Source organism: Aquisalinus luteolus (assembly GCF_009712425.2).
GTDB lineage: Bacteria > Pseudomonadota > Alphaproteobacteria > Caulobacterales > Parvularculaceae > Aquisalinus > Aquisalinus luteolus.
This window is the reverse complement of the sequence record NZ_VCJR02000001.1, coordinates 1,320,582-1,545,178: the sequence shown is the minus strand read 5'-3', so window position 1 is coordinate 1,545,178 and position 224,597 is coordinate 1,320,582. Positions and strand designations below refer to the sequence as shown.

Sequence of the window (224,597 nt, the reverse complement as noted above, 5' to 3'; positions counted from 1 at the left end):
TGCCGAGCTGACGCCGGACCGCGAGGAATTCTTCATCACCTTCCAGGTTGATGAAGGCCCCAAATACGAGTTTGGCAATATCGATGTCCAGACGACCCTGGAAAGGGTCAATGAAGACCTGCTGCGCCGTACGGTGCCGATCCGCAGCGGGACGACCTTCAACAGCGAGCTGATCGAAAGCGCGACAGAGGCGATAACCTACTCAACGGGTATCTCCGGCTATGCCTTCGTCGATGTGAACCCGCAGCTGACCCGCAATACCGAAGCGCGCACGGTCGATGTTACCTTCCGTGTGAACGAAGGCCCGCGCGTCTATATCGAACGGATCAATATCGGCGGTAACACCAACACGCTCGATCGCGTCATCCGCCGTGAAATGAGCCTGATCGAAGGCGACGCTTTCAACAAGATCCTTGTCGAGCGGTCCGAGCGTCGTGTTCAGGGGCTCGGTTACTTCTCCGATGTCGAGATTTCCGAATCCCCGGGCTCCGCACCGGACCGGACCATTCTGGACCTGAAGGTCACCGAACAGTCGACCGGTTCGTTCTCCGTCGGTGCCGGTGTGTCGTCCACGGACAATTTCATCGCCAACATGTCGATCGAGCAACGTAACCTGCTTGGCCGCGGCCAGCTGCTGCAGCTCGACCTGCGGGCCAGCTCGCGGACGCGTTCCGCCCAGCTGAGCTTCAGGGAGCCATATTTCCTCGACCGTAACCTGGCTGCCGGTTTCGATGTCTACAACACGCGGCTTGATTACGAAGAAGCCGGCTTCGTGCAGGACAGTCTCGGCGGCGGCCTCAATGTCGGCTTCCCGGTCTCTGAATCGGCCCGCCTGAACCTGAACTACCTTCTGCGTCGCGACAGCGTCCTGATCGAATCCAACTTCACCGGCTTTGTCGAGGACGAGGACGATGCTTCTACGCTCGTATTGCCGGGCGCGGATTTCACCACGAGCCCGTCCCAGGGCGGTTTTGCGGTGTCGGGTGAATTCTGTGACTTCATCGCCAACCAGCTGCAACCGACCTGTGAATCCCGCGGGGACTTCCTGACATCGGCGCTGGGCTATTCGCTGAACTTCAACCGTCTGGACAATCCGTATCGTCCGACGAATGGCTGGCGGGCAAGCCTGTCGCAGACATTCGCCGGTGTCGGTGGCGACGTTCAGTACCTGAAGACGCAGTTTGCATCGGCTCACTACAAGTCGCTGCCGTTTGACTTCGTCGGCTCGCTGAAGCTGAATGTCGGCTATGTCGATGGCTGGGGTGGTGACAAGATCCGCCTGACGGACCGTTTCTATCGCGGCGGCTCGACCTTCCGGGGCTTCGAGATCGCCGGTATCGGTCCACGTCAAGTGCGTCCGCAGGGCCAGCGCGATCGCGCCATCGGTGCCAAGGCCTTCGTCGTCGGTACGGCTGAAATGCTGCTGCCGCTGCCATTCCCGGAGGAATACGGCATCCGGGCGTCGCTCTTTACCGATGTCGGTACTGCCGGTATCGTAGATGAGGATGACAAGCGCCTGAACGACGACATCGCCAATTATGTCGATTACAATGGCGATGGCATCTTTGATGAACCGATCCAGGACGATCTGTCTCTGCGTGCTTCGGCTGGTATCTCTATCGACTGGAACTCGCCGTTCGGCCCGGTTCGTATCGATATCGCTGAGGCTATCCTTCGCGAGGACTATGACGAGACGGAATCCTTCCGCTTCAGTGCCGGTGGACAGTTCTAGGCTGTGATGGCATGAATTTCTGATCCGGGGGGCAAAGTGACCAGTACTCAAACAACAGGCAAGACCATGTTTATGAAATCGAAATCGTTTATCGCCCTTGCTGCGGCAGGCATTCTCGCCGCTTCGGTTGGCGTCAGCCAGATCATGCCCTCCGCCGAGGCACAGTCTTCTGCCAACGCCCCGGTTATCCTGATCGTGGACCAGGCGCGCCTTATCGGCCTGTCCAAGGCCGGCGAGTCCATAGCCAACCAGATGGAAACGCTGCAGAACTCTGCGAACAGCGAACTCGAGACGACTGTGAACGAGCTGGTCTCTTCCGCCGAGGAGCTTCAGGGCAAGCAGGACACCATGACTGAGGAGGCCTTTACCGAGGAAGCCCGCAAGCTTGCGGTGCGTCGTCAGAACATTCCAGTCCTGCGGGAAGTAAAGGTTCGCGAACTGAATCTCGCCGAGCAGAAGGCTATTTCCCAGATCAATGAAGCAGCTGGCCCGATCCTAGAAGCGATCGTAAACGAGCGTGGCGCGACGCTTCTTCTGGAACGTAGCGATGTGCTCTACGCGGCCAAATCGACTGACATTACGGATGAAGCGCTGAAACGCCTCGACGCCAAGCTGACGACGGTCAAGGTCGAGAAAGTTGACCTGCAGGAAGCTGCCCGCCAGGCGCAGGCCGCCCAGCAGGCTCAACAGCAATAATTAGCCTGCAAATTCTGAATACCGGCGTTTGTATCTGACGCCAGGAACCCGAAAAGCCTGCCTTTTGGCAGGCTTTTTCTTTATGGTCACCCCAGGCTGTCACGGTTGACACGAACCGCGCAGGCGTTCATCAAAATTCCTGCAACAACGGATATTCCATGCCAGATTCACGCTTCTTCACCACTGCCGATCCTGTTGATCTCGCCCAGGCGGCGGCGATGTGCGAAGGCGTTGTGGTTGATGACAGCCTGACGGATGCGAAAATAAGCCATGTGTGCGGTACCGAAAGCGCGGATCGCGCGGGCGCGGCCATGTTCGTGCGCGATGCAAAGTTGCTTTCAGGCGTCGCCGATAATCCGCCGGCAGCGTGTCTGATTCCGGAGCGTCTTCTGGACGCTGCGCGCGAGGCTGGGCTGCATGAAAAGACAGGGTTGATCGCCTGCGCCAATGTGCGTGCATCCTTTGCCGTTCTGGCCGGCAGCATGCATACGTCGATAACCGAAACGACTGTCCTGCCGACGGGTACTGGAGATGCCAGGATTGGCACTGGCTGTAATATTCATCCTTCCGCCATTATTGGTGATGGCGCTGAGATCGGCGATGACTGTACGATCGGGCCGAATGCGGTAATCGGGCAGGGCGTCGTTCTGGGCAAGGGCTGCTGGGTTGGTGCGCATGTCTCGATCAGTCATTCGTTGATCGGCGAGCGTTGCCGTATCCTTGCCGGCGCCCGTATCGGGGAGCTTGGCTTTGGTTTCGTCGTCCATGAGGGGCGGCAGTTACGCGTGCCGCAGCTTGGCCGGGTCATCCTGGGAGACGAGGTCGAGATCGGGGCGAATACAACGGTCGATCGCGGCGCGTTGGCCGATACCATGATCGGCGACTTCACCAAGATCGATAACCTTTCGCAGATCGCCCATAATGTTGTCATCGGTAAGAACTGCGCGCTTGCCGGCATGTGCGGCATTTCGGGTAGCTGTACCATTGGCGACGGGGCCATGCTGGGCGGGCAGGTCGTGTTGAGCGATCACGTCAATATCGGCGCCGGTGCCATGATTTATGCCCGGTCTGCGCTGATGCGCGATGTGCCGCCAGGAGAGTCCTGGGCCGGGATGCCCGCAAAACCGGCGCGGCAGTATTTCAAGGAAATCGCGACTCTGGCGAAACTGGCTAAGCCGAGCCCCAAAAAAGCGGGCTCCGACAAGAATGGTGAAGAGTAGGAACAACATGTCGGATACGGACACACAAGAATATCTGGAACCGCTTCAGATCGCCGAGATCATGAAGATCCTGCCGCATCGCTATCCGATGCTGATGGTCGATCGGATCATCAACATCACAAAGGATAATGGCGGCACCGGCATCAAGAATGTCACCATCAACGAGCCGTTTTTCGAAGGGCATTTTCCTGCCAAGCCAGTGATGCCCGGTGTGCTGATTATCGAGGCAATGGCCCAGACGGCGGCGGCCTATACCGCACATGTCGAGAACCTCGATACTAGCGAGCGCATCGTTTTGTTCATGGGCGTCGACAAGGCGAAATTCCGCCGTCCGGTCGTGCCCGGCGACCAGCTGCATATCCATGTGCGTGTCGCCCAGAAGCGCCCGCCGGTCTGGAAATTCGAAAGCAAGGTCGAAGTCGATGGCAAGGTTGTGTGCGAAGCAAGCTTTGCTGCCATGCTGACGGCGCCCGTATAACGTCTACTGACAATTGCCGGTGCCGACCGGTTGTTCCCGAAAGTGATACCCATGGCCAGCATTCATCAGACTGCCCTTGTCGATCCGGCAGCAAGCATTGCGGATGATGTCGAAATCGGACCGTTCTGTCAGGTCGGCCCCGATGTTGTCCTGGACAAGGGCGTCAAGCTGCTCGGCAATGTCGTGCTGACCGGGCATACCCATCTGGGGGAGAACACAGTCGTTCACGCCTTTGCCGTGCTGGGTGGACCGCCGCAGCATCTTGGCTACAAGGGTGAGGACACAAAGCTGATCATCGGCAAGAACAACACCATTCGCGAACATGTCACGATGAACCCTGGCACCGTATCAGGGCGCGGGCAGACGGTGATCGGTGATAATTGCCTGTTCATGGCAGCGACTCATGTCGCCCATGACTGCATCGTCGGCAACAATGTCATCATGGCGAACAATGCGACGCTGGGCGGGCATGTCATCGTCAGCGATTTCGTGTTCATGGGCGGACTTTCCGCCGTCCACCAGTATTGCCGGGTCGGGATCTATTCCTTTGTCGGTGCCGCCGCGCTGGTGACCATGGATGTCATTCCGTACGGCTCGGTCATCGGCAACCATGCGCGCCTTGAAGGGCTGAATATCGTCGGCATGAAGCGGCGCGGCACGTCCCGCCAGGTCATCCACGATATCCGCGCGGCATATCGCCTGCTGTTTGCCAGAGAAGGCACGTTGCAGGAGCGCATTGAGGATGTGACGTCCATGTTCTCGCACTCGAAGGAAGTCATGACGATCATCGAGTTCATGAAAGCGGATTCCTCGCGCGCGCTTTGCACGCCAAGAGGATAAGGCGATGAAGCGCTGGACGAAACTCGGCATCATCGCAGGCGGCGGCAATCTGCCGATCAGGCTGGCGCGATCATGCGACACGACGAACAGCCCGTATTACGTCATCCGGCTGAAAGGCTATACCGACGAGGCGCTGAATGCCTATGACGGCGAGGTCGTTTATATCGCTGAATTTGGCAAGCTCGTCCGGGTGCTGAAGGAACAGGGCTGCGATGCCGTCGTCATGGCGGGCATTGTTTCCCGGCCGAATTTTGCGCAACTGAAGCCCGACTGGCGGGCGGCGGCATTGCTGCCCAAGGTCATCGCTGCCGCCCGGCGCGGTGACGGGGCGCTGCTCAACACGCTGGTCGAACTGTTCGAGGCTGAAGGATTTCTGGTTGTCGGCGCAGAGGAGGTGGCGGACAATCTGTTCGCTCCTGCAGGCGCAATCGGTCAACTTGCGCCGTCCGACCGCGACCTCGCGGACCTGGCCAAGGCGGCTGAGGTCGTCAAGGCGCTGGGCAGTTTCGATGTCGGGCAGGCGGCTGTGGTGCGCAATGGCCATGTACTGGCGATCGAGGCGGCAGAGGGAACCGATGCCATGCTCAAGCGCTGCGCATCCCTGCCGGAGGATATGCGCGGCTATGAGCCTGATGAGGAAATCGGTCGCCGTGGCGTGCTGCTGAAACGCCCCAAACCCGGCCAGGAATTACGCGTAGACCTGCCGACCATCGGCATCGAGACGGTGCGCAATGCCGCCGCTGCAGGACTTGCCGGGATCGCCATTGAGGCAGAGGCAGGACTGATTATCGACCGCGAAGATGTCGCCGCGGCCGCCGATGAAAGCGGCCTGTTCGTCTACGGATTTACCGGCGAAGACCTGCAACCGCGATGAGGGCCGGATGAGCACATCCGACAGACCGCTGACGATCATGCTCGCCGCCGTAGAGCCATCCGGTGATGGTCTAGGGGCGGCACTTTATACTGAGCTGAAACAGCGAGCCCCTGAAGGGACGCGCTTCTTCGGCTGTGGTGGCGAGCAAATGGCCAAGGCCGGTTTCGAGACCGCGTTTTCCATCGATGCCTTTTCTGTCGTCGGCTTTACCGATGTGATCGGAGCGATTCCCGAAGGCATGAAGCGGGCGAAAGAACTGGCGGAACTGGCTGCAAGAGAGAAAGCCGATATCGCCATCTTCATCGATGGATGGACCTTCAGTCGCATCGGCGCCAAGCGGATGAAGAAATATTCGCCGGATACTCAGGTCGTGAAATATGCCGCGCCGCAGGTCTGGGCATCGCGCCCGCAGCGGGTCGATTTCGTGAAAGAGTATTTTGATGCGGTACTGACACTTCTGCCATTCGAGCCGGCCTATTTCGAGCGCGAGGGCGTGGCGGCAGAATTCGTCGGTAATCCGAATTTCGAACGCGCCGCCCGCCAGGAAGCTGACCCGCAGGGTTGGCGGGAGGCCAATGGATTGGTGGATGACCAGATCCTGCTTGTGCTGCCCGGCAGCCGCCGCGGCGAAGTCTCCCGTCTCGCCGACCCCTTCAGCGACGCAATCCGCCTGTTACATGCGCAGATGCCGGACCTGAAATTCGTGATGACGCCATCAGCAGCAGTGGAGCCGATGACGCGAGAGCTGTTCGCGCCGCTCGATGATCTAATTCTATATGCGTCACCCGAGGATAGATTCAGCGTCTTTCGAGCGGCCGATGCGGCGATGGCAGCGTCCGGCACCGTCTCGACGGAACTTGCCATCGCCCGTACGCCGATGGTCGTCGCTTATCGCGTCGACGAGCTGACCTATTACTGGGCCCAGCGCGTCATGACGGCGGATTTCGTCTCTATCCTGAATATCGCAGCCCAGCGTGAGATTATCCCCGAACTGCTGCAGAAAGACTGCACAGGGGCGATGCTGGCAGAGGAAGTGACCCGGATACTGAACCATGAAGAAAGCCGCCAACTGCAGCTGACGGCTTTCGATGATTTCCTGCCGAAACTGGGTCTCGGCGATGAGCCTGCGGCGGCGCGGGCTGCTGAGGCAGTCCTGCGCTTGGCAGCCAGCAAACCCTAGCGCTTGTCGCGGGCAACGAAGCTGCGCTTGGCCGCGCCGGTATAGATCTGGCGCGGACGGCCGATGCGCTGGTTTGGATCTTCCAGCATTTCCTGCCACTGCGCGATCCAGCCGACAGTACGGGCGACGGCGAAAAGTACGGTGAACATGGAGGTCGGGAAGCCCATCGCCTTCAGCGTGATGCCGGAATAGAAGTCGATATTCGGATAGAGCTTCTTCTCGATGAAGTACTCGTCCTCGAGGGCGATCTTCTCCAGTTCCATTGCAACTTCAAGCAGCGGGTCATCCTTGATGTCGAGGGCGTCAAGAACCTCGTGGCAGGCCTTCTGCATGACCTGGGCGCGCGGGTCGTAGTTCTTGTAGACGCGGTGACCAAAGCCCATCAGGCGGAACGGATCGGACTTGTCTTTCGCCTTCGCTATATACTCCGGGATACGGTCCTTGGTGCCGATCTCCTGCAGCATTTTCAGGGCTGCCTCGTTGGCGCCGCCATGGGCCGGGCCCCACAGGCAGGCAATGCCGGCAGCGATACAGGCAAACGGATTCGCGCCGGAGGAACCGGCAAGGCGAACTGTCGAGGTCGAGGCGTTCTGCTCGTGGTCCATATGAAGGATGAAGATCTTGTCCAGCGCCTTGGCAAGGGTCTTGTTGACCTCGTAGTCCTCAGCCGGAACGGAGAAGCACATGCGCAGGAAGTTCTCGGTATAGCTCAGCTCGTTGCGCGGCGAGACGAAAGGCTGGCCGACGCAGTATTTGTGGGCCATGGCGGCAATCGTCGGCATCTTCGCGATCATGCGGTGCGAGGCGATCTTGCGCTGCTCCGGGTCATGAATGTCAGTGGAGTCGTGATAGAAAGCCGACAGGGCACCGACGACGCCACACATGATCGCCATCGGATGGGCATCGCGGCGAAAGCCATCATAGAACTGCTTGAAGTGCTCATGCACCATGGTGTGATAGGTGATGTCGTCCTTGAAACCGGCATACTGGTCTTCATCGGGCAATTCGCCGGATAGCAGCAGGTAGGCGACCTCGATGAAATCGGAATTCTCTGCCAGCTCGTCGATCGGATAGCCGCGATAGAGAAGCGTGCCTTCGTCGCCATCGATAAAGGTGATGTGGGACTCGCAGCTCGCCGTGGAGGTGAAGCCCGGGTCGAGCGTGAACATGCCGCTCTCTTTGTAGAACTTGCTGATGTCGACGACATCCGGGCCGTGGGTGCCGCTGTAGACAGGTAGTGTCAATTCCTTGTCATCAATCTTGAAAATAACGTCGCCATTGGGCTTCATATTGCTATCCATGGTCTACTCCGTTGTGCGATGCAAAATTCCGGGAATGTTGGCCGGATAATAGGGCCTGTTACAAATATATCCAGCCCGGTGATGAGATTTGCCGCAGTTGTCTGAGATGTCGCTCTAAGTCTCGATCTGGTCCCTGATCCGGGCGAGCGATTCTTCCTTTCCGAGGGCGTAGAGCACCTGCCCCAGAGACGGTGAAGGATGCCCGGCAGTCAGGGCCGCGCGAAGAGGCGGGCCGACCTGACCGAAGCCGACGCCTTTCTCCTCTGCATAGTCCTTCAGGGACTGTTCAAGAGCTTCCTCTTGCCAGTCACTGATGGCGACAAGACGCTCCGCAATTTCCTGAAGAGTATCAGAAACACCCTCTTTTTTCAGGGGCTTGGCTGCTTTCCCTGACACGTCCAGCGGTCGCTCGATCGTCACGAATTGCGCAACTTCGGCAATGTCGGCGAAGGTCTGCATCCGCTCCTTCAGGAAGGGGGCGGCGCGCTCGAGGCGCTGTTTGAGGGTATCCGTTACCGCAACGCCGGCGAGGAAGGGCTGTGCCGCAGCGATCATCGCTGCATCATCCATCTGGTGCAGGTAATGCGCGTTGACATAGTTCAGCTTGTCGATGTCGAGTCGGGACGGCGCCTTGTTGATGCCGGTGACATCGAACCATTCCTTTGCCTTGTCGACCGGGATAATCTCGTCATCGCCATGGGACCAGCCGAGGCGCAGCAGGTAGTTGGACAGGCCGGCAGCCGTGTAGCCGAGATCGCGATAGGCCTCGACGCCAAGCGCACCATGGCGCTTGGACAGCTTGGCCCCGTCCTGGCCATGGATCAGCGGCACATGGGCAAAGGCCGGAATGTCCCAGTCCAGCGCCTGATAGAGCTGCTGCTGGCGGCCGGCATTGACGAGGTGGTCGTCGCCGCGGATCACATGGGTGATGTCCATGTCATGGTCGTCGACGACAACGGCGAGCATATAGGTCGGAGTGCCGTCTGAGCGCAGGAGGACCATATCGTCCAGCGCCTCCGCCGGAAAGCGGACATCGCCCTGAATCAGGTCCTCTACCAGTGTTTCGCCGGTGCGCGGGGCCTTCAGGCGGATCGAAGAGGGGCCATCGGGGAAGCCGCCGGTCGCGTCACGCCATGGGCTCTCGAAGCGCTTGCCGGCTGCCTTGGCTTCTTCGCGGGCGGCATTGAGCTCGTCCCCGGCAAGCCAGCAGCGATAGGCGCGGCCCTGTTCCAGCAGCTGGCTGGCGACCTCGGCATGGCGCGGGGCGCGCTCGAACTGGGAAATCGGCTCGCCATCCCAGTCGAGGCCGAGCCATGACAGGCCGTCCAGAATGGCCGCGACAGCACCTTCATTGTGACGGCTGCGGTCGGTATCCTCGATGCGCAGCAGGAACTTGCCGTTGCCGTCGGCGATCTTGCCCCGGGCATAAAGCCAGTTGAAAAGGGCTGTCCTGGCGCCGCCGATATGCAAATATCCGGTCGGTGATGGCGCAAAGCGGGTGATGATCTGTCGGCTCATCGGTCTGGTACCTGTCCTTCCTGGAGCGATTGCGGGCGGGCGTTGCGTGGTTTGTGGGGGCATTAACACCCTGAGGGGGCAAGAGCTACGGCGTTCATTCAGGAAACTCAAGCCGCCAGCCGGAAAAGAGGCAGGCAGGCAGATTGGCAGGCCTTCGGGCAGGCGGTGCTGTCGCGTGCTTCCACCATGGTGCGGGCGGAGCGGGCAAACCGGTTCCTGTGGCTGCCGGTGTTTCTGGCCGTCGGGATCGGGCTCTATTTTGGCTTGCCGTCTGAGCCGCCGTTCTGGACGGTGATGGCAGGGGCGGGGTGCCTGTCTGGTCTGGGCGTGGTGTCAGGGTACATGCCAAGCCTGCCACTTCAGGCAAGACCCTTACTGGGTGTCGCCATGGCCATTGCCGCCGGCTTCGTGCTGGCGATGGTCCGTACCCACATTGTAGCTGCGCCTGTACTGACGGCGGATACCGGTTTTGTCGAAGTAGAAGGGCTGCTGCTGGAGGTCGAGGAGGGGCCGGCTGGGCGGCGGATGGTGATCGTGCCGTCGCGGCTGGGCGACATGGATGAAGAGAAGATACCTGCGAAGATACGGCTCAATTGGCGCGGTGACGGGTTCGATGCGGCGCCGGGCGATGTCATCTCGCTGAGGGGCAATCTGTCACCGCCGCCTGCGCCTGTCGCGCCGGGAGCCTATGACTTTGCCCGGCAGCTCTATTTCGAGCGGATCGGGGCTGTTGGCTTTGCCGTGTCGGCACCGCGCGTTCTTGAGAAGGGCGAGCGCACCATGGCCCATCGGATCGAGGCGTTGAGGTTAGCGCTGGGGCGGCGGGTGACTGATGCGATCGGGCCGGACCGCCCGGCTGTCGCTGCCGTGTGCGTGGCGCTCATCACCGGCAAGCGCGATGCGGTGCCGCCTGAAACCGAGGCGGCGCTGCGCGATGCCGGGCTGGCGCATCTGCTGGCCATATCCGGCCTGCATATGGGGCTTGCCGCCGGGCTGTTGTTTTTCGTCATTCGCTTCCTCCTGGTGCAGAGCGAATATCTGGCGCTGCATTATCCGGTGAAGAAATGGGCGGCTGCAGCGGCGCTGCTGGGGGCGACGGCTTACCTGACGATCTCCGGCGCGGCATGGTCGACGCAGCGGGCCTATATCATGGCCGGGATTTTCTTCATCGCGATCCTGATGGATCGGCGGGCGCTGTCGCTGCGCAATGTCGCGATTGCCGCGACGCTGATACTGGTGATAAGGCCCGAAGCGCTGTTCCAGGCGGGTTTCCAGATGTCTTTTGCGGCGGTGACCGTGCTGATCGCTGCCTATGAATGGTGGCAGAAACGAGAACTGGACAAGCCCTTTGATCCGCTGGCGGAGAACAAGCTGGGCGGGCCTGTCGGCAGCGTGTGGCGGTATACGGCGGGGCTGGCAATGACCAGTATCCTTGCCGGCTGGGCGACGGGGCCGTTCGCCATGTTCCACTTCAACCGCATTGCGGCCTATGGCCTTGCCGGGAACTTGCTGGCGATGCCGATCATGGGCTTCGTCATCATGCCCGCGGCGATCATGGGGCTGGTGCTGATGCCAGTCGGGCTCGACGGGTTCGCGTGGCAGGTGATGGCGTTCGGTGTCGGCCTTGTCATAGATATCGCGACCATGGTCTCCGGCTGGCCGGGGGCGCTGGTGCATGTGGCGCAGATGAGCTCGACGGGGTTCCTGACGATTCTCGCGGGTGGGCTGGTGCTGTGCCTGATGAAGACCGCGCTGCGCTATGGCGGTTTCGTGCTGGTGCTGGCCGGATTCATGCTCGGCGGGCATAACCCGCAGCCGCATCTGGTGGTCGCGCCGGAGGCGGCGAATATCGCCTTCAGGATGGGCGAGGAGATCGTGCTGCTCAACCGCAACCGCGAACGCTTCGCCGCCGGTGTCTGGCTGACCAAGGCCGGGCAGAGCGATTACCTGCGGGATGCGATGACGGTGCCGGAACTGGCCCGGGAGGGGGAGAGCGCTGCCTGCGACGAGACCGGCTGTGTACTGAGCATCGAAGGTCAGCGCATCGCCATATCCGACACCCCGCTGAGCCTTGCCGAGGATTGCGCCATGGCTCGGCTGGTGATCGCGCGGTATCCGGTGGCGCCGGAGCGGGCTGACAGATGCGGTGCGCAACTGATCGAGACGGATCAGCTGGCTCGGGACGGCACGCTGGCCATTACCATCGAGCGCGATGGCGCTATCTCGGTACGCACCAACCGCGCGGCGCGGGGTAGCAGGCCGTGGACGGCTGGCGGCGTCGGCTGAGCAGTACGGTCCTTAGTATTGCCGCAGCAGGCCGACGAGCTTGCCCTGAACCTTGACCCGGTTCGGGCCGAAAATGCGGGTCTCGTAGAGCGGATTGGCCGCTTCCAGCGCGATGGACGCACCTTTCTTGCGCAGGCGCTTCAGGGTCGCTTCCTCGTCATCGACAAGGGCGACGACGATATCGCCGGACATGGCATCATCCGCCCGCTGAATGAGAACGATGTCGCCATCATGGATGCCGGCGTCGATCATGGAATCGCCCTGGACCTCGAGGGCGAAATGTTCGCCCGAGCGCAGCATGGAGCGAGGGACGGTGAACCTGTCCTGCTCTTCCTGGATGGCGGTGATCGGCGTGCCGGCGGCGATGCGGCCGAGGACTGAGATCTCTTCCACCGCGTCGTTGGCAGCGGGGGCGACGGTCGAGACATTGCCCGGCCTGGCGGTTTTCGCCTTCATCTGGCCGGCTGAGCCCTCAATCACCTCCGGCGAGAAGCCGCGGGCGCGGATATCGTGCTGGCTGACATCATCAGGCAGGCGCAGGATTTCCAGCGCCCGGGCGCGATGCGGCAGTCGGCGGATGAAGCCGCGCTCCTCCAGCGCAGTGATCAGCCGGTGAATGCCCGACTTGGATTTCAGGTCCAGCGCCTCTTTCATCTCGTCGAAGGAGGGGGAGACCCCGGTCTCGCGGATGCGCTGGTTGATGAAAACGAGCAGTTCGCGCTGCTTGGCGGTCAACATGGGCTTTTCCCTTTCCGTGCCGGGCCGTGAAAGAGGCGCCGACTCACCGGTAGAACAAATCATATACGTTCTACTGATGTTCCAAACACCCGTCAATGGGGAAAACGGAAAAGAGTCAAGCGAATCAATTGTGTTTACCATTCGGGGGTGTTTCACCGGATCAGGATTAGTCAAGGAGCGTAGCCCGCTTCGCGGCGCGCCTTTGGCGCGTCCTTGACAAATCCTGACCGGTAAAACGATTGGCAGCCAAGCCTGTAAGGCGGAATCCGCCTTACAGGCTTCGGCGAGACTAAACTGCACTGATATCGCCGCCAGCTGTGAAGCTGCGAGCATATAAAGAATGAGGAAGGCCCGTGACGGACATTCTTCTGAAGCGTTGAGCGCGATAGCGACAAGCGTTGAAGCGCATATCGCCCGCCACGGCGGCATTCTGGTGCGCGGCCCTGAGGGAGCTCTCGCGTTCACTCGCCTGAGTGAAATGCCGATCCCTGTCACGAACGCCGACGTGCGCCCGCTCCTCCCTCTCTTGTGGAGAGGCGACAGGGATGCCTGCTGGATGATGCCGCCCGCAGGTAAGGGCAGCGCCATCCCTTGCCCCGGTCCTCACCGGGGCTGGGAATTGTTATAAAGGGTGGTGGATGAGCGGGGATAAGTATTGAGTTAGCTGATGCCCTCAAACTTGAGCCCGAAATCGCTTTCAGGGTCTCTGAGTGTTCTGACATACTCCACATCAGATCCAACAGTTTTGCGTAAGAGTTGCTTATGGCGTGAGGGTGTTCGTAAGCCGAATGTAACTTGTTTGAGGAATGACGGTTCGAGCTCGATGAACCCCGCATCGCTCATCAAAATCCTGTACTCCTGTTCATAATCCCATTTTTTGGATTTGTAGCTCAAAAGTTTTACGCTAGCATTTAGTATGACGTCATCCATAGGTTCATTTAAATCACCGTTAATAAGCCATTCATAATAGCCATTGTCACCATAATTGATGCTAGTACTTCCGACAAAATAGAAATCTTTACTTTTCGTGGGGCTGTACTTCTGAGAAATGTAATCAGTAGGTATGTCATACATTAAGCAAACACCCTTATGTGCGTCGGCATAATGAGACCATAAAAGAGGCTCTTCCATCGTGCATGAAAAGCAACATACCCCAGGTTCTTTTTCCATGGGATTGTGGTTTTTAAAGACGCTTTTTATTTTATTGAAATATTCCGTCCTCTGTGTGTCACCTTTTTTTATTGCACGATCGAGAGAATGGAAGGGGTTAATCTGACAATCGAAAGGGTCATTCAAGTTTTCGGGTTTTCCTGCGAATAAAGCGCTAAAACTTAACTCCTGCCACAAATATTCATTAACCGACCGGAATCGAAACAATCTAATGAAATCATCTTTATCAGTCATATCTTCTTATTGAGCTCACTTCCCCAACAACGCCTTCGTCGCTTGTGTCACATCCTCCTGACGCATCAGGCTTTCGCCGACCAGGAAGCAGCGGATGTCTGATTTTGCGAGGCGTTGCAGGTCGGCGTTTTCGGTGATGCCGCTTTCGCCGATGAGGATCTTGCCTTCGGGCACCATTTTCGCCAGCCGTTCGGACACGGACAATGACGTCTCGAAGGTCTTCAGGTTTCGGTTGTTGATGCCAATGAGGGGCGAGGCGAGGTCGAGGGCGCGTTCGGTCTCTTCCTCGTCATGGACCTCGATGAGCACATCCATGTTCAGCGTGTGGGCGGCGTGTTCCAGCTCTGCGGCCTGCGTATCGGAAAGACAGGCCATGATCAGCAGGATGCAGTCGGCGCCCCAGCTGCGCGCCTCTGCCACCTGATAGGTGTCGATCATGAAATCCTTGCGCAGGGCTGGCAGCGATGTCGCGGCGCGGGCGGCGCGGAGGTAATCCGGTGCGCCCTGAAAGCTCGGCCCGTCGGTGAGGACGGAGAGGCAGGTGGCGCCGCCGGCCTCGTAGGCCTTGGCGAGGGCGGGCGGGTCGAAATCGGCACGGATCAGGCCTTTCGAGGGGCTTGCCTTCTTCACCTCCGCGATCAGGCCGTAGCCCGACTGCGCGGCGCGGGAGAGCGCCGGGGCGAAGGGGCGGATCTCCGGCGCGGCTGCGGCCTCTTCCTCGATCTGCGCACGGGGTTTCAGCGCCCTGGCGGCGGCGACCTCGTCGCGCTTGTAGTCGATGATGCGGTCGAGAATTGTTGTCATGAATTGGTCCGTTGCACGAGGGCGGTCAGCTTTTCAAGGGCCTTGCCGTCGTCGATCGCCTTTGCCGCATGCTTGACGCCATCGGAGAGCATCACCGCCTTGCCGGCGACGACGAGGCCGGCGGCGGCGTTCATCAAGACGATGTCGCGATAGGCGCCGTGCTCGCCTTCCAAGAGGCGGCGCAGGGCGGCGGCGTTCTCTTCCGGTGTGCCGCCGACAAGGGCGGCGGGGTCGGTGGTCTCGAGGCCGGCTTCCTCGGGCGTGACCTCGAAGGAAGAGATCGAGCCGTCGCGGCCGAGCGCGGTGACATTGCTGGGGCCGGTGGTGGTCAGTTCGTCGAGCCCGTCGGAGCCATGGACGACCCAGGCGGATGTCGCGCCGAGGGATTTCAGCACCTTCGCCATCGGCTCGGTCAGCGCCTTGTCATAGACGCCGAGCAGCTGGAATTCGGCGCCTGCCGGGTTGGTCAGGGGCCCGAGCATGTTGAACAGCGTGCGCATTCCCATCTCGCCGCGCACGGGGGCGACATGGCGCACGGCGGGGTGATGGCGCTGGGCGAACAGGAAGGTGACGCCGATATCGCTCAGGGCCGATTTGACCACATCCATGTCGGCCATGATGTTGACGCCGAGGGCGGTGAGCACGTCAGACGAGCCGGACGCGGAGGAGACGGCCTTATTGCCATGCTTGGCGACCGGCACGCCGCAGGCGGCAAGCACGAAGGCGACGGCGGTCGAGATATTCCAGGTGTTGGAGCCATCGCCGCCGGTGCCGCAGGTGTCGATCGCGCCCGCCGGCCCCTCGAACCGGTCGGCCTTTTCGCGCATGGCGGTTGCGGCGGCGGCGATCTCTTCCGGCGTTTCGCCGCGCACTTTCAGGGCGGTGAGAAAGGTCGCGATCTGCACCGGGCTGGCCTCGCCCGATAGCATGATGCCCATGGCCGTGCCGACCTCGTCAGCGCTCAGCATATGGCCGTCAGCGGCCTTTTTCAGGATCGGGGCGAAGGCGGGAGAGGTCATGTGACGGCTTTCTCGGGAGGCTGGCTCAGGCGGCCTGTTTCTGGCCGGTCAGGGCGAGGAAGTTGCGGAACAGGGCAAGGCCGTGCTCCGACGCGATGCTTTCCGGGTGAAACTGGACGCCATAGACCGGCTTGTTCCGGACACGGACGGCCATGATCTCGCCATCGTCATCGGCGCTGGCCAGCACCTCCAGCGTGTCGGGCACGGTGTCGGGCCTGATGACCAGCGAGTGATAGCGCGTTGCGGTGAAGGGCGAGGGGATGCCGTCGAACAGCGGGTCGGCAGTGTGACTGATGGTCGAGGTCTTGCCATGCATCATGCGGCCCGCGCGGGAGATGGTCGCGCCGAAGGCCTGGCCGATGGATTGGTGGCCGAGGCAGACGCCCATGAGAGGAATGTTTTTTTCCGCAGCTGCAGTGACGGTCTCCACGCAGATGCCGGCCTCCGACGGGCTGCACGGGCCGGGGGACAGGATGATGACTTCGGGGTTCATGGCCAGCGCCTCGGCGGTCGACAGCGCATCATTGCGGCGCACGACGATTTCCCGCTCCAGCCCGCCGACGAGGTGGACGAGGTTGTAGGTAAAACTGTCGTAATTATCGATGAGCAGAATCATGGAAGTCTCCAGCCTCGCCACTTTACCTATGGCGCGACGCGATGCAACACAAGTCCATGATTTTACTGAGGGTCTGCCAAGGAGCGCCCAGGGAACAGGCCGCCGAACCGGTATGAAATTCTTCCCCGAAAAACAGACCGTGTCGCGGCGTATTATCCGCAGCGTGCAGATGGCGGTGCTGCTGGCGCTGGGCGTGCTGGTCGGCGGCACGATCGCCTATGGCATCGGCAGCGGCGTGGCGGTCGATTCGCGGGAAATGGCTGTCGTCGAAACGGGCGAGGCGGAGTCGGCGCCGGTCTTGCCTGCTGCGACGCGCGCGGCGTTTTTCGACACGGGCAGCGAGAAGCTGCTGGCGACGCGGCGTGAGGTGCCTGCTGCGACGGCAGGCACTGGCGACAGGCCGAAGATCGTCATCATCATCGACGATATCGGCATGAACCGGCGGGCTTTCGACAAGCTGGTGCTGCTGCCGGAGGCGATGACCTTCTCCATCCTGCCTTACGCGAGCGACGCCCAGCTCTATGCCGATCTTGCGCGGCGGACCGGCCATGACGTGATGCTGCACCTGCCGATGGCGCCCGCCGGGGCGGATGGGGTGTCGAGCGCCGGGCCGGACACGCTGCGCCTTGCCGACTCACCGGCGGAACTGCGCCGCAAGCTGGCGCTGAATTTGGGCAAGTTTTCCGGCTATAGCGGCATAAATAATCATATGGGCTCGGGGCTGACGGCCGATCCGTTTCGCATGGAAATCGTCCTTGAGCGGATCGAGCGGGACGGCGTCTATTTCATCGACAGCGTGACCTCCGGCGCGACAGCGGTCGAGGCGGCGGCGGGCCAGACCGGTACCGCCTATATCCATCGTGACGTGTTCCTCGATTCCGACTATGAGGAAGTGACGGAGGAGACGGTCGCCGCGCAGCTGCGCCTGCTGGAAAGCGTCGCCCGCAGCAAGGGGTACGCCATCGGCATCGGGCATCCGTATAACTCGACCGTGGCGGCATTGCAGGACTGGTCGGCGACGGCTGGGGCGCGCGGCTTTGAGGTTATTACCGCGAGTGCGCTGGTGGAGTGGCTTGAGACGCCTGTTGAGGAAGAGGTGGAAGAGCCTAAAGCGATGGCGCGGCTGCGGTAGGTTTCACTGACCTTTGGGGGCGCAGGCCTCTTTCGCCGCCTGGATAAGGGCACCGGCCTTGTTACGGCATTCATTGATTTCCATCTCCGGCACGGAGTCAGCGACGATCCCGGCACCGGCCTGGACGTACATTTTCCCGTCCTTGATCACGGCGGTTCTGAGCGCGATGCAGGTGTCGACATTGCCGTTGGCGGAGAAGTAGCCGATGCAGCCCGCGTATGGCCCGCGCGAGACTTTTTCGAGCTCGGTGATGATCTCCATCGCGCGGATCTTCGGTGCGCCGGAAACGGTACCGGCGGGAAAGCCCGCCATCAGCGCATCGACCGCATCATAGTCCGGCGAGAGCTGACCGGTGACGTTGGAGACGATGTGCATGACGTGGGAATAGCGCTCGACGGTGAACTGGTCCGTAACCTGAACACTGCCGATCTTCGCGGCGCGGCCGACATCGTTGCGACCAAGGTCGAGCAGCATCAGGTGCTCGGCGCACTCCTTGGGGTCGGCGAGAAGTTCGGCCTCGAGCGCGCGGTCCTCGTCCGGTGTCGCGCCACGTGGTCTCGTGCCCGCGATGGGGCGGATCGTCACCTCGTTATCGCGTACGCGCACGAGAATTTCCGGGCTTGAGCCGACCAGCGTGCATTCGTCGAAATCGAGGAAGAACAGGAAGGGCGACGGGTTCAGGCGGCGCAGGGTGCGGTATAGCTCGAAGGGCGGCGCGGTGAAGTCGGCGGCATAACGCTGGGACAGGACGACCTGGAAGATATCGCCGGCATTGATGTATTCCTTCGCGATGTCGACCATCTGCGTATAGCGCTCGTCACTCGTGTTGGAGACGAAGTCCGGCGCGGGGTAGCCATCCGTGTGATGACTTTCCGCCGGGACGGAGCGGCGCAGGTCTTCGATGATATCGGCGAGGCGTTCCGACGCGCGGGCATAGGCGGCGCGGGCATCGGTGCCCGATTGCGGGCGCACCGGCGTGATAAAGGTGATTTCCTGCTTCACATTGTCGAAGACGGCGAGAATGGTCGGGCGGATGAAGATCGCATCGGGCAGGCCGATGCCGTTGTCCTCCGGCTGCGGCAGGCGCTCTATCTGGCGGATCGTGTCATAGCCGAAAAAACCAAACACGCCTGCAAACATCGGCGGCAGCTTCGCCGCCATGTTTTCCGGCAGGTCGATATGGGAGGCGTCGAGCAGGGCGCGCAGGCTGTCGAGCACCGGACCTTTCGCGGGTTTAAACGCGGACGGGTCGGATGCAGCCTTTTCGTTGACTTCTACGTCATCACCCTTGGCGCGCCAGATCAGGTCCGGCTTCAGGCCGATGATCGAATAGCGACCGAGCTGGTCGCCGCCCTCGACGGATTCCAGCAGGAAGGCATTCTTCCGCCCGCCGACGAGTTTGAGATATGCAGAGACTGGCGTGTCGAGATCGCTGACAGCTTTCCGGCACAAGACCTGCGCCTCACCGTCACGGTAAGCCTGCTCGAAGGCGCTGAACTCGGGCGTGACGGCGTACACTGTCTATTCCGTGCCGAAGCTGAACAGGCGGTCCATCTCCGCCGGGTTCTGGCTGACGGTCAGCTCGTTCTGCAGTTCGGCAAGATAGGCCTGTTGCAGCTCCACGGCGATCTGCTGGCCGGTCGCCTCCTTGTAGAGCTCGATCAGCTGTTCCTGCTGCGGCATGGCCGGGAAGGTCGCGTCGCGCACGATGCCGGCATAGGCGGTGACCTCGTCATCGGCCCAGGCGCTGACGAGATTGCCGAGATCGGCCTCGAACAGCGTAGTGACGAAAGGCCGTGGCAGGTTCTGCGGATTGACCTGGGAGGAGACGCGCGTGTCGATCACCGAAGCGCCGACTTCCTGCGCAGCATCGGTCAGGCTTGCACCGCCGGAGACGGCATTGCGAAGGTTGGCCAGTTTTTTCTCGGTCTGGATGCGACGACGCTCGGTCATGTAGGCAGAGCGCACGGCGGCCTGAACTTCTTCGAAGGGCTGCAGCTGCGGGGCGCGGACCTGATCGACGGCGACAGTGAAATAGCCGGTGTCGTCAGACAGATCGATGACCTGGCTCTCATCGCCTTCCTGCAGCAGGAAAGCCTCGTTGAGGATTTCGACCGGCAGGTCTTCCAGCGTCGCATTGTCCGGTGTGAACAGGTTCCGGTCGACCGGGCCGTAGGTGACGAGCTCGACATTCGGCAGGTCGGCGACGGCTTCCTGCAGGGTCGCGCCCTGGTCGCGGGCGAGCTCGATCGTCTCTACCGCATCGAACAGGCGGCGGGAGGTTTCATTCTCCGTCAGTTCGGCTTCAAGGGCGTCACGCTCTTCCTCGAAAACGGCTTCCTGACCCGGCGTGATCTCCATCACTTCGGCGACGGTATAGCCGAGCAGGCCATCGATGGGGCCGATCGGCTCGCCGAGGTCGGTCTCGGAGAAGATGGCGCGCGCCAGTGTCGGGTCGCTGAGATCGTCTTCGCTTACGCCTTCATAGGTGACGCGTTCCAGCGGGAAGCCCTGTTCCTCGGCCAGTTGCTCGAACGGCGTGCCTCCGGCCAGGCGGGAGAAGGCTGCGTTGGCTTCTTCTTGCGTCTGATAGGTCAGTTGGCGGATGGTGCGGGTCTCGGGTGTCGACAGCAAGGCCTTGCGGGACTCGAACAGCTGGCGCAATTCGTCGTCGGAGCGTTCGAGACCCTGGGCGAAATCAGCATTGCGCAGGATGACGGCGCTGAAAGTGCGATATTCCGGGGCCATGTAATCGTCGGAATTGGCTTCGTAAAAGCCGCGCAGCTCTTCTTCGGTCGGGGCAGTAATGGCATCCGCCGGGGTCGTCAGCGACACGAAGCTGACCTGACGTGTTTCGCCCTGGCGCTTCAGTTGCAGGTCTAGCCACGGGGTCGGCGCGGGTGTCGTCACGCCGATGGAGCCGAGCAGGTGGTCACGCAGGATTTCGAACGCGATCTCCTCACGGAACTGGTCGAGGGTGATCCGGTTGTTCTGCAGGATGGCAATCAGCACTTCCTGGTCGAACTCGCCCGAATTGGGGTTCTCGAAGGCAGGCTCGGCACGCAGGTAATCGCCGACCATTTCGTTGGTGGCGGTCATGTTCAGGCGCTGTGCCTCCTGCTGGATCACAGAGCGGGCGGTGAGGGTCTGGATCGTCGCGTCGAGCAGGCCAGCCGAAACGGCTTCGTCATTGGTCAGGCTCTCGCCGGTCTGGCGGCGGTAATAATCGACCTGCCGGGTAAACTCGTCACGAACATCGGTCGCTTCGAACTTGTCGTCGCCAACGGTCAGGGCTGCGCGCTTGGTAAAATTGCTCAGGCTCGGCACGCCAACAAAAGCGAACGCCAAAATTGCAAGCACAAGAATAAAGAGACCGGCGAACCCGGTGGCCGCATTTCTGATCGTCGAAAGCATGAACTCCGCTCCTGCACATTCCTTGACTGTAAGTGTGGCTTGCAGCGATAAGCCATCGCGCCCGATATTGGCAAGTGTTATGGGCTTTCAACGGCGTTTATTCACCGTGATCAGTGATAACGCCCGATCATGACAAGACAAAACCGGACGAGGAACCCGCATGGAAGACATTCGCAAGCTGATCGTCGGCAACTGGAAGATGCATGGCCTGAAATCTGCCCTTGATGAAGTCGACAGGCTGGCGGAGCTGTGCAGCAGGGGTGAGCCGAAAGCGGATATCCTGATCTGCCCACCGGCGACGCTGCTGTCCGAGATGGCCAAGCCGTGCGCCGATGCCGGTTTTCTGGTCGGTGGGCAGACCTGCCATCACAAGCTGAAAGGCGCCTATACTGGCGAGATCAGCGCAGAGATGCTGAAGGATGCCGGTGCGACCCATGTGATTCTCGGCCATTCGGAGCGCCGTCTCTATAATGGCGAGACCAATGAGCAGGTGAAGGCCAAGGCCGAGGCCGCCATCGAGGTCGGGCTCATCCCGATCATCTGCATCGGCGAGACGCGCATGGAGCGCGATTCAGGCCAGGCCGTGGCGGTCGTCTCGCAATTCCTTGCCGGGTCGATCCCCGACGAGATCGAGGATTTCGTCGTTTCCTATGAACCGCTCTGGGCGATCGGGACCGGTCTGGTGCCGAGCCCTGGAGAGATTGCCGAAATCCATATGGCGATACGCCAGCGTGTCGGGGGAGATATCCCGATCCTGTATGGCGGGTCGGTGAAGCCGGATAATGCCGAACGGCTGCTGTCCATCGCCAATGTCAACGGCGCACTGGTCGGCGGGGCCAGCCTGAAGGCTGACGACTTCTACGGTATCATCAAGGCGGCCTGAGGCCAGTGTTCAGGGAGTCGCCTTATGCTGTTGATCCTGCTTGTCATTCTGGTTGTCATCGCGTTAGTGCATGCGCGTATTTACGTGCGTGAAGCCGAGCAGGGCGTGCCACCGGCAGGCGAGTTTCGTATCATTGACGGGATCAAGCTGCATTACCTCGATGCCGGGCCTAGAGACAGTCTCCAGGCGCCGGTCGTGCTGATCCACGGCGTCAGCTCCAACATGCTCGACATGAAGCTGGCGCTGGGGGACCGGCTGGCTGAAAGGCGCCGGGTTATCATGCTCGACCGCCCGGGCTTCGGCTATTCCGAGCGGCCGCCGGGCGAGGTCGATATGGGCCGACAGGCTAAAATCATCGAGACGCTTATGGCGGAGCTGGGCGTCGAGAAGCCTGTCATTATCGCCCACAGCTATGGCGGTGCCCTTGCGCTGCGCCATACGCTGGATTTTCCCGGCAGGGCGCAGGCGCTGATCCTGCTGGCGCCGGTCAGCCATCGCTGGCCCGGCGGTGTCGACTGGCACAATCACGCGGCGACGACGCCGGGTATCGGCCCCTTATTCAGCTATACCGTGCCAGCGCTTTATGGCCGCTTGGCTGGGAAGAAAGCCGTAAAACAGGCGTTCTGGCCGCAGGCGCAGCCCGCCGGATATTACGAGAAGGCCGGGATGGCGCTGATCTTCCGCCCGACGGCGTTTCGCTCGACCGGTGAGGACCTGGTCGGTCTTTATGACGAGATCACCAATATGGAGCCGCATTACGGATCGATCCGCCAGCCGGTGCACATGCTGGCGGGGACCCACGACACAACCGTGCTGTCGACGATTCATTGTTTTGGGCTGAAGGCAAAAGTCGCCGATACCAGCCTGCAATTTTTCGACAATGTCGGCCACACGATCCATCACGCCTGCGGCGATGAGGTTGATAAGCTTCTCTCTAGCCTTGACGCGAATGTTGACGTACAGGGCTGACGGGGCTATCGCGCTCTTTTGCTGCAGGTTTTGACCTTGGCACGGCCAGTGCCATTGTTTATATGCAGCGTTCACAGCGTTATTGAGTGCCCGCCAGAGCGGGCGTTGCGAGAAAAGTTACCCGCATGGAAACGATCATCCTCATCATCTATTGCTTCATCGTGATTGCGCTTGTCGGCGTCGTGCTGATGCAGCGCTCCGAAGGCGGCGCGCTCGGCATGGGCGGCGGTGGCGGCGGTGTCATGTCCGGCCGCGGCGCGGCCAGCGCCCTGACGCGCACGACCAGCCTGCTTGCAGCGGCTTATATGGGCATCTGCCTGTTTCTTGCGGTGATCGCCAAGGAAGAGAACCCGAACCAGGACTTCAACGAGATCCTCGGCAATGATCCGGCCGCGCCAAGCCGTCAGCTGACCCCGGGCGAGGTAACCGGCGATGACCTGCTGGATGGCTTCGGCACGACCGATGAGCCGGCGGAGGAGCCAGTCACCGATGAGCCACTGCTGGAAGAGATTGCTCCGGTAGAGACTGCCCCGGCGACGGAAGAGAGCTCCGGCGACCCGGCTGCTGACTCTGCCGACGAAGAAACACCCGAACAGCCATAATTTTCATCCGGCATTCTACCGGACAACAATGCCGCGCCGCCCACAAACGGCGCGGCAAAGTTTTTTGTCCACAGGTGAGAATGCCCCTTTGACCTGTGCGTAAACAGTCGTAAGAGGGACTTCCATGACGCGGTATATTTTCATTACGGGCGGCGTGGTTTCCTCCCTCGGTAAAGGTGTTGCGGCAGCGGCTCTCGGCGCGCTGTTGCAGGCACGTGGTTACAAGGTGCGGTTGAGGAAACTCGACCCCTATCTCAATGTCGATCCGGGCACGATGAGCCCGTATCAGCATGGCGAGGTATTCGTCACTGACGATGGTGCGGAGACCGACCTAGACCTCGGTCACTATGAGCGCTTCACCGGCGTGTCGGCGTCGAAGAACGACAATGTCACCACCGGCCAGATCTATTCGAGCATTCTGGAGAAAGAGCGCCGCGGCGATTATCTGGGCGCGACGGTGCAGGTCATTCCGCACGTCACTGACGCGATCAAGGAATTCGTGCTGTCGGACCATGGCGGCGCTGATTTCGTGCTGTGCGAGATTGGCGGCACGGTCGGCGATATCGAAGGCTTGCCATTCTTCGAGGCGATCCGTCAGCTGGGGAACGAATTGCCGCGCGGGCAGGCGGTGTTCATCCACCTGACGCTGATGCCATTCATCCCGTCGGCCGGCGAAATGAAGACCAAGCCGACCCAGCACTCGGTCAAGGAACTGCGCTCGATCGGTATCCAGCCGGATATCCTGCTTATCCGGGCCGACCGCGACATCCCCGAAAGCGAGAAGCGCAAGGTCGCGTTGTTCTGTAACGTGCGTCAGAGCGCGGTCGTGCAGGCAATGGACTGCCGCACGATCTATGAGGTGCCGCTCGCCTATCACGGCGAAGGGTTCGATACCGAAGTGCTGCATGCTTTCGGTATCACCGATGCACCGGAGCCAAAGCTCGACAAATGGCGCGAGATCGTGCGCCGCACGACCTCCCCAGAGGGTGGTGAGGTCAATATCGCCATCGTCGGCAAATACACCGTGCTGAAGGATGCGTACAAGTCGCTGATCGAGGCGCTGGCCCATGGCGGCATCGCCAATAATGTCCGTGTCGGGATCGAATGGGTCGATAGCGCCGTCTTCGAGAAGGAAGAAGAGGCGCTGTCGCGGCTAGAGAATGTCCATGGCATCCTGGTGCCTGGCGGCTTCGGCGAGCGCGGCTCGCGCGGCAAGATCATGGCGGCGCAATTCGCGCGGGAGCGCAATGTGCCGTATTTCGGCATCTGCTTCGGCATGCAGATGGCGGTGCTGGAAGCGGCCCGCAACCTGCTCGGTATAGCCGGGGCATCATCGTCCGAGTTCGAGGGGCAGGGCCCGTCAATCGTCGGGCTGATGACCGAATGGCAAAAGGATGGGCTTAAGCAGGAACGCGACGCGAATTCTGATCTTGGCGGCACGATGCGCCTCGGCGCCTATGAGGCGCATCTGAAAGAGGGCAGCAAGGTGCGGGAGATCTATGGATCGGAAACGGTCCAGGAACGCCACCGCCACCGCTATGAGGTCGATATCAAGATCGCCGATGCGCTTGCCGAGCATGGTATCGTCTTTTCCGGTACGTCGGCCGATGGCCGCTTGCCGGAAATCATGGAGAACACCAACCATCCGTGGTTCATCGGCGTGCAGTATCATCCCGAGCTGAAGTCGCGGCCTTTCGATCCGCACCCGCTGTTCGCGTCCTTTATCGAGGCGGCGCTGATTCGCTCGCGGTTGGTCTAGGTCATGGAAAAGCCCGCCGGAGAGCAGAAGATCAAGGCTCATCGGTTAGGCGATAATTACGCGCACCTGTGTGATGATGGATCGGTCATGCCGATCGCTGTCGGGCCGGAATTCTGGCAATCGCAGATCGGATCATTGCCGCCGGGCAGGCTGATCAGCATGTTTCACAGCGCTGAGGACTGGACAGTATGGGAGATGCATCCGCACGGAGATGAATGGATCCTGCAGCTGTCCGGGTCGATGACCCTGATCCTCGACATGCCGGACGGGGAGACAAGCGTGACGCTGGCGCAGGGCGAGTTTGCCGTCGTGCCGAAGGGTATCTGGCACACAGCCGATGTCATCGAGCCGGGCGAGGCGTTATTCGTGACGGCTGGCGAAGGGACGAGCCATCGTCCCCGCTGATTCTCACACGCTGTTGCGGCCCGATACGATCAAAATTCGAGGCCTAGCGATGCCAGCCACTGTCTCCAGAAGTCATCCTGATTTTCTACAGTATCTATTTCTGAAGATGGCGCGGCATCGAAAATGCGGACGAGCTTAGATTTGTCTGCCTTTTTTCCCAATTCGAGTTGGTAAGCAGAAAGGCCAAGTCCCATGTCGCGGGCCATGCCTGTCGGATAGACGTTTTTTCTTGCCCCCTGACACAAGAACTTAATGCCCAAGGGAGCCGTGTCTATTCGTATCGACTGAAATGCAGCAAAATAATCTCCGGCTACAGCGAAATATTCGTCTTGGTCAGAGGGGCGAAAAATGAGTTTCACTTTTAATATAGACTGCTCGAGTGACAGGCTGGTGTCGAGCCTTTGCCCGTCGATTTCGTACTGACAATGTACACTATCGTGAGGCTTGAAGTTGTCTCCCATGAGGTCAACTTACATCCATTGCCTCAACAAAAAAACCCATGATGTTCAGCCTAGACGCTGTTGCGGCCGGCGGCACCAGGGGAGACCGTCGGCATGCCGAGGTCGAGCTGGTCGATGGCATAGCGGCGGAACGGAGCCTTCTGTTCATCCGTGAGGAGATCGTAGGACGTGCCGGTCTGGGCGTCAGGGCCCTTGCGAGCCTGCCATTCGCGGCGGCGTTCGGCGCGATAGGCATCACGATCTTCGCCAGCGGCTTCGCGATACTGGTCGGCACGGGCCGAGAAGATGCGTTCGCGCTGGGCTTCCGACAGGTCATTCTGGAAGAAGTCGGCGGCCAGCAGGTCAACCATCGAACGCTGTGAGGCATCAAGTGACGGCCACATCTGTTCGACCTTGCCGACAGGCAGGGCGACAGACTGAGCCACTGATTGCGATTCCTGGGCATTGACCGAGCCCGAGAAGGAAAAGACGCTGACGAAACCGATTACAAGTCCAAGAAACAAAGGACGACGCAATATCATTACTACACAACTCCTGATACTGCCCCCACACTATCAGGCAGGAATTGAAACCCGTTGAACCGAAAACCTGCAATTTGAGCGGATCGCGTTAACCATGGCGGGCGCTGCAAGTAATAAATTCAGCGCCCCAAATGCGGGCTTGCATTGTGGGGCGGGGTGCGGTAATCACGCGCGCTCAGATCCATTCGCGCCACGGCGCCGAGACAATTTTGAAGAGAAACTCATGGCAGTACCCAAGAGCAAGATTACCCGGTCGCGCCGCGGCATGCGCCGTTCGCACGACAAGCTGGCAGCACCGTCTTTTATCGAAGACAAGAAAAGCGGGAACCTGCGCCGTAACCACCATATCGACCTGAAGTCCGGCACTTATAACGGCCGTCAGGTCCTCGAGCCGACTGACGAATAGGCTTAAGGGACGCAGATGCGTCCGGCCATTCCGGCTTTGCAATTTCAGCCCGGTCACCATGGTGGCCGGGCTGATTGCATGTGTGCCCTTTTTTCGCCTTTTTAGCGTCTATCCTTATGTTAACGAAAAAGGGAATTAACCCTTTCGGCCTTCGCAAGGTTAATATGGGAAGACGCCGACGAAAAAATTTACAGGCAGGCAGGTATGGAATTTTCTCAATCACGTTTTTTAACGCCGCTCAGGATCGCCATTGGCGGCGTCATCGCGCTTGTCGGCCTTTCGGCGTGCGAAACATCCAGCCTGTATGAAAATCGCTATGCCCGCTATTACGACGCCTGCGACCAGCGCGCGGGGATCTGCTATGCAAATTGCAGCGACTTCCCTGAGGGTACGTCAAAGACCGAATGCCAGAACGCGTGTACCGCACAGGTAGACCAGTGTTTTGGCGACATCTCTGCCCGCATCCAGTCGGACAATGACCAGCGCTATGCCTACAGCCCGATGCCGTATTACGGAGCTTATGGTTATTACCGCCCGGGCTATGGCTATTATTATGGACCGTATGATGCGCCTTATGGTTATTACAGCCAGCGCCGCAGGACCTATCCGTATTTCTACAGTTACAGCGACTATGGCTATTACGACCGTGGTCGCTATGACGATTATTATCGCCGCCGCGACTATGACCGCCGTAGGGGGGACGGCAGGGGTGATGGCCGTGACCGTGGCGGAAATGACCAGCCGAACTATGATGATCGCAATGACAGCGGTGACCGCTTCTATAATGGCAAGGTCGTGAAGCCCGGCGTTGCCGCCCGTCAGTCTGATATCGATACCCGCCAGCGCTCCGAGCCGACGCAGCGCAGCCGTAGCCTGGATGCGCCGACGGCACCGGAGACCCGCAAGAGTTCGCCTCCGCCGCAAAAAGTGACCAAACCCGGCCTGAGGAAAAAGAGCGACGACTAGGCCTGACACTCATCAATGACAAAAGACGCCGCCCGTGTAACCGGGCGGCGTTATTTTTGTGCGGGGTGGTTGCGTATTTTTACCACCCGCGCCAAGAACATGCCTGACGTTGAACCCTTTGCGAGATCATCATCAGGAGAGACTTCCATGACCGCTATCATTGACATTATTGGCCGGGAAATTCTGGACAGCCGTGGCAACCCCACCGTCGAGGTCGATGTGGTGCTGGAAGACGGCTCCATGGGCCGTGCCGCCGTGCCGTCCGGCGCGTCCACCGGCGCCCACGAAGCCCACGAACTGCGCGATGGCGACAAGGGCCGCTATATGGGCAAGGGCGTGACGAAAGCTGTCGCCGCGATCAATGGCGAGATCATGGAGGCGCTAGTCGGCGCCGATGCGACGGACCAGGTCCTGATCGACGAGGCGCTGATCGAGCTCGACGGGACCGAGAACAAATCGCGCCTCGGTGCCAACGCGATCCTCGGCGTTTCGCTCGCCGTCGCCAAGGCCGGTGCCGAAGCGACGAACCAGCCGCTCTACCGCTATGTCGGCGGCACCGCGGCCCGCGTCCTGCCGGCGCCGATGATGAACATCATCAATGGCGGCGAGCACGCCGACAACCCGATCGACATCCAGGAATTCATGATCATGCCGCTTGGCGTCGAGACTTTCTCCGATGCGCTGCGCGCGGGCGCTGAAATCTTCCATACGCTGAAGAAAGAGCTGTCTGCCGCCGGTCACGGCACGAATGTTGGCGACGAGGGCGGTTTCGCCCCGAACCTGTCGTCCACCAATGAGGCGCTCGATTTCATCATGAAGTCGATCGACAAGGCCGGCTACAAGGCTGGCGAGGAGATCTATATCGCCCTCGATGCCGCCTCTACCGAATTCTATGTCGACGGCAAATACGAGATGAAGGGCGAGGGCAAGTCGCTGTCCTCGCAGGAAATGGCGCAATACCTCGCCGACCTCGTCGGCCAGTACCCGATCGTCTCCATTGAGGACGGCATGGCCGAGGACGACTGGGATGGCTGGAAAGCGTTGACGGACCTGATCGGCGACAAGTGCCAGCTGGTGGGTGACGATCTGTTCGTGACCAACACCAAACGCCTGGCGACAGGCATCGAGAAGGGCTCTGCCAACTCGATCCTGATCAAGGTCAACCAGATCGGTACACTGACGGAAACGCTGAGCGCCGTGAACATGGCCCACCGTGCCGGCTTTACCTCAGTCATGTCGCACCGTTCCGGCGAGACGGAAGACAACACGATTGCCGACCTCGCCGTTGCGACCAATTGCGGGCAGATCAAGACCGGCTCGCTGTCGCGCTCCGACCGGCTGGCGAAATACAATCAACTGCTGCGCATCGAGGAAGAGCTGGGTCCCGTGGCCATTTATAATGGCCGCGCGGTCCTGAAGAAGTAATGCAGGCCGAATTACCGGCGGGGCTGACGCTCCGCCGGGCCACCAATGCCGACAGCGACAGCGTCAAGGCGCTCGTATGGCAGGTGTTGCGCGAATATGGCATGGAGCTGGACCCGGCCCATGCCGACCGCGGTCTCGATCATATCGATACCTCCTTCGAGGGTGGTGGTCTTTGGCTGGTGCTCGATGGGGACGCGCTGGTCGGCACGGTCGGACTGGTCGCCGTCTCGGATAAAATCTGTGAACTGACGAAAATGTTCCTGGCTCCCGCTGCGCGTGGCAAGGGTCTGGGCCGGGCCTTGCTATTTGCCGTGTTGCAGGAGGCGAGGACGCGCGGCTATCGGTTGATGGAGCTGGAGACCGATACCAGCCTCAAGGAAGCGGTGCAGCTCTACCGCCGCCATGGCTTCGTGCAGATTGAGCATCCGAACACCGTCCAGCGGTGCAATATGGTGATGCACTTAACGCTTCAGTAACCGTGTTTGCGGCATTGATGGAGAGTCAGAATTCAGGCTTCTCGGGGTGCCATGTTCAGTTTCCGCCGCTTCTTTTTCGATGCTTTCCTGCCCGCATTCTGTGTGATCGGCATCGCCTATAACTTCCTGATCGCCCTGAACGGCGAGGAGGGCGTGCGGGCGCACAAGCTGGTGCGCGACGACCTGAGCGAAAAGCAGCAGGAATTGCGCGAGCTGGAAGAGCATCGCGAATGGCTGGCGCGCAAAGCGGACATGCTGTCGGTGAAGACACTCGACGATGACATGCTCGATGAAAGCGCCCGCCGGGTCCTGGGCTATGCCGCCGACGGCGAATATGTGATGCCGGCGGCTGAATTCGACCAGCTGATCAAGCGTTTGGAACAGCAAACCCGCTGATCTCGTTGGCATTTTCCCGTCGACGGTGCGAGTCGAAAAGTCTCCTGAAAATAGCGATTACGCCTTTCGCTCCGGGGCGAAGATGCGCTATATCCCCTCTCAAGTAGAACAACCGACCAAAAGGTGACCCGTTTATGGCCCAGGCTGACGCCAGCTCCCCGAAGAGCAACTACAACGCCACCAAGGACGAACTCCTTAAATATTACAAGGACATGCTGCTGATCCGCCGCTTCGAGGAGAAGGCCGGCCAGCTGTATGGCATGGGGCACATTGGCGGTTTCTGCCACCTCTATATCGGCCAGGAAGCCGTTGTCGTTGGCATGGAAGCGCTGAAGAAAGAGGGCGACCAGGTCATCACCGGTTATCGCGACCACGGCCACATGCTGGCCTGCGGCATGGACCCGAAAGGCGTGATGGCGGAGCTGACCGGTCGCGAAGGCGGCTATTCCAAGGGCAAGGGCGGCTCCATGCATATGTTTTCCACAGAGAAGAAGTTCTATGGCGGCCATGGCATCGTCGGTGCGCAAATCCCGCTCGGCACGGGTCTCGCCTTCGCCAACCGCTACAATGGCAATGACAGCGTGTCTCTGACCTATTTCGGGGACGGCGCGGCCAACCAGGGCCAGGTCTTCGAGGCGATGAACATGGCGCAGCTGTGGAAGCTGCCGGTGATCTTCATCATCGAGAACAACCAGTATGCCATGGGTACGTCGATCAAGCGCTCCCACGCCGAGACGCATCTGTATCGCCGCGGCGCATCCTTCGGCATTCCGGGCACGGAAGTCGATGGCATGGACGTGCTCGCCGTGCGCGAGGCGGGCCGCGAGGCCATGGAGCATGCGCGCACCGGCAAGGGACCTTATGTGCTGGAGATGAAGACCTATCGCTATCGCGGGCATTCCATGTCCGACCCGGCGAAATACCGCACACGGGACGAGGTCGACGATATCCGCACCAATTCCGACCCGATCAAGAAGTGCGAGAATTACATCCTCAGCGGCAAGCATGCTTCGGAAGATGACCTGAAAGAGATCGACAAGGAGATCAAGCAGGTCGTGAAAGAGGCAGCGGATTTCTCTCTGGAGAGCCCGGAGCCCGATCCCAAGGAACTCTTCACCGATATTCTGGCCTGATCCGAATTCTCAATTTCTCTAAGCCGCTCTGCCATCCAGCGAGCGGCTTTTTGATTCAAAGGCTTGTGGCTGTGATTTGGCAGACAATCAGAAGTTTATTTTAAAATGATTTAAGGTGCGGCGAACCCTTGCCCGGCAATGGTGTTAGCGTCGCAATCAGGCATTTTGGGGACTCCCGTTTGCCACAAAAGGGCATGTATGAAGGAAGTATCCGAAGATCAGATGAGCGCGGTCATACTGCGTGGCATCGCGAATGTCAGCGGTGACATGATCGCTGCAATCGATTCGGACTTTCACTTTACGTTTTTTAACGACTCATATCGTCAGGAATATCAGCAGCTCTGGTCGCTTGAAATCCAGATCGGTACGAGCCTGCTCGACGGCATGTCGGGCTGGCCGGAAGAGCGTGACAAGGCACGCGCGGTCTGGCAGCGGGCCCTGAATGGCGAAGCCTATACCATCACTATGGAATTCGGGCCGTCTCCGGCCGAGATGCGCTATTATGCCTTGCGGTTTGCCCCCATCAGGGATGGCGAGACCATTGTTGGCGCGGCGCATATCATCAGCGATGTGACCGCCCAGGTAAGGGCGGAGAATCATCGGGAGCTTCTGATCAGGGAGCTGAACCACCGGGTAAAGAACACGCTCGCCATGGTGCATGGCAATGGCACGCCAGACATTCACTGGCAAGGAACATCGCGCCGAGCGTGAACGGTTCGAGGCGCGGCTGAGCAATCTCGCTTCGGCCCACGACATGCTATCGAACACGCACTGGGAATATACGGACATCGAACAGGTCATAAGCGCGACGATGGCCGGTGCAGGTATATCCTCTGATCGGGTGACGGCTCAGGGGGATAAGGGGGTCATCCTCGGGCCCGAGCAGGCCGTTTCCATGTCGATGGCACTGCACGAGTTGGCCACGAATGCGATGAAGTTCGGGGCGTTGTCCAATGATGTAGGAACGATATCCATCGTCTGGGCGCTGAAAGATGAGGGGAAAGCATTCGAACTTCAGTGGCAGGAGCAAGGGGGACCACCGATCAGCGAGCCTGACTATCAGGGTTTCGGGATGACCATGGTCCGCAAGGCGCTTGCCAATGAATTGCAGGGGGATGTCGTCGTGACATTTTCGCCCGCTGGCCTCGGTTGCGTGGTCACGGCCCCCCTCATCAGCGAAACTGACAGCTGATGCGCCATCTGGAAGGCAAGAAGATCCTGTTGGTGGAGGATGAGTATCTCATCGCCATGATGGCAGAGGACATGCTGCGAACCCTCGGCGCCGAGGTGATTGGTCCCGAAGCGACTGTCGACGCAGCACTGAAACTCCTTGAGGATGCCGAGATCGATTGCGCCGTGCTCGATGTGAACCTGAAGCACGGAACAAGCGATGCCGTGGCAGACAGACTGCGCGAGGACGCAATCCCTTACATATTCGCCACCGGACATGGCCATCGCGACATTGACGCGATTATCCTTTCAAAGCCATACACGGAAGCCAATCTCGGGCGCACGATCACGGAAGCACTTTCGAGATCGCGACTGAAGTGACTGTCCTTCCTTGTTGACGCAGGTCCCGCCGCTCCCGAAACTCCCGCACCAAAAGGGAGTCACCCTTGAAAGGGAGAATGGGATGAGCGAACGCAACGATAGCTACAAGGAAAATCTGATGTCCGGGAAGGTGTGCTTCATGTCCGGGGCGACCAGCGGCATCAACCGGCAGATCGCCGTGCGATTCGCGATGGAGGGGGCGAAGGTTTTCGTCATATCCCGCTCGCAGGACAAGGTCGATGATACCGTTGCCGAGTTGCATGGCCTGGGGGCCGAGGCTGCCGGCGCCGCTGTCGATGTGCGCAACTGGGATGCGGTCGAGGCCGCGGTGAAAACCTGCGTCGGGACCTTCGGCGAGATCGACATGGTGCTGGCCGGGCAGGCGGGGAATTTCCCGGCGGGCGCTGCGCAGATGTCGGCCAATGCCTTCAAGTCCGTGGTCGATATCGACCTGCTCGGCTCGTTCAACATCTTCCGGGCAACGGTGCATCACGTGAAAAAGCCGGGCGCCAGCCTGATCGCGATCACTGCTCCTCAGGCTACCCATCCCTGGCTCTACCAGTCCCATGTCTGCGCGGCGAAGGCGGGCGTGAACATGCTGGTCAAATGTCTCGCCATGGAATGGGGCGCGAGCGGGATACGCGTCAACGCGATCTCACCCGGGCCTATTGCCGACACCGAAGGCATGCGCCGTCTGGCTGGCACGCCGGAAGCGGCGGAGAAATACAAGTCGGCGCTGGCGCTGAAGGATTTCGGCTCGAAGGATAACATCGCCGATGCAGCGCTGTGGCTGTGTTCATCGGCGGCGTCCTATGTGACTGGCACGATCCTCGAGGTCGAAGGCGGCACGTCGCTCGGCGATGCCTCCGGCTCTATGAAGCTGTAATGGTTGGAAGAAAAGCAGTTCTCGTCACCGGCGCAGGCACCGGGATCGGCAAGGCCATCGCCCTGCATCTTGCTGCGCAGGGATTCACCGTCTTTGCCGCCGGGCGCACGCTGTCGACCTTAGGGGCGCTGGCGCAGGAAGGCGGCGAGCGGATCATTTCGGTAACCATGGATGTGACCGACGAAGCTTCGGTAGCCAAAGGGATGGAGACCATCGCCAGTCATCTTGACGGCGCCAGCCTGTTTGCCGTGGTCAACAATGCCGGTATCTCGGTGACCGGGCCGATTGAGCGCGTGCCGGATGCCGACTGGCGGGCCCAGTTCGAGACCAATGTCTTTGGGGTGATGAATGTCACCCGCGCCGTGCTGCCGCAGATGCGGGCGACGGGCGAGGGGCGAATCGTCAACATCTCTTCGGTCACCGGTCGGCTCGCGCCGCCTTTCATGGGCGTCTACGCTGCGTCCAAACACGCCGTCGAGGGGCTGAGCGATGCGCTGCGCCGGGAGGTGAAACAGTTCGGCATCAAGGTCAGCGTGATAAGGCCAGGTTTCGTCAATACCGGGTTCGGTGATCAGGAGCAGGCGGGGCTGGAGCCTTACATGAAGGAGGGTGAGCCCTATCGGGACTCGCTCGAAAAATTTGCCAAGTGGCACCATGACAAGGGCCACAAGGCAGCGCCGCCGCCCCATTGTGTGGCGGTCGAGGTCGAGCGGGCGCTGACAGATGCCAGCCCCCGGACCCGTTATACCGCCCCGAAGAAGAACCTGTGGCTGATCTTCGCGCGCAATTTTCTCCCGGCGCCACTCGTCGATGCCGTCACTGCACGCACGACGGGAATTTCGTAGGTTTTTCAGCTTTTTATGGGGCTTTTCCTGCCGCTGTGGCACAATCGATGCAGGGATGGGCACTGCAGGGGTAGTGGTGAATAACTCGGGAGAAGTCCGATGAAGAAAGTCTATATCGCTCTGGTCGTGTTTGTGGGCGCGTCCATGTACATGCTTGGCCAGGCGCAGGTTAGCGCCGGCATCCTCGCCGGCCAGCAAGTGACGCCGAGCGTGACCTATGAATTCATAGAGTGTGAGCGGCCGCAAATAGCCAATCCGCCTATCTATGATCGCGATAGCTATCTGAAGGCGATCGACGATTACAATGCGCTTGTTGCGCAGGTGAACACGTATCAGACCTGTATCCGCCGCGAGGCAGAGTCCGACATTCGTATCCAGACTGAGGTTATTCGTTCAGCCTACGAAAATGAGTCCGAGCTGATCCGTCTCAATCTTGCCGAGATGCGCAGCAGCCTGAACGGCTGGGCTGACGGGGAATAACGGGAAAAAACGCGCAATAACAGGGGCCTAGCCCTTCGCAGTGCAGCATAAGTTTTGACCTATATTCGGTGTTTCGGCGTTCTGTTCCGCTTGCACAAATTCACCAAACTGGTATCAGGGCTTCCATCCAACGGAAGCCCTTTTCGTTACCGGTGAAAACGCCATTCGCAGCGCGATAGAACAGAAAGAGCCGATATGCCCACACCGCTTCTGATGCCCGCCCTTTCCCCAACCATGGAAGAGGGCACCCTCGCCAAATGGCTGGTCAAGGAAGGAGACACGGTCTCCTCAGGCGACATCGTCGCCGAGATCGAAACCGACAAGGCGACAATGGAAGTCGAAGCGGTTGATGAAGGCAAGATTGGCAAGATCCTGGTCCAGGAAGGCACCGAGAACGTCAAGGTGAACCAGCCGATTGCGGTGATCCTGGAAGATGGCGAAAGCGCCGACGATATCGACATGGACGCGCTCGGCGGCGGAGAAGCCCCTGCCAAGCAAGAAGCCGAAAGCCAGTCCGATGATAGCGATGAAGACGAGGGCGAAGACGACAACGGCTCTGCTGAAACAGGCGATCTGCCGACCCGTCCGGACTTTACCGCCAGCGCAGATATCGAAATCCCTGAAGGGACCAAGATGATCGAGACCGTCGTGCGCGATGCGCTGCGCGACGCCATGGCCGAGGAGATGCGCCGCGACGAGGCGGTCTTCGTCATGGGCGAGGAGGTCGCCGAATATCAGGGTGCCTACAAGGTTACCCGCGAATTGCTGCAGGAATTCGGCGACCGCCGAGTGGTCGACACCCCCATCACCGAATACGGCTTTGCCGGTCTCGGTGTCGGTGCCGCCTTCGCCGGCCTGAAGCCGATTGTCGAGTTCATGACCTGGAACTTCGCCATGCAGGCGATCGACCACATCATCAACTCCGCCGCCAAGACCCGTTACATGTCCGGTGGCCAGATGGGCTGCCCGATCGTTTTCCGCGGGCCGAACGCCGCTGCCGCGCGCGTTGCTGCCCAGCACTCTCAGGATTATTCGCCGTGGTATGCAAGCGTGCCCGGCCTGATCGTCATCGCGCCGTATTCGGCTGCCGATGCCAAGGGCCTGCTGAAAGCGGCAATCCGCGACCCGAACCCGGTCGTATTCCTCGAGCACGAGCTGCTTTACGGCGACAAGGGCGAAGTGCCGGACATGGAAGATTTCGTCCTGCCGATCGGCAAGGCGAAGATAGTGCGCGAAGGCACGGATGTCACCATTTCCTCCCATTCGCGCGGCGTGATGTTTGCGCTCGCTGCTGCCGACATGCTGGCCGAAGAGGGCATCTCGGCCGAGGTCATCGACCTGCGCACCCTGCGCCCGCTCGACCACCATACGGTCGTCCAGTCGGTCAAGAAGACCAACCGCCTCGTCACCGTCGAGGAGGCATGGGCGCCCATGGGCGTCGGGGCAGAGGTTGCCTGGCGCGTTGTGCAGGAAGCCTTTGACTATCTCGATGCGCCGCCCGCCCGCGTGACCCAGGAAGATGCGCCGTTGCCATATGCGGCCAACCTGGAAGCGCTGAGCCTGCCGAACGCCGACAAGGTCGTCGCCGCCGTCAAGAAAGTAATGTATCTGGATAAGTAGGAATATCAGTTCTTTAGACGATTTTCCTCAACACAATAAACGGAGCACAAATCAATGCCGGTTCCTATTCTCATGCCCGCTTTGTCGCCCACGATGGAAGAGGGCACGCTCGCCAAATGGCTGGTCAAGGAAGGGGACACGGTCTCCTCCGGTGACGTGATCGCCGAGATCGAGACCGACAAGGCGACGATGGAAGTCGAGGCCGTCGACGAGGGCACGATCGGCAAGATCCTGATCGAAGAAGGCTCCGAAGGCGTGAAGGTCAACGAGACCATCGCCGTATTGCTGGAAGAAGGCGAAAGCGCCGACGACATCGACGAAGCGTCGATGAAGGGCGGCGCGGCCTCCGGTGGCGGGGACAAAGCCGAGAAGAAAGAAGAAGAACCCAAGGAAGAGCCGAAGAAGGAAGAGGCCGCTGCGGCGACGCCGTCCACGGCTCCTGCTACCCCGTCGAAAGACGCGCCGAAACATAATGGCCGCGTTCATGCCTCGCCGCTGGCAAAGCGCATGGCCAAGAATGAAGGCATTGAGCTGACCGCGCTGAAAGGCTCCGGCCCGCATGGCCGGATCGTCAAGCGCGACATCGAAAAAGCGATGAAGGATGGCACCGGCAAGGCTGGCGCCGCTGCACCCGCCGCCGCTGGCAAGGCTTACCAGCCGCCCGCAGCTGGTATCGACGAGCGCCTCTATCCGGCGGACAGCTATGAGGCGATCAAGAATGACGGCATGCGCAAGACCATCGCCAAGCGCCTGTCGCAGAGCTTCAACGGCGAGGTCCCGCACTTCCCGCTGAATATCGACATCGATCTCGACACGCTGCTGGAAGCGCGCGAGCGCATCAACGCCATGTCGCCGCCCAAGGGCGAGGAAGGCTTCTACAAGGTCTCCGTCAACGACTTCGTCATCAAGGCCTCCGCCATGGCGTTGAAGAAAGTGCCGGCGGCGAACGCGACCTATACCGATGACGCGATCCTGCGCCACAAGCATGCGGATGTCGGCGTCGCCGTCGCCATTGATGGCGGCCTGATCACGCCGATCATCTGGAAGGCCGAGACGAAAGGCCTGTTGCAGATTTCTGCAGAGGTTCGCGACCTTGCAGGCCGTGCCCGCCAGAAGAAGCTGAAGCCTGAGGAATATATGGGCGGCACGTTTGCTGTCTCCAACCTCGGCATGTTCGGCATCAAGTCGTTCTCGTCCATCGTATCCCAGCCCCATGGCGCGATCATGTCGGTCGGTGCGGCGGAGGAGCGGGCGGTCGTGCGCAATGGCCAGATCGTCATCGCCAACCAGATGACCGTAACGCTGACCTGCGACCACCGCGTGGTCGATGGCGCTGTCGGGGCGGAATATCTGTCGGTCTTCAAGAAGATGATCGAAGAGCCGACTTCCATGCTTCTGTAGGGAAGCGATCCCTCCCGGACCCGTGCGACTCCAGCGCGGGCGAACCTGAACAGCTAGAGCCGGACAAAGGTGAAGAATTATGGCCGATAAATCATTCGATCTCGTCGTCATCGGGTCAGGGCCGGGTGGCTATGTCGCTGCGATCCGCGCCGCCCAGCTGGGCATGAAGGTCGCGATCATCGAGCGCGACAAGCTCGGCGGCGTTTGCCTGAACTGGGGCTGTATCCCGACCAAGGCGCTGCTGAGGACGTCCGAGGTCTATACCAACATGAAGCATGCCGAGGAATTCGGCCTGAAGGCCGAAAAGATCTCCTTCGACATCGAGGCCATCGTCAAGCGCTCGCGCGGCGTTGCCGGCCGGATGGAAAAGGGCATCGGCTTCCTGATGAAAAAGAACAAGATCGAGACGATCATGGGCACGGCCAGGCTGACAGGCAAAAAGGGCGAGACCCCGACCATCGTCGTGAAGTCCGACAAGGGCGAGGAGAAAGTCACCGCCAAGCATGTCATCATCGCGACCGGTGCCCGCGCCCGCACGATCCCGGCGGCAGGGCTGGAGCCGGATGGCAAGTTCATCTGGACGGCGCGTGAGGCGATGGTGCCCGACATGATGCCGAAATCCATGCTGGTCATCGGCTCCGGTGCCATCGGCATCGAGTTCGCGTCTTTCTACAACGCCATGGGCGCCGATGTGACCGTAGTCGAGATGATCGACCGCATCCTGCCGGCGGAAGACAAGGAGATCTCCGATTTCGCGCACAAGTCCTTCAAGAAGCAGGGGATGAACATCATCACCTCCGCCTCGGTCGAGAAGCTCGACAAGGGCAAGGACAAGGTGAAAGCGACGATCAAGGGCAAGGACGGCAAGACACAGGAGATCGAGGTCGAGCGCGTCGTCCTCGCCATCGGCATCACCGGCAACACCGAAAATCTGGGCCTTGAGGATATCGGCGTGAAGGTCGATCGCGGTCATATCGTCGTCAATGAGTGGCTGGAGACCGGCGTTAAGGGCGTCTATGCCATTGGCGATGTCGTCGGCGCGCCGTGGCTGGCGCACAAGGCGTCCCATGAAGGCGTCATCTGCGTGGAGAAGATCGCCGGCAAGAATGACGTGCATCCCCTTGATGTGGATATGATTCCGGGCTGCACTTACTGCCAGCCGCAGATAGCTTCCGTCGGCCTGACAGAGGCGCAAGCCAAGGACAAGGGCTACAAGGTCAAGGTTGGCCGTTTCCCGTTTCAGGGCAATGGCAAGGCTGTTGCCTTGGGCGAGCCGGAAGGCCTCGTGAAGACCGTATTTGACGAGAAGACCGGCGAACTGCTGGGCGCACACATGGTCGGTGCCGAAGTGACCGAGCTGATCCAGGGCTTTGGCATCGCCAAGACGCTGGAGGCAACGGAAGAGGACCTGTTCCACACCATCTTCCCGCACCCGACACTGTCTGAGATGATGCATGAGAGTGCGCTCGACGCTTATGGCAAGGTGATCCACACCTGATACGGCATCAGGCAGTCTTTCTCGCAATAAGGATAGTTGCCCCGCCGCAATCGTCCCGGTCGCGGTCTATCGAGACGATGTCCATGCCGTTTTCAGCCAGTAAGCGCCTGTAGTCTGCCTCTGGCAGGCTGGCGTGATAGACCGGCTGACCTTCTATGGTGCCGGACGCTTCGCCTTCCTCATCCGGGCCTATGGTCATCATTAGCGCGCCGCCGGCGGCTACATGGTCTGCCAGCACCGGCAGGCAGTGGCGCTGCTCATCCGGGGTGAGGTGAAAGACGCTGTGCCACGCGATGACGGCGTCGAATGTGCGCTCCAGTGACAAATCGCGCATGTCGGCGTGGATCCAGTCAGCGTCCGGAAAGCGCGCCGCCGCGATATCCAGCATCGGCTGGGCGTAATCCGCGCCGGTGACGGCATATCCCTTGCCGATGAGGTATTCCGCGATGGGTTCTCCGCTGCCGCAGCCAATGTCGAGAATACTGCCTCTATCGCGAATCAGCGCGCAGAGCCGGTCGAGCCATGGCTTTTCGAACAGGCTCTTGCTGCGCGAAGTGTCGAACCCCGCCGCATGGCGCTCATAAACCGCGCGGGTCTGGTCATGCCGGTCTTTGGCCATTTTCTCTCGCGATCCATAACTGCAGCCATGCGTGGACAGGGACGGCATAGCTGCCTATCTATTCGGGTAACAGCATCATTTCATCTGGAGGAAAAATATGGCTGATTTCAACGGTACCTGGAACGTCATCATCAATACGCCGATGGGCAAGCAGGAAGGCACGCTCGTTCTCAACCAAGACGGCAGCGAGCTGACCGGCACCATGTCTGCCCAGGGCGACACGGCCCAGGTCAAGAATGGCAAGGTCGATGGCGACACGGCAAAGTGGGATGTCGACGTCTCCAAGCCGATGCCGCTGACCCTGAGCTTCACCGGCTCCAAGGCTGGTGACAACCTGAACGGCAAGGTCGCCCTCGGCGCGTTCGGCAGTGCCGATTTCGAAGGTACGCCAGCGTAAGATTGTTCGCATTTCGCGGATTTGAGAGGGCCGGTCGCCATGCCGGCCCTTTTTCATTGGTTGGACTGGTCAGAGCACGTGAAGGTGTGACGCGATATTCGGTCTCGGGGGGCTGTTAAAACCCTGCAAGCATTGCTAAATCCCGTCCATGGTTACATTGATCGACACGACGGCGCCCGGCAGTCCTGAAAAGCCGAAGCTGCGCCATCCGGAAAAGCAAAAGAACCCTGACGCACCCGTGCTGCGCAAGCCGGACTGGATCCGGGTGAAGGCGCCTGTCTCCCACGGCTTCAAGGAGACGCGCGAGATCGTCCGCTCCAAGGGGCTGGTCACCGTCTGCGAAGAGGCGGCCTGCCCGAATATCGGCGAGTGCTGGGAGAAGAAGCACGCGACCATGATGATCATGGGCGATACCTGCACCCGTGCCTGCGCCTTCTGCAACATCCGAACCGGTATGCCGGCGGCCCTCGACGAGAAGGAGCCGGAGAATGTCGCGCTCGCCGTCGAGGAGATGGGCCTGAACCACGTCGTCATCACTTCAGTCGACCGCGATGACCTCGCCGATGGCGGGGCGGAGCATTTCGAGAAGGTGATCAAGGCGATCCGTGCGCGGGCGCCGGGCACAACGATCGAGATCCTGACGCCTGACTTCCTGCGCAAGCCGGGCGCGGCAGAGCGCGTGATCGATGCGCAGCCGGACGTTTTCAACCACAACCTCGAAACCGTGCCGCGGCTTTACCGGACCGTCCGTCCGGGCTCGCGCTATTTCCATTCGCTGCGCCTGCTGGAAAAGGTCAAGGAACGGGACCCGCAGCAATTCACCAAATCAGGCATCATGGTCGGCCTCGGCGAGAGCCGGGACGAAGTGATGCAGGTGATGGACGATATGCGCTCCGCCGGGATCGACTTCATCACCATCGGCCAGTACCTGCAGCCGACGCGCAAGCACGCCGCTGTCGACCGGTTCGTGACGCCGGAGGAATTCAAGTCCTATGAGAGCATCGCGCGCGCCAAGGGTTTTCTGATGGTCTCGGCGACGCCGCTGACACGCTCGTCCTATCACGCCGATGCAGACTTTGCGAAGCTACGCGCGGCGCGTCAGGCAAAGCAATAGAGACGCCGCCATGCCGAGCCATCACGACAGACGCAAGGTTCCCTATAGCGCCGACCAGATGTTCGACCTGGTCGCAAATGTGGAGGAGTATCCGGAATTCATCCCGTGGTGTGAAGGCATAAGGATGCGCAGCGATGATGCCGAGAACGGGCAAGGCGAGTTGATCGCCGATATGATCGTCCGTTACAAGATCTTTCGTGAACGGTTCCGGTCAAAGGTCACCCTCGACCGCGAAAACCATTGCATCACGGTCGATTATATCGAAGGCCCGTTCAGGAAACTGGTGAATATCTGGCATTTCGAGCCGCAGGAGAATGGTGGCTGCATCGTCGATTTCAAGATCGAGTTCGAGTTCAAGAACATCCTGCTTCAGACGGCGGCGATGCAGGTCTTCGACAAGGCGTTCAAATACATGTCCGACGCCTTTATCGGCCGGGCGGCTGAGCTATACCCGGCCCAGGGCCAGCAGCAGAAGGCCTAGAGCTGTCTCCACCGTCCGCTCCCGGACGAACTGGCGCGAGCCCTTCGGGAATACCCTCTTTTCGACAGTCACCCCGTCCGGTGCCGCGACACCGAACCAGACGAGGCCGACTGGCTTGTCCGGCGAGCCGCCGCCGGGGCCGGCAATACCTGTAACAGCGACGGAGAGTTGGGCGCGGCCCGTGAAGGCGGTGAGGGCGCCTGCCGCCATTTCCCGCGCGGTCTGCCCGCTGACGGCACCATGGGCGGTGAGCGTAGCGGGCGAGACACCGAGCAACATCTGTTTGGCTTCATTCGAGTACGTCACTAGCCCACCTTCAACTACAGACGAGGACCCGGCGATCTCCGTCAGGCATCCGGCGATGAGGCCGCCTGTGCAGGATTCTGCCGTGACGAGATGAACTCCTTTGGCGCTGGCCGTTGCGATGACTTTTTGAGCAAGCCTCATGGCTTTCGCGGTTGCCATCAGAGGGTCTCCGGCAGGCGGACCGTTGCCGTCGCCATGGCGGCAAGGCCTTCCTCGCGACCGGTGAAGCCCAGTTTTTCCGTGGTCGTCGCTTTTACGGAAATTCTGTCGGGTGCGACGTTCATGATCTCTGCTAGGGCGTTGCGCATGGCGTTGCGATGAGGTCCGATCTTCGGGTTCTCGCAAATCAGGGTGATGTCGCAATGGGTGATCGTACCGCCACGGGCGATGACTTCGCTGACGGCTTTTTTCAGGAACACTTCCGAGGCAGCGCCTTTCCATTGTGGGTCGGAGGGCGGGAAGTGATCGCCGATATCGCCGAGGCCGATGGCGCCGAACAGCGCATCGGTCAGAGCATGCATGCCGGCATCGGCATCGGAATGGCCCTTCAGCTTTGCCGTATGCGGAATTTTCACGCCGCAGAGGATGACATGGTCGCCTGGCTCGAAGGCATGAACGTCATAGCCATGGCCGGTGCGGAATTCGTAAGTGGTTTCCATCAGCAGTCTCTCCACGATGGCGAAATCCTCCGGCCTCGTGATCTTCATGTTGCGCACGGTGCCGGGGACGAGCCTGACCTCGATCCCGGCGAGTTCTGCGAGGGCGGCATCGTCGGTGACTTCGGTATTCGCGAATTGCTTGTGCGCGGCCAGCAGACGATCAAAGGCGAAGGCCTGCGGTGTCTGCGCGGCCCACAGGCCAGTGCGGTCGACGGTTTTTGTGATTTGGTCGGCTTCGTCGCCAGCCTTCAGTGTGTCATTGACGGGCAGGGCGGCGAGGGCACCGTCTTGTGTTTCCAGCGCCGCCGTCAGCCGGTCGAGGGTATCGTCGTCGAGACCCGGGCGGGCAGCGTCGTGGACCAAGACGTGGGTAAAGCCCTGTCCGGCGAGAGCCTTGAGCCCATTATGGACGGAGGCCTGCCGCGTCGCGCCGCCGGTGCATGGCGGGAGCAGTTTCTTGTTTTTCAGGTCGCTGACAGCCGTCCTGTATAAAGCCTCGGCACCATCGGCGATGACGCAAAGGACCGCATCGATATCGCTCCGCGCCAGGAATCGCTCGACCGACCAGGCGAGCACCGGGCGACCGGCGATCGACTGGTATTGCTTCGGCGTTGGTGAGCCGGCGCGAATGCCCTTGCCTGCAGCGACTATGATGGCGGCTGTTTTCATGGGCCTTCTCTAGCCCGCTTCGAAGGCAAAATCATCCTTGCGATTTGTCCCTCGCACGATAAAAACGGCCAATGATTTCAATCGGTCCTGTCACCACGCGGAACAATGTCTTCCTCGCGCCCATGTCCGGCGTCTCCGACCTGCCATTCCGGCAGGCGGCGTGGGAATGCGGGGCGGGGCTCGTCGTGTCCGAAATGGTGGCGAGCGAAGAGCTTGTGCGGGCGCGGCCGGACGTGGTGCTACGCACAGCGGGCGACAAGGCTATTTCCCCAAGCGTGATCCAGCTGGCGGGCCGCGAGGCGCAGTGGATGGCCGAGGGCGCACGCATCGCCGAGGGGCTCGGTGCCGATATCATCGACATAAACATGGGCTGCCCGGCGCGGCAGGTGACCGGGGCGTTGTCAGGCTCTGCCCTGATGCGCAATGCCGACCATGCGCTAGAGCTGATCGAGGCGACGGTAAAGGCCGTTTCCGTGCCGGTGATCCTGAAAATGCGGCTTGGCTGGGACCATGACAGCCTGAATGCGCCGGAGATTGCCGCGCGGGCAGAGGCGGCAGGCATCAAGCTGATCACCGTCCATGGCCGCACGCGCTGCCAGTTCTACAAGGGCGATGCCGACTGGGGTGCGGTCCGCGCCACGGTCGAGGCGGTCAGCCTGCCGGTGATCGTCAATGGCGATATTCGCACGCTCTCAGATGCCCATGCCGCACTGAAAGCCTCCGGCGCCGATGGCGTCATGATCGGCAGAGCCGCCGAGGGCCAACCCTGGCTGCCGGGCATGATCGCCGATGCTTTGGCTGGCGGGCAGGGCCAAGCACCTTCGCTGAAGCGTCAGGCGGAAATCGCCCTGAGTCACTATCGGGCAACCGTGGCCCTTTACACTGAGGGGCATGGCGGCGGTAAGGAACTCGGCCAGCGCCTCGGCGTACGCATGGCACGCAAGCATGTCGCAGCGTATGTCGACAAGCTTGATCGACCGCTGGAGCCGAGCCAGCGCCGCCAGCTGCGTGCCAGCCTGTGCAGTTCTCATGATCCTGACGAAGTCGCGGAGCGGCTCGAACAGCTCTTCGTGGATGACATTTCCCGCCTGGGCCCCCTTGCGGCCTGATCCGAACTGCGGTTTTTTGGTCACATTGTTGTTGATTTTTTACAACATTAAGCGCAGCATCCATTAGTTACTTTGTCACGTTCTTTGCTTTCATCCCGGCAGGAAGAAAGAGTTTTCAGCCGATGGCCGACAGGCGCAATTTTCTACAGGAACTACGGACTGACCTGCGCCGGATGACGCAGATATTCCCGACGAACTGGGTAACTGTCAGCCTGATCGGCGCGGCCCTCGTCATCTTCCTGATCACCATGATTTCTTTCACCACCCTGATCGAAGGGCTGCCGACCATGCTGGCGGTGATGTTCGCTGCCTGCGTCGTGCTGGTCGGGCTGCTCTCGCTGCGCGTGTTCGGCAGGCTTTATGGTGTCTGGCGCGACCGCCGCACGGCAAAAGCTGGTTCACGGCTGCACCTGCGCCTTGTGGCGCTGCTGTCCACCGTCGCGATCCTGCCGACGATCATCGCCTTCATGTTCTCGGCTTTCATCCTGTCGACTGTGTCCGATGAATTCTTCGTGGACCGGATCGATTATGCCGCGGATACGGCGCGGGGCGTTGCGAACAGCTATTTCGGCTCCGTCGCCGACAAGATGGGCAATGAGATGGCCCGGGTTGCCGTCGACCTGACCATTCTCGAGCAGAGCGGGCGCGGGATCGAGGTCAACCCGATCGGGTTCCGGCAATATCTTTATGGCCAGGCAATCCTGCGCGACTGGGCAGCGATCTATCTGGTCGACGGCAACAAGCAGATCATCGCCAGGGTCGAGACTGTGCCGGGGGTCGATTACCGGCTGCCGAATGCACAGACCTTCCAGCAGGTCGATGTCGCCAACGACATTTCCGGCCGGTTCAACTTCGTGCCCCAGAACCCGGACAGGCTGGACCTGTACCGCGGTACGCTGAAGATCCGTGCCTATGATGGCGGCTATCTCATCGCGTATCTGGGTGAGAGCCCGATCATGACCAATGAGCTGTTGAAGGTACGCGAGTTCCGCGACAGCACGGCATCTTTCAAGTCGCGCCTCAGCGATCTGCGCGAGATGTTCGGCATCGGCTATGCACTGCTGGCACTTATTATCCTGCTTGGTGCGGTCTGGAGCGGGATGATGGCGGCGACGGCGATCGTCTCGCCGATCGGGCGGCTTGGTACTGCGGCGGAGAAAATCTCGCAAGGCGATCTCGGCCAGCAGGTCGATATCCGCAAGAGTGACGGTGAACTGGGCGAATTCGCAGCAACATTCAACCGGATGTCGCTGCAATTGCAGACCCAGCGCGACGACCTGATCGAAGCGAACCGCCAGTCCGATGACCGACGTCAGTTTACAGAGGCGGTCCTGTCCGGCGTTTCGGCAGGGGTGATCGGCGTCTCGGCCGAAGGCAGGCTGACGATTGCAAACCGCACGGCAACCGAATTGCTCCAGGTCAGCTCCGGCAAGATCAGGGGCATGCAGCTGCAGGATGTCTCACCGGAACTGGCAGAACTGTTCACGGAGGCGGAAGCCGGCGGCGAGGAGCTGAGCAGGCAGGTCGAGATCGCGCGTGGTGCACAGACACGCATCCTGAACGTCCGCATCGGGAACACATCCTCCGGCGAGACACTGACCTACGTCATCACCTTCGATGACATTACCGAGCTGATCTCTGCCCAGCGCAATGCGGCCTGGGGCGATGTCGCACGCCGGATCGCCCACGAGATCAAGAATCCGCTGACGCCGATCCAGCTGTCGGCCGAACGACTGCGCCGGAAATATCGGGACGAGATTACATCAAGCCCCGAGATCTTCGAGCGCTGCACGGAAACTATTATCCGCCATGTCGGCGATATCGGCCGCATGGTGAACGAGTTCTCATCCTTTGCCCGGATGCCGGAGCCGGTAATGGCGAAGGAGAACATCAAGGAAATCGTGCGCAATGCGGTCTTCCCGTTCCAGGTTGCCCATGGCGATGTCGATTTCGAGACGAAGTTTCCCAACGGCGAGGTCACGGCCTATTGCGACGGTCGGCTGCTGGTTCAGGCGTGTACGAACCTTGTCAAAAATGCCGTCGAAGCAATCGAAGAGCGTCAGCAGAAGGGTGTCGACCCGTCCCATGGTCACATCCGGATTACGGTCGAGCACGATGCCAGAACAGTGACGATCAACGTCATCGACAACGGCGTCGGCCTGCCGCAACAGGTCAGCCACCGCCTGACGGAACCTTACATGACGACACGCAAGAAAGGCACAGGCCTTGGCCTTGCCATCGTGCGCAAAGTGATCGAGGAACATGGCGGTACGCTGACCTTCGAGAATGATACGAGCCTCGGCGAAACCGGCGCCCGTATGACAATGACGCTGCCGCGAGAAATATCCGGTAGTGAGAGTGATGATGAAGACGGCCGGGATGTGGGTAGTGACCCGGAAGATACTGAACAGGTTCAGGAGCAGGTGTAATGGCGATTGACGTATTGGTGGTCGATGACGAGCAGGATATCCGCGAGCTTATTTCGGGGATTCTCGAGGATGAAGGATATTCGCCACGCACGGCGGGTGACAGCGACTCAGTCTTCCGTGCCCTGACCAACCGTGTTCCGGCGCTGGTCATTCTCGATATCTGGCTGCAGGGGTCAAAGCTTGACGGGCTGGAAATTCTCGAGGAATTGAAGAAACTGCATCCCAGCCTGCCGATCCTGATAATTTCCGGTCATGGCAATGTCGAGACGGCGGTCGCGGCGATCAAGCGCGGGGCCTATGACTTTATCGAGAAGCCGTTCAATTCCGACAAGTTGCTGCTGACAGTTCAGCGTGCGCTGGAAACGGCACGCCTGCGCCGTGAGAACACGCATCTTCGCAGCCGCACGAGCGAGCTGGGTCTCGTCGGCAAGTCGACCCTGATGACGCAGTTGCGGTCACTGATCGAACGGATCGCCGATTCCCGCTCACGCGTTCTCATTTCAGGCCCTGACGGGTCGGGCAAGGAGATCATTGCCCGGACAATCCATGCACAGTCCAATCGGGCGGACATGCCCTTTGTGGTGGCGAGTGCCGCTTCCATCTCACCGGACAAGATGGAAGAGGAGCTGTTCGGCATCGAAGGCAACGATGGTAAACCGGCCAAGGTCGGCCTGATGGAAGAGGCTCATGGCGGCACTTTGCTGTTCGATGAAATCGGCGACATGCCGCTGGAGACGCAGGGCAAGGTTTTGCGCGTGCTGGTCGATCAGCGGTTCACGCGTGTCGGCGGACATTCGCCAGTCGAGGTCGATGTGCGGATCGTCACGACAACGGCGAAGGACCTGCTTGCGGAGGCAGAGAACAACAAGTTCCGCTCTGACCTTTATCATCGGCTTAATGTGGTCTCGATCACCGCGCCATCGCTGGCTGCACGGCGCGAGGATATTCAGCAGCTTGCGGAATATTTCATCAATGCGATCTCGCGTCAGGGTGGTATCCAGAAGCGGACACTGTCACAGGAAGCGCTCGCCGCGCTGCAGGCGTATCACTGGCCGGGTAATGTGCGCCAGCTTCGCAATGTGATCGAACAGACGCTGATCCTTATGGGCCGAGGAGGGGAGGCGGAAATCACCGTCGACAAGCTGCCGATAGACATCGTCAATTCGGGGCCCAGCCTGCCGACGAGCGACAATCTGCAGCAGATCATCGCCCTGCCACTGCGTGAAGCCCGGGAGAAATTCGAGCGCGAATACCTGCTTGCCCAGATAAACAGGTTCGGCGGCAATATCTCCCGCACGGCGAGTTTCATCTGCATGGAGCGCTCTGCCCTTCACAGGAAGCTGAAGGCGCTGGGGATCACCCCACATGTTCGCCCGGACACGCCTGCGCAATAAGTAACGCCGAAGCCACGAGAACACTTTACAGGAACAGGACTGATTTATGAGAGTCATCGTTTGCGGGGCAGGCCGGGTCGGCTACGGGATCGCGACACGACTGGCGCGGGAAAAGTTCAACGTCACGATCATCGATCAGGACAAGGAGCTTGTTCGCGGCGTTACCGAGCGTCTCGACGTGCGTGGTGTCGTCGGCAACGGGTCTTATCCTGATACGCTGGTCGAGGCTGGTGCCAAGGAAGCGGACATGCTGATCGCCGTGACCTATTCCGATGAAGTCAACATTGTTGCCTGCCAGATCGCGCATACGCTGTTCGATGTGCCGACGAAGATCGCGCGGATCAGGTCGCAGAGCTATCTCGATCCGAAATATGCCGACATGTTCTCGCGCACGAATATCCCGATCGACGTCATCATCTCGCCGGAGGAAGAAGTCGCCGAGGCCGTGCTACAGCGGCTTTCGACACCGGGCGCGTTCGAGATCAAGCCTTTCGCCGATGGGCGTATCTGGGCTCTGGGCGTACGACTGTCGCCGGAATGCCCGATCCTGAATACGCCGTTGCGTCAGGTTGCCGAACTGTTTCCCGATCTCAGGATCACCATTGTCGGCGTGAAGCGGAAGAAGAAGATATTCAGGCCGCATGCGGACGATCAATTACAGGAAGGCGACGATATTTACTTCGTTGCCGACCGGACGAAGGTCGACCGGGCCTTGCAGATCCTCGGCCAGAGCGCGGCACAGGCGCGTCGCGTGATCATCATCGGTGGCGGCAATATCGGCTATCACGTTGCCCGGTCGCTGGAGAAGCTGGGTTCGATGAAGATCCGCCTGATCGAGAGCGATGCCGAGCGCGCCGCCGTGGTTGCGGAGAAACTTGAACGCACCGTCGTGCTCAACGGCAATGGGCTGGATGCCGAGATTCTGAGGGAAGCCGGGGCCGAGGACGCAGAGACTGTCGTATCGCTGACCAACTCCGACCAGGTCAATGTGCTCAGTGCACTTGTTGCCAAGCGGGAAGGGACCCGCCGCGCCATGGTGCTGATCAATGAGCCGGATTACGGCCCGCTCGCCCAGTCTGTCGGTGTCGATCGTTATATCGATCCGCGGGCGACAACCGTTTCGACAATCCTGCAGCATGTCAGGCGTGGGCGGATCAAGGGCGTCTTCTCGCTGCTCGATGGCCAGGCCGAACTGATCGATGCCATCGCGCTGGAAACATCGAGCCTCGTCGGCGAACCCTTGCGCACCGTGGCACTGCCATCCGGTGTCGTCATCGGCGCGATCATGCGCGATGACGAGGTCATCCTGCCCAACGCGGAAACCATCATCAATGCCGGCGACCGCGTCGTGCTTCTCGCCCTGCGCGATCACGTCAAGGACGTCGAACAGATGTTCCGCGTCAGCTTGGAATATTTCTAGGACATGAATGCGCTCGCCCTCCTGTGGTGGATCGGGGCCGCCATAGCAGTCCTGGCCGGAGCGATGGTCATCCCGGCGATCAGCTGTATCGCCAGCGGTGATTATGAGGGGCTGTCCGTCTTTGCCCTGTCCCTGATTACCTGCGGCACGATTGGCGGCGGGTTCATGCTGATCAGCCGTAACCGGGTGGAGACCAGCCATTCCAAGGCCGGCATTCGCGAGATCACCCTGTTTCTCCTGGTCTGGTGGGGAGTGATCCCCGTTCTCGGGGGGCTGCCTTTCCTGCTGTCCGGCTTTTCACTGGGCGATGCGTGGTTTGAGTCCGTCTCTGCCGTGACGACTACGGGCGCGTGGCTGTCGCAGGAGGCGGCGCGGGCAGACTATGCCCAGATGCTGTGGCGGGCACAGCTGCAATGGCTCGGCGGGCTGGTGTCGATTTCCTCGGCAGCCGCGGTATTCATCCGACCGCAATTTATCGGGATCGATGTCGTCAACACGCCGTTTGCCCGCGGCGAGCAGGAAAGCTTCCTGCGCGCCTTCCGCAAGGCGGTCTCTGTCTTCCTGCCGATCTACTCGCTGATCGCCCTCGTCATCTTCATCCTGTTCGTCGTCACCGGCGCACCGCCAAGCTCCGCCGTGATCATGGCGCTGTCCTTCACCGCGTCAGGCGGGTTCGTGCCTGACGCCGAGGGGTTTGCGAGTTATGGCGCGTTCGTGCCGGTTGCCGGTCTGGTCGCGATGATCCTCGGGGGCATCAGTTTTGTGTCCGTGGCGAGGCTGTTGGCGCCTTATGACACTTCTCTGAGATTCCGGGATGACCGGGAGACGCCTGTGTTCCTGACCCTGGTCGTCGCGATTACACTTATCTTCGCGCTCTCTGTGGGAACGGGCATCGCCGGGATCACAGATCAGCTTCTCAACGCCGCGTCCCTGTTGTCGACCAACGGCATCCTGACCGGGGAGCAACCTGCGCTGACGCCTGTGTTGGTGACGGCGATTATCGGCGGGGCGTCAATCTCGGCCGCAGGCGGGATAAAACTGGTGCGCTGGCTCGTCACCTTCGAGCGGGCCGGGGAAGAAATCTGGAAGCTGATTCATCCGAGCGGTGTTCTGGGCAAGGCGAGGGCAGTGAACGAACTGGGCGTCTGGGTACACTTTGTCGCCTTCACCATCATTCTCAGTGTGTTGGTTCTGGTCATCACCATTTACGGCACACCTCTGGAACTGAGCGTGACGACCGCCGTTTCCGTGATCAGCAATGCAGGGCCGATGATCGCGGCCGCGCCGGGGGGGATCACCGATTATAATACGTTCGACCCACTGTTGCGGGTACTGCTTGCATTAGGCATGATTGTCGGCAGGATCGAGATGGTCGTCGCCCTTTCCATTCTCAACCGCGCTTTCTGGCGTGGATGATATTTTCACCGATGGGGCGCAAAACCACTTGAAAGCTAAACCGGTCTGGGGGAGACTGTTTGTGTGCAGTGCAAAAATGCTGGTCCGACACGCGACAGAGACTAATAAAAATGAGCGATAAAAAACAAAACCTTCAGGATGTATTCCTAAACCAGCTTCGCAAGACAAAGACGCCGGTTACCATCTTTCTGGTCAACGGGGTCAAGCTGCAGGGCATTGTCACCTGGTTTGACAATTTCTGCGTTCTGCTGAAAAGAGACGGTCATGCGCAGCTTGTTTACAAGCACGCCATTTCCACAATCATGCCGTCTGCCCCCGTGAAGATGTTCGAGGACGACGAGCTCGAGACTGAGTAGACACCCCGTCACTTGACCAGAACCAGTGCCATCGTCATCCATCCGGTCCTGCAAGAGACCGATTATAGCCTGCGTGAACCCGAAGAGTTGCTGCAGGAAGCGGTAGGTCTTGCCGCAGCCATCGATCTCGATGTCGTCCATCAGGAAAAGGTCGTCATCAACCGGCCCAAGCCCGCGACCCTGTTCGGGCAGGGCAAGGTCGACGAGGTGACCGCCATGCGCGAGCGCCATGACCCCAAGCCTGAGCTGATCATCATCGATGCCGACCTCACGCCGGTGCAGCACCGCAACCTTGAAAAAGCCTGGGATGCGAAGGTGCTGGATCGCACCGCACTGATCCTGGAGATCTTCGGCGAGCGGGCGCAAACCAAGGAAGGCCGGCTGCAGGTCGACCTCGCGCATCTGACCTATCAGCGCTCGCGCCTCGTGCGCTCATGGACCCACCTTGAGCGCCAGCGAGGCGGGGCAGGCTTCCTCGGCGGGCCGGGCGAGCGGCAGATCGAGAGCGACCGCCGCCAGCTCGCCGACAAGATCGACAAGCTGAAAGAACGGATCGAGGAAGTGCGACGCACACGCACGCTGCAACGGGCCCGGCGCAAGCGGGCACCGCATCCGGTCGTCGCGCTGGTCGGCTATACCAACGCCGGCAAGTCGACTCTGTTCAACCGGCTGACCGACGCCCATGTCATGGCCAAGGATCTCTTGTTCGCGACCCTCGACCCGACCATGCGGGCGGTCGACCTGCCGGGCGCGACACGGGTCATTTTCTCCGACACGGTCGGGTTCATCTCCAACCTGCCGACCCAGCTTGTCGCGGCCTTCCGGGCGACTCTTGAGGAAGTACTTGAAGCGGATGTGATCCTGCATGTGCGCGATGCGCATCATAAGGAAACAGAAGCCCAGCGTGCCGATGTCCTTTCAGTACTGCGGGAACTCGGCATCGAGGGCGACAACAGCGAGCGGCTGGTGATTGAGGTCTGGAACAAGATCGACCTGATGACCAGGGAAGAGATGGACGAGACGCTGGAGCTGAGCGCGGTGAAATCGGCCAAGGGAGAAGGTACGCTCGCCAATCCGTTCATCGTGCCGGCCTCGGCGCTGACCGGGCTTGGCATGAACGCGCTCTATGCCGAGATCGACCGGGTGCTGACCCTCGACCATCACATTTATCACGCCGTGCTGGAGCCATCTGACGGGGCGGCGATCGCCTGGCTCCATGCCCATGGTGAGGTGATGGAGCAGGGTGAGTCCGGCGGGAAGACGCTGGTTGCGACCAAGCTGTCGGAGAAAGCTGCCGGACAGTTCATGAAGCAGTTTGACTCACAATTGTTTGCCGAGGGCCGGGCCAGTTCGCGCATGCCACCGGCTGCCGGTGGCGGATACGAGCCCTGATATGCCCGCGCAGCTCAAGAGCTTCATCATTGAGGGCGCATGGATCGACAGCCTCGATGCTTTCTACGAAGAGATTGAGAAAAAGCTGATCAACGGTCGCAAATGGGGCAGAAACCTTGATGCTCTGAATGATATCCTGCGAGGTGGTTTCGGTACACCTGATGAAGGCTTTCGTCTGATCTGGCGCGATCATGAGGAGTCTCGCAAAGCAATGGGCGAGACCGACTTCAATACGCTTATCGAGATTTTCCGCACCCACGGCCCCGATGGCGAAGAGCGAGAAGACAATATCCACCTGATACTGGAGTGATCAGTCTTTCTTGGCGCTCTGCCAATAGGTCTCCAGTTCATCCAGAGAATGCTCTTCAAAGCCCCGGCTTGAGGCTTCGACGCTGTCTTCCACACTGGCGAAGCGCTGGGTGAACTTGGTATTCGCTCGGCGCAGAGCCTTTTCAGGATCGACTTCAAGATGTCGAGACAAGTTAGCCAGAGTGAACAAAATATCGCCAAACTCATCCTCGATCGCTTCAGCGTCTTTTTCCGCCCGCGCGTGGGTCAGCTCGCCTATCTCCTCAGTTAGTTTGTTGAGAACCTGCTCTGCTTCCGGCCAATCGAAGCCGACACGAGCGGCGCGCTTTTGCAGTTTCACGGCCCGGGCAAGGGCTGGCAGGCCGACCGGCACGTCATCCAGGATGCGGGTCTTGTCCTGACCCTTCTCGGCACGCTCTGCCGCCTTGATATCTTCCCAAGCTTTCAACACGCCGTCGGCATCTCGCCCCTCGGCAAGGTCGCTGCCTTCCTGGTCGAAGACGTGGGGGTGCCGACGCACCATCTTGTCGCAAATCGACTGGATCACGTCACCGAAAGTGAACTTGCCGTCCTCAGCCGCCATCTGGCTGTGGAAGACAACCTGCAACAGCAAATCGCCCAACTCGTCCTGCAGGTCGCCGAGATCATCGCGCTCGATGGCGTCGACGACTTCATAGGCTTCCTCGATCGTGTATTTGGCGATGGAGCGGTAATCCTGCTCCAGATCCCACGGGCAGCCACCGTCCGGGTCGCGCAGGTCGCGCATAATCTGCAGCAAGGCGGTAATATCGTGCCGATCTTTGGGGGGCTGAAAGCTCATGGACGTCTCGAAGGTGGCTTTAGGAGTGACTGTACAGGCTGCATCAGCCACCCTTATGCCCGAGACTCGGAGTTCATGGCTAGATCAGGTGCGTGTCTGGCCGGTGCCGCGAACGACATATTTGAACGTCGTCAGCTGCTCGACGCCGACAGGACCACGAGCGTGGATACGGCCAGTCGCGATTCCGATCTCGGCACCCATGCCGAACTCGCCGCCATCGGCGAACTGGGTCGAGGCATTATGCATGACGATGGCACTGTCGACGCCATGGATGAAGCGGTCGGCGGTTGCCTGATCCTCGGTGATGATGCTTTCAGTATGACCTGAAGAATGGGCCGCTATGTGCTTGATGGCGCCCTCGACACCATCGACCACGCCAACCGTGATGACAGGCGCGAGATATTCGGTGACCCAGTCCTCGGTCTCGGCCGGGGTGACCCGGTCATCAAGGGAGCGGGAGGCGTCATCACCGCGCAGGGCGCAGCCAGCTTCTGTCAGGGCCGTAGTCAGTTCAGGCACTGCCTTGTCGGCGATGGCCTTGTCGACCAGCAGTTTTTCAGCGGCACCGCAAATGCCGGTGCGGCGCATCTTGGCGTTAACGATAATCTTGGCGGCCTTTTCAAGGTCGGCGTTCTCGTCGACATAGACATGAACGAGGCCGTCAAGGTGGCCGATGACCGGGATACGGGCTTCATCCTGAACCCGGGCGACGAGAGACTTGCCGCCACGCGGGATAATGACGTCGAGATTGCCGTCGAGACCTGACAACATGGCGCCAACGGCAGCGCGATCGGTCGTGTTGACATAATTGACGGCGGCTGCGGGCAGGCCGGCTTCTTCGAGGCCATCGGCAAGACAGCCATGGAGGGCGACAGAGGAGTTGATGCTCTCAGAGCCACCGCGCAGGATAACAGCATTACCCGATTTCAGGCACAGGGCACCGGCATCGACGGTGACATTCGGGCGGCTTTCATAGACGACGCCAATGACACCAAGGGGTGTGCGAACGCGCTCGATCTTCAGGCCGTTGGGACGATCCCATCCCGCGATGACATCGCCGACTGGGTCTTTCAGGTCTGCGATTTGCTGAAGGCTGTCGCGGATGCCGGCGAGACGCTCAGGCGTCAGCTCAAGGCGGTCGAGCATGGCACCGGTCAGGCCTTTGTCCTTTGCTGCAGCCATATCCTTGGCATTAGCTTCGAGAATGGCGTCTTCGCGCTCACCAATCAGGCGTGCGGCGGCCAGAATCGCCTTATTCTTGCTTTCTGTAGACGATTGAGAGAGCACACCGAACGCCTTGCGGGCCTCGGCACCCATTTCGTGCATCATCTGATCAACATTGTCTAACTCAGGCTTCTGTAACATCTTTTTCCTCTTTATTAGTCATCAAACACGAGGTCCTGGTAGTGGACCACGGCCGCGCGACCCTTGTAGCCGACGCGTTCTGCGATATCTGCGGTCTTGGCCCCGGCCAGCAGCTGGATTTCCGACGCGCTGTAGCCGGTGAGGCCCTTGGCGATTTCTTCGCCCTTCAGATTGGCGACGCTGACTGCATCGCCTTTCTCGAATTGCCCGTCGACCCGACTGATGCCGGCGGCAAGCAAATTGGCACCACCACGAATGGCTTTTTCGGCGCCTTCATCAACGTAGATAGTGCCCTTGGACTGAAAATGCGAACCGATCCAGATCCGGCGGGCCGATTCATCTGTTTCCTCGGCCTGGAATAGCGTCGCCTGGCCACCGCCGAGAAGACGGGTTATCGGGCCGATGTCTTCCCTGGTTCGGCCCTTGGCGATGATGGTCGACACGCCAGCCTGCATAGCGATTTCGGCAGCGAGGATCTTGGTACGCATGCCGCCTGTGCCGGCGCCCTTGCGGGCCGTGCCGCCGGCCATGGCACGGATATCTTCGCTGATCTCGGTCACGACCGGGATGAATTCGGCATCAGGCTCCATGCGCGGATCGGCTGTATAAAGCCCGTCAATGTCCGACAGCAGGATAAGGGCGTCTGAATCCGACATCTGCGAGACATAGGCGGCGAGGCGGTCATTGTCTCCATAGCGCCCCTCACGCGTGGTCACGGAATCGTTTTCATTCACGACAGGTACGCTGCCAAGTTCAAGTAGCGTATCAAGAGTATCGCGGGCGTTGAGATAGCTGACCCGGTCATCTGTGACGTCCAGCGTCAGCAGCACCTGCGAAATCACCGTCTGATAGCCCGCGAAGGCATTCTCGTAGGCATTGATGATATGCACTTGGCCGGCAGCGGCGGCGGCGTGCTTTTCGTATTTGTTCATCACCGCGCCAATGCCGAGACGACGGCGACCGAGCGCCACGGCACCGGAGGACACGATGATCACTTCCTTGCCGGACTTGCGCAATGACGCGATATCCTTGACCAGATTGTATAGCCATCCAGCGTGAAGATTGCCGTTTTCATCAATCAACAGGGCGGAACCCACTTTGATGACTATCCTCTTGGCATTCTTGATCGTTTCAGCAGCTTGGTTGCTCATAATCCTCTCTGATTCACTCGATGTATCATTTTACCCTTGTGTCGGCCCGCCAATACAGCTAGTTTCTGCTAAATCCACAAGGAATTTTGACCGTAATGCATTACCGCAGCCCTTATCAGAGACGTAAAGCGAAAGCTATCGCGATTGCCCGCAATGCTGAAGTGCAGGTGCGTTTTCTGGGCGTGGTCGTGGCCGGTCTTTCGGGCATGGGCCTCGTGCTCCTTCTTAGGGGATGGGCGATGTAGACGATCCGCTAGAGGATGTCGACACCGCCCCGTTTCAGCCGAAACGGGGTTTTTTTTAACGCAAACGACAAGCAAAGCGACATTGAGCTGACAAATGGAACAGGTTCGAATTTTTGATACGACATTGAGGGACGGCGAACAGGCACCGGGGTTCTCCATGGACCTAGATCAAAAGGTGCGCATGGCAAAGGCGCTGCTCGAACTCAAGGTCGATGTCATAGAGGCCGGGTTCCCCGTGGCGTCGCCGGGCGATTTCGCGGCGGTGAAGGCCATCGCCACCGAGGCGTCGGACATGCACGACACGTTCATCTGCGGTCTCGCCCGGGCAAACGAGAAGGACATCCAGGCAGTTGCCGATTCCATCGCACCGGCTGCGAAGAAACGCATCCACACCTTCATCGCGACCAGCCCGATCCATCGCGAGCACAAGCTGCGTATGAGCAAGGAACAAGTGCTGGAAAAGACAATCGCTTCGGTACGTCAGGCGAAGGATCTGGCAGACGAGGTCGAGTTTTCTGCCGAAGACGCCATTCGGACCGAGCGGGATTACCTCGTTCAGGTATTCGGTGCTGCGATCGAGGCAGGCGCAACCACAATCAACGTGCCTGACACGGTCGGTTATACCACGCCGCAGGAGATCGAGGACCTGTTCCGCTATCTCATCGCCAATACGCCGGGCGCGGAAAAGGCCGTCTTCTCGGCCCATTGCCATGACGATCTGGGCATGGCTGTCGCCAATTCGCTGGCCGCCGTGCGCGGCGGGGCGCGGCAGGTGGAATGTGCCCTGAACGGCATTGGTGAACGGGCAGGCAATTGCGCGCTGGAGGAGGTGGTGATGGCGATCAACACCCGCGCCGACTTCTTCGAGCTGTCGACTCAGATCGACACGACGAAGCTCTATAACGCCAGTCGTCTGCTGGCCCGGCTGACCGGCCAGGACGTGCCGCGCAACAAGGCGATCGTCGGCGACAACGCCTTCGCCCATGAAAGCGGCATCCATCAGGACGGTATGCTGAAGAACCTGCAGACATACGAAATCATGCGGCCCTCCGATGTCGGGGCGCCGACATCGCTGCTGGTCTTGGGCAAACATTCCGGTCGTAACGCGCTTGCCGACCGGGCGCGGGAGCTGGGCCACAATCTGTCCGGCGAGCGACTGAACGAGGTTTTCGAGGCCTTCAAGCAGCTGGCGGATTCCAAGAAGAACGTTACCAATGACGACCTGAAGTCGCTGATCTTGGGCCAGTCGCTGAATGCCAGCGGCCCGTGGCGGGTCGCCGGGCTGAAAACCGGGGCCGAACGTGACGGACATGCGACGGCCCATGTGACCCTGACCCACCAGAACGGTACGGTTCATACCCATGAGGCACGGGGCAACGGCCCGCTCGACGCGGCATTCTCCTCGATCAAGGAGATCGTCGGGCTCGACGTGCATCTGGAGGATTTCTCGGTGAAGTCTATCGGTACCGGCATCGATGCGCAGGGCTGGGCCGATGTTCACTTGCTCGACAACTCGTCGGAAAACGAGATGGTCGTCGGCGGCGAGGAGAGCGTCGACCGGCGCCCGCGCATCCATGGCTCGGGCGTCCATACCGATATCGTGTTTGCCAGTGTCATCGCCTATCTTGACGCGATGAACAGGATTGTGCGTAACCGTGCGCAGCAATCCTGATGATAGTAGCGAAAAGCTTTGAAAGGCACTGACCCATGGCAATCCAGGAAGTCGACAAGATCTGGCACAATGGCAAACTCGTTCCGTGGAAGGAAGCGACGACCCATGTGATGACCCACGCGCTGCTCTATGGCACCTGCGCGTTCGAAGGCATCCGCGCCTACAAGACCGACCACAAGGGCACCTGTATCTTCCGCAACAAGGCCCATATCGACCGGCTGTTCTATTCGGCGAAGGTCTATTACATCGATATCCCCTTCACACAGCAGGAGATCCTCGACGCCGCAGCCGAGACGGTGCGGGTGAACGGGCTTGAGTCCGCCTATATTCGCATCAACGCCAATCTCGGTTATGGCGAGGTCGGGCCGTATTCGCTCGACTGCCCGACGGATGTGTCGATCGTATGCTTCCCCTGGGGGCGGTATCTGGGCGATGAAGCCATGGCAAAAGGCATCAAGGTCGGTGTCTCGTCCTGGCGGCGGTCGGCCCCGGGCACGATCCCGGCGGGCGTTAAGGCGGCAGGCAATTACCTGTCCTCGCGGCTCATCACCATCGAGGCCAAGAAGCGCGGCTATACCGAAGGTATCGGCCTTGCCCATGACGGCACCGTTTCGGAAGGCGCCGGCGAGAACCTGTTCGTCGTAAAGGGCGGGCGGATCATCACGCCGCCTTTCGCAGCTTCTATCCTCGGCGGCATCACCCGCGACAGTGCGATCACGCTGGCCCGCAAGCTCGGCTATGAAGTCGTAGAGCAGAATATCCCGCGCGAGATGCTGTATGCGGCTGACGAGATTTTCCTTACCGGCACGGCTGCGGAAGTGACCAAGGTCGCTTCGGTCGACGATCACCAGGTCGGTGACGGCAACTATCCGATCTCGGACAAGATTCAGAAAACCTTCTTCGGTCTCTTCACCGGAGAAACCGAAGACGAATGGGGCTGGCTGGAGCCCATCGAAAAATAGCATCTAAAGAGGCGAATAATGACAAGACAGATCGTGCGGATGGCCGGCGACGGCATCGGCCCTGAAATCATGACAGCGGCGGGCAGGGTGCTCGACGCGGCAGCGGAAAAATTCAGGCTCGATCTGACTTATCAGGACTGCCTTTTCGGCGGCGTGGCGGTCGATGAAACCGGCACGCCGTTCCCGGCGGAAACCGAGGCTGCCTGCAAGGCGGCTGATGCGGTCCTGCTGGGCGCCGTCGGCGGGCCGCAATATGATGGCCTGCCGCCTGAGCAGCGCCCTGAAAAGGGCCTGCTCGCCATGCGCAAGTCGCTGGGCGTCTATGCCAATATCCGTCCTGTACGGAACATTCCTGCTCTGGCCGGGCGCACGGCCTTTCGTGACGGGCATCTCGATGGCGTCGATATCGTCGTCATGCGCGAGCTGACCGGCGGGATCTATTTCGGTGCGAAGGATCGCGGAGATGACTGGGCGAGCGACGAGTGCCGATATACGGTGCCGGAGATCGAGCGTATCGTGCGCCGGGCAGGGGACATGGCCCGCCAGCGCAAGGGCCGCGTGACCTCCGTCGACAAGTCCAACGTGCTGATGACCTCCAAGCTGTGGCGCGAGGTGACGGCCCGCGTGATGGCGGAGGAATACGCTGACGTGAAGCTCGACCACATGCTGGTCGATGCGATGGCGATGAAGCTGATTTCCTCGCCTGCTGACTTCGACGTCATCGTCACCGAGAACATGTTCGGCGATATCCTGACTGACGAAGCCTCGATGCTAGCCGGCTCCATCGGCGTCTTGCCGTCTGCCTCCATGGGCGATGACGGGCCGGGCGTGTTCGAGCCGATCCATGGTTCTGCACCGGATATTGCAGGCGAGGGCAAGGCCAACCCCATTGGCATGATCGCGTCCGTCGCGATGATGCTCGAAACAGGCTTGGGCGAGGCTGAGGCCGCTGCAGCGATCAATGCCGCCATAGATGGCGCAATCGATGCGGGGGATGTGACCGGCGATCTTGGCGGGACGTTGTCTACGGACGAAGCTGCTGACGCGATTGCACGGAGGGTGTGATGGCTGGCAAGACCTTGTACGACAAGATTTACGACGCACACATCGTTGCTGACCGTGGCGGTGCCGATGCGCTTCTCTATATCGACCGGCAGCTGGTGCATGAAGTGACGAGCCCGCAGGCCTTCGAGGGTCTGCGCCTCGCCGGGCGTCGAATGCGCCGCACCGATGCGACGCTGGCCATGCTCGACCACAACGTGCCTACGACACCGCGCACCGAGCCGATCACCGACCCGATGTCGAAACAGCAGGTCGAGGCGCTGATGGCAAACGCGGAGGAATTCGGCGTCCAGCTCTATGATATGCTGGATGTGCGCCAGGGCATCGTCCATGTCGTCGGGCCGGAGCAGGGCTTTACCCAGCCGGGCCTGACCATGGTGTGTGGCGACAGTCATACCTCCACTCATGGCGCGTTCGGGACGCTGGCCTTCGGCATCGGCACGTCGGAAGTCGAGCATGTGATGGCGACGCAGACGCTGGTCGTCAAACGCGCGAAGAACATGCGCGTGACCGTGGAAGGTGAACTGCCGCCGGGCATCACGGCAAAGGACATGGCGCTGGCGATCATCGGCCGGGTCGGCACGGCGGGCGGCACGGGCTGCGTCATCGAATATGCCGGCGAAGCCGTCCGTTCCCTGAGCATGGAAGGGCGCATGACGCTGTGCAACATGGCGATCGAGTCCGGTGCCCGTGCCGGCCTGGTCGCGCCGGACGAGACGACTTTCGAGTATATCAAGGGTCGTCCGTTTGCGCCGAAGGGTGGGCAATGGGATGTTGCCGTCGATCACTGGAAAACACTTTACACGGATGAGGATGCCGAGTTCGATATCGACATCACGCTGCAGGCTGCCGAGATCGAGCCGCAGGTGACCTGGGGGACGAGCCCGGAAGATGTGCTGCCGATCAGCGCTGTCGTGCCGGACCCTGCCACTATCTCTGACAAGGCGAAGCAGGCTGCGGCAGAAAAGTCGTTAGACTATATGGGGCTGAGGCCGGGTATGAAGATTGCCGATGTCAGTGTCGATCATGTCTTTATCGGTTCATGTACCAATGCACGGATCGAGGATCTGCGCGCCGCTGCCGATGTGCTGCGCGGGCGGACGATTGCGCCCAATATCAAGCTGGCGATGGTGGTGCCGGGATCCGGCCTAGTACGCGATCAGGCTGAGGCTGAGGGGCTCGATGAAATCTTCATCAATGCCGGCTTCGAATGGCGCGAACCGGGCTGCTCCATGTGTCTCGGCATGAACCCGGACAAGGTACCGGCGCAGGGGCGCTGTGCCTCGACGTCCAACCGCAATTTCGTCGGCCGGCAGGGGCCGGGTGCCCGCACCCATCTCGTCTCGCCCGCCATGGCGGCAGCCGCGGCGATTGCCGGGCGCTTTACCGATGTACGCGAATTGATGGCGAAGGAGCCTGCCTGATGGAACCGTTCACGACACTGACGGCTGTCGCAACGCCGTTCTACCGCTCCAATGTCGATACGGATGTGATCATCCCGGCGGAGCATCTGAAAACGATCTCCCGCACCGGCCTCGGCAGATATTGCTTCAAGACCGTGCGCTATGACGAGAACGGGAACCTGCGCAATTCATCGCCCTTCGACAGGCCGCCCTATGACAAGGGGAAGGTCCTGATTGCTGGCCCGAATTTCGGCTGCGGGTCTTCACGCGAGCATGCCGTCTGGGCGCTGATGGATCTCGGTTATCGCTGCGTCATCGCGCCAAGTTTTGCCGATATCTTTTTCGGCAATGCGATCAAGAACGGGTTGTTGCTGATCACAATGCCGGAAAAGGAGATTCAGGAGCTGCTGAAGAAGGCGACGGGCCGGGAGTTCACGGTCGACCTCGAGGCGCAGACGGTGAAAGCACCTGACGGCAAGGTGACGGAGTTCGAGATCGATGCATTCCGCAAGGAGCGCCTGCTCGGTGGGCTCGACGAGATCGGTCTGACGCTGCAGGACGAAAAGGCGATCACGGTTTTCGAGGAGCGGGACAAGATGGCCCGCCCCTGGCTTTACGCCTGAGCCTGATTACTCCGCAGACGCTGCTTCAGCCCGCTGGTTAAGGCCGAGGGCAAAATCGATGACGTGGAAGATGTAGTTCTGTTCCACCGTGCCATCGAACAGATATGCCTGCGGCCCGCCGGCGAAGATCGTCACATCCTGGCCGCCATGGGTTTCCGAATAGCCCGGCACCAGCGCCTGCTGCTGGTAGTCCAGGCCTTGCGCTTCTTCGTCGGAGACTTCCGGGCGTTCGAAATGCTCGTCCTCGTCATGGCCGATGAGCACCGCGCCGGGACCGTTGGCATAGCCAAGCGTTGTGTAAGGTTTGCCGTCGCCAGCCGGGTAGGGCTCTGTTGAGGGGGAACCGTCATCTTCTGTCGAGACGACGACACCGAGCATCGGATTGCCGCGTTTCGGATATCCCGCGAAGGTCATGGTGTGCCCATGGTCGGCGGTGACGATGACCAGTGTGTCTTCAAGGTCGACCATGGCGAGCGCCGTGGCGACAGCGTCATCGAAGGCGACGGTATCGCTCAGGGCGCGGGACGCATTCCCGCCATGATGGGCATGGTCAACGCGGCCACCCTCGACCATCAGGAAGAAGCCATCTTCGTCAGCAGACAGAAGATGAATGGCTGTGGCCGTCATGTCTGAGAGCGAGGGTTCGTCGTTCACGCTGCGGTCGGCGTCATATTGCATGTGAGACGGCTCGAACAGGCCGAGGACCTTGCCTGAAGCGCTTGCGAGGCCTGCCTTGTTCCACACGAACGTACCACCTTGCGCTTCCCATTCAGCCGTCAGGTCGCGGCCATCGGTGCGGCGGCCGGTGCGGTTTTCATATTCGGGGTCGGCCATCTCCTTTGGCATGAAATTGCCGCGTCCGCCACCGAGCGCGACATCGATACCATCGCCATAGGGGAAAGAGATGAGCTGGCTGGCGATGTCGGTGCAGCCTTCCGCACCTTCCGGCAGGTCGGCATCGCTTTCCCAGTCGCGGTCGGCGGAATGGGAATAGACTGTTGCAGGCGTTGCATGGGTGAGGCGGGCGGTCGAGACAACGCCGACGGCCATGCCAGCCTGCTTTGCGAGTTCTCCGGCAGTCATCACCGGGTTGTCCAGCGCACCCTGGCAATCGCCAACCATGGCCTCGTCACTGACGGAAATCATGCCAGCCTTGGTCTTCACGCCTGTCAGCATGGCAGAGGCGGTCCCGGCACTGTCGGCAACCTGCTGGTTGGTATTGTAGGTCTTGGAGAGCGCCAGATGCGGCAAGGTTTCGAAGGCGAGGACGTTCTCCTCGCCGGACATGCCCTTCTGCTGGCCGTCGAAGATGCGCGCTGCAGTCACCGTCGTCGGGTCCATGCCATCGGCGATGAACAGGATAACGTTCTTTGCCGGGCGGTCGATCGGACGTTTCGCCAAGTTGGCTTTCAGCGTTTCCTGTGCGCCTTCATACCACTCATTGCCTGCGACGCGGGCCGGAATGGCTGGCGGCGTTTTCAGAGTGGCTGACACCTCCGGCGCGGATGTATCCGTTGTGGTGGATGGCATCTGGGCGCACCCGGCGATGAGGGCTGTCAGGCAAACGGTGGTGATCAAGCGCATGGTTAAGTCTCCTTTGGATGCCTGATATCCATGTTTTGTGACATTTCGTCAAAGGGGCGACTTGCGCAGGCGCCGAAACAGGCAACAATGCTCCTATAACAGAGCCGGGAGGGACGGCCATGAGATATTTTGTCATCACTGCGCTTGTCGCGTCGCTGGCCGCGTGCGGTGCGCCGCAAGGCGAGGAAGAGAAAAGCGTCACGCCTGACGTGGTTGAAGAATCCGTCGAGGTTTCGCAGTGGCTATATGGTGGCGGAAACGCTCACCAGAAATATGCACCATTCGAGGAGATCAACCGCGAGACGGTCGGTCTGCTGCAGGTCGCCTGGACCTATGATACCGGCGAGGACGGGCAGGCGGGCACGATGCATTCGACGCCGCTGGCCGCTGGCGACATGCTCTATGTCGCCGGGCCGGAAGGCGGCATTCATGCGCTCAATCCGGTCACGGGTGAACCGCGCTGGGTCTTCAACTTTCCGTATCCTGAGGAGACTAATACCTGGTTCAAGGGTGCGCCGCGCGGGCTGATGTACTGGAGCGATGGCGGCGAGGCCCGGGTGTTCGGCATTGCCGGACGCTATGTTTTTTCCGTCGACGCGAAAACCGGCGAGCTGGATGACGCGTTCGGGCAGGGCGGCGCGATCAATCTCGCCGAGGGGCTGGGCCGCGACCCGGCCATGGTGGATGCGGAGCTAGGAACGCCCGGCGTTATACATGCCGACACCATGGTGTTGGGCACGCGCATGGGTGAGCAGCTGCCGACGGCACCGGGGCATATCCGCGCTTATGATGTGCGCACCGGCGAAATGAAATGGATATTCCATACGATCCCGCAGCCCGGCGAATATGGCCATGAGACGTGGCCGGAGGATGCGTGGCTCTATGCCGGCGGTGTGAACAATTGGTCCGGCATGGCGCTGGATGAGGCGCGGGGCATCGTCTATCTCGGGACCGGATCTGCGGCGTCCGACTTTTATGGTGCCGACCGTCATGGCGACAATCTCTTCGCCAATTCGATCCTCGCGCTGGATGTCGAGACCGGCAAGCGCGTCTGGCATCGGCAGCTTGTAAAGCATGATCTGTGGGATCGGGACATTCCGGCACCCCCGACGCTTGCCACACTGACGATTGATGGTCAAAGCGTCGATGCGCTGATCCAGATTACCAAGACAGGCCATATCTGGGTACTGGACCGGGAGACGGGTGAGGCGCTGTTTCCGCTGGAAGAGGTCGAGGTGCCGCCATCGAGCCTGCCAGGGGAACAGGTGGTCAGTCCACAGATTGTGCCTATGCTGCCCGAGCCCTTCGTGCGGCAGGACTTCGTCGTGACGGACCGGACGCCGGAAGCGCGGGCAGCTGTCGAGGATCAGATAGCCGCGTTCGATCAGCATCATCCATTCCGTCCGCCAAGCCTTGCCGGGCAGGCGATCTTTCCGGGCATGGATGGTGGCGGAGAATGGGGCGGCGGCGCGTTCGATCCGGAAACGGGCTATTTTTTCGTCAACGCCAATGAAGTGCCGTGGATCCTGAAGATGAAGGAAAATCCGGACCGGGCCGAGCTTGGTCGTGCGTCTGACTTGTACGGAGCGATGTGCGCGACATGCCATGGCGTGGACAAGGCCGGTACAGGCGAGTTTCCGTCGCTGGAAGGGCTGGAGGCGCGCTATGCGCTGGCAGATGTCGAGGAGATCATCTCCAGCGGCTATGGCCGCATGCCGGGCTTTGCCGCGGCGCTGGAGCCCGAGGCGATATCGGCGCTGGCGGCGCATTTGCTTACCGGCGAGAATGCTGCGATCGACAGCGACATGGTCCGTGACCAGCCATTCGATACGCGCTTTGTCATCGACGGGTACAACAAGCTGCTCGACCCTGATGGTTATCCGGCGAACGCGCCGCCATGGGGCACACTGACGGCCATAGACCTGTCGAGTGGCGAGCATGTCTGGCGGCGGCCGCTGGGCCAGTATCCCGAGCTTGTTGCTGACGGCATGGCCGACACAGGCAGCGAGAATTACGGCGGGCCGGTTGTGACGGCCGGCGGGATCGTGTTCATCGGTGCGACGGTGAAGGATCGGACGTTCAGGGCGTTCGACAAGGCGACCGGAGAACTGCTTTGGTCGCACGAACTGCCGCAAAGCGGTGTCGGCACGCCGGCGGTTTATGAAGCCGATGGCCGCCAGTTCGTGGTCACGCCAGCTGGCGGTGCACGCCGTGGCGAGCGTGGGTCCAGCTATGTGGCCTTTTCCTTGCCAGAGAGCGAGGAAGAGGCGGCGCCGTAGAGGTATGTGGCGCCAATAGTGAGCCTGGATTTCTGGACATCATTTTCGCGCACAATTTATATTGTCGCAAATTATGGATATGGGTTCTGGCAAGTGTGGGGTGGCGCTGCAGGGCTCTGTATCCCTTATTGTGTCAGCACCATGCCGTCATGGGCTGGCCTGACGTTCTCCGGCAGTTCATCGCACAGCGTTGCGTAATCCATGTCGAGATGCATGTTCGTTAGAACGCCGCGCTGTGCATCGACACGCGTCAGCCATTTCAGAGTCTGTTCCAGATGCGAATGGCTCGGATGCGGCTTTCTCTGCAGCGCATCGACGATCCACAGGCTGACGCCATCCAGCAGCTTGAATGTCTCATCCGGCAGCGCATTCGTGTCGCTGGAATATGCGATGCCGCGACCGTTAAGATTTGACGGGTCGAAATCGTCTTCGCCGAACAGGAAGCCCAGCGAGTCGATCCGGCCGTGATGCTGTAGAAACGGTACGACGCTGATAACTCCCGATGGCCCGTTAATGATTTGGGCCTTGCCGCATTTCGGCATGTCGATCAGTTCCAGGATTGGCGGATAGCCACTGCCAGGTTTCTGTTCGAAGCAATAGCGGAAGCGATTGACGATTTCCGGCGACAGCGACTGGTCGATATAAGTTGGCACGCGCGCGCGCATCGACAGCGCCATGGCCCGCAGATCATCGATGCCGTGGCTCTGGTCAGCATGATCGTGAGTGAAGAACACGGCGTCGATACGCGCTGCCTCGGCCATTAAAAATTGTCGGGCCAGATCCGGCGAAGTATCGACCAGCACGGTCGTTAACGTTTCAGGCTCCGACCAGCCGGTTTCGGGATGCTCTTTCTGGACTAGCAGCGAACAGCGCATGCGGCGATTTCTGGGCTCTGACGGGTCCAGATCACCCCACTGCCCCTTGCCGCCCGGCCCACCTGGTCGCGGAATGCCGCCGGACGAGCCGCAGCCGAGGATGATCGCACGCAGGGTCAAGCCCCCTGCTCCATTTGGGCCTTTGAGAAGAGCCGGAAGAAATTCTCCGTCGTCACCCTGGCAAGTTCATCCGTATCGACACCTTTTATCTCGGCCAGTTTCTCGGCAACATGCGGCACGAAGGATGGTTCATTGCGCTGGCCGCGATGCGGTACAGGCGAGAGATAAGGACAGTCGGTCTCAATCAGTAGACGGTCCAATGGCACCATCTCGGCGATGGCGCGGACGTCGTCAGCTTTCTTGAACGTGATGATGCCGGAAAAAGAAACATAGCCGCCAAGGGACAGCGCTTTTTCGGCCAGCTCCGGACCACTGGTGTAGCAGTGCATAAGCGGGATAAACGGCTTGGCCGCGTGTTCGCCGCTGATGATATCGCCGGTCACGTCATCGGCGTTCCGCGTATGGATGATCAGCGGCAGGCCCGTTTCCTGCGCGGCGTGGACATGAGCACGGAAGACAGGCTCCTGTGCTTCGCGATCGGAATATTCGTAATAGAAATCCATGCCGCATTCGCCGATGCCGACGGCGCGCGAATGTTGCGCTAGCTCGATCAGCCTTTCGGCCGTCAGGTCGGCATAGTCTTTTGCGTGATGCGGGTGGACGCCGACGGAATGCCATATATTGGCATGGGCTTCGGAAATTGCGGTGATGGCAGGCAATGAATGGAGACGGTCCGAGATCGTCAGCATGTGGCTGACTCGTGCCTCTGCTGCACGGGCCAGAACGTCTGCGAGATCGTCCTCGTATTTCTCGCCATGAAGGTTGACGTGGCTATCGACGAACATGTCTCAGGCCCCTTTCAGCTGTTTTTTCATGATCGCGCCCATGCCCAGAACGATCTGGGTACGGTTGGTGTTCAAAGCTTCTGCGCGAGCGATGAGATTGGAGATTTCTTCCCATGCCTCGGCAATCTTGCCCGGCGAGCGGCCCTGAAACGCAGAAAGCTGTTGCGGCAGTGGTTCACCCGTGGCGAGCGCTGTGGCAGCGGTCGATAGCTGGCGCAACAGGATCGCCTTGAAACTGTCCCACATCGGCTCTGCCGATTTCAGCGCCATGCGATCGGCCAGCGCGGCGAGGCCGCGACCGTCCAGCGAGCCCTTTATGAAACTTACGGCGGCGGCGAGGGCATCTGCCCCCTCACCTGCGGCAAGCTGCAAGGCAAAGCCCGGACGCCCGGCAGCGGCTTGTGCCAATGCGAGCGCCTTGTCGCCTGAAGCAGCGCCTTCCGTCTCGAGAAACGCGGCAACTTCCGCACCCTCCAATGGCTTCAAGGTCAGTACACGGCAACGAGAGCGAATGGTTGGCAGGAGACGGCCCGGTGCACTAGTGAGGAGAATAACCAGCGCATTGGCTGGCGGTTCCTCAAGCACTTTCAGCAGCGCGTTGGCAGCGTTCCGGTTGAGGTCGTCAGCGCTGTCGACGATGGCGACGCGATAGCCGCTGCCGGAGGTGCGCCCCATGAAGGCAATCATCTGGCGGATCGTGTCGACAGTGATCTCGCCAACCAACCTGTCTTTCTTTTCATCCCATTGCCGCTCTGCGATGAACAGGTCCGGATGAGCTTTCTGCGCCACCAGATGGGCCGACTTGCTGTCGGATGTTGCCAGGCCGTCCGTTCCGGTCAGGCTTTGCCGGTCAAGAAAGGCACGGGCTAGCCTGTAAGCGAGCGTCGCCTTGCCGACGTTTTGCGGCCCGGCCAGCATCCAGCCATTGGACAGTGCGCCCTCATCCAGCAACTGGCGCAGGCGCGTTTCGGCTGCCATGTGACCGGCGAGATTCAGCCGCTGTTCCGGTGATGGATATGGATGTTCTTCTGTTTCGGCCATTTGATTTGCCATGACGATGATCTAACCGGGAATGCCGCGTGATTGCAAAACCTTGTGCAGCGTGGAGGTGACATCGTCGATGGGCTGCGCCGCATCGATCAGCACGCAGCGGTCGGGCTCTGCCGTGGCTATATCCCTGAATACCGTTCGCACGGCTTCATGATAGTTGAGGCCCTTGCGCTCGAAGCGGTCCTCGCCGCCATGAGCATTTCGTTTGCCGGCACGCTCAAGACCGATGGCCGGATCAAGATCGAAGATGAAGGTGATATCGGGCACCGTCTCACCAACGACACTGCGCTCGATCGCCAGAATATCATCCATGGCAAGCTTGCCACCGCCACCCTGATAGGCGCGGGTCGAATCCATGAAGCGGTCACACAGGACGGTCTTGCCCCCTGCCAGTGCCGGGCGGATCAGACGTTCCAGATGGTCAGCGCGGGCGGCATTCATGATCAGGCATTCTGAGACCGGTGACCAGGATGCAGTGTCGCCGGAGACCAGCAGGTCGCGCAAGGTTTCGGCATTGTCAGTACCCCCCGGCTCACGGGTGACGACCACCTCATGACCAGCCTCTTCCAGCCATTCCTTCAGGCGAATGATCTGGGTGCTCTTGCCCGACCCTTCAGGGCCATCGAAGGTGATGAAGAGCCCTGCCATCAGGATGGCTCGTCTTCCCGGGCGCTGGGCGGAGTGAATAGCGCCTTGAGGCCGATGCCCATCTTTCCGGCTATGCCGATGCCATCAACACGCTCCGCCGTATAGAGAGGATATTCCCTTGGCGTCTCGCCGGGAATTTCCAGGCGCAAAAGACCGACCTGTGTTTCCGCACGAACCGGTGCCTTGATGGGCCCTTCATAGAGCAGCGTTGCCTTGGCCCCGCGCAGGATGCGGTTATGGCGAGTAAACACGACATTGTTCTTGATCTTGAGCGGAACGGTTTCCTGCTTGCCGAGGAAAATCTCCGCCTCGCCGACGACATCGCCGCTGGTAAAATATCGCCTCGTGGTAAACTCGGAAAAAGCGAGGCCCATGACACGGCGGCTTTCCCGGGCGCGATCGCTTTCGCTTTGCAGGCCATGCAGCACAATGACCCGGCGCACACCGTCTCTGATGGCGGAACCGGCGACACCATAGCCGGATTCATCCGTATGCCCCGTCTTCAGCCCATCGGCGCCGGAAAAGGCACCGACGAGCGGGTTGCGGTTCTTTTGTGTGATGTCGGACCAGGTAAATTCCGGCATGTCAAAGATCGTATCATAGTATTCCGGATAATCCCGGATGATCTTGGTCGAGAGCTTAGCCAGGTCGCCCATGCTCATGAGCTGGTTGGGGTCAGGCAAGCCGGACGGATTGGCGAAGGTCGACTGGGTCAGCCCCCATTCCTGTGCTTTCCGGTTCATGATATCGGCGAAGGCTTCGACGCTGCCAAGCTCGCTTTCGCGCGTAATATTGCCCATGCGTGGCGAAGAGATATTCTCTGCAACAACGACGCAGGCATCATTGCCGGACAGCACGATGATACCCTTCAACAGGTCGATGACAGGAATGGTCGTATCGACAAGGACGAACATCTTCGAGCCGCCAGTCTGCCAGGCCTTGCGGCTGACATAAAAGGGCGTGTCCGGAGAAAGTTCGCCCTTCTGCAGCATGTCCATAAGGATTGCTGCGGTCATGAGTTTGCTCATGGAGGCAGGCGGCACCGGTACTTGCGCGTTCTTCTCGAACAGCACCGTGCCTGTTTCATAATCGAGGATGATCGCCTGCTCGGCAGAGGTAGTGAAATATTGCTCCTGCTGCTGGGCGGCTGCGCCGCCTGCAATCGTCAGGGATGCAATGATGCCAAGCAGCGCCGCTCTTGCAAACGCAACCATAGTCCGTCCGGATTTCGCTTAAATGTTGTCTGTCGACAAAACTATAGGGTGCTTGTCAGGGCGCCACAATACGCGCATCGCCAAAACCGCTGTGCCTTGCGACTTTCAGGGCGGTTTCCGCATCCGACTGGGTCAGATATGGCCCGAGACGCACCAGCGTAAGCGGGGTTCCGCTGGAAGTGACAATCTCCTCACGATGGACCGGGATGGTCTTGCCGAATTTTGAAGCAGCCTGTTCGGCATTGTGGCGGGAGGAAAACGCACCGATCTGGACGACCCAGATGTCGCTGGCAGGGTCACCCCCGACCACGTCCAGAACCTCGTTGAAGTCAGGCAGGCTGATGGGCTCTTCTTCGAAAAAGTCATCGGAACCTGTCACGATCTCTTCCCTCACCTGCCGTTCGGTTGCGCGTACGGAGACCCGAACGGCTTCCAGGGCGTCGCTGTCGAGCTGCTCGGCAGTACTGATCGCTTCGGTCGCCTTGATCTCCGGCCCTGAAGAAATGCGGGTATGGACTGTATCCATGTCGTTCGAAGCAACCCGAATGGCTTCCTTCGGCATCGCATAGGTGCCATCGGCGTAGGATTCCGGCTGGCCCAGCGCCGTGACGGCCTGATCGAGCCTGGCCGGGCCGATATATTTCACGCGGACTTCGGCAAGCCCGTCATCCTTGAACCCGAGGGCGATAGCGGCCTCGCGAGACATGTCGATGACGCGGCCGTGGGCGAAGGGGCCGCGGTCGTTCAGGCGGACATTGACCGTGCGGCCGTTCTTCATGTTGGTGACCTGCACGATCGACGGCAGCGGCAGGGTCGGATGCGCGGCGGTAAGGCGGTTCATGTCGAAGATCTCGCCATTGGCGGTCTTGCGGCCATGGAATTTCGGTCCGTACCATGAGGCAATACCGGTGCGATCATAGGCGGCGTCTTCTGCAGGATAATACCAGATGCCAGCTACCTTGTAGGGATTGCCGATCTTGTAGTGCGGGTTGGCTTCGGCAGTCGGCGGCACAACGATGCTGCCCGGCCTGTCCTTCTTGTCGCTGGCGCAGCCGGCAATCGCCGCGAAAGCCACCGCAACAAACAGGATTTTCAGAATTCGTGACACCGAAACGGTATTCGCGCGCATGACAAACACCCCTGTAACCTCTCTATTGTCTGATCAACGGCACCATCGGGCAAGGGCGTTACGGAAGTATTAACCATGCCGGTTGCGATGAGCGATAAAGCAGTTGAACAGCCCGCGCAGCCGGTGCTAGACAAGCCGGACTTTCGGGGGCTCGCATGTTGCGACGCCCCTGCCCCGGATGGGTGGCTGAGTGGTCGAAAGCGGCGGTCTTGAAAACCGTTGAGCGTTCACGCGTTCCGTGGGTTCGAATCCCACCCCATCCGCCATTTCCTTTGACATGTTGACAATGCATTGCTGTCGGGTACCAACGAAAGACGGAGGTCGCGCCCATGCATCTGACACATATGATTATCGACGATTTTCTGCCCGACCCGCATGGATTGCGAAAGCAGGCCCTGTCGATGCAGTTCCCGGCGCGACCGGAGGGCGCTTATTATCCTGGCAAGAATGCCGGTGCGCGGTTGCCGTTGCAGGGGATCGAGCGCCTGATCAGCGACATCACACATGAACCGCTGGCACCGGCACAGCATTATTCCCATGCCGTGCCACGCATCGCGCTCGCCGGTGATGACGGCAAGGTCAGTGTTCACGCCGATTTCTGTCACTGGTCGATGATCATCTACCTGACCCTCGATGAGCATTGTCAGGATGGCACCCATTTCTTCCGTCACCGGACAACCGGCTGGGAACGCGCACCCGTTTTCCCAGGCGAGGCGGAGCGCGCCGGGTTTGCCTCTCCTGACGAAGCCATGAAATCAGTCCTGGCGGACTCCGGCGACCGTGACCGCTGGGAAGAGATCATGATGATGCCGATGAAGTTCAACCGGGCCGTCCTGTTCCGCGGATACATGTGGCACGATGCGGGCAAGTCTTTCGGCACGACGCCGGAAAATGGCCGGCTGATCGTGCCCTTGTTTTTTGAAAACACGCAAACGGGCTGAACTTACCCCACGAGACCGAATTTCCGGCAACGAAAAAGCCTCCCGGATTTCAGGAGGCTTTCTAAATGAAATTCATTCCGGATCAGAAGTCGTATGACTGGTTCAGTCGCTGCATGAACAGTGGCGTCGATGACGGTGTCATCGATATGCGCCAGCTGTTGTTCCGGCCCGTATTTGCAGTGAATGATTCCAGATTGATGGAATATCCGTCGATCTCTATCCGGGCGCGGAGGTCGGCCGAATTGCCAGCGCCGGGCACGCTGGTCATGATGGTCATCCTGTCATTGTTTGAAGATGTACGGATGATCGCGCCGGAATTGCGGAACACGTTATAGGTCTGACCGGTGTCATCATTGCGCAGCTTGCCGCGCATCGTGCCCCGGCGGATCATCGTATCGGGATTCTCTTTCAGACCATTGGGCAACATGATTTCGATGGTCAGGTTGAAACGGACTTCCTCATTGGACTGGAATGCAACGGCGCGGGGGCGAGCCGCAGCTGCGGTGTTCGAGCCCGACGTATAGACAGCTTCCTGGAACAGGCTGTCTCTCATTGCCGATCCTTCCAGATCCCCGACATAGCCGGCAAATCGGGCCTGGGCACCAGCGGATGCTTCCGTCTCTTCGATGATTGTCGGCATGTCCGGCGCTTCGAGCGGTGTGCCGAGATCGGACGGGGCGATTGTCATGACGGCAGCCAAGACACCGAAGCCCTGGGCGAAAGCACCCTGCAATGTGACGGGCTGGAAGTAGTACACGGCCCCTGCCCCAATCGCCATCAGGATAAGGATGACGATATAGAGCGGCAGGGCACCAATACCGATCATCTCGGAAACATAGGAAAACCAGCGGCTGATGGTGAACAGCGCAGAAGCATCGTCACTCTGCTGCATGTCGGCCATGATCGCGAAGACGATGCCGAGGGCACCTGCGAGACCAAATCCGACCAGATCCGCGAAATTGTAGTCACCGGGCAGCTTGCTGACGCCCTTGCGTTCGCCGTAACTCATGATTCACTCCCAAGGGTACCCCTGTACCATCTGGATAAACTAACATGAGAAATGAGATTTAGTAAACGGCGCGGAAAGTGCGCCATTGCTGAATCGGCCACTGGCTTCATTCAGAAGCCCAGGGCCGCGATCCGCCGAAATCAATGTCGAACAAATGCTCCAGGCTTGTGCGCGGCAGGCCGGATTTCACATAATCATAGGGCGTGATGTTCAGCGCCTTGATCAGGATACGCCGGATCACGCGGCCCTCACCTTCCGGGATGACGTCGATATCCAGCACATTGATACAGGCAAGGTCCTGTTCGAAATGGGCAATCCCGGCAAGGCCTGCACCGCTGGCGTAGCCCAGCAGCAGCCTGTTGACCCCTTCATGGGCGACCAGAAGCGCTGTCTTCCAGTCCTGTTCCAGCACGAGACTTTCGAACCCGGCCACGATGCGCTCATAGGCATCTGCAAAGCGCTCACCGCCGGGAAGAAATTCGGCTTCCGGCTCTGTCGCTTCGTCGAAGGAAAATGCCAGCCTTGCGGCCAGCTCTTCCCGGCTGTCGGTGCGATAGACGCCGCCACGAAGCTCCTTGAAGCCTGTCGCTTCTACCGGTTGGATGCCGGCGCGATACTCGTTCGCCGCGACCACGAGCTCGCTGGTTTGCCGTGTCCGCGGCAGGCCGGAATGGAAAATGTGATCGAATTTCACGCCATGTAGCGCTTCACCGGCGGCCTCCGCCTGGGCGCGTCCTTCATCGGTCAGCTGAACAGTGGCAAAATCGGTCAGGCCGGGCTGGAAGTAATCCACATGGCCATGGCGCATCAGATAGAGACGGCGTCTTCCGGTCGATAGGGTCATGGCGCTTCCATGCCCTGCCCGGCGTGTTTGCACAATACCCGATCTGGGCGTTTATACACCGTAGATTCAGGGCAACGGTGAGGCGATTTTTCTTCAATCGAACGGCAAAACCGCGCCGAAGGCACTGAAATTGCTCTGGCGAATATGGCCTGTTACCGTATGATGGATGTTGTTTGGGGCAGGGTTAACGGGCACTTTGGGCGAGTAGATGTTTAAGCAGCCAATCAGCTTGTCGATGATTTTGGGCGTAGTGGGCCTTTTATACGCCTGCACCTTCTGGCTCATGGTCACGATCAACGCGGATCATGCAGAGGACCGCTTCACGACACTGGTCGACAGCGGTGCAGGCGGCCGTGCTATCGGCCATGGCGAACAGGTCATCGCAATTCGGGCCAACGAAGGCGTGGATGCCGAAGACCTGGTCGAGATCAAGCTGACACTGGCGGCGCTTCAGGCTGACGAAGGTAATTACGCAAGGTCGATTCGGCTCTATCGGGATGTGCTCGCCTCCCGCAAGGCAGCGTCCATGCCCGTTACCGAGCGGGCCATAATCAGGGACGAGGTTGCGCGCCTGAGCCTTGCCGATGGGCAACCGCAGGATGCCGCCGTCATCTACAGTGCCTTTCTGGAAGCTGCCGGGGACGAGGCCGCGCGGCAGGTCCCGGCAGAGCCGGACTCGCTGGAGGCATTCTATGCCGGCAAGGTCCGCGCTGCGATGCCGATTTTTGCCGAGGCCCTGCCGCCTATCCATGACGACGAAGTGCTGACCGGCGATGACGAGATGCGTCTCGCTGCCGCTGCGGCAATGACCGATCTGGGTGGCTATTACGCCATGCAGGATAATGGCGATTATGCCGCCGCAGGGCTCTTGTCCGCTGCGTATCAGACCCGGCTGAAACTGTTGGGCGCCGCCAGCCAGGACACGCTGCAGACTGCCCTTCTCCTCGGCCCTGTCTATCAGAAGATCGGTCGCTACAAGGATACCGAAACGCTCTATCTGACTGCCTTTCATGCGCAGGAACAGGCGCGTGGCTCAAACAGTCCGGAGCTGACGCTGTATATCCGCCTGCTCGCCGACGTTTACAAAAGCCAGAACCGCCTGACTGAAGCTGAAGCGCTGAATACTCACATCCGGCGGCTGTTCTCCGATGCCTTTGGCGCACGCCGTTATCTGTCGAACCAGATCCGCGACCGGCGCATGGACATCAATCGCCCCGTCTCGCTCAATTTCCCGCTGACGGAGGATTACAAGCCATCCGATCTCGTACAGGCCGCCGATTTCTCCGTCCCCTTGAGCAAGTCACCGGGCCTTGAGGAAATGTCGATCAGGCTGGCGGAACTGGTCGCGGATGACGCGACAACCGCGATGCCGTCGCAGTTGAACACCCTGTTTGCCCATTGCGCCATCGAGGGTGAGCGGCTGACGCTGCGGTCCGGCTACCGCTCCTACCAGACGCAGGTCTATCTCTATGACCGCAACACCAATGGAACGGTGACCAACCCCGGTACATCGGAGCACCAGTTGGGCCTTGCCGCCGATATCGACGTCAATGGACGCCTGATGCGCTCGACCGACCGAGCCTATCAGTGCTTTGAGGAAAACGCGTGGCGGTTCGGGTTCATCCTCTCCTATCCGCCGGGTAATGACTATCTGCCCGGGCCGGATACTTATGAGCCGTGGCACTGGCGCTATGTCGGCCAGCAGACCGCCCTGCTCTATCGCGAGGCCGGGCCGATCAACAAGCCGCAGGAATTCCTCGCTGCACTGCCCTGCTATGAAGAACGGGCGATGGCCGGTATCTGGTCTATCGCGTCGGAGGAAGATGTCTGCCTGGCGCAAATGGCGGGGCCTCCCGGTGGTGCCACAGGTTCCAGCAGAAGCCAAAAAGCCCCGTAACCTCAAATGGTTAACGAATTACTGCTTGCCGCGACCGCTCTCATGCGGCATGATTCGCCTGTGGGATTGGCCGGTATCGGTCGCAAGTGGTTAAGCGGGAAATCATGGCTCAGTCGGATGCTGCGCAGGACTATCAGGCACACATATTGTACGCGCCCATCGCGCTGTATGATGGCTGTCCGTTCGAGGATGGCCCTGTCGAGGACCGCGGCATCGATGCCCTTCTGAACAGCCGTACCTATCTCGTCCATCAGGAAGGCGACGAGCCACAAGGCGCCGGGATGATCGATGTCATCGTCGCCGATTGCCGGGCCCTGCAGCCGGACATGGGCGCGGTGTCCGCCCGCTTTACTGCCCTCCGCCGGGCGCACCCGGAAAGCATCTTCATGATCCTGATCGAGCCGGAACTGGCCTGGGATATCCGCCTGTGGCTGAAGCGCTATGGCACGCTGTGCCCGCTGGGCGAACGTGCCGATCTCGTGATCTCGCGGCTTGACCGCCTGCTGGAGAACCTCGCCCTTGCCGATGAATGCGGCGAGCGGCTGAAGACCCTGTCGGCGCTGAACCGCACCGCTGTCAGCGGCAGCATTCTCAACACATCGTCAAAGCCGATGCGCGTGCTGGTCTCCGGTGCGCCATCGCCGGTGACTTTACGGGCGATGAAGTCCCTCTCCTCTGGCGACTACCGTGTGACGGCCGCGATGAGTGTGCCGCAGACCATGCGCTATCTGGAGGTCCAGAGCTTCGATTGCCTCGTCATCCTGCCGGGGGATCGCACGGCGACCTATACAGGGCTCGTGAAGATGCTGCGCCGGAACGACCGGTCGCGCTCCCTGCCGATCCTGGTGATCCCGGAGCGGGCCGATGCCTCGACAGCCGGCTGCCGGTTCATGGCGCAGGGCGCCGATACTGTCCTGTCAGCCATCGATACGGAGAAGGCACTGACAACGGAGGTCACCGCCTTTGCCCGCCGCAACCGGCTGACCGCCAGCATGAAGCAGTTCCTGCGCAAGGCGGCCTCGACCGATGGCAAGGGCCTGAACCTGGTCTGCGACCTGCCCTTCTTCGAGAACCATCTCGACCGCCAGTGCCATCGTGCGACGGAGACCGGCAAACCGCTCTGCGTCTCCGCGTTCAAGCTGAAATATTCTTCGGGCCGTATCCTGAGTTCCAAGGGGTTCCGCCAGGCGCTGAAATATGTCCAGATGATGATGCGCGACACCGACCTGATCACGGCGGTGCGTAATGACGTTTTCCTGATTTCCCAACCGGGCCTCGGCACTGTGGACGCCACGCGCCGCCAGCAGAACATCGCTGCCGTGCTGCAGGAGATCATCCTGGAAGATGCCCCGGGCGCTGCTGGCGACACGCTGGTGCTGGAAGCGAGTACCGTCCAGTACCGCCCGGCGGAGATGGCCGATGGCATCATTGCCCGCGCCTTCCAGACGCTGAATATCGTTCCGCCACGGCATACACCGCCACCGCAGGTCGAAAAACCGCGCCTGAAGATTGTCAGGTAAATCTCTGCCTTATCAGGGATTTTCAACGATATCTATCAACAGGCCGAGGACGCGTTTGCACCCCTTAAGGCGTGCTTTCTCGTCTGGCCATTCCTGCTTGAAGACAAGTTTCTGATCCGGACGCAGCTTCACGTCATAGGGCGATGAGGCGATGAACTCGACCAGCCCTGGCAGGTTCGGGAAGTTGTCGCGGAAGGTGACGACGGCGCCCTTCGGCCCGGCATCGATCTTGGCGACACAGGCCCGGCGGCACAGCGCCTTGATAGCGACGATATCCAAGAGGTGCTCGACCTCGCGCGGCAGCGAGCCAAAACGGTCGATCAGTTCAGCGCCGAAGGCCTCGATCTGGTCGGGCTCTGCGATATCCGAGAGGCGGCGATAGAGCGACATGCGTACGTCGAGATCCTTGACGTAATGGTCAGGGATCAGCACTGCTGTGCCGATATTGATCTGGGGTGACCACGTCTCCTCGGCTTCGCTGCCGCCCTCTTTCAGGCTGGCGACCGCCTCCTCCAGCATGTGCTGGTAGAGCTCGACACCGACTTCCTTGACATTGCCGGACTGCTCCTCCCCGAGCAAATTGCCCGCGCCGCGAATGTCGAGGTCGTGGCTCGCCAGCGTGAAGCCTGCGCCCAGCGTGTCGAGGGATTGCAGCACTTTCAGGCGACGCTCCGCCCCCGCGGTCATCTTCTTGCGTGGGCTGGTCGTCAGGTATGCATAGGCGCGCGCCTTCGATCGGCCGACCCGGCCCCTGATCTGATAGAGCTGAGCGAGGCCGAACATGTCCGCTCGCCAGACGATCAGGGTGTTTGCCGTCGGCACGTCGATGCCGGACTCGATGATGGTGGTCGCGACCAGTACGTCGAACTTGCCCTCATAGAAGGCATTCATGATGTCTTCCAGTTCGCCCGCAGCCATCTGGCCATGGGCGACCTTGAACTTCACCTCCGGCACCTGCTCGGTCAGGAACTCGGCGATGGTCGAGAGATCCGAGACGCGCGGCGCGACGAAGAAGCTCTGGCCGCCGCGATAATGCTCGCGCAGTAGCGTCTCGCGAGCGACAACCCCATCGAATGGCCCGATGGAGGTGCGGATGGCCAGACGGTCGACCGGCGGCGTCGCGATCAGCGACAGGTCGCGAATGCCCGACATGGACAGCTGCAGCGTGCGCGGGATCGGCGTTGCCGTCAGCGTCAGCACATGGGTGTCGGCACGGTATTCCTTCAGCCGTTCCTTGTGCTTGACCCCGAAATGCTGTTCCTCATCGACGATCATCAGGGCGAGGTCGCGGAACTTGATCGTCTTTGCCAGCAGCGCATGGGTGCCGATGACGATGTCGACCGTGCCGTCGGTGAGCCCTGCCCGTGTGGCGCTAGCCTCCTTGGCGGAGACCATGCGCGAGAGCTGGCGGACATTGACCGGGAAGCCTGCGAAGCGTTCGGCGAAATTGCGATAATGCTGGCGCACGAGCAGAGTGGTCGGCGCGACGATCGCGACCTGGCGCCCGGCCATGGCCGCGATGAAGGCAGCACGCAACGCGACCTCCGTCTTGCCGAAGCCGACATCACCGCAGATGAGCCGGTCCATTGGCGTGCCCGCTTCCATGTCCTCAAGTACATCTGAAATCGCCTGCAACTGGTCGTCAGTCTCGACATAAGGGAAGCGCGCGCAGAACTCGTCATAAGTGCCTTGTTGCGGCTGCAGTACTTCGGCCTTCTTCATCTTGCGCTGGGCGGCGATCTTGATCAGCTCCGCCGCCATCATGCGGATGCGCTCTTTCATCCGCGCCTTGCGGCTCTGCCAGCTCGCCCCGCCGAGACGGTCAAGCTGCCCGTTCGGGTCGTCCGACCCGAAGCGCGAGAGCAGCTCGATATTCTCCACCGGCAGGAACAGCTTGTCGCCGCCGGCATAGACGAGATGCAGGCAGTCATGAGGTGCGCCGGAAACGTCCAGCGTCTTCAGCCCCTCATAACGGGCAACACCGTGATCGACATGGACGACGAGATCGCCCGGGGACAGGGTCGACGCCTCGGTCAGAAAATTGTCGGCGCGTTTCTTCTTGCCCCGGCGCACGAGGCGGTCACCGAGGATGTCCTGCTCTGCGATGATCGCCATCCCGGGCAGCTCGAAGCCATGTTCGACCGGCAGGGTGACGACGCCTACGACGTCCTTGCCACTGTCGGCGGCATCGGCCCAGCGCTCGAACCGACGCAGGCCGGACAGGCCGTGATCCTTCATCACCGTCAGCATGCGCTCGGCGGAGCCATCGCTCCACCCGGCGATCAGCACACGCTTGCCGGCTTTCTGTAGCGCCTTGATATGATCGCCCACTGTGTTGAAGACGTTGATGTTTCCGGCGCTACGTTCAGCCGCGAAGGTGCGGCCCTGCCGGGCGCCGAAGTCGAAAGCGCGAGTGTTGTCCGCTGGCGCGAAGGGCGAGAGAGGGCGAAACGGCAGCTGTTCCAGCGTCTGTTTCAGGTCGTCCGCCGACAGATAGAGGTCGCCATAGGGCACGGGGTAATAGGCGGGCGTCGCGAACTCTCCTTTGCCTGCCGCGCTCGTGTCTTCCTTGCGCGCCTTGTAGTAGTCGCAGATCTGCTCGTGGCGTTCGCCCGCCGCATCGAAGCCGAGATGGTCGAGGAAGACGAGGCCCTCGCCGATGAAGTCAAACAGGGTCGAGGTCTCGTCATAGAACAGTGGCAGCCAGTGCTCCATGCCCGCATGCTTGCGCCCGGCGGAGATCGCCTCGTAGAGCGGGTTATTTGTCGCCGCGCCGAACATGGTGCGGAAGCTGCGCCGGAAATGGGTGATTGTGTCCTCGGTCAGCAGGACTTCGGAGGCAGCGGTGAGGTTCATCTCCAGCCGCTGGGCCGTGGTGCGCTGGTTCTCCGCATCGAAAGCACGGATCGATTCCAGCGTGTCGCCGAAGAAGTCTAGCCGCAGTGGCTCCTCCGCCCCCGGCGGGTAGATATCGATCAGCCCGCCGCGCACGGCGAACTCACCGGCCTCACGCACGGTCGAGGAGCGCGAATAGCCATTGGCGAGCAGGAAGGCTGTCAGCTTGTCGATGTCGACAGTGGAGCCGGGCTTCGCCGAGAAGCTGGCGCTCTCGATCAGGCTGCGCGGCGGGGTGCGCAACAGCGCGGCGTTGACCGAGGTGACGATGACCAGCGGCGTCTTGCCGTCGTGATGGGTCAGCGCTGACAGCACCGCCATGCGCTGCGCCGTGATGTCAGCCGATGGCGAGACGCGGTCATAGGGCAGGCAGTCCCAGGCCGGGAAGATCATCACCGGCACGTCGCTGGCGAAATAGGCGATGGCCGCAGCGGTCGCTGCCGCCCTGCCCGCATCCCGCGCGATATGGGTCACGATGCCGCCGCGGGTCTGCGCCGCGTGGGCAATCGCCAGCGCGTCGGCCCCTTCCGGCGCGCCATGCACGGTCATCATCGCGTCGTCGCGCCACGCCTTGTCGGCGGAAATCTCTTTCGTAAGGGACTGCAGGGCCATACTCGCTCACGGCAAAAAACGCGGCCGCCCGGATTGGCGCCGCGTGTTGAAATGTGACGTAGCGTTGACTGCCGGTCAGGGCAAGGGCGCTGGCTGTGCCTGCGGCAAGAGGAGGCGCTGCAGATGAGCAATGACCTCGTCTTTCTTTTCCAGCGTGACGGAGCCTTCCTCGTCGATCAGATCCTTGGTCAGCACGGCGTGGGGGAAGTTATTGCCGTTGGGATTCTTGTGCTCGTCATCGAGTTCGATGCGGATCAGGCGGTCCTTGCCGACCAGTTCTTCCAGTGCATCGAACCGCGCCTTGCGGCAGACCGGATCACCCTTGAAGCGCAGCGCCATGACGGGGACGTCCGTCCTGTCTTGCAGGGCCTGCTTTTCTTCCTTGCTCAGATGCAGGGCTGCATGGGCGCGCTTGGACAGGCCCAGTGGCAGGGAGGGTTCGGAGGCGACGGGCGCGATGACACCCTTCTCCAGTACCAGCGACAGGGCGAAATTGCCGGTCATGCACAGGCCGATGGCGCCGATGCCCGGACCGCCGCACTCCTCATGCATCTGCGCCGCCAATGCTCTGAGCCAGACAGTGATGGGACTTGAGGCGTTTTTCGCGAAGAGGTGGATTTCACGGGAGATGCAGGCCCTCAGGCCATTGCCCGTCAGCGAGGTTCGCACCGGCGTTTCGAGGTCGTCGGCATAAAGGTCCGGCGCAAAGACGGTGAAGCCCGCATCCCTGATCCATTCCGCCAGCCGCCAGAATTCAGGGACCATGCCGGGGAGTTCGTGCATCAGGAGGACGCCCGGCCCCTCGCCTGCCTTGTAGACAGGATGAGAAATATCTGAGTTCTCAAACAGGAACTTGTCCGTAAACGGTTGATATTGCTCGTCGACGCTCTGCGTGTCTTCAGATTGGGCCTGCGTGCTCTGGCTCATCATGCTGCTGCCTGCCGCAAGCCCAGAGGCTATGGCCTGTCGGCGGGTGACATTCGGTGTCTTGTCACCCGAATGCGTCATCAGCTCTGGCTTTCTTCGGCGATGCTTTCAGCCACCGGGAAGGCCTGAAGCATGGTCATGACCTCGCCTTCGTAATTGGCGGGCACCGGCACGCGGCCGATGATCCAGGCGTAGAGGTCCTGGTCCGGGACATCCAGCAGGCCTTCGAACTCCCTCACCTGCCCATCGGTCATGGTGGCGAGGTTCTGTTTGGCGAAGCGGCCGATGACGATGTCGGCTTCCTTGAAGCCGCGATGCATGGCGCGATAGAGGAGCTGCTTTCGATGCGGGTCTGTCAGTGGTGTCTCGGTCATGACGCCTATGTAGGCCGATCTGTGGAAAAGGTCATCACCGCAATGTACTTGGCGAGCGGCGCAAATTATCGCTATTTGTTCTCATGCGTCCGGAGAGCCTCAATCCCCTGTTTGCCGATGTAACGAGCCTTGCCGGTGTCGGGCCGAAGGTCGCGGCGCTGATCGGCAAGGTGGCGGGGCCGCGTGTGATCGACGTGATGCTGACCCTGCCGTCCGGCGTCATCGACCGCTCCTATCGCCCGCAGATCATGACCGCTGACGAAGGCCGGCTGGTGACGCTGACGGTGAGCGTCGAGAAGCATACCCCTCCACCAAAGGGCCGCCAGCGCCTGCCCTACAAGGTGCTGTGCTCCGACGAGACTGGCTATGTGACGCTCGTCTTCTTCCATGCCCGTCCGGATTACCTGATGCGGGTGCTGCCTGAGGGCGAAAGGCGTATCGTCTCCGGCCGGGTCGAGCGCTATGGCGCCGCGCTGCAGATGACCCATCCGGATTATATCGTCGATCCGGGAAAGGCCGACGAGATGCCGCTGATCGAGCCGGTCTATCCGCTGACCGAAGGGCTTGCCGCTAAGACCATGCGCAAGGCGGCACAGGAAGCTGCGAGCCGGGCGCCAGCCCTGCCCGACTGGATGCGCGGCGACATCATGATTACCGAGAAATGGCCGGGCTGGCAGGAGGCAATCCAGGCCGCCCATGCGCCGGAAAGCGATCTCGACCTCAATCCGCAATCGATCACCCGCCAGCGGCTCGCTTATGACGAATTGCTGGCGAATCAGCTCGCCCTCGCCCTGATCCGACGGCAGCGCCGCAAGACAGCGGGCAAGTCTCGCGAGGGCGACGGACACCTGCGCAACGAGGTCGCCAAAGCGCTGCCCTTCCGCCTGACCGGCGACCAGACCCGGGCGCTCGACGATATCCTCTCGGACATGGGCGCATCGCACCGCATGGTGCGGCTACTGCAAGGCGATGTCGGCTCTGGCAAAACGGTGGTCGCTTTGATGGCGATACTGGCGGCGATAGAGAGCGGCTCGCAGGCGGTGATGATGGCGCCGACGGAGATCCTGGCGCGGCAGCATTTCGCCTCGATCGAGCCATTGCTGAAGGACACCAACATCACGGTCGAGATGTTCACGGGCCGTGACAAGGGACAGCAGCGGGCGGCAAAATTGTCAGGACTGGCAAAGGGTTATATCAATATCCTCATTGGCACCCACGCCGTTTTTTCCGATGATGTCGTCTATGATGATCTGGGTCTCGTTATCATCGACGAACAGCATCGCTTCGGCGTGCACCAGCGGGTCGCGCTGCAGGACAAGGGGCGACGGGCCGATGTGCTGGTGATGACGGCAACGCCGATCCCGCGCACACTGGCCCTGACGACCTATGGCGACATGGAGGTCAGCCAGATCAAGGAAAAGCCGCCGGGCCGAAAGCCCGTCGACACCCGTGCCGTGCCGCTCGACAAGGTCGACCAGGTGATCGGTGCTGTTTCCCGGGCGGTGGAGAAAGGCGAACAGGTCTATTGGGTGTGCCCGCTGGTCGAGACCTCCGACATAATCGACCTGACCTCGGTCGAGGCGCGCTATGGCGAGTTGCTGCAGCATCTCGGTGATCGGGTCGGCCTTGTACACGGCAAAATGAAATCAGAAGAAAAAGATGCGGTGGTCGAGGCTTTCTACAACGGCACGATACGTGTCCTTGTCGCAACGACTGTGATCGAGGTCGGGGTGAATGCGCCGGCGGCCACGATCATGGTGATCGAACATGCAGAACGCTTCGGCCTTGCCCAGTTGCACCAACTCCGCGGCCGGGTCGGGCGTGGCGACAAGGCATCAACCTGCCTCCTCCTCTACAAGGCCGGCGAAGGCGGTCAGCTGGGTGAAACGGCAAAGGCGCGGCTGAATATATTGCGGGAAACCGAAGACGGATTCCTGATTGCCGAGGAAGATTTGCGCCTGCGCGGTGCAGGTGATGCGCTTGGGTCGGCGCAATCCGGATTCCCTGTTTTTCGGCTGGCTGATGTCGGCACCCATGCGCGGCTCTTGGACATGGCGCGGGACGATGCGAGCCTGGTCGTCGAGGAAGACCCCGACCTGAAGACGCCCCGTGGCGAGGCATTGCGCCACCTGCTTTATCTGTTCAGCCGCGATGACGCGGTAAAGTTGTTGAGGTCGGGATAAATGCCATAAATTGCCATCCATGGTTGACGAAGGGTAAATTTCGGCTCATCCTTCTACCTATAGTGGAGATGTGAGGGGCTTACACCATGCACGATATCAAAATCGATGACCTGCCGGTTCTGGAATTCGACGCTACCATGCCGGATACTGAATGGGGCCAGACTGTAACGGCATCCGTGACAGTCATCGTTGCCGGGCTGATTGCTATCTTCAGCTAAAATACCAGCCCGCATTTCCCACACAGTCAGAAAGATCGTACCGATGCCTGACAGGTATGCGGATCAGCATTTGTGCGCCCTGAAGCTTTCCGAACGGCGGGCTTTGGTAGCGGACAGTGTCGAAAAGACCGAAAATTTCTATCGAAATCATCCAACTTTCACGGACCTGGCCAAGGCCCTCGCGACGCTCAAGACGCCGCAGGAAATTCTTGGTGCGGTCGGTGAGTATATTACGGTCGACAGCCTGAAACCGCTGATCCGTCATGAGCTGCGCTCCTATCAGGCTGTGCCCTGGTACAACTCACCGGCACTGGCGCTGGACCACGGCGCAATTACCGGCTGGACGCTATTCAGCCATGCCAAGGTGCTTGTGACGCTGATCGTTATTGATGCCGTGGCTTTCAATGAGGCCATGGCTGCGAGCGGGATGCCTCCGACTATCCGCTTCGCCGCTGGCTATACCAGCCTCTCGATGTTGTCTGGCAAGGCACTTCATCTGGATGGCTACTCGGCCGCGGTGATCACAGACAAAACACCGGTCCATGCCGGACTGAAATGCAGCCCGGAGGGCGATAAGAGACTGACCCCGGGCGAGACACTTACATGCCGGGGCGGCAGCGAAGCGCTTGTCTATCGCCATGCCGAGAGCAGTGCGGTTCTCCTCCAGTCCTATTGCCGCAAGAAGACCGGCAGCGTGATGGCCGACTATGACAGCCGCACGCTGTCACTGAAGAAGATCGTTGCCGCCGACCAGCGCATAAACCGGCTTCAGGTGGTCAGCTCTCTTGCAAGGCTGTTCGCACACCCGGAGGCTGCAATAGCCCTGAAGGCCCTGACCGACCATCCCGAACACTATGTTCGCTGGCAGGCTGCGAGAGAGCTGACCGCCCTGTCTCCCGTGGAGGCCCTGCCCATCCTGACAAGCATGGCGGCAAGAGATCGCAATCCCGGGGTCAGGAATAATGCTGCCCGGACAATCGGCTACCTGTCCGAGAGGGGCATCCGTGCCGCTTGATCTACCTGCTGAAAGTCAGGAAATCATGAGTATCGAGGACCTCGCCGAATGGATGCGGGAGGAGCGGATCGACACAACCAGAATTGATTCCTTTGCGCAGGCAGCGACACCCCTTTACTGCCTCGCCAACAACCGTCGCTTCCTGGCCGACCTAGCCATCGAAGAATTGAAACAGGCCTATAGCGATACCGAAGCGGTTTATGCCTATACCGCCCAAGTGATGATACTGTACCGCACAACGGGATGGCAGGATAATTTTTTCATCCGGGCCAATATCTGGCCTGCCCTTACCGATCCGATCGTCAAGGCAACCGGCACAGGGCCATTCTTCTATCACCGTCCCCATGACCACAATTTCAATTTCCTGACCGTTGGCTATGAAGGCCCGGGCTATAGCAGCAACTATTACGAATATGATGCAGACAAGGTCGATGGATATCCCGGTGAGCACGTTCCGGGCCTGATATATTGCGGAACGACAAGCCTCAACCGGGGGCGCGTCATGCTCTATCGCGCAGGCGTCGATGTACATGACCAGCTGCCGCCGGACAGCTTGTCGATCAGCCTGAACATCGTGGAGAACACAGCCCGGACACGCATAACGGACCAGTATGCGTTTGATCTGGAAAAGGCCGTCATCACCCAGATCATCAATATCGCGCCGTCACCTGCGCTGTTCTCGGCAGCTCTCCTGCTCGACAGGGAAAATACGGAAGGCATTGTTCAGGACATCGCGGAAAACGCGGCCAGCGGCTATACGAGGTTCAACGCGATCAAGGCGCTCGCCAGCACAGCAAATGAATGTGGTGAGTACCGGGAAACCCTCAGTCGTGGCCTTGATGACAGGCACCGCATGGTGCGCGAATGGACGGCCCTGCACCTGGCGAGACTGGGCGCGGGATGAGACCCTATTCTTTTTCTTCTTTCCTGTTCTTTCGGCCAATATTGAAAGGCAGGCCACGCTTTGACTTTTCGCTCTCGCCGGAAGCCTTTGCCGCTGCCTCCTCCAGCTGTTCGATATAATCGTCAGGATCATAAGCCGGCGTGACGAGACCAGCCGAGAAGATCAGCTTGGCGCCATCTTCGACCGTCATGTCCAGAATGCGCAGGTCAGCTTGCGGTACGAATAGCAGGAAGCCGGATGTCGGGTTCGGTGTCGTCGGGATGAAGACGCTGACGAGATCTTCGCTGGCGTCACGCAGCTTGTAGGAGACCTCGCCCTTCGTCTTGGTAACGACAAATGCCAGGGCCCAAAGGCCGGGGCGCGGATATTCCAGAAGGGCGACTTCCTTGAAAGAGCGCTCCGACTGCTGCAGCGCCATCTCGAAGACGTTCTTGAAGAAGCCGTAGAGGTTGCGCACGCCCGGAATGGAATCGACGAGGCGCTCGCCGAAACTGATCAGCGATCGACCGATGAAGTTCTTGGCAAGTGCGCCCAGCAGGATGAGCGCAATCATTGCCATGATCAGGCCGAAGCCCGGCAGATATTCCAGGAACTGGGTCGGGGTGAACTGGCTCGGCAGGAACCCGCGGACGGTTTCATCGAGACTAGCAACCGGCCCGGTGATGAACAGCCAGATGAGCCAGAAGGTGATGCCGATCGGCGCACCTACAACGATCCCGGTCAGAAAGTTGTTGCGCATACGCGCAAAGAAGCCGGGCTTTTGCGCCTTCAGCAGGATCGAACTGTCATCTTTCTTCTTCGTCTCGGGCAATGGAAAAATCCCCTCAGATTGCCTTTGTGGCCTGCCCCGTCAGGTGGCCGCCTGAATTCGGTCACATACTATCGTTCCTATATAATGATTTTCTTGCCGTATCTGAGCCTTTTTGCGGCAGCCGGAGTAAATTCCTGTAATGTATAAAGAATTTTCCCATCTTTCCGGCGTTGTATTGTTGGGCATGAAGGAGACCTGTATCCTCGAGGTCTGCCAATGAGGTTTGCATGACGTTTCGCTGGATTGTCAGTTCGGTCTGCCTGGCCTTCGCCGTTGTCGTCGGCCTGGCGGCCTTTGCGTTGCAGGAAAATCTTGTCCTGTTCTTCCTGAACCCGAAAACACCCTACGAGACCTATGCGCCGCCGCCTGCGCCGGATTATGCCCTGGCTGACAACTGGGCAATGCTGCCTGATAATTCAGAGCGTGAAGGTGCTGAACAGGCGGCTGTCTTTTACATTCACAGCACGACATATGCGAGCCGGGAAGAATGGAACGCACCGGTTGATGATCCAGATGCTGGTGAGCTGACCCTCAAGACCGCGCTGCCCAATGAGGCTGGCCCATTTGCAGGGCTGGGCGATATTTACGCTCCCTATTACCGGCAGGCGACGCTCTATGCTTTCTTCACTTTCAAGCATCAGGGACGAGCGTCCCGCAAGCTCGCCTATGAAGACGTTGCGCGCGCCTTCGAGAACTTCCTGACACGTGTGGAGCCAGAGCGCCCTGTCTTCATCGTCGGCTATGGTCAGGGCGGGCTGCATGCCCAGCGCCTGTTGATGGATTATTTCCAGGATGACGAGGCCCTGCGCCGACGGCTCGCCGCTGCCTATCTGATCGATCAGGCAACACCGCTCGACCTCTTCAACTATGCCCTTGCCAATACGTCCGCCTGCGAAGGGTCTGAAGACGTGCGCTGCGTGATCTCATGGACAGCCTATTCGACACGGCTGGAAAAGGAGATGTGGCGCACCCGCAATCGCGAGCTTGGCTGGGACAGTAATGGCGACCTGCAGGCACCGGAAGACCGCGAGTTGCTGTGTACCAATCCGCTCAGCTGGCGGCCCGGCGATGGCGAGGTCAGCCGGGATCGGCATCTGGGTGCAGCATCGGCGACAGGCATGCCCTTCGGCGAACAGCCGGTGCTGGTCGAGAAAGCCGTGTCGGCAACCTGCAGGGACGGGATCGTTGTCGTGCCGATGCCATCGACCGGCTGGCTGAAACATCCGCGCTGGTTCGGGCGCCAATGGGCCCCGCTGAACTTCAACCTGTTCTACGAAGACATACGCCAGAACGCGACTGCGCGGCTTGCGGCGTTGCAGGCGATCCGGGCCGAAGAAGCGACCATGGCCCCGCCGATGATGGCCCCGGTCGATCTTGAGGTGTCGCCGATCAACAAGGTGCCCGACGTCGAATAACGATCCTGTGTGGTCACACTGGCCTCGTCGTTTACGCGGTCTATTTCTCCGGTCTGAGCTGAAAAAATCGCCGGGGATCAATGTCTTCCACTACTCCAGTCCTGTTCTGGTTCCGTCAGGACCTTCGCCTTGATGATAATCCTGCCCTGCGCGCGGCGATCGAGACCGGCCAGCCGGTCGTAACCGTCTTCGTTCTCGATGACGAAACGCCGGGTGACATGGCCTATGGCGGCGCATCACACTGGTGGCTGCATCGATCGCTGGATAGTCTTGGCAACCAGATCAAGGAGGCCGGGTCGAAACTGATCCTGCGCCGGGGCGACGCGAATGATGTCATTCCGAAACTGATCGATGATGTAGGCGCGAACCACGTCTTCTGGAATCGCCGCTATGCCAAGTGGCAGGTCGAGGCGGACAAGGCGCTGAAACAGTCGCTTGAAGATGACGATATCAAAGTGACGAGCTGTAATGGCCGCTTGCTCTACGAGCCATGGGACATCAAGACGAAATCAGGTGGACCTTATCGTGTTTTTACACCGTTCTGGAAAGCGCTGAAGGCCGAAGGCAAGGTGCGCGACACGGTGACCGGTATTCGCAAGATGGACGGTCCTTCGAGCTATCCCAAATCCGACAAACTGTCAGACTGGGGCCTGTTACCGACAAAGCCGAACTGGGCCAAAAGCTTCGAGGAAGTCTGGGAACCCGGCGAAAAAGGCGCGATGAACGCCCTGCGAGATTTCCTGGATGGCCCTGCCGACAGCTACAAGGATGACCGCAACCGGCCCGACAGGGACGGCACCAGTCGTCTCTCCCCTCATCTCCATTTTGGCGAGATAAGCCCGGTGCAGATATGGCATATCGTGCGCGACAAGATGAGCGCCGGCGACGTGCCTGATTCACAGGGCGATGTTTTCCTGTCCGAGGTCGCGTGGCGGGAATTCTCCTACTCGCTGATCTACCACAATCCCGACATGCACAAGAAAGAGCTGATGGAGAAGTTTCGCGACTTCCCGTGGAAGCAGAGCAAGAAGAAGCTGGAAGCCTGGCAGAAGGGCCAGACAGGCTATCCCATTGTCGATGCAGGTATGCGCCAACTGTGGCGCGAAGGCTGGATGCATAACCGCGTGCGCATGATCGTCGGCTCCTTCCTCGTCAAGCACCTGCTGCTCGACTGGCGCGAGGGCATGATGTGGTTCTGGGATACGCTGGTCGATGCCGACGAGGCAAATAACACGGCTTCGTGGCAATGGATCGCCGGCTGCGGTGCCGACGCCGCCCCCTATTTTAGAATCTTCAATCCGATGACCCAAGGCGAGAAGTTTGATCCCGATGGCGATTACGTCCGTAAATATGTCGAGGAGCTGAAAGATATGCCGGCCAAGCACATTCACACGCCGTGGGAAGCGCCCAAAGACGTCCTGAAAAAGGCTGGTGTCGAACTGGGCAAAACCTATCCGGAGCCGATCGTGGAACACAAGCAGGCGCGGCAGGATGCCCTCGATGCTTATCAAAGTATAAAATAGGCCCTAGAGTACACGCAAAAAGAGAGAAAGACAGGAAGCCATGACATTCGAGACCGCTGCATCGGCCATTGACCGGGCCCCGGATGCCAACGACAACGCGATGATCATCACGCCGGAAACGCGCGACGTGGCATTGCGCGGGACGCCGGTGTTTTTTCGCCTTATGGCCAATGTCTTCGACCGTCTGAGCTATGGCAGCATTGTATGCCACCTGCCCGATGGCCGCGTGGTGAAATTCGATTCCGGCAACCATTCCGAAGAGACGGCGACCTTCCTGATTCGCAATTATGCGGTCGCTCGGCGTTCCCTTTTGGGCGGCGCTATCGGTTTCTATGAAAGCTACGAGGCCGACCAGTGGGACTCCCCTGACCTCGCCCAGACGCTTTATGTCATGGCACAGAATGTAGACGGCATGCAGAAAGAGCTGGCGGCAAACCCTGTGGTGAGGACCGTCAATAATGTTCTTCATGCGGTCAACAAGAACACGAAAGAAGGCTCCAAACGCAACATCATGGCCCATTACGATTTGGGCAATGCGTTCTACGAGAAATGGCTCGACCCGAGCATGACTTATTCGTCGGCATTGTATTCGCAGCCGGACCAGCCGCTGGATCAGGCGCAGACGGAGAAATATGCCGCCCTCGCCCGCAAGATCGATCTGAAGACGAACGAGACGGTGCTGGAAATCGGGTCTGGCTGGGGTGGCTTTGCCGAGTTCGCTGCTCGCGAAGTCGGCGCGCGCGTGACCGGTGTGACCATCTCGCCTGAGCAGTATAATTACGCCTGTGAACGCATGCAGCGCGAAGGTCTGAACGACAAGGTCGAAATCCGCCTGCAGGACTATCGTGACGTGAAAGGCTCTTTCGACAAGATCGCCTCCATCGAGATGTTCGAGGCTGTTGGCAAGGAGTACTGGCCGACCTATTTCGGCAAGGTTCGCGAAAACCTGAAACACGGTGGGCTTGCCGGACTACAGGTTATCACTATTGCAGATCATCTGTACCCGTATTATGAAAAGGCCGCGGACTTCATACAGCGATACGTCTTTCCCGGCGGCATGCTGCCAAGCCCACAGATCATGGCCGAGCAGAGCCGCAAGGCCGGGCTGTCGCTGGTAGATACCCATTCCTTCGGTCAGGATTATGCCCAGACCCTGAAGACATGGCATGAAAGCTTCCTGCATGCCTGGGACGATATTCAGGCTATCGGCTTCGACGACCGTTTCAAGAAGCTATGGCGCTACTACCTCGCCTATTGCGAAGCCGGGTTCCGGGCCGGGACGACTGATGTGAGCCATTATACCCTCGCTCGCGCCTGATCATAGCGTGTCGAGGAATTTCTTCGCTGAGTCACGGATCGCCTTCATCTCATCCTTGTCCTTGCGGTCGAGGTTCTTGAAGACGAGGCCCATCCGTCCGTTATTGCGCAGCTTCTTCTCGTTGCGGTCGAGAAAATCCCAGTACAGATAGCTGAACGGACAGGCATCATCGCCGGTCTTCTTCGAGACCGAGTATCTGCAAGACTTGCAGTAGTTCGACATGCGATTGATGTATGCGCCGGATGAGGCATAGGGCTTGGACCCCATCATGCCGCCATCGGCGAAGATCGCCATGCCATGGGTATTGGGCAGCTGCACCCATTCATAGGCATCGGCATAGACGATGAGGTACCACTCATTGATCTCCTTCGGCTTGATGCCTGCGAGGAGGGCAAAATTGCCGGTGACCATCAGCCGCTGGATATGGTGCGCGTATGCATGATCATGGGTGTTGCGCACAACTTCCGATATGCAGTGCATATCCGTCTCGCCGGTCCAGTAGAAATCAGGCAGCTTGCGCCGGGCATTCAGATAGTTCGTCTGCGCATAATCCGGCATTTTCAGCCAGTAGAGGCCCCGCACATATTCCCGCCAACCGATGATCTGGCGGATGAAACCTTCAACGGCATTCAGCGGCGCATGGCCTTCCTTGTAGGCCTCTTCCGCGGCCTCGCATATTTCCATCGGCAGCAGGAGGCCGGCGTTGAGATAGGCTGAAACGAGCGAATGGTTGAGGTAATCCTCCCCCGTCGCCATCGCATCCTGATAGGCGCCAAAATCTGGCAGGCAGGTTTCGATAAAGCTGTCGAGCTGGCGCAATGCCTGATCGCGTGTCACACCATACTGGAAATCTTCAAGCGAGCCGAAATGATCGCTGAAACGGTCTTCGACAAGCTTCAGCACTTCCTTCGTTACACCGTCGTGCCGGACCGACTTGCGGTCGGGAGCCTTATAGCCCTTAGGCAAGCTCTTGCGATTCTCGCTGTCGAAATTCCACTCCCCGCCTTCAGGGTCGTCGCCATTCATGAGCAGGCCAGTCTTGCGGCGCATCTCGCGATAAAAGAATTCCATGCGCAGGCTCTTGCGGTCCTCTGCCCAGTCACGGAATTCCTTCAGTGTCGAAACGAAACGGTCATCCTCACGGATGTCGACAGGCAGGCCCAGCTTTTCTTCCCAGTGCTTGATATCCGACGCCAGCCGCCACTCGCCGCATTCGGTCGTCACGATCCCGTCGGCATCGAAATCCTCCAGCGCGCGCTTGACCTCGCCGAACAGAGAGCCGGTATTGTCCTCATCGTCCAGTTTGACGTAGCAGACATTGTAACCGTCATCTTCCAGCTGGGCCGCGAAGTGACGCATGGCAGAGAACAGGAAGGCGATCTTCTGCTTGTGATGGCGCACATAGGTCGCTTCGTCCCAGACCTCCGCCATCAGGATCAGGTCGCCCTCTACCACGTCAGACAGGCTGGAAATCTTCGTATTCAACTGATCACCGAGGATCAGGCGCAGTTTAGCCATCGGGTTAGCCCTCCTGCGCATCAACATAGAATTCCTCGATAATCCGGCGAGCATGTTTGCTTGAAGCGACGGGTGACGAGGTCTACTTTCATCGGACAGGAGTAAGACAGATGACAATTCTAGACTCGGTGCTCGGCGCCATCGGCAATACGCCGCTCATCAAGCTGAAACGCGCTTCCGAAGAGACCGGCTGCACTATCCTTGGCAAGGCAGAGTTCCTCAATCCTGGCCAGTCTGTGAAAGACCGCGCGGCGCTCGGCATCATTCGTGACGCAGAGGCGAAGGGCGTGCTCAAACCAGGCGGCATGATTGTGGAAGGCACAGCCGGCAATACCGGGATCGGGCTGTGCATGGTCGGCGCGGCACTTGGCTACAAGGTCCGCATCGTCATGCCGCGCACCCAGAGCGAGGAGAAAAAACAGGCCGTGCGCCTGCTCGGCGGGGAGCTGATCGAAGTCGATGCCGTGCCTTACGCCGACCAGAACAATTACGTCCATTACTCCCGCAGGCTGGCCGAAGAGGCTGCCAAGACCCATCCGCAGGGGGCAATCTGGGCAAACCAGTTCGATAATATCGCCAATCGTGAGATTCACCGGAAAACCACAGGCGAGGAAATCTGGACACAGACGGATGGCAAGGTCGATGGTTTTACCTGCGCGGTCGGCTCCGGCGGCACGCTTGGCGGTGTCAGCCAGGCACTGAAAGCGCACAACAAGGATGTAAAGATTGCGCTGACCGACCCGTTCGGCGCGAAACTCTATAGCTGGGTCAAGACCGGCGAGCTGGAAAGCGAGGGCGGCTCGATCACCGAGGGCATCGGCCAGGGTCGTGTCACCGCCAATCTGGAAGATGTGGAAATCGACGAGGCCTATCGCGCCAGTGACGAGGAAGCGTTGCAGATTCTTTATCGCCTGATCGAGGAAGAAGGCATGTGCCTTGGCGGCTCGGCCGGGATCAATATTGCCGGCGCGGTGAAACAGGCAAAGGATATGGGCCCGGGGCATACGATCGTCACGGTGCTGTGCGACTATGGCAACCGCTACCAATCCACGCTATACAATCCGGACTATCTGAAGTCGAAAGGCCTGCCGACGCCGCCTTGGACGAGATAAGGTGACGCGCCGGGGAAACGCATAAAGTGGACGCACTCAATACCAATAGTGAAACGCTCAGTGTCCAGATCACCTATCTGCGGCAACAGCAGCGCCCAGCCCGGCAGGCGCCGCCACGCCCGCTGGGGATTACGGCGCTGATGCGGGCTGAAGAGCCGCCGGTCCATTTCTATCGTTACCTGTTCAACCGCGTTGGTGAGCCGCATAAATGGGTAAGCCGGCGCTACATGTCAGACACCCGCCTCGCTGCCATCGTTAGCGATCCGGACGTCTATATCTATGTACCCTACTACAAGGGCGTGCCATGCGGGTTCGGCGAGATCGATGCTCGCCCGTCTGAACATCCGAAAGGCGATGTTGAAATCAAGTTTCTCGGCCTGATGCCGGAGGTACACCGCCTCGGCATCGGCCGGTGGTTCTTTCATAATATTGTCGATCTTGCCTGGTCGTTGAACCCGCGCGAGGTGCTGATCGAGACGTGTACGGCAGACCATCCCGCCGCCCTGCCCCTGTACCAGAAATTCGGTTTCACGCCGTATAGTACAGGGCGTGGCGTGATCGAGTGGCGTGGCTGATGGCAGACGGCAAGAAGAAGGATGAAGCGACGCGGCTTGTATCCAGTGGCAGGCCAAAAGAGCGCCCGTCCCATCCGGTGACACATCCGCCAGAGCGTGCCTCGACTATCCTGTTTCCGACCTATGAGGACTTCACCGCGACCGAGCGGGAATTCTTCTATGGTCGTTTCGGCACCCGCACCCACAGGGCGTTCGAAGCCTCGATCGGCGAGCTGGAAGCCGCCGAACATGTCTATCTAGCGCCGTCCGGCCTCGCGGCGGTGACGCTCTCCCTTCTCGCCTTCGCTCAACCCGGCAGCCATATCCTCGTCACCGACAGCGCCTATGACCCTGTCCGCGGTTATTGCGACCGGTTCCTGAAGCGCATGCAGGTCGAGACGGAATATTATGATCCGCATATCGGCAGCGATATTGCCGGGCTGATCCGTGAGAACACGGCGGCGATCCTTGCCGAAAGCCCTGGCTCGCTGACATTTGAAATTCAGGACATTCCCGCACTCGGCTCTGCCGCAAAGCAGGCAGGCGTGCCCCTACTCGTCGACAATACCTGGTCCGCCGGCGTCTATTTCAAGCCGCTCGATCATGGTGCAACGGTCAGCATTCAGGCAGCAACGAAATATATCGGCGGGCATTCGGATTGCCTGCTCGGTACTATTGCCATGAATGATCCGTCGGCGGAGCGTAAGGTTGCCAATTGCCTGCGCCAGATCGGATCGAACGTATCCGCTGATGATGTCTGGCTTGCCCATCGGGGACTGAGAACACTGGCCGCACGCCTGCCCGTGCATCAGTCAAATGGCATCGCCCTTGCCCGCTGGCTGGAAGCGCGCGACGATGTTGTCTGCGTCCTGCATCCGGCGCTGGAGAGCCATCCGGATCATGAGCTGTGGAAGCGCGATTTCACCGGTGCCACCGGTCTTTTCGGGTTCGAGCTGCCGCCTTGTTCGGACAAACAACTCACCGCCTTCTGCAATGCCCTGGAGCATTTCGGCATGGGCTATAGCTGGGGCGGTTTCGAGAGCCTGTGCATCCCCGTGCCGGTTCACAAATACCGCACGGTCTCGCCCCGGCCAGAGCCCGGCCCCGAAAGAGGACCGCTGATGCGTATTCACGCTGGCCTTGAATCCGCCGATGACCTTATAATGGATCTGGAACAGGCATTTGCAGCTTTTGACGCTGCAGGAAAACAAGGATGATCTTCATGCGGTACATGTTGGTATTGATAATTGCCGGTCTTGCCATGTCATCCTGCACGACGCCGGTGCCTGAAAAGGCGACCGAGAAGACCTATCCCTATCTGCTCGTTGTCACGGTGCCCAGCGGCGCCACGCTGACCTTTACCGGTGGCGATACGTGCGAGACACCCTGCCCGGTCAATGTCACGTTCCAGATGAAGATGACCATCGCCAAGGCCGGCTATAAGCCCATCACCTATACGCTGTATGGGAACAATCCGGGCGAGCTGCTGGTCGAGCTGGAACTGGTCGCACCGACCACCAGTGTCGAGGAAGGCGCCCTGCCTGATCTCTAGAATTTCTATAAGGTCACGATGTTGTTTTCGAACAGCAATAGATAAAACACGCCGCCCCAGAACAGCAGTTCGAGAAGTTGTGCCAGCAGGTAGGATTTGCTGTCAAACACGATCCTTGCCTGAGGGTCCAGATCAGACTGCCGCCCCGCCGTGTAAAACAGCTTGTCGCGATAATGTCTCGCCCTCGATACATAGGCATAGGTGGGCTGCTGGAACGTCCTGACTATCAGGACCAACGGACCGAGGGCCAGCAGGAATACTGTCTGGAACAAGATGTCCGGTATGCTGCGCAAGTTGGCATCCACAGCGCTCTGATGATCCCGGCTCGCGGCCAGAACCCGTCGGTCGGCGTGTAGTTGGTATTTCAGGAACAGGGCACCGAACGCGATCCAGATCATCAAGACCATGGCAGCGATACCGCTCGTGCTGCTTGTGAGGCTGTGGCTTTCGATCAGCCCGGCGACGTCTCGGATGAACGGCCAGTCGCGAAGCTCAAGCGGCAGCCATAGCTGGGCCAGCAAAAGGGCGAGCACCGGCAAGGCCAGGCCAAGAACGGCTGTCAGCAAATTGGCAAGCGAAAGCAAAAACACAGTGGCGATGCGAAACAGTAGCATCGAGACAATTCCTCATAACTGACAGGCAAGGCGCCCAAGCCCATTCCTGCCTCCCCAGCCATACAAAACCACAGAAAATGCCGCAATGCACCATCTGGCGCGATTTTATTTCATGAGCAAAATAAGGTTTCGCATCGATATTTTTCTTCGCACACCTGTCTTCACTGACGTGTTGTTTTGCTTGAAATTCGAGAACAATCCCTATAGGCAGTGGTCGCTCCGGTGACAGTGTTTCTTTATGCTTCATCGGTGCAGCTAACATATTGATTTCGTTGAGACGGGGCGTAGCGCAGCCTGGTAGCGCATCTGTTTTGGGAACAGAGGGTCGCAAGTTCGAATCTTGCCGCCCCGACCATCGAAGCCAATATGGCAGGATACTGCAATCAAGAGGGTTTTATGTTCGCGCGCATCTATCAACCGGCAAAGACCGCCATGCAGTCCGGCAAGGGCAAGACCAGAAGCTGGGTCCTGGAGTTCGAACAAAGCGCCGCGCGCCGTGTCGATCCCCTGATGGGCTGGATCTCGTCCGATGACATGAAATCCAATCAGGTCCGCCTTAAATTCGACAGCAAGGAAGCCGCTGTCGCCTATGCGACAGAGCATGGCATCCCTCACAAGGTTTCAGAGCCCCATGGCGGCAAGCCTGTCATCAAGGCCTATTCCGACAATTTCAGCGCCCGTCGCCGCAAGCCCTGGACACATTGATCCGGGCTTATCCATCGTTCGCGCTGGTCAAGCATGACCGGTTTGCGCCATAACCATTTTCAACGGCCCCGTAGCTCAGCTGGATAGAGCGCCTGACTTCTAATCAGATGGTCGCACGTTCGAATCGTGCCGGGGTCGCCATTTCTTTAATGATTTCAATTCCTTACGGATCGCAATTATTGTTGCGGTTTCTGTTTCTATCTATATCCGCACTATATCCGTACTTTGTGCAAACCCTCTCGTTGCGCCATTGTTGAATTTGAGGCTTCATGAGTTCGGAACTGTGAAAAAAATGGAGAAAATCAGCCATGACAAAAAGCGACCTGGATGGCGCAACATTAGTCTACTCACCCCCTCGTGCTGGACTGCCTTATCTGGTTGTTACTTTTGAAGGACGCTTTGGCACGCAAGTCACGCAATGCAAAACTCAGAAAGAGGCTGAGGAAACCGCTGCGCAGACCATCGAATCTCACAGGCTTCTACGAGAGAGATTGGGATAAAACCAACCCCACCCCCACCGGGCAAGCCACACGGTTCGCACCCTCGCGTTCTCGCTGTGGCGTCTAAACGGGTTCCGAGGAATGCCGCTGCAAAGGCGACCGGAGCTACGGGCTTATCATGGTAGGCAGCAACCCTGCCCGGCTTTTTAGGGCTATCTCTCGCCAGATCCAGTTGGCGAGGTTCCAAGAGGTGCGAAATTGAGGGGTTGGATATAGGAATCGCCATCGGGGATCGGTGACTCACCTTCCCGCCGCCGGATATCGTTCGGCGAGAACACCCCGATTTCGCGCGCCAATCGGTAGGCATTGAACCGGGCCTGCAGGTCGCCTCGCAACAGCCCATCCAGGTCATGGGCAAGGAACAGCCCTTCCCGCCGGTCGGTATCGCTCATCAGATCGCGCATCAAGGCTGCCTCGACTCTCGAGGCGAGCGGGCCTATGCACCTTGCTACCAGTTGCCGCGATTCCTCAACCGCCGTGCCATAGGTGACGGCATTTGAGACACCGGCAACGGCGGGCGGAACCGCGAAAATCCTGCAAACATCTTCATGAGATAGCTGGCGGGATTGCAGCAATTGGGCATCCGCCGGGGAAAACGACCATGGCTCGAGTTTCATGCCTTCCTCGAGTACAAGCATGCGCCCGGCGCGAAGCGTGCCGCCGGCCTGGGCTTGAAGGGAATCGCTCACATTCACTCGTGCTTTGTCGGATAGCTTGCCCGGATGAGAGGCAACCGCCGATGGCTTCAATGAATTGACCATCAGGGATTGGCTCATTTGCACTTGCGCCATGGCAAGGGCGAGTGAGCCGCGCGCCACATAGAGCGGCGAGCGCCCCAGCTTGCCATCATTCGACGCAGCGCGAACATGCAGCACCTCGCCGCTTCCCTCGAGAAGCACGGCAACCCGCCGGGGTGACTCAGAGAACTTGTAGCGCAGTCGCCCGCTTTGCAGTTCCTCGATCGCAACATTGCCTGGCGGCGATGGCCAGACCGCCGCAACATCGCCGTTGCGCTCTCGGTCGATGCGCGCAAAGCCATTCCCGGCAAGATCGAGCGAGCGAACCAGCATTTCGCGGCCTTCAAAGGCGGTCTGGCGTGGGTTCATTTCCTCATTAAGCAGGATCGTCAACGGATGATCCTCGATACGTTCGCGCCCGCCATCCGGCAATCGCCGATAGACGTGCAGCGGCACGCTTGCGGTCAGTTCAGCCCGCAAGGCAACACAGAATGTGGCAACGCTCAAATTGCTTAGAACGGCATCGGCTCCGACATGCGGCAATGCGGCGGGCCGATCCCAAGAGAACAGGCGGGCATCCAGGTCATAGGCCCCAAGCGACCGTGCCTCGCTATCGGCGGGATCGAACAAGTCGGCAATTCGGCGCAGCAAGCCCATTCCATTCTCCTACATGAATTCAACGCGCAGGCGCGTAAACAGCGCAGCCTGGGAGTGATCGGCTTTTGATCGTGCGGATACGGACGTTCCGGCATAGGCGGGCCATGAAACCACTGCCGAAATCTCGCGCAGATCAACCTCGACCAGTTCGCGCACCTTGCCCTGCCAGCGCTCGCCGCCCGGCGGGATCAAGAAGCCGAAAGACGCGCCGCCAAGATCGCCACGATCAGCGAGCGCAAGCACGTCCCGCGCAACCGCCGTATCCGGTAACGTGATTTCGAAGGCAAGGCCCCTTTCATCCTCTCTCAATCTCAGAGAGCCGGTTTTAGTACGTCCGAGAAGCCGACCCGGATCATGGTCGACAAGGCCAAGAATATCGCGCCCGGATGAAAGGCTTTTCGCAAAAGCGCCCCGGCGCACGATTTCCCGCACATTGCCGATCATCGCCTCTTGATCGAACACGCTGGCATAGCCGACAAGCCGTCTGCTTGTGCCCACACCCGCCAAGCGGCATTCGCTCGCGATTCGGTGTTCCAGATTGGTTTCCATACGATGTTTCTCCAGGTCGTGCCGACCGGGGTGAAAGCGCTGAAACGCCCCGGTCGGCACTGCTATCCGGTTCGCCGAAAGGAAACGAACCGGCTATCGGGATCAGGCGGCGGGAACGTCCGTTGCACCTGCGAAGCTTTCGACATGGCGCAACACCACATCCGCCGTCATCAGGCCGCGCACCTGGATATTGCCTTTTGCGAACGGTGTCGCCGCATAGGGGTTTGCGAGGATATCAATGCCGGTCCATGCGCCGACAATGAGGCTCGACCAATCGCCGAAAATTACACTGCCGGTCGGTGGCGAGCCGACCAATGGCAGGCCCGTCGAAGACATTGCCTGATAGCCCGCTAGTTCGGTCGGGCTATCCATGATGAACCCTGCCCCTGCATCGCCGGAAACTTTCGTCGTGCCTCGCAGCGTGGCAACTGCCGTGGGGTTCACCGCCCATCCAAGGCGGCCCATTGCAGCATTTGCAACTTCGACCGATTTCACGAGATTAAGCACCTCTTGCCAGCTCGGGGTCGCGAGCGTGCCCGGCGTAATCTGGTCAAGCACGCCGGAAGGCTCGTTTGCGCCGCCGCCGACTAAGGCCGCACCGTCAAGAGCAACCGCGAGGGCATTGGAGAAATCGCGCCGGGCAAGGTCTTCGACGTCCGGGGAACTTTGCAGCACGAAATTGCGGGAGAACTCGGTCAGGCAGCCTACCGTTTTAGGGGTGAGCTGGCGTTTATTCACGTCGATATCCGCCGGGGTAAGTGCCGCATCATCGGCAATCCAGCTACCGGATTGTCCGGTATCGATTGCCGGGATGCTCACCGGCCCGCCTTCCAGGCCGTTGAGAACGGTCGCGCCAAGGCCGGTTGTGATCATATTCGAGCGCAGGGCATCAATCAGCATGTCCGGGCGGCCCTGCTCAAAGATCGATCCCGATCCGCCCCCGGCGGCAGTCGTAACGCGCGTTTCGAACCCTCGCCGATTGCGAACCTGCAGCACTTGCGTTGGGACAAGAATGCCATTCGGCTTGCGCCCCGACCGGCGAGCCAACTCGGCAGAAACCTCGCGTTCGCGCCCGAAATCCCCGTCCAGGCCAGCCGAACAGGCGATGGCTCGCAACAGGCTTACTTGCGAAGCCTCGCGCTCAAATTCCCCGCCGCCGTTTTCCAGCGGTTCGGCTTGGGCCTGGCGGTCGAATTCGTCAAGCATGGCCTGATTGCGGATACGAACGTCGAGCGCCTCGCATTCGGTGCGGATTTCATCCAGCCGCGTTTGTTCATTGCCTTCCGGCGCACGTCCCGCCTTCTCGGCAGTATCGATGAGTCCGCGTGCCTCGCGTGTCAGGGCATCGCGCTTTTTTAATAGATCACTGAGTTTCATTGTCTTTCCTTCCAAGGGAGCGCGCGCCATCTCGGCGGGCTGGTTAATGTGGGCGGGTCCATCTGGGGGATCGGGCCATCTCTCGACGCTCGTTAGCGCGCCGCCCTGTTCGCGCAATCAGTGTACGGTCGGTCTTTCCCTCCCGTTGAATTCCGCAAAAACCTCTCTCATTTCAATCATGCATTTCGCGAATTTATCGCACCATCGCTCTGTGGCAGATGCAGGTTGCGGCCATGCCTGCGCCTCGCTGGCCAGACACTCGACACGAAAGCACCATGCCTGGGCGAGTTGAAATGCACCTTTCATCCGCGCGGACCGGTCGACAAACTGCTTGTCAGGCAAGGTGGCAGCGATTTCCTCGAGCGCATGGACTGCCCTGTCATGCGCCTCTTGGTAGCGGCCAAGATAGGGCTCAGGCAGGTTTTCGTAGTTGCTGAAATCGACCCCGCTCATATCGCCATCCCAAAAAAAAGTTTTCGGAATTTCGCGCGCACTTCCGCTGTGTGGGGCGCCGGTTTGTAAAATGGCCCACTGGAGTTTTTGACCCCGCCCCCGGTTGCAGGCCGATAGGTGGGGTCGCCACCAAGACCGGTGCTTGCTCGAGCGGCGGTCGGGCGGCGACCCGGCCCGCAACACCTTGGGCGGCGGCAGGCAACAGATTCGATATGATGAATATGCTCGAGCATGATGCAGTGAGCATGGCAGGACAGTCATCGAGTACAAAAAGGATAATTGGTTTGCGAAAAAAGCGAGGTATTTGTCCTTTGTGTGTAGAACTTAGGGCAGTTAGGGCAAGTACAGGGCAGGTTTTAGGGCAGGTTTGAATTGCATTAAGACTTTGATATGAATGGGTTTTGTTCAATCTAGGGCAGTTAGGGCAGGTTTTTATGACTAACAACCTCGCGCGAGGGACGGTTTTTTCTTATTCCAAAAGATAGCGCCAATGCCTCGCAAGCTCGCATGGCTCGCAAAAGCGCCATAAAACATTGTAATTGCATGACATTTTAGTTGCGAGGATGATGCGAGGATGCTCGCCACCCTCGCAACTGGAAAGCCTATATCGGCTTGCTCTGCCGTTGATAGTTCAGGCGAAGGCCTTTGAAGCCTCTTTCACCGTTTGACTTGAATGGCTCAAAACCAGCCGCCTCGAGGCGTTCATATAGCTGGCGTGCGCTACCTTCGCGCTCGCCATTTGCGGTTGCCCATTTACGCCAATCCGACCATAGCGCAGCCCTCGAAACGCGAACATTCGGCTCGCGGGCGCACCTGTCGGAGATCCAAGACATAACCGGTGAACTGCGCTCGAGATAATCCGTACTCGCTCTTTTAACAGCATCAGGGGGTTGCAACCCTCCGGCCTGCCAGGCACGGCACCCTTCTATGATCCAATCCAATATCGCTGGAGCCTCTGCCATGAGCTTGCTCTCAAACTGGCGGTCGCGGGAAGCGTTTGGAATGGTCGCATTAAAGGGGATCAAATGCATACGTCGCCTGATAGCTTGGTTTATCGTCCCCAGCTCCGGCCTATGGTTTCCGCTGAATATCAGTTTGCACTGGGGATAAAAATCAAAGGGATCACATCGCATGAAACGGGCTGAAAGGCGGTCCCCGCCGGTGATTTGCTGCAATCGACCGGTATCCCATTGAGAGCCTTCCCGAATCTCCGATGCCATGACTAGCCGCGCGCCTTGAAGGCGGGCTAGATCGGTCGGGTGGCGCTCCCCATGGCCAGCCATGAAGATTTCCGCAGGGGTCGCAATCGCATAATCATGAAGAATTCTCGCCAATGTATTGATGAAGGTTGACTTGCCATTGGCTCCAGAGCCGTAGATGAAAAACAGGGCATGCTCTTCAGTCGATCCGGTCAAGACATATCCAGCAACCCGCTGAAGATATGCGACGAGTTCGGCATCCCCGCCGCTCCACTCATCTAATGCTCGCCGCCAAAGCGGGCAATCGGTTTTGCCCCGCGCGGGGCCGTGTGAAGTGATCCTTGTCTGATGCTGATCCTGAGTATGGCAGGCCATCTCACCATTGCGCAGGTTTATGATCCCGCCTGGCGTGTTCAAAACCCATGGATTCGCATCTAGCTGACCCGGTAGCATCGCAACGCGCCTATCAGCCCGAGCGATCCGTTCAACCGCCACTCGTGTTGCCGCGCTCGTGATCTTGGTCATGATGCGGCGTTCGCCGGTAAAAAAATCGATGGCGATTTCGTTAAGCAGGTCACCGAACAACGCCTTGATCCGCAGAGAGCGATCACGCTCCCAAACTTGGCCGGTCCATATCAGCCAACTGTTCCATTCGTTGATGAATAAGAGATCGGGATGCCTGCTGATGAACTCGTTGGCAAGCCAAGGTTCGGAATCTTTAGGCAAGTGAAGAATGTCGGGATCACAACCTCGGTCGCGCGCGATTTGCCTATAATCATGCAACTGATCCGATGTGAAGCCTTCAGCGCAACCCGGCCTGATTCCCGCTTTCCGCAAAACCTGGGAAGCTCGAATAAGTGACGCACGGTTTTGCACCTGATAGTCGGAGTACTCGCGCCCATTGGCTGGCATTACCCCCGCCATGCGCAGGGCTTTCTCGACCTTCGCACCCTCGCGTTTGAACCTGTCAATCATCACGCGCGCACCGCCCGCATGGCATGCCACATGTAGGCAAGCCTATTGTCTGCGGGCCTTCCGGCGACCTGGGTAAGTTTCGTGGGATTCGATCCAGGACCGCACACTCGCGATTCTGAATACCAGCTGTCCACCTATGCGGGTGTGCGGAATACCGCCAGCCTTTCGCATCCAACGACCTATTGTGCGTTCGGTAACGCCAAGCTCGGCAGCGAGTTGCCGCTTTGTGAGGTAGTCTGACAACAGGGACGATTCGGTGTTCATGTCGGTACTCCACAGAGAAATTTCTTGACATGATAGGAAGATGTATGACCGTCACCCGGCCTGCAAAAGGATATTTTGGGCTTGGTTGAGGCCTGCTAAATTACCTTAGAATTTAGCTACTTCTTTCTGGTATTCGCTGTTTTCACAGCCCATGAATTCGCACTTGCTTCAATACCGAGTGCGCAGAACACCTCACCAAGAAAGTCTCTATAAGGACCGTTTGTGTATTCTCTCTTTTTTGGGTCAGGATCGGCATGCCATGTTGGGGCTTTTGCTTTTTCCCCCGTCAATTCCTCGAAAAGCAGTCTCACCGCCTCGGCCACAAGCCGTTCGCGAGGCTTGTAACCTTCAGCCGTAGGCGGGGGGATTGCTCCCATTTCAAGTCGGTCCCGAACCTCTTGTGCAAGTCGCAACGTGTCCCGAAGATGTTGGATATGTGGCCACTGCTCGCTGGCGAGTAACGAAAATCGCCCCGCATCTCCCAATTCATTTTGCAAAATCACCCGCAATTCTTCATTGAGCGCATTGCAGAGTTTTTCGGCCTGTTTGTGGGGCGCTTTTATGCTCTTCCTAAAACCTGGACTAATCTCTTTAATGATCCGGCCTTGGCAATCGATGGTTATCAGTGCTTCAGCCGCTTCCGCCATGTCAGAGGCGGTCATGGTGCCTGATGAACCGGCAAATCTCTTGAATATCTTGATGAGATTTTCGCGAACTTCCTTGCTCATTCCCGCCCCTTCCCGAACGGTACGACCTCAGCCGATTGTTCGCCAGACGGCATGATGGACGCGGCGGCTCTTTCGGTTGCGGCGCGAAGCGGATCATCGAATAGGTGCGCGTATCGGTGCGTAGTGCCCGGTTGGGTGTGACCCAAAAGCGCGCCGATCACGGTAAGGGGCTGGCCAGCACTTGCCAGCACGCTCGCATAGGTGTGTCGCAGATCATGAACGCGGGCTGATGGGGTAACGAAAAGCTTTTCCCGCCCCTTGTCATCTATGACCGTTTCGACGTTTACAATATCTGCGGCCACACAGAGTTCGTGCCATGTTTTCTTGATGTCTTGCCGGTGCCCGCCACTGCGACTTGGGAACACATATTCGGAAACGGTTCTGCCCGATTTGCGGGCTGCCTTCTCGGCCTCGCTGCGGATATCGGAGAGCAATTGCAGGGCCGGTGCAGGTAGCGGAACGCGATGTTCCGTTTTCTGTTTCGTGGTTGCGCCCGGCTTGATCCAATAGCCGGTCCCGAAATCAAAATCGGTCCATTTGGCGGCCAGAACCTCCCCGCGTCGTGCGCCAGTCAGCATCAGGAGACGAATGATATTTGCCCCCTGTTTATCCTTGGCCCCGGCCAATGCCGAAATCAGGGCTTTCTGTTCCTTTGGAGATAGATAGCGCCGCCGCTTGGTTTCCTGATTCCGTTCGACGCCCTTTGCAGGATTATCGGTTCGCCATCCCCAACGGATCGCGAGATTGAACAGGCGGCTAACGAGTGCAATGACACGGTTCGCCTGATAAGGGGCCGGTCTTGGTTTTTTGCGGCCGCCCCTGCTTTGCCTTGGCAGGCCGCGATGGGTGATATCGCGATGCAGGGCATCGATATCGGAGAATGTAACATCCACGACTTTCCGCTTGCCCAAGGCGGGCCGAACAAATCGCTCGAGTTGCAGGGAATAGTTTTTTGCGGTGCTTGGCCGTTGTTTCGGCAGGTATTCCTTTTCGAACCGCTCGATAAGTTCGGAAACAGTCGGTTGCTGCTGTTCTGCCCGCCGCTGGCCGACCGGGTCCATCCCGTCCTTGATCTTGCCCTTTAGTGATTCGGCTTCATCCCTCGCCTCGCCTGCTGACCATTCAGGCCAACGCCCGATGGTCGCGCGGCGCTCACGGCCCGTCTTGGTTCGGTAGTTGAGAATGAAGGAACGCACACCTGTGGCAGTCACACGGCAACCGAACCCGATCAGCTTTTGATCATAGAAAATCCGGCTGCCGGTTTCGGGTGCTGGCAACTTTCCAACCACAGCATTGGTAAGATTTACCCCCTGGCTTGACCTGGCACCCATACTCGTATCCGCACTATGTCCGCATCGCAGACGGTTTCCTATGTCAAGCAAATGACATGCCGTGACCTGCAATGTCAATCAAATAACATAGAGAATACAATGGGATATATCCACAATCCGGATGTTTGTCTGTTAGTTCAAGAGGTTGCAAAAGGGCCGACTTTTGGGACTTCTAATCAGATGGTCGCACGTTCGAATCGTGCCGGGGTCGCCATTTCCTTCATCCTTTACGCTCTGTCACGATGGTGAACGAGTTTGGTCGCATTCAGGCCTGTGCGTCAGCATTCTTTCAATGAAGTACCGGCATAGTCAGCTGTTCGGGCTAAGCAAATCAGAGTAACCAGCTATCCATGTGGCGAGTGATCCTTCTTGCAATGTTGTGCATGCTGATGGCGGTGTCAGGCAAGGCGTTGGCACAACATGTCGATTTCCCTGAAAACGCGGAGCCGCGCGCCAATGGTGTTGGCTGGAAATGTTCGCAAGGCTATCGCCGCGAAGGCAATGAGTGCGAAAAGATCGCCGTACCTGTCAACGCCTCCCTGTCGATAGATGGCCGCGGATGGCGCTGTGAGCGTGGTTATCAGCGCGATGGCGATGAATGCAGTGAGATTAAAGTCCCCGCAAATGCCGATCTTCGCCTGCAGGGCAGCAACTGGTATTGCCTGAAAGGCTTCGAGCGCGATGAAGACGTCTGCGCACAGGTTGTTGTCCCTGCAAATGCAGAGCTGACCTGGGGTGGCTCCGACTGGCGATGTCTCAAGGGTTATAACCGAATTGGCGAAGAATGCCGCCCCTCAGGCATCGTCGTCGCTGCAACCGGCGGAAAGCAGTGCCCGCGCGGGCTGCGGCCAGAACAAGGACGCTGCCGCAGTTTCACGATACCCGTAAATGCAACGTATACAGAAAAGGGTGATGACTGGACCTGCATGGCAGGTTTCGCGCAACAGGATGGAGCCTGCACGCGTCTTTCAAGGGCGGAGCGCCTTGGGCAGGACCAGAACAAGGAACATTCCGCCACGATCGATGCCATGGATATAACCCTGCCCTCAGGAGGGATCATCACCATCGGCGATATTCGCCAGGGCTGTAATATCGTTGCCGGAACCGGCACTTATGACAGGTTCGATTGCGAGGATGAAAACCTCACCCTGATAGAGACCGGATGTTATGTTCGGAACGATGCCGGTAGCAAGACACCAATAGAATGCCCGTCCTATCGGCTGCGCTCATTTGTCGATAGCTGTATTGTCAGCACGATCGGTAGCAGGACGCGGCAGATAGAATGTCCCAGCCCCGCCTATCTCGCCAGGCTCGAAGAATAGAAACTAGTTGCCGGTATCCAGCATGACTTCAGCCGCCAAGAGACCCTTTGGCCCCTTGCCATAAGAAACAAGCACGCGCTGACCTGGCTGCAACTCTGACAGGTTGGAGCGACGCAGTGTTTCCATGTGGACGAAGATATCCTCCGTACCCGGTCCTTGTGTCAGGAAGCCATAGCCCTTGGCCCGGTTGAACCACTTCACTTCCGCAGACTTGAGCTGGCCGGCTGGCTCCACTGGCATGGCATGATCGTCGGCGGACATGACAGGCGCGGCCGTGCTCTCGTCTATCTTGAGTACGCGGAGAGCCTGGAGGCCCTTTGGCCGCCTCACCGCTTCGCAGATGACTGTCGAGCCTTCAGGGGCGGCACTGCGCCCGGTCTGCTTCAGGCAGGATGAATGGAGCAGGATGTCACCATCGGACTGATCCGACATGATAAAGCCGTAGCCCTTCACCGTATCGAACCATTTTACGATACCCGTGATTTCGAAGGACTGCTCGTCAGCGTCTGCGTCCGTCTCCTCGGCTCCCAGATTCTGATTCATCATGTTCTCTCGTCTCTCGTTCCCTGATGCAAAGCATAGTCGCATTCGTAAAGCATGTCATCTTCATGACAATGCTTTTTAGCCGATAAAGCAGGAAAATGCGGAGAGTTCTAGCTGAAGTTGCGGTATTCGCGGATACTTATGGAAGTATATGTTATACCGTCACTTGATTACTGACATCATTCAGAAACTTCTCGACCAGAGAAATGAAGACTTCAAAGTCGGAAGTAACATTACCCAGTGATACGCCACCTGAGGAATTCCGGTCCATCTGGATAACGACATCACCATCGCGATCTATGAAGGCGCGACCGAATTTCACGCTGTAATTGTAGTTATTGAGGAATTCCTCGCTGACATTGTCAGACCCGTTTTGCAGATATGTCAGGTAGGATACGTCCCCGTCAGCCCCGTTAATGGCGATCAGCACGGTCATGCCCTGATAATTCACGGCCAGCATCGAATCGCTGATCGAATGCACAGGATAGCCCTGTGCCTCGAGAACGTCGCTGATCTCGGATGGCGTGATCGCGTGAGCAAAAGATGCTGTGAAGAACATTCCGATGGAAAGCGCGATAGCAGCCAGTTTTTTCATGAGATCCTCTCCACTTTGACGCAAACGCCTGTCAGTGCCCTCGACAGATAAAGCGCGTTAACCAAAACCTTATCAAACTGTAAGGAGTACGCAAGCCCGGATAAGGCTTCAGGTCAGTCAAAATGAAGGATGAATGGCAGTCCCTAGGGGAATCGAACCCCTCTTTCTAGGTTGAAAACCTAGCGTCCTAACCGATAGACGAAGGGACCGCACTATCAGCGCCTCGCGGCGAGAGCGTGTGTATATGAAAGCACGCACAAAATCGCAAGACCTGATTTGCGTTCAAACGCACTTTTTTCGAGAAAATATCACCCTTCAGACAGGGCAATGTCCTCGATATGAATCTGGGCAGCATCGCCGCCACGCCAGGTATCCTCGCGGATTTTCCCGGCAATACCGAGCTGACGGTTTCCGGCATTCAGCAACAGGTCTCCAAGGGGTTCATCGACACAGCGGAAGGCAATCGCACGGGCCGTCCGGCCCATGGAATCAGCCAGCGTGCAGGCGATGTGTTTGCCGCCCTTGATGTCGGCATATTGCACCCTCACCCGCTCGAAAACGAACCGTGGCTCCGGATTTCCGGTGCCGAACGGTCCGGCTGCGGCGATGGAATCTGCAAAGGCCTTGCGCACGATGGCGAGGCTGGCAATCGAATCGATTTTCAGGGAGGCGCGGGCGCGCGATTCGGCAATATCCTCTCCCAGACGATCCTTCAGGAAGGCGGTGAAGGCTTCGAGTTTGCTTTTCTCGATGGTCAGGCCCGCCGCCATCGCGTGTCCGCCGCCGCCCATCAGCAGCCCTTCACGGTAGGCTGCGGCGATGGCGCCGCCAAGGTCTACACCGGGCAGTGACCGACCGGAGCCCTTGCCGATATCGCCATCAAAACCGATGGTGATTGCCGGGCAGTCATAGCGCTCCCTCAGGCGGCCAGCCACGATACCAATGACGCCGGGGTGCCAGCCATCGCCTGCTGTTACCACAAGGTCCGGCTTGTCATTCAGGCGCTGTATCTCGACCTGGTTGATCGCCTCTTCAAGCACCCCGCCTTCGATGTCCTGACGGACCGCGTTCAGCCCATGAAGTTTCTCCGCCAAATGTACTGTTTTTGCTGGATCATTCAGCGTCATCATCGACAATGCCTCACGGGCATGACCTATGCGGCCGGCGGCATTGATGCGCGGCCCGAGAACAAACCCAAGGTGATAGGCGCTCGCCGCACCACTGGCCCCGGCAGCGCTCGCCAGATGAAACAGCCCCGGATAGGCGGAGGGCGCCATCGTCCCCTCACCGAACGAGCCCATGACCTTCAGCCCCTGCGCAACCAGCACTCGCGTCAGGCCGGTCAGCGGCATCACATCACACATCAGGCCGAGCGAGACGAGATCGAGCCATTGCAACAGCTTCGGCTCAGCCTTCTCAGCAAAATACCCGTCCTGCCGCAGTGCGCGGTTCAGGGCGACGAGCAGCATGAAGACGACGCCTGCGGCGGAGAGATTGCCGAGACCCGAGACATCATCTGGCCTGTTCGGATTGACCGTCGCGACTGCCGGCGGCGCTGGCAGGGTCATCTGGTGGTGGTCGGTGACGACGATATCGAGGCCATCCAGCTGCGCCTGCTCGATTATATCGTGAGCCATGGCCCCGCAATCTACGGTGATGCACAGGCTGGCGCCCTTTTCCTGCAAACCGGCGAAAGCCTCTGCGCTCGGGCCATACCCCTCCGTCAGACGATCGGGGATATGGACAAAATGGTCGATTCCCAAGGCTGTGAAATATCGCACCAGCAGGGCCGCAGACGTCGTTCCATCGACATCATAGTCACCGAATATGCCGATAGTCTCGCCATCCTTGATGGCGGTGACGATGCGAGCAACGGCCTTGTCCATGTCTGCCATGCAGGACGGGTCGGGCATGCAGTCGCGCAAGGACGGGTTCAGGAACGCTGACGCCTCCTCCGGCACGATGCCGCGCGCGGACAATGTTTCTGCCAGTGTCCTTTCGATGCCGAGCTGCTGGACCATGGTCAGCACATCGCGCTCGACGATTTCACGCAGCACCCAGCGTTTCCCGCAGACCGAGCGGTCGACGAGAGCCGATGGTGATGGTGGGATTGGTGCCGTCAGGCTCATGAGACAATCCTGACGGTGATTCGGGCCGCCGTCACCGGCTGGTTTTGAACATCGATCGTCGGATCACCGATCCGGACGCTGAGAAGTCGCATCGATATAGCGCACGGTGCCGGTCTTGGAGCGCATGACTAGGGTCGAGGTATGAACCCGCTTGCCCTCCCAGCGCACGCCTTTCAGCATCGAGCCGTCGGTGACGCCGGTCGCCGCAAACATGACATCACCGGACGCAAGGTCCATCAGATCGTATTTGCGGTCGAGATCAGTGATTCCTGCCCGCTCGGCCCTGGCGCGTTCATCATCGTTGCGGAACAGAAGACGACCCTGCATCTGCCCGCCGACACATCTGAGCGCTGCGGCAGCCAGGACGCCCTCTGGCGCACCACCGGAGCCGACATATAGATCGATGCCGGTACGCGGCTCAGTCGTGTGGAAGATACCGGCGACGTCACCGTCGGAGATGAGGAAGACGCGGGCGTTCATCTTGCGGGCGGCCTCGATGATGTGATCGTGGCGCGGCCTGTCGAGCACGCACAGGGTGATTTCGGACGGATCGACACCCTTGGCCTTGGCAAGCGCGGCGATATTGTCCTCGGTTGGTGCATCGAGATCGATAGTCCCTTTCGGATAGCCTGGGCCGCAGGCGATCTTCTGCATATAGACGTCCGGCGAGTGCAGCAGAGTGCCGCCCTGCGCCATGGCGACGACCGCGAGGGAGTTGGCCATCGCCTTGGCAGTCAGGGTCGTGCCTTCCAGCGGATCGAGGGCGATATCGACCTTCGGGCCGCCGCGACCGACCTTCTCGCCGATATAGAGCATCGGTGCTTCATCGCGTTCACCCTCGCCGATGACAACGGTGCCATCGATGGAAAGCTGGTTGAGGGCGTTACGCAGTGCTGTGACAGCGGCCTGGTCGGCCCCCTCCTTGTCGCCGCGTCCGATCATCGTGGAGGCTGCAATTGCGGCAGCTTCCGTACAACGGCCAAGTTCGATCGTCAGGATACGATCAAGATATCCTGCTTCGTCCGCCATGAGCTCTCTCCGTCATTCTATTGAAAATCTTCAATACGAATAACGGATGGCACTCCGGATACAAATGATTTTTCGCTGATTTCGCGCGCGACACTGTACATTTTAGCAGCTGAGGTCGCATGCGTCGTCAGGACAAGCGTAGCACTATCGGCAGGCTGGTGCTTCTTCAATGCCGCTTCGACGGAAGGCTGCAACAGGCTGTCGATGGAGATATCGTTCTTCGCCAGCGTGTCCGTAATTGCCGCAATGGCACCGGGTACGTCTTTCAATGTAATACGCAGGTAGAACCGGCCCGTCTGGCGTTCCGGGTCGATAACCTTCAGATCACGCAACCGGCCTGCCGGTGCATTGAAAACAGGCCCGCCGCCACCACGGGCTATGGTAACGATATCAGCGGCAACAGCGGAGGCTGTCGGACCGGCACCGGCACCCGGCCCGGAAATCTGTATACGGCCTATCGGGTCGCCCTCAAAGACGAGGACATTGTCCGGTCCGGCAGCGCGTGCAATTGGGTCTTCCTCATCAACCAATGCCGGGTGAACGCTGAGTTCCAGCCCGCTTTCCGCGCGCGTCGCAATGCCGAGCAGCCTGATGCGATAGTTGAGCTGCTTTGCCGCGGCGATGTCTTCCGCCGTTATCTTCTGAATGCCGGAGATGGAGATCGTCTTGAAGTCGACCGCGGCATCGAAGCCGATGATGGCCAAGATGCACAGCTTGTGGGCCGCATCGAAGCCGCCGACATCGAAGGTCGGATCTGCCTCTGCATAGCCGAGCCGCTGGGCTTCCTGTAGCGCCGCCTCATAGGTCGCGCCTGTCTCTGCCATCTGCGTCAGCATGTAATTGCAGGTGCCGTTCAGGATGCCGACGATGCGGTTGATCGAGCTCGCCGCCGCGCCGCCCCGCAGGGAATGGATCGCCGGGATGCCTGCTGCCACGGCGGCCTCATAGAAAAGGGAGACACCCTTCTGTTCGGCGAGACGAGCCAGATGCAGGCCGTGCTCGGCGATCAGCGCCTTGTTGGCAGTGATGACATGCTTGCCAGCGGAGATTGCCGCTTCGACCGCCGCGCGGGCCGTCCCATCGGCCCCGCCAACGAGTTCGATGAAGATATCGATGTCCGAGCGCGCAAGCTCGACCGGGTCATCATACCATTCGATGCCATCAAGCGTCACGCCTCGGTCGCGATGGCGGTTGCGGGCGCTGATGCCGGCAATTTCCACCTCAATGCCGGCGCGGTCAAAACGCTCGCTTTTGTGCATGAGAATGGACAGCAACCCGCCGCCAACAACACCGAGGCCAGCAACGCCAACGCGCAACTTTGTCATCGAAAATACCTTCCTTTTAGACATTCCTGTTAAATGGAAGGCCTTATCAGGCGGCGGAGCGTCTGGCTAGAAGCTGTTTGATATTTCTTGCCGCCTGCCGGATGCGCTGTTCGTTCTCTACGAGACCGATGCGCACGAAGCCCTCACCCGCTTCACCGAAGCCGACGCCCGGAGCGACGGCGACGTCGGCCTCTTCCATCAGCATCTTGGAGAAGGCGAGCGAGCCCATATGGGCATATTTCTCCGGCACGGGTGCCCAAGCGAACATGGATGCCGGCGGCACAGGAATGTCCCAGCCTGCATTGGCGAAGCTCTTGACCAGCGTATCACGGCGGCCCTTGTAGATCGCGCGGATATCATCGACGCAGTCCTGCGGCCCGTCGAGCGCGGCAGCGGCTGCGACCTGGATAGGCGTATAGGCACCATAATCGAGATAGGATTTGACCCGGGCGAGCGCCTTGATCATCCGCTCGTTACCAACGGCCATGCCCACGCGCCAGCCAGCCATGGAATAGGTCTTCGACAGCGAGTTGACCTCGACGGCAATGTCGAGGGCACCCGGCACTTCCAGCAGCGACACCGCCGGCTCATCGAAATAGATTTCCGAATAGGCGAGGTCGGACAGGATCAGCGTGTCATGCTTGCGGGCAAGCGCGACAGCGTCCTTGTAGAAATCAAGACCGACCATCTGTGCCGTCGGGTTCGACGGATAGTTGATGACGACTGCCTTCGGCTTTGGCAGGACATTTTCCAAAGCATGGGCGACGCCCGACAGATAGGTTTCCGGGTCCGGCGCGTTGATCGCCTGGATCAGGCCGCCGGCGATGATGAAACCATAGGCATGGATCGGATAGGCCGGGTTCGGCGCGAGGATGACATCGCCCGGTCCGGTGATCGCCTGGGCGAGGTTGGCAAAGCCTTCCTTGGAGCCCAGCGTAGCGACGACCTGCGTATCGGGGTTCAGCTTCACCCGGAAGCGGCGCTCATAATAGCGGGAAATCGACTTGCGCAGGCCGTTGATGCCCTTGGACGCCGAATAGCGGTTCGTCTTCGGCTTGCGCACGGTTTCGATCAGCTTGTCGGTAATGTGCTGTGGCGTCGGCATATCAGGGTTGCCCATGCCGAAATCGATAACGTCGCGCCCCTGCCCGCGCAATTGGGCCTTCAGCTTGTTGACCTCCTCGAAAACATACGGAGGCAAGCGCTGGATACGATAAAAATCTTCTGTCATGTGAATCACGTCTTGTGAAAAAAAATGTCTGTTCAAGGCGACAGTCTAGCGGTCGCTCTTTGGTGGCTTGCCGCCCAGCTTGGGCAGTGGCTGGCTGGTCTGCCTCTTCGCCGCTGCCTGGTCGGCCTGCTTTGCGGCCTCCAGCCGCGCGATGGCCACCTCGATGGGTAACTCCACCTTTTTGCCTTTAACCGTGATCACGACGGTTTGCTGGCGCTCCGCCTTGGCACGGGCAATATCCTGCTCCACCTGGGTGGAGAGCATGTCATGCTGTGCCATCAGGGATGCGTATTGTGCCTCGACGACCTCTGGCGTGTCCTTCTCCGGACGGGTATTCGGTTGTTGCGAGAGAACGGGGAAACGCAGATCCTGGCGCTGTTCGACCTCGGCAAACGCCTGATTTTCGCTCTGATATGCGCCGTCCCTTTCGCCAAGTGCCGGTATGCTGCTACAACCACTAGCGAGAAGAGCAAGGGCGGCTACATAAAGGCTGGATCTGGCAAGCATATGATCGAGAATCCGTCTTATCTAATGTTTCCTGCTTACACCAAGACATAGACAAAAATAAGTTCTCATGACCGACAGAATGAAAAAAAACACCGGCAAAGAGACCGAAACGGCCAAAAAACCGGTTAAAAAGAAGAAATCGTCTTCAGGTGAGGCAGGGAAATCCTCCGAAGAACCTGCGAAAGCCACATCGGGGCGCAAGAAGGCAGGCTCCGGCAAGGCGAAAACGACTCACAAACCAGCCCATGACACACCAAGGCAGGCAGATGAGGCCAAGCCTGCAGCTGAACAAGTCGCCAAGGCAGCCTCGTCAGGCCAGTCGAAAGACAAGCTGTTCAGCGATTACGAGACGATGGCGAGCTATGTCACCGAGCTGCAGGAAAAGGGTCAGGGCATCCTGTCCGGCATGGTTGAGCAGCGCGCCTCGAAAGGCCGCAAGCGCGTTCAGGCACCCAACGATCCGCTGAACATGCAGGACACGATGGCGGATGTGTTCACCAATGTGTTTTCTGACCCATACAATGTCATGCGCATGCAGTTCGGCATGTGGGAGGACACAGCTCGCCTCGCCGAATCCATGGCCAAGAAGGCAACCGGCAAGGATGTCGATCCGATCGTCGAGCCCCATGCCGGCGACCGGCGCTTTTCACACCCGGCCTGGTCCGAAAACCAGACGCTTGATTACCTGAAGCAGTCTTACCTGATCCAGTGCAAATGGGCGCGCGAACTGGTCAACAAGGCTGAGGGTGTCGACGAGCATACGCGGCGAAAGGCGAGCTTCTATATGGAGCAGTTCCTTGCCGCGATGGCGCCGACCAATTTCGCCACGACCAATCCGGAAGTGATCGAGGAAGCGATGAAGACGCGCGGCGAGAATTTCCTGCGCGGCTTCCGCAACTTCATCGACGACATGGAGCGCGGCCATGGCGAATTGATGATGAAGCAGGCCGACATGGACTATTTCAAGGTCGGCGAGAACCTGGCGACGACACCGGGCAAGGTCGTCTATCAAAACGACCTGATGCAGCTCATCCAGTATTCGCCGACGACGGATGAAGTCGCGACACGGCCGATGCTGATCATCCCGCCCTGGATCAACAAGTTCTATATTCTCGACCTGCAGCCCGACACGTCGTTGATCCGCTGGCTGGTCGACCAGGGCCGAACCGTATTCGTCATCTCATGGGTCAATCCGGGGACGGACCTCGCGCACAAGAGCTTCTCCGACTACATGCATGAAGGCATCTTCGGCGCGCTGGAAGCGGTTGAGAAAGCCACTGGTGAAAAACAGGTGGATACCATCGGCTATTGCATCGGCGGCACCCTGCTCGGCTGCACCCTCGCCTATATGGCGGCCAAGAAAGACGACCGCATCCAGTCTGCCACCTTCTTCACCGCACAGATGGATTTCCGGGAAGCTGGCGAACTCTTGCTGTTCATCGACGAACAGCAGATAGCCAACCTTGAAAAGCAGATCGATGCAGCGGGGGGTGTCATGGAAGCCTCCGCCATGAGCAAGACCTTCAACATGCTGCGGCCCGTGGACCTGATATGGTCCGTGTACATTGATAATTACCTCAAGGGAAAAGAGCCGAAGCAATTCGACCTGCTCTACTGGAATTCCGATTCGACCGGCATGTCGAAAGAGGTTTATCTTTTCTACCTGCGCGAATTCTACCAGAATAACCGCCTGTCAGAAGGCGAATTGGTGCTCGACAATGTCCGCCTCGATCTCGGCAAGGTGAAGATTCCGATCTTCATGCAGGCCGGCGAGAAAGACCATATCGCGCCGCCTCGCTCCATCTACCGGTCGGCGCGGCTTTACGGCGGGCCGACGCAGTTCATGCTGGCAGGCTCCGGCCATATTGCCGGGGTCGTCAACCACCCGGACCGGCGCAAGTACCACTACTCGACCAATACGGACCTGCCGGAGACGATGGAAGACTGGGTCGAAGGTGCGACCCGGCACGATTATTCCTGGTGGCCCTACTGGATGGAATGGCTGAACGAAGTCAGCCCCGGCACCGTCCCTGCCCGCACCCCAGGCGATGGCAAGCTGAAGGTGATCGAGGATGCGCCCGGCTCTTATGTAAAAGTGACAGCCGTCTGAACCTGTTTTCCACATTCCCAATTGGTTAATGAATTGTTAACGATCTCGAATCGTCGCTTACTGATCATGGTCTTGATCTTCTTTTTCAGGAGGGTGCCATGTCAGGAAACAAGTCTGCCACGAGAGAGATTTACGAAAAACTCGCCGCTTCGCCGCAGCGACGCCGTACCATCGCCGAGAACATTTTCCGACAGCTGCGCAACGCAGGCAGCGCGTCCTCTTCCGGCTTTTCTGCCGACGGCGCGACCCGATACACAACCATGATCCGCACAAGGACGGCCGAGTAACGCTTCCGTTGCCTGCCTACCCCAGAAACCCATCAGGCAACGAACAAAAGCCCCGCTGACGAGCGGGGCTTTCTTTGTAGATGCAGACGTTGAGATCGGGGCAATAAAAAACCCCGCTCGAAGGCGGGGTTTTCCATAAGGCGTAAAGCTCTAGCGCTTGGAGAACTGGAAGGAACGACGGGCTTTCGCCTTGCCGTATTTCTTCCGCTCGACGGCGCGGGAGTCGCGGGTCAGGAACCCGCCTTTTTTCAGGACGCTGCGCAGGCCCGGCTCGTAATAGGTGAGCGCGCGGGAGATGCCATGACGCACGGCACCGGCCTGACCGGACGGGCCAGAGCCCTTGACGGTGCAGTAGATGTCAAACTGGTCATTGCGCTCAGCGGCAACCAGCGGCTGCTTGATGATCATCTGCAGGACCGGACGACCGAAATATTCGGTGTGGTCCTTGTGGTTGACGATGATCTTGCCATTGCCCGGCTTGATCCAGACGCGGGCAACAGCCGTCTTACGCTTGCCTGTGGCATAGGCGCGGCCATGCTCGTCGATCTTCGGCTCGGCAACGGTTTCTTCTTCCGGAGCGCCAGTCATGCCAGCGGCAGCGGCGACGTCTTTCAGGTCTTCAAGAGTGTTCGTTTCGCTCATCGTGATATTCCTTTAGCCGCGCAGCGTGTTCTTTTCGTTCATGGATGCAATATCCAGCGCTTGAGGCTGCTGGGCTTCATGCGGATGGTTCGGGCCGGCATAGACCTTCAGGTTGCCAAGCTGCTGGCGGGCCAGCGGGCTTTCTTTCGGCAACATGCGCTCAACGGCCTTCTTGATGACACGCTCGGGGAAGCGACCGTCGAGGATCTTGTCCGCGGTGCGTTCCTTGATGCCGCCGGGATAGCCGGTGTGCCAGAAATATTTCTTGTCGGTGCGTTTCTTGCCGGTGAAGACCACTTTATCGGCGTTGACGATGATGACATAGTCACCGCAATCGACGTTCGGCGTGTAGATCGGCAGGTGCTTGCCACGCAGGCGCATCGCCACCAGGGAAGCGAGACGGCCGACGACGAGACCCTCGGCGTCGATCACGACCCATTTCTTTTCTACTTCCGCCATTTTGGCGTTATAGGTTTTCATGATGTGTATCCTGTTTGAAGTTTGGAGAAGCGGCTTTTATAGATATGGCCGTTCAAGTCAATGTCTTTGTGAAAAAAGCAGGAAAAACAACCCTCTTTATGTGCGGTAAATAGATACCACATAAATTTCCCATCAGAATCAGGACCTTGTTTCATGGTAATTTCGTCCAGCCGCTCTCTTTTTGGCACTGCTGCCCTCCTCACCTTGCTCGCTGCCTGTTCCCAGCAGCAGGATGGCGGAGATGAATATAGTGAAGACATCGCAGTAGAGAGCCGCGAGGAGCCGGTAGCAGAAGAGCAGGCACCTGAGGAGATGTCTGTTCCGGAAGAGACAGAAAGCTCCGGTGAAACAACCGAGACTGCTGAGCCAGTACGAACCGACATCCCGGTGACGGCAGAGCTTGGCAGTTTTGGCAGCGAGGTGCACGGCCTGGCGCTATGGGCCCATCCGAAGGTCGCCTATCAGGGCGCCGTGCTGGCGGCCAATGGCGAGGCCGGGCTGATCGCGATCGATTTCGAAAAAGGCAGCCCGGACAGCATCGCGGGAACGTTTGTCGGCGGTCTCGCCGTCACCTATCCAGACTGGTCGCGCGGCAATGAATCGCTCATCGCAGCCTATGACTCAGCCAGCGGATTTCGCTTTTTCGATATCGATGAGGAGGCCCTGACATTTTCCGAATGGACAGTGACCGGAGCAGACGAATTACCGGGCGAACCAGTGCAGATCTGTATCGCTTCCCGCGCTGATGCCGCCATTGTAAATATTGCGGTCATAAGTCAGGAAAACACCGTAAGTCATGCTTCCATAAACCAGAATCCCGATGGAAGCCTCACCGTTTCCGCCCCTGTCAGGGTTAACGTGCCACAGCCGATCGCCTGTGCCGGCGATGACAGCCATGGAATCATCGTCTTCGCGACCGGAAGGGGCACGCTTGTCGCGGTCGGGACCGGTGACGAAACGAACAGCGGATCAGAGCCGACTGACAAGCCATTCGTGGACAGGATCGCCACCTTGCCGACCTCTGACGTTAACGGCATCGCGACAAGTTTACAGACCGGCCAGGGCCAGATCCTGGTCTCCTACCAGAACGAGGACGCGCGGTTTTATGGCTATGATATCGAAACCGGCGAGGAACTGGGCTATTTCACCGTCTCGCCACTGAGCGGCATCGATGGCGTTTCCGGCCTCAGCCTGTTTGCAGCCGATGGCGGGAATTTCGGCGGTATTTATCGCAAGGGCGTTCTGGCAACGATCGGCAGCGATGAGGCACGCACGCTGAAGCTCGCGCCCCTTTCGACCGCCCTGCGCAACTGGACGATTTTCGAGGCCGATGTCCTGAACCGCCGTGACATCACACAGCCGCCGGAACAGGTGGATGACACCGGACTGAATTTCTCTGTCCCCGATTTCGAGGACCTTTAGCTGGCAGCTGACTTCGCGAGCGGCGCTTTCAGGTGATAGGCGTTGTAAAGAACCGCTGCGATCAGCGCGAGCGCGCCGAGTTGGTGCAGCAAGGCGAGAGACACAGGCACCGCAGCCATGATGGTCCATATGCCGAGCAGCATCTGGAAAAAGACACCCATGACGATCAGCCCCGCCCGTTTCCTGAACGCCTTGCCGGCCTTCGCCATATAAAGCCACAACGCGATTGCTGCAGCGAAGACCAGATAGGCACCGATGCGGTGATTGAACTGGACCGCTGCCATGGTCTCGAAAAGGTCATGGAAACCGGGATTGGCGGAGAAATATCCGCTTGGAAAGAACTCGCCATTCATCAGCGGCCACGAAGTATAAGCCTTGCCCGCCCTTAGCCCCGCGACGAGCGCGCCGAGGAATATCTGCACAGCCATCAGGCCGCCGAACAGGACCGTTGCCAGCCAGAATTTCTGCCGGTCGCCGAATACCTCACCGGCGCGGCTCTGCATACTGAGATTGAAGGCGAGCCAGAGGAAATAGCCGAAAATACAAAAGGCCAGCCCCAGATGCGCCGCAAGGCGGTATTGGCTGACATCGACCCGGTCGACGAGACCAGAAGAAACCATGTACCAGCCGAGAGCGCCCTGCAGGCCAATGAGTACAATGCCGGTGCCCGTCTTCACCTTCAGCGCTGTGGTCCTCATCGCGCCGGAGAACACGAAGAACAGCCAGGGGACGAGATAGGCCATACCGATGAATCGGCCGAGATTGCGGTGTCCCCATTCCCACCAGTAGATCGTCTTGAACTCGTCCAGGCTCATGCCCTTGTTGACGCGATGATATTCGGGGATCTGGCGGTACTTCTCGAACTCCTCCATCCAGCCCTGCTCACCGACCGGGGGGAACGCACCCATGATCACGTCCCATTCGGTGATCGACAGGCCTGAATCCGTCAGCCGCGTCGCACCACCGACGGTGACGATGGCGGCGACGAGCCCGCAGATGACAAAGAGCCAGAGCGCCATATGGCGGGCGGCACGCTTATCGCGCGCACCATATAGGTGCTGGACATGGGTAGCCGTTTTGCGAGCTTCTGCGTCGTTCTTCAAAGACGTTTCTGGCTCTGGAGAACCTGCGGCTTCTGTGACTGGTGACTTGTTCATGCCATCGCCATATAGAGAGCGTTCGAACCGGGCAAGTGCCATAGCGCCGCGCCCCACGGCACAAGAGACAGATGAGAATGAACCCGCGTACCAAGAAGCTGATCGGCCTGATCCTGTTCCTGCCAGCGCTGCTGATCTATGCCGGTATCGTCGTGACCATCGCCGACTACATCCCCAATCACTGGGCGGTTTATCTCGTCTATTACATCATCATGGGCACGATCTGGGCGTTTCCGCTGAAGCCGGTCATGGCCTGGATGAACCGGCCCGTTGATGCCGAGGACGACTGAAAACAGCCCTCCCAAAAACCTGCCTGAACGCACTGATGAGTTGTTGCGCGCCATGGACGACCGACATATAGTCCGCCCCTCGCCGGGATGACCCGCCGGTGAATGTCGGAGCGTAGCGCAGTCTGGTAGCGCACTACACTGGGGGTGTAGGGGTCGTCGGTTCAAATCCGGCCGCTCCGACCATTTAACTTTACCGCACAGTGTGATTGTAGTTGGCTGGCGCCCATGAGAGGTTTCGCAATATTGCTGGAATTGCTTTTGGCGACATTCCTGCTGCTGATCGCAGGACTGCAACTTTTCAATCCGCAAATTCGCATTTTTGGAAGCATCCTGCTCCTGGTCGGCGGCTGGTTTGCAGTTCATGGATGCTTGATCTGGGTCAAGCCAGTGATGTTGCGAAATGTCTTCTTTGCACTGCTTTCAGTCGCTGTCCCGCTTATCCTGATGCTTTGGCATTTTTTCCCGACCTGGGAAAACGAACTAGTCGTGTCATCAGGTGATGGAGAGGTATATCGGACAACGGCCCAGCCAGGGCTCATCATGTTGATGGAAGTTATCATCGTGGATGGCACGCTGTTGGTGGTCGTAATTCTCAACCTTATAGCCATATGGGAAAGCTACAGGGAGGACAGGAAGGTCTCGGCCTGAACGAGCCTAGCTAGCTCTCGTCGAGCGCGACGATCGTATCGATCGCCAACGTCGCTTCGTCGAGATTGTCCTGTACGGCTTCGAGCCGTTTGAGCAGATCGCGCAGCGTTTCCTTTGAAATGATGACGTGATCTTCCTCTCGGATCGCTGGAATGGCGGGCGCGGGCGCTTCTTCCTGCACTTCATCGTCATCGGAATCGGCCGGGGCCGGTTTCATCTCGATCTCTTCGCCGGCAAAAGCGCGCCGGCCGATTTCGGCAACGAATTGGGCGCCATTGTCCTTGAAGATCTTCTGCACGCCCTTGGTCGTGTACTGTTCCTTGTACAGAAGGGTCTTTACGCCGTTCAGCAGTTCCAGGTCATAGCTGCGGTAATAGCGCCTGCCCCCTGCCCGGCGCATCGGCCGGATTGTGCCAAACACATCTTCCCAATGGCGCAAAACGTGCTGGGGCAGGTCGAGCTGCTCCGCCGCTTCGCTGATGGTCCTGAATGCGTCCGGTGCCTTCGCCATAATAAAGCGGCCTAATCCGCCGCCTTGCCGCTGTTGGCGCGCATGGAGTCGTTGATCTGGTCCTTGAGGACATGGGACGGTCGAAATGTCAGCACCCGTCGCGGTTTGATGGGTACTTCCTCACCCGTCTTGGGGTTACGCCCGATACGCTGGTTCTTTTCGCGCACAGAGAATGTGCCAAACGAAGACAACTTCACCGTCTCGCCTGTTTCCAGCTTACCAGCCATGGTTTCGAGGATCGTTTCCACCAGTTCAGCGGACTCGTTACGGGAAAGACCGACATTCCGATATACGGCTTCGGTAAGGTCGGCCCGCGTGAGTGTTTTGCCTGACATGCTCATTCCTCAGTCGGTGAGACTCTGGATTAAACAACCTAAAGCATCGGCGGTCAACCAAGGAAACCGCATAAGTCCTTGAAAAAAAGGGAATTTAGCCGGGCAGAAAAGAGCCTAATAGCGCAGCAGTGCAGCGCCCCATGTCAGGCCGCCGCCCATGCCTTCCAGCATGATCAGGTCGCCCCTCTTGAACTTGCCGTCTTTCACCGCTTCGTTGAAGGCAAGAGGAATGGACGCGGCAGAGGTGTTGCCATGCATGGCGATGGTGGAGATCACTTGGTCGTCCCGGAGGTCGAGTTTCTTGGCAACGCCATTGATGATGCGCTGGTTGGCCTGATGTGGTACGAACCAGTCGACCGTGGTCGGGTCTATCCCGGCGACGGCAGCTGCCCCCTCCATCGCCTCGGATATCTTGTTGACGGCTTCCTTGAAAACCTTGTTGCCCTGCATGCGCAGATGGCCGATCGTGCCTGTGGCCGAAACGCCGCCGTCCACATAAAGAAGGTCAGTCATGCGACCGTCGCAGCGCAGATAGCTGGACAGGATGCCCCGCCCGCCTGCTTCTTCCTCATCGACAGCAGTAACGACAAAAGCCCCGGCACCATCGCCGAAAAGCACGCAAGTGCCCCGGTCTTCCCAGTCAAGGATGCGCGAGAAAGTCTCCGCGCCGATGACGAGGGCTCGTTTATGCTGGCCACTTACGAGGAATTTCTCGGCGATCGACAGGGCATAAACGAAACCGGTGCAGACGGCCTGGATATCGAAGGCTGCGCCATTGGTTATGCCGAGCTTGGCCTGCGTTATTGCGGCTGTTGCAGGGAAGGTCAGGTCGGGTGTTGCAGTGGCCACGACGACGAGGTCGATATCGTCCGGGCCGACACCGGCATGCTCCATGGCGCGGCGTCCGGCCTCGGTGGCAAGGTCTGACGTTTTCTGACCTTCGGCAGCGACATGGCGCTGACGGATGCCGGTGCGCTCGGTGATCCACTCATCACTGGTATCGACCCGCTTGGCCAGTTCGTCATTCGTCACGACACGCTCTGGCAGATACCCGCCGACACCTTCGACCACAGCCTTCAAACTCATCAAACTACTGCCTCTCGCGGTTCGCCGCTGTCGTCGGTCTCGCTGGCTGGCGGCAGTTTCTCTGCCCGCGCGGAAACCTTGGCGATCGTGGACTTGATTTCATCCTGGAAGGGCTGGCGTACCAGACTGTCCGCAACTTTCAAGGCCGAAGCGACGCCATCGGCATCGGCCCCGCCATGGCTCTTGATAACGAGGCCGTTAAGGCCGAGCAGCGGCGCACCGTTGACGTTGGACGGGTTGGCTTTAGCCCGCATTTTAGACAGGCCGCCATACATCAGCAGCGCCCCGACCTTCGAGATCAGATTCGATGTAACGGCCTCTCGCACCCAGCCGGCAATCATCCGGGCGGTACCTTCGGCGGCCTTCAGGGCGATGTTTCCGGTGAACCCGTCAGTCACGACCACATCGACCGTACCCTTGGCAATATCGTCACCTTCCACAAAGCCGGCGAATTCCATTTCCGGGTCGGCGTCGCGCAGGGTCAGGGCGGCGCTACGGATCAATTCGTGGCCTTTGAGCTCCTCGGCACCAACATTGAGCAGGCCAACGACCGGCTTTTCCTTGCCCGTCATGGCCCGGTAATAGGCCTCGCCCATGATCGCGAACTGCACCAGCTGCTCGGCGGTCGCTTCGACATTGGCGCCGACGTCGAGCACCACGGTCTTGCCATCTTTCATGGTCGGCCAGAGCGCGGTGATCGCCGGACGATCGACCCCTTCGATCATGCGCAGCTGCATGACCGACATCGCCATGAGCGCACCGGTATTGCCGCAGGAAACTACGCCAGCCGTCTGGCCTTCCTTGACCGTCTTGATCGCGTTCCACATCGATGTATGACGCCCGCGGCGCACAGCCTGGCTCGGCTTGTCTTCCATTGTGATGACACCTTCGGCATGAATGATCTCATACCGGCCATGCGGAAAAACGATCTTCTCCTCGGCAATGATGCGACGCAATTCGGGCTCGTTACCGACGAGAACGAGTTTCGACTTCAGTCCCTCGTTCAGCGCTTTTGCGCAGCCGTTCAGCATGGCTGAGAGGCCGCCATCTCCCCCCATCACGTCTACGGCGATCGACAGATCTGTGGTCATACTGTTCCCAACGTTTCAGTAGCGGGTGTCTGCAAAATACAGAGTCTTTCCCGTCGCGCAATGGACAGGGAGAAGCGTCTTATCCCCGTTTGACCGGAATTGCTAATCCTGCTTGAGCGATTTCAGCGCTGCAAAAGGCGATAATGATGGCTGTTCGGCTTCGTCTTTCACCGGCTCCGCCCCCTCTTTGCGCGGAAATGGCTCCATGGCGAGGGAAACCTGCTGGATGGCCTGTTCAGCGAGATCGATGGTGTCGCCGATGATCGGCTCCGGTGCCTCGATGTCGATTTCGACCTCGCCGGACAGGTCGGGCAGTTCATCGACCTGCTCCAGTTCGAAGGAGAAGTCGTCGTCGATGCTTTCATCCATCGGCTCGAGGCTACTGACACAGGTGCGCACCAGCTCTGCCGTGACATGCCCCTCGACAAGAATAACGGGGCCGCTGCGACTTATCTCGAAGGATGCCTCGATCGATCTGACCGCTTCAGCCTCCAGCCGCCTGGCGACCTTCTCGAGAGCATTTGCCGGGAAGGTAACCTTGTAGGACTTCGGCCGGGAGGAAATGTCTTCGATCCGGACCGGCTTCTCATAGCCATTATCGGGCTTTTCGCTCTCGATGTGGTCGGTCATCAGGCTGCTCCTCCTGTCATGTCCGGCTCGGGAAAGCTGACAAAGCCCAGCATCAGCCGGTCGATCTTCTGGTTGCCGAGATCCCTGGCGGCTTGCCTGACATAGCCAGCAAGCGGCTGTGCGACCTTGCCGGCCTCATCTTCCTCACCCGGCAGGCCGAGAATGTTGCGGCTGAGGGCATCGGCCAGCGCGCCTTCCTCGTCATCATTCAGAGCCCGGTCATAGGCGTTGATGCGGCCATAGAAGTCTTCCGCCAGCTTGCGAACGCGCTTGCCCACGATCAGGTCGCCAACACCCATTTCGCGCAGGGAATCGTCCATATTCTTGAACATGACATCGAACAGCGCCTGCGAAAACGCCGACGTGCGCCCCTCCTCCGGTTTCAACCGCCGCATGACGAGAAACATGTGCAGGCATATCATGTCGAACCTGCCATCGACCGTATCCGGTACCCCCGCCTCGTAAAAAGCCGGTTTTCGGGCCTGGACGATGATGTCTCGATAGAGCTCGCGCGCCCTGTCTCTGGTTTTGTCTCTATTGAAAATTCGGGAAAGCATGAGGCTCCTGCGGGTTACCCTGCGTGTTATATTGAATCTTTGTCATATGCCAAAGGCCGCCCGGGCTTGGCAAACACTTCGCTATCAAGGTAAAGAGATAGGCAATTATCTGCGTTAAGGAACAGGTCTTGTCTATGTTACGTGCCATCACGCTTGTCGCTGTCATCATCGCGCTCAGCGCCTGTGTCTCCACGCGGGCCCGCCACGGTTATATCATCGAGCGGGGCGAAACAGAGCTCACCGCGGAACAGGGCCTCGATTCGCGCGAGAGTGTTCTTGCCCGCTATGGTGAACCGACGCTGCGCCCGGCGCTGAATGACAACACCTGGTACTATGTGACCATGACCACCAATGCGCGCGCCTTTTTCCGCACGCAGACAACCAACCGTCAGGTCGTAGCCTTCAATTTCGATAATGAAGGCAGCGTGACGGCGGTCGACACCTATGCGCTCGATGACGGCATGAACCTCAATCTGGTCGACCGCGAGACACCAACCCGGGGCAAGGAACTGACCTTCATCGAACAACTTGTCGGCTCTGTCGGCCAGTTGCCGCCGACCGAAGGCCCGCAGGTTCCCGGGCAGGATCAACGCTGATCGAATTCAATCTTCGACAAAATGGTCATGACCCCGCTTCGGCGGGGTTATTTCCTTTCCGTTGCAAAGGACGCTGACACCTTCGCCTTCCCTGCACTGACCAATGACGGCGAACGGCACGCCCTTCTCTTCAGCCAGCGACTTCAGCGCCGGGATGCGCTCGGGCGATGCCGTGAACAGGATCTGATAATCGTCACCGAATGAGGCGAGTGTCGCGAGCGCCGACCCCTTGTCCGGCTGCGTTGAAAGCCAGGTTTGTGCCATCGGTGATAGCGGCACCTTATCAAGATCGATATACAAAGAGAGAGAGGATGCAGACGCGATATGTCCTGCATCAGCGATCAGTCCGTCAGAAATATCGAGTGCAGCAGAAGCATGCGAGGCAACCATTGGCGCAAATTCCGGGCGCAAAACCGGCACACGATAACATTGAATCAGCAATTCATCTGCATCCGGAGCAACCGAAAGCTGGCCCTGCGCAACTGCGAGGCCAAGTCCGGCGTCACCTATTGTGCCGGTTACAGCCAACAGATCACCCGGTTGCGCACCAGTGCGCAGAACCGGCTCCTGCCCCTGCTCCATCTTGCCGAACAGCGTGATAGAAATGACCAAAGGGCCATCACCGGCATGCCGGGTCGTGTCACCGCCGAGAAGACCGACTCCGAACGCCTGCTGATCCTGAGCAAGACCGTCGGCAAACTGCTGCAGCCAGTCAGCGTCACAGGATCGCGGCAGGGCCAGCCCGAGAAGGTAGCCCGCAGGCCTCGCCCCCTTGCAGATGATGTCGGAGATATTGGTGCGCAGCGCCTTGCGCGCGATCATGTCAGGCGGATCGTCTGGCAGGAAATGCGTGCCGGCAATCAGAAGGTCCTTGGTGACGATGTCATACCGAGACAACAGGGCCACATCATCGGAGAGTTGCAGGCCATCCTGCCCGGAGAGCGGGCGGAATATCTGTTCGATGATATCGAATTCACCCAATTGCCGGTTCGTCGCCACGAAGGGCCAGCCTTTCCTCAGCGAGTTGGCTGATTGGTATTGGTTTTAAAACTCGTCCGGACGTACTTCGTGGCCGGCCTTGTCCAGCACGGCGTTGATGAAGGACGCCTCGTCGCTGCCCTCGTCGAAGAACGCATTGGCAAGATCGACGCTCTGGTCAATCACAACGCGAGCCGGCACATCGGACCGACGGATCAGTTCGTAGACGGCGCATCTCAGGATGGCCCGTGCCGTCGCATCGAGACGCTTCAGCGTCCAGCCTTTCGACAGGTGCTTGTTGATGAACGGATCAACCTTGCCCTGCAGCTCCAGAACACCGCGCACGAGGTCCTCGAAATAGTCAGGGTCGGCATCGCGGATCGCTTCGCCATCGAGTTCACCGCCAAGGCGATAGTTCTGGAATTCGCGGATCACGCCGTTCACGCCAATGCCCGAATGCTCCATCTGATAGAGCGCCTGCACGGCACCGAGGCGCGCGAGCGAACGCCCGTCCATCGGGTCCAGCTTTTTGATCGCAGTTTTATCCATGGCATCAGCCATCATTCTTAACTGTCCTTGCTCACATCGGCAGCCATGCGACCGAGGAATTTTTCGAAATCCTCGACCCGGCCGAAATTGTTGTAGACGGAGGCATAGCGAACGAACGCCACGTCATCCAGTTCCTGCAGCCCCTGCATAACGAGGCCGCCCAGTTCGCGCGACTCAATTTCGCTGTCGCCGCGTGATTCAAGTCGCCGGACGATGCCGGACACCATCTGATCGAGCTGTTCAGGGTCGATATTTCGCTTGCGCGTGGCGATATTAATGGACCGCATTAGCTTTTCGCGGTCGAACGGTACTTTCTTGCCGGAGTTCTTGAGGATCGTTAGTTCGCGCAGCTGTACCCGCTCAAAGGTGGTGAAGCGACCGCCACAACTGCCGCACTGGCGGCGGCGGCGGATCGCGGCGGAATCCTCCGTCGGCCGCGAATCCTTCACCTGGGTATCTTCATTGCCGCAGAACGGACAGCGCATTTATTCTTATCCTGTTTCCGGCGCCGTTCGCTGGCCCCTTGATCAGGCGGCTCAGCTATAGATCGGGAAACGCGCCGTAAGCGCCTTTACCTTGGCCAGCACCGCCTTTTCGACTTCGCCGTTATTCTCGCCGTTCTCGGCCAGTCCGTCCAGCACCTCTGCAATCAGGCGGCCGACTTCCTGGAACTCGGCAACACCGAAGCCCCGTGTCGTGCCCGCAGGCGAGCCGATGCGGATACCGGAGGTGATTGCCGGTTTTTCCGGATCAAAGGGCACACCGTTCTTGTTGCAGGTGATTCCTGCCCGCTCGAGGCTTTCCTCGGCCATGTTGCCTTTGACACCTTTCGGTCGCAGATCGATCAGCGCCAGATGGGTGTCGGTGCCGCCGGAAACGACGGCATAACCGGCATCGACCAATACTTCGGCCATGGCTTTTGCGTTTTCGATGACCTGTTTAGCATAAGTCTTGAATTCCGGCTTCAGTGCCTCGCCAAAGGCAGCGGCCTTGCCGGCGATGACATGCATCAGTGGACCACCCTGTATGCCCGGGAACATAGCCGAGCGGAATTTCTTCGCCAGCGTCGGATCATTGGTCAGGATCATGCCGCCGCGTGGACCGCGCAGTGTCTTGTGGGTCGTCGTCGTCGCGACATGGGCATACTCAAGCGGGTTGGGGTAATGACCACCGGCGACGAGGCCAGCGAAGTGGGCCATGTCCACCATAAGATAGGCGTCGACCATGTCTGCGATCGCACGGAAGCGCTTGAAGTCGATGATGCGTGAATAGGCAGAGCCGCCTGCAATGATGACCTTCGGCTTGTGTTCTTTGGCAAGCGCCTCCAGCCCATCGTAATCGATGCGCTGATCTTCCTCATTGACGGTATAGTGCACGGCATTGAACCACTTGCCCGACTGGTTGACCTTGCTGCCATGGGTCAGGTGACCACCGGCAGCGAGATCCATGCCGAGAAAAGTATCGCCGGGCTGCATGAGCGACATGAAGACGGCCTGGTTTGCCTGGCTGCCGGAGTGCGGCTGAACAACAGCCTCTTCACAATTGAAAAGCTTGCAGGCGCGCTCGATAGCAATCTTTTCGACCTCATCGACGGACTCGCAACCACCGTAATAGCGCTTGCCAGGATAGCCCTCGGCATACTTGTTCGTGAGGACGGAACCCTGCGCTTCCAGTACGGCGCGGGAGACGATGTTCTCGGAGGCGATCAGTTCGATCTGCTCCTGTTGGCGGTGCAGCTCATCTTGCATGAAGCCGAACAACTGAGGATCGCTGTCCTGCAAGGATGCAGAAAAAAATCCGTCCTGTTTTACCTGATGGGATGGTGTCGCGCTCATTCTGGCCTCCATGCTGTCATTTACGCACGCATATACAGACCTGAGCGGCTGAGGACAATCCGATTCGGGGCGTCAGCTTAAGTTGTAACTGTAAGGACAGAATGGGAGCGATTGTAATAATTACAGTAAATGACGCTCCAATATTTTAATCTTACATAGATGCAACTATTTGTACGTTGTAAGCATTTCGCAACCTGTCTAGTAGATAAAACCCTGCTGACTCGAACAATTCACTTGATCCTCCATTTCAAGATCAATCGACGGGCCAATAGACATTCTCACCAGAAAGGAAGCTGATTATGGCTGACGATAAAAATCAAATCGATCCGGATGATATTCTTCATTTAACAACCGATATTGTTGCCGCGTATGTCAGTAACAATAAAGCAAGCGCCGACGAGATTCCGCAGCTGCTGGAAAAAACCTTTTCGACACTCAGCGGCCTGCGCGCCGGTGGCGACAGCGAAGTGACAAACAAGGAACCGGCTGTTCCGGTTGCCAAGTCGATCACGCCGGATTTCATCATTTGTCTCGAAGATGGCAAGAAGCTGAAAATGCTGAAGCGCTATCTGCGCACGCAATACGACCTGACGCCGGAAGAGTATCGCCGCAAATGGAACCTGCCAGCGGACTATCCGATGGTCGCTCCGAACTATGCCAAGAAACGCTCGGCCTTCGCCAAGAAGATCGGTCTCGGCAAGGCAGCAGGCACCAAGGCTGCCACTGCTACCAAGAAGACGACCCGCAAACGGGCAACGAAGAAAAAAGCCTGATCAGGATTGTTGTCCGACAAAAAACCCCGGCCTGGCGCCGGGGTTTTCTTTTTCATCTATCAGGAAATTCAGGCAGCAGCGCGCTTCAGCTGCAGGTCTGTCCACACGACATCCAGCGCTTCGACAAGTTGTTCGATATGAGCATCGGTATGCAATGGCGTCGGCGTGAAGCGCAGGCGCTCCGTACCGCGCGGAACCGTCGGATAATTGATCGGCTGGACGTAGATCGAGTGATCCTTCAACAGCCTGTCCGAAACAGCCTTGCAGGCAACAGGATCGCCAACGAAGACCGGCACGATGTGACTGACGGACGGCATGACGGGGAACCCCGCCTCTGACAGTACAGACTTCATGCGCGCGGCGCGCTCCTGATGGCGTGCTCGCAGATCCTCGCCTTTTTTCAGCGTGCGAACACTTTCCAGGGCGCCAGCAACCAGGACCGGCGACAGAGCCGTCGTGAAGATGAAGCTCGACGCATAGGAACGCACGGCGTCTATCAGCGCAGATGAACCGGCAATATAGCCACCCATGACGCCAAATGCCTTGCCAAGGGTGCCTTCGATGACATCGACGCGGTGCTCGACACCGTCGCGCTGGGCAACGCCGCCGCCCTTTTTGCCATACAGGCCGACGCCGTGGACTTCGTCGAGATAGGTGAAGGCGTTATATTTCTCGGCCAGGTCGCAGATCTTGCCGATCGGCGCGATGTCGCCATCCATCGAGTAGACAGATTCAAAGGCGATAACCTTCGGCTTGTCCGCCGGCAGGTCCTTCAGCAGCGATTCCAGATGCGCAAGGTCGTTATGACGCCAGATCAGTTTCGGTCCCTTGCCGCCTCGGATGCCGTGGATCATGGAGGCATGGTTCAGTTCATCGGACAGCGTGATGCAGTCCGGCAGCAGCTTGCCGAGCGTGGACAGCGTTGCCTCGTTCCCGACATAACCGGAGGTGAAAAGCAGCGCCGCTTCCTTGTTGTGGAGATCAGCCAGCTCTTTTTCGAGGCGGACATGATAATGGGTGGTGCCGGCGATATTGCGCGTGCCGCCTGCCCCGACACCGACTTGGTCGATGGCTGTTTTCATCGCTTCGGCGACATCCGGATGCTGGCCCATGCCGAGATAGTCGTTGGAACACCAGACGGTCACTTCCTTCGGGTCTGCCTTGCCATCATGATAACGCGCTTGCGGAAAGCGGCCAGCAATCCGTTCCAGATCGGCGAACACACGATAACGCCCTTCCGATTTCACGGCTGAGACGGCTGTCTGGAAGGCTTTTTCGTAATCAAGCATGATGGGCGCGATACTCTGATTGTCTATTTCAGTCTATATGCGAAAAAAAAGCCGCCCCTGCAATGCGACAGGACGGCTTATTGCGTGATTACACTATGATTTTGAATGCAAATTATAATCGGAAGCGGATCTGATCGCCCCAGAAGCGTTCCAGTCTCTCCAGTGTTATACTGGCTGAAGCCATCATGTCTGCGTGGACATCGCCAACCTGCTCGACAGAACCGAGCTGACGCTCGAACATGTCGACCAGCATATCGCGGATATCGCAGCCCTTGTCGGTCAGGGAAACGCGCACGGACCGGCGGTCGGTTTTGCTGCGCTCGTGGCTGATGTAGCCAGCGTCGACCAGCTTTTTCAGATTGTAGGATACGTTGGAGCCAAGATAGTGCCCACGGGTGCGAAGCTCGCCAGCCGTCAGTTCGGCATCGCCGATATTGTACAGCAGCAGTGCCTGCACAGCGTTCACGTCGGTCTGGCCGACACGCTCAAGCTCGCTCTTGATTACATCCAGAAGCTGGCGGTGCAGCCGCTCTATCAGCTGCAGCAGCTTTTGATACGCCGCTTCAAGGTCAGTATTTTCACGGCCTGACAGTGTTTCTTTCGTCTGCAGCCCGGATGAAAAGCCCGCTACCATAGTAATCCCCTTAGGTGTTTTTCTACGCAACAGTTGAAAGAGGTATCAGGGAAAATCTAAGGGGTGGTTAAGCCAACCTGCATTTTTTTACATTTAGTGGCCTGAAATCATTTACGGATTGGCTGCAAGTGTGCTGTGGAAAGCGACATGAGCAAACTGACATTCACGTCCCGCCAATACCCGGCGACACGCCTGCGCCGTCCGCGCGCACAAGCCTGGTCTCGTAACCTCGTACGCGAAACGCGCCTGACGCCGGATGACCTGATCTGGGCCATGGTGCTGAAGGATGGCAAGGGCGTGCGTGAGCCTGTGGATCACATGAACGGCGTCTTCAGGCTGTCTCCTGATGAAGCTGTGAAAGCTGCGAAGGAAGCACGCGCGCTGGGCATAAATGCGCTCGCCCTCTTCCCGTATACCGATCTCGCCCAGCGTTCATCGGACGGTGCAGAAGCGGTAAACGGCGACAATTTGATGTGCAGGACGGCCAAGATGATCAAGGACGCCGTGCCCGATATCGGGCTGATCTGCGATGTCGCTCTAGACCCCTATACCGACCACGGACATGACGGGCTGATGAAGGATGGCATCATCCTCAATGATGAAACCGTCGATGTGCTTTGCAGGCAGGCCGTTGTCCAGGCCGACGCCGGCTTCGACATCATTGCCCCGTCGGACATGATGGACGGCCGTATCGGCAGGATTCGGGCTGCACTGGACAACGCGGGATACGAAGACCGCCAGATCATGTCCTATGCCGTCAAATACGCCTCCTGCTTCTACGGGCCCTATCGCGGTGCGATAGGATCGGGCGATCTGCTGAAAGGCGACAAGAAAACCTATCAGATGGACCCCGCCAATTCTAATGAGGGACTGCATGAGGTGGCGCTGGATCTTTCAGAGGGAGCAGACAGCGTCATGGTTAAGCCCGGCATGCCCTATCTGGACATGATTACGCGGGTCAAACAAACCTTTGGCGTGCCGACATACGCATTCCAGGTGTCGGGTGAATACGCCATGATTTCGATGGCTGGAGATGTCGGTGCCATTAACCGTGATCGGGCAATTCTGGAATCGCTGATGTGTTTCCGGCGCGCGGGCGCTGACGGCATTATCAGTTATTTCGCAAAAGAAGCAGCAGAATTAATGCTTTAAGAGGGTTTCTTGTTAAGTCTTGAAACCAGACTTGAGGTATCCCATCGCCGGCCACCGCTTTCCTGAACCTCTGCATAGAACTGGTCGACCAAGGCCGTTACGGGCAGGCTGGCACCATGGCGTCCGGCCTCGTCGAGGGCAATACGAAGGTCCTTGCGCATCCAGTCGACTGCGAAGCCAAAATCGAACTCGCCCCTGTTCATGGTCGCCCAGCGGTTCTCCATTTGCCAGCTCTGTGCGGCGCCGCCGGAGACTGCTTCCCGCACCCTGTCCATGTCGATCCCGGCCCGTGAGCCAAAGTGGACAGCTTCGGACAGTCCCTGCAGCAGTCCCGCAATACAGATCTGGTTTACCGCCTTGCAAAGCTGCCCATGGCCGACAGGACCGATATGCACGATACGTTTGGCATAATTATCCATGACAGGCGACACCGTGGTGAGGTCTGCATTCGACCCACCGCACATGATCGACAGGGCGCCTTTTTCCGCCCCGGCCTGGCCGCCTGAGACGGGTGCATCGACAAAACCGACACCACGCTCCGCCGCCCTGCCTGCTATTTCCTCGGCACAGGCCGCTGACGTGGTCGTGTGATCGACATAAACCGACCCCTCACCCATTCCAGCAAGGGCTGCCGTCGCAACATCTATGCTGTCACCATCATTTCCGACGCAGGCAAAGACTATCGCAGCCCCCTTGCTGGCGGCCGCAGGATCGTTCTCCATGGCGCCGCCATGCTCCTCGACCCACTTCCTGGCTTTTCCGGCGGTCCGGTTGTAAACGGTCACCTCATGGCCAGCCTTCAGCAGGTGGCCTGCCATCGGATAGCCCATGACACCAAGGCCCAGAAAAGCGACTTTCATGGAAGGATCTCCCTGTTTTCGCGTGCTCAGATAATCTCGGGACCGGTCAGGTAACTGCGGGCGACATACATCAGCGGCTTGCCTGTCCGATAGTCGCAATCGACGATACGCCCAACCAGAATGACGTGATCCCCGGCATCGTGACGGGCCTCGACCTTGCAGTCGATGGCGGCAAGGCGGTTCCTGAGCACAGGCGCGCCTGTTGCCATCGTGTCCGTTTCCCCTTCAAGAAAGTCATGATTGCCCGGCGTGGCAAACCGCGTCGAGATATCGGCCTGATCCTCGCGAAGGATCGACACCGCATAGCTGTCAGCGCCGACGAAAGCGTCGAAAACACCTGAATGCCGGTCAATGCACCACAGCACTAGCGGCGGATCCAGTGACACGGACGTGAATGAATTGACGGTTATGCCTATCGGCTTATCACTGCCAGAAGGAATGCAGGACACGATTGTCACGCCGGTCGTGTAGCGCGTGAAGGTATTTTTCAGGTCGTTTACGGTAAAGGTCATTAAAAATCTTGCTTGGCGTGGGGGTGGGCAGAAAGCGCCCCCATTGGTTTTGCCCGAATATATAGGGCGATTTGGATAATTGTTTCAGTTATTTGCTCATTTCGCAAATATTGCTACGGCTGTCGATTGATATTGAAATCCGGCGCGTGATGCCGATAACTGTCAGTCCGGCAGGATTCAGAGGGAGACGATGGAAAATCTGCTTTTTCCAGACTGGCAGATGTGGACAGCGATACTGATTATCGTGGCCGGCATTATCGCCTATGCTTCCGACAAGTTCTCCCTCGAGATGGTGTCTGCGGCAATCATCATTGCCTTGATGGTTTTCTTTCACCTGTTCCCGGTCCAGGGAGCAAATGGCGAGAATATCCTCGATGCACGGATGTTGCTGTCCGGATTTGCCAGCCCTGCCCTTTTCGCCATCATGGGGCTCTTGATCATCGGCCAAGGGATGTTCCAGGCCGGTGCGCTAGAATATCCGACCAGGATGCTGCTGACTGCCTATAACAAGTGGCGCTACCTGGCGATCGCCTCGGTCTTCCTGCTGGTAATGATCGTCAGCGCATTCCTGAACAATACGCCCGTCGTCGTCATGTTCATACCCATCATGTCGGCCATTGCCGCGCGCAGCAAGGTCGCGCCGTCAAAATACATGATCCCGCTTTCCTTCATGTCGATCTTCGGTGGCATGATCACCATCATCGGCTCCTCGACCAACCTGCTGGCAGCAGAGGCCTATACCAGCGTGACCGGCAACGAGATCGGCTTCTTTGCGCTGGCTCCGATCGGCCTCGTGCTCGCCGGGGTCGGCGCCCTCTACATGTTCGGGACCCGCAGCTTCCTTCTGCCGAACCGCGAGGCGCAGGGGGTCAGTGGTGCCGACGGCGACGGTAAGCAATTCATTGCACAGATAGAGATTTCCCGTGGCCATCCGCTGATCGGCCGTGGTGCCGTCGCCGGGCTTTTCCCTGACCTGCCCGATGTAACGGTGCGGATGGTCCAGCGGCGCGAGGAGGCGATTGTCCCACCCTATGACGATTTCGTCTTCCGCCTGCATGACACGGTTATCGTTGCGGCCACCCGCAAGGCGCTGACGAACCTGCTGCGATCCAAGCCGGACATTCTCGCCGGCGTGATGAGCGAAGTAGAACTGAAGGAAGAGTCGCAGACCAAGGGCGAACTGACCATGGTCGAGGCGATCGTCGCGCCCGGTTCTCGCATGATCGGCCGCACGATCGCGCAGATCGGTTTCCGCTATCAGACCAATTGCGTCATCCTCGGTATCCAGCGCCGCAGCCGCATGATCCGCTCGCAGATGAACTCCATCCGGCTCGAGGCTGGCGATGTTCTGCTGCTACTGGGCGACATGGACGATGTCCGCTCGCTCAGGACCGACCGGGATATCGTGCTACTGGAGTGGTCTATGCAGGGCCTGCCAGACCCCAGCAATGCGGCGCGTGCAGCTATCATCTTCTTTGGCGTAATCGCGGCTTCAGGTCTCGGCCTCCTGCCGATTGCGATATCGGCTTTCCTTGGGGCGACCCTGATGATCGCATCAGGCTGCCTCAATGTGCGCCAGGCATCGCGCGCCATAGACAGGCGGATATTCCTGTTGATCGGTGCCGCGCTGGCCATGGGCATGGCGCTGGAACGCACCGGTGGCGCCCAGATGATCGCCGAACAGGCCGTCTCCCTTGCCGAGACCGGTGGGCCCATCGCGCTGATATCGGCTTTCTTCATCATCTGCGCGGCGACCACAAATGTCCTGTCGAACAATGCGACGGCCGTTCTCTTCACACCGATTGCCGTCAGTGCCGCCCAGCAGGCCGGGATCGATCCGCTGGTTCTCGTGCTGACTGTGATCTTTGGTGCCAACTGCTCCTTCGCGACGCCGGTAGCGTATCAGACGAACCTGCTGGTCATGTCGCCGGGCCACTACCAGTTCAAGGACTATCTGGTCGTCGGCTTGCCCCTCATCTTGCTGATGTGGATCGTCTTCAGCTTCGTGGCACCCTATTATTTCCGGATGACCGGACTTCTTTAACCTGTTTGTGGCATTGTCCCGGTCCCGGTACGTATAGCCGGGCTTGCAGGACAGAATGACCCTGCTAGGATTTGAAGTTGCGTAATGACAGGGCATCTACCTTGACCAGGCCTTTCGACCAGTCCCGTACAGAATTCTATCTCACCTCGCCGTCCCGATGCCCCTATCTGCCTGACCGGATGGAGCGCAAGGTGTTCACCTTCCTGTCCGGCGCGACGGCACCACAATACAATGCCATCCTGACCCAGCGCGGCTTCCGCCGGTCCCAGAACATCGTCTATCTGCCAGCCTGCGATGCCTGCAACGCCTGCAAACCCGTACGGGTTGTCGCCGGCTCTTTCGAAGACAAGCAGGCCTGGCGACGTAACCGTCGCCGCAATGGCGATGTCACGCGCGAGATCAAGGCACCGAAAGCAACCTCCGAACAGTTCTCCGTCCTGCGTGGCTATCTCGATGAAAGACATGCCGATGGCGGCATGTCCGACATGACGGTGCTGGATTACACCAGCATGGTCGAACAGACGGCGGTCGATACCATGCTGATCGAGTATCGCGATGGCGACGGCATGCTGATCGCCTGCGCCCTGACCGACCGCCTGCCGGACGGCCTGTCGATGGTCTATTCCTTCTTCGAGCCGGAAGCCGCCAATCGCGGCCTTGGCACCTACATGATCCTCGATCATGTCGCCCTCGCCACCGAGTTGGGCCTGCCTTATGTCTATCTCGGCTACTGGATCGATGGCAGCGAGAAGATGGACTACAAGGCCAAGTTCGCGCCGCTGGAAAAGTGGTCCTCCAAGGGGTGGAAGCCGCTCGTCAAGCCGGGCACCAGCAACAAATAGGCTGGTTTTCCGGCTTGGTGCCTTCTGGACGTTTCCCGTAAATCCCGGCACAGTGCCCCAAAAATATCAATGGGGACGAAATGCCAAAGGATGAATCCACTCCGGTGGAAAATGGCAGGAAACCGGCAAACGTCAATCGCCGCAAATTCATGACCGCCGGTGCACTGGGCACGGCAGCACTTGCCGCCGGATGCGATTGCGCTGATCGCTGCAATGTGTCTCCTGCAACGGGTGGCTTTGCCAATGATGGTGTTGCCGAGCGTGAACTGAAAATGGTCACGACCTGGCCACGGGATTTCCCGGGCCTCGGTGATGGCGCCGAGCATGTAGCCCGCAACATCACCGAGATGAGTGGCGGCAAGATGCGGGTCCGTCTCTACGCAGCTGGAGAACTGGTCGGTGCTTTCGACGTTTTCGATGCAGTCGCCGGTGGCTCTGCCGACCTTTATCACGGGGCAGATTATTACTGGACGTCCCGCTCGCGCGCCTATCCGTTCTTTACGGCAGTACCCTTCGGCATGACTATCTCCGAAATAATGGGGTGGACGGAATATGGTGGTGGCCAGGCGCTTTGGGACGAGCTTGCCGGGAAGTTCAATATCAAGCCCTTTGCAGCCGGTAATACCGGCCACCAGATGGGCGGCTGGTTCCGTCGCGAGATCAATTCGCTGGAAGACCTGCGCGGGCTGAAAATCCGCATGCCGGGGATTGGCGGCGAAGTCATGCGCCGCACCGGCGCGGCATCGGTCACCCTGCCCGGCAACGAGCTGTATCAGGCCCTGCAATCCGGCACGATTGACGCGACAGAGTGGGTTGGCCCGTGGAACGATCTGGCCTTCGGCTTCTATCGCGAGGCGAAATTCTATTACTGGCCAGGCTTCCATGAGCCTGGCGCCCAGCTGGCTGTGGGAATGAACCTCGACCTGTGGAACGATCTCTCGCTACAGGAGCAATCCATCGTCACCAATGCCTGCCGGGCGGCCAACAACCAGATGATCGCTCAGTATGCGCACAACAATGCTATCGGCCTGAAATCGCTGGTCGAGGATCACGGCGTAGAGCTGCGCGAAATGCCGCGCGACGTCATGGCTGCGCTGGCCGAGAACACCAAGGCGGTGCTGGAAGAGATCGCTGCCGAGGACGACATCTCGCGTCGCATCTATGAAAGCTATCGCGATGCGCTCAATGCCGGGTCCCGGTGGAACGCGATTTCCGACGAAGCCTATCTCCAGATCCGCCGCAACCTGTTCTCGCTGTGATGCTGGACCTTGTCGGTGACATATTGATGCTGGCAGCGCTCTGTGCCTGCGCCCTGCTGCTCTTGCCGGCATTGGCGCTGGCCCTGCGCACATCGATGCTCTTCAGGCTGACCGACACACTTTCAGGAATATGCGCCGGTATCGTCACTGGTGTTTCGAAAACCGTCATGTGGGCAGGCCTCGCGATCGTCCTCATCCAGGTCGCCGTCGTGATCATGCGCTATGTCTTCGGCATCAATTACATCTGGCTGCAGGAGCTGATCATCTGGCTGTTCGGCATCATGTTCCTGCTGACTGCTGCCTATGCCCTGCTGGTCGATGAGCATGTGCGGGTCGACATCTTCTATCGCGATGCGCCGCCGCGGCGAAAGGCACTGGTCAATTTCATCGGCACCTACCTGTTCCTGTTTCCCGTCTGTATCCTGATCGTCTGGGCGGCTGGCCCTTACATCTACCGGGCGTGGGATGTGATGGAGGGGTCGCGCGAGGCGAGCGGCCTGCCGGGTGTTTTCCTCTTGAAGAGCATGATCCCTGCCTTCGCGATACTGGTCGCCCTCGCCGGGTTTACCCTTGCCAGCCAGTCCGTTGCCGTCCTTTCCGGCCACGCCACTGAGGAGGCCAGCTGATGGAAGGCTTCCTCAATGATGTCGTCCTGTGCCTGTGCGCCTGCGCCAACTGGCTCGACATCGCCATGGTGCTGACGCTCTGTGCCCTGTTGCTGGCAGGATACCCGGCAGCCTTCAGCCTTGCCGGGACGGCGTTACTCTACGGTCTGCTCGGCTTGTCGATGGGGGCGTTCGATGTCTCCTTCTTCGCCGAGCCTTACCCCATCCGCATCTTCGGCATCATGAACAACCAGGTGCTGATCGCGGTGCCTTTGTTCATCATCATGGGGGTGGTGCTGGAGAAATCGCGTATCGCCGAAGACCTGCTCGACAACATGGCGCGGCTGTTCGGTTCGCTGCATGGCGGGCTTGGTATTTCGGTGACGATCGTCGGCGCTCTGCTCGCCGCCTCGACCGGCATTGTTGGCGCAACCGTCGTGACCATGGGATTGCTGTCCCTGCCGACCATGTTGCGCCGGGGTTATGACCCTGCCTTTTCGTCCGGGTCGATTGCTGCCGCCGGAACGCTGGGCCAAATCATTCCGCCCTCCATCGTCCTCATCCTGCTCGGCGACCAGATGTCCAACGCCTGGCAGAAGGCGCAACTGGCGCAAGGCGTCTATGCACCAGAGACTGTGTCGGTCGGTGACCTGTTTGCGGGCGCGCTGCTGCCTGGGCTGATGCTTGTCGGGCTGTACCTGCTCTACCAGACTGCCGTGGCATGGATCACGCCGAACAAGGCACCGGCCCTGCCAAAGGAAGAGCGCGGCGAATATGGCGAGGCGCTGATGGCGGCATTGAAGACCCTGCCGCCGCCCCTGATCCTTATCGTCGCTGTTCTCGGATCGATTCTTGCGGGGATAGCCACGCCGACCGAGGCTGCCGGTGTCGGTGCCGTCGGGGCCATGCTGATTGCCGGGCACAGGCTCGCGCCGAAGGGACATATAGCCCGGCTCCTGATACTGGTCAGTGCGGCGGCAACGCTCGCGCTCGTCGTGCTCGGCACTTTCCTTGACCTTCGTGTCGGCCGCAACAGCATCCCCGTGACTGAACAGCTGGGTATAATCGCGGCTGCCCTGTGCTGCATGCTGATCGCTATCGGTGTTTTTGCCAGCCTTATCGTCATGCGCCGCGACAAGCTGATCAATTCCGTCGTGGAAAAGAGCGCCAGCGTGACCACCATGGTTTTCACCATCCTGATCGGCGCGGCCCTGTTCTCTCTCGTTTTCCGCGGGCTTGGTGGCGAGGAGACGATTGCCCGGGCGCTAGAGGCGACACCGGGCGGGGCGGCAGGCGCAATCATCGCCGTGATGATCGTCATGTTCATCCTTGGCTTTGTTCTCGATTTCATCGAGATCACGCTCGTCGTCGTGCCATTGGTAGCGCCAGCACTCCTGATGATGGGCGTCGATCCGGTCTGGCTCGGCGTCCTTATGGCGGTGAACCTGCAGACCTCTTTCCTTACCCCGCCTTTCGGCTTTGCCCTGTTCTACCTGCGCGGGGTCGCGCCGGAATCCGTGCGCACCACGCAGATCTATCGCGGCGCCCTGCCCTTTGTCCTGATCCAGATACTGGCCCTGGGCATACTGGCACTCTTCCCGGAAATTGCGACATGGCTGCCTTCGGTCATGTACACGGACTGACCGCTTGTTGTTGCAGGGCAACATGATATCCCCTATTCCAGACAGACCGGGAGACGAGACGATTCTGAGGGGCACGGCATGACATCGAGGAGTGGATCCGCTGAACGCATAGCGCTCTACTCGATCCTTGCCGCCGTCATCGCTGCCACTCTCCTGTCGCGTTACGTTATTGGCATCCTGATCCACGACCAGGCCGAACTGGTCGTCTACTCCCAGACCCTGTCATGGACCTATGACGAGCAGATGCCGGTGCTGGCCTGGCTGATGACGCTGTTTCTGAATATCACCAATTACTTCATCCTCGTACCGGACATCGTGAAATATGCCGGTGTCGTTGCGGCGGTGATCGTGATGTATCGGATGACGCAGACGATGACCGGCTCGGCGCGGGCAGGCTTCATCGCCGCAACCGCGATGTTCCTTATTCCGACGATGAATGAGGACATGCTGCGTGAATATACGCATACGGCGTCGCTCATCGCGTTTTCAGTCGGCAGCTTCGCCTTTTTCGTTGGGCGTGATGGCGTGAAGATGCCAGCATCACTGGTCCTGCTGGCGCTGGTCTGGGCCGGGGGGCTGCTGTCGAAATATACGATGCTGCTGATCATGGCAGGCCAGATCGGTGCCTTCGTCTATCTGATGCGCCCCTCTCGCGAGACGATCATCAGGCTATTGATGACTGCCCTCGGAGCACTGGTCATCGCCGCTCCTATATATCTCCTGATAGTGTTCAACCAGGCACCCATGCAGAGCGGTATTGCAGAATTCATCGCAACGGAGGGGGGCTCCCAGCGCCTCAGCGGCATGATCGATCTCTTCTCGTCAACGCTGATGGAAGGCCTGTTCATGTTCCTTGCCTTGTGGCTTGCGGGTTCGCGCCTCGGCAAGGCGGACCCGGAGCGATCCCGCATCGCAGTCATCCGAGCGGAAAGATTTTTCCTTGTCAGTATCGCGATCGTCCTGGGCCTGTTTGCGGTGATCATCCTGATCGCAAACGTCGATGTGGTTCGTGACCGCTGGCTGTCGCCTGCACTGATGATGCTGGCGCCTGTTGTTGCCAGCTGGCTTTACAGGGCGCACGGAAAGCGGACCAATCTGATTGTGGCCGGTTTTCTCGGCATCTGGGTACTGGCGTTCGGGCTGGTAAGGGCGACGGAACCCTTCATGGACGGGGCGACCGGTGAATACTCGGTGGAAAACCATCCTTACACGCTCATAGCCGACGAAACCCTGGTGCAGGCTGCAGGCCATGATGCCATCCTCAGCAACAGCGCCCATTTCGCTGCAACGCTGAAAGCGCGCGAACCACGGCTACGGGTCTATGCCCCGAAGACGCAGGGCAATATTCCCGCTGACGCGAACTCGCTGCTGATCGTCAGCACCTTCACCCGCGCGGACGAAGCCATCGTGCTCGGGCCGGCATGGCAATGCGATGAAGAAGAAATGCGTACCGCGCCGTTGCGCTTCACAGAAAACGCGACCTTCCCCTATGGCTATCAGGTCTGCAGGAAACAGCCTCAGGCAGGCTCGCTCGACGCTACCTGGATGCCACCGGCGTAATCCACCAGCGCCTCTATGCGTTTGTCGATCGATGGATGTGTCATGAAGATGCCAGCGAAAGGCTGGGCGTTATGCACGGCCATCTGGCGGACATCATTGGGCGCATCGAACTGGGAATTGCCGGATATCTTTCTTAGCGCAGAAATCATCGCATCTGGATCGCGCGTCAGGTCTACGGCCCCGGCATCGGCGAGATATTCGCGCTTGCGCGACAGGGAGAAGCGAATGGCGAGCGCCAGCAGATAGGCGATGATAATGATCGCGACGGCGATCAGGATTATCACGCCACCACCCCGGCTGTCGCCATTGCGCCCACTGGAATAACCGCTCGTCCGCCGGCCGATATAGAACATCCGCCGGAAGACGATTTCACCGAAGAAGGAAAAGATGCCGACGAAGATGACGGCAATGACGAGTAACCGCACATCGCGGTTGCGGATATGGGTCAGCTCATGAGCCAGCACGGCCCGCAGCTCCCGCTTGTCCAGCGTTTCCAGCAGCCCGCGCGTGACTGTGATTGTATAGTCTTTTTCCTTCAAGCCACTGGCGAATGCATTCAGTGCCGGTGTTTCGATAATGTTGAGACGGGGCATGGTGATGCCCCTCTCGATACAGAGGTTTTCAAGCAGGTTATAGAGCTCGGGATTGTCGCGGCGGTCCAGCCCCTTTGCACCTGTCACTGCCCGGATCATTGCGTTGTGGGAGAACCATGCGATGACAAACCAGATAGCCGCCGCTATCACGGCGATCGGCCAAAAGCTCAACGTCATTTCCAGCGCCTCACCGCCAGCCCTTTCAATTGACCCCGGGCCAGTGAGGCCGACAATCAACAGAAAAAGCGCATAGATCAGCAGGCACAAAAGAACCGGGAAACCGATCAGCAGCAGGATCGATTTCAGGTTGTTGTTCCAGATATGGGACTGCAAACCATAGGCGCCCATGGGGTCAGCCTCTCACTAACTCAAGCTGTCCGGAAATCAGTTGAAACTGACCTGCGGCGCCTTCTCGGCTTCGGCCCGGCTCGATTCCGGAATCTCGAAGAAATCACGCCGGGTGAAGTTGCCCATCGGCGCAACGAAATTGCCCGGGATCTGCATGATTGCCGTGTTGTATTCCTGGATCGAGTTGTTGAAGAAGCGGCGCGCAGCAGCGATCTTGTTCTCGATGTCGGAAAGCTCGCGCTGCAGCTCGAGGAAGTTCGTGTTCGCCTTCAGGTCCGGATACGCCTCGGCAAGAGCGAACAGTCGCCCCAGTGCCTGGCTGAGCATGCCTTCGGCCTGAGCCTGGTCGGTCGGTCCATTGGCAGCGACAGCGGAATTCCGGGCGTTGATGACAGCGTCCAGCGTTTCTTTCTCGTGGCTGGCATAGCCCTTCACCGTCTCGACGAGATTTGGAACGAGGTCCTGGCGCTGCTTCAGCTGCACATCCACATCGGCGAAGGCCTGGTCGGCGCGCTGGTTCAAATTCACGATCCGGTTGTAAATACCGATGACAAACAGGCCGACAACGACGATGAGCCCGACAAGAACCAGAAGTGTAATCATTTACTCTCTCCCTCACGCAATAATGCGGATAGCTGAATTGGCGACACCATAGCTTGCTTCAAACAAAAAAACATTGAATTAATCGATAGAAATCAAGGGGAAGAGATTCAATGCACCTGCGTCATGCCAGAAATCTGGGCCTGTTTGCCATCACCGTCCTGATCGCATGGCTACAGGACTGGCGGGCTGCCGATATTGCCTGGAGCATGTGGATATCGAGCCTTGTCACCGGTTATGCCTGGATCGTCGTGACGATTATGACCTCCGGCCATCAGATTTTGCATAGCGATGGTTTCGGCGGGAAGGTTCCCGGCAGTGTTGAGGTCCATCCGCCAGCCAGTGCGATGATTATACTCGGGGTATTCCTCCTGGTTTTTTTCACAATCCATTTTGGCGGCTTTCACTTCGGCCATGCTCAGTTCCTGAAGATGTTTTTTCCCGTCGAAGGGATCGACGATGACACTGACTTCAAGACGATTATCCTGACGAGCCTCGCGCTGTACTGGCCGTTCGTGACGATCACGATGGCTGAACGCAGCATGGCTCTCTACAAGGCAACGGAGGAAGGCAAGACCTTCAACCTGTTCGCCCCGTATCTGGCTGTGGTGAAGAACCATGTGATGATCATTTTCATCGGTTTCACCTCCCTGCTGATCAAGCAGGAGCAGGTCTTGTGGCTGCTGCTCGCCTTTTATTTCTTTCCGTATGAGGACTTTTTCAAAAGCAAAGAGAGCCCGTTTGCCGATACGGTGCCGGATGAGAGTGAAGATTCCGGCAATGCGGTTTAGTCCTTGCCGAAGCTCAACGCGCGGGAGAAGCCTTTCGGCACGATCTTCCCGGCCTGCGCCCTTTTGCCGAGCCAGTCTTTCCACCTGGCTTCCGACTGAACGCGCCCGGCCCGGTCCTTCCAGCTCAGCTCTTCCTTCTTGCTGAAGGTCTTTGCATCAGCGAGATCGCCGCCAGTGACCTTTTGCAGGACGACTCCCTTGCCGCGCGTCATGGTCGGCAGTTCCTCCGCCGGGAAGATGAGCAGCTTGCGGTTGGTGCCCAGTGAAGCAAGCATCGTGTCCTTGCCCGGTGCCTCGTCCATCAGGCGGCAGACGACCGCTTCGGCACCCGATGGCACGTTCAGCACTTGCTTGCCCTTCTTGGTTGTCGCCAGCACGTCATCTTCATTAGCGAAGAAGCCATGTCCGGCTGTCGAGGCCAAAAGCAATGTACGACCGCCCTTGAAGACGAAGACCTCCGCGATCGACTCATCATTGCCGAGATCGATCATAAGCCGGATCGGCTCGCCATTGCCACGCCCACCTGGAAGATCTCTCACGTCCAGCGTATAGAATTTGCCGTTGGTCCCGAACAGCATGACCTTTTCATTGGTCATGGCGTGCAGCACGTGGCCTTCCTTATCGCCTTCCTTGTATTTGATGTCGGCCGTATTCTCGACATGGCCCTTCATCGTCCGCACCCAGCCCTTTTCGGAAAGGATGACGGTGACAGGTTCCTTCTCAATAAGGTCGTCGAGATTGACTTCGATCTCATCAGGCGCATCGGTGACCTCCGTGCGGCGCTTGCCGATGCCGGATTTCGGATCAAAGCTCTTGCGCGTTTCGCGTAGCTCCTCAGTGATCTTCTTCCACTGGGCGTCATCGGACTTGAGCAAAGCTTTCAACTCTTTTTGCTCTTTCCTCAAATCCTTGTGCTCGGTCTTCAGCTCCATTTCCTCAAGCTTGCGCAGGGAACGCAGGCGCATATTGAGGATCGCCTCTGCCTGGACGTCCGTCAGCTTGAACGTCGCCATCAGCTCTTTCTTCGGCTCGTCTTCCTCGCGAATGATCCGGATCACCTCGTCGAGATTGAGGAAGGCGATGAGATAGCCGTCGAGAATTTCAAGACGATGTTCGATCTTGCCGAGACGATAATTGGATCGGCGGACCAGCACATCCTTGCGGTGATCCAGGAAGGATTGCAGTACCTCGCGCAGCGACATGACGCGTGGCGTGCCCTGTGCATCGAGCACGTTGAGGTTAAGCGATATGCGGCTTTCAAGGTCCGTCAGCTTGAAGACGGTCTCCATCAGGACGGCCGGATCGACGTTCTGCGATTTCGGCTCGAGAACGAGGCGGATGTCCTCGGCAGATTCATCGCGCACGTCCGACAGGATCGGCAGCTTGCGGGTCTGGATCAGCTCGGCGATCTTTTCGATCAGGCGCGATTTCTGGACCTGATACGGAATCTCGGTGATGACGATCTGGTACTTTCCGCGGGTGAGTTCTTCCTTCTCCCATCTCGCGCGAACCCGGAATGATCCCCTGCCCGTGGCATAGGCCTCGATCATGGATTCCTGCGGCTCGACCAGCACGCCGCCAGTCGGGAAATCCGGACCCTTGACGTATTTCTCGACCAGCGTCTCTGCCTTGGCGTTCGGCGCCTTGATGATGTGGATCGCAGCGTCGATCAGCTCGGCGACATTGTGCGGCGGAATGGAGGTCGCCATGCCGACGGCAATGCCGGTGGTGCCGTTCGCCAGCAGGTTCGGAAAGGCCGCCGGCAAAACCGATGGCTCGGTATCGTTGCCGTCATAGTTCTCGCGGAAATCGACTGTGTCCTGATCGATACCGGACAGGAGAAGCATGGTCGCGTCGGTCGTGCGGCATTCGGTGTATCGCATGGCAGCGGCGTTATCGCCGTCGATATTGCCGAAGTTCCCCTGCCCGTCGACCAGCGGAAAACGCGAGGCAAAGTCCTGCGCCATGCGCACCAGCGCGTCATAGATCGAGGCATCGCCATGGGGGTGATATTTACCGATCACGTCACCGACGACGCGGGCTGACTTCTTGTGCGCGCCTGTCGGCGTCAGCTTCATCTGCATCATCGCATAGAGGATGCGGCGCTGGACTGGCTTCAGCCCGTCGCGCACATCAGGCAGCGCCCGCGAGGTGATGGTAGACAGCGCATAGGCAAGATATCGCCGGGACAGCGCATCGGACAGGGGCTCAAGGAAAATGTCTTCGGTAAGGTCACTCATCCCCCTTGAGTAGAGCGCATCGCGGCTCGCTGGCAAGCGTTTGCGCGCGAGTGACCCTCACTTCTTTTCCAGTCTCAGCCTCGATATTTTTGTTGCAGCCGGGTCAGGAGCCGCTGGCGGGCATCGGGCAGTTGCCGGTCGGCGGGAAACAGGATGCGCTCTTCCAGGAAATGCCCGGTCAGGGCGAACCCGGCGAGCATGTCGCCAACCTGCGGTTCTCCCCTTGCGATGAGAAAAGGCGGCAGCGGCAGGAGCCGGTCCTTGTATGGCATGCCGGCCTCATAGGTGACCGCACCGCCTGATCGCGGCGAAACAAACGTCAGGTCGGCACCATCTTCCAGCGTCGCGCCGCTCGCCACGCAACGGTCAAGGATCAGGCCATAACCAACGGCTGAGAGAAGACCCAGCTCCCATTTGACCATGATCACCGGCCAGACATCGCTATCTTCCATCAGTTCGAACAGAACTTTCGTCGCGTCATAAAGCTGTGGCAGGGACTGGCGTTCCGGCAGGCACAAAGAGAGGAGAGATGTCGCAGCAGTCAGCCCGGTCAGCGCGAGAGAGTCCTGCATCAGGGTCGCGGCACGTGGCTCGACAAGTTCAAGGGAAAAGTGACCGAGGCTATCCTCTGTCCGGCCCTTCCAGGTCGCGGAGACGGTATTGCCTGGCTGGATGACCGGCTGGCGGGTCTTGCCCTGCCCGCCATGGACGAGCGCGGCGACACGGCCAGCAGACGGCGTGAAGATATTGACGACGGCATGGTTCTCGCCATGGGGCTGGGCGCTCAGAACGATGCCTTCATCCGTGAACTGCATATCAGCCCTTGGGGGCTTCCAGCCCCATTTCGCGGAACCTCGCCGGATCGGACGACCAGTTCTCGCGCACCTTCACGAACAGGAACAGGTGGACCTTCACGTCCAGCATCTGCTGCAATTCCTCGCGGGCGGCCTGGCCCACGGCCTTGATCGTGTGCCCACCGGCGCCGAGCACCAGCTTTTTCTGGCCGTCACGCTCAACATAGATCACCTGCTCGATGCGGATATCCCCGCCCTTTTGCTCCTTCCAGCTTTCCGTTTCAACGGTCAACGCATAGGGCAGTTCCTGATGCAAGCGCAGGAACAGCTTCTCACGGGTGACTTCTGCTGCCATCAGCCGGTCTGAGATGTCGGAGAGCTGGTCCTCCGGATACATCCACGGACCTTCCGGCATGCGCGAAACGAGATAGTCACGCAGGCCATCGAGACCGCGGCGCTTTTCGGCTGAGATCATGAAGGTCTCGGTGAAGTCCGCCGCCTCGTTCAGGGCGGCCGTGATGGAGAGAAGATGATCGCTCGGCATCAGGTCGATCTTGTTCAGGACAAGGATCGCTTTTACGCCAGCGGCCTTCAGCCCCTCGACGATCCGGTCCGTGTCAGCAGCGGCCTTGCGGGCCGCGCCCTTGGCATCGCCCTTCAGGTTTTCGTAATAGGCCGGGGCATCGACCATCAGCAGGGTGACGTCCGCGCCTTCATTGCCTTCCCAGGCGGCGGAGACCATCGCTTCATCCAGCTTGCGGCGCGGCAGGAAGATGCCCGGCGTGTCGGTATAAACGATCTGGGTTTGTCCCTGCACGGCAACACCACGGACGCGGGCACGGGTCGTCTGCACCTTGTGGGTGACGATGGAGACCTTGGCACCGACCATCTGGTTGACGAGGGTCGATTTGCCCGCATTCGGTGCGCCGAGCACCGTCACAAAGCCGCAATGGGTGGTTTCTTCAGTCAATGTCGTTATCCGTCCAGATTTTTTCACGCAACAAAATGGCCTGGGCCGCCAGCATCTGTGCGGCCCGTTTGGAGCCAGCCTCACCCGTCGCCGGTTTCAGGCCGGTGACACTAGCCTCTACAACGAAGACAGGCGCATGTGCCGGGCCCTCCGTCGAGACAGTTTTGTACACCGGAGCGCTCTTGCGCTCGCTTTGCGCCCATTCCTGAAGTGCCGTCTTGGCATCCATGAAGCGCGCAGCCAGCTTGTCGAAATTCACGCCCCAATAAAGGTCGAACACCTTCTGCGCCGCCTTCAGCCCGCCATCTACGTAGAGCGCGCCGAGCAGCGCCTCACAGGCATCGCCAAGGATCGCATCCTTGTCGCGACCGCCGGCATCTTCCTCCGATGCCGACATGCGCAACGCGTCGGCAAGGCCTATGGCACGAGCCGCCTTGGCGCATGTTTCCTTGCGGACAAGCGCATTCAGGCGCGGCGCCATGTCGCCTTCGGAGTAATCCGGGAACCGCCGCCATAGCGTTTCTGCCGTCATCAGCCCGAGGACGCGGTCGCCGAGAAACTCCAGCCGCTCCAGATCGCGCACCGTACCCGACCCCGACAGGCTTGAATGGGTCACGGCCCGTTCCAGCAGGCTCATATCCCTGAAGCGATGGTCAATCCTGTCCTGGAGGGCGGCGAGCTTATCCTGCCCTTGATCAGTCAACAGCCTACTCCACCGGGTCGAATATCCGGCCCCAGCGGATATGGGTCGGCCAGTTCCAGAACTTGAGAATGTTCGTGTCGTGGCCATCAACGGAGAAGACGAGGCGCTGGGCCCGTCCGACGATCTGGTCCGCCGGCACGAAGCCGACTTGCGGTGTGCGGCTGTCCTGCGAATTGTCGCGGTTATCGCCCATCATGAAATAATGGCCCGCTGGCACGAATTGCGGACCGATATTGTCGAGCTGGTCGTTATCGCCTTCGCATTCCTGGATCTTGTAGCTGATACCATTCGGTAGCGTCTCAATATAGCTCGCCGCATTGCCGCGGGTGTTGTTGCACCAGACAGGATCATCGCTGATCTGCTGGCGCGGAACGGCCTGGTCATTCAGATAGAGAACCCCGCCAATCATCTGGATCTTGTCGCCCGGCACACCGATGACGCGCTTGATATAGTCGCGGTTACGGTCCGCCTGGTTCTTGAAGACCACGACCTCACCACGCTCCGGCTCACTTCCGAACAGGCGCCCTTCAACCGGCAGCCGTGTCAGCGGATAGATCAGTGACGCTTTTGAATAGCCATACTCGAACTTGGAGACGACGAGGAAGTCACCAACCAGCAAATTCGGACGCATCGAGCCGGATGGGATGTTGAAAGGCTGCCAGGCAACCATGCGGAAAACGAGAGTGATCGCCACGGCCAGCAGAATGGTCTTCAGGATGTCCCAGGCCTCTTCGGCGGGTGTCATTTCGTCGCCAGCGGACTTGCCGATACGCTCACCTTCCATACCGCCCCTGCCGGAGATAAGCTCTTTTACAGATTTCATGCGCAAGTCCTGCTTACTGTTCGATACTGTCCCGGTCCGGGACAGCGTATATGATGACAATTGCCTGCGCCAACGGAAAATCGTCGGTGATTGTCAGGTGGATTTCGGCTTTCATGCCGTCAGGCGTAATCTGTTCCAGTCTTTTGGCTGCGCCGCCTGTCAATTGCAAGGTCGGCTTGCCGCCCGGCAGGTTGATGACGCCCATGTCGCGCCAGTAAACGCCGCGCGACAGGCCTGTGCCCAGCGCCTTGGCGCAGGCTTCCTTGGCGGCAAAGCGCTTGGCATAGCTGGCGGCGCGGTTGTGGCGGCGGTCGGATTTGGCCTGTTCAACTTCGGTATAGAGCCGCTCGGTGAAGCGTGAGCCGTGTCGTTCCAGCGTCTTCTCAACGCGGCGGATGTCGATGAGATCGTTACCGAGACCAATGATCATGAGCGCTATACCAGCATGCCCGAACGGGCATCGTCTATCAGCCGACGCATCTCACGGATCGCTTCATGAAGCCCCATGAAGACTGACTCGCCGATGAGAAAATGACCGATGTTGAGCTCGCGCACTTGCGGAAGGCCTGCAATCGGCTGGACGTTGTAGAAATCGAGCCCGTGGCCAGCATGGATTTCGAGACCGAGGTCATGCCCCAGCTTCGCTGCCGCCTCGATCTTGTCGAACTCGTCCTGGATACGGGCCGGTGTAGTGGCGAGTGCCGCCTGATGATAGGCGCCGGTATGCAATTCGATAACGGGGGCTTTCAGTTCTGCGGCCGTGCGGACCTGCACTTCTTCCGGATCGATGAAGAGAGACACGCGGATACCCGCCTCGCCCAGCCGGTCGATGATGCCTGCGAGCAGCTGCTTCTGCCCGGCGACATCAAGCCCGCCCTCCGTTGTCCGCTCGGTTCGTTTCTCCGGGACGAGGCAAACGGCATGGGGTTGCACGTCGACGCTGATCGCCAGCATTTCCTCGGTCGCGGCCATCTCGAAATTCAATGGCAGGCTGACTTCGTCCTTCAGGCGATACATGTCCTCGTCGCGGATATGGCGACGGTCCTCGCGCAGATGCGCAGTGATGCCATCGGCACCGGCAGCGGCGGCAAGCTGAGCGGCACGGATCGGATCTGGATTGGCGCCGCCCCGGGCATTCCTGAGCGTTGCCACATGGTCGATATTCACGCCAAGGCGCACACGCGGCTCATCGGCCGCCGGGTTGCGCTGCAATGGCTCGCGGTCGACCATCAGGCAAGCCCCCTGCTGCCCGGCTTGACCGGCGGAATATCCTTCAGATGAGCCGGCAGCTGGTCGGAGCGATAGGCCGGTACATCGAGCTCTGCCAGTGGCAGGATCGGCAGGCCGACATTCGCCTTGCCCCCCGACCTGTCGATCAGGCAGGCAACGGCGAGAGGCGTACCACCATGGCGCTTGACCGCCTCGACGCATTCGCGGGCTGAAAGGCCTGTCGAGATTATATCCTCGACGATCAGTACACGGCCAGCCCCCTCGATCTGGAAACCGCGGCGCAGCTCGAACTGGCCATTCACCCGCTCGGTGTACATAAAGGGTAGCTCCAGCGCACGCGCGGTCTCATAGCCATAAATGATGCCGCCCATGGCGGGCGAGATGACATAGTCGATCTGTTCGCCAAATTTATCCTGAGCCTTGAGAGCAAGCGCCGCACACAGGCGGGCCGTGCGGTCCGGATACATGGAGACAATGGACTTGTTCAGATAGGTATCGCTGCGCAGGCCCGAAGACAGGATGAAATGGCCGTTCATGAGGGCGCCGCAGGCTGTGAACTCCTCCAGAACCTGGTCTTTCGTCATTGCGTGCGCGGCGGATACGGCCATCTTTTATCGTCCTTCTTCTAATTGGATGCTGGTTCTACATCCGTGCGGCGCTCTGCGGCAAGCACGTGTTCCGATGCCCGCAGGCCGGTGAGTACATTCGTCAGGTGCTTCACGTCCCGAACCAGGATGTCGATGAGGATATCGTTGAAATCAACTTCCCTGTGACGCAGCCGGATATCGCGGATATCTGCCTCGTACTGGGTCATCATCAGGGCGACGTGGGCAAGCGCACCGCTGCGGTTCTTCACCGTCACCTTGATCGGCGCGATGAACTCTTCTTCTGTATCGCTACGCCAGCGCAGGTCGAGCCAGCGCTCTTCAGAGATTGTCGTCCGGCCCAGCGTGTCGCAATCGATGCGGTGAACGTTCACCGCCCCATCATCTCCAGGCAGGCCAATGATACGCTCTCCCGGCAGGGGCGAACAGCACGGGGCAAAACTGACAGAAACGCCCCCTGTAAGGCCCTGGATCGGAATCGAATGCTGGTGCCCGCCCTCATAGCTCTGGCGCAGTCGGCGTTTCGGCTGGTCTTTTCCATCCGTGCCCGGATAGATGATCTGACGAACGGCTTTTGCGTCAAGACGCATCGACCCGACCGCCTCATAGACCTTCTTGACGCTGCTATAGCCCAACTTGTCGAGCGCTTCTTCGATGGAACTTTCGGACCATGAAAGGCCGTGGGTTGAAAATTCGGATTCGAGGATACGGTGACCAAATTTCACCTGTTCCTTTTTCTGCAGCTGCTTGATACGCCGCTTGATGCCCGACTTCGCCCTGCCGGTGATCGCCATCGTCTCCCAGTCCTGTGGGATCGGTGCATTGTCAGAGCGCAGTATGGAAACGACATCGCCATTGCGCAGGGGCGTGCGCAGCGGCTTGGTCACGCCATTCACGCGCGCGCCGACGCAGGTATCACCGATGTCGGTATGCAGCGAATAGGCAAAGTCGATCGCGGTTGCACCGACAGGAAGCGACATCACCCGGCCCTTTGGCGTGAAGCAGTAGATCGTGTCCTGGAAAAGCTCCAGCTTCGCGTTTTCAAGGAACTCGCCGACATCGTCGCCATGCTGCAGCATTTCAACGGCATTGCGGGCCCATTCATACGGGTCGAACTGCCCTGCCCTGTCGATCTCTATCTGGCGCCCTTCACTCGGGAATGACGTTTCATCCTTGTACCGCCAATGGGCCGCGATACCGCGCTCTGCAGTTTCGTGCATCTCCTTGGTGCGAATCTGGATCTCGACGCGCTGGCGCACACCGGTCTCGTCGACCGGCGCCAGCACCGCAGTATGGATCGACCGATAATTGTTTGGCTTTGGAAGCGAGATGTAATCGTCAAACTCGTGCGGGATCATCGGGAAAGACGAGTGGATAACGCCCAGAACCTTGTAGCAATCCTCGACGGTATCGACGAGAACCCGGAAGGCATAGATATCCGCCAGCTCGTCGAAAGCGTTGCCCTTGCGCTGCATCTTGCGCCAAATCGAGAATGGCCGCTTTTCCCGACTGTGAACCTCGGCCTTTACTCGTGCCGCTTCCAGCTTTTCACGAAGGGTTTGCGACAGCTGCACGACCGAGCGCACCGTGTCCTTGCCGAGCTTGCGCAACCCTTCGCGGATCGCCGTGTAGCCCTCAGGATCGAGATATTTGAAGGATAGGTCTTCCAGCTCATCGCGGAATTTTTGAACGCCGATGCGCCCGGCGAGCGGTGCGTAGATCTGCATCGTTTCCATGGCGATGCGCTGGCGTTTTTCCTTGCGCTTGATGTAGTGCAGCGTGCGCATGTTGTGCAGGCGGTCCGCCAGCTTGACCAGCAGTACACGGACGTCCTGTGCCATCGCGAGCACGAACTTGCGGAAATTCTCTGCCTGCTTTGTTTCGGCAGAACGCATTTCCATCAGCGACAGCTTGGTCACGCCATCGACGAGCTCTGCGACGGATGGACCGAACAGGCGTTCGATATCCTCGACAGTCGTGTCCGTGTCTTCAACCGTATCGTGCAACAACGCGGTCACGATCGTCTCCGGGTCGGCCTTCAACTCGGTGAGGATGGCGGCAACGGAAATGGGATGGGTGAAATAGGGATCGCCGGAGGACCGCGTCTGTCCGCCATGGGCCTTCATCGAGAAGACATAGGCGCGGTTGAGAAGGTCCTCGTCGGCAGCAGGGTCGTAGGCTTTCACCCGCTCGACCAGTTCGTACTGGCGGATGAAGCCGACCGGATAGGAGCTCGGCTTGCTTACGCTTTTCCGCGCCGGTTTTGACGTCTTTTGCGTCGCTGTGGCGCTCCCAGGCTCACTTTCCTGATCCGCTGGCGCACGCGATACTTTCGCTTTCGTGCTGCGAGAAGGACGTTGAAGTTTTCCCGGCGCTTCTGTTTGTAGAACAGACGTATCCTGTTGGCCGCCAGAGCCCTGTTCAGCCTCGCTCTTTCCAGTCTTCGTCGCTGGTTTCTTCTGGACTGCAGACGAAACCTTTTCAGTGCTCTCATGAGTTCTGGATGTTCCGGCTTTCTGAGTGCTCATTTCCAACCCGACAGTCAGGACGGCGCCTCAGCGACCGTGCCCGAAAACTCGACTAAACCTCGAAGGCCGGATCAGCGGTGCCGGTCTCAGCCCTTGTTCTGTACCGGCGACATGCCCGTCGTCTGCAGGGCACGCAGAAGGTCATCCTCGCTCATCGTGTCGTGCTCCGGCAGGTCTGCCTTCTCGGCAGCGGCGCCTTCGGCATCTTCCGGCTCGTCGACATCGAGCTGTTTCTGCAGGGACGTGACGAGGTCCTCGCGCACATCTTCCGGCTTGAGGTTGGAGTCTGCAATCTCGCGCAGGGCGACGACAGGGTTCTTGTCGTTGTCACGGTCGACAAGAATCGGTGACCCCGAGGAAATCGTCCGCGCGCGGTGGGCGGCAAGCAGGACGAGATCGAAACGGTTGTCTACCTTGTCGACGCAATCTTCTACAGTGACGCGAGCCATTCATTATCTCCTAATCGGCGAAAGCGCACTCCTACAGTGTCATGCCGGTGAAATCAACTCGAAACAGGCCTGTATTGCCCGGAATTAAAGGCTAAATCCGGGTCGCCGTGACCTGCGGCAGGGCTGAAATCATCTCTTCCACAGATAAGGACGATTCAGGGTGCTGCCAAGATGGTGAAATCTCGCGCAGCGGCAGTAGTACGAAATCTCGCTCGGCAAGCGCCGGATGAGGCAGGTGAAGGCTTTCTGCCGCTCCCTCGCGGGCCTCGCCGTGATAAGCGATCAGATCGAGGTCCAGGGTTCGCGGGGCATAACGCAATGCCGGATCCTGCAGGTAGGCCCTCTCCCGCCCGAACGCATCCTCGACGGCGTGAAGAGAAGCCAGTAATTGCTCCGGCGTATAATGGCTCTGCTCAAATGAAGTAACGGCATTTACATAGGGCGGCTCGGTCGGGTCAGGCCAGGCGGGGCTGGAATAGAGGCTCGAGCGCCTCTGCCCACTGCCAAAATCAACCAATGCATCCATGGCCTTGGTAACAATTTCCCCCGGCAGTTGTCCGCAAAACGTCTTGTTCGACCCTAGCGCGATAATGATCATACCAGTTTCACTTGAGGTTGATTTTTCCAAGGATTCAAATACGTTACGCCGTCTATATCATATCACGTTATAATACAGGCAATATTGGGAAGGAATGATAATGAATACCTGGCTAGGACTGGACGAAGACGACCGCACGGCGATCTTTATCGATGGCGCCAATCTCTACAAGACGGCCCGCAACCTTGGCTTCGACATAGACTACAAGAGCCTGCTGAAAAAGACCCGCGAGGAAAGCCGGCTGATCCGCGCCTATTACTACACTTCGATGCAGGAAGACCGCGATCAGGACTACTCCCCCTTGCGCCCCCTCGTCGACTGGCTCGACTATAATGGCTACACAATGGTGACCAAGATCGCGCGGGAATATACCGACGCGCAGGGCAAAAAACGCTACAAGGGCTCTGTCGATATCGAGCTCGCGGTCGACATGGTCATGCTCGCCGACAAGCTCGACGCAGTCGTCCTGTTCACAGGCAATGGTGATTTCCGTCGGGCAATAGAGGCGGTCCAGGGCAAGGGCGTGAAGGTCACCCTCGTCTCTACGGTCAAGACCACACCGCCAATGGCAAGTGACGATATCCGCCGCATGGCCGACCACTTCATCGACCTTGCGGACTTGCAGGGCACGATCGGTCGCAAGGGCGCACCACCTCGAAAGAACAATGACGAAGAATTCTTCGATGAAGACGACGATTTCTGATAATCGTCCCTGATGGCCAATCCAGAAAATATACCGCCTGAACCAGCACCTGACTGTCCGCTTTGCCCGCGCCTTGTCGACTACAGGCGCGAGAACGAAGCGGCCCATCCGGACTGGTTCAACGGCGCCGTGCCATCCTTCGGGCCGCCGGAGGGTGACAAGGCGGTCGAGTTGATAATCGTCGGCCTCGCGCCTGGTGTGCAGGGGGCGAACAAGACCGGCCGTCCGTTCACAGGCGATTATGCAGGCGACCTGCTCTATGCGACCATGTTGCGCCACGGCTTTGCCAAGGGCACCTATGATGCCCGACCTGATGACGGGCTGACATTGCACAGGGCAATGATCACCAATGCGGTACGCTGCGTGCCACCGCAGAACAAGCCGACCGGCGGCGAAGCGACGACCTGTCGTCCTTTTCTGGTGTCGAGACTGAACTCCCTGCCCGCCCTGAAAGTCATCATGTGTCTTGGGAGGATATCCCACGACAACACTTTATCTGCCCTTGGGATGAAGCGGTCCGCCCTCACCTTCGGCCATAATGCCGTGCACGACATAAGTCTGGATGGCCGCCCGGCGGCGCTGATCGACAGCTATCACTGCTCTCGCTACAACACGAATACCGGCAGGCTGACTGAAGAAATGTTCGATGACGTCTTTGTATCCATCAGGGAACGCCTGAAGGCTATTTGAAGAAATTCCAGTTCAGGAATAGCGCATAGAGAATCAGCGGCAGGAGCAGCAGCACGCTGTCATAACGCACGCTGAAATAGACGAACGGAATAGCCACGGGAAACCACAGGGCCAGCATTTTCAGCCAGCGTTTCCACTCGAACAGCTTTTCCGGTTCGAACATGCCTTTACTCCATCGGGCCGTCAGCCATTTTCGCGCAACAGGCGCTGTTTCTGGCGACCCCAGTCGCGGGATTTTTGCGTCTCCCGCTTGTCATGCATCTTCTTGCCCTTGCCGAGGCCTATCTTGATCTTGGCGATGCCGCGATCGTTGAAGAACAGGCGCATCGGCACGATGGCGTAGCCCTTCCGCTCCACCGCACCGGTCAGGCGGTTCACCTCGCGCTTGTGCAGCAGGAGTTTGCGATTGCGCTTTGGCTCATGGTTCTCGCGATTTCCCTGCTTGTATTCCGGAATATTGGAATTGATCAGCCAGATCTCGACATTGCCACCATGGCTTTCAGGCGTCGCATAGCTTTCGGCGATATTGGCCTTGCCTGTTCGCAGGGCCTTTACCTCTGTACCGGTCAGCACGAGGCCAGCGTCGAACTCTTCTTCAATTTCATATTCGAAGCGCGCTCGCCTGTTCTCGGCGATGACCTTGAACGATGTGGATGCAGGTTTTGCCATGAAGTCAGGATATTCCGTCAGTTACAGAAGGCCGAGACCGGCCAGTGCCGCATCGACCTTTTTGCAGGCAGCTTCGGAGGCGCCGACGAGCGGCAACCTTATCTCGTCCAAACACAGGCCAAGCCGTGAAAGTGCGTATTTAGTCGGTGCCGGGCTGGTGTCGGAGAAGACGGCCTCATGCAGCGGGGTCAGCCTGTCCTGGATTTCGACCGCCTTTTGCCAGTCGCCGTTGAGACAGGCTTCCTGCATCTGGGCGCAAAGCTCAGGTGCAATGTTGGACGTGACTGAAATGCAGCCAGTTCCGCCCATGGCGTTGAACCCGACGGCGGTAATGTCCTCGCCCGAAAGCTGGATGAAGCCGTCTGCGCAGGCAAGGCGCTGCTGCGGGACACGGGCCAGATTTGCGGTGGCATCTTTCACGCCGATGACCCGTTCCAGCTGCGACAGCTTACTGAGGGTCTCGACCGTCACGTCAGACGATGTACGCGCCGGGACGTTATAGATAACGAGCGGGATCGAAACGGCGTCATGCACAGCCTTGAAGTGGGCATAGATGCCTGCCTGCGACGGCTTGTTGTAATAGCCTGTCACGGTCAGCAGGGCATCGGCGCCCGATTTCTCGGCATGCTGCGCCAGGGCAATCGCCTCCCGCGTCGAATTGGAGCCTGCGCCCGCAATGACCGGAATGCGACCGGCGACAACCTCGATACACAGGTCGACGACGCGGGCGTGCTCCTCATGGGTCAGGGTCGGCGATTCGCCTGTGGTGCCGACCGGCACGACGCCATGGGTGCCCGCCTTGACCTGACGCTCGACGAGGTCGGCAAAGGCCGTTTCATCGACCTTGCGATCCTTCATCGGCGTTACAAGCGCGGTGATTGATCCTTTTAGCATCGGGCCTGAGCTATCTGACATATATTGTTCTTTCCATTTCGAGCCGCATGGTTAGCTGCCTTGCCGCAAGCTGGCAAGCAGACTGGCAAGTAGGTGGGAGACAAAGTCTTGATCCTCGACGCTGGCGAGCCCGACGATGCCAGTGTTGCAATCGCGCCTATATGATCATCCATGTGTTCGCGCGGGCCTTACGGGGCGGCCCGAATACCGTTACAATGACAAATAGCTGGGGAATTTGTCACGAACAGGGCTGAAAGAGAAGTTATGTACCGGATGGTTACGCGGTGTTTCAAATCCTGCCGCAAGAATATGAATTCCCTGTTTCTTGGCAGCGTTGTTGTAGGTTTGCTGGCAACCGGTGTGGCTTCAGCTCAGCCTCCTGTGCCCCGAATGAAACCGGAGGCGCCCGGACCTGTATATGTTTCGGAAAGCGACCATGCGATCCTCAACCTTTATTTCGAGGCACTTGATCGCAAGCGCTGGGAACAGGCCAACGCCTATCGTCCCCAGATCAGTGATCCCGTAGCCCGCACTGTCGCTGACTGGGCCTGGTATCGCGCCGAACCCGACAATCTCGACTGGCGTGCCCTTGGCCGGTTTCTGGACGAAAACCCCGACTGGCCAAATGATTATACGATCCAGCGCTTCGCCGAAGAGGCGATGACGGGGAACGATGCACCGTCCGATATCATCGCCTTCTTCAGGAGCAAGCAGCCCGTTTCCGGCTATGGCAAGATCGCGCTCGCACGCGCCCTCCTGAAAGACGGCCAGGCCGATGAGGGGAAGCGATGGCTGCGCGATGCCTGGGTCAATCATAACTGGCCGGTATCGGACGAGCGGAACATTGCGAGCGAATTCGCCACGCATCTCAGCGAGGCCGATCACTACGCCAAGGTCGATCGCCAGCTTTTCGATATCATCGCCACCGATTCCCGGCGCCTGCTCGACTATCTGAGCGCCAGTCATCGGCAAATGGCAGAAGCCCGAATTGCCTTGCTGCGTCGTGACGGCAATGCCGTGCGCCTGCTGGAAGGGCTCAGCAGTGAACAGCTGCGCGATTCCGGCGTCCTGCATGCGGCGGCACGCTATTATCGCCGTGGTGAGAATGAACCGACGGCTATTGGTTATGCCGCGCAGGCGCCGATTAATTCGGAGTATCTGCGCTACCCGGAAGCATGGTGGGGTGAGAAAAACCTGCTGATGCTCTGGGCCATGCGCAATGGCCTCTACAAGGATGCCTATCGCATGGCGGCCTATTCCGGCCTAAGCGAAGGCGGCGATTTCGCCGAGGCTGAATTCTATGCCGGCTGGATCGCGTTGCGCTTCCTGAAGGAGCCGGAACGCGCCCGCCGCCATTTCGCCTATCTCGATGCCAATGTCTCCTCTCCCATTTCCAAGGCGCGGGCTCAATACTGGCTGGGCCGCGCCTTTGCCGCAGAGGGTAATCGCGAGCGCGCTCGGCAATATTACGCGGTGGCGGCAGCCTATCCGCTGACATTCTACGGACAGCTGGCACAGGAAAATCTCGGTACGGAGAATGCACCGGCATTTCCGGGTCCGGTTCAACCGACAGAACAGGACCGTGAGATGTTCAATTCACGGCCGCTGGTCCATGCCATGCGCATCCTCTCGGAAGTCGACGAGGAATACCGCTATATCGCCTTCGCCCGTCAGCTCGACGACGTGATGACGTCTCCCGGCGAATATGCCCTTTACGAAGAACTCGTTGCCCGGGAAGACATGCTGTTCCTGTCGGTTCGCGCCGGTAAAGCCGCCGTGAACCGCGGCGCCGAAGCCCCGAGCGTCGCCTATCCGCGCATCTTCGTGCCGGGTCAGGCGGCCAATTTTGTCGAGGAACCCTTGATCCTCGGGCTGTCACGCCAGGAGAGCGAGTTCAATCCGCGCGCCTATTCCTCCGCCAATGCCCGTGGCCTGATGCAATTGCTGCCATCGACCGCGCAGCTGACCGCGCGAAAGGAGGGCTTTCCCTATTCCACGTCACGGCTGATGGACGACCCGCTCTATAACCTCGTGATCGGCTCTGCGCATCTCAGCCACCTTATCGAGCGGTTCGAGGGATCCTATGTGCTTACGCTTGTTGGCTACAATGCCGGGCCCAACCGGGCGAGCCAGTGGATCGAGCGCTATGGCGATCCGCGCAATCCCGACGTCGATCCGGTCGACTGGGTCGAACTGATCCCGTTCGATGAAACCCGCAATTACGTGCAGCGCGTGCTGGAGAACACCCAGATATATCGCTCGCAGGTCACCGGTGGTCCGATTGCCGGCAAGCTGTCTCAGGATCTGGTGCGCGGCGGCGGCACGACGACGGCGATTGGTCTGTCCCAGCCCAGCCCCATCCTGTCGGCCAAGGCGAACCAGTGGGAAGGCCGCGCCATGACCGACGATCAGATGGCCAATCTTGCAGTTCCAGCTGCCTATTCACAGGAAATGCCGGACCCTGTAGCCTTGCTCGCCTCATTCGACCAGCCTCTTGTCGGCAATCGCAGCAAGATATCGAACGAGATAGAGCCGTGCGAAGCCGACGCGGAAACCCTGAACCGTCTCGCACTCAGCGATGATGACGAGAGTGTGGAATCAGCCTGCTAGGCTGATAGGGTCTTGATATGACTTTGGTTCGTTTCCTGACATTTACAGCCCTGACGGGCATGATGGCACTCGTCTCCGCCTGTTCATCACTGCCCTCTGCCGACACTACAATGTCGCAAAAGGGCTTCAGCGTTTCCGGCGATCAGCTGCTCGATGCGACCGGTAGACCTTTCGTCATGCGCGGCATAAATCACCCGCACGCCTGGCAACGTGGGCGCACTGAAAAAGCCTTGCCGGAGATCGCCGCCACGGGTTCAAACATGGTCAGGGTGTCCCTCTCCTCCGGCGCCCCATGGGGCATTACGCCGAAAGAGGAAGTCGCCGACATCATTCGCATGGCAAAAGCCTACGACATGATCGTCATGTTCACCGTTCACAACACAACCGGCCATGGCGATCAGGACTGGGCGATCCATCTGGCCGAGACGATCCCGTACTGGATATCCCTCAAGGACATCCTTGTCGGGCAGGAGGCATATGTCCTCGTCAATCCAGGTAATGAGCCGACGGGAAATTCAGTCTCCCCGGCGGCATACAGGGAAATGCAGATTTCGACGATCAAGGCATTGAGAGCTGCCGGATTTGCCCACACAATGGTGGTGGACGGTCACAACTGGGGACAGGATGCCACCCGTACCATGCTGACCGAAGCCGCTGCAATCGCCTCCGCCGACCCTCTGTCCAACACGATCTTCAGTGTACACATGTACCAGGTGTATGATGACGCCGGGACCATCGAGGAGTATTTCGACGCGTTCGAAGCGATGAAGCTGCCACTTGTCGTCGGCGAGTTCGGCCCTGACCATCAGGGCGAGCCGGTCGACGAAGAGACCATTTTCCGGCTCAGCAACGAGATGGACATCGGCTATATCGGCTGGTCATGGTCCGGCAACAGCGCCATCGTCGAAAACCTCGACATCACGGTTGATTTCGACCCCGAGACACTGTCGCCTTGGGGCGAGCAGCTGATCAACGGGCCGGGTGGCATCAGGGAAACATCGAATCCCGCTGGTGTCTTCCTGCGAAAGCCTTCCGGTCCCCGCTTCCACAAATTGCGGCTGCACGGCTGATATTCTCGCTTCGACAACGGATAGTCGGCAAGGTGCGGAAAAATCAGCACAAAAGCCGATCTTTCGCCTTGCATATCTGAAGAATTCTGACATTTTCGCCGGTGGAGTGGTGGCCGAGTGGTCGAAGGCGCTCCCCTGCTAAGGGAGTATGCGGCTTAAACCGTATCGAGGGTTCGAATCCCTTCCACTCCGCCACTTTCCCGGCGGAAGATTCAGATGTAACGCGCTGCCAGAGCGCGCAGGTCGATACGCGCCTTGAGGCGTGTTGCCAACAGATACATGCCGCCAATCTTGCGATGCAGGAAGATCGTCACAGGCGGCGGGATATGGTTGAAGCCGCTCTTGCGCAGGGTCATTGCCTTGTCGCTTAACCGAGAGGCCAGGTCCGATGCGCCGAAATCGTAAGGCCCGTCCACAGATAGCGGTTCAACCGCCATGGCAAAGACTTCGCGGATCATGGCTTCCATGGCAGAGCCGAGATCGCCACCCATCAGCCCCATACCAATTGCGATGTCCCGTGCACGATCCCAGTCTGCATCAAGGCCTGCCTTTAGCAGCTGCCGATAACCATCCGAGAGCTCACCGGATATCTCGCGGGTTGCACCAAAATCGAGCAGGACGATCCGGTCACTGTCGCGATCGTAGAAATAGTTCGCGAAGTTCGGATCGGTCTGCATCAGGCGCAGCTCAAGCAATTCGTCGAGCAACAATCTCATCAGGCGAAGCATGATAGTATCTCGCCTTTCCTGAGACAGATCGCCAATCTTTTCGATGGGGTCACCCGAGACGAAACTCATGGCCAGAACGTCGCGCGTCGTCAGGTCCTCATACGCCCGCGGCAGCAGGAAACCTTCCCTGTCGGCAAGTGCCTCACGATACTGGTTCAGATAGGCCGCCTCGCGCAAATAATCAGCCTCCTCGCGCAACTGCGCCTTGGCCTCCTCCAGCACCGGTTTGATATCGATATCCTTTGGCAACAGGCCGGACATCCGTATCAGGGTAGCGACGTTGTCGACGTCACTATCGATGCTCTCGCGCACACCCGGATACTGAACCTTGATCGCCATATCACGTCCATCGACAGTCCGCGCCCAGTGCACCTGCCCGATGGAAGCGGCGGCGATAGGCCTGACCGTGAAGCTTTCGAATTTTGATCGCCAGCCCGTTCCCCAGTTATCATTCAGTACGCGTTTTAGTTGATGAGGCGGCATCGCGTCCGCAGACGATCGCAGACGCCCCATGATGTCGGCCAGTTCAGGCGGCAGGAAGTCTCCATTGTCGAGGGAGATCAGCTGGCCAACCTTCATCGCGGCCCCGCGCAATCGTGATAGCTGGTCAGCCGCCTTGCTGGCATTTTGTGGTGTCAGCAGAAGGTCCTGCAGGGATGGCCTTTCCCCGCGTGAGAGGCGCTTCGCGCCATCGACAAGCATGTTCCCGGCAATTCCCGCACCGAGGCTGCCAATCCCGCCAAGGCGGGACAGGCGGCCTCGCGGCACCGACCGACCATTATCGTCTTTCCTGTTTCTCGCCATGTGTTAATTCCCGATCGAAACATGTGATGCGCATCGTATCGGTGACTTAGTGGCCAGGGTGACCTGAGCAACAATTCCAGTCGGATGCCGTCTCTGGGTCTGGTGCTCTGGCCCCCGACTTCGTTAACTCGCCAAAAAGCCCCGGTTTTCGTCACTAATTTCGCTGTTTATCAATTTCTGCCGCGTATAATGCATATACAGGATAGCCATACAGGCTGAACCTGCATGAAACTTGCTAGATGCTGCCTATGAGTGTGCAGAATTGTTCCATGATTGATCCCGAAGCGGCTGCAAGCAGGCTGGAAGTCGCCGATGTGGCCACGATTGGCAGCTATTGGCCAGCCCTCAAGGCGTTGGCTGCGGACGCATGCGAACCCAATCCTTTCCTGTCGCCGGTCATGCTTGACGCCGCATGCAGGCACTTGGACGAAACGCAATCAATGAAGTTCTGTCTTGTCCTGTCAGGCAACAGGCTGATCGGGTTCATGCCCATCGAAACGCAGACAGGCTATGCAAGGCTGCCCGTCACCTATCTCAGGACAGGGTTGTACAGGCACTGTTTTCTTGGAACACCGCTAGTGCGCAACGGCCATGAAAAGGAGTTCTTTGAAACCATCATCAATGCCGCCAATGCCGCCGGCCTGAAGGGTGCCTTCCTGCAGTTCCGCCAGATGATCGAGGGCGGCCCGCTGGAAACCGCCTTGCGAGAAGTCGCCAGCCCGCACGCCTATATCGCCGCCCGCTGGCAGCGCGCCTGTCTTCACAGCGACCTGCCATATGAGGGCTATATCCTGCAGAATATACGCGGTAAGAAACGCAAGGAATGGCGCCGCCTGACCAACCGGTTGTCGGAGGAAGGTGAAGTTCAGTTCAGAACGCTTCAGCACAGCGCTGAACTCGATGACTGGTGCGAGCATTTCCTGCGCCTCGAGCATGATGGCTGGCGCGGTCATGGCGGCTCATCTCTCGCGGCCGATGAGACCGGCCCCGCCTTTCTGAAAGAGATTGTCCGCTCTGCCCATGAAGCCGGGCAGCTTCATTTCCTGCGTCTTGATGTCGATGACAAATGCATCGGTATGCTGATCAACTTTACCGCAGGCGGTCAGGGCTGGTCGTTCAAGATCGCGCATGATGCAGAGTATGCACGTTACTCACCGGGCGTCATGCTGGAGCTGGAGCTGACCCGTCAGGCTCTCGATGAGAAGACCATGACCCGCGTCGACTCCTGCGCCCAGGAGGACCATCCGATGATCGACAAGCTGTGGGCGGAGCGTCAGGCGATGTGTCATGTCAACGTTCCCCTGCCGGGCCTGTCGAGCCGCTCCGCTTCCATGTTGTGCCGCTTCCTGGAAGAGACTTCGGAGCGCACACGCCGTATGCTGGGAACCAAAGGGGTCAGGGCATGATCTTCACCGATAACGCAAAACAAGCCTTTTCAGGCGCCTATCCCGACAAGCCGGTCAGGCTTGCGCATAATCTGGCTCAGGACAGCTTTTTTTCGCTTGAGCGCCTCGCCGACATTGCAACACGGCTGCCGGCGGAACTTGTCGAATATAATCGCGGCGACCTGCCTGTCGACCAACGTCCTGAACAGACACCCGGGAACGGCCTGAGCATCGCCGAAACCATCCGCTCGATCGAAGAAAATGGATCGTGGATGGTGCTGAAGAATGTTGAGCGCGATCCGGCCTGTGCCGACAAGCTGGAAGAATGTCTCGGTGATCTCGAAAAACTCATTGCCCCTGTGTCCGGCGAGATGTTCCGCAAGGAAGCCTTTATCTTCATCTCATCGCCCAATTCCATAACGCCATTTCACATGGACCCTGAGCATAACATCCTTATGCAGATCAGGGGTACGAAACAGATGCGTGTCTATCCGGGCGAGGGCATCCTGACCGCGCAGATCCAGGAGGCCTATCACTCAAAGGCAGGCCACAGAAACCTGCCCTACGAGGCGTCGTTCGATGAAGGCTCAACCCTGTTCGATCTCGCGCCCGGCGATGCCGTCCACGTACCGGTGAAAGCGCCGCACTGGGTCAGGAACGGACCGGACGTCTCAATCTCGTTTTCCATTACCTGGCGCTCTCGTCTCAGCGTCGCGGAGGCGGACCTTCATCGCATGAACGCCTGGCTTCGCGACCATGGGCTGGGGCAAATGGCGGGCACCAGTGCACGTGCCATGCGCGTGTCTGCGTTCCGTGCGCTGAACAAAGCCGGCATTATCACCGACTGATTACCGGGTGAGGTTCTTTGCCTGAACGATCAGCTTGTCGAGAAGGCCTTGAAGAGCTGCCAGCTCCGTCTTGTTCAGGGCCTGAAGCACGTCGTCATTGTGACTTTTTGCTACCGCCTGAATCTCGTTGGCGATGTCACTACCCTTTTCGCTCAGGTGCAGCAGCGCCGATCGCCGGTCCGTTTCGCTCGTGCGCTTTTCCAGCAACCCTTTCTCGACCAGCGATGCAACGGCACGGGAAACAGCGACCTTGTCCATCGGCGTCTTGTCGACGACCGTCTGGGCACGGACCTCATCATATTGGCTAACCAGCGCCATCACCCGCCACTCGGCGATGGTGATCCCGAAACGGTCAGAATAATCGCGGGCAATAAGTTTCGACACCGCATCGCTGAGCACAGCCAGCTTGAACGGCATGAACTCTTCCAGAATAAACGGCTCACCCGTCCTGGTTTCTGTGGCGCTTTCAGTCACAACATATACCCCCGACCAATTCAGTCCTCAGCTATCGCGGCGGATTATACTGGCTGACCTTCTGGTCGATAGCCCCGAAGATCGACTTGCCATTTTCGTCATCCATCCAGATGCGGACGGTATCGCCGTATGACATGAACTGTGTATCCGGCTTGCCCTGATCGATGGTCTCGATCATGCGGATTTCGGCGATGCAGGAATAGCCGACACCGCCGGCGCTGACCGGTTTGCCCGGCCCGCCATCGAGCTTGTTGGATACGGTACCCGATCCGATGATCGCGCCAGCACCCAGGGGCCGTGATTTCGCAGCATGAGCCACCAGACGGCCGAAATCGAAGGTCATGTCGACGCCCGCATTGGCCCGGCCAAAAGGCTGGCCGTTATAGTCAACCTTCAGCGGCAGATGGACCTTGTTGTCTTTCCATGCGTCACCCAGCTCATCAGGCGTAACGGCCACAGGCGAAAAGGCACTGGATGGCTTGGACTGGAAGAAACCGAAGCCCTTGCCCAGTTCACCGGGAATAAGATTGCGCAGGGACACATCATTGACCAGCATCAACAGGCGGATATGGGAGCCTGCGTCCCGTGCGCTGACGCCCATGGGAACATCACCGGTAACGACCGCGATCTCGCCTTCCATGTCGATGCCCCAGGCGGTGTCCTCAATCTCGATGTCACCGCGCGGATCGAGAAAGGCATCAGAACCACCCTGATACATCAGCGGGTCTTCCCAGAAGCTCTCCGGCATCTCGGCACCACGGGCCTTGCGGACCAGTTCGACGTGATTGACATAGGCAGAACCATCCGCCCACTGATAGGCACGCGGCAGGGGTGATGCACACGCCTCCTCGTTGAACGGACGCGCGTTTATCGAGCCTTCATTGAGGGCCTGATAGAGTTTTTGCAGTTTTGGAGCGACCGCGTCCCAATTGTCGAGAGCCACCTGCATTGTCGGCGCGATTTCGCCAGCCTCGATACAGGTTTCAAGGTCGCGGGATACGACTACCAGAATGCCGTCACGTTCGTGTTTGAGGGATGCAAGTTTCATCAACTTCCTCCTTGTAAAATTATCTTAAGATCAGTCGTCCGTAGCCTGGTTCTGCCAGCTGTTCACATAGCCTTCCCACTCGACATGCCTGGCGTCCTCATGGAAATCGATCGGGTCGCGGGTATCGATCATCACGGCATATTCGTCCGTCGCTTCTTTCTTCGGCGTGAACATGCCTTTCAGGGCTTTAGGATGCGGGCCGTGGGTGAAGCCCGACGGGTGCACCGTCATCATGCCCGCCTCGATATTGTCACGGGAGAAGAAATCGCCGGCGTGATAGAACAGGATTTCTTCGTAATCGTCATTATTGTGAAAAAACGGCACTTTCAGCGCGCCGGGATCGGTCTCGAATGGTCGCGGCGCGAAGGTGCAGACGACGAAGCGATCCGACATGAAGGTCGTGTGCGCCGAGGGCGGCACGTGATAGCGGTGCGACATGAGCGGCCGGATATGGCGGACATTGATCCGTACAACGCTCAATTCGCCATGCCAGCCAATGGCATCGAGCGGGTTGAACGGGAAGGTCGCGACGGAAACAGCGCCGCGCTTCTTGATCTCTACGCGTGTCTCGATCTCACCCTGCTGCGCACGGAAAGCATCATTGATACTGGGGGCGTCCAGAAGCGCCGGATCGAATATTGCGTGCGGGCCGACAAGCCCCTTGTCCGGCAGGGTATAATGACTGTTGGTCGCCTCTATCATCAGGACTTCATTATCGGACGACGGATCGAGCCGCCACATCGTACCGCGCGGTAGAACAATATAGTCGCCCTGCTCATAATCGAGATGGCCGTAATCGCAATAGAGTGCGCCCTCGCCGCGATGGATGAACAAGAGCTGGTCACCATCGGCATTGCGGGCGAGTGACGGCATCGCTTCCGTCAGCTTCCAGAAGCGCATTTCCATGTGCTTGTTGGAGAGTATGCGCGTGGCTGACCATGGCGAATGATGGCCATGGTCCAGCTTTGACAGGTTGAAGGCGCGTGGCCGCAGCGGCCCCTCGAAACTGGTCCAGCCTGTTGGCGGATGGGTATGGTGCAGGAAAGCTGCAGGGCCGAAGAAGCCCTCCTTGGAGATTTCCCGCTCATAGGTACCTTTCGGCAGGTCGGCATGCGCCTGGCGCGAGGCCTCTCCCTCCACGCGGCGCGGCATGATCCAGTTCTTCTTGTCACTCATGGTTAAATGACACCCCGGCGTTCCTGATCGAGTTCGATCGATTCAAACAGCGCTTTGAAGTTGCCTTCACCGAAGCCTTCATTGCCCTTGCGCTGTATGATTTCGAAGAAGATCGGGCCGATGGAGTTTTCCATGAAGATCTGCAGCAGGAACCCGCCGCCTTGCGCTTCACCGCCATCGATCAGGATACGCTGGTCCTTCAGGAACGCGACATCCTCGGAATGCTCAGGCAGGCGCTTGTCGATGAGCTCGTAATAGGTCTCCGGCGTATCCTGAAAAATGACACCGCGCTCTCGCATGTCCGGGATCGTCTTGTAGATATCGCCCGTCTCCAGCGCGATGTGCTGGATGCCTTCGCCATTATACTCGCGGATGAACTCCTCAATCTGGGACTTGTCGTCCTGGCTTTCGTTCAGCGGAATCTTGATATTGCCGTCGGGGCTGGTCATCGCCTTGGAGAAAAGGCCGGTTTTCTTGCCCTCGATATCGAAGTGACGGATTTCGCGGAAATTGAAGATACGCTCATAATAATCGGCCCAGACCTTCATCTGGCCACGGCGGACATTGTGGGTCAGGTGGTCGAGATACTTCAGGCCGGTGGGGCCAATCTCGTCCCAACTCTTGCCATCGATAAGCTCGAAATCGTCCGCATAGAAATTCTCGTCGCCATACTGATCGATCAGGTAAACGCGAGCGCCGCCAATACCTTCGATCGCACGGGCGTTGATGGGGTCATTGCGGTCTTCTACCGCTGTCGCGCCGCGCTCCAGCGCGCCCTTGTAGGCTTTCTCGGCGTACTTGACCCGGAAGGCCATGCCGCAGGCGCTGGGACCGTGGGTCTTGGCGAAATCTTCTGCGTGGCCACCCTTGACGCCATTGACCAGCAATGTGATCTCGCCTGATCGGTGCAGGGTGATGTCCTGCTTCTTGTGCCTTGCGATAGCGGGTATGCCCATTTTTTCAAAGAGGGCCGATTGCCTGGCGACGTTGTCCGATGTGAACATCACGAATTCGAAACCGTCTGTGCCGAGGGGATTATCAATGCCTGTCATGGTAGTCTCCACCTTGAAGCGAATTTTATAAGTTGTATCATTTGAAACTAAGTGATTTTTGTTACATTTGCAACCAATCCCGGAGGACATGATGAAACTGTATAGTTACTGGCGCTCGGGAACGTCTTATCGGACACGCATCGCGCTGGAACTGAAAGGCATCGACTACGAGATCGAAACGGTCGACCTTCGCGAAGGCGCGCACAAGCAGCCTGCTTATCTGGAACAGAACCGACAGGGGCTGGTTCCGACCCTCGTAACGGATGAGGGCACCAGCATTTGCCAGTCACCGGCGATCATCGAATATCTGGAGGAGTACAAGCCCTCGCCGGCTCTCTTACCGGTCCTGCCGGAAGACCGCGCCACCGTTCGTGCGATGGCGGCGGTCATCGGCTGCGACACCCATCCTCTGGGTAATCTGCGTGTCCTGAAATATCTGAAAGCTGAATTCGGTCAGGACCAGGCAGGTATCAACAAATGGGCGGCCACATGGATGATACCCGCATTCGAAACGCTGGAGACGCTCGTTCTTAATAACGAGCATGAAGGCGAATTCTGTTTCGGCGACACACCGACCATCGCCGACTGCTATCTGATCCCCCAGCTCTACAGCGCTGACCGGTTCGAGGTTGATCTGTCTCCATATCCGAAGTTGCTGAAAGTCAGGCAGGCTTGTGAAGAGCTGAAGGCATTCCAGCGCGCTCATCCCGATAATCAACCAGACGCTGACTGACAATCAGGCGAGACTGCTCGCCCTATGCCGCTTGCGCCCTATCATTGAAGCTTCGCAACAGTCAGGCACAGATGGCAGAGCAGAATGACAATCAGGCAGTCCTGACGAGAGGAAGCGTTCCGGCGACGCTGGCGCGGCTGACCGCGCCGCTGGTTCTGGGTGTACTGACGGTCATTAGCATTTCCTTTGCCGACGCCTATTTCATAGGCAAGCTCGGGCCTGAGCCATTGGCCGCGATCAGTTTCTGTTTCCCGATCATGCTGGCGGTGACCAGCCTTGCCATCGGGCTCGGCGCCGGCGTTTCATCTGTCGTTGCCCGGGCGATTGGCGAAAATGACCGAGACAGCGTGCGTCGGCTGTCCACTGACGGACTCGTGATCTCGGTCCTGATCGCCATCGTGATTGGTGTACTCGGGATCATTTTCGCACGGCCACTCTTTACCCTGCTCAATGCTGATGAAACGACGCTGCCCCTTGCCGTCTCCTATATGCAGATATGGTTTCCCGGCGCGATACTGCTCGTTGTACCCATCGTGGGGAACAACATCATCAGGTCCGGCGGCGATACGCTGTTCCCTGCCCTGATCATGGGCTTTGTCGCTGTCGTCAACATCGCCCTCGACCCGCTGCTGATCTTTGGTGCCGGGCCCATCCCGGCGCTTGGTATTCAGGGCGCTGCCTGGGCGTCCGTCATCGCCCGCGCTTCGTCCCTTGTCGCGGCGCTGGCTATCCTGCACTACCGCGAGCGGGTCATCGACTGGACTATGCCGCCGATTGGCGAGACACTGAGGAACTGGTCAAAGATAGTCCAGATCGGCGCACCAGCCGCCATCTCCAACATGATCAATCCGCTGGGCCTGTCGGTCATCACCGGATTTCTCGGCCTGATCAGTCAGGAAAGCGTTGCCGCCTTCGGCGCGGCAACACGCGTTCAGGCCCTTGCCGCCGTGCCTCTGCTCGCCATGTCGGGCAGTATCTCGCCTTATGTTGGCCAGAACTGGGGTGCGGGCGAAAAGGAAAGAGTCAGCAAGGGTATCGTGACGGCGGCAAGCTGGATCCTGATCTATATCGCCGTGATGACAGTGTTCCTGTTTGCACTCGCCTCGCCCATAGCCGGCCTGTTCACGGAGACAGACAGCATCCAGACGCAGGCAGCCGATTATCTGCGTTACGTGCCATGGTCGCTTTTCGGCTTTGGCTGGCTGGTCGTTGCTGTCTCGGCCTGCAATGCGCGCGGTAAACCGCTGGCGGGCACTGCAGCGGCGTTTGTTCGCATGGCCGTCGTCGCCATTCCGCTGGCGTATTTCTTCGCGACGAGAGACAGCGTCATCGGCGTCTATCTGTCCGTCGCGGCGGGGAATGTCGTTGGCGGACTTGGTGGACTTTACGCCACGCGTCAGGCTGGCTTGTTGCGAGCCGACGGCCTGCCGATGGTCAAGGCGAAGGCAAGCTGATCAGAGCAACTCGATACTTGCGAGGATTTCATTGACCTCATATTCATGCAGCCCGAAATAATATTCCGTAGGCGCTGTATAAATAATGAGATGCAGTTTGCCGTCCTCTATCGCGGCCTTTCCCGTGCCAGACATGTTGAGACCGCGTTGCGTCGCCCCTTTCACATCGAAGCGCACGCCCTCCAGCGCGCCGAAGGGTTCAGGCCTGAGGCTGGTGATCGTCGCATCCGCCATGCCACCGACGCTGAGGCTGTCGCGAATGAACTCGACGACTTCCGTCTGGGACATGTCAGAGCGATAGACCGGCAGCAGGCGCTGGCGATCATAGGTCCTGATCAAGGTGTGCCCGTCCTCCAGCGATGCGGCAAAGGTCAGGGAGTTCAGCGCTTCCCCATCTATTGTCAGATTGCGCAGCTTCGTGCGGGAATCGCGCGGATAGGCTGACCATGTCTCGCCCAGCGTGATGCGGTAGGCGCCATCAACATCCAGCGGTCCTTTCACCGGCATCAGGCCAACACAGCCTGACATGGCGACCAGAAGCAGAACTGTCAGTAAACTTTTCCGGATGAAGAATATCATTAGTCTCATTCCTCCAGCCATGCCTCAATGATCCCGCGTTCAGGGGCGTCCGGCATCAGCTCAAGATACTTGCCATAGGCCGCGCGGGCCTCCATTTCCTCCCCACGCCGCTGCAGAGCTTCGCCCAGTGCCATCCAGCCTTGTGGCGGCACATCATCGAAGAGGACAGCCTTGCTATAATTATCAAGCGCTCTCTCGAAGTCGCCATCCTCCCGGCGCAAACGATAGGCTTCGCCGCGGCGGAAATACAGAACACCGAGATTCTGACCCGCCTCGATCTTGTGATCGATCAGATGGAGATGCTGGCCGAAATCACGCAGTACCAGATCGTCAGCCAACCAGTCATTCAGAAACGGCGCAACAGCACCAGCAAACGCCTCATCATTCTCAATGCCAGCCTCTGCCTCTCCGGCAAGACCCTTAAGTGTTTCGACGCGCTCAGCGGTAACCGGGTGTGTACTGAAGATGCTGGAGCGGGCGATCTGTCGCTTCTTCCTGTCGGAGTCCGACGCTTCGGTCTCTGCAATCAGATATTCCCAGATGCCTGCAGCGGCAGCGGGGTCATAGCCAGCTTCAGTAAAGTATCCAAAGCCGAACTCATCAGCCTCCCGCTCTTTGTCGCGACCAAAGCCATAGAGCTGTGCGGCCAGCGTGAAATTGCCGAGCACGGCGGCATTGGGCACGCCCGCAGCCGCAACGCCAACATTGAACAAGACGGAGAGATTGGCGGCATTGTTGATTTCCCGCCATTGCTCCAGCGAATGACGCTGGCGGTAATGAGCGAATTCGTGGCCGAGCACGAAAGCGAGCTGCGCCTCGTTCTCCGCACGCAACAGCAAGCCGGTCCAGACCTGCATCATGCCGTTGGGCGACATGTTGGCGTTGAAATAGGGCTGCTCGACTATATAGACGCGGACATCGTCGCAATAGGCCTCTCCCGCGACATTGCAGAACACTTCATCGACATAAGCATTGAGCGCCGGATCACGAACGACGACAGCGGACTGCTGGAGCAGGTCCTCCGCCTCATCCATGCGCAGCCACAGGCCTGCCTCATCGGTTTCCTCGGACGGGCGTGTGTCCGCCTGCAGGGGATCGACATCCGTCGTCGCGCAAGCGGACAGCGCGGCTATTGCCGCAAAAGAGACTATGGCGCGAAACCCTCTCACAGCGGAATATCCTTCAGGATCGCGCTGACGAGATGTTCCGCGCCGTCCTGTTCTCGCATGTCGGTCCCCGGCCCGGTAAAGGCGACGTTGAACCAGATGATGTCACCCGTGCGCATATCGACGAGGGAGGCATAGGCGCCCTGCCCGCCAGTGCTGACACCACCTGCACCCAGAACTGCGAGGCCGATGGCGACGGCCTGCCGGCCTGATGAGGCATATTCACCGCGTGCATGCAGGAACAGCGCATAATCGGCACCCTGCGCTTCGGCCATGTCCCTCACGCCTGGCCCGAGGGACCAGTCAAACTTGCCCCGCTTGGACGGTAATGGCTGGCCCATGAAGCGGTGCGACAGGATCGTCGCGCCGACAATTTCGTGCAGCTTGACGATTTGCACCTCGCGCTCATTTTCCGGATCGATCTCGTGCTCGACCAGTTTATGACCCCTGGTAGCCAGCAATGTCTCGATCTCAGCCAGCACATTGGCCTTTCCGGTCTCGGTCCAGTCGGCCCGCACCTCACTGACGCCGGCTGCCTTGAGGAAACTCAGCTCGACATCGGGCTCGACCAGCAGGATCACCGCATCGCCTTCCAGCGGCGCGACCTCATTGGTTGTTTCCATCACGGCGGTGCTGGTGCAGGCAGCGAGCAGGGTCATCGCCGCCAGAACCGGGATCAGTCTTGCTGCAATGCTACTCATATTACCCTCACACTTCCCCTCTCAAGGCACGATACAGCCTGGGCTGCGTCCTGCAAATGCCTATTGAACGCCATGGGGCCAGCCGACGCAAAAAGTGCTTCACATGCCCGCCGGGTTTTGCTACGTGCATCGCTCCCGCGAAATCCTCTTGGCGGGAAGCTTATAGCCACCTTGGAAATGCGGTCGTGGCGGAATTGGTAGACGCGCAGCGTTGAGGTCGCTGTGGGGTAACTCCCGTGGAAGTTCGAGTCTTCTCGACCGCACCATTCAAGACCTTCGGTCTTGAATGCCCCGGCAGGATCAGGAACCCTTTCCTATATGTCCTTCATGGCTGACACTGAAACGCCCTCCTCCAACTGGCTCGAAACCCCCGTCGAATGGCGCATTGCGCCCGGCTATACCGGCTATGAAGAGGCCGTCGCCTTCATGGAAGCCCATGTCGAGGCGATGCGCGCTGGCGAGGCCGGGGAACTGGTCTGGCTGGTCGAGCACCCGCCCCTCTATACCGCTGGCACGTCGGCCAAGGAAAAGGACCTGCTGCAGCCGGACCGGTTTCCGGTGTTCAAGACCAGCCGCGGCGGCCAGTATACCTATCACGGACCCGGCCAGCGGGTGATTTACGCGATGCTGGACCTGAACCGCCGCAAGCGGGATGTGCGTCTGTATGTGCAGGATCTGGAGCGGTGGATCATCGATGCTCTCGACGCCTTCAATGTCCGTGGCGAGATACGCGATGGCCGTGTCGGGGTCTGGGTCGACCGCACTTGGCCGGGCGGCACGACCAGAGAAGATAAGATTGCCGCCATCGGCGTTCGTGTGCGGCGTTGGATCACCTATCACGGGATTTCCCTGAACGTGGAACCGGACCTGTCCCATTTCATGGGAATTACGCCCTGCGGGATCGCCGAAAACGGCCTCGGGGTCACATCGCTGGTCGACCTTGGGCTGCCGGTAACCCTCGATGAAGCCGATGAGGCGCTGAAGGCCTCTTTCGAGAAAATATTTGGGCCCGTAAAATAATTCTCACCCCCTGTCGAAATCGCTCCTCCCTGATCGTTATGCAGGTGAACGCAGACGCGTTCCTGCTATAATCCCGGTCAGAAAAGGAGAGAGGGATGAAGTACATGATACTGGTGGCGGAGACCGAGAAGGAATTCGCCATGCGCAACGAGGCTGGCACGCCGGCTTTCGAGGCCTTCATGGCCCCCTGGTTTGCCTATTCCAGCGAGCTTGCCCAAGCTGGCGTCATCGTCGGCGGCCAGGCCCTGATGGGCCCGGAAACGGCGACAACGGTCAAGATCCGCGAAGGCAAGCGCATCGTGCAGGATGGCCCCTATGCCGACGCAAAAGAACAGCTCGGCGGCTTTTTCGTCATCGATGTGCCTGATACCGAGACAGCCCGCGACTGGGCCGTGAAGGCACCGACCACGAAAACTGGCCATACCGACCTGCGCAAGGTCATGCCGTATGAAGAGGGAGCATAAGCCATGAAATATCTTCTTGCTCTTTATGATGATGAAAATCAGTGGATGAACATGTCCGAGGAAGAAATGGGCGAGGTTTTCGCCGCCTATGGAGCCTATAGCGAAGCCCTGGTGGAAGCCGGCGCCATGATTTCGGGTGAACCGCTGGAGCCGACCCATATCGGCCAGCGCCTGAGCACCAAGGACGGCAAGCTGATCGTTCAGGATGGTCCGTTTACGGACACCAAGGAACAGCTCGGCGGCTATTACCTGATCGAGGCGCCCGACCTCGACACCGCCCTCGACTGGGCCGCAAAATGCCCAGGTGCGACCCATGGCGTCGTCGAGGTACGGCCCGTCTGGGAAATGTAGACCGCTATGCCGGGCGATACACAGGAGAGCCATGCTCTCGCGGAGAGTATCGCCCGCACATCCTATGGCAAGCTGCTGGCGATCCTGTCCGTGCGCCTGCGCGATGTGAATGCTGCAGAGGAAGCACTGTCAGCCGCCTTCGAACAGGCCCTTAAAAGCTGGCCGGATACGGGCATCCCGAAAAACCCCGAAGGATGGCTAGTGCAGGTTGCCCGCAATCGCGGTCTTGACCGGCTGCGGCAGAAAGCGGTGCACGACAGGATCGAACCCGCACTTACCCTTCTGGCAGAAGAAGCCGCAGAGGCCAGCCCCGATAATTTGTTTCCCGATGCCCGCCTGAAACTGTTGTTCGTCTGCGCCCACCCTGCGATCGATCCGGCAATGCATACGCCCCTTATGCTGCAGAGTGTTCTTGGACTGGATGCGGCAAGAATAGGCTCGGCCTTTCTCGTATCGCCAACGGCAATGGGGCAGCGCCTCGTCAGGGCAAAGACGAAGATAAAGCAGGCCGGTATCTCCTTCGATATTCCGGAGCGAGAGCATCTGGAAGAGCGTGTGGGGGCTGTGCTGGCGGCCGTTTACGCCGCCTACGGAACCGGCTGGGATGGCGATCACGGCACAGACACCGGAACAGCGGGCCTCGCCGATGAGGCGCTTTTCCTCGGTGAGCTGTTATGCAGTCTGCTTCCGAGTTCGCCGGAAGCAAAAGGGTTGATGGCGTTGATGCTGTATACTGCATCGCGCCGTGACGCGCGTCGAGGCGCGAAAGGTAAGTACATCCCCTTGGACCGGCAGGATACCGGTCAATGGAACCGGCAGATGATATCCCGAGCCGAACGCCTGTTGATGGAGGCGCACGCCCTGAAGAAGCCGGGACGCTACCAGCTCGAGGCCGCAATCCAGTCTGCCCACACCAAGGGACGCCTCGCCGGACGGACGAACTGGCCAGCAATTCAGATGCTTTATGCTCGCCTGCTGGACCTTGCCCCCAGCCTTGGTGCGTATGTCAGCCACGCCAGTGCCCTCGCACAGATGGGTCGGCATGGTGACGCGCTGACCCGACTGGAAGCCGTAGCCAATCAAGTCGGTACCTATCAGCCCTACTGGGCCGTTCGCGCCTATTGCCTGCGGCAGGCAGGCAGGAACTTCGAAGCCGCGAAGGCCTATGACATGGCCATTGGTCTCAGCGAGGACGCGTCGGTGAAGGCATTCTTGCGCACGGAAAAAGCCAGATTGGCACACCCTGAATAGTTGTCGGCTTATTCCCCTGCCCGTCCTATGGGTGTAGTCTCTCTTGCGAAGGGAGAGCTTCATCATGATTGAAACCATAATCGACACGCCGGTGCGCACGACACCACATCTGGGATTCCTGCGCGAAAAAGGCGTGAAGACCATCATCCGCTATTACAATCACCGTAATTCGTCCGTCCTGCCGGAAAAACGGATTACCAAGGAAGAGGCACAGGCGATCTGCGAGCATGGCATGACCGTCGGGGTCGTCTTCCAGCAAAACGGCCGTGAACTGAGCGATTTCTCGACAGCCAAGGGCTCAACGGATTCCAAACGCGCGCTCGATTGCGCGGCCGATATCGGCCAGCCGGAAGGCTCGACGATCTATTTCGGAGTCGATCATGACTTTTATCGCTCGAGCGAAATCCCGGCGATCATGGATCATTTCAGCGCCATCAAGAGCGAGGTCGGGACCAAATACAAGATCGGCGCTTATGCATCTGGTGGATTGGCAACCCGGCTGATCGGCGCCGGTTTGATCGATCACACATGGCTTCCTCGGGCGCTTGGATGGTCTGGATCGCGCGATTTTCACCGGGCCGGGAAGTGGGACCTGTTCCAGAACCAGGTCGATATCCGCCTCGGCGCGTTACCTATCGATACAAACATCGCCAATCCGGCTCGCGGCGGCTTCGGCGCTTTCTCGGTGCTGGAGGCACCCGCCCTGCCCCAGAACGAGGATCGCCAACCTCACCTCCATGTCGTAATTGCCCGGAGTGGTCTGCATTTACGAGCCGGCGCGGGCACTGGCTTCAAGGTGCTGCAGACGCTGCCCATGGGCTCAATCGTCGATGTGCTGGATGTCAGCGCCCCTGACTGGGCACTGGTCAGCCTGCAAGGCGACATGAGCGCCGATGGCTACATGTACAAGGGTTTCCTGGTCGACTTCATGGCCGGGCACTAGTCCCGGCCATGAGCAACGAAGCGCTCAGCGCTTCTTTTTCTTGCTCTCGAACGGGTTTTTCTGGCTACGGAACAACAGCCTGATCGGCACGGCTGGCAGCTCGAATGCCTCACGGATACCGTTCACGAGGTAACGCCGATAGCTTTCCGGCAACTCCTCCGCCCGCTGAGAATGGGCGACGAATGTCGGCGGGCGCGTCTTGGTCTGCGCCATATAGCGGATCTTGATGCGACGGCCCTTCACAGCGGGCGGCGGGTGACGGCTCGTCGCGTCTTCCAGCCAGACATTGAGGTCGCTCGTCTTCACCTTGGCGTTCCAGTCGACATAGACCTTGGTCACTGCGGGCATCAGGCGGTCTACATTGCGGCCTGTGAGCGCCGATAGCGTGACTATGGGCAGGCCCGGAGCCTGCGGCAGCAGCCGGTCGACCTTTTCGCGCAATTCATTCAGCGCTTGCTGGCGGTCATCGACCTTGTCCCATTTGTTGGCGACGAGCACGAGCGCGCGACCTTCCTGCAAGGCAAGGTCCGCAATCTGCAGGTCCTGCTTTTCCAGCGCCATGTCGGCATCGAGCATCAGGATGACAACTTCGGCAAAGCGGATGGCGCGCAACGTATCGGCGACGGAAAGCTTCTCCAGCTTCTCCTGTACCTTGGACTTGCGACGCATGCCCGCCGTGTCATGCAGCTTGACCGGCCAGTCGCGATCAGGCCCTGACCATGTCCAGTCAATGGCGATGGAGTCGCGAGTGATGCCAGCTTCAGGACCGGTCAGCATGCGCTCATCGCCGATCATCTGGTTGATCAGGGTCGACTTGCCCGCATTCGGGCGGCCGACGATAGCAACGCGCAAGGGTTTCAGCGGATCGTCCCAGTCGAGCCGCTCGCCCTCGACCTCTTTGAGATCAAGCGAGTCATGGATCGGCTGCAGGGCCGTATAGATTTCCGCCATGCCCTCGCCATGTTCGGCGGAGACGGCAATCGGCTCGCCAAGGCCAAGGCCATACGCCTCATACACACCATCGAGCCCCTTGCCCTCTGTCTTGTTGACGAGCAGAACGACAGGCTTGCCACTGGCACGCAGGGCGGCACCGAATTTTTCGTCCTCAGGCATGACGCCGACCCGGCCATCGATCATGAACAGGCAGACATGCGCCTCTTCAATGGCGCGGTCGGTCTGTGCCTTCATCCGGGTTTCGAGGGCATCCGGTGCGGCCTCTTCCAGGCCCGCCGTGTCGATGACGATGAATTTCAGATCGCCCAACTGGCCATCGCCCTCGCGCCGGTCACGCGTCACGCCAGGCTGGTCATCGACAAGCGCGATGCGCTTGCCGACCAGCCTGTTGAACAGGGTCGATTTGCCGACATTGGGCCGACCGATGATGGCAACTTTGAATGACATAGGTCGCGCCTTCTGCGCCGTTGCAGCGCCAAGGTCAAGGCCTCAATAAAACTGCCCGTTTGCGGGCACCTAGCGATAAGCGGAAAGCTTGCCGTCTGTCGTCAGCACATACAGGCTTTCATTGGCGATTATCGGCGTCGCGATCGTGCCGCTGGTCAGCTTTTCAGTCCGCAGGACCTCGCCATTTTGCGGCGATGCGAACACAAGCTGGCCGCCTGAAGAAGCAAGAACCAGTTCACCGCCTGCCAGTACAGGGCCGGACCAGGCAAGACGGTTTTTCTTCTTCTTCTCGTTGCCGTATTTGGGCAGCTGCTCGACCCAGACGACAGCCCCATCCTGACGGCTGATGCAGACGAGTTCGCCCTCAACGGAAACGATGTAGACATAATCGCCGGATACCCATGGCGTCTGCAGGCCTGAAACGCCGATCTCCCAGAGCGGCTGGCCGGAGCGCAGATCGATGGCACTCATCTGACCGGCATGGCTGATGGCAAAGACGACGCCTCGATCAATCACCGGACTGCCGGCAATGTCGTTGAGGTTCGACAGCGCATTCATACGGCTAGAACGGGCGATCATCTGTGTCCACAGAGGACGCCCTGTATCGCTGAGGGCCGTTACCTCACCAGACGAGAACGGGGCGACAATCACGTCTTCGGACGCAGCCGGGCTGGACGAAGAGAGGAAACGGGCAGCTTCCTCGAAGGACTGGTAGTCCCAGTCGAGCGTACCGCTGGCCTGATCCAGCGCCATGAACTCGTTCAGGTTCGTCACGGCATAGACCTTGCCGTTCGCAGCTGTCGGTGCCGTGCGGATCGGGGCATTTGCCTCATGTTGCCAGAGTAGCTCGCCGGTTTCCGCATTGAGACCGGCAACAAATCCGAAGCCTGACGTGATGAATACGCGGCCATTGTCATAGGCAACGCCGCCGCCAAAACCGAGCTCGGCAGCCTTCACGCCGCCAAAAACACGCCAGAACGGCCTGTCTTCGCTGACATCGGGGGTCAGTTCACGCCGCCAGACTCGCTTGCCGGTCTGGGCGTCATAAGCGGTTACCTTGGCTTCCGGATCGATCACGAAGATGCGGCCATCGGCAACGACGGGCGGTGCCGTAATCGGCGCGCGTTTGCTGGATCCTGCACCGATATCCGCGGTCCATTGCTTGCGAACCGGACTGGTCGCAAAATTGGCAGCCAGATGGTGCAGCGTATGGTCTGCATCACCACCCGGCTGAGTCCATGCAGCGTTGGTATAGGGCGGCGGTAGCTCGATCGTACGCCCCGCATAGGCCGGATCGGCTTCAAGCGCACCTTCGAGAGCTAGGACGGCCTTGCGGTTATCATCGCTCGGCACATTCGCTTCTTCGACATCATTATTGCCGAACCGGTCCGTGACAATGGACAGGGGGTTGGATGAACATGCAGCCAGAGCTGCAACCATACCGCAGAGCGCAACTGCCCTGATCGTCTGACGCGAAGAAATCATGAATGCCCTTTTCGGTTTTCTTCCTGTACTCTCCGGGGCCTCTGTCGGGCACCGCGCACTCTTATACAAGGTTAATCGCTGCTTGTCCCGTCTTCTTGGGTGTCATTCTCGTCAGCTTCCGGCGCTGGCGCAACGGTGTCTCCGGCGCCTTCTTCCGTCGGTTGAGCGTCGGCCGGGATTTCGCCCTCGCCTTCCACAGCAACATCCTCGCCTGCAAGCAGAGCATCCGTCTCGGCTTCTGCCGGAACCGGCAGGTCGAGCAGGCTTTCAAGAGACTGCCCCATGCTCTGGTTTTCCAGAGAGACACCCGAAGCGCCAAGGCTCGCAATCGCCCGGAACCCCTGCGCCCGCTGTACGATTGGGTCAGGCGCGCCCTCTATCGTAGGAATAGCCTCGAAGTAAGTGACCGCCGCAGCGAAATTGCCGGCTTCTATTGAGGCCAGGCCGGCGATTTCCTTGGCATATGCAGCAATGACGCTGTCGCCTTCCTGCAGGCCATTGAGCTGGCGCAGCGCGGCATCCGGACTTTCATCCAGCGCCATATAGGCTGCCTTTACGGTCGCCAGATTACGCAACCGCTGGGGGATAGAGTCATTGGCGGCGACACTGTTCAGTGCGGCAATTGCCCCTTGCGTATTGCCGTTCTGCGCCTCCAGCCCGGCGATGCGAAAACCGGCAAGGGCCGAATAGCCTGCTGGTGCGTCCTGACGCAAAGAGGTCAGCTCGGACAGCGCCTCGGTCGGCTCTTCAGTATTTACCGCCTGGGAAAAGGCCGCGGCATTGGTTCGGGCAGCATTGGATTTCTGGGCATTCCAGAATTGCCAGCCACCGACAACTGCAACGACGACAACGGCCAGGCCGATCAGAAATGGCGCGGACTCTTTCAGCTGTCGAAGCTGCTTTTCTTCTTCGACTTCCTGGTCGACCTCGCGATAAATGCCTTCATCAGCCACGGCTGCTCACATCCTTCTATAAACCGAATTGGCCTTCTAACGGCCTTTGGCGTCCAGAGCAATCAGAATGGGGCAATCAGGCAGTGTCGCCGACCAGTTTGGGTTTCAGGGAATAGACCTGTCCTTCAGCCGGGAACGACCGCGAACGCACTTCCGCAGCATATTCACTTGCGGCCTTGTCGATCACTGATTTCAGATCGCCATAGCGCTTGACGAATTTCGGGGTCCAGTCGAACAGGCCGAGCATGTCCTGCGTAACAAGGATCTGCCCGTCGCAGCTTGAGGAAGCGCCAATACCGATGGTCGGAACGCTGACCGCTGCCGTAATCTGATTGGCGAGATCCTCCGCGACGCCCTCGACGACAATGGCAAAGGCACCCGCCTTGGCTGTCGCTTCGGCCTCTTCCAGCACATCGGCCCATTCCTGATTTGAACGGCCCTTGGCCCTGAAACCGCCTGCAACATTCACAGCCTGTGGACGCAGGCCGATATGGCCCATCACCGGGATACCGCGCTCGACCAGAAACGCGACTGTTTCTGCGGCATAAGTGCCGCTCTCGATCTTGATCGCCTGAGCACCGGTCTCCTTCATGATGCGGGAGGCGTTGGCAAAGGCCTGTTCCCGGCTCTCCTCATAGGAACCGAAGGGCATGTCTACGACGACCATCGCCTTCCGCGCTCCGCGCATGACGGCCTGCCCATGCAGGATCATCATCTCTATCGTCACGCCAACCGTGCTTGGCAGGCCATGCACGACCATGCCGACGCTGTCGCCGACGAGCAGCACATCGCAATGTTCGTCGAGAATTTCCGCCGTCGGCGCGTCATAGGCTGTCAGCGCGACGATCGGCTCGCTGCCTTTGCGAGCTGCGATATCTGCCGCCGTTATGCGCTTGATTCTGGTCTGTTTGGACATGGGCCCTACCGTTGTTGCCTTTTCGGCAATGAAATAGGCCTTCTGGACGCTTTACTCAAGCGATCGCGACATCATGCGCCAGAGTTCATCTCACCGCGCATTTGCTTTACACGGCCTGACGTGATGCCAAAGCAGTTCGCCGTTTGCAGGATTAGCCGGTTTTCCATGGCATCAACGCGATTATCCGTCTCGATGAATTCGATCATCGTCTTGATGACTTCCTCACGCGCTGATTCATCGAGCCCTTTCGAGGCTGCCATGGCAAAGCCTATCGGTGTCAGGTTCGTCCAATGGATCTCCTCAGCCTTGACCCGGCAGGTCATTGCCTCATCGGTGCTCAGGCCCAACTGACTGACAAGCACCTCATCTATGCGCGCCCGCTCCCTGTTGGTCAGTCCGCCATCGCGATAACAGGTCTCCAGATAAAGTCCGGCGAGGCCGGTATGCGGGTCCATCTGGCTTGCTTCGCTGGGCGGGGGACGGAAGAACCCCCTGACGGCCTTGAAGAATTTCGACAGCATCGCTCTAGTGCCCCCCAAAGGAGACGAGACTGGAGACATCAATCCCCATGCTGCGTATCCTGTCGGCACCGCCCAGATCCGGCAAGTCGATAACGAAGGCGGCAGCGATTATTTCCGCCCCCGCTTTTTCAAGCAGTTTGATCGCAGCTTCTGCCGTTCCGCCCGTTGCGATGAGGTCATCGACGATCAGTACCTTATCACCCGGTTCGACGGCATCGAGATGCATCTCAAGCACATCCTCGCCATATTCCAGCTGATAGGTCTCACTGGAAACCTTGTACGGCAGTTTGCCTTTTTTCCGTATGGGAACAAAACCTGCGGTCAGTCTCTCGGCCACGGGGGCGCCGAAGATGAACCCCCTCGCCTCCATGCCGGCGACTTTCTCAACGCCATGGCTGTTATAGGCTGCGGTCAGGTCGGCTATCGCCTGTGAAAAAGCCTCCGGATGGCCCATCAGCGTCGTGACATCCCGGAACATGATGCCGGGTTTGGGGTAGTCGGGGATCGTCCTGATGACGCTAGTGAGATCAAGGCTCATAAATGCGTACTTTTCCTTGCCGACACCATCTCGTGCCATCTGACGATATTAGGATGATTTTCAGGTGTCGGGCCAGCCTTGATCCACCGGCAGGCATCGAGCGTCGTCAAAGCCCAGATATCAGCGATGGAAAACACATCGATCGCGATGAAATTGCGTCCCTCAAGATGATCGTTCAGCTTGGCCATGAAGGTCGCCAGTTTGGCAAAGCCGCGCTCGGCCAGTTCAGGTATCTGGTCGTAGTTTTCCGGCCCTGGTAGCGCCCGGCTCTTGAAGTTGCGGTGTGAATTGCGAAAGGCCTCGGCAAAGGAGATGGTCGCCTGGAAATCGATCCGCGCGGCCCAAGACCCAACCTGCCCCTTCTCGGACGCCGTTTTGCCCAACAGGGCCGGTTCTGGTGCGACCGTCTCGGCCCACAGGGCGATACCCCAATTGTCGTTGAGGACAGCACCGTCTTCGAGTTGCAGGGCGGGTACCGTGCAGTCGGGGTTGATTGCCTTGAAATCCTCTCCCATCTGCTCGCCCTGCATCATATCGACGATACGGGTCTCATGCTCGATCCCCTTTTCACGCAGGATGATGCGGGCCCGGCGCGGGCTGGGGGCGGAAGGAAAATCGTAGAATGTGATGGTCATGGCTGGCTCCAGTGTTTTCTGCCAGCCTTCCCAAAGCCTTCTCTGGCGTCAATCCAAAGACGCAGTGTCATCAGGGTTTTTGGCGTCATCGGTTTCAGGCGCCGAGCGAAAGGCATTGACGAACCCGATAAGGGAGATTGTGCCCCACGCCATTTCCAGTCCGAAAGCAGGCCAATTGGCATCGATATAGAGGATCGGCGCAACACCGAACGCGGCAGCCACATTATAGGCAAGGAAACGGCGGCGGCGGATCGTTTCTGCGGAGAACAAGAGATAAGCCCCACAGAACAGCAGGGTCGCCGCCCAGCCGAGCGCGGCCAGTCCCTGGTTCGGTGCTAGTATCGCATAGACGAGGCCACCTGCCCCGAGCACCCAGACGGGCCATGTCAACGCCTTGTCCGAAAGTTTGAAATCCGTGCCCGTATGGCGTCCGGCGAGCGAGAGCAAACTGACCACGGCCCAGAAGGTATTGATCGCCACGGCCTGCCACGACTGCAACACCAGCGAGCTGACCACCAGGCCGCTGGCACCGATCAGGTTGAGCAGGAAATAGAGCCGACCGCGATAGTTCCGGTTGACCGACAGGGCGATGTGGTTGGCGAGATAGATCACCGTGGCGACCCATCCGATAATACTGAAAATCATTACTTCACTATCTTGATATGCATGTTCTTGATCCAGAGCTCCTTGCCGGCATGGGGGCCGTTGAGGATGACGACGCGGCTCGTGTCCATGACGGTCTTGTAGAGCCTGTCATTGCGTTGCGCATCCATCATCGTGTCGCTCCATTCAAGGATGATGGCCCGCGTCCCCTCCGAAAGGGCAAATCGCTCGCCAGTGCAGTCGGCAGTTTCAGGCAGGCAGGTAATGCCGATAATGATCGGATAGCCGTCGACCGGCACGATCTCTGCGATGTCCTCGCGCTGGGCGAAAGTCGTTGTCAGCGCTTCGTCGGTCATCAACAGGATGTCGCTGGCGCTATCGCGACTGGCTTGGGATTCACCACAATCCTCACTGATGGCCTCACTACCCGAAAGAGAACAGAGACTTTCATTGAAGGCATCGATCATCTCCTGCCCCTTTGTTGTACGTGGCGCAATAACATGAACCGAACGACGGCTCTGTGTACCTTCAACTGTCCCGATCAACTCGCGCCTGTCTGGATAATCACTTTCCAGCAGCGCATTCCCCGCGGGCTGAGCCATTGGAAAATAATCGATCTGACCACGGATCAGCGCGTCAAGGGCATCGACCTCACTTTGGAAGAAGCTCACATCGACAATGGAATCCTCGGGCGGATTATCGGGGTCAGGGCCAATAATTACTGACAGCAGGCAGTTGATATTCGGGCCGTAGAGAAACCCCTTGATAAGACCCACGCGCTGTCCGGCAAAGGAACTACCATCGTAATCCTGACCGCATTCCGGTTCGGCTTGTACTTGCACGCTCGAAATCGCATTGGGGTTACGCCTGTTATGGAACAGAACATTCGTCACTTCGAAGATGGGCGCGGAGAACAGCACTTCATCGTCACGGTCTGCATTGCGATAATATGGAAAGGCCAGCGGCACCGGGCAGTCCTCTATGCCCTCTTCACCACATCTTCGCACGATCATCCGCGCCAGTGTAAAGTCCATATAGCTGTAGTCGGCATCATAGCCCGCATAGGACATGACCATGTCGACATTGCGGTTGACTAGCCCCAGACGATCACCCTCGCCGCGCACATAGGGCTCCCACCTGTCCGTATACATCTCGACAGTCTGACCATCGATCTGGGCCGCCGCGGTCGATAGCAGCGACACAAAGATGACGAAAACGACCTTACTTGTTTCGGCTATAACGCGCATAGATGAACACCAGAATGACACTGAGAATGACCCCGAAGAGAATGAGAAGATCGGCGTCGGCCGAAGCGAACAGCCGGAAGAAAAGTGATGGCCTGTCGAACTCGAGGATCGGCCGGGTCGCGACCTCGCGGCTGTATTCAATGAAATAGAGGATAACCTCGAAGATCGCGACTAGACCGATGCCGAACAGGATCAGCTCGGTCACGAAGGAGGAACTTTGCGCCCGCCTGTTGGCGATGGCCGTCAGCTTGTCGCTGGCAAAATTGAGGATACGGTCGCCGTTTTTCATCAGGTCATCGAAGTCCCAACCTTCCATGATCTGGTCAATTACTTTGCGTTTGGTGCGGTTCAGGTGAAGCTTGTGGACGTCATATTCAATTCGCAGCAGGCGCATATTCGCCTGCACATCCGTCAGCACACGCTCGACCTCCCGACGCTTCTTGATGAACATCGTTTGGGATATAGCCTCCTGGCCCTTTTCGTTAAGCCGCTGCTGGGCGGCATAGAAAAACTGGGCGATGCGCATTGCCGAGATAAGCATGCGGGTCTGCTCTTCGCTTTCATCGACGATCGCATAGTTGAGCCATGTCATGGAATAGTCGAGCGCCCCTGCGGCGATAGCGGCAGCATCTTCAGGTCTCGTAGTGTTTCTCAGCCAGTCGGCAAGCAGTGCCTGTACATGCGGATCTTTGCGCTCGCCCGGCGTAAGCAACAACGTGCGCGAAACCCAGCTGACGTCCTTCGGCTCGATAGAACTGACTTGCCTGACAGGGTCAACATAGCGAGAGGGTACTGCAGACATGATAGCCTTCAGCACCTTGTACAGCTCTGCCGAGTGTCGGGTGATCACCTTACGCGAGATGCGCTGGCATTCCTTGTCCAGTGCGTCGGCGTCGATGTCATCCGTGGCAAGGGAATTATCAAGCTCCAGAGTCACCTCAGCCATCGATGTCTCGTTTGGATAGACATGATAGGTCAGTTCAGCGCCTGTTTCCTCGTCGCGACATTTCCACAACAGCACACGCATTTCATAGCCATCGCGGGCTGTATCTGCATAGCTGTCGTCCGGCTTTTCCCAATCGCGATTGGGCGCAACAATGGTATTGTCCTGAAGCGGAATTGCTTTCAACACCTCGCAATAGTCCGCTGAGGTTGGATCAATACCCGCCTTGAGATTTAGGGGCGTATAGATCGGCGATAGTGTTACAATCTGCAAGAGTCCCCCCTTTACCTCGATACCCGGATCTGCACCTTAGCCATGCCCGTGCCGAATGTCTAATCGTGCACCTGCAACCCCATATTCCTCCTTGCACGCATAAAAAAGGGCCCGGCACGGAGGCCGGGCTGAGGTAACAAGTCCGAGTGCGAGCGGGGGTCGTCAGGCGGCGCCCTCGAACTGGTTCATCGTGTTATGTGCACCGCCGGCTTTAAGCGCCCGTTCACCGCCGACCATCTCCTTGAACGTATCGCCAAGGTCGGAGCCGACTTCATGCTGGTGCTTGACGGCGGAGACGCCATTGCGGATTTCGGAACGCTGGATCGTGGTGACATAGGCCGCCATCTTGTCTTCGCCGAAGTAACCGCGCGACAGCTCGTCCATGCCCTTCGCCGTCAGGTGGAAGGTCGGCAGGGTAATGAGGTTGTGGAACACCCCTGCCCTCGCCGCGATGTCTGTCTGGAAGCGCTGCAGACGCTGGTCCGCCTCCCGGCCCAGGGCGGTGGTGTCGAGCTTGGCCGACATCAGCTCCGCGCCGTCTGGGTAATCGAGGGCCTCGATGCGGCCTTCCTCGACCCATTGCGCCTTGACCTGTTTGCGCAGGTTCAGCGTCCAGTTGAAGGACGGCGAATTGTTATAGGTCAGCTTGGCATCGGGCACGACCTTGCGGATTTCACCGACCATGCGGGCGATTTCGTCAACATCAGGCGTTGCCGTCTCGATCCAGAGAAGGTCAGCACCGCCAATGGTCAGGCTGGCAATGCAATCCTCGATAACACGCTCGGCGCCGGTGCCTTCCTGGAACTTGAACAGGCCGTTGGGCAGGCGAACGGGCCGCACGACCTTGCCGTCCTTCTGGATTGCCATTTCGCCATCCTTCAGCGGATTGGCATCGGTGACCTCTTCGGTCTCCAGCCACTTGATGTAGTCCGAGGCGAGGTCGCCCTGCTCCAGGGAGACAGGAATTTTCTGCGTCAGGCCGGCACCGAGACTGTCCGTACGCGCCACGATGACACCCTCGTCGATACCCAGCTCCTCGAACGCGAGGCGACAGGCACGCAGCTTCTCGATGAAGTCCTCACGCGGCACGGTGACCTTGCCATCCTGGTGGCCGCATTGCTTGGCATCGGAGACCTGATTCTCGATCTGCAGGCAGCAGGCACCGGCCTTGATCATCTCCTTGGCGAGCAGGTACGTCGCGTGCTCATTGCCGAACCCTGCATCGATATCGGCAATGATCGGCACGACATGGGATTCGAAGTTATCGATCCGGCTGATGATCTCCGAGATGATGCCTTGCCCCTTGCCGTCCTTGCGGGCGGCTTTCAGCTCGGCGAACAGATCGTTCAGCGCGACCTCATCCGCCTGGCGCAGAGATACGTAGATTTCTTCGATCAGGTCGACGACAGCGGTCTTCTCATGCATCGACTGGTCGGGCTGGTGGCCGAAGCGGTTGCGCAGACCCGCAACCATCCAGCCGGACAGGTAGACATAGGTGCCCTTCGCCGTGCCCTTCATACGCTTGACAGACTTGATCATCTGCTGCGCATGGAAGCCCGACCAGCAGCCGAGCGACTGGGTGAATTTCGACGTGTCGGCATCATAGGCCACCATATCCCGGCGCATGATCCCGGCCATGTCGCGGGCGATGTCGAGATGGGTCGAATAGGTATTCTGCAGTTTCAGCTGGGCGATATCCTCGATGCTGATGCCTGCCGGTGTAAGGCCCGAAGGGTAGCGCTTCATCAGTTCGCCACGGATCTGGCTGTATGTCGGTCGTTTGGTCATGTCATATACTCCGTATCAATATCAACTCAGTTCAGGGTGCGCAGCGCGTCATAGGCTGGCAGTGTCAGGAAGTCGGCCAGCTCATCGCTGACGGCGGTTTGAAGGAACAGATCGGCGGCCAGTTGATAGCGACCGGCACGGAAGGCAGGCTCGCCCTTCTCCTCGCTGATCTTGTCCAGCTCCTCGTCAAAGATCTGCTGGAACCAGTCCCGCGTCAGCGGATGGCGGCCATTGCCGGCGATCTGCACCAGCGAGCGATATTTCAGCCACTGCCAGATCTGGCTGCGGGAAATCTCCGCCGTTGCCGCATCCTCCATCAGGTTATGGATCGGCACGGCACCGCGCCCGTTGAGCCAGGCAGCGATATACTCGATGCCGACGGAGATATTGGTCCGCACACCCTCTTCGGTGATCCGCCCGTCATGGGGACGCAGCAGCGCATCCCGTGTGATCGGCGGATAGGTGCGCTGAGTGCAGACCTGGTTGCAGGACGGCATGTGCACGTCGAACACTTCCATGGCAACGGGTACCAGCGCTGGGTGAGCGACCCATGTACCGTCATGGCCGTTCTTGACTTCGCGCAGCTTGTCTGCCCGCACCTTGTCAAAGGCAGCGGTATTCGCCTTGTCATCATTCTTGACCGGGATCTGCGCGGCCATCCCGCCCATGGCATGGGCGCGGCGGCGATGACAGGTCTTGATCAGCAACAGGCTGTAGGCATTGAGGAACGCATCAGCCATGCCGACCTGCGCCCGGTCGGGCAGGACGTAAGCCGGGTGGTTTCTCAGCGTCTTGATATAGCTGAAGATGTAATCCCAGCGGCCACAGTTCAGACCGACGACATGCTCACGCAGTTCGTACAAGATCTCGTCCATCTCGAACGCCGCGGGCAGCGTCTCGATCAGCACGGTCGCCTTGATCGTGCCCTGCGCCATGCCCAATTCGTTCTGGGCGAAGACGAAGACATCATTCCACAGCCGCGCTTCCAGGTGACTTTCCATCTTCGGCAGGTAATAGAACGGCCCTCGCTCCTGTTCGGCGAGCTTCACGCCGTTATGGAAGAAGTGCAGGCCGAAATCGAACAGGCTCGCCGAGATGGGCTGGCCATCGACCTCGAAATGGGCCTCCTCCAGATGCCAGCCGCGCGGACGGACGATCATGGTCGCGGTCGCCTCATTCAGGGCATAGGCCTTGCCACTGGCCTCATCGGTGAAGGCCAGATCGCCATTTGCGTAGTCCTGCATGTTGAGCTGGCCATCGATCATGTTGGCCCAGGTCGGCGAGGAGGCATCCTCGAAATCGGCCATGAACATCTTCGCGCCGGAGTTCAGCGCATTGATCATCAACTTGCGGTCGACAGGCCCGGTGATCTCGACCCGGCGGTCCTTCAAGACCTTTGGCACTGGCGCGACCTCCCAGCAGGCGTCGCGCACGTCTTTCGTTTCGGGCAGGAAGTCCGGCAACTCACCAGCATCGAACCGGGCCTGACGCTCGGCGCGTGCCGCCAGCAGATCCCGCCGTCTTTGCCCGAAGCGCCGCTCCACCGCCTGCAGGAAAGCGACAGCCTCAGCCGTCAGAACGCGATCTTCGCCTTTTGTCATGGTCTCAGCTCCCATTTGTGTCCGGGGCCTTTGTAAAGTCGATGTCATACTCATGTCAGTGACCTTTCGTCATTACATTCACTGACAACATCATATTTACAAATGCGGATTGTATGAAGTATCTATCTATATTCATTGGGTTTTCATGTAACGAATGTCATGATGAACCCGTTCAATTTGTAAAGTCTGTAAAGAGGCGCCCATGTCGACCCGCAAGGAAAAGCTGCTCATCGGACCGCGCATCCGCCGCCTGCGCACGACCTTGGGTCTCACACAGGCGCAGATGGCCGAGGATCTCGACGTCTCGCCGAGCTATATCAACCTGATCGAGCGCAACCAGCGCCCGATCAGCGCCAAGCTGCTATTGACCCTCGCACAGGTTTATGACTTCGACATTGCCGAGGTCTCCAATGCCGGCGAGGCACAGACGATTTCCGAGTTGGTCGATATATTGCGTGACCCTGTGCTGGAGGCCGGCTCGATCAGCAAGAATGAGATCGAGGATGCGGTGAACGCCAGTCCCGAGATCGCCAAGGCGCTGGTACGCATGCATACGAAATACCGCGAACTGGCCCTGCGCACCTATTCGGAGGCCAACCCCCTCTCCGACCGCGAGAAAGTAGAGGTGCTGGAAGAGTCGGTGCGCAGTGTCGAAGCGGTGCGCGAATTCGTCAGTGAGCACCGCAATTATTTCCCGAAGATAGACGAAGCCGCCGAGGCGCTGTCCAAGGAACTGAACATCACCACCGACCGGCCCAATGTGGCGATGACGGAGCGCCTGCAGGAGCGCCATGGCTTGACCGTGCGCATCGTGCCCTCTGAATATATGTCGGACCATCTGCGCTTTTTCGACCGGCACAAGCGCGGCATCGACCTGTCGGAGGTTCTGCCGCAGTCGGGCCGCCGGTTCCAGATCGCGTTCCAGCTCGGCATGCTGGAATGCCGGGAGGAGATCGACGCGCTGGTGCGCCAGGCGAAGCTGCCGGACGGCGATGCCATCGGCCTGGCCCGCGTCACCCTCGCCAACTACTTCGCCGGGGCGCTGCTGATGCCCTATGAGCGCTTCCTGAAGGAATGCGAGAAAACGAAATATGATGTACAGCTGCTCGCCCACAGGTTCGGCACAAGCTATGAGCAGACCGCACACCGCCTGACGACGCTGCAAAAGCCGGAGGCACGGGGAATCCCCTTCTTCTTCGTGCGCATCGACACGGCGGGGAACGTTTCCAAGCGGCTGTCCTCTGGCCGGTTTCATTTCTCCAAATTCGGCGGCGCCTGCCCGCTCTGGAACATTCACGAATGTTTCGAGACACCGGACAAGGTACGCACCCAGATTATCCAGATGCCGGACGAGACGACTTACTTTTCCATCGCCCGCACTGTCTCCCGGCCCGAAGGCCCCTACGGGCCGCCAGCCACCAAGGTTGCGGTCGGGCTCGGCTGCGAGATCGCCTATGCCCGCCGCCTCGTATATGCAAAGGAGCATAACCTGGAAGGCTACGAACCGGCCCGGATCGGCGTTAACTGCTATCTCTGCGACCGGCCGAACTGTGCCTCCCGCGCCCATGCGCCGCTCAACAAGAGACTGACCTTCGACGAACGCGCCCGCGGTATTTCCGTCTATCAGTTCGAGGAACAGTGACGGCTATACCGGCCTGATCATGGCCTTCGCGATGGCGCCGCAGACCAGCGCGGCCAGCAGATGCGCACAGATCAGTGCGCCCATCCAGAACGCGACGCCCTGTCCGGTCTGAACATTCTCGCCCGTTGCGAGCACATTGAAGACACCCAGTACCAGCCCGGCGATCAGCGCCATGATGATAGACGGACGCCCGGTGCGAAAGGTTCGGAACGCGACGACGATCCCTGTCATGGCGGCGGATGGCAATCCGACTATGTATCCTATCGGAACGGCAAAGAGCGCGACCACGGCCCAGCCGCCGAGCAACAGTCTTGCCGCCTCCATGTAATTCTTTTCCAGCACATAGCTCCACGCCCCCACTGCACCAAGTCCGAAGCTCATGGTCAGGGCACCGATTAATGGACCGACCAGAATGAATATGGCCATGACGCTGATCGCCCGCCCCATCCAGTGGCTGCCTTGTGCCGAATGACTTTCCGCGCTTTCGGTCATACTCTTTCAATCACTGATACAAAAACCTCTGCCGCTACTCTCCAGACCGCCAGTCGCATCATTTCAGTTGCTCCAGCATCCCCCGGACCTCACTGTGCCGCCTTGGCTGCGGCAGTCGCCAACAGTGGCAGCATTCATGCGGTAGGATGTCCCCGAATAGACCGGGCCATCGATCTGTGTGCGCAGAAGCGATTCGTACCGGGACAGTTCCTGTCTCTCCAGAGGTCCGCTTGCAGTCGCTGCAAGGGGGAACAATTCAATATTCTCGTAGATCGCCATCCTGCCCGCCTCGTACCGGGCATCCCTGGACGTCGCTGTCCGGATGAACATCAACAGCACATAGCGCGCATGTGCCGGCCCGCCCGAGAGGGCGACCATCTGTACCGCCTCGTCCCACTGGCGCGCCTGCACCAGCTGCTCCAACTGCGCCTCATCGAATTTAGGCTTTTCCGGAGTAACGACAGGTTCCGATGCGGGAACCAGCTGAGTCTCGCAGGCAGAGAAGATGTCCATCCGGTCACCGGCAGCATTTACCTCAAACGTCGAGCTGTGATCTCGATGGGTGAAGGTGAACCTGCCCGGCATCGTCATGGCGGCGCGGATCGCGGCGTCCTGCTCTGGCGTCAGCACCCCCGCCAGATGGAAGTTGTTCTTGTTCATGACCAGAAGCTCCTTGAGGCCTGAGCTGTGCTGGACCAGCACATACTGATCGCTGTCCGTACTCGGAGTTCTCTTGGGCGCATAGGCGAAAACCTTCTCCTCAAGGCTGCTTGAGTAGACAAGAGGTTGCGCGTGATAGTCGAAGTTTCTCACCGTGATGAGAATGCAGGGAAGATAATTCGGCTTGTGGAGGAAAGGTGACGTGACGGGCTGTGTGTATGTTGTCCAGCTCAACGGAGTCTTGTGGTAAAATGGCCGCTGGTCATAGGCCTGCCGCTCAAGCGCAACCTTCGTTAATTGCTCTATTGTCCCGGGCGGCGCTGCGATTGCCGACGCCATCACCGATATAGCTGTTGCAGCTATCGCGATGACCGCTTTGCAAAAGGTCGCGAAGCCTTTTGCCATAATCTGAATATCGACTGCCAACATGATCCCAAATCCAACCGATAAAGCGTTGCCGAAAAGACTATGGAAGGAAGATATTGAGGAGTGCAGCCCCTCTCTATCCCCTGAACGGAGGATGGCTGGAATGAACGATGAGCGGCAAAATGCAGAAGCGTGGGGGGTCGCGCCTGCGCTTTTTATATGGTGCATCAACATGAAAACTGATCGTTCCTGTCCTCCCCGTGCCGTAGCACTGGCACTTCTCGCCGCTATGTGTTTCGGCCTTGCCAGCATGCCAGATGCCGCGGCCGAAGACGCAGATGCGCTTTATGCAGAGGCGCAAATAAAAGCCGGAACGGATGAGGCGAAGTTTCTCCTGAAAAAGGCTTGCGAACTGGATCATGTAGAGGCCTGCAAGGCTTACGCTTCAGAAATGAACGTAGCCATTTTCTTCGGCGACGATCTGTCAACGCAAGAACAGTTCTGGGCCTATGGCCGCGCCTGCGACCTCGGCGACGGAGAGGCATGCGTCCTGCTCGGCAATGCACGCACGCCCATCGGCATGTTCGGCGCAGACCGCAATCCGGAAAACTGGGCCGGTGCCGTGGCGGCCTATAAGCGTGCCTGCGAGGAGCACGAGATCGCTGAGGCTTGTGCCAAACTGTCCGATGTCCTTTCGCATGGCTCAAATCCCGAGCGCGACGCCAGTGCCGGGCGCGCCTATCGTCAACGCGCCTGCGAGATGGGGTACGAAACTTCCTGCGGCAGCTCGACAAGCGCACCATCGGGTTCTGGCAACGCATCTACGCCTGCCGAACCGGCGACAACCACATCCCGTTCGGCCCGTATGCCTGAGCCGCAGACCCCCACCAGGGCCTATGTCGATGAAGCGCTGATGGATCAGCTTCTGAAACTGTACGACTCCGACTGGGGCAGCCTCATATTATCGACCAAGGCCGACTTCGATGTGGTCAGTGCCGGGATCATCGCCGACAATCAGGTCTCCGATGAGGAGTACGACCTCATCCAGGAAATCATGTATCGCTATGATCGGCCAGGCGCCAGTACCGACCCCATCAGGCTCAGATGGACAGGCACGGAAGACGCGGTGCGCAACGAAGGTCGGCTCATGAACATCTTCGTCCATAGGACCTTCAGGCAGAATGTGCGTTTCGAAGAATTGCAGGCACTTCTCGATTTCGAGCCTGTCGACCTCGCCTGGAATGACGCTGACCGCCCCGGCACGCTTCGGCAACTCTTCGAAACGAGCCTTCAGTCGCCAGCCATGGCAGAAACGGTAAAACCGGTGATTTCCGCCGAAGTGGCAAAGCTCGCCGCCGCCTCTACCGTCGAGAATGCCTACAAACCCTTCCGGGGACTGGTGATGGACGGTATGAATGTCATCAACGAATTCGAAGGCGACGACAATGCGGCGTTGCGCACCCTGTTCCATGACGCCATCGAAGATGGCGTTGCCGGGTCACCTGTCACGATACCGCGGTTCCTGTATAACTGGATCGATCCCGTGCTCGGCATTGCGCCGCCGCCTTCGGCCAACACGGCAACACAAAACTAAGAACGGCTATCGCAACAGCGGTAGCTACTCTCTGAAGGAATTATCTCATTCCCACTCGATCGTGCCGGGCGGTTTCGAGGTCACGTCATATACGACGCGGTTGACGCCCTGCACTTCATTGATGATGCGGGTCGCCGTCTCGCCGAGAAAATCGTGGGTGAACGGATAATAATCCGCCGTCATGCCATCGACTGACGTTACGGCCCGCAGCGCCAATGCAAAATCATAGGTCCGGCCATCGCCCATGACGCCGACCGTGCGCACCGGCAGGATCGCAGCGAAGGCCTGCCAGATCTCGTCATAGAGGCCATGCTTGCGAATCTGGTCTATAAACACCGCATCGGCCTTGCGCAGGATTTCGAGCTTATCACGGGTGATTTCGCCCGGACAGCGGATGGCAAGGCCCGGCCCGGGGAACGGATGGCGGCCGATGAAGCTGGCGGGCAGGCCAAGCTCATGACCCAGCGCTCTCACCTCGTCCTTGAACAGTTCGCGCAAGGGCTCGACCAGCTTCATGCCCATTTTCTCGGGCAACCCGCCGACATTGTGGTGCGACTTGATCGTCACCGACGGGCCGCCGGAGAACGACACACTTTCGATGACATCCGGATAGAGCGTTCCCTGTGCCAGAAAGGTCGCTCCGCCCACTGACTTTGCATGTTTGTCGAAAACATCAATGAACAGCTTGCCGATGGTCTTGCGCTTGACTTCAGGGTCGGAAACCCCTTCCAGCGCACCGAGAAACAGGTCGCTTTCGTCGGCGTGTATCAGCGGGATGTTGTAATTATCCCGGAACATGGTGACGACTTCCTGCGCCTCGTTCAGACGCAGCAGGCCGTGATCGACGAAGACGCAGGTCAGCTGGTCGCCAATGGCTTCGTGGATCAGGACGGCAGCGACGGAGGAATCGACCCCGCCCGAGAGGCCGCAGATGACCTTCTGATCGCCGACCTGCTTGCGGATCGCCTCGATCGCCTGGTCCTTGTAGGCGGCCATCGTCCAGTCGCCGCTGAAGCCGGCGATCTTGATGAAATTCTCATAGAGCGTCTTGCCGTTCGGGGTGTGGTGTACCTCCGGATGGAACTGGACGGCGAAGAAATTGCGCGACAGGTCGGCTGTCACCGCCAGCGGCGCATTGGGCGATGTTCCGTATACCTCAAAACCCGGCGCAAGCTTGGATACATGGTCGCCATGGCTCATCCAGACCTGTTCACGGCCTTCCAGGAACCAGCCATTCAGCAGGTCGATGCGCTCGCCGCTCGGCGTGACATAGGCGCGGCCGAATTCGGCTGTACCGTGGCCGCGCTCCACCTTGCCGCCGAGCATATGCATCATCACCTGCTGGCCATAACAGATACCGAGGATAGGCACGCCAAGATCGAAAACGCTTTCAGGCGGCTTGGGCGAGCCGTCGACGAAAACCGAGGCCGGACCGCCGGAGAAGATCACTGCTTTCGGCGCGAAATCCGCGAGGAAAGCGTCTGTGACATTCTGATAGGGGTGGATCTCGCAATAGACATTCAGCTCGCGCAGGCGGCGGGCGATGAGTTGCGTAACCTGGCTGCCGAAATCGACGATCAGCAGCCGCTCATGGTGTTTTGTCACTTCAGGGTCCAGCATTCCTGCGGTGTAACCGCTTCGCTGCCGCCGTGCCAGTATTTTATGAGGCGCAGGCTTGGTTTCCGGCCAGTTTTGCATATCCCCTGAATTTGCCTATAAAAATGGAAAAAGGGGGATTTAGCCGCATGAGAATTGTCAGATGCCGGGCCTATGGCTCACCCGATGTGCTGCATATCGAAGATGTCGCAGTACCGGAGCCGAAGGAAAACGAGATCCTGATCCGGGTCGAGGCATCCAACCTGACCGCTGGCGATTGCGAGTTGCGCCGGTTTGACGTCGCCTTACTGTTCTGGCTGCCCCTGAGGCTGATGTTCGGTGTATTGCGGCCACGCAGGCTGGTGCTGGGTCAGGACGTTGCCGGTATCATCGAGAAGGTGGGCAGCAAGGTAACCCGGTTGAAGCCCGGCGACGCCGTCTATGGGCTGACCGGCATGCGCTTCGGTGGCCATGCAGATTATGTCTGCCTGCCGGAGAATTACTGCATCGGCCCCCGCCCGGCCAACCTCTCGGCCGCTGAAGCCGTGTCCCTGCCCGTTGGTGGCTATAATGCCAGCCATTTCCTGCGTGAGACGGCGCTGGAGGAAAGCGAAACTATCCTGATCCATGGCGCTGCAGGTACCATCGGCACCATCGTCGTGCAGCTGGCAAAGAACATGGGTGCGACCGTGACTGCCGTCGATGCAGGCGACAAGCTGCCGACGCTGGAAGCTCTCGGCGCCGATCACGTTATCGATTACAGGGCAGAGGACTTCACGAAGAACAGGCAGCAATATGACGTGATCATCGATCTCGTTCATCGCAGCCCCAAGGCCATCTCCTCACTGAAGGATGGCGGATACTACCTGCTCGGCAACCCCTCAGCGATCCAGACCCTGCGCGGCAAGCGCAGGTTAAAGAAGGATGGTAAGACGGTGATACCGGCGCTCGCCGCCTACAGCCTCGAAAACCTCGACTGGCTCAAGGAGCTGGCCGAGGCTGGCACACTCCAGCCGGTGGTCGACCGCACCTATACGTTGGAAGAGGCCGCCGAAGGGCACCGCTATGTCGAAAGTGGCGAGAAGATCGGCAACGTCATTCTCGTGACGGAGTAGTCCTTACGATTTCTGGAGTACGGAGATAAAGAACCCGTCAGTGCCCGTGCGCGCCGGGGTAAGCCGGATGCCGTACTCGTTGCGGCATGCCTCCAGCCGCTCTCGCGCGCCCTCGGCAAGCAGGCCCGTTGACGCCATCGCCTCGATGGGATCGACGACGCTGAACCGTTCATGGGTGGCGAGAAACGTTTTCAGGCGATCCTCGTTCTCTTCCCTGAAGATCGAGCAGGTCACATAGATGAGCCGCCCGCCGGGCTTCACATAGGTCGAGCCTTCCAGCAGTGCCGCATCCTGTTCCGCCGTGCGCGATTCCAGCTGCTGGGGCGACAGGCGCCATTTCGTGTCGGGCTTGCGCCGCCAGGTGCCGGAGCCAGAACAGGGCGCATCGACAAAGACGACATCCATGCGCGCGGCGAGATCTTCCAAGCTGCCGCCATCGAGTGGGCTGCGAACCTGTACGTTGCGGGCACCGGCCCGGCGCAGACGGTCGAAGATCGGTTTCAGGCGGCGGCCATCGGCATCCCAGGCATAGACCTGTCCCTTGTTCGCCATCATCGCGGCAAGAGCCAGCGTCTTGCCCCCTGCCCCTGCACACAGGTCCATCACCTGAAGTCCCTCGACCTTGCCTGCGGCCAGCGCGGCAAGCTGGGAGCCGGCATCCTGCACCTCGACAAAGCCCTTGCCGAAAGCCGGCATCGGCCCCAGTGCCGGTGCCTTGGCATCGGCGTCAGGGGCCGGCACGCGCAAGGCATTGGCGACGAGGGCTGAGCGTTCAGCATTGGCGGCAGCCAGAGCCTTTTCGGCCTTGGCGACATCGCTTTTCAGCAGGTTGACCCGGATATCGACCGGCGCGCGGCCAGTGAAGGCCTGCCCCTCCTCAACCGGATCATCGCTGACGGCAGCAAGCAATGGATATATCCATTCCGGCATATCGGCCTGAACATGTGCAGGTGCGTCGCTGATCTCTCTGGGTTCAGACAGCCGCGTAGATTCCACCTCACTCAACGCGCCAGCGCCATGCGGCTCCTCTGCTGCTGCATCAGCAATGCGTTGTCCGGACCAGTCCCACAGAAACCGCAAAGCACCAAGAATGACGGCACGCGGGCTGTCATCTTCCATGCGCCAGCCAATTGACTGCTTAGAGCGGATCGCGTCCAGCACCAGCCCGGATATCCATGCCCGGTCGCCGGACCCGGCATAGCGGTTCATCCGCCCCCAGTTGGAGATGATATCCTTGATCGGCAGGTGCCTGTTCTCGAATTCCGTCAGGATTTCGATGGCGGCATCAATGCGTCCGGCGTCGCGCATGAAAGGGTCCACTTCATAGTCTATCCGGCAAGAGACTGCCGGATTGGCTGATGTGGACCACTTTCGCGGTAATTTCTAGTCTTGCTCTTTGCTGGAGCGTTTGGCGAACGGCGCGGAGATCAGGAAAACGACGCCGATCAGGCCCGGAAACGCTGCAATGCCCTGGAAGATCGTGAAGACTTCCGTATCGCCCTCGACCCTTCCGATCTGAAAGCCGAAGAAGGCCAGCGCGCAAGCCACTGCAATCAGGATCAGGCCAACGAAAATCCGCCCGCCGGGGCTGTCATTGCTGCTGGAAGAGCTCGATACCGCTTTCAGCGCTGCAGGGTCGATCTGTACGCCGGACTTGATCGCTTCGCGCAAAGTCTCCTGCTGGGAGCGGACCCGCAGCCAGTGAAAAATACCATTGATCAGAACGATCAGGATGACGAAGGTGAAAACGCCCATCGGCGCGTGCCAATAGTCGAAGAAATGAAAATCCATGGTTTTGCTCCTGCCCTCTATATTCATCATATCTATGAACAGTTCGCCGGTCCAGCAAGAGGCGCGTTACTCTGTAACGCGCGATAGAACGGCGATCTGAAGGCCTGTCGGTGCCTTGCAGAAGTAAATACGCTCGCCATGCGCATCCATCGGGCCCTGTATTTCAGCGCCTTTCTCTTTCGCCTTTGATGCATAGGCATCGGCGTCATCCACGACGATGTGCAGCATGATGCCTGCGGGCATACCCTCGCCCTCGGCCCACATCTCTATCCAGCTGTGCTCACCCGCCGGGAACACGGCACCGGCGAAACCGTCCGTATCCATGCCGAAATCTGTCTTGGCAAAGCCGAACCCGTTTTCGAACATGTCAGCGAGTTCTTTCACCTCACCGGAGGGTGCAACGGTGCAGAACCTGATACCCAGTATTGTCATGTGTCTCTCTCCTCTGCCCGGAGCAAACCGAGCTCTCTCTGTTTCTTTTTCGTCAGGCCATCTGCAACCAGACGATGCGACTGCTGCAAATAATCCTTCAATGCCTCATCATTCAGGCCCGGCGGCGCATAGTGCTGTATCCATGTCATGCCACGGGACGCGAGATAAGGCGCCGGGCGGCAGCCCGGCTGGTCCTGCAGGATTTCGAAGGCAAGGGCCGTGACCTTGAAGGACACGGCGAGATGCTCCTCCTTGCTCCACCCGGCAACGGCAAACACCTTGCCGCCGACCTTGTAGACATCCGACCCGCCCCACTGGACGACATGGCTAGTCGCCGGCAGGGACAGGCAGAAGTCTTTCAGCTCGGCCGGGGTCATCTCCGGCCTACATCATTGCCGGATTAAAGAAAAATTCCTCGCGGATGATCTTGCCGTCGGCATCAATCGTATACAGAGCGAATTCCGTTGCCTTGAAATGCTGGCCCGAAGCCTTATGCGTCGCATCGATCTCGAAAATGATCCCGAAGCGGTCGTCACCGTGAAAATACGGCCCGGTCAAACCGGATGAGTGTGTTTCGAAGTTTTCGTTCCACTCGTAATGTTTCTTGTGGAGCGCTTCGAGACCATGGACTTCAGCACTTTCCTTGCCCGGCGGCGTCATCGGTTCAACCGAAACGACATCCGGGTGATAAAGGGTCTTGAGGGCTTGGTCTTCGGTGGTGTTGCGGCAATGCTCAACAAGCGCATTCCCAGTCGAAACGAGAATATCGTTCATTGTCTCTCTCCTGTTAATCCGCCCGGCAACAGACTATGCCGCCGGGCATTAAAGGGAAAGAGAAATCTCCAAAGAGCAGTATCTAGCTTGGAGTCGGGTAGTTCGGCGCCTCGCGCGTGATCGACACATCATGCACATGGCTTTCACGCAGCCCGGCATTAGTGATCTTCACGAATTTCGCGCGTTCCTGCATATCAGCAATGGTCGACGCCCCGACATAACCCATGGAGGCGCGGACGCCGCCCACCAGCTGATGCAGGATCGGCGCGATCGGCCCCTTGTAAGGCACGCGGCCCTCGATCCCTTCCGGCACAAGCTTCATCTGCTCTTTCACGTCCGCCTGGAAATAGCGGTCGGCAGAGCCGCGCGACATCGCCGTGATCGAGCCCATGCCGCGATAGGATTTGTAGGACCGCCCCTGATAGAGGAAGACTTCGCCCGGTGCTTCATCCGTACCCGCCAGAAGCGAGCCGATCATCACGCAGTCGGCCCCGGCGGCGAGCGCCTTTGCCATGTCACCGGAATATTTCACGCCGCCATCGGCAATGACTGGCACACCGTCTTCCCGCCCGGCGCGCGCGCAATCCATGATCGCGGTCAGCTGCGGCACACCGACGCCGGCAACGACGCGCGTCGTACAGATTGAGCCCGGTCCGATGCCGACCTTGATCGCATCGGCCCCGGCTCCGGCCAGCGCCTTGGTCGCTTCGTAAGTCGCGACGTTGCCAGCGATGACCTGCGTATAGTTGGACAATTTCTTGATCCGCGCGACCTGCTCGACCACCTTGGCAGAATGACCATGGGCCGTGTCGATGACGATGACATCGCAGCCGGCATCGAGCAGCGCCTCGGCCCGCTCGAACCCCTGGTCGCCGACGGTGGACGCAGCAGCGACGCGCAGGCGGCCTTCGGTATCCTTGCAAGCCAGCGGATATTGCACCGACTTGTCGATATCCTTCACCGTGATCAAGCCGATACAGCGATAATTGTCATCGACGACGATCACGCGCTCGATGCGGTGCTTGTGGCACAGCGCCTTGACCTCCTCGATCGAGACGCCCGGCGTAACCGTGACGAGATCCTCATGGGTCATCAGTTCCTTGACCGGCATGCCCATATCCGTCGCAAAGCGCATGTCGCGGTTGGTCAGCACACCGACGAGCTTGCCGATACCCTGCGCGTCCGGATTTTCGACGACCGGAAAGCCCGATACCTTGCGCATTTCCATGATGGCGCGGGCATGGCCCAGCGTGTCGTTCGGCGTCAGCGTCAGCGGGTTGACCACCATGCCGCTTTCATAGCGTTTGACCTTGCGCACATGCTCGGCCTGTTCCTCGACAGTCAGGTTTCGGTGCAACACACCGAGGCCGCCATTCTGGGCCATGGCGATCGCCATTTCCGCCTCCGTGACCGTATCCATTGCCGACGCGATGATCGGAATGTTCAGCGTGATGTCCTTGGTCAGCTTTGCCTTCACATCGACCTGGGAGGGCATCACCTCCGACGGGCCCGGCTCCAGCAACACATCATCGAATGTCAGTGCTTCACGTATCTGCATGGCTTCTTCTTTCATCAGTCACTCTTAGCTTTTGTAGATTTGGAAGCTTTCTTAACACGTGGGTCAACGTCATAAATTGAGATACCATGTTCGTTAAAAAGCCCCTTGATGCGAGCGGCATCGCACATTTCGAAAAGGAACTCAGCTTGGGTTCGATCAATTGACGACCAGGCCTTTTTCCAGCTTTCACTGAAATATCTGTCGCAATCTTTGACCAACATCAAAGTTCGAACAAATGCCACATCAGATGAGTACGGAAAGTCGTGGCCCTTTTTTTCAACTTGCTCCATTACATCACTTATCAAAGCTTCTAGCTCACCAACGTCTTCCACGCCGAACCGATTCAATTCCGTAATTATTTTCTGATCATCCGAAGTGCTACTCAATTCAAACCCATACGTCATTTTTGCCTCACGCAAAGCGCGGCTAAACGTAATCGAATCTATATTCTGTACACTGAAGTCTTGTGTTTTTGCGTTATTAATCTCTTCTTCATATTGAGAAATTTGGACGGCAATCTCTTCAAGACCGTTATCTGCCACCTCTAGTAACCCAGAATACAAATTCAGTTTTCTTTCGATTTCCGATGGAAGTTCCGCAGAAAATTTATATGATGTGTCATGAGCCAACTCCGCCCAAGCATGTTGTAAAACGGTGCGCACCTGAATCTCAAACTTTAACTGATCCAATCCAGAGTATTCAGGCAATCCACCTCGAGATGAACCAAGTCTGCAGACTAAATGAAACGACCGATACCCTATCTTATCCTTTCCCAGATCCCTTCCTCGATCTGACGTTTCATCTTCAACTACTTCAAATGCGTTTCGCAAAAGCTTAATTGCCTCATTAACCTGACGATTAAAGAACACAATTACTCGAATTCCGACAACGTCACTCACCCCGGCAAATCCATTGGGATACTCCTTCCGGGAAATCTTTTCCAATATTGCATCTTTAGTTTTTAATCTAGAGTGCACACTCAAATAATTGATTGAGTTTGTTTGCAAAAGCGTTTCCACCATTGAGTGGACCCCCGCCTTTAATCGTCCAAAAGAAACAAAGGACGAATCTATTTGCTCTTTAACACTTTTAGCTTCAGCACAAGATTGATTTTGCTTAGTCATCTGACTTCCCTCCCCGATACCCCATCGCGACGACATACATCTCAGCCGAGTCCTGGCGGCTGGCTTTTGGCTTGGCATGGACTACCTTGGCAAACGACGCCTTCAGCCGCTCCAGCAGGTCACCGGCGGCGCCCCCTTGAAAGGTCTTGGCGACATAATGCCCGCCGGGGGCCAGCACATCCTCGGCAAAATCGAGTGCCGCTTCTGCGAGCGCCACGATGCGCAGGTGATCCGTTGACTGATGACCTGTCGTCGGCGCGGCCATGTCTGACAGAACGATATCCGCCTCACCGCCCAGCAGTTGCTTCAGCTGGTCCGGGGCGGTTTCGTCGAGAAAGTCCAGCTCCAGCACCTCCGCGCCATCGACCGGCGGCATGCCCAGATAGTCTATGCCGACGACCTTGCCGGTGGGCTGTTCCCTGTCGCTGCCGACAGCCTTTGCCGCAACCTGGCACCAGCCGCCTGGCGCGGCACCGAGGTCGACGACCCGCATGCCCTTTTTCAGCAGATGATATTTCTCGTCCAGCTCGAGCAGCTTGTAGGCGGCGCGGGAGCGATAGCCCTCCGCCTTGGCACGCATCACATAAGGATCGTTCAACTGTCGCTGCAGCCACAGCGTGGAAGACAGTTTGCGACCGCGCGCGGTCTTGACCTTCTTGGCCAGCTCACGCTGCGAGCTTTGCTCTGCACTGGATTTGGGTTTCTTCTTCAGGGCGCGTTTCTCAGGCTCATGGCCGAGCGCGGTTTTTGACAGGTCCTGCTTCATGCCGGCGCCGGATTTGCGGCGCGTATCCTCGCCAGCCGCATCCTTGCCTTGGCTCTTGCCCGAGCCGGACTTGTTGCGCGTCTCTTTGTTGCGCGAATGGGCCGACGGGCCATTTTGCCTGCCGGGTCCCTTATTGTCAGAATAGCGTCCCATATCGTCGTATAGCGAAGGAGTCGGGGCGCGTGAAGGGGTGATTTTCAGTCAGTGCCTATGAGCTTTTGGAAGTCTGAACACTGCTGCCTTTGCGGCCAGCCTTGCCGCGGCTGCGGCGCCGCCGCTTGCGGCGGCGGTCCCCGGCAATAAGCTCAGCGAGAATGCCCTCGCGCAGGCCTCGGTCAGCCACGCGTATACGCGTTGCCGGCCATGCCTTCAGGATGCCTTCCAGGATTGCACATCCCGGCACGACGAGGTCCGCCCGCTCCTGCCCGATACAAGGCTCTTTCTGCCGGGCCTCGAACCCCATGGACCGCAGCTTTTCAGAGATCGACAGCGCCCTTTCGCTGGCAAGCCAGATGCCATCGACCTCCTTGCGCATATATTTCTTCAGGCCCAGATGCACTCCGGCAAGGCTTGTTACCGTGCCCGAGGTGCCAAGCAGGTGGCCGCGTCCCTCCTCGAACAGGGGTTTGAGGTGATCGGCCCCGGTGAAGCGGGAGACCTCCAGCGCGATCGTATCCACGATCTTCTCGTATTCTTCCCGCGTGAGGTGCGCGCCGCCGAAACGCTCCGATGCCGTGACGACGCCGATGGGAATCGACGTCCATGCCTCCAGCCTGAAGACGGCATTGGTGATGTCATCGCCGCTCTTCTTGACCACCCAGGAAATCTCGGTCGATCCGCCACCGATATCGAACACCAGCGCCGCATCGGCCCTGGGGTCGGTCAGGTCCATGCAGCCGCGCACGGCAAGTGCTGCTTCCTGTTCTGTGGTGATCAGCTCGAAGTCGAGGCCGGTCTCTTCCTTGATGCGCTTGAGGAAAGCCTCGCCATTTCCGGCGCCACGGCAGGCCTGTGTCGCGATGCACCTGACGGCAGTGACACGCCTGTTCTCGATCTTGTCGCGACAGATCTTCAGAGCCTCGATGGTCCGCTCCATCGCAGCGTCGGAGAGCATGCCCGTCTGGCTGACGCCCTCGCCCAGCCGCACGATACGCGAGAAGGCATCGACGACCCGAAACCCTTCCTTTTGCGGTACGGCGACCAGCAGACGGCAATTATTGGTACCAAGATCAATTGCGGCATAGCGCTTGGAAAATGGCGGCGACGGCAGCCAGTCCTTTTCGATCCGTTTTTCAGGCTTGATCTCACCCGGCTTCAGGGCTGGCGCAGACTGGCCCTTTTCTGTCCGCAATTTTTTCAGGTGATGCGCTTTTGGCCGACGGCGGCGTCGCTTTTTCGGCGCTGCAGCGCCGTCCCCGCCATCAAGATTCTGTTGTCCGACCCCATTGCCCTGGGGCGTCTTGTCATCGGTCACTGTGCGTCCTCGCTCGACCAGTCGGACTTGTTTTCGTCCGCTTATCTCTTGTTAAAGACTAACCGGTCAGAAGACGTCATAGCAAGCACTATACTCCAACGTGTAATTCGAATCGGTCATCAATTGCGTATTATCCAAACAGATAATCGCTCTTTTCGTCTGTAAAATTGGATAAATGTGTTGATTTTTAGCAGATACTACCATAATGGTGTCGAAAACAGAGGAAACTCATGAAGCTCGACCAGATTGACCGCAAAATTCTTCATTATCTTCAGGAAAATGCCCGGATCACCAATGCCGATCTGGCCGAAAAAGTCGGTCTGTCCCCCACCCCCTGCCTGAGGCGCCTGCGCCGTCTGGAAACAGAAGGAATCATCAAGGGGTACCGCACCGAGATCAACCGCGAAGCGCTCGGCGTCGGTGTCACCGTCGTCATCCTGATCAAGCTAGAAAAGGAAGACGAGACATCTCTCCGCTCCTTCGAGGCAGAGATCAGCCAGCGTCCGGAAGTGATGGAATGTTATCTCGTGACCGGCAAGTTCGACTATTTCCTGCGCGTCATCATACCGACACTGACGGCCTATGAGACCTTCCTGTCGGAAACACTCTTGCGCATGTCGAATGTTGCCTCTGTGGAATCGAGCTTCACGCTGCGCGAAGTGACAAAGAAGGCTGTTGTGCCGCTGCCTAAAAGCTAGCGGTTGCGTTCGTTCATCAATGACTGCGAGACAGGATGAAGCGGGCAATCGCCTGTAGCGAACTGCTGTCTGACTTGAAGACAGAAAGAGACTCGATCGCCTCCTCGATGAGGGTTTCGGCCTTGGCGCGTGCCGGCTTCTCGCCGAGCAGATCGACGAAAGTCAGCTTGCCATGGTCTTGGCCAACCGGCTTGCCAGCCTGTTCCTCAGATGACGTAAGGTCGAGAAGGTCATCGGTAATCTGGAAGGCCAGCCCCAGGCGGGAGGCATAGTCTCGCAGCGCCGTCATCTGGTCTTCATCCGCGCCGCCGAGATATCCGCCAAGCTCGCACGACACCCTGATCATCGCGCCGGTCTTCAGGCTTTGTAAGAGCGCGATATCGAGCGAGCCTCCCTCGCCCTTGTCTGCGAGAATATCCATCATCTGCCCGCCGACCATACCCTTCTGCCCAGCAGCATGGGCCAGCGCCATGATCATCTTCGTGCGGATGACGGCATCAGGGTGGGTGGCTTCATCAGCCAGCACCTCAAATGCATCGGTCAGCAAGGCATCACCGGCAAGGATTGCCGTCGCCTCATCGAACTGCCTGTGAGATGATGGCCGGCCCCGGCGCAGATCGCTGTCATCCATCGCCGGCAGGTCGTCGTGAATGAGACTGTAGCAGTGGATGAACTCGACCGCCGCGCCAGCCCGCAGGGACCGCTCACGCGGCACGCCGAACAGGTCTGCGCTGTATACCGTCAGGCAAGGGCGCAATCGCTTGCCGCCGGCAAGGGCGCTGTACCGCATGGCGCGGGCGACACGGCGCAGGCCTTTTGGCTGATCCAGCCCCTCACCGGGCAGCAGGGCGCCAAGGGTTTTCTCGATCTCATCCAGTACCGATTTTTCAAATGCCGCCGTCATGCCACCTCACCTTTCATCAGGTTTTCTAGAGGAGGCCGCGCAGCTTGTCATCTCTCCGAAAGTCGCTGCATGTTCAGTGACGGTTCACATTTCCCTGATAAAAAGCAACGACTTGCAAGGAAACCCTGTCCCATGGCGCCAACCGCTCACAATCAAATTCGCCACCTCCCGATCCGGGAGTGCTGCTGATGTGCGGTGTTGCGGGGATAATGGACCTTCGCGGTGAACGCGATATCGATCGCGATTCCCTGAAGCGCATGACCGATGCGCTGACTCATCGCGGGCCGGACGGCGAAGGGTTTTATCACGCGCCCGGCATCGGCCTCGGCCACCGGAGGCTTGCCATCATCGATATCGCCGGTGGCGTACAGCCTTTCCATGCCGCCAGCGGCCAGGGCGTTCTCAGCTTCAATGGCGAGATCTACAATTACGCCGACCTGGCGCGGCACCTTGCTGGCGAAGGCGCGGTGCTGAAAACCCGTAGTGACACTGAAGCGCTCGCAGAACTCCTTGATCGGAAGGGCAGCGATGCGCTCGACCATCTCAACGGCATGTTCGCATTCGCGTATTGGCGCCAGTCCGACAGCCGCTTGATACTGGCCCGCGACAGGCTGGGCGAGCGCCCGCTTTATTATGCCGCAAGCGAGGACGGCTTCCTGCTGTTCGCTTCGGAGCTTGGGGCCCTGCTCGCTTCCGGCATGCTGGAAAAACGCATCAGGCAGGATGCGCTGGCAGACTATTTCCTGCATGGTTATGTGCCGGACCCGAAATCGATCTATGAAGGCATTCACAAACTCGCGCCTGGACACTTCATCAGTCTGCGCCGGGGTGAAGAGCCCGTGCAAAATCAATGGTGGGATGTCCGCTTCCAGCCTGATGACAGCCTTTCCCTGCACGATGCCATCGAAAGCCTCTCGGAACTGCTCGATCAGGCGGTGAAGGCACAGATGATGTCTGACGTGCCCCTCGGCGCATTCCTGTCCGGCGGCGTCGATTCCAGCGCCATCGTCGCATCCATGGCCATGCAATCCAGCGAAGCCGTGCGCAGCTGTTCCATCGGCTTTGAGGAAGCCTCCCATGACGAGCGCGCCTTCGCCCGGCTGGTGGCCGAGCGCTATCATACGCAGCATACCGAGCATGTCGTGCCACTTGCGGCCCACGACCTGATTGACACGATCGCCGCTACCTATGGCGAGCCCTTCGCCGATACGTCCGCCCTGCCGACCTATCTCGTCTGCCAGCTTGCCCGGCAGCAGGTCACCGTTGCCCTGTCCGGCGATGGCGGTGATGAGGTCTTCGCTGGCTACAGGCGTTATCCCTTCTTTCTCGCAGAAGAGAACCTGAAAGGCGTCATGCCGTCCGCGTTCCGCAAACCGTTCTTTGGCACTTTTGCCGCGCTCTATCCCAAGCTCGACTGGGCGCCCCAGGCCTTCCGCTTGAAGACGACCCTGACTGCCCTCGCAGAAAGCCGTGCGGCCGGATACACCCGCGCGCTCTCCGCCGTGCTGCCAGAAAGGTTTTCTGCTATGCTGGATCGCGATGCCGTCAAGCAGCTCGATGGCTACGATCCCGGCACCCAGATTGCAGAGCACTTCAACACGGCGGATACGGATGATCCCATCCTCGCTGCCCAGTACTGCGACCTGAAGACATGGCTGCCAGGCCGCATGCTGGTCAAGGTTGACCGCGCTGCCATGGCACACTCGCTGGAGGTCCGCCCGCCCATGCTGGACCATCGCCTTGTCGAATGGGCCGCAAGGCTGCCACGCCAGTTCAAGCTGGATGGCACCGAAGGCAAGCACATCCTGAAAAAGGCAAGTGAACCGCGCCTGCCGGAAAAAATCCTCTATCGCCGCAAGCAGGGCTTCGGCCTGCCGGTCGCCGAATGGCTGCGAGCGGACGCGAACAATCCACTCGACCGGCTCGACGCATCGAAAGCCTGGGCCGAACAGGGCTTTCTGGATTCAGGCGAAGTGCGCCGAATGATCTCGGCCCACAAGAAAGGGCGCTCGGATTACTCGCAGGAATTATGGAGCGTCCTGATGTTCGACGCGTTTCTCAGGACTGGCGCTTAAGGCTTTCGCGCACTGACCGGGCAAGACTGACAGCGCTCTGTCGCCAACCGGGCCGCACCGCCTCGACAAGACTCATCCGCTCTCCCATTTCACCCAGTGACTGCTTGTAGCGCACATCGCCAACGAGCATGTCGTAGATTTCGTACCCCTGATCAAGATAATGCTGTGCAACCATGACATGTGTCAGCAGGCCGGGTTTCAGCCGGTTATCTTCTTCATACTGAAAACCGCTCTGATAGTTCATCACACGGCCCTCATGCAGGAAGTTATAGAGAACACCAAGCGTCTGGTCGCCAGCACGCAGCTCAGTCAGCGCTACGCTGTCAGGATAGTTCTGCCGCAAAGCCGCGTGAAACTCTGTCAGCTGCTGGTTGGCAAAAACACCCGCTCCGCCACGCGCTTCCCACGTGGCCGCATGCAGCGCCTCCAGCCGCATCCAGCTGGCTGACCACTCTTCCGGTGTACCGGGAACATGGATCGCAAGGGCACCACGTTCCTCATAGAGCCTTGCGCTGCGCTCTACCTGCTTACGGCTGTTGCTGCTCAGTGACGACAGGACTGTCTTGCCGTCTTCTCGCAGGCCGGCCAGCGGGCAAATCCAGCTATGCTCTTCGCGAATAACGCGTATCGTAAAGTCGCGCGACAGGGCCGCCTCGCTCATCGCGCTGACGCACCCGACGGTCCCGTTCCTGATAACGAAACTGTCTATGCCGGGGAAGTGATCGAACACGGCCCGCCAGGCCAATGAAGAAAGGTCGGGTTGGGCCAGTGCCGCTTGCAGGAAATCGTTATATTCAACGTAGACGGAATCGATCGCTTCGTTCGCCGCCTCGCCAAGCCGCGCTTCCCTCAGGGATAGCAACGGCACCCTGCCTGACTTGCTGAGGCCGACGATACCCAGCAGAAGAACCATACCCCCCTGCGTTGCCCGAACGACATGCAGCTCGGCCTTGTCCTTCGCTTGCCTGATCCATGTATCGATCCATTCAGGAGACTGGAAAAACGATCTCTTTCCGGCACGCTGATACAGATCCCGCCATGCAGACACAAAGCCATTGGCATCATCGAGTGGCGTTATCGAAAGCTCGACACTCATGCCACCTCCGACCCTGAAAACAGATTTCCATAGGCATCGATCATCTGTTGCAGCTGATAGTCGCGCAGCACTTTTGCCCTGTTTGCAACACCAATTCGCTGGCGTAGCGTCGCATCTTCGAAGCACTGGCGCATTGCCGAGGCAAGCCCGTCCATGTCACCGCTCGGGACGACCAGCGGGTTATTGTCATAGGACAGCATGGTAGCGATGTCTCCAACATCCGTGGCGATGACAGGCAGGCCGCTCGCCATCGCCTCCAGCAGGCTCAACGGCATCTGTTCCGTATTCGAACTTATGGCAAAAACATCAAAGCTCCGGTAAAGCTCTGCCGGGTCAGCGATATGACCGGGGAAATCGACACTCGCTGCAATACCAAGCTTGTCCGCGATATCCGTCAACTGGCTCAACGTCGAGCCGTCACCGGCAATAATCAGCCGCGCCCGGCCAGCGAGGCCACTATCGGCGAACGCCTTGATCAGCAATGCAAAATTCTTTTCGGGCCGCAGGGCACCGACAGTGCCGATAGTGAATGTCGCATCTGGCTTGGCCCCAACGGGATAAAAAAGCGCAGTATCGATTCCGTTCGGTACAAACGTCACGTTCCGCAACCCCCAGACATCGGCAGCGATTTTCTCTAGAGTGCGCGATGGAACGATCACGCGCGAGTTCTTCAAAAACAGCCGCCGCATGGCCACGCGACGGGGAAGCTGCACATGCTGGCTCTCATCCGGGCCAAAGCCATCCTCGAAATGGATATGCGGAACAATCTGACCTTTGAGCGACAGGCGATTGGCAATCACCGCTTCGATGCTGCCCCAGTTATATGTACACAGAAGGTCTGGTTTCTTCTCTTTCAGCAGCCGCCTCAACCGCAACAGGTTCTGGATATCCAGTGACCTGCCCTTGGCCATGGAAAGTGTCACGAGCTCATGATCAGCATCATCCAGCAGCTCTGCCGCTGCATGATTGTCGTCCATCGCAGCGATCAGATGCCGGTACCCGTCATGCGCCCTGGAAACAGTCGCGAACCGGCGCTGCGGCCCACCAACCGCGAAGGTAGAAAAGACATGCAATATCGTGCGGGGCGCGGCCATCTATCGGACATGCACCATGATGGCGCGATCTATGAAAGCCTGCCGGTCAGAGACAGGCTGCCATCCAAGCAGCTTCTTCTCCGCCGACGTATCGAAAGACGCTACAAGCCCGCGCGATTTGAGGTCACGGACTGACGGGAACCCGACCTTCCGACCCGCCGCTTTCTTGACGAGCCATTTCGCCACTTCACCGGCCTGTTGCTGCCAGATTGATTGCCGCCGGTAGACGAGTGGCCGGCCGGTTTTCTCGGCCAGAAGCGCCGTATAAGCACGCGCTGTCAGTCGCACATCGCCGACCAGGTTGAAGGCCCGTCCGGTCAGTTCATCAGCCGGCAAGTCGAGGATCGCCTTCATCAGGGCCGAAGAAACATCTTCGGCAAGTACAAACGGCAGAGGGTTCTGGCCGCTGTTCCAGCCGAGACAGACGCGCTCTCGGTTATAAAAACCGACGCCACTGTGGAAGGGCGACGTGCCCTCTCCCACCACAACCCCCGGCCGCCAGAGGCTGAGTGGCAGCCCGTCATCTCGGCACTTTCGCAGCAATAGCCTTTCCGCTTCCGCCTTGGCCCGGGCATAGTCGGCGCGTCCCTTGTCAGGGTCTGGTAGCGTCTTGTCCGTAATCGTCTCGTCCGGATCGCCGCAATAAAGCGCCGCGATGGAACTGACATGAAGGAATTTCTCGGCTCCTGTGGCAATCACGGCATCGGCCACCCTCTCGGCACCACCAACCATCGCCCTGCGGATCGCCTCCCAGTCATCGCCGCCGCCGCCATGGGCAAGATTGACGACGACCGGTACGCCGGCGATCGCTTCTTCAAGGAACTCCCTGTCAGCGATCGAGCCTTGAACCAGTTCGACATTCTCATGGGTAAATACTCGCGCCGGGTTGCCCGTGTTGCGCGCTACGACCCGCACCTTCTTGCCGGCACCCACCAGGTCACGCGTCAGGTAACTGCCGATAAAGCCGGTGCCGCCAAGCACGACGACATCGGCACGGAAGCCTGTATGCTCGACAGGCTTGGGGCGCACTACTGGCTCGCCGCTGGCGGCGGCTATTTCGTTGCACAGGCCGACCAGCCTCGCCCCTCGTGCTCCGTCCATGTCATGACGACCACCATCAAGTGCTGAATAGAAATCCCGCACACTGTTGCGGATACTGAGGAAAAACGGGTCACTGCGACCGACCAGCCTCGTCTGCGCCGCCAGATAGGCAGCCGCATTGCCCGTGTCCTGTGCCATCCGCGAAAGGCTGGAAGCGTAGCCGCCCCGCATGGTCTCAAGGAAGTCGATATAACCGCCGGGCACGGTCCCACTCGCCTTACTGGACAGGTAATCGGCGCTGATCCGGCCATCATCGCCGAGAATATCCAGGGACCAGTCCGCATAGGAAGCGCCCAGCGAAACGAGGAGCTGGACGGTGGCGCCGTTCCGGCCGCTCAGCAGAACCTGCCATTCGGTCACCAGTTCAATCCCGTCGGCGAAGGCTTTGCGCTCCCCGGGGATCACCGAGACAGGCTTCAAAGGCCCGGCGACGTCATCGAGCAGGCTCAGCGGATGCACCACCTGTTCCAGAAGCAGGTTCCGGGACGAGTCGAACATCCAGTGCCCGAACTGGCGTGCGGCCAGCTGGCGCAGGGGCATTACATACCGGCAGCTGACATGGCGCAGCGGACCGATCCGGTTGCCATCGAGCGCCTTGCGAACCCTCAGATGCGCCGGATGAAAAATGTAGTTCTGGCTGACGCGTAGCGGCAAGCCGCGAGACTGCGCCAGACCTATTAGCATCTCACATTCCGACACTTTTTCAGCCATCGGCTTTTCAAGAAAAACGCCGATGCCGGCATCCAGAAGTGTCTTGGTGATACCGAAATGCGTGGCTGGCGGCGTCAATACGTGAGCGACGCTGAACCCGCCCTCTTGCAACGCTTCGGCGAGCGATCCGAAAGAGCTTTGAGCCTTGAATTTGCGTGCAAAAGAGCTCGCGCGGCTTTCCACCGGGTCAACGACGGCAACAAGGTCTGCCCCCTTTACCTGGGCCAGTGCCTCGGCATGCACGGCGGCGATATTCCCCGTCCCGATAAAGGCGGTCTTGGTCATGGTTCTCTCATCCTGAGCTTGCCTGCCGACAATGCCCCGGAAATGTTAATATCACCCTGTTTTCACGCGCTTTTTCCCGTTGCGTTTTTTCGCGCTAATTAGTGTTGACCCGGGCCGCAGTTATTACTATCTAACCGCTTCTTGTGTGGGCCCGTAGCTCAGTTGGTAGAGCAACTGACTTTTAATCAGTGGGTCACAGGTTCGAATCCTGTCGGGCTCACCATCTTTTCCCGAATACGTATCTTGATTAAGCGGCCAAAGTCCGCTGGCTTACGTACAGGAATCTGCAACCGATAACGTGCTGTAATCTGGTTGTTATTTACGCTTCTTAACCACAGTCCCTTACTCTTTATTATCGGTTCATAGCTACAAATACACAGTCAAAATTTTGTTTGTGTAAACCATGCGGCTTGTTATGACACCGTTTTCCATTGATGACAGGGGCTCGATCATGCCCCTGGCGGCACTGATTGTGGGCGTGCTTTGCATCGCCCTGGCATTCTCAATGGATGCTGGCGTATGGCGCCAGCAAGCGGCCCGTCTTCAGGAAGATGTCGATATGGCCGCTTACGCCGTGAGCATCGCCAAGGAGGACAACATGTCCACCAGCGATATCACCAAGATGCTTGAGGCTCATGCAGACCGGCTGCCAACGGAGTCTGGCACGACAAGTTTTACCCTTACCGATCTTGGCGACAACCGGTACCGCATTACCGGCAGCCGGGCCACGAGCAAGCATTTCTCGCGCATTCTGGGCATGAACTCACCAACGCTTTCCAGCAGTGCGGAGATCGCCAAGGGGGGCACCCCTGCCCCTTGCGTGCTTGCGACGAACACCAGCCCTTCCAATGGTCGTGGCATAGAGATGAACAACAATGCCCGAATGACCATCAGCGGTTGCTCGGTCCAGTCCAATGCCACAGGTTCCAGCTCGGTCCACCTGACCCAAGCCTTCATTACGGTGACTGACGGCAGCGGGCCGGGCAAGCTGTGCCATGGTGGCGGGGTTTACCAGGCCAATGGCAATGCTGTCAGTGCAACCAAGGAGTTGTGCGCGACGGTAACGGATCCCCTTGCTGCATCCCTGCCCACCCCGACACCAACCGGAACCACCTATGGCAATCCGGGTACCGACTATTCCTGGTATGGTTCGAAGACATTCCAGCCCGGTATCTATTCAAGCGGCTTTGTCGCAAACAATGGCCGTACTCACTACCTCGAGGCAGGCACATATTACATCACAGGCGGTAATTTCGAGGCGCAGAGCGGAGCCAAGATTATCGCCAACGGCCCGATCACCATCATCGTGATGAATGGCGGCACGATCAGGATCACCGACTACTCTGCCTCTGCCAATTCTTTCCAGGCACCACAAACTGGACCCTATGCGGGTATCCTCATGTGGCGCGTGAACAATGGCAGCTGCCCGAACCCGATCACCTTCGCAGGCGGCGCCGGGTTCACCTATGACGGCGTGTTGTATTTTCCGGGTTGCCTGCTTGACGTCAGCAACAACGCCCATATCTCGACACGCAGCGAATTCACCTATGTGCTGGCCGACAGGATCATGATGGTCGGCGGATCGAGAATGACAATCGACGTGGACAATCCCTACGGACTGGCTGCCAACCTCGGTGGTGGGGGAAGTGGCGGAAGTTTTGCCCTGGTAAAATAAGATGACTATGCGGAACGTTTTAGAGAAATTTGGCAGCCGGACTGACGGTTCGATCGCGGTTGAAGCCGCGCTCGTCATTGCGCTCGTACTTGCCCCCATGTTGCTGTACGGGGTTGAGCTTTATTCGTACAAGTCCGAAACAGCGGCAATGAACAGAGACAGCTATTCCATGGCTATCGCCCTGGCAGCGACGCCAGACGATACGCGCACAAATGACGATATTATCAGCGTGTACCGTCAAAGGTTTCCGGCCCCGGACAATACGATCACCGTTGATTCCTATTGCACCTGCTCGGATGCATTGCAGTCCTATACGCGCAACAATGCCCAGAACAGCTGTGAGAGCGCATGCCCCTCCTCGACCAAGATCGTGTGGAAAAAGGTCACGATCAATCGCAATTATGACGCTGTAGTGAACTCGTCGCTGATGGGTAACAAGCAGCTCAAGGCGTCACACCTTTTCCGGAATTCCTGATGCGCTTTATAAAAGACATTCGCGGTGTGTCGGCTGTGGAATTCGCGATGGTCGCTCCAGTGCTGATCTTCTTCATGATGGCGATTATCGACCTTGGGCGCTTCGCCATGCTGGCAGACTCCATGGAAACAGCTGTGCTTCAAGGTGCGCGCACGGCAATGGTCGCAAGCAATGACAGCGATTCACCGGCAACAACGCAGTCCATTTCAACCGTGGTCAAGGATATCGCCCGTGTGGCAGATGAAGATGCTCTTACAGTCAATGTCAGCTGGCAGAATAATTCCAACACTGTCGGCTCGGTTGTCACGGTTTCTGCGAGCTATGACTTCGATTACATGACGCCTGAATTCTTTATGTCGCTAGCCCCCCAGACGGTGACTAAATCGCAGTCACTGACCATCGTGAACTAGCCGTCCGCACCCTGCGCTTCCTCAAATTCTTTCACAAACCGGTCGAACCGCCCCTCGGCGATGGCGCTGCGCATGTCCGCCATCAGCTGCTGATAGTAATGCAGATTATGCCATGTCAGCAGCATGGGCCCGAGATATTCCCCCGCCTTGAACAGATGGTTGAGATAGGCCTTTGAGTATTGCGACGATGCCGGACACGAACTGTCAGCATCAAGCGGCGTCTCGTCATCGATAAAACGGGCATTCTTGATATTGATCGGGCCGTTCTTCGTCCATGCCTGCCCATGACGGCCTGACCGTGTGGGCGCGACGCAATCGAACATGTCGATGCCCCGGGCGACGGCTCCGACGAGGTCGGACGGCTTGCCGACACCCATCAGGTAACGCGGCTTGGCCGTGTCCATGTGCGGACAGGTAAAGTCCAGAACACGGAACATCTCTTCCTGCCCCTCGCCAACCGCGAGCCCGCCGACGGAATAGCCGTGAAAACCGATTTTCAGCAATTCATCGAGGGATCGGCGGCGCTGATCCTCGAAAACACTGCCCTGCACGATCCCGAACAGCGCATTTCCGGGCGAGGCTTTCTCCTCGAACGCCTGCTTGGATCGCACCGCCCAGCGCAACGACAACTCCATCGACTCCCGCGATCCTTCCTCGGAAATCGGGAAAGGCGGACACTCATCGAACTGCATCTGGATGTCGGAGCCGAGCAGGCACTGGATCTCGATGGAGCGTTCCGGCGTCAGTTCATGGCGCGAGCCATCGATATGGGACTGGAAGGTGACGCCATTCTCGGTCAGCTTGCGCAGCTTCGACAGCGACATGACCTGAAAGCCGCCGGAGTCCGTCAGGATAGGCCTGTCCCAGTTCATGAAATTGTGCAGACCGCCCAGCTGACGCACCCGTTCCGCCGTCGGACGCAGCATGAGATGGTAGGTATTGCCAAGCACGATATCAGCACCTGTTTCGCGCACATGCTGCGGGTGCATCGCCTTGACTGTGCCGGCCGTGCCGACGGGCATGAAGGCTGGCGTGCGGATCTCACCGCGCGGTGTACTGATCACACCGGTGCGTGCTGCCCCGTCGGTCGCCTTGAGATCAAATCTGAAATCACTCATCTGTCAGTCTTTCGCACGCTCGAGGAAGCAGGCATCGCCATATGAATAGAAGCGATAGCCGGTCTCGATCGCATGTACATAGGCCTTTTTCATCCGCTCTGTCCCGGCTAGGGCGCAGACCAGCATGAACAGGGTCGAGCGCGGCAGGTGGAAATTCGTGATCAGCGCATCGACCGCTCTGAACTCATAGCCGGGCGTGATGAAAATATCCGTCTCGGCACAGAACGGTTCGATGCGACCGGATTGCGCCGCGCTTTCCAGCAGACGCAGGGAAGTCGTGCCGACGGCGATGATACGCCCGCCGCGGTCGCGCGTTTCGTTCAGGTGGGTGGCCACGGAGTCGCTGATCTCGCCCCATTCGGCATGCATCTTGTGTTCGTCAGTATTCTCGACCGACACCGGCAGGAAGGTGCCGGCACCGACATGCAGTGTCACCTCGACATGGCCGATGCCTTTCTCTTCCAGCCGTTCGAACAGGGCCGGCGTAAAATGCAGACCAGCGGTCGGTGCAGCAACCGAGCCCTGCTCGCGCGCGAACATGGTCTGGTAATCCTGGGCGTCCGCCTCATCAACGGCACGCTTGCGCCCGATATAGGGCGGCAATGGCATCGCCCCTGCCTGCTCCAGAGCCGGGATGAACTTTTCAGGTGGGCAGTCGAAACACAGCTCAACCTCGGCTGCATCGCGGCTGGCGATGGTGGCGGAAAGCACATCGGAAAACTGTATGATGTCCCCTTCCCGCACCCTTTTTGCCGGGCGGGCGAACGCCATCCAGCGAACAGTGCCGTCACCCGTTTCGGCCAGCGGCTTGTGCAGGTTGAAGTCTATCTCGACGTCACCGCCGCCGCCTTCTTCCCTCGCCGGACGGATACCCCGCAGCGATGCAGGCAGAACCTTGGTGTTGTTCAGGACAAGAACATCCCCTTCGTTCAGGATTTCCGGCAAATCCCTGAAGATCAGGTCGCTTAGGCCCTCGCCGACCTGCAGCAATTTCGATGAATCGCGCGGCCGCGCCGGGCGCAATGCAATGCGGTCCTCAGGCAGGTCGAAATCGAAATCATCTACGCGCATAACGCCTCAAAAAGAAAAGTGCCATGCGTAAGTCAATACGCATGGCACCGAAATCAGAAAGTCACACGAGGCTATGCAGCCTTGCGGAAGGACACGATCCTGGTCGGGTTCTTTGGCGGCTCACCCTTGCTGATGGCGTGAACGTTTTCCATGCCCTCGACGACCTTACCCCAGACCGTGTACTGACGGTCAAGGAAGGATGCGTCATCTAGACAGATGAAGAACTGGCTCGACGCGGAATTCGGGTCCTGCGCACGGGCCATGGAACAGACGCCTTCCTGGTGCGAGACATCGTTGAACTCGGCCGGCAGATGCGTGCCGGAACCGCCAGTGCCGGTACCTTTCGGGCACCCGCCCTGCGCCATGAAGCCATCGATCACGCGGTGGAACTTCAGGCCGTCATAGAAGCCGTCTTCAGCCAGCTTGGTGATCTGCTCGACATGTTTCGGCGCCTTGTCAGGGAAGGTCTCGATGACAACTTTGCCGGTTTCCAGTTCAAGGATCAGTTTGTTATCGCTCAAAGCTCTATTTCTCCATTTACTTTTACGGGCACGGTGATGCCGCAGACATTATCGATAAAATCGTTTTCGGACAGATAGCCGGAGGCGCGCAGATATTCCTCGAACACCTCATTATCGGTGCGCAGGACCTGGATTTCGACCTGGTCTTCAGCGGGTACATCGCTGCCAACGCGCATACGGTTGATCGGGGTCGGGCGCTCTGGCGGCTCGCCACGGTTGATCCGGCGGGCATTCTCGAAACCATCGACGACACGCCCCCAGACGGTATAGCGCTGGTCGAGCGCACGGCGGGAATCGTTGAACATCAGGAAGAACTGGCTGTTCGCGCTGTTCGGGTCGCCGGCGCGTGCCATGGACATGACACCCTTGCAGTGCATCCCCCACAGGCCGAGATTGCCGCCAGTGAAGAAATCTTTCAGGCTTGCAGGCTGCGCCCCGACCGGGATCGGCCCGATAAAGCCGATTTCCGACGTACGGCGGTCGCGGCCCAGAACGGTAAGGTCCACGACGGAATCGAGGCTGCGCACGAACTCAGCAGTCAGGTTCGGATAGTCGGACCCGCCAGTACCAGTGCCTGTCGGATCGCCACCCTGGGCCATGAAACCCTCGATGACACGGTGAAAGATCGTGCCGTCATAGAATCCCTGACGGGCAAGAGTCTTGATACGCTCAACATGGCCCGGCGCAAAATCAGCGCGCGTCTCGATGATGATCTGGCCGCTTGGCAGATCCATATAAAGAAGATCGTCCTGATCGACGGTACGCCAGGCCTCGGCCGGTGCTTCCTCGACAAGGGTAAGTGGATTTACGCGGTCTTGGGCCTGCCCTGAGGCAAGAAAACCAAAGCCCATGATAGTTGCGGCGCCTGCCAGCACCATTTTTTTCAACGAACGCATGAACGCTTCACTCCGTTATTCTGCCCAGCTTTAACCCTGATTAGACCAGAAAAGCCGGTCTGGCAAAGTCTGCAGGGGGCAAGAGACGTTATTTACCAAACTTTTCGACAAGCTTTCTAGCGACAGATTGCGGCACGAATTTGCTGATGTCGCCGTCAAGGCGGGCAATTTCCTTGACGAGACGCGAGGCGATTGCCTGATGGTGCGGATCTGCCATGAGGAAAACGGTCTCGATCTCGTCATTGAGGAAGGTATTCATGCCGACCATCTGGAATTCGTATTCGAAATCCGATACGGCTCGCAGGCCGCGAATGATGATGTCAGCTTTCAACCGCTCGGCGAATTTCATCAGCAGGTCGTCGAACGCCTCGACGGTAATCCTGACCCCTGACGCCTTGCTGATCGGCGCCATTTCGTCGGTCACCATGGCCACCCTCTCCTCGACGGAGAAGAGAGGCTTTTTCTGCTCGTTCATGGCAACGCCGATCACCAGGTGGTCGACCAGCTTCACCGCCCGGCTGATGATGTCCACATGACCATTTGTCAGCGGGTCGAACGTGCCGGGATAGAGGCCAGTGCGAATGCTCATCAGCCTTCGTCGCCTCCCTGCCCCTCTACAATGTCGTCGTCCTCATCACCTTCTTCGGAAATCTCGGGCACATGCTCGACGGAGACAACCTTTTCGTCCTGACGGGTCTTGAAGATCGTCACGCCCTGCGTGTTGCGCCCGGCGATGCGGATATCTCCAACCGGCGTGCGGATCAGCTGGCCGCCATTGGTCACCAGCATGATCTCGTCGGCATCATCGACCGG

General features: G+C 59.0%; 221 protein-coding genes and 8 tRNA genes (2 of these 229 cut by a window edge). 106 read left to right on the top strand and 123 right to left on the bottom strand.

From position 1 onward, the window contains the following. The 7 genes from bamA to lpxB form a co-directional block, all read left to right on the top strand. A protein-coding gene (bamA, locus tag FF098_RS07330) for an outer membrane protein assembly factor BamA (protein WP_229714535.1) crosses the window boundary here: on the top strand, positions 1-1,732 show its 3' portion. It extends 797 nt beyond the left edge of the window; 1,732 of the gene's 2,529 nt are visible here — the last part of the coding sequence; its start codon lies beyond the left edge, outside the window; the stop codon is at positions 1,730-1,732. Between the two features lie 72 nt (positions 1,733-1,804). Next, positions 1,805-2,428 carry an OmpH/Skp family outer membrane protein gene (locus FF098_RS07325; protein ID WP_166426376.1) on the top strand — a complete coding sequence of 208 codons (624 nt, stop codon included), beginning with the start codon at positions 1,805-1,807 and terminating at the stop codon, positions 2,426-2,428. A 158-nt stretch (positions 2,429-2,586) separates the two neighbouring features. After that, positions 2,587-3,648 carry a UDP-3-O-(3-hydroxymyristoyl)glucosamine N-acyltransferase gene (gene lpxD, locus FF098_RS07320; RefSeq protein WP_155138883.1) on the top strand — a complete coding sequence of 354 codons (1,062 nt, stop codon included), beginning with the start codon at positions 2,587-2,589 and terminating at the stop codon, positions 3,646-3,648. A gap of 7 nt (positions 3,649-3,655) precedes the next feature. Next, positions 3,656-4,126, top strand: coding sequence for a 3-hydroxyacyl-ACP dehydratase FabZ (gene fabZ, locus FF098_RS07315; protein ID WP_155138881.1), 471 nt, complete (start codon positions 3,656-3,658; stop codon positions 4,124-4,126). 51 nt (positions 4,127-4,177) lie between these two features. Further along, positions 4,178-4,966, top strand: coding sequence for an acyl-ACP--UDP-N-acetylglucosamine O-acyltransferase (gene lpxA, locus FF098_RS07310; protein WP_155138880.1), 789 nt, complete (start codon positions 4,178-4,180; stop codon positions 4,964-4,966). Between the two features lie 4 nt (positions 4,967-4,970). Next, positions 4,971-5,840 (top strand): LpxI family protein, encoded by an 870-nt coding sequence (locus FF098_RS07305; RefSeq protein ID WP_155138878.1) that lies wholly within the window; start codon positions 4,971-4,973, stop codon positions 5,838-5,840. Positions 5,841-5,847: 7 nt separating this feature from the next. Then, a complete protein-coding gene (lpxB, locus tag FF098_RS07300) occupies positions 5,848-7,020 on the top strand; it encodes a lipid-A-disaccharide synthase (protein WP_166426375.1) in 1,173 nt (390 codons plus the stop codon). Here the strand turns inward: lpxB and gltA are convergent. After that, entirely contained in the window at positions 7,017-8,321 is a 1,305-nt protein-coding gene (gene gltA, locus FF098_RS07295) for a citrate synthase (RefSeq protein WP_155138874.1), read from the bottom strand. The two genes, lpxB and gltA, sit on opposite strands and share 4 nt — an antisense overlap. Before the next feature lie 114 nt (positions 8,322-8,435). Beyond that, positions 8,436-9,839, bottom strand: a complete 1,404-nt coding sequence (gene gltX, locus FF098_RS07290) for a glutamate--tRNA ligase (RefSeq protein WP_155138872.1) — start codon at positions 9,837-9,839, stop codon at positions 8,436-8,438. Between the two features lie 165 nt (positions 9,840-10,004). Between gltX and FF098_RS07285 the strand changes: the two genes are divergently transcribed. Then, positions 10,005-12,125 carry a ComEC/Rec2 family competence protein gene (locus tag FF098_RS07285; RefSeq protein ID WP_155138870.1) on the top strand — a complete coding sequence of 707 codons (2,121 nt, stop codon included), beginning with the start codon at positions 10,005-10,007 and terminating at the stop codon, positions 12,123-12,125. 12 nt (positions 12,126-12,137) lie between these two features. Here FF098_RS07285 and lexA read toward each other — a convergent pair whose 3' ends face one another. The 5 genes from lexA to FF098_RS07260 all read right to left on the bottom strand — a co-directional run bounded on the left by lexA (position 12,138) and on the right by FF098_RS07260 (position 16,706). Beyond that, positions 12,138-12,863, bottom strand: coding sequence for a transcriptional repressor LexA (lexA, locus tag FF098_RS07280; protein ID WP_155138869.1), 726 nt, complete (start codon positions 12,861-12,863; stop codon positions 12,138-12,140). Positions 12,864-13,523: 660 nt separating this feature from the next. Then, entirely contained in the window at positions 13,524-14,267 is a 744-nt protein-coding gene (locus FF098_RS07275; protein ID WP_155138867.1) for a DUF2971 domain-containing protein, read from the bottom strand. A gap of 15 nt (positions 14,268-14,282) precedes the next feature. Then, a complete protein-coding gene (gene trpC, locus FF098_RS07270) occupies positions 14,283-15,071 on the bottom strand; it encodes an indole-3-glycerol phosphate synthase TrpC (RefSeq protein WP_155138865.1) in 789 nt (262 codons plus the stop codon). Continuing rightward, complete coding sequence (gene trpD / locus FF098_RS07265; RefSeq protein ID WP_155138863.1) at positions 15,068-16,090, bottom strand: anthranilate phosphoribosyltransferase; 1,023 nt, start codon at positions 16,088-16,090, stop codon at positions 15,068-15,070. Before trpD ends, trpC begins: the two co-directional genes overlap by 4 nt. Before the next feature lie 25 nt (positions 16,091-16,115). After that, positions 16,116-16,706, bottom strand: a complete 591-nt coding sequence (locus tag FF098_RS07260) for an anthranilate synthase component II (protein ID WP_155138861.1) — start codon at positions 16,704-16,706, stop codon at positions 16,116-16,118. 112 nt (positions 16,707-16,818) lie between these two features. Between FF098_RS07260 and FF098_RS07255 the strand changes: the two genes are divergently transcribed. Next, complete coding sequence (locus FF098_RS07255) at positions 16,819-17,838, top strand: divergent polysaccharide deacetylase family protein (protein WP_166426374.1); 1,020 nt, start codon at positions 16,819-16,821, stop codon at positions 17,836-17,838. A gap of 3 nt (positions 17,839-17,841) precedes the next feature. Here FF098_RS07255 and trpE read toward each other — a convergent pair whose 3' ends face one another. Together trpE and FF098_RS07245 are read right to left on the bottom strand one after the other, a co-directional pair. Next, positions 17,842-19,356, bottom strand: a complete 1,515-nt coding sequence (trpE, locus tag FF098_RS07250; protein ID WP_166426373.1) for an anthranilate synthase component I — start codon at positions 19,354-19,356, stop codon at positions 17,842-17,844. A 3-nt stretch (positions 19,357-19,359) separates the two neighbouring features. Next, a complete protein-coding gene (locus FF098_RS07245; protein ID WP_155138857.1) occupies positions 19,360-21,252 on the bottom strand; it encodes a peptidylprolyl isomerase in 1,893 nt (630 codons plus the stop codon). A gap of 160 nt (positions 21,253-21,412) precedes the next feature. Here FF098_RS07245 and tpiA point away from each other — a divergent pair, with 160 nt between their 5' ends. The 5 genes from tpiA (at position 21,413) to FF098_RS07220 (ending at position 25,870) form a co-directional block, all read left to right on the top strand. Then, complete coding sequence (gene tpiA / locus FF098_RS07240; RefSeq protein ID WP_155138855.1) at positions 21,413-22,135, top strand: triose-phosphate isomerase; 723 nt, start codon at positions 21,413-21,415, stop codon at positions 22,133-22,135. Positions 22,136-22,159: 24 nt separating this feature from the next. Then, entirely contained in the window at positions 22,160-23,104 is a 945-nt protein-coding gene (locus tag FF098_RS07235) for an alpha/beta fold hydrolase (RefSeq protein WP_155138854.1), read from the top strand. 125 nt (positions 23,105-23,229) lie between these two features. Continuing rightward, complete coding sequence (secG, locus tag FF098_RS07230) at positions 23,230-23,706, top strand: preprotein translocase subunit SecG (protein WP_155138852.1); 477 nt, start codon at positions 23,230-23,232, stop codon at positions 23,704-23,706. A gap of 124 nt (positions 23,707-23,830) precedes the next feature. After that, the gene (locus FF098_RS07225; protein ID WP_155138850.1) at positions 23,831-25,465 is read left to right on the top strand and encodes a CTP synthase; all 1,635 of its coding nucleotides are present in this window, start codon (positions 23,831-23,833) and stop codon (positions 25,463-25,465) included. 3 nt (positions 25,466-25,468) lie between these two features. Next, positions 25,469-25,870, top strand: a complete 402-nt coding sequence (locus FF098_RS07220; protein WP_155138848.1) for a cupin domain-containing protein — start codon at positions 25,469-25,471, stop codon at positions 25,868-25,870. 29 nt (positions 25,871-25,899) lie between these two features. Here FF098_RS07220 and FF098_RS07215 read toward each other — a convergent pair whose 3' ends face one another. Continuing rightward, on the bottom strand, positions 25,900-26,331 hold the full coding sequence (locus tag FF098_RS07215; protein ID WP_155138846.1) for a hypothetical protein: 432 nt from the start codon (positions 26,329-26,331) through the stop codon (positions 25,900-25,902). 50 nt (positions 26,332-26,381) lie between these two features. Continuing rightward, entirely contained in the window at positions 26,382-26,852 is a 471-nt protein-coding gene (locus FF098_RS07210; RefSeq protein ID WP_155138844.1) for a hypothetical protein, read from the bottom strand. Between the two features lie 223 nt (positions 26,853-27,075). Between FF098_RS07210 and rpmF the strand changes: the two genes are divergently transcribed. The 15 genes from rpmF to lpdA all read left to right on the top strand — a co-directional run bounded on the left by rpmF (position 27,076) and on the right by lpdA (position 39,935). Continuing rightward, positions 27,076-27,258, top strand: coding sequence for a 50S ribosomal protein L32 (rpmF, locus tag FF098_RS07205; protein WP_155138842.1), 183 nt, complete (start codon positions 27,076-27,078; stop codon positions 27,256-27,258). A gap of 204 nt (positions 27,259-27,462) precedes the next feature. Beyond that, positions 27,463-28,224 (top strand): hypothetical protein, encoded by a 762-nt coding sequence (locus FF098_RS07200; RefSeq protein ID WP_155138840.1) that lies wholly within the window; start codon positions 27,463-27,465, stop codon positions 28,222-28,224. 147 nt (positions 28,225-28,371) lie between these two features. Beyond that, the gene (eno, locus tag FF098_RS07195) at positions 28,372-29,649 is read left to right on the top strand and encodes a phosphopyruvate hydratase (protein ID WP_155138838.1); all 1,278 of its coding nucleotides are present in this window, start codon (positions 28,372-28,374) and stop codon (positions 29,647-29,649) included. Further along, positions 29,649-30,125 (top strand): GNAT family N-acetyltransferase, encoded by a 477-nt coding sequence (locus tag FF098_RS07190; protein ID WP_155138836.1) that lies wholly within the window; start codon positions 29,649-29,651, stop codon positions 30,123-30,125. Before eno ends, FF098_RS07190 begins: the two co-directional genes overlap by 1 nt. 51 nt (positions 30,126-30,176) lie before the next feature. Further along, complete coding sequence (locus FF098_RS07185; protein ID WP_155138834.1) at positions 30,177-30,521, top strand: septum formation initiator family protein; 345 nt, start codon at positions 30,177-30,179, stop codon at positions 30,519-30,521. 134 nt (positions 30,522-30,655) lie between these two features. Next, a complete protein-coding gene (pdhA, locus tag FF098_RS07180) occupies positions 30,656-31,654 on the top strand; it encodes a pyruvate dehydrogenase (acetyl-transferring) E1 component subunit alpha (RefSeq protein WP_155138832.1) in 999 nt (332 codons plus the stop codon). Between the two features lie 222 nt (positions 31,655-31,876). Further along, on the top strand, positions 31,877-32,365 hold the full coding sequence (locus tag FF098_RS07175; RefSeq protein ID WP_205967407.1) for a PAS domain-containing protein: 489 nt from the start codon (positions 31,877-31,879) through the stop codon (positions 32,363-32,365). Then, positions 32,319-32,846, top strand: coding sequence for an HWE histidine kinase domain-containing protein (locus FF098_RS07170; protein WP_166426371.1), 528 nt, complete (start codon positions 32,319-32,321; stop codon positions 32,844-32,846). Before FF098_RS07175 ends, FF098_RS07170 begins: the two co-directional genes overlap by 47 nt. Next, complete coding sequence (locus FF098_RS07165; protein ID WP_155138826.1) at positions 32,846-33,205, top strand: response regulator; 360 nt, start codon at positions 32,846-32,848, stop codon at positions 33,203-33,205. The genes FF098_RS07170 and FF098_RS07165 overlap by 1 nt, the downstream gene beginning before the upstream one ends. 82 nt (positions 33,206-33,287) lie before the next feature. Then, complete coding sequence (locus FF098_RS07160) at positions 33,288-34,091, top strand: SDR family oxidoreductase (protein ID WP_155138824.1); 804 nt, start codon at positions 33,288-33,290, stop codon at positions 34,089-34,091. Beyond that, complete coding sequence (locus FF098_RS07155; RefSeq protein WP_155138822.1) at positions 34,091-34,936, top strand: SDR family oxidoreductase; 846 nt, start codon at positions 34,091-34,093, stop codon at positions 34,934-34,936. Before FF098_RS07160 ends, FF098_RS07155 begins: the two co-directional genes overlap by 1 nt. A 99-nt stretch (positions 34,937-35,035) precedes the next feature. After that, on the top strand, positions 35,036-35,416 hold the full coding sequence (locus tag FF098_RS07150; RefSeq protein WP_155138820.1) for a hypothetical protein: 381 nt from the start codon (positions 35,036-35,038) through the stop codon (positions 35,414-35,416). Between the two features lie 195 nt (positions 35,417-35,611). Further along, positions 35,612-37,036 (top strand): pyruvate dehydrogenase complex E1 component subunit beta, encoded by a 1,425-nt coding sequence (locus FF098_RS07145; RefSeq protein ID WP_155138818.1) that lies wholly within the window; start codon positions 35,612-35,614, stop codon positions 37,034-37,036. Positions 37,037-37,090: 54 nt separating this feature from the next. Further along, positions 37,091-38,437 (top strand): pyruvate dehydrogenase complex dihydrolipoamide acetyltransferase, encoded by a 1,347-nt coding sequence (locus FF098_RS07140; protein WP_155138816.1) that lies wholly within the window; start codon positions 37,091-37,093, stop codon positions 38,435-38,437. Positions 38,438-38,516: 79 nt separating this feature from the next. Further along, entirely contained in the window at positions 38,517-39,935 is a 1,419-nt protein-coding gene (gene lpdA, locus FF098_RS07135; protein WP_155138814.1) for a dihydrolipoyl dehydrogenase, read from the top strand. 7 nt (positions 39,936-39,942) lie between these two features. Here the strand turns inward: lpdA and FF098_RS07130 are convergent, their stop codons facing one another. Next, entirely contained in the window at positions 39,943-40,554 is a 612-nt protein-coding gene (locus tag FF098_RS07130) for a class I SAM-dependent methyltransferase (protein WP_155138811.1), read from the bottom strand. 97 nt (positions 40,555-40,651) lie between these two features. Between FF098_RS07130 and FF098_RS07125 the strand changes: the two genes are divergently transcribed. From FF098_RS07125 to FF098_RS07115, 3 genes are all read left to right on the top strand, one after another. After that, on the top strand, positions 40,652-40,951 hold the full coding sequence (locus FF098_RS07125) for a hypothetical protein (protein WP_155138809.1): 300 nt from the start codon (positions 40,652-40,654) through the stop codon (positions 40,949-40,951). 148 nt (positions 40,952-41,099) lie between these two features. Then, positions 41,100-42,065, top strand: coding sequence for a lipoyl synthase (gene lipA / locus FF098_RS07120; protein WP_155138807.1), 966 nt, complete (start codon positions 41,100-41,102; stop codon positions 42,063-42,065). 10 nt (positions 42,066-42,075) lie between these two features. Further along, a complete protein-coding gene (locus FF098_RS07115; protein ID WP_155138805.1) occupies positions 42,076-42,546 on the top strand; it encodes a type II toxin-antitoxin system RatA family toxin in 471 nt (156 codons plus the stop codon). On the opposite strand, the gene FF098_RS07110 is transcribed toward FF098_RS07115, so the two are convergent. Together FF098_RS07110 and FF098_RS07105 are read right to left on the bottom strand one after the other, a co-directional pair. Beyond that, entirely contained in the window at positions 42,511-43,011 is a 501-nt protein-coding gene (locus FF098_RS07110; RefSeq protein WP_155138803.1) for a CinA family protein, read from the bottom strand. The genes FF098_RS07115 and FF098_RS07110 overlap by 36 nt on opposite strands. Then, positions 43,011-44,180, bottom strand: coding sequence for a bifunctional 2-C-methyl-D-erythritol 4-phosphate cytidylyltransferase/2-C-methyl-D-erythritol 2,4-cyclodiphosphate synthase (locus FF098_RS07105; protein WP_155138801.1), 1,170 nt, complete (start codon positions 44,178-44,180; stop codon positions 43,011-43,013). Before FF098_RS07105 ends, FF098_RS07110 begins: the two co-directional genes overlap by 1 nt. Before the next feature lie 71 nt (positions 44,181-44,251). Here FF098_RS07105 and dusB point away from each other — a divergent pair, with 71 nt between their 5' ends. From dusB to FF098_RS07065, 8 genes are all read left to right on the top strand, one after another. Then, entirely contained in the window at positions 44,252-45,289 is a 1,038-nt protein-coding gene (dusB, locus tag FF098_RS07100) for a tRNA dihydrouridine synthase DusB (protein ID WP_155138799.1), read from the top strand. 122 nt (positions 45,290-45,411) lie between these two features. Beyond that, positions 45,412-47,718, top strand: coding sequence for a sensor histidine kinase (locus FF098_RS07095; RefSeq protein ID WP_155138797.1), 2,307 nt, complete (start codon positions 45,412-45,414; stop codon positions 47,716-47,718). Beyond that, a complete protein-coding gene (ntrX, locus tag FF098_RS07090) occupies positions 47,718-49,112 on the top strand; it encodes a nitrogen assimilation response regulator NtrX (protein ID WP_155138794.1) in 1,395 nt (464 codons plus the stop codon). The genes FF098_RS07095 and ntrX overlap by 1 nt, the downstream gene beginning before the upstream one ends. A gap of 46 nt (positions 49,113-49,158) precedes the next feature. After that, complete coding sequence (gene trkA / locus FF098_RS07085; RefSeq protein WP_155138792.1) at positions 49,159-50,532, top strand: Trk system potassium transporter TrkA; 1,374 nt, start codon at positions 49,159-49,161, stop codon at positions 50,530-50,532. A gap of 3 nt (positions 50,533-50,535) precedes the next feature. Further along, positions 50,536-51,948 (top strand): potassium transporter TrkG, encoded by a 1,413-nt coding sequence (locus tag FF098_RS07080; protein WP_155138790.1) that lies wholly within the window; start codon positions 50,536-50,538, stop codon positions 51,946-51,948. Between the two features lie 110 nt (positions 51,949-52,058). Beyond that, complete coding sequence (hfq, locus tag FF098_RS07075) at positions 52,059-52,304, top strand: RNA chaperone Hfq (protein ID WP_155138788.1); 246 nt, start codon at positions 52,059-52,061, stop codon at positions 52,302-52,304. A 12-nt stretch (positions 52,305-52,316) separates the two neighbouring features. Then, on the top strand, positions 52,317-53,696 hold the full coding sequence (gene hflX / locus FF098_RS07070; RefSeq protein WP_155138786.1) for a GTPase HflX: 1,380 nt from the start codon (positions 52,317-52,319) through the stop codon (positions 53,694-53,696). Between the two features lies 1 nt (position 53,697). Further along, positions 53,698-54,006, top strand: coding sequence for a barstar family protein (locus tag FF098_RS07065; protein WP_155138784.1), 309 nt, complete (start codon positions 53,698-53,700; stop codon positions 54,004-54,006). Here the strand turns inward: FF098_RS07065 and mazG are convergent, their stop codons facing one another. From mazG to proB, 3 genes are all read right to left on the bottom strand, one after another. Next, positions 54,007-54,825, bottom strand: a complete 819-nt coding sequence (mazG, locus tag FF098_RS07060) for a nucleoside triphosphate pyrophosphohydrolase (RefSeq protein ID WP_155138782.1) — start codon at positions 54,823-54,825, stop codon at positions 54,007-54,009. Between the two features lie 84 nt (positions 54,826-54,909). Then, entirely contained in the window at positions 54,910-56,190 is a 1,281-nt protein-coding gene (locus FF098_RS07055) for a glutamate-5-semialdehyde dehydrogenase (RefSeq protein ID WP_229714534.1), read from the bottom strand. A gap of 14 nt (positions 56,191-56,204) precedes the next feature. Continuing rightward, entirely contained in the window at positions 56,205-57,341 is a 1,137-nt protein-coding gene (gene proB / locus FF098_RS07050) for a glutamate 5-kinase (protein WP_155138780.1), read from the bottom strand. A 95-nt stretch (positions 57,342-57,436) separates the two neighbouring features. Between proB and FF098_RS07045 the strand changes: the two genes are divergently transcribed. From FF098_RS07045 to leuD, 6 genes are all read left to right on the top strand, one after another. After that, the gene (locus FF098_RS07045; protein WP_155138778.1) at positions 57,437-57,586 is read left to right on the top strand and encodes a hypothetical protein; all 150 of its coding nucleotides are present in this window, start codon (positions 57,437-57,439) and stop codon (positions 57,584-57,586) included. A gap of 94 nt (positions 57,587-57,680) precedes the next feature. Continuing rightward, positions 57,681-59,258: a 2-isopropylmalate synthase gene (locus FF098_RS07040; protein ID WP_155138776.1), complete on the top strand. Its 1,578-nt coding sequence runs from the start codon at positions 57,681-57,683 to the stop codon at positions 59,256-59,258. 35 nt (positions 59,259-59,293) lie between these two features. Then, on the top strand, positions 59,294-60,220 hold the full coding sequence (locus FF098_RS07035; protein WP_155138774.1) for a branched-chain amino acid transaminase: 927 nt from the start codon (positions 59,294-59,296) through the stop codon (positions 60,218-60,220). Between the two features lie 18 nt (positions 60,221-60,238). Beyond that, a complete protein-coding gene (leuB, locus tag FF098_RS07030; protein WP_155138772.1) occupies positions 60,239-61,285 on the top strand; it encodes a 3-isopropylmalate dehydrogenase in 1,047 nt (348 codons plus the stop codon). Further along, positions 61,282-62,706: a 3-isopropylmalate dehydratase large subunit gene (gene leuC, locus FF098_RS07025; RefSeq protein WP_166426370.1), complete on the top strand. Its 1,425-nt coding sequence runs from the start codon at positions 61,282-61,284 to the stop codon at positions 62,704-62,706. Before leuB ends, leuC begins: the two co-directional genes overlap by 4 nt. Then, a complete protein-coding gene (gene leuD / locus FF098_RS07020; protein WP_155138768.1) occupies positions 62,706-63,308 on the top strand; it encodes a 3-isopropylmalate dehydratase small subunit in 603 nt (200 codons plus the stop codon). Before leuC ends, leuD begins: the two co-directional genes overlap by 1 nt. Before the next feature lie 6 nt (positions 63,309-63,314). Here the strand turns inward: leuD and FF098_RS07015 are convergent, their stop codons facing one another. Next, entirely contained in the window at positions 63,315-64,892 is a 1,578-nt protein-coding gene (locus tag FF098_RS07015; RefSeq protein ID WP_229714532.1) for an alkaline phosphatase, read from the bottom strand. Positions 64,893-65,011: 119 nt separating this feature from the next. On the opposite strand from FF098_RS07015, the gene FF098_RS07010 reads away from it, so the two are divergent. Beyond that, positions 65,012-67,171, top strand: a complete 2,160-nt coding sequence (locus FF098_RS07010; protein WP_155138766.1) for an outer membrane protein assembly factor BamB family protein — start codon at positions 65,012-65,014, stop codon at positions 67,169-67,171. Positions 67,172-67,296: 125 nt separating this feature from the next. Here the strand turns inward: FF098_RS07010 and FF098_RS07005 are convergent, their stop codons facing one another. The 6 genes from FF098_RS07005 to FF098_RS06980 are packed head-to-tail and all read right to left on the bottom strand — an operon-like array spanning position 67,297 to position 72,992. Continuing rightward, positions 67,297-68,166, bottom strand: coding sequence for an MBL fold metallo-hydrolase (locus FF098_RS07005; RefSeq protein WP_155138764.1), 870 nt, complete (start codon positions 68,164-68,166; stop codon positions 67,297-67,299). Then, positions 68,163-68,951 carry a TatD family hydrolase gene (locus FF098_RS07000; protein ID WP_155138762.1) on the bottom strand — a complete coding sequence of 263 codons (789 nt, stop codon included), beginning with the start codon at positions 68,949-68,951 and terminating at the stop codon, positions 68,163-68,165. Before FF098_RS07000 ends, FF098_RS07005 begins: the two co-directional genes overlap by 4 nt. A gap of 3 nt (positions 68,952-68,954) precedes the next feature. Then, on the bottom strand, positions 68,955-69,992 hold the full coding sequence (locus FF098_RS06995; RefSeq protein WP_166426369.1) for a DNA polymerase III subunit delta': 1,038 nt from the start codon (positions 69,990-69,992) through the stop codon (positions 68,955-68,957). Positions 69,993-70,013: 21 nt separating this feature from the next. Further along, positions 70,014-70,652: a dTMP kinase gene (tmk, locus tag FF098_RS06990; protein ID WP_155138758.1), complete on the bottom strand. Its 639-nt coding sequence runs from the start codon at positions 70,650-70,652 to the stop codon at positions 70,014-70,016. Next, entirely contained in the window at positions 70,649-71,863 is a 1,215-nt protein-coding gene (locus tag FF098_RS06985) for a D-alanyl-D-alanine carboxypeptidase family protein (protein WP_155138756.1), read from the bottom strand. Before FF098_RS06985 ends, tmk begins: the two co-directional genes overlap by 4 nt. Before the next feature lie 55 nt (positions 71,864-71,918). Next, the gene (locus FF098_RS06980) at positions 71,919-72,992 is read right to left on the bottom strand and encodes a septal ring lytic transglycosylase RlpA family protein (protein WP_166426368.1); all 1,074 of its coding nucleotides are present in this window, start codon (positions 72,990-72,992) and stop codon (positions 71,919-71,921) included. 176 nt (positions 72,993-73,168) lie between these two features. Here FF098_RS06980 and FF098_RS06975 point away from each other — a divergent pair. Continuing rightward, positions 73,169-73,258: transfer RNA gene (locus FF098_RS06975), tRNA-Ser, on the top strand. Positions 73,259-73,321: 63 nt separating this feature from the next. Next, positions 73,322-73,933 (top strand): DUF6445 family protein, encoded by a 612-nt coding sequence (locus tag FF098_RS06970; RefSeq protein WP_155138754.1) that lies wholly within the window; start codon positions 73,322-73,324, stop codon positions 73,931-73,933. Positions 73,934-74,015: 82 nt separating this feature from the next. On the opposite strand, the gene FF098_RS06965 is transcribed toward FF098_RS06970, so the two are convergent. After that, entirely contained in the window at positions 74,016-74,942 is a 927-nt protein-coding gene (locus FF098_RS06965) for a hypothetical protein (RefSeq protein WP_155138752.1), read from the bottom strand. Positions 74,943-75,048: 106 nt separating this feature from the next. Then, a complete protein-coding gene (locus tag FF098_RS06960) occupies positions 75,049-75,786 on the bottom strand; it encodes a histidine phosphatase family protein (protein ID WP_155138750.1) in 738 nt (245 codons plus the stop codon). A 208-nt stretch (positions 75,787-75,994) separates the two neighbouring features. Between FF098_RS06960 and FF098_RS06955 the strand changes: the two genes are divergently transcribed. Further along, the gene (locus FF098_RS06955) at positions 75,995-77,683 is read left to right on the top strand and encodes a D-alanyl-D-alanine carboxypeptidase family protein (RefSeq protein ID WP_155138748.1); all 1,689 of its coding nucleotides are present in this window, start codon (positions 75,995-75,997) and stop codon (positions 77,681-77,683) included. A 104-nt stretch (positions 77,684-77,787) separates the two neighbouring features. Then, on the top strand, positions 77,788-79,203 hold the full coding sequence (locus FF098_RS06950) for a hypothetical protein (protein ID WP_155138746.1): 1,416 nt from the start codon (positions 77,788-77,790) through the stop codon (positions 79,201-79,203). Between the two features lie 12 nt (positions 79,204-79,215). Here the strand turns inward: FF098_RS06950 and mfd are convergent, their stop codons facing one another. The 3 genes from mfd to FF098_RS06935 form a co-directional block, all read right to left on the bottom strand. After that, positions 79,216-82,710 (bottom strand): transcription-repair coupling factor, encoded by a 3,495-nt coding sequence (mfd, locus tag FF098_RS06945; RefSeq protein ID WP_155138742.1) that lies wholly within the window; start codon positions 82,708-82,710, stop codon positions 79,216-79,218. 75 nt (positions 82,711-82,785) lie between these two features. Continuing rightward, entirely contained in the window at positions 82,786-83,718 is a 933-nt protein-coding gene (locus tag FF098_RS06940; RefSeq protein ID WP_155138740.1) for a dienelactone hydrolase family protein, read from the bottom strand. Beyond that, complete coding sequence (locus FF098_RS06935) at positions 83,718-84,011, bottom strand: succinate dehydrogenase assembly factor 2 (protein ID WP_155138738.1); 294 nt, start codon at positions 84,009-84,011, stop codon at positions 83,718-83,720. Before FF098_RS06935 ends, FF098_RS06940 begins: the two co-directional genes overlap by 1 nt. Positions 84,012-84,094: 83 nt before the next feature. Here FF098_RS06935 and recG point away from each other — a divergent pair, with 83 nt between their 5' ends. The 4 genes from recG to FF098_RS06920 all read left to right on the top strand — a co-directional run bounded on the left by recG (position 84,095) and on the right by FF098_RS06920 (position 88,331). Beyond that, a complete protein-coding gene (recG, locus tag FF098_RS06930) occupies positions 84,095-86,194 on the top strand; it encodes an ATP-dependent DNA helicase RecG (RefSeq protein ID WP_155138736.1) in 2,100 nt (699 codons plus the stop codon). Positions 86,195-86,280: 86 nt separating this feature from the next. Continuing rightward, positions 86,281-86,412 carry a hypothetical protein gene (locus tag FF098_RS17845; RefSeq protein ID WP_268235257.1) on the top strand — a complete coding sequence of 44 codons (132 nt, stop codon included), beginning with the start codon at positions 86,281-86,283 and terminating at the stop codon, positions 86,410-86,412. A gap of 43 nt (positions 86,413-86,455) precedes the next feature. Next, positions 86,456-87,427 (top strand): HEAT repeat domain-containing protein, encoded by a 972-nt coding sequence (locus FF098_RS06925; protein ID WP_155138734.1) that lies wholly within the window; start codon positions 86,456-86,458, stop codon positions 87,425-87,427. 25 nt (positions 87,428-87,452) lie between these two features. Further along, entirely contained in the window at positions 87,453-88,331 is an 879-nt protein-coding gene (locus tag FF098_RS06920; RefSeq protein WP_155138732.1) for a transposase, read from the top strand. Between the two features lie 4 nt (positions 88,332-88,335). On the opposite strand, the gene FF098_RS06915 is transcribed toward FF098_RS06920, so the two are convergent. Continuing rightward, positions 88,336-89,142: a DUF502 domain-containing protein gene (locus tag FF098_RS06915; protein ID WP_205967405.1), complete on the bottom strand. Its 807-nt coding sequence runs from the start codon at positions 89,140-89,142 to the stop codon at positions 88,336-88,338. 227 nt (positions 89,143-89,369) lie between these two features. Between FF098_RS06915 and FF098_RS06910 the strand changes: the two genes are divergently transcribed. From FF098_RS06910 to FF098_RS06900, 3 genes are all read left to right on the top strand, one after another. Continuing rightward, positions 89,370-90,557, top strand: a complete 1,188-nt coding sequence (locus tag FF098_RS06910; RefSeq protein ID WP_155138730.1) for a DUF3089 domain-containing protein — start codon at positions 89,370-89,372, stop codon at positions 90,555-90,557. A gap of 80 nt (positions 90,558-90,637) precedes the next feature. Further along, positions 90,638-92,080 (top strand): cryptochrome/photolyase family protein, encoded by a 1,443-nt coding sequence (locus FF098_RS06905; RefSeq protein WP_155138728.1) that lies wholly within the window; start codon positions 90,638-90,640, stop codon positions 92,078-92,080. Positions 92,081-92,120: 40 nt separating this feature from the next. Beyond that, positions 92,121-93,398, top strand: a complete 1,278-nt coding sequence (locus FF098_RS06900) for an SAM-dependent methyltransferase (RefSeq protein WP_155138726.1) — start codon at positions 92,121-92,123, stop codon at positions 93,396-93,398. Here the strand turns inward: FF098_RS06900 and FF098_RS06895 are convergent, their stop codons facing one another. Then, positions 93,399-94,916 carry a cryptochrome/photolyase family protein gene (locus tag FF098_RS06895; protein WP_155138724.1) on the bottom strand — a complete coding sequence of 506 codons (1,518 nt, stop codon included), beginning with the start codon at positions 94,914-94,916 and terminating at the stop codon, positions 93,399-93,401. Between the two features lie 110 nt (positions 94,917-95,026). Between FF098_RS06895 and FF098_RS06890 the strand changes: the two genes are divergently transcribed. Genes FF098_RS06890 through FF098_RS06875 form a run of 4 tightly spaced genes read left to right on the top strand, consistent with a single transcriptional unit; the run spans position 95,027 to position 98,134 of the window. Beyond that, positions 95,027-96,028, top strand: a complete 1,002-nt coding sequence (locus FF098_RS06890) for a cysteine synthase A (protein ID WP_155138722.1) — start codon at positions 95,027-95,029, stop codon at positions 96,026-96,028. 26 nt (positions 96,029-96,054) lie between these two features. Continuing rightward, positions 96,055-96,603: a GNAT family N-acetyltransferase gene (locus tag FF098_RS17685; RefSeq protein ID WP_155138721.1), complete on the top strand. Its 549-nt coding sequence runs from the start codon at positions 96,055-96,057 to the stop codon at positions 96,601-96,603. After that, positions 96,603-97,799, top strand: a complete 1,197-nt coding sequence (gene metC / locus FF098_RS06880; protein WP_155138719.1) for a cystathionine beta-lyase — start codon at positions 96,603-96,605, stop codon at positions 97,797-97,799. Before FF098_RS17685 ends, metC begins: the two co-directional genes overlap by 1 nt. A 5-nt stretch (positions 97,800-97,804) precedes the next feature. After that, positions 97,805-98,134 (top strand): hypothetical protein, encoded by a 330-nt coding sequence (locus tag FF098_RS06875; protein WP_155138717.1) that lies wholly within the window; start codon positions 97,805-97,807, stop codon positions 98,132-98,134. 5 nt (positions 98,135-98,139) lie between these two features. Here FF098_RS06875 and FF098_RS06870 read toward each other — a convergent pair whose 3' ends face one another. After that, positions 98,140-98,748: a hypothetical protein gene (locus tag FF098_RS06870; protein ID WP_155138715.1), complete on the bottom strand. Its 609-nt coding sequence runs from the start codon at positions 98,746-98,748 to the stop codon at positions 98,140-98,142. 278 nt (positions 98,749-99,026) lie between these two features. Here FF098_RS06870 and FF098_RS06865 point away from each other — a divergent pair. The 3 genes from FF098_RS06865 to FF098_RS06855 all read left to right on the top strand — a co-directional run bounded on the left by FF098_RS06865 (position 99,027) and on the right by FF098_RS06855 (position 99,594). Then, positions 99,027-99,103 (top strand) — tRNA-Pro (locus FF098_RS06865). 41 nt (positions 99,104-99,144) lie between these two features. Then, positions 99,145-99,453 carry an ETC complex I subunit gene (locus tag FF098_RS06860; RefSeq protein WP_155138713.1) on the top strand — a complete coding sequence of 103 codons (309 nt, stop codon included), beginning with the start codon at positions 99,145-99,147 and terminating at the stop codon, positions 99,451-99,453. A gap of 64 nt (positions 99,454-99,517) precedes the next feature. Then, a tRNA-Arg gene (locus tag FF098_RS06855) sits at positions 99,518-99,594 on the top strand. 511 nt (positions 99,595-100,105) lie between these two features. On the opposite strand, the gene FF098_RS06850 is transcribed toward FF098_RS06855, so the two are convergent. The 8 genes from FF098_RS06850 to FF098_RS06815 form a co-directional block, all read right to left on the bottom strand. Beyond that, positions 100,106-101,347 (bottom strand): phage portal protein, encoded by a 1,242-nt coding sequence (locus FF098_RS06850; protein ID WP_155138711.1) that lies wholly within the window; start codon positions 101,345-101,347, stop codon positions 100,106-100,108. 9 nt (positions 101,348-101,356) lie between these two features. Beyond that, positions 101,357-101,896 carry an HK97 family phage prohead protease gene (locus tag FF098_RS06845; protein WP_155138709.1) on the bottom strand — a complete coding sequence of 180 codons (540 nt, stop codon included), beginning with the start codon at positions 101,894-101,896 and terminating at the stop codon, positions 101,357-101,359. A gap of 102 nt (positions 101,897-101,998) precedes the next feature. Next, positions 101,999-103,273, bottom strand: a complete 1,275-nt coding sequence (locus FF098_RS06840; protein ID WP_166426366.1) for a phage major capsid protein — start codon at positions 103,271-103,273, stop codon at positions 101,999-102,001. 117 nt (positions 103,274-103,390) lie between these two features. Further along, a complete protein-coding gene (locus tag FF098_RS06835) occupies positions 103,391-103,726 on the bottom strand; it encodes a hypothetical protein (protein ID WP_155138705.1) in 336 nt (111 codons plus the stop codon). 602 nt (positions 103,727-104,328) lie between these two features. Beyond that, complete coding sequence (locus tag FF098_RS06830; protein WP_229714561.1) at positions 104,329-105,900, bottom strand: phage/plasmid primase, P4 family; 1,572 nt, start codon at positions 105,898-105,900, stop codon at positions 104,329-104,331. 42 nt (positions 105,901-105,942) lie between these two features. Beyond that, positions 105,943-106,164 carry a helix-turn-helix domain-containing protein gene (locus tag FF098_RS18035; protein ID WP_155138700.1) on the bottom strand — a complete coding sequence of 74 codons (222 nt, stop codon included), beginning with the start codon at positions 106,162-106,164 and terminating at the stop codon, positions 105,943-105,945. 116 nt (positions 106,165-106,280) lie between these two features. Next, the gene (locus FF098_RS06820) at positions 106,281-106,892 is read right to left on the bottom strand and encodes a hypothetical protein (protein WP_155138699.1); all 612 of its coding nucleotides are present in this window, start codon (positions 106,890-106,892) and stop codon (positions 106,281-106,283) included. Next, positions 106,889-108,223, bottom strand: coding sequence for a tyrosine-type recombinase/integrase (locus FF098_RS06815; RefSeq protein WP_155138697.1), 1,335 nt, complete (start codon positions 108,221-108,223; stop codon positions 106,889-106,891). Before FF098_RS06815 ends, FF098_RS06820 begins: the two co-directional genes overlap by 4 nt. A 359-nt stretch (positions 108,224-108,582) precedes the next feature. Here FF098_RS06815 and FF098_RS06810 point away from each other — a divergent pair, with 359 nt between their 5' ends. After that, on the top strand, positions 108,583-109,545 hold the full coding sequence (locus tag FF098_RS06810; RefSeq protein WP_155138695.1) for a hypothetical protein: 963 nt from the start codon (positions 108,583-108,585) through the stop codon (positions 109,543-109,545). A gap of 3 nt (positions 109,546-109,548) precedes the next feature. Here the strand turns inward: FF098_RS06810 and FF098_RS06805 are convergent, their stop codons facing one another. From FF098_RS06805 to FF098_RS06770, 8 genes are all read right to left on the bottom strand, one after another. Beyond that, positions 109,549-110,091 carry a cold-shock protein gene (locus FF098_RS06805; RefSeq protein ID WP_229714531.1) on the bottom strand — a complete coding sequence of 181 codons (543 nt, stop codon included), beginning with the start codon at positions 110,089-110,091 and terminating at the stop codon, positions 109,549-109,551. Positions 110,092-110,242: 151 nt separating this feature from the next. After that, the gene (locus FF098_RS06800) at positions 110,243-110,683 is read right to left on the bottom strand and encodes a YbjN domain-containing protein (protein WP_155138691.1); all 441 of its coding nucleotides are present in this window, start codon (positions 110,681-110,683) and stop codon (positions 110,243-110,245) included. Positions 110,684-110,817: 134 nt separating this feature from the next. Next, positions 110,818-110,892, bottom strand: a tRNA-Glu gene (locus tag FF098_RS06795). Between the two features lie 99 nt (positions 110,893-110,991). Further along, positions 110,992-112,812 carry a single-stranded-DNA-specific exonuclease RecJ gene (gene recJ / locus FF098_RS06790; RefSeq protein WP_155138689.1) on the bottom strand — a complete coding sequence of 607 codons (1,821 nt, stop codon included), beginning with the start codon at positions 112,810-112,812 and terminating at the stop codon, positions 110,992-110,994. Positions 112,813-112,875: 63 nt separating this feature from the next. After that, positions 112,876-113,841, bottom strand: a complete 966-nt coding sequence (glpX, locus tag FF098_RS06785; protein ID WP_155138687.1) for a class II fructose-bisphosphatase — start codon at positions 113,839-113,841, stop codon at positions 112,876-112,878. A gap of 17 nt (positions 113,842-113,858) precedes the next feature. Continuing rightward, entirely contained in the window at positions 113,859-115,166 is a 1,308-nt protein-coding gene (locus FF098_RS06780) for a homoserine dehydrogenase (protein ID WP_166426365.1), read from the bottom strand. Between the two features lie 46 nt (positions 115,167-115,212). Continuing rightward, positions 115,213-116,397, bottom strand: coding sequence for an LL-diaminopimelate aminotransferase (locus FF098_RS06775; RefSeq protein WP_155138684.1), 1,185 nt, complete (start codon positions 116,395-116,397; stop codon positions 115,213-115,215). Positions 116,398-116,442: 45 nt separating this feature from the next. Next, a complete protein-coding gene (locus tag FF098_RS06770) occupies positions 116,443-116,904 on the bottom strand; it encodes a hypothetical protein (protein WP_155138682.1) in 462 nt (153 codons plus the stop codon). A gap of 79 nt (positions 116,905-116,983) precedes the next feature. Between FF098_RS06770 and FF098_RS06765 the strand changes: the two genes are divergently transcribed. Both FF098_RS06765 and FF098_RS06760 read left to right on the top strand, forming a co-directional pair. Then, positions 116,984-119,014 (top strand): class I poly(R)-hydroxyalkanoic acid synthase, encoded by a 2,031-nt coding sequence (locus FF098_RS06765; protein WP_229714530.1) that lies wholly within the window; start codon positions 116,984-116,986, stop codon positions 119,012-119,014. 98 nt (positions 119,015-119,112) lie between these two features. Then, positions 119,113-119,301, top strand: a complete 189-nt coding sequence (locus FF098_RS06760; RefSeq protein ID WP_155138677.1) for a hypothetical protein — start codon at positions 119,113-119,115, stop codon at positions 119,299-119,301. A gap of 150 nt (positions 119,302-119,451) precedes the next feature. Here FF098_RS06760 and rpsI read toward each other — a convergent pair whose 3' ends face one another. Next, positions 119,452-119,943 carry a 30S ribosomal protein S9 gene (gene rpsI / locus FF098_RS06755; RefSeq protein WP_155138675.1) on the bottom strand — a complete coding sequence of 164 codons (492 nt, stop codon included), beginning with the start codon at positions 119,941-119,943 and terminating at the stop codon, positions 119,452-119,454. A gap of 12 nt (positions 119,944-119,955) precedes the next feature. After that, complete coding sequence (rplM, locus tag FF098_RS06750) at positions 119,956-120,423, bottom strand: 50S ribosomal protein L13 (protein ID WP_155138673.1); 468 nt, start codon at positions 120,421-120,423, stop codon at positions 119,956-119,958. Positions 120,424-120,576: 153 nt separating this feature from the next. On the opposite strand from rplM, the gene FF098_RS06745 reads away from it, so the two are divergent. Beyond that, a complete protein-coding gene (locus tag FF098_RS06745; protein WP_155138672.1) occupies positions 120,577-121,845 on the top strand; it encodes a hypothetical protein in 1,269 nt (422 codons plus the stop codon). Here the strand turns inward: FF098_RS06745 and FF098_RS06740 are convergent. Next, complete coding sequence (locus FF098_RS06740; protein ID WP_205967404.1) at positions 121,842-123,044, bottom strand: COX15/CtaA family protein; 1,203 nt, start codon at positions 123,042-123,044, stop codon at positions 121,842-121,844. The genes FF098_RS06745 and FF098_RS06740 overlap by 4 nt on opposite strands. Positions 123,045-123,079: 35 nt before the next feature. Here FF098_RS06740 and FF098_RS06735 point away from each other — a divergent pair, with 35 nt between their 5' ends. From FF098_RS06735 to FF098_RS06725, 3 genes are all read left to right on the top strand, one after another. Then, a complete protein-coding gene (locus FF098_RS06735) occupies positions 123,080-123,292 on the top strand; it encodes a DUF2842 domain-containing protein (RefSeq protein ID WP_155138670.1) in 213 nt (70 codons plus the stop codon). Positions 123,293-123,398: 106 nt separating this feature from the next. After that, positions 123,399-123,475, top strand: a tRNA-Pro gene (locus tag FF098_RS06730). A 42-nt stretch (positions 123,476-123,517) separates the two neighbouring features. After that, the gene (locus FF098_RS06725) at positions 123,518-123,940 is read left to right on the top strand and encodes a hypothetical protein (RefSeq protein ID WP_155138668.1); all 423 of its coding nucleotides are present in this window, start codon (positions 123,518-123,520) and stop codon (positions 123,938-123,940) included. 10 nt (positions 123,941-123,950) lie between these two features. Here FF098_RS06725 and FF098_RS06720 read toward each other — a convergent pair whose 3' ends face one another. The 6 genes from FF098_RS06720 to FF098_RS06695 all read right to left on the bottom strand — a co-directional run bounded on the left by FF098_RS06720 (position 123,951) and on the right by FF098_RS06695 (position 128,150). Then, the gene (locus FF098_RS06720) at positions 123,951-124,451 is read right to left on the bottom strand and encodes a MerR family transcriptional regulator (RefSeq protein WP_155138666.1); all 501 of its coding nucleotides are present in this window, start codon (positions 124,449-124,451) and stop codon (positions 123,951-123,953) included. A gap of 11 nt (positions 124,452-124,462) precedes the next feature. After that, complete coding sequence (locus tag FF098_RS06715; protein ID WP_155138664.1) at positions 124,463-124,786, bottom strand: integration host factor subunit alpha; 324 nt, start codon at positions 124,784-124,786, stop codon at positions 124,463-124,465. A 114-nt stretch (positions 124,787-124,900) separates the two neighbouring features. Further along, positions 124,901-125,872, bottom strand: coding sequence for a beta-ketoacyl-ACP synthase III (locus FF098_RS06710; protein ID WP_155138662.1), 972 nt, complete (start codon positions 125,870-125,872; stop codon positions 124,901-124,903). Beyond that, complete coding sequence (gene plsX, locus FF098_RS06705; RefSeq protein WP_155138660.1) at positions 125,872-126,963, bottom strand: phosphate acyltransferase PlsX; 1,092 nt, start codon at positions 126,961-126,963, stop codon at positions 125,872-125,874. The genes FF098_RS06710 and plsX overlap by 1 nt, the downstream gene beginning before the upstream one ends. A 102-nt stretch (positions 126,964-127,065) precedes the next feature. Next, positions 127,066-127,593, bottom strand: a complete 528-nt coding sequence (locus FF098_RS06700) for a YceD family protein (RefSeq protein WP_155138658.1) — start codon at positions 127,591-127,593, stop codon at positions 127,066-127,068. Continuing rightward, positions 127,593-128,150: a ubiquinol-cytochrome C chaperone family protein gene (locus tag FF098_RS06695; RefSeq protein WP_155138656.1), complete on the bottom strand. Its 558-nt coding sequence runs from the start codon at positions 128,148-128,150 to the stop codon at positions 127,593-127,595. The genes FF098_RS06700 and FF098_RS06695 overlap by 1 nt, the downstream gene beginning before the upstream one ends. Positions 128,151-128,284: 134 nt before the next feature. Here FF098_RS06695 and FF098_RS06690 point away from each other — a divergent pair, with 134 nt between their 5' ends. Next, on the top strand, positions 128,285-128,746 hold the full coding sequence (locus tag FF098_RS06690) for an outer membrane protein assembly factor BamE (protein ID WP_229714560.1): 462 nt from the start codon (positions 128,285-128,287) through the stop codon (positions 128,744-128,746). A 6-nt stretch (positions 128,747-128,752) separates the two neighbouring features. Here FF098_RS06690 and thiL read toward each other — a convergent pair whose 3' ends face one another. The 4 genes from thiL to glyA are packed head-to-tail and all read right to left on the bottom strand — an operon-like array spanning position 128,753 to position 132,108. After that, positions 128,753-129,745: a thiamine-phosphate kinase gene (gene thiL, locus FF098_RS06685; RefSeq protein ID WP_166426364.1), complete on the bottom strand. Its 993-nt coding sequence runs from the start codon at positions 129,743-129,745 to the stop codon at positions 128,753-128,755. Between the two features lie 45 nt (positions 129,746-129,790). Further along, complete coding sequence (nusB, locus tag FF098_RS06680) at positions 129,791-130,288, bottom strand: transcription antitermination factor NusB (protein WP_229714529.1); 498 nt, start codon at positions 130,286-130,288, stop codon at positions 129,791-129,793. Between the two features lie 2 nt (positions 130,289-130,290). After that, a complete protein-coding gene (gene nrdR, locus FF098_RS06675) occupies positions 130,291-130,758 on the bottom strand; it encodes a transcriptional regulator NrdR (protein WP_155138650.1) in 468 nt (155 codons plus the stop codon). Between the two features lie 51 nt (positions 130,759-130,809). Next, positions 130,810-132,108 carry a serine hydroxymethyltransferase gene (gene glyA, locus FF098_RS06670; RefSeq protein ID WP_155138648.1) on the bottom strand — a complete coding sequence of 433 codons (1,299 nt, stop codon included), beginning with the start codon at positions 132,106-132,108 and terminating at the stop codon, positions 130,810-130,812. A 299-nt stretch (positions 132,109-132,407) separates the two neighbouring features. Between glyA and FF098_RS06665 the strand changes: the two genes are divergently transcribed. Next, complete coding sequence (locus tag FF098_RS06665; protein ID WP_155138647.1) at positions 132,408-132,881, top strand: Ros/MucR family transcriptional regulator; 474 nt, start codon at positions 132,408-132,410, stop codon at positions 132,879-132,881. Between the two features lie 68 nt (positions 132,882-132,949). On the opposite strand, the gene hemA is transcribed toward FF098_RS06665, so the two are convergent. Beyond that, positions 132,950-134,170: a 5-aminolevulinate synthase gene (gene hemA / locus FF098_RS06660; RefSeq protein WP_155138645.1), complete on the bottom strand. Its 1,221-nt coding sequence runs from the start codon at positions 134,168-134,170 to the stop codon at positions 132,950-132,952. Between the two features lie 112 nt (positions 134,171-134,282). Then, on the bottom strand, positions 134,283-134,804 hold the full coding sequence (gene ldtR, locus FF098_RS06655) for a transcriptional regulator LdtR (protein ID WP_155138643.1): 522 nt from the start codon (positions 134,802-134,804) through the stop codon (positions 134,283-134,285). Positions 134,805-134,951: 147 nt separating this feature from the next. Here ldtR and hemB point away from each other — a divergent pair, with 147 nt between their 5' ends. Next, positions 134,952-135,956: a porphobilinogen synthase gene (hemB, locus tag FF098_RS06650; protein ID WP_155138641.1), complete on the top strand. Its 1,005-nt coding sequence runs from the start codon at positions 134,952-134,954 to the stop codon at positions 135,954-135,956. Here the strand turns inward: hemB and FF098_RS06645 are convergent. Both FF098_RS06645 and FF098_RS06640 read right to left on the bottom strand, forming a co-directional pair. Next, complete coding sequence (locus FF098_RS06645; RefSeq protein ID WP_155138639.1) at positions 135,953-136,816, bottom strand: NAD(P)-dependent oxidoreductase; 864 nt, start codon at positions 136,814-136,816, stop codon at positions 135,953-135,955. The two genes, hemB and FF098_RS06645, sit on opposite strands and share 4 nt — an antisense overlap. Positions 136,817-136,842: 26 nt before the next feature. Next, entirely contained in the window at positions 136,843-137,328 is a 486-nt protein-coding gene (locus FF098_RS06640) for a flavin reductase family protein (RefSeq protein WP_155138637.1), read from the bottom strand. 190 nt (positions 137,329-137,518) lie between these two features. Here FF098_RS06640 and FF098_RS06635 point away from each other — a divergent pair, with 190 nt between their 5' ends. From FF098_RS06635 to FF098_RS06610, 6 genes are all read left to right on the top strand, one after another. After that, the gene (locus FF098_RS06635; RefSeq protein ID WP_155138635.1) at positions 137,519-139,372 is read left to right on the top strand and encodes an SLC13 family permease; all 1,854 of its coding nucleotides are present in this window, start codon (positions 137,519-137,521) and stop codon (positions 139,370-139,372) included. A gap of 101 nt (positions 139,373-139,473) precedes the next feature. After that, entirely contained in the window at positions 139,474-140,214 is a 741-nt protein-coding gene (locus FF098_RS06630) for an arginyltransferase (RefSeq protein ID WP_155138633.1), read from the top strand. An 80-nt stretch (positions 140,215-140,294) separates the two neighbouring features. Then, complete coding sequence (locus FF098_RS06625) at positions 140,295-141,473, top strand: TRAP transporter substrate-binding protein (RefSeq protein ID WP_155138631.1); 1,179 nt, start codon at positions 140,295-140,297, stop codon at positions 141,471-141,473. 26 nt (positions 141,474-141,499) lie between these two features. After that, positions 141,500-142,099, top strand: coding sequence for a TRAP transporter small permease subunit (locus FF098_RS06620; RefSeq protein WP_205967403.1), 600 nt, complete (start codon positions 141,500-141,502; stop codon positions 142,097-142,099). Beyond that, complete coding sequence (locus tag FF098_RS06615; RefSeq protein WP_188544069.1) at positions 142,099-143,721, top strand: TRAP transporter large permease; 1,623 nt, start codon at positions 142,099-142,101, stop codon at positions 143,719-143,721. Before FF098_RS06620 ends, FF098_RS06615 begins: the two co-directional genes overlap by 1 nt. 78 nt (positions 143,722-143,799) lie before the next feature. Next, on the top strand, positions 143,800-145,281 hold the full coding sequence (locus FF098_RS06610) for an ArnT family glycosyltransferase (RefSeq protein ID WP_155138629.1): 1,482 nt from the start codon (positions 143,800-143,802) through the stop codon (positions 145,279-145,281). Here FF098_RS06610 and FF098_RS06605 read toward each other — a convergent pair. Beyond that, a complete protein-coding gene (locus FF098_RS06605; protein ID WP_155138627.1) occupies positions 145,239-146,222 on the bottom strand; it encodes a M48 family metallopeptidase in 984 nt (327 codons plus the stop codon). The two genes, FF098_RS06610 and FF098_RS06605, sit on opposite strands and share 43 nt — an antisense overlap. A gap of 36 nt (positions 146,223-146,258) precedes the next feature. Further along, positions 146,259-146,825: a LemA family protein gene (locus tag FF098_RS06600; RefSeq protein ID WP_155138625.1), complete on the bottom strand. Its 567-nt coding sequence runs from the start codon at positions 146,823-146,825 to the stop codon at positions 146,259-146,261. A gap of 110 nt (positions 146,826-146,935) precedes the next feature. On the opposite strand from FF098_RS06600, the gene FF098_RS06595 reads away from it, so the two are divergent. Beyond that, the gene (locus FF098_RS06595; RefSeq protein WP_155138623.1) at positions 146,936-147,613 is read left to right on the top strand and encodes a DUF6498-containing protein; all 678 of its coding nucleotides are present in this window, start codon (positions 146,936-146,938) and stop codon (positions 147,611-147,613) included. On the opposite strand, the gene parC is transcribed toward FF098_RS06595, so the two are convergent. The 11 genes from parC to folK form a co-directional block, all read right to left on the bottom strand. Then, positions 147,610-149,853 (bottom strand): DNA topoisomerase IV subunit A, encoded by a 2,244-nt coding sequence (parC, locus tag FF098_RS06590; protein ID WP_155138621.1) that lies wholly within the window; start codon positions 149,851-149,853, stop codon positions 147,610-147,612. The genes FF098_RS06595 and parC overlap by 4 nt on opposite strands. A 74-nt stretch (positions 149,854-149,927) precedes the next feature. Continuing rightward, positions 149,928-150,668: a DNA repair protein RecO gene (gene recO / locus FF098_RS06585; protein ID WP_155138619.1), complete on the bottom strand. Its 741-nt coding sequence runs from the start codon at positions 150,666-150,668 to the stop codon at positions 149,928-149,930. Between the two features lies 1 nt (position 150,669). Beyond that, positions 150,670-151,617 carry a GTPase Era gene (gene era, locus FF098_RS06580; protein ID WP_155138617.1) on the bottom strand — a complete coding sequence of 316 codons (948 nt, stop codon included), beginning with the start codon at positions 151,615-151,617 and terminating at the stop codon, positions 150,670-150,672. Continuing rightward, positions 151,610-152,320: a ribonuclease III gene (gene rnc / locus FF098_RS06575; RefSeq protein WP_229714528.1), complete on the bottom strand. Its 711-nt coding sequence runs from the start codon at positions 152,318-152,320 to the stop codon at positions 151,610-151,612. The genes era and rnc overlap by 8 nt, the downstream gene beginning before the upstream one ends. A 4-nt stretch (positions 152,321-152,324) precedes the next feature. Continuing rightward, positions 152,325-153,143, bottom strand: a complete 819-nt coding sequence (lepB, locus tag FF098_RS06570) for a signal peptidase I (protein WP_205967402.1) — start codon at positions 153,141-153,143, stop codon at positions 152,325-152,327. Positions 153,144-153,156: 13 nt separating this feature from the next. Then, on the bottom strand, positions 153,157-153,573 hold the full coding sequence (gene acpS / locus FF098_RS06565) for a holo-ACP synthase (RefSeq protein WP_155138613.1): 417 nt from the start codon (positions 153,571-153,573) through the stop codon (positions 153,157-153,159). A gap of 5 nt (positions 153,574-153,578) precedes the next feature. Continuing rightward, positions 153,579-154,373, bottom strand: a complete 795-nt coding sequence (locus tag FF098_RS06560) for a pyridoxine 5'-phosphate synthase (RefSeq protein ID WP_155138611.1) — start codon at positions 154,371-154,373, stop codon at positions 153,579-153,581. Then, on the bottom strand, positions 154,373-154,957 hold the full coding sequence (pyrE, locus tag FF098_RS06555; protein ID WP_155139451.1) for an orotate phosphoribosyltransferase: 585 nt from the start codon (positions 154,955-154,957) through the stop codon (positions 154,373-154,375). The genes FF098_RS06560 and pyrE overlap by 1 nt, the downstream gene beginning before the upstream one ends. Positions 154,958-154,998: 41 nt before the next feature. After that, the gene (locus FF098_RS06550; RefSeq protein WP_155138609.1) at positions 154,999-157,506 is read right to left on the bottom strand and encodes a RelA/SpoT family protein; all 2,508 of its coding nucleotides are present in this window, start codon (positions 157,504-157,506) and stop codon (positions 154,999-155,001) included. An 86-nt stretch (positions 157,507-157,592) separates the two neighbouring features. After that, positions 157,593-157,955, bottom strand: coding sequence for a DNA-directed RNA polymerase subunit omega (gene rpoZ, locus FF098_RS18030; protein ID WP_155138607.1), 363 nt, complete (start codon positions 157,953-157,955; stop codon positions 157,593-157,595). 91 nt (positions 157,956-158,046) lie between these two features. Then, positions 158,047-158,553, bottom strand: a complete 507-nt coding sequence (gene folK / locus FF098_RS06540) for a 2-amino-4-hydroxy-6-hydroxymethyldihydropteridine diphosphokinase (RefSeq protein ID WP_155138605.1) — start codon at positions 158,551-158,553, stop codon at positions 158,047-158,049. A 100-nt stretch (positions 158,554-158,653) separates the two neighbouring features. On the opposite strand from folK, the gene FF098_RS06535 reads away from it, so the two are divergent. Continuing rightward, a complete protein-coding gene (locus tag FF098_RS06535; protein WP_155138604.1) occupies positions 158,654-159,256 on the top strand; it encodes a LabA-like NYN domain-containing protein in 603 nt (200 codons plus the stop codon). Between the two features lie 12 nt (positions 159,257-159,268). Beyond that, a complete protein-coding gene (locus tag FF098_RS06530; protein ID WP_155138603.1) occupies positions 159,269-159,946 on the top strand; it encodes a uracil-DNA glycosylase in 678 nt (225 codons plus the stop codon). Here FF098_RS06530 and FF098_RS06525 read toward each other — a convergent pair. From FF098_RS06525 to dapA, 3 genes are read right to left on the bottom strand one after another with little or no spacing between them, the layout of a single operon-like run. Next, positions 159,939-160,109, bottom strand: a complete 171-nt coding sequence (locus FF098_RS06525) for a hypothetical protein (protein ID WP_155138601.1) — start codon at positions 160,107-160,109, stop codon at positions 159,939-159,941. The genes FF098_RS06530 and FF098_RS06525 overlap by 8 nt on opposite strands. Before the next feature lie 20 nt (positions 160,110-160,129). After that, positions 160,130-160,615 (bottom strand): SsrA-binding protein SmpB, encoded by a 486-nt coding sequence (gene smpB / locus FF098_RS06520; protein ID WP_155138599.1) that lies wholly within the window; start codon positions 160,613-160,615, stop codon positions 160,130-160,132. Positions 160,616-160,636: 21 nt separating this feature from the next. Next, positions 160,637-161,530 carry a 4-hydroxy-tetrahydrodipicolinate synthase gene (gene dapA / locus FF098_RS06515; RefSeq protein ID WP_155138597.1) on the bottom strand — a complete coding sequence of 298 codons (894 nt, stop codon included), beginning with the start codon at positions 161,528-161,530 and terminating at the stop codon, positions 160,637-160,639. A gap of 369 nt (positions 161,531-161,899) precedes the next feature. Here dapA and FF098_RS06510 point away from each other — a divergent pair, with 369 nt between their 5' ends. From FF098_RS06510 to FF098_RS06500, 3 genes are all read left to right on the top strand, one after another. After that, on the top strand, positions 161,900-164,119 hold the full coding sequence (locus FF098_RS06510; protein WP_166426363.1) for a lytic transglycosylase domain-containing protein: 2,220 nt from the start codon (positions 161,900-161,902) through the stop codon (positions 164,117-164,119). A 17-nt stretch (positions 164,120-164,136) separates the two neighbouring features. Beyond that, positions 164,137-165,189: a cellulase family glycosylhydrolase gene (locus FF098_RS06505; protein WP_155138593.1), complete on the top strand. Its 1,053-nt coding sequence runs from the start codon at positions 164,137-164,139 to the stop codon at positions 165,187-165,189. Between the two features lie 103 nt (positions 165,190-165,292). After that, a tRNA-Ser gene (locus FF098_RS06500) sits at positions 165,293-165,384 on the top strand. 17 nt (positions 165,385-165,401) lie between these two features. On the opposite strand, the gene FF098_RS06495 is transcribed toward FF098_RS06500, so the two are convergent. Beyond that, positions 165,402-166,721, bottom strand: a complete 1,320-nt coding sequence (locus FF098_RS06495) for an ABC1 kinase family protein (protein WP_155138591.1) — start codon at positions 166,719-166,721, stop codon at positions 165,402-165,404. Between the two features lie 269 nt (positions 166,722-166,990). Between FF098_RS06495 and FF098_RS06490 the strand changes: the two genes are divergently transcribed. Beyond that, a complete protein-coding gene (locus FF098_RS06490; RefSeq protein WP_166426362.1) occupies positions 166,991-168,127 on the top strand; it encodes a GNAT family N-acetyltransferase in 1,137 nt (378 codons plus the stop codon). Then, positions 168,124-168,954 carry a cupin-like domain-containing protein gene (locus FF098_RS06485; RefSeq protein WP_155138587.1) on the top strand — a complete coding sequence of 277 codons (831 nt, stop codon included), beginning with the start codon at positions 168,124-168,126 and terminating at the stop codon, positions 168,952-168,954. The genes FF098_RS06490 and FF098_RS06485 overlap by 4 nt, the downstream gene beginning before the upstream one ends. On the opposite strand, the gene FF098_RS06480 is transcribed toward FF098_RS06485, so the two are convergent. Genes FF098_RS06480 through hppD form a run of 4 tightly spaced genes read right to left on the bottom strand, consistent with a single transcriptional unit; the run spans position 168,955 to position 172,704 of the window. Beyond that, positions 168,955-169,428: a MarR family winged helix-turn-helix transcriptional regulator gene (locus tag FF098_RS06480; protein ID WP_155138585.1), complete on the bottom strand. Its 474-nt coding sequence runs from the start codon at positions 169,426-169,428 to the stop codon at positions 168,955-168,957. Positions 169,429-169,459: 31 nt separating this feature from the next. Further along, positions 169,460-170,476, bottom strand: coding sequence for a fumarylacetoacetate hydrolase family protein (locus FF098_RS06475; protein WP_155138583.1), 1,017 nt, complete (start codon positions 170,474-170,476; stop codon positions 169,460-169,462). A gap of 30 nt (positions 170,477-170,506) precedes the next feature. After that, on the bottom strand, positions 170,507-171,652 hold the full coding sequence (locus FF098_RS06470) for a homogentisate 1,2-dioxygenase (protein WP_155138581.1): 1,146 nt from the start codon (positions 171,650-171,652) through the stop codon (positions 170,507-170,509). Between the two features lie 2 nt (positions 171,653-171,654). Beyond that, on the bottom strand, positions 171,655-172,704 hold the full coding sequence (gene hppD / locus FF098_RS06465; RefSeq protein WP_155138579.1) for a 4-hydroxyphenylpyruvate dioxygenase: 1,050 nt from the start codon (positions 172,702-172,704) through the stop codon (positions 171,655-171,657). 91 nt (positions 172,705-172,795) lie between these two features. Here hppD and maiA point away from each other — a divergent pair, with 91 nt between their 5' ends. Then, the gene (gene maiA, locus FF098_RS06460) at positions 172,796-173,437 is read left to right on the top strand and encodes a maleylacetoacetate isomerase (protein WP_155139450.1); all 642 of its coding nucleotides are present in this window, start codon (positions 172,796-172,798) and stop codon (positions 173,435-173,437) included. Positions 173,438-173,508: 71 nt separating this feature from the next. Further along, positions 173,509-174,891, top strand: a complete 1,383-nt coding sequence (locus FF098_RS06455) for an MATE family efflux transporter (protein ID WP_155138577.1) — start codon at positions 173,509-173,511, stop codon at positions 174,889-174,891. On the opposite strand, the gene FF098_RS06450 is transcribed toward FF098_RS06455, so the two are convergent. Genes FF098_RS06450 through FF098_RS06440 form a run of 3 tightly spaced genes read right to left on the bottom strand, consistent with a single transcriptional unit; the run spans position 174,892 to position 177,337 of the window. After that, on the bottom strand, positions 174,892-175,470 hold the full coding sequence (locus FF098_RS06450) for a hypothetical protein (protein WP_155138575.1): 579 nt from the start codon (positions 175,468-175,470) through the stop codon (positions 174,892-174,894). Positions 175,471-175,475: 5 nt separating this feature from the next. Further along, complete coding sequence (locus tag FF098_RS06445) at positions 175,476-176,639, bottom strand: M48 family metallopeptidase (RefSeq protein WP_155138573.1); 1,164 nt, start codon at positions 176,637-176,639, stop codon at positions 175,476-175,478. After that, a complete protein-coding gene (locus FF098_RS06440; protein ID WP_155138571.1) occupies positions 176,636-177,337 on the bottom strand; it encodes a hypothetical protein in 702 nt (233 codons plus the stop codon). The genes FF098_RS06445 and FF098_RS06440 overlap by 4 nt, the downstream gene beginning before the upstream one ends. A 179-nt stretch (positions 177,338-177,516) precedes the next feature. Here FF098_RS06440 and FF098_RS06435 point away from each other — a divergent pair. The 6 genes from FF098_RS06435 (at position 177,517) to FF098_RS06410 (ending at position 181,366) form a co-directional block, all read left to right on the top strand. Next, positions 177,517-177,603: transfer RNA gene (locus FF098_RS06435), tRNA-Leu, on the top strand. A 61-nt stretch (positions 177,604-177,664) separates the two neighbouring features. Further along, entirely contained in the window at positions 177,665-178,357 is a 693-nt protein-coding gene (gene lipB / locus FF098_RS06430) for a lipoyl(octanoyl) transferase LipB (RefSeq protein WP_155138569.1), read from the top strand. Between the two features lie 95 nt (positions 178,358-178,452). After that, positions 178,453-178,821, top strand: a complete 369-nt coding sequence (locus FF098_RS06425) for a YciI family protein (RefSeq protein WP_155138567.1) — start codon at positions 178,453-178,455, stop codon at positions 178,819-178,821. A gap of 3 nt (positions 178,822-178,824) precedes the next feature. After that, a complete protein-coding gene (locus tag FF098_RS06420) occupies positions 178,825-179,172 on the top strand; it encodes a YciI family protein (protein WP_155138565.1) in 348 nt (115 codons plus the stop codon). Positions 179,173-179,178: 6 nt separating this feature from the next. Further along, complete coding sequence (locus FF098_RS06415; RefSeq protein ID WP_155138563.1) at positions 179,179-180,423, top strand: RNA polymerase sigma factor; 1,245 nt, start codon at positions 179,179-179,181, stop codon at positions 180,421-180,423. Positions 180,424-180,487: 64 nt separating this feature from the next. Beyond that, on the top strand, positions 180,488-181,366 hold the full coding sequence (locus tag FF098_RS06410; RefSeq protein WP_155138561.1) for a glycoside hydrolase domain-containing protein: 879 nt from the start codon (positions 180,488-180,490) through the stop codon (positions 181,364-181,366). 24 nt (positions 181,367-181,390) lie between these two features. On the opposite strand, the gene der is transcribed toward FF098_RS06410, so the two are convergent. The 12 genes from der to aceB all read right to left on the bottom strand — a co-directional run bounded on the left by der (position 181,391) and on the right by aceB (position 194,270). After that, positions 181,391-182,767 carry a ribosome biogenesis GTPase Der gene (der, locus tag FF098_RS06405; protein WP_155138559.1) on the bottom strand — a complete coding sequence of 459 codons (1,377 nt, stop codon included), beginning with the start codon at positions 182,765-182,767 and terminating at the stop codon, positions 181,391-181,393. A gap of 69 nt (positions 182,768-182,836) precedes the next feature. Next, positions 182,837-184,252 (bottom strand): outer membrane protein assembly factor BamB family protein, encoded by a 1,416-nt coding sequence (locus tag FF098_RS06400; RefSeq protein WP_155138557.1) that lies wholly within the window; start codon positions 184,250-184,252, stop codon positions 182,837-182,839. A 71-nt stretch (positions 184,253-184,323) separates the two neighbouring features. After that, positions 184,324-185,205: a tetratricopeptide repeat protein gene (locus FF098_RS06395; protein WP_155138555.1), complete on the bottom strand. Its 882-nt coding sequence runs from the start codon at positions 185,203-185,205 to the stop codon at positions 184,324-184,326. A gap of 76 nt (positions 185,206-185,281) precedes the next feature. Further along, positions 185,282-186,121, bottom strand: coding sequence for a 3-methyl-2-oxobutanoate hydroxymethyltransferase (gene panB, locus FF098_RS06390; protein WP_155138553.1), 840 nt, complete (start codon positions 186,119-186,121; stop codon positions 185,282-185,284). Positions 186,122-186,192: 71 nt separating this feature from the next. Then, on the bottom strand, positions 186,193-186,642 hold the full coding sequence (locus FF098_RS06385; protein ID WP_166426360.1) for a tellurite resistance TerB family protein: 450 nt from the start codon (positions 186,640-186,642) through the stop codon (positions 186,193-186,195). A 4-nt stretch (positions 186,643-186,646) separates the two neighbouring features. Then, positions 186,647-187,180: an adenine phosphoribosyltransferase gene (locus FF098_RS06380; protein WP_155138549.1), complete on the bottom strand. Its 534-nt coding sequence runs from the start codon at positions 187,178-187,180 to the stop codon at positions 186,647-186,649. Continuing rightward, on the bottom strand, positions 187,177-187,815 hold the full coding sequence (locus FF098_RS06375; RefSeq protein ID WP_155138547.1) for a glutathione S-transferase family protein: 639 nt from the start codon (positions 187,813-187,815) through the stop codon (positions 187,177-187,179). The genes FF098_RS06380 and FF098_RS06375 overlap by 4 nt, the downstream gene beginning before the upstream one ends. Positions 187,816-187,863: 48 nt before the next feature. Then, positions 187,864-188,460, bottom strand: a complete 597-nt coding sequence (locus tag FF098_RS06370; protein ID WP_155138545.1) for a CBU_0592 family membrane protein — start codon at positions 188,458-188,460, stop codon at positions 187,864-187,866. Beyond that, complete coding sequence (locus FF098_RS06365) at positions 188,460-189,665, bottom strand: type 2 periplasmic-binding domain-containing protein (protein ID WP_155138543.1); 1,206 nt, start codon at positions 189,663-189,665, stop codon at positions 188,460-188,462. Before FF098_RS06365 ends, FF098_RS06370 begins: the two co-directional genes overlap by 1 nt. Further along, entirely contained in the window at positions 189,640-190,881 is a 1,242-nt protein-coding gene (locus FF098_RS06360) for a hypothetical protein (protein WP_155138541.1), read from the bottom strand. The genes FF098_RS06365 and FF098_RS06360 overlap by 26 nt, the downstream gene beginning before the upstream one ends. 162 nt (positions 190,882-191,043) lie before the next feature. After that, a complete protein-coding gene (locus FF098_RS06355) occupies positions 191,044-192,669 on the bottom strand; it encodes an isocitrate lyase (protein ID WP_155138539.1) in 1,626 nt (541 codons plus the stop codon). Between the two features lie 26 nt (positions 192,670-192,695). Continuing rightward, positions 192,696-194,270, bottom strand: coding sequence for a malate synthase A (gene aceB, locus FF098_RS06350; protein WP_205967401.1), 1,575 nt, complete (start codon positions 194,268-194,270; stop codon positions 192,696-192,698). Positions 194,271-194,472: 202 nt separating this feature from the next. Here aceB and FF098_RS06345 point away from each other — a divergent pair, with 202 nt between their 5' ends. Further along, positions 194,473-195,912 (top strand): helix-turn-helix domain-containing protein, encoded by a 1,440-nt coding sequence (locus FF098_RS06345; protein ID WP_155138536.1) that lies wholly within the window; start codon positions 194,473-194,475, stop codon positions 195,910-195,912. A 3-nt stretch (positions 195,913-195,915) separates the two neighbouring features. Here the strand turns inward: FF098_RS06345 and FF098_RS06340 are convergent, their stop codons facing one another. Together FF098_RS06340 and FF098_RS06335 are read right to left on the bottom strand one after the other, a co-directional pair. Further along, positions 195,916-196,404, bottom strand: a complete 489-nt coding sequence (locus FF098_RS06340) for a hypothetical protein (RefSeq protein WP_155138534.1) — start codon at positions 196,402-196,404, stop codon at positions 195,916-195,918. A 63-nt stretch (positions 196,405-196,467) separates the two neighbouring features. Next, positions 196,468-197,493 (bottom strand): hypothetical protein, encoded by a 1,026-nt coding sequence (locus FF098_RS06335; RefSeq protein ID WP_155138532.1) that lies wholly within the window; start codon positions 197,491-197,493, stop codon positions 196,468-196,470. A gap of 169 nt (positions 197,494-197,662) precedes the next feature. On the opposite strand from FF098_RS06335, the gene FF098_RS06330 reads away from it, so the two are divergent. After that, a complete protein-coding gene (locus FF098_RS06330; RefSeq protein WP_155138530.1) occupies positions 197,663-199,024 on the top strand; it encodes an SEL1-like repeat protein in 1,362 nt (453 codons plus the stop codon). A gap of 45 nt (positions 199,025-199,069) precedes the next feature. Here the strand turns inward: FF098_RS06330 and guaA are convergent, their stop codons facing one another. Next, entirely contained in the window at positions 199,070-200,644 is a 1,575-nt protein-coding gene (gene guaA, locus FF098_RS06325) for a glutamine-hydrolyzing GMP synthase (protein WP_155138527.1), read from the bottom strand. 125 nt (positions 200,645-200,769) lie between these two features. Here guaA and FF098_RS06320 point away from each other — a divergent pair, with 125 nt between their 5' ends. Continuing rightward, on the top strand, positions 200,770-201,735 hold the full coding sequence (locus FF098_RS06320) for an NAD(P)-dependent alcohol dehydrogenase (protein WP_166426359.1): 966 nt from the start codon (positions 200,770-200,772) through the stop codon (positions 201,733-201,735). Between the two features lie 3 nt (positions 201,736-201,738). On the opposite strand, the gene FF098_RS06315 is transcribed toward FF098_RS06320, so the two are convergent. The 9 genes from FF098_RS06315 to FF098_RS06275 form a co-directional block, all read right to left on the bottom strand. Continuing rightward, positions 201,739-203,043 carry an RsmB/NOP family class I SAM-dependent RNA methyltransferase gene (locus FF098_RS06315; protein ID WP_155138524.1) on the bottom strand — a complete coding sequence of 435 codons (1,305 nt, stop codon included), beginning with the start codon at positions 203,041-203,043 and terminating at the stop codon, positions 201,739-201,741. 75 nt (positions 203,044-203,118) lie between these two features. Then, on the bottom strand, positions 203,119-203,526 hold the full coding sequence (locus tag FF098_RS06310) for a hypothetical protein (RefSeq protein ID WP_155138522.1): 408 nt from the start codon (positions 203,524-203,526) through the stop codon (positions 203,119-203,121). Positions 203,527-203,592: 66 nt separating this feature from the next. Next, positions 203,593-203,958 carry a VOC family protein gene (locus FF098_RS06305; RefSeq protein ID WP_155138520.1) on the bottom strand — a complete coding sequence of 122 codons (366 nt, stop codon included), beginning with the start codon at positions 203,956-203,958 and terminating at the stop codon, positions 203,593-203,595. Further along, positions 203,955-204,335, bottom strand: a complete 381-nt coding sequence (locus FF098_RS06300) for an MmcQ/YjbR family DNA-binding protein (protein ID WP_155138518.1) — start codon at positions 204,333-204,335, stop codon at positions 203,955-203,957. Before FF098_RS06300 ends, FF098_RS06305 begins: the two co-directional genes overlap by 4 nt. A gap of 7 nt (positions 204,336-204,342) precedes the next feature. Continuing rightward, positions 204,343-204,732 carry a SnoaL-like domain-containing protein gene (locus FF098_RS06295; RefSeq protein WP_155138516.1) on the bottom strand — a complete coding sequence of 130 codons (390 nt, stop codon included), beginning with the start codon at positions 204,730-204,732 and terminating at the stop codon, positions 204,343-204,345. A gap of 82 nt (positions 204,733-204,814) precedes the next feature. Then, a complete protein-coding gene (gene guaB, locus FF098_RS06290) occupies positions 204,815-206,290 on the bottom strand; it encodes an IMP dehydrogenase (RefSeq protein WP_155139448.1) in 1,476 nt (491 codons plus the stop codon). Positions 206,291-206,304: 14 nt separating this feature from the next. After that, on the bottom strand, positions 206,305-207,414 hold the full coding sequence (locus FF098_RS06285) for a GTP pyrophosphokinase (RefSeq protein WP_166426358.1): 1,110 nt from the start codon (positions 207,412-207,414) through the stop codon (positions 206,305-206,307). Next, the gene (locus FF098_RS06280; protein ID WP_155139446.1) at positions 207,407-208,180 is read right to left on the bottom strand and encodes an RlmE family RNA methyltransferase; all 774 of its coding nucleotides are present in this window, start codon (positions 208,178-208,180) and stop codon (positions 207,407-207,409) included. The genes FF098_RS06285 and FF098_RS06280 overlap by 8 nt, the downstream gene beginning before the upstream one ends. A gap of 208 nt (positions 208,181-208,388) precedes the next feature. After that, the gene (locus FF098_RS06275) at positions 208,389-209,654 is read right to left on the bottom strand and encodes a Ppx/GppA phosphatase family protein (RefSeq protein ID WP_205967400.1); all 1,266 of its coding nucleotides are present in this window, start codon (positions 209,652-209,654) and stop codon (positions 208,389-208,391) included. Between the two features lie 230 nt (positions 209,655-209,884). Between FF098_RS06275 and FF098_RS06270 the strand changes: the two genes are divergently transcribed. Further along, complete coding sequence (locus FF098_RS06270; protein WP_155138513.1) at positions 209,885-210,352, top strand: Lrp/AsnC family transcriptional regulator; 468 nt, start codon at positions 209,885-209,887, stop codon at positions 210,350-210,352. Between the two features lie 16 nt (positions 210,353-210,368). Here the strand turns inward: FF098_RS06270 and FF098_RS06265 are convergent, their stop codons facing one another. Further along, positions 210,369-211,256: a polyprenyl synthetase family protein gene (locus tag FF098_RS06265; protein ID WP_155138511.1), complete on the bottom strand. Its 888-nt coding sequence runs from the start codon at positions 211,254-211,256 to the stop codon at positions 210,369-210,371. Between the two features lie 188 nt (positions 211,257-211,444). Here FF098_RS06265 and FF098_RS06260 point away from each other — a divergent pair, with 188 nt between their 5' ends. After that, positions 211,445-213,331: an XrtA/PEP-CTERM system amidotransferase gene (locus tag FF098_RS06260; protein WP_155138508.1), complete on the top strand. Its 1,887-nt coding sequence runs from the start codon at positions 211,445-211,447 to the stop codon at positions 213,329-213,331. Here the strand turns inward: FF098_RS06260 and FF098_RS06255 are convergent. From FF098_RS06255 to FF098_RS06245, 3 genes are read right to left on the bottom strand one after another with little or no spacing between them, the layout of a single operon-like run. Further along, positions 213,315-214,427, bottom strand: a complete 1,113-nt coding sequence (locus FF098_RS06255) for a GNAT family N-acetyltransferase (protein WP_155138507.1) — start codon at positions 214,425-214,427, stop codon at positions 213,315-213,317. The genes FF098_RS06260 and FF098_RS06255 overlap by 17 nt on opposite strands. After that, positions 214,424-215,521 carry a glycosyltransferase family 4 protein gene (locus FF098_RS06250; protein ID WP_155138506.1) on the bottom strand — a complete coding sequence of 366 codons (1,098 nt, stop codon included), beginning with the start codon at positions 215,519-215,521 and terminating at the stop codon, positions 214,424-214,426. Before FF098_RS06250 ends, FF098_RS06255 begins: the two co-directional genes overlap by 4 nt. After that, positions 215,522-217,618 carry an NAD-dependent epimerase/dehydratase family protein gene (locus FF098_RS06245; RefSeq protein ID WP_155138505.1) on the bottom strand — a complete coding sequence of 699 codons (2,097 nt, stop codon included), beginning with the start codon at positions 217,616-217,618 and terminating at the stop codon, positions 215,522-215,524. A 147-nt stretch (positions 217,619-217,765) separates the two neighbouring features. Between FF098_RS06245 and FF098_RS06240 the strand changes: the two genes are divergently transcribed. From FF098_RS06240 to FF098_RS06225, 4 genes are all read left to right on the top strand, one after another. Beyond that, positions 217,766-217,841 (top strand) — tRNA-Lys (locus tag FF098_RS06240). A gap of 192 nt (positions 217,842-218,033) precedes the next feature. Further along, a complete protein-coding gene (locus tag FF098_RS06235) occupies positions 218,034-219,293 on the top strand; it encodes a Tad domain-containing protein (RefSeq protein ID WP_166426356.1) in 1,260 nt (419 codons plus the stop codon). A 7-nt stretch (positions 219,294-219,300) separates the two neighbouring features. After that, on the top strand, positions 219,301-219,768 hold the full coding sequence (locus tag FF098_RS06230) for a hypothetical protein (protein WP_155138503.1): 468 nt from the start codon (positions 219,301-219,303) through the stop codon (positions 219,766-219,768). Then, complete coding sequence (locus FF098_RS06225; protein WP_155138502.1) at positions 219,768-220,178, top strand: TadE/TadG family type IV pilus assembly protein; 411 nt, start codon at positions 219,768-219,770, stop codon at positions 220,176-220,178. Before FF098_RS06230 ends, FF098_RS06225 begins: the two co-directional genes overlap by 1 nt. Here the strand turns inward: FF098_RS06225 and tgt are convergent. The 6 genes from tgt to gyrA all read right to left on the bottom strand — a co-directional run. Continuing rightward, on the bottom strand, positions 220,175-221,296 hold the full coding sequence (tgt, locus tag FF098_RS06220; protein ID WP_155138500.1) for a tRNA guanosine(34) transglycosylase Tgt: 1,122 nt from the start codon (positions 221,294-221,296) through the stop codon (positions 220,175-220,177). The genes FF098_RS06225 and tgt overlap by 4 nt on opposite strands. A gap of 3 nt (positions 221,297-221,299) precedes the next feature. Beyond that, positions 221,300-222,367 carry a tRNA preQ1(34) S-adenosylmethionine ribosyltransferase-isomerase QueA gene (gene queA / locus FF098_RS06215; protein WP_155138497.1) on the bottom strand — a complete coding sequence of 356 codons (1,068 nt, stop codon included), beginning with the start codon at positions 222,365-222,367 and terminating at the stop codon, positions 221,300-221,302. A 71-nt stretch (positions 222,368-222,438) separates the two neighbouring features. Next, positions 222,439-222,888 (bottom strand): peptidylprolyl isomerase, encoded by a 450-nt coding sequence (locus FF098_RS06210; protein WP_155138496.1) that lies wholly within the window; start codon positions 222,886-222,888, stop codon positions 222,439-222,441. Further along, on the bottom strand, positions 222,885-223,784 hold the full coding sequence (locus FF098_RS06205) for a peptidylprolyl isomerase (protein WP_155138493.1): 900 nt from the start codon (positions 223,782-223,784) through the stop codon (positions 222,885-222,887). Before FF098_RS06205 ends, FF098_RS06210 begins: the two co-directional genes overlap by 4 nt. Before the next feature lie 88 nt (positions 223,785-223,872). After that, positions 223,873-224,367 carry a pantetheine-phosphate adenylyltransferase gene (gene coaD / locus FF098_RS06200; protein WP_166426422.1) on the bottom strand — a complete coding sequence of 165 codons (495 nt, stop codon included), beginning with the start codon at positions 224,365-224,367 and terminating at the stop codon, positions 223,873-223,875. Positions 224,368-224,372: 5 nt separating this feature from the next. Next, positions 224,373-224,597: the end of a DNA gyrase subunit A gene (gene gyrA / locus FF098_RS06195; protein WP_229714523.1), read on the bottom strand. The gene runs 2,559 nt beyond the window's last position; only the last 225 of its 2,784 coding nucleotides appear in the window; the start codon falls outside the window, past its right edge; the stop codon is at positions 224,373-224,375.

What these genes read in the sequence shown, in the direction of transcription:
- FF098_RS07325 (WP_166426376.1), top strand. Translation starts at nt 1,805, where the DNA reads ATGAAATCGAAATCGTTTATCGCCCTTGCTGCGGCAGGCATTCTCGCC.
- lpxD (WP_155138883.1), top strand. Translation starts at nt 2,587, where the DNA reads ATGCCAGATTCACGCTTCTTCACCACTGCCGATCCTGTTGATCTCGCC.
- fabZ (WP_155138881.1), top strand. Translation starts at nt 3,656, where the DNA reads ATGTCGGATACGGACACACAAGAATATCTGGAACCGCTTCAGATCGCC.
- lpxA (WP_155138880.1), top strand. Translation starts at nt 4,178, where the DNA reads ATGGCCAGCATTCATCAGACTGCCCTTGTCGATCCGGCAGCAAGCATT.
- FF098_RS07305 (WP_155138878.1), top strand. Translation starts at nt 4,971, where the DNA reads ATGAAGCGCTGGACGAAACTCGGCATCATCGCAGGCGGCGGCAATCTG.
- lpxB (WP_166426375.1), top strand. Translation starts at nt 5,848, where the DNA reads ATGAGCACATCCGACAGACCGCTGACGATCATGCTCGCCGCCGTAGAG.
- gltA (WP_155138874.1), bottom strand. Translation starts at nt 8,321, where the DNA reads ATGGATAGCAATATGAAGCCCAATGGCGACGTTATTTTCAAGATTGAT.
- gltX (WP_155138872.1), bottom strand. Translation starts at nt 9,839, where the DNA reads ATGAGCCGACAGATCATCACCCGCTTTGCGCCATCACCGACCGGATAT.
- lexA (WP_155138869.1), bottom strand. Translation starts at nt 12,863, where the DNA reads ATGTTGACCGCCAAGCAGCGCGAACTGCTCGTTTTCATCAACCAGCGC.
- FF098_RS07275 (WP_155138867.1), bottom strand. Translation starts at nt 14,267, where the DNA reads ATGACTGATAAAGATGATTTCATTAGATTGTTTCGATTCCGGTCGGTT.
- trpC (WP_155138865.1), bottom strand. Translation starts at nt 15,071, where the DNA reads ATGACAACAATTCTCGACCGCATCATCGACTACAAGCGCGACGAGGTC.
- trpD (WP_155138863.1), bottom strand. Translation starts at nt 16,090, where the DNA reads ATGACCTCTCCCGCCTTCGCCCCGATCCTGAAAAAGGCCGCTGACGGC.
- FF098_RS07260 (WP_155138861.1), bottom strand. Translation starts at nt 16,706, where the DNA reads ATGATTCTGCTCATCGATAATTACGACAGTTTTACCTACAACCTCGTC.
- FF098_RS07255 (WP_166426374.1), top strand. Translation starts at nt 16,819, where the DNA reads ATGAAATTCTTCCCCGAAAAACAGACCGTGTCGCGGCGTATTATCCGC.
- FF098_RS07245 (WP_155138857.1), bottom strand. Translation starts at nt 21,252, where the DNA reads ATGCTTTCGACGATCAGAAATGCGGCCACCGGGTTCGCCGGTCTCTTT.
- tpiA (WP_155138855.1), top strand. Translation starts at nt 21,413, where the DNA reads ATGGAAGACATTCGCAAGCTGATCGTCGGCAACTGGAAGATGCATGGC.
- FF098_RS07235 (WP_155138854.1), top strand. Translation starts at nt 22,160, where the DNA reads ATGCTGTTGATCCTGCTTGTCATTCTGGTTGTCATCGCGTTAGTGCAT.
- secG (WP_155138852.1), top strand. Translation starts at nt 23,230, where the DNA reads ATGGAAACGATCATCCTCATCATCTATTGCTTCATCGTGATTGCGCTT.
- FF098_RS07225 (WP_155138850.1), top strand. Translation starts at nt 23,831, where the DNA reads ATGACGCGGTATATTTTCATTACGGGCGGCGTGGTTTCCTCCCTCGGT.
- FF098_RS07220 (WP_155138848.1), top strand. Translation starts at nt 25,469, where the DNA reads ATGGAAAAGCCCGCCGGAGAGCAGAAGATCAAGGCTCATCGGTTAGGC.
- FF098_RS07215 (WP_155138846.1), bottom strand. Translation starts at nt 26,331, where the DNA reads ATGGGAGACAACTTCAAGCCTCACGATAGTGTACATTGTCAGTACGAA.
- FF098_RS07210 (WP_155138844.1), bottom strand. Translation starts at nt 26,852, where the DNA reads ATGATATTGCGTCGTCCTTTGTTTCTTGGACTTGTAATCGGTTTCGTC.
- rpmF (WP_155138842.1), top strand. Translation starts at nt 27,076, where the DNA reads ATGGCAGTACCCAAGAGCAAGATTACCCGGTCGCGCCGCGGCATGCGC.
- FF098_RS07200 (WP_155138840.1), top strand. Translation starts at nt 27,463, where the DNA reads ATGGAATTTTCTCAATCACGTTTTTTAACGCCGCTCAGGATCGCCATT.
- eno (WP_155138838.1), top strand. Translation starts at nt 28,372, where the DNA reads ATGACCGCTATCATTGACATTATTGGCCGGGAAATTCTGGACAGCCGT.
- FF098_RS07190 (WP_155138836.1), top strand. Translation starts at nt 29,649, where the DNA reads ATGCAGGCCGAATTACCGGCGGGGCTGACGCTCCGCCGGGCCACCAAT.
- FF098_RS07185 (WP_155138834.1), top strand. Translation starts at nt 30,177, where the DNA reads ATGTTCAGTTTCCGCCGCTTCTTTTTCGATGCTTTCCTGCCCGCATTC.
- pdhA (WP_155138832.1), top strand. Translation starts at nt 30,656, where the DNA reads ATGGCCCAGGCTGACGCCAGCTCCCCGAAGAGCAACTACAACGCCACC.
- FF098_RS07175 (WP_205967407.1), top strand. Translation starts at nt 31,877, where the DNA reads ATGAGCGCGGTCATACTGCGTGGCATCGCGAATGTCAGCGGTGACATG.
- FF098_RS07170 (WP_166426371.1), top strand. Translation starts at nt 32,319, where the DNA reads ATGGCACGCCAGACATTCACTGGCAAGGAACATCGCGCCGAGCGTGAA.
- FF098_RS07165 (WP_155138826.1), top strand. Translation starts at nt 32,846, where the DNA reads ATGCGCCATCTGGAAGGCAAGAAGATCCTGTTGGTGGAGGATGAGTAT.
- FF098_RS07160 (WP_155138824.1), top strand. Translation starts at nt 33,288, where the DNA reads ATGAGCGAACGCAACGATAGCTACAAGGAAAATCTGATGTCCGGGAAG.
- FF098_RS07155 (WP_155138822.1), top strand. Translation starts at nt 34,091, where the DNA reads ATGGTTGGAAGAAAAGCAGTTCTCGTCACCGGCGCAGGCACCGGGATC.
- FF098_RS07150 (WP_155138820.1), top strand. Translation starts at nt 35,036, where the DNA reads ATGAAGAAAGTCTATATCGCTCTGGTCGTGTTTGTGGGCGCGTCCATG.
- FF098_RS07145 (WP_155138818.1), top strand. Translation starts at nt 35,612, where the DNA reads ATGCCCACACCGCTTCTGATGCCCGCCCTTTCCCCAACCATGGAAGAG.
- FF098_RS07140 (WP_155138816.1), top strand. Translation starts at nt 37,091, where the DNA reads ATGCCGGTTCCTATTCTCATGCCCGCTTTGTCGCCCACGATGGAAGAG.
- lpdA (WP_155138814.1), top strand. Translation starts at nt 38,517, where the DNA reads ATGGCCGATAAATCATTCGATCTCGTCGTCATCGGGTCAGGGCCGGGT.
- FF098_RS07130 (WP_155138811.1), bottom strand. Translation starts at nt 40,554, where the DNA reads ATGGCCAAAGACCGGCATGACCAGACCCGCGCGGTTTATGAGCGCCAT.
- FF098_RS07125 (WP_155138809.1), top strand. Translation starts at nt 40,652, where the DNA reads ATGGCTGATTTCAACGGTACCTGGAACGTCATCATCAATACGCCGATG.
- lipA (WP_155138807.1), top strand. Translation starts at nt 41,100, where the DNA reads ATGGTTACATTGATCGACACGACGGCGCCCGGCAGTCCTGAAAAGCCG.
- FF098_RS07115 (WP_155138805.1), top strand. Translation starts at nt 42,076, where the DNA reads ATGCCGAGCCATCACGACAGACGCAAGGTTCCCTATAGCGCCGACCAG.
- FF098_RS07110 (WP_155138803.1), bottom strand. Translation starts at nt 43,011, where the DNA reads ATGGCAACCGCGAAAGCCATGAGGCTTGCTCAAAAAGTCATCGCAACG.
- FF098_RS07105 (WP_155138801.1), bottom strand. Translation starts at nt 44,180, where the DNA reads ATGAAAACAGCCGCCATCATAGTCGCTGCAGGCAAGGGCATTCGCGCC.
- dusB (WP_155138799.1), top strand. Translation starts at nt 44,252, where the DNA reads ATGATTTCAATCGGTCCTGTCACCACGCGGAACAATGTCTTCCTCGCG.
- FF098_RS07095 (WP_155138797.1), top strand. Translation starts at nt 45,412, where the DNA reads ATGGCCGACAGGCGCAATTTTCTACAGGAACTACGGACTGACCTGCGC.
- ntrX (WP_155138794.1), top strand. Translation starts at nt 47,718, where the DNA reads ATGGCGATTGACGTATTGGTGGTCGATGACGAGCAGGATATCCGCGAG.
- trkA (WP_155138792.1), top strand. Translation starts at nt 49,159, where the DNA reads ATGAGAGTCATCGTTTGCGGGGCAGGCCGGGTCGGCTACGGGATCGCG.
- FF098_RS07080 (WP_155138790.1), top strand. Translation starts at nt 50,536, where the DNA reads ATGAATGCGCTCGCCCTCCTGTGGTGGATCGGGGCCGCCATAGCAGTC.
- hfq (WP_155138788.1), top strand. Translation starts at nt 52,059, where the DNA reads ATGAGCGATAAAAAACAAAACCTTCAGGATGTATTCCTAAACCAGCTT.
- FF098_RS07065 (WP_155138784.1), top strand. Translation starts at nt 53,698, where the DNA reads ATGCCCGCGCAGCTCAAGAGCTTCATCATTGAGGGCGCATGGATCGAC.
- mazG (WP_155138782.1), bottom strand. Translation starts at nt 54,825, where the DNA reads ATGAGCTTTCAGCCCCCCAAAGATCGGCACGATATTACCGCCTTGCTG.
- FF098_RS07055 (WP_229714534.1), bottom strand. Translation starts at nt 56,190, where the DNA reads ATGTTACAGAAGCCTGAGTTAGACAATGTTGATCAGATGATGCACGAA.
- proB (WP_155138780.1), bottom strand. Translation starts at nt 57,341, where the DNA reads ATGAGCAACCAAGCTGCTGAAACGATCAAGAATGCCAAGAGGATAGTC.
- FF098_RS07045 (WP_155138778.1), top strand. Translation starts at nt 57,437, where the DNA reads ATGCATTACCGCAGCCCTTATCAGAGACGTAAAGCGAAAGCTATCGCG.
- FF098_RS07040 (WP_155138776.1), top strand. Translation starts at nt 57,681, where the DNA reads ATGGAACAGGTTCGAATTTTTGATACGACATTGAGGGACGGCGAACAG.
- FF098_RS07035 (WP_155138774.1), top strand. Translation starts at nt 59,294, where the DNA reads ATGGCAATCCAGGAAGTCGACAAGATCTGGCACAATGGCAAACTCGTT.
- leuB (WP_155138772.1), top strand. Translation starts at nt 60,239, where the DNA reads ATGACAAGACAGATCGTGCGGATGGCCGGCGACGGCATCGGCCCTGAA.
- leuD (WP_155138768.1), top strand. Translation starts at nt 62,706, where the DNA reads ATGGAACCGTTCACGACACTGACGGCTGTCGCAACGCCGTTCTACCGC.
- FF098_RS07015 (WP_229714532.1), bottom strand. Translation starts at nt 64,892, where the DNA reads ATGCGCTTGATCACCACCGTTTGCCTGACAGCCCTCATCGCCGGGTGC.
- FF098_RS07010 (WP_155138766.1), top strand. Translation starts at nt 65,012, where the DNA reads ATGAGATATTTTGTCATCACTGCGCTTGTCGCGTCGCTGGCCGCGTGC.
- FF098_RS07000 (WP_155138762.1), bottom strand. Translation starts at nt 68,951, where the DNA reads ATGTTCGTCGATAGCCACGTCAACCTTCATGGCGAGAAATACGAGGAC.
- FF098_RS06995 (WP_166426369.1), bottom strand. Translation starts at nt 69,992, where the DNA reads ATGGCCGAAACAGAAGAACATCCATATCCATCACCGGAACAGCGGCTG.
- FF098_RS06985 (WP_155138756.1), bottom strand. Translation starts at nt 71,863, where the DNA reads ATGGTTGCGTTTGCAAGAGCGGCGCTGCTTGGCATCATTGCATCCCTG.
- FF098_RS06980 (WP_166426368.1), bottom strand. Translation starts at nt 72,992, where the DNA reads ATGCGCGCGAATACCGTTTCGGTGTCACGAATTCTGAAAATCCTGTTT.
- FF098_RS06970 (WP_155138754.1), top strand. Translation starts at nt 73,322, where the DNA reads ATGCATCTGACACATATGATTATCGACGATTTTCTGCCCGACCCGCAT.
- FF098_RS06965 (WP_155138752.1), bottom strand. Translation starts at nt 74,942, where the DNA reads ATGAGTTACGGCGAACGCAAGGGCGTCAGCAAGCTGCCCGGTGACTAC.
- FF098_RS06960 (WP_155138750.1), bottom strand. Translation starts at nt 75,786, where the DNA reads ATGACCCTATCGACCGGAAGACGCCGTCTCTATCTGATGCGCCATGGC.
- FF098_RS06955 (WP_155138748.1), top strand. Translation starts at nt 75,995, where the DNA reads ATGTTTAAGCAGCCAATCAGCTTGTCGATGATTTTGGGCGTAGTGGGC.
- FF098_RS06950 (WP_155138746.1), top strand. Translation starts at nt 77,788, where the DNA reads ATGGCTCAGTCGGATGCTGCGCAGGACTATCAGGCACACATATTGTAC.
- mfd (WP_155138742.1), bottom strand. Translation starts at nt 82,710, where the DNA reads ATGGCCCTGCAGTCCCTTACGAAAGAGATTTCCGCCGACAAGGCGTGG.
- FF098_RS06940 (WP_155138740.1), bottom strand. Translation starts at nt 83,718, where the DNA reads ATGACGCATTCGGGTGACAAGACACCGAATGTCACCCGCCGACAGGCC.
- FF098_RS06935 (WP_155138738.1), bottom strand. Translation starts at nt 84,011, where the DNA reads ATGACCGAGACACCACTGACAGACCCGCATCGAAAGCAGCTCCTCTAT.
- recG (WP_155138736.1), top strand. Translation starts at nt 84,095, where the DNA reads ATGCGTCCGGAGAGCCTCAATCCCCTGTTTGCCGATGTAACGAGCCTT.
- FF098_RS17845 (WP_268235257.1), top strand. Translation starts at nt 86,281, where the DNA reads ATGCACGATATCAAAATCGATGACCTGCCGGTTCTGGAATTCGACGCT.
- FF098_RS06925 (WP_155138734.1), top strand. Translation starts at nt 86,456, where the DNA reads ATGCCTGACAGGTATGCGGATCAGCATTTGTGCGCCCTGAAGCTTTCC.
- FF098_RS06920 (WP_155138732.1), top strand. Translation starts at nt 87,453, where the DNA reads ATGAGTATCGAGGACCTCGCCGAATGGATGCGGGAGGAGCGGATCGAC.
- FF098_RS06910 (WP_155138730.1), top strand. Translation starts at nt 89,370, where the DNA reads ATGACGTTTCGCTGGATTGTCAGTTCGGTCTGCCTGGCCTTCGCCGTT.
- FF098_RS06905 (WP_155138728.1), top strand. Translation starts at nt 90,638, where the DNA reads ATGTCTTCCACTACTCCAGTCCTGTTCTGGTTCCGTCAGGACCTTCGC.
- FF098_RS06900 (WP_155138726.1), top strand. Translation starts at nt 92,121, where the DNA reads ATGACATTCGAGACCGCTGCATCGGCCATTGACCGGGCCCCGGATGCC.
- FF098_RS06895 (WP_155138724.1), bottom strand. Translation starts at nt 94,916, where the DNA reads ATGGCTAAACTGCGCCTGATCCTCGGTGATCAGTTGAATACGAAGATT.
- FF098_RS06890 (WP_155138722.1), top strand. Translation starts at nt 95,027, where the DNA reads ATGACAATTCTAGACTCGGTGCTCGGCGCCATCGGCAATACGCCGCTC.
- metC (WP_155138719.1), top strand. Translation starts at nt 96,603, where the DNA reads ATGGCAGACGGCAAGAAGAAGGATGAAGCGACGCGGCTTGTATCCAGT.
- FF098_RS06875 (WP_155138717.1), top strand. Translation starts at nt 97,805, where the DNA reads ATGCGGTACATGTTGGTATTGATAATTGCCGGTCTTGCCATGTCATCC.
- FF098_RS06870 (WP_155138715.1), bottom strand. Translation starts at nt 98,748, where the DNA reads ATGCTACTGTTTCGCATCGCCACTGTGTTTTTGCTTTCGCTTGCCAAT.
- FF098_RS06860 (WP_155138713.1), top strand. Translation starts at nt 99,145, where the DNA reads ATGTTCGCGCGCATCTATCAACCGGCAAAGACCGCCATGCAGTCCGGC.
- FF098_RS06850 (WP_155138711.1), bottom strand. Translation starts at nt 101,347, where the DNA reads ATGGGCTTGCTGCGCCGAATTGCCGACTTGTTCGATCCCGCCGATAGC.
- FF098_RS06845 (WP_155138709.1), bottom strand. Translation starts at nt 101,896, where the DNA reads ATGGAAACCAATCTGGAACACCGAATCGCGAGCGAATGCCGCTTGGCG.
- FF098_RS06840 (WP_166426366.1), bottom strand. Translation starts at nt 103,273, where the DNA reads ATGAAACTCAGTGATCTATTAAAAAAGCGCGATGCCCTGACACGCGAG.
- FF098_RS06835 (WP_155138705.1), bottom strand. Translation starts at nt 103,726, where the DNA reads ATGAGCGGGGTCGATTTCAGCAACTACGAAAACCTGCCTGAGCCCTAT.
- FF098_RS06830 (WP_229714561.1), bottom strand. Translation starts at nt 105,900, where the DNA reads ATGATTGACAGGTTCAAACGCGAGGGTGCGAAGGTCGAGAAAGCCCTG.
- FF098_RS18035 (WP_155138700.1), bottom strand. Translation starts at nt 106,164, where the DNA reads ATGAACACCGAATCGTCCCTGTTGTCAGACTACCTCACAAAGCGGCAA.
- FF098_RS06820 (WP_155138699.1), bottom strand. Translation starts at nt 106,892, where the DNA reads ATGAGCAAGGAAGTTCGCGAAAATCTCATCAAGATATTCAAGAGATTT.
- FF098_RS06815 (WP_155138697.1), bottom strand. Translation starts at nt 108,223, where the DNA reads ATGGGTGCCAGGTCAAGCCAGGGGGTAAATCTTACCAATGCTGTGGTT.
- FF098_RS06805 (WP_229714531.1), bottom strand. Translation starts at nt 110,091, where the DNA reads ATGATGAATCAGAATCTGGGAGCCGAGGAGACGGACGCAGACGCTGAC.
- FF098_RS06800 (WP_155138691.1), bottom strand. Translation starts at nt 110,683, where the DNA reads ATGAAAAAACTGGCTGCTATCGCGCTTTCCATCGGAATGTTCTTCACA.
- recJ (WP_155138689.1), bottom strand. Translation starts at nt 112,812, where the DNA reads ATGAGCCTGACGGCACCAATCCCACCATCACCATCGGCTCTCGTCGAC.
- glpX (WP_155138687.1), bottom strand. Translation starts at nt 113,841, where the DNA reads ATGGCGGACGAAGCAGGATATCTTGATCGTATCCTGACGATCGAACTT.
- FF098_RS06780 (WP_166426365.1), bottom strand. Translation starts at nt 115,166, where the DNA reads ATGACAAAGTTGCGCGTTGGCGTTGCTGGCCTCGGTGTTGTTGGCGGC.
- FF098_RS06775 (WP_155138684.1), bottom strand. Translation starts at nt 116,397, where the DNA reads ATGACAGAAGATTTTTATCGTATCCAGCGCTTGCCTCCGTATGTTTTC.
- FF098_RS06770 (WP_155138682.1), bottom strand. Translation starts at nt 116,904, where the DNA reads ATGCTTGCCAGATCCAGCCTTTATGTAGCCGCCCTTGCTCTTCTCGCT.
- FF098_RS06765 (WP_229714530.1), top strand. Translation starts at nt 116,984, where the DNA reads ATGAAAAAAAACACCGGCAAAGAGACCGAAACGGCCAAAAAACCGGTT.
- FF098_RS06760 (WP_155138677.1), top strand. Translation starts at nt 119,113, where the DNA reads ATGTCAGGAAACAAGTCTGCCACGAGAGAGATTTACGAAAAACTCGCC.
- rpsI (WP_155138675.1), bottom strand. Translation starts at nt 119,943, where the DNA reads ATGAGCGAAACGAACACTCTTGAAGACCTGAAAGACGTCGCCGCTGCC.
- rplM (WP_155138673.1), bottom strand. Translation starts at nt 120,423, where the DNA reads ATGAAAACCTATAACGCCAAAATGGCGGAAGTAGAAAAGAAATGGGTC.
- FF098_RS06745 (WP_155138672.1), top strand. Translation starts at nt 120,577, where the DNA reads ATGGTAATTTCGTCCAGCCGCTCTCTTTTTGGCACTGCTGCCCTCCTC.
- FF098_RS06740 (WP_205967404.1), bottom strand. Translation starts at nt 123,044, where the DNA reads ATGGCACTTGCCCGGTTCGAACGCTCTCTATATGGCGATGGCATGAAC.
- FF098_RS06735 (WP_155138670.1), top strand. Translation starts at nt 123,080, where the DNA reads ATGAACCCGCGTACCAAGAAGCTGATCGGCCTGATCCTGTTCCTGCCA.
- FF098_RS06725 (WP_155138668.1), top strand. Translation starts at nt 123,518, where the DNA reads ATGAGAGGTTTCGCAATATTGCTGGAATTGCTTTTGGCGACATTCCTG.
- FF098_RS06720 (WP_155138666.1), bottom strand. Translation starts at nt 124,451, where the DNA reads ATGGCGAAGGCACCGGACGCATTCAGGACCATCAGCGAAGCGGCGGAG.
- FF098_RS06715 (WP_155138664.1), bottom strand. Translation starts at nt 124,786, where the DNA reads ATGTCAGGCAAAACACTCACGCGGGCCGACCTTACCGAAGCCGTATAT.
- FF098_RS06710 (WP_155138662.1), bottom strand. Translation starts at nt 125,872, where the DNA reads ATGAGTTTGAAGGCTGTGGTCGAAGGTGTCGGCGGGTATCTGCCAGAG.
- plsX (WP_155138660.1), bottom strand. Translation starts at nt 126,963, where the DNA reads ATGACCACAGATCTGTCGATCGCCGTAGACGTGATGGGGGGAGATGGC.
- FF098_RS06700 (WP_155138658.1), bottom strand. Translation starts at nt 127,593, where the DNA reads ATGACCGACCACATCGAGAGCGAAAAGCCCGATAATGGCTATGAGAAG.
- FF098_RS06695 (WP_155138656.1), bottom strand. Translation starts at nt 128,150, where the DNA reads ATGCTTTCCCGAATTTTCAATAGAGACAAAACCAGAGACAGGGCGCGC.
- FF098_RS06690 (WP_229714560.1), top strand. Translation starts at nt 128,285, where the DNA reads ATGTTACGTGCCATCACGCTTGTCGCTGTCATCATCGCGCTCAGCGCC.
- nusB (WP_229714529.1), bottom strand. Translation starts at nt 130,288, where the DNA reads ATGATGGCTGATGCCATGGATAAAACTGCGATCAAAAAGCTGGACCCG.
- nrdR (WP_155138650.1), bottom strand. Translation starts at nt 130,758, where the DNA reads ATGCGCTGTCCGTTCTGCGGCAATGAAGATACCCAGGTGAAGGATTCG.
- glyA (WP_155138648.1), bottom strand. Translation starts at nt 132,108, where the DNA reads ATGAGCGCGACACCATCCCATCAGGTAAAACAGGACGGATTTTTTTCT.
- FF098_RS06665 (WP_155138647.1), top strand. Translation starts at nt 132,408, where the DNA reads ATGGCTGACGATAAAAATCAAATCGATCCGGATGATATTCTTCATTTA.
- hemA (WP_155138645.1), bottom strand. Translation starts at nt 134,170, where the DNA reads ATGCTTGATTACGAAAAAGCCTTCCAGACAGCCGTCTCAGCCGTGAAA.
- ldtR (WP_155138643.1), bottom strand. Translation starts at nt 134,804, where the DNA reads ATGGTAGCGGGCTTTTCATCCGGGCTGCAGACGAAAGAAACACTGTCA.
- hemB (WP_155138641.1), top strand. Translation starts at nt 134,952, where the DNA reads ATGAGCAAACTGACATTCACGTCCCGCCAATACCCGGCGACACGCCTG.
- FF098_RS06645 (WP_155138639.1), bottom strand. Translation starts at nt 136,816, where the DNA reads ATGAAAGTCGCTTTTCTGGGCCTTGGTGTCATGGGCTATCCGATGGCA.
- FF098_RS06640 (WP_155138637.1), bottom strand. Translation starts at nt 137,328, where the DNA reads ATGACCTTTACCGTAAACGACCTGAAAAATACCTTCACGCGCTACACG.
- FF098_RS06635 (WP_155138635.1), top strand. Translation starts at nt 137,519, where the DNA reads ATGGAAAATCTGCTTTTTCCAGACTGGCAGATGTGGACAGCGATACTG.
- FF098_RS06625 (WP_155138631.1), top strand. Translation starts at nt 140,295, where the DNA reads ATGCCAAAGGATGAATCCACTCCGGTGGAAAATGGCAGGAAACCGGCA.
- FF098_RS06620 (WP_205967403.1), top strand. Translation starts at nt 141,500, where the DNA reads ATGCTGGCAGCGCTCTGTGCCTGCGCCCTGCTGCTCTTGCCGGCATTG.
- FF098_RS06615 (WP_188544069.1), top strand. Translation starts at nt 142,099, where the DNA reads ATGGAAGGCTTCCTCAATGATGTCGTCCTGTGCCTGTGCGCCTGCGCC.
- FF098_RS06610 (WP_155138629.1), top strand. Translation starts at nt 143,800, where the DNA reads ATGACATCGAGGAGTGGATCCGCTGAACGCATAGCGCTCTACTCGATC.
- FF098_RS06605 (WP_155138627.1), bottom strand. Translation starts at nt 146,222, where the DNA reads ATGGGCGCCTATGGTTTGCAGTCCCATATCTGGAACAACAACCTGAAA.
- FF098_RS06600 (WP_155138625.1), bottom strand. Translation starts at nt 146,825, where the DNA reads ATGATTACACTTCTGGTTCTTGTCGGGCTCATCGTCGTTGTCGGCCTG.
- FF098_RS06595 (WP_155138623.1), top strand. Translation starts at nt 146,936, where the DNA reads ATGCACCTGCGTCATGCCAGAAATCTGGGCCTGTTTGCCATCACCGTC.
- parC (WP_155138621.1), bottom strand. Translation starts at nt 149,853, where the DNA reads ATGAGTGACCTTACCGAAGACATTTTCCTTGAGCCCCTGTCCGATGCG.
- recO (WP_155138619.1), bottom strand. Translation starts at nt 150,668, where the DNA reads ATGCAGTTCACGGATGAAGGCATCGTTCTGAGCGCCCAGCCCCATGGC.
- lepB (WP_205967402.1), bottom strand. Translation starts at nt 153,143, where the DNA reads ATGAAATCTGTAAAAGAGCTTATCTCCGGCAGGGGCGGTATGGAAGGT.
- acpS (WP_155138613.1), bottom strand. Translation starts at nt 153,573, where the DNA reads ATGATCATTGGTCTCGGTAACGATCTCATCGACATCCGCCGCGTTGAG.
- FF098_RS06560 (WP_155138611.1), bottom strand. Translation starts at nt 154,373, where the DNA reads ATGGTCGACCGCGAGCCATTGCAGCGCAACCCGGCGGCCGATGAGCCG.
- pyrE (WP_155139451.1), bottom strand. Translation starts at nt 154,957, where the DNA reads ATGACGAAAGACCAGGTTCTGGAGGAGTTCACAGCCTGCGGCGCCCTC.
- FF098_RS06550 (WP_155138609.1), bottom strand. Translation starts at nt 157,506, where the DNA reads ATGAGCACTCAGAAAGCCGGAACATCCAGAACTCATGAGAGCACTGAA.
- rpoZ (WP_155138607.1), bottom strand. Translation starts at nt 157,955, where the DNA reads ATGGCTCGCGTCACTGTAGAAGATTGCGTCGACAAGGTAGACAACCGT.
- folK (WP_155138605.1), bottom strand. Translation starts at nt 158,553, where the DNA reads ATGATCATTATCGCGCTAGGGTCGAACAAGACGTTTTGCGGACAACTG.
- FF098_RS06535 (WP_155138604.1), top strand. Translation starts at nt 158,654, where the DNA reads ATGAATACCTGGCTAGGACTGGACGAAGACGACCGCACGGCGATCTTT.
- FF098_RS06530 (WP_155138603.1), top strand. Translation starts at nt 159,269, where the DNA reads ATGGCCAATCCAGAAAATATACCGCCTGAACCAGCACCTGACTGTCCG.
- FF098_RS06525 (WP_155138601.1), bottom strand. Translation starts at nt 160,109, where the DNA reads ATGTTCGAACCGGAAAAGCTGTTCGAGTGGAAACGCTGGCTGAAAATG.
- smpB (WP_155138599.1), bottom strand. Translation starts at nt 160,615, where the DNA reads ATGGCAAAACCTGCATCCACATCGTTCAAGGTCATCGCCGAGAACAGG.
- dapA (WP_155138597.1), bottom strand. Translation starts at nt 161,530, where the DNA reads ATGTCAGATAGCTCAGGCCCGATGCTAAAAGGATCAATCACCGCGCTT.
- FF098_RS06510 (WP_166426363.1), top strand. Translation starts at nt 161,900, where the DNA reads ATGAAACCGGAGGCGCCCGGACCTGTATATGTTTCGGAAAGCGACCAT.
- FF098_RS06505 (WP_155138593.1), top strand. Translation starts at nt 164,137, where the DNA reads ATGACTTTGGTTCGTTTCCTGACATTTACAGCCCTGACGGGCATGATG.
- FF098_RS06495 (WP_155138591.1), bottom strand. Translation starts at nt 166,721, where the DNA reads ATGGCGAGAAACAGGAAAGACGATAATGGTCGGTCGGTGCCGCGAGGC.
- FF098_RS06490 (WP_166426362.1), top strand. Translation starts at nt 166,991, where the DNA reads ATGATTGATCCCGAAGCGGCTGCAAGCAGGCTGGAAGTCGCCGATGTG.
- FF098_RS06485 (WP_155138587.1), top strand. Translation starts at nt 168,124, where the DNA reads ATGATCTTCACCGATAACGCAAAACAAGCCTTTTCAGGCGCCTATCCC.
- FF098_RS06475 (WP_155138583.1), bottom strand. Translation starts at nt 170,476, where the DNA reads ATGAAACTTGCATCCCTCAAACACGAACGTGACGGCATTCTGGTAGTC.
- FF098_RS06470 (WP_155138581.1), bottom strand. Translation starts at nt 171,652, where the DNA reads ATGAGTGACAAGAAGAACTGGATCATGCCGCGCCGCGTGGAGGGAGAG.
- hppD (WP_155138579.1), bottom strand. Translation starts at nt 172,704, where the DNA reads ATGACAGGCATTGATAATCCCCTCGGCACAGACGGTTTCGAATTCGTG.
- maiA (WP_155139450.1), top strand. Translation starts at nt 172,796, where the DNA reads ATGAAACTGTATAGTTACTGGCGCTCGGGAACGTCTTATCGGACACGC.
- FF098_RS06455 (WP_155138577.1), top strand. Translation starts at nt 173,509, where the DNA reads ATGGCAGAGCAGAATGACAATCAGGCAGTCCTGACGAGAGGAAGCGTT.
- FF098_RS06450 (WP_155138575.1), bottom strand. Translation starts at nt 175,470, where the DNA reads ATGATATTCTTCATCCGGAAAAGTTTACTGACAGTTCTGCTTCTGGTC.
- FF098_RS06440 (WP_155138571.1), bottom strand. Translation starts at nt 177,337, where the DNA reads ATGAGTAGCATTGCAGCAAGACTGATCCCGGTTCTGGCGGCGATGACC.
- lipB (WP_155138569.1), top strand. Translation starts at nt 177,665, where the DNA reads ATGGCTGACACTGAAACGCCCTCCTCCAACTGGCTCGAAACCCCCGTC.
- FF098_RS06425 (WP_155138567.1), top strand. Translation starts at nt 178,453, where the DNA reads ATGAAGTACATGATACTGGTGGCGGAGACCGAGAAGGAATTCGCCATG.
- FF098_RS06420 (WP_155138565.1), top strand. Translation starts at nt 178,825, where the DNA reads ATGAAATATCTTCTTGCTCTTTATGATGATGAAAATCAGTGGATGAAC.
- FF098_RS06415 (WP_155138563.1), top strand. Translation starts at nt 179,179, where the DNA reads ATGCCGGGCGATACACAGGAGAGCCATGCTCTCGCGGAGAGTATCGCC.
- FF098_RS06410 (WP_155138561.1), top strand. Translation starts at nt 180,488, where the DNA reads ATGATTGAAACCATAATCGACACGCCGGTGCGCACGACACCACATCTG.
- der (WP_155138559.1), bottom strand. Translation starts at nt 182,767, where the DNA reads ATGTCATTCAAAGTTGCCATCATCGGTCGGCCCAATGTCGGCAAATCG.
- FF098_RS06400 (WP_155138557.1), bottom strand. Translation starts at nt 184,252, where the DNA reads ATGATTTCTTCGCGTCAGACGATCAGGGCAGTTGCGCTCTGCGGTATG.
- panB (WP_155138553.1), bottom strand. Translation starts at nt 186,121, where the DNA reads ATGTCCAAACAGACCAGAATCAAGCGCATAACGGCGGCAGATATCGCA.
- FF098_RS06385 (WP_166426360.1), bottom strand. Translation starts at nt 186,642, where the DNA reads ATGCTGTCGAAATTCTTCAAGGCCGTCAGGGGGTTCTTCCGTCCCCCG.
- FF098_RS06380 (WP_155138549.1), bottom strand. Translation starts at nt 187,180, where the DNA reads ATGAGCCTTGATCTCACTAGCGTCATCAGGACGATCCCCGACTACCCC.
- FF098_RS06375 (WP_155138547.1), bottom strand. Translation starts at nt 187,815, where the DNA reads ATGACCATCACATTCTACGATTTTCCTTCCGCCCCCAGCCCGCGCCGG.
- FF098_RS06370 (WP_155138545.1), bottom strand. Translation starts at nt 188,460, where the DNA reads ATGATTTTCAGTATTATCGGATGGGTCGCCACGGTGATCTATCTCGCC.
- FF098_RS06365 (WP_155138543.1), bottom strand. Translation starts at nt 189,665, where the DNA reads ATGCGCGTTATAGCCGAAACAAGTAAGGTCGTTTTCGTCATCTTTGTG.
- FF098_RS06355 (WP_155138539.1), bottom strand. Translation starts at nt 192,669, where the DNA reads ATGACCAAACGACCGACATACAGCCAGATCCGTGGCGAACTGATGAAG.
- aceB (WP_205967401.1), bottom strand. Translation starts at nt 194,270, where the DNA reads ATGACAAAAGGCGAAGATCGCGTTCTGACGGCTGAGGCTGTCGCTTTC.
- FF098_RS06345 (WP_155138536.1), top strand. Translation starts at nt 194,473, where the DNA reads ATGTCGACCCGCAAGGAAAAGCTGCTCATCGGACCGCGCATCCGCCGC.
- FF098_RS06340 (WP_155138534.1), bottom strand. Translation starts at nt 196,404, where the DNA reads ATGACCGAAAGCGCGGAAAGTCATTCGGCACAAGGCAGCCACTGGATG.
- FF098_RS06335 (WP_155138532.1), bottom strand. Translation starts at nt 197,493, where the DNA reads ATGTTGGCAGTCGATATTCAGATTATGGCAAAAGGCTTCGCGACCTTT.
- FF098_RS06330 (WP_155138530.1), top strand. Translation starts at nt 197,663, where the DNA reads ATGAAAACTGATCGTTCCTGTCCTCCCCGTGCCGTAGCACTGGCACTT.
- guaA (WP_155138527.1), bottom strand. Translation starts at nt 200,644, where the DNA reads ATGCTGGACCCTGAAGTGACAAAACACCATGAGCGGCTGCTGATCGTC.
- FF098_RS06320 (WP_166426359.1), top strand. Translation starts at nt 200,770, where the DNA reads ATGAGAATTGTCAGATGCCGGGCCTATGGCTCACCCGATGTGCTGCAT.
- FF098_RS06315 (WP_155138524.1), bottom strand. Translation starts at nt 203,043, where the DNA reads ATGCGCGACGCCGGACGCATTGATGCCGCCATCGAAATCCTGACGGAA.
- FF098_RS06310 (WP_155138522.1), bottom strand. Translation starts at nt 203,526, where the DNA reads ATGGATTTTCATTTCTTCGACTATTGGCACGCGCCGATGGGCGTTTTC.
- FF098_RS06305 (WP_155138520.1), bottom strand. Translation starts at nt 203,958, where the DNA reads ATGACAATACTGGGTATCAGGTTCTGCACCGTTGCACCCTCCGGTGAG.
- FF098_RS06300 (WP_155138518.1), bottom strand. Translation starts at nt 204,335, where the DNA reads ATGACCCCGGCCGAGCTGAAAGACTTCTGCCTGTCCCTGCCGGCGACT.
- FF098_RS06295 (WP_155138516.1), bottom strand. Translation starts at nt 204,732, where the DNA reads ATGAACGATATTCTCGTTTCGACTGGGAATGCGCTTGTTGAGCATTGC.
- guaB (WP_155139448.1), bottom strand. Translation starts at nt 206,290, where the DNA reads ATGCAGATACGTGAAGCACTGACATTCGATGATGTGTTGCTGGAGCCG.
- FF098_RS06285 (WP_166426358.1), bottom strand. Translation starts at nt 207,414, where the DNA reads ATGACTAAGCAAAATCAATCTTGTGCTGAAGCTAAAAGTGTTAAAGAG.
- FF098_RS06280 (WP_155139446.1), bottom strand. Translation starts at nt 208,180, where the DNA reads ATGAAGCAGGACCTGTCAAAAACCGCGCTCGGCCATGAGCCTGAGAAA.
- FF098_RS06270 (WP_155138513.1), top strand. Translation starts at nt 209,885, where the DNA reads ATGAAGCTCGACCAGATTGACCGCAAAATTCTTCATTATCTTCAGGAA.
- FF098_RS06265 (WP_155138511.1), bottom strand. Translation starts at nt 211,256, where the DNA reads ATGACGGCGGCATTTGAAAAATCGGTACTGGATGAGATCGAGAAAACC.
- FF098_RS06260 (WP_155138508.1), top strand. Translation starts at nt 211,445, where the DNA reads ATGTGCGGTGTTGCGGGGATAATGGACCTTCGCGGTGAACGCGATATC.
- FF098_RS06255 (WP_155138507.1), bottom strand. Translation starts at nt 214,427, where the DNA reads ATGAGTGTCGAGCTTTCGATAACGCCACTCGATGATGCCAATGGCTTT.
- FF098_RS06250 (WP_155138506.1), bottom strand. Translation starts at nt 215,521, where the DNA reads ATGGCCGCGCCCCGCACGATATTGCATGTCTTTTCTACCTTCGCGGTT.
- FF098_RS06245 (WP_155138505.1), bottom strand. Translation starts at nt 217,618, where the DNA reads ATGACCAAGACCGCCTTTATCGGGACGGGGAATATCGCCGCCGTGCAT.
- FF098_RS06235 (WP_166426356.1), top strand. Translation starts at nt 218,034, where the DNA reads ATGACACCGTTTTCCATTGATGACAGGGGCTCGATCATGCCCCTGGCG.
- FF098_RS06230 (WP_155138503.1), top strand. Translation starts at nt 219,301, where the DNA reads ATGCGGAACGTTTTAGAGAAATTTGGCAGCCGGACTGACGGTTCGATC.
- FF098_RS06225 (WP_155138502.1), top strand. Translation starts at nt 219,768, where the DNA reads ATGCGCTTTATAAAAGACATTCGCGGTGTGTCGGCTGTGGAATTCGCG.
- tgt (WP_155138500.1), bottom strand. Translation starts at nt 221,296, where the DNA reads ATGAGTGATTTCAGATTTGATCTCAAGGCGACCGACGGGGCAGCACGC.
- queA (WP_155138497.1), bottom strand. Translation starts at nt 222,367, where the DNA reads ATGCGCGTAGATGATTTCGATTTCGACCTGCCTGAGGACCGCATTGCA.
- FF098_RS06205 (WP_155138493.1), bottom strand. Translation starts at nt 223,784, where the DNA reads ATGCGTTCGTTGAAAAAAATGGTGCTGGCAGGCGCCGCAACTATCATG.